The sequence below is a fragment of the Streptomyces sp. CA-251387 genome (assembly GCF_050936625.1).
Lineage (GTDB): Bacteria > Actinomycetota > Actinomycetes > Streptomycetales > Streptomycetaceae > Streptomyces.
The window spans coordinates 3,069,519-3,300,204 of the sequence record NZ_JBNJMJ010000001.1 but is presented as its reverse complement, the minus strand read 5'-3'; the positions used below and the strand labels follow the sequence as shown (position 1 = coordinate 3,300,204).

Below are 230,686 nucleotides of genomic sequence, written 5' to 3'. Positions count from 1 at the left end.
CGCCGCCGCCATCGCGTCCTGGTCGCCGGTGTCGAGCAGGCCCTTGAGCACCACCCAGCGGTCGGAGACCGCGCGGTCCACGGCCAGGTAGATCCAGCCGAGGCCGCCGTGCGCGAGACAGCCCACGACCTCGTACTGGCCGTGCACGATGTCGCCGGCCTTCAGCTTCGGCACGAAGGAGTACGGGTGCCCGCACTTGGTGCAGAAGCCCTCCGTACGGCCCGGCCGGTCACCGCGGGCCCGGCCGACGGGCGCCCCGCAGTCCGAGCGCGAGCAGAACCGCTTGCGCTCCGGCACCTCCGGGTTCTCCAGCACCATCGCGCGCGGATCGGGGCGCGGCACGTCCGGGACCTGGACCAGTCCGGCGCCCAGGCGGCCGCGGCCGCTGGAGCCGGCGGTGGAGCCGGAGCTGCGTACCGACACCGAGCGGCCCGTGGAACGGCCCGACAGGGAGCGGGAGAGCCGTCCCGACACCGACCGCCGGGACTTCGACGACTGCGACGACGTACGGGAACTGCCGCGGCTGGTGGAGCGGGAGCTGCCGCTGCCCGCCGAACCGCGCGAGCCCTTGCCGCCGCCCGTCACCCCGGTGGGCGGTGAACCGACGGTGCCGGTCGCCGAGACGACCGGGGCGAGGCCGCAGGTGTCGCAGTACAGCTCACCGCCGCCCACGTCCTCGTACGTCCCGCCGCAGTCCGGCCGCTGGCAGCTCTGCTGTGCCTGACTCATGACGACGACTCCCCCCTGTTCCCCCTGCCCCTCATGATCCCTGCCCCCGGCGGTCCTCGGTCCCCCGCTGACCCGGCACGCGCGGGCCGCCGAGCAGTTCGGCGGCCGCCTGCTGGTAGCGCAGGACGGCCTGTTCGGCGACGCGCAGGTCGCAGGGCGCGCTCCACAGCATGCGGCGGGCCGCGTCGTAGCGCTCGATGAGCAGCGGGTCCTCCGCGAGGCCGTGCCGGGCGACCTTCGCCTTGTACGCGTCGAGGCGGCCGCGCAGCTCGGCGCGGACCGCCAGGGGCGCGGTGACCGCGGTCAACGACTCGCGGGCGCGCAGCAGTTCGTCCTCCGCCTTCTGCTCCAGGGACTCCAGGAGCGGGGACAGACGGTGCCACTGCGCCTGTCTGCGGTACTCGGCGGCCGTCGCCAGCTGCTCCTGCAGCGCGGTCGGCGGGCCGCTGACGACCGGCACCTCCGTGGCGGCGATCTTCGCCAGCACCTCGCCGCGCGCGGTGCGGGCCTCGGCGAGCGTGCGGTCCGCGCGCGAGAGCACGTCGCGCAGCTTGACCAGGCGCTGCTCGGCATCCTGACGGACCGTCAGTACCGCGTCGATCTCACGGCGTACGTCCTCCAGGGCGCGCGCCTCGCGGTCGTAGACCGTGGTGTCGGGCTTGCCCCCGCCGGGCGCCGAACTCCCCGGCGTCGGGATCCAGTAGGCGAGCGGGTCGGACACCACCTCCGCGCGCAGCTTGGTCAGCGTGCGCGTAATGCGCTCCAGGTCGTCGCCCGCCGGGTGCTCGCCGGGGCGTACGCCGACGGAGTGCGCGAGCCGGCGGGTGCGCTGGAGTTCCGCGGCGAGTAAATCGATACGGGCGGGCAGCGCCGACCAGACCGCGTCGGCGGCGACGACCATGTCCAGGCTTGTCGCGTACAGCTCGTTCATCCGGTCCACCAGCGTGGCCAGGGTGAACTGTTCGCTGAGCTTGCCCGGACCTCCGTGCAGGGTCGGGGCGTTGGCCGTGGCCGTGGCGCTTCCGGCCACCGTCACGGATTCGCCGCGCAGCAGCTCCGTCAGCTCCACCAGGTCGTCGCGGCTGGACCAGCGGCGGCGGGCACGGATCTCGCGGGCGGCCCGCAACGCGTCCGTGTACGCGTCGAAGTACGCCCACAGCAGCGTGATCGACGCCTCCGTGGTCGTCCAGCGTTCCTTGGTGATGCCCGTGAGCTCGGCGCCCTCGAGAAGTCTGCGGCCCGCGTGGTCCTGCAGGGCGAGGAGCGAGGTCTCGATCGCCTCGTGCTCCGCGCCGAGCCGCGCCAGCGCACGGTCCACCTCGTCCCGGTCCATCACCGGCCCGGCGGGGTCCGTGACGCCCATCGATCACCTCTCGCTGCTGTCGTGTTCCGTCGGTTCTGTTTCGTCGGTTCCGTCAAACGTCCGTCAGTTGATGGTCGGTCACTTGTACTGCGCCTCGGGAGGAGTCGCCGACGCCGACTTCTTGTCGCCCTGGTCCATGGTCGGGTGGAGCCACTTCTCGTACGACGCCTCCCAGCCGCCGTCCTTGATGTAGTTCTCCAGAGTCCGGTTGACCTGGCGTACCAGATCGTCGGAGCCCAGCTTCATCGCCACGCCGTAGTACTCGTCGGTGAACAGGCCGCCCTTCAGCTGCACCGTGGGGTCCTGCGCGGCCTGACTCGCGGCGAGCGCGCCGTCGGTGACGACCGCGTCGACCTCGCCGAGCTGCAACTTCACCAGGCAGTCGAGCTGGTTGGGGACGGTGGTCCTGATGTCGGCGGAGGCGGGCAGGTCGCGGTTCTTCTTGCCCGCTTCGAGATTGTCGTACGCCGTGGAACCAGTCGCCGAACAGATCCGCTTGCCGGCCAGGGTGTCGTTGTAGCCCGTGATCGTCGAGGTCTTGGGCGCCAGGACCTGCTGGCCGGTCACGAAGTAGGGCGCGGAGAAGGCGACTTGCCCGATGCGGTCGCAGTTGATCGTCATGGTGCGGACCACCATGTCGACCTCGCCCTTCTGGATCGCCTCGATACGGCGGCTGGTCGGGATGGCCTTGAACTGCACCGCGTCGCGGTCGCCGAGGATGTCCTGGGCGATCCGGTGGACCAGGTCGATGTCGAACCCCTCCAGCTCACCGGCCGGGTTGTTCGGGTCGAGGTAGCCCCAGCGGTAGCTGTTGGTGTCGACGCCGACGATCAGGCGCCGGTCCTTGCGGGCCTTGATGGCGTCGAGGATCGGGGTCTCGCCGTTGCCGCCGGACGGCGACAGGCTCTGGTCCTGCGGGTCCTCGCAGTCCTCGGCCTTCACCTGGCTGCCGTGGGCGACGCGCTCGGCTCCGCCGGCCGTACCGTCGTTGTCGCCGTGCGACTGCGACAGGGGCAGCAGGAGAACGAAGGCCACCGCCAGGGCGCAGACGAGCGCCATGGCGCCCACACCGCCCCAGCCCCGCAGGCCTGCCCGCAGCCGCCGCCACGGGCCGGGTGCGCCCCGGAGGCGAAGCGAGTCGGCGCGTGCGCTCGTCGTCGTGCCGTGTGCGTCTGGCGTCGTGCCGTGTGCGTCTGGCGTTGTGCCGTGTGCGTCTGGCGTTGTGGCATGTGTGCCTGGCGTAGTGCCACGTACGTTCGGCGTCGTGCCCTGTGCGTTCGGCGTTGTGTCGCGTGCGTTCATCGTCCTGCCTCCTCTCACCGGTATTCCGACAGCCTGCGGCCGATGCCGAGGACCGCGCCGGTCGCGCCCAGGACCGCGAGGACCGCGGCGCCGGTCGGGAGGCCGGTCAGCGAGTCACGGCCGTAGCTCGCGGCCTGCTTGAACTCGGTCTGCTCGTGCTTGAGGGCCGTCGCCAGGGCCTTGTCGACATTGTCGAAGCACACGCTCGTCGGGTCCTTGGCGGCGCCGATGACGCGGTCGCGGGCGGCCTGGTAGTTGCCCTTCTCATTGTCGACGCGGGCGAGGCCGTGGCGGTCCTTCCAGACCTTCATGAAGCCGTTCGCGTCCTGGACCGGTTTCTTCCCCGCCCTGTCGTCGGCGAGGGCGTCGGCCCGGGCGAGCGCCTTGCGGAGCTGGTCGATCTGCTGGTCGTAGCCCCACTCGTACGCGTCCACGACCTTGCCGTCGTCGAGCGTCTTGGAGTCCGCGCCGCGGCGCACCAAGGTGAGGTTCTCGTCGCTGCGGGCCGTGAGGGAGGCGATGCGGGCCTCGTGCAGCACGTTCAGGGAGCGGACGCCGTGGTCGTAGGAGTCGTTCAGGCCCGCGCGTGCCACGGTGTGGCTCACGGCCAGCCAGAGCAGGACCACGGTGGAGGCGGCGGTGGCGGTGACGAGGCCGTGGTTGAGGACCCTGTTGGTGCGCCGGTAGTTGCGGTGCTGGGCCCAGGCGAGGGCGGCCAGGGCGAGGATGCCGAGGCCTGCCGCCGCCCAGGGGAAGGACTTCGCGTCCGCGTAGTCGTCGCGGAGGCGCTGGTTTTCCGTCTGGTAGAGCTGCTCGGCGGCCGGCAGCATCTTCTGCTGCATCATCTCGTTCGCGGTGCGCAGGTAGGCGCCGCCCACGGGGTAGCCCTGGCGGTTGTTGGCCCTCGCCGTTTCGACCAGGCCCTTGTACTCCGGCAGGAGTCTGCTGAGTTCGGCGATCGTGTTCGCCGAGGGGGAGCCCGGTTCGGAGTTGGCCGCGGCCGTGACGAGTTTGGCGGCGGCCGTGCGGATGTCCCTTTCGTAGCCCTCGCGCATGGCGGGCTTTTCCTGCAGACCCGCGAGGTAGCCGCTGGCTGCCGCGGTGTTGGCGTCCGCCAGAGAGCGGTAGATGTCGGCCGCGTCGGAGCTGAGGGGCTGGCTGCGGTTGAGGACGTCGTCGGCTGCCGTGAACCGGTCGGTCATCTGCCAGGCGGCTACGGTGCCGAAGGCGATGACGAGGGCGGCGAGGAGGGCGCCGATGATGCGGAGGCGGCCGGGTTCGGTGGTGGCGGCTGCGCGGAGCTGGTCGAAGCCCTCGGCGAAGGCGGTGCGGCGTGCCTCCGGCGGTTGAGCAGGGGGGACGGGATGGTTGGTGGCGCTGTGCTGTTCGGGCGGGCCCGGCTGTGGGGGTACGGACGGCATCGTGGGCATGCCGGCGCCCGGTGGTGCTGGGCTGCTCTTCGGCGTCTGTGTCACTGTTGACCTCCCCCATGGCCATCCGTCGACGCAAGTATCGCTGCCGGGACTGACATCCGCACCGGCCTTCACTGGATCTTGATCGGATCGCAGCGCGGACCCCGAACCTCCGGCACACCTCAACACGCCCCGCACGTCCCCCTGCCCATGAATACGCCGGGGGAATCGGTTCGGTTCCAGGACGGGGGATGGGGTTGTTGGGGGGGGGGGCGGTGGTGGGGGCGCGCGTGGATGCGGCGTGCCTCCGGCGGTTGGGCGGTGCCTGCGGCGGCCTGTGCCGCTGAGTGGGGGTTCGCGTAGCGCCTGCGGTCGGTGGGTGGGTCGGGGCCGTGCCGGGGGGGTCCGTCCTCGGACCGGCGGCTGGGCTTAGGCCAGGAGGGGCTGCGTGTTGTCGCCGGCCACTGCGGGCGGACACCCCCCGACACGTCCCCTTGCCGCCGTACGCGACTGCGGGCCCGTGGGGGTACGCGTCGCCACAGCCCACTTAGCTGCGGGCAGTCGTGCCGCTGGGGCGGCTCCCGACCCACAGAGGCGGCACCCCGTTAGCGCCGTGCTGCGCCCCCCGGCCTCAGCCCCACGCCGGGCAACCGTGCAACCCGGCCTACCGCTCGAAGTGTTGTCGGAGCCGCGTGTGTGCCTCCGTAGGCGCCTCCACCGCGTCCAGGCCCAGCAGTGCCGCCCCCAGTACCGGGCTCGCCGTGACCACGGTGGGTACGGCCTTGGGGGCGCGGGAGGTGAGGAGGGATTGGATTCCGTCGGTCAGTTGGGGGTGGCGTGCCGCGAGTACGCCCCCGCCCAGGAGCACCGGGGTCTCCTCCTCCAGCAGGTCTAGGCGGGTCAGTGCCACCGTCGCCATGGTCACCACCTCGTCGGCCAGGCGGTCCACGACCGCGCGGGCCACGGGGTCGCCGTCGGCCGCCGTGGCGAACAGCACCGGTGTCAGCTCGTGGCGGCGGGCGGGTGGGATGCGCTCCAGGTGCAGGGCCTCGACGAGGGCGTACATGGTGGGGAGGCCGAAGTGGGCGGGGAGCGTGCGGGCGAGGGACGTGGGCGCGCCGCGGCCGTCCTCCGCGCGGGCCGCGTGCCACAGGGCCTCCTCGGACAGGCCCCAACCGCCGCCCCAGTCGCCGGAGATACGGCCCAGCGCGGGGAAGCGGGCCGTACGGCCGTCGGGGCGCATGCCCACGCAGTTGATGCCGGCGCCGCAGACGACCGCGACCCCGCGCGGTTCGGTGACCCCGGCCCGCAGGATGGCGAAGGTGTCGTTGCGGACGGATACGTCCGGGCCCCACGCGCGTGTGTGCAGGGCGGTCGCCAGCTGTTCCTCCTCGACGGGGAAGTCGGCGTTCGCCAGGCAGGCCGAGACATGGTCGACCGAGGTGACCCCGGCGGTGGTGAAGGCCCGTTCCACGGTCTCGGCCAGCTTGTCCACCGCCGCCTCGACTCCCACGACGGGCGGCCGGAACTCGCCGCCGCGCGCCGTGGCGAGGACGCTTCCGTCGGCCGCCACGACCGCGACGTCGGTCTTGCTGTTGCCCGCGTCGACAGCGAGGACACGTGCGGTCAGGCCCACGCGAGATGCTCCTGGTTGTGTGCGATCAGCTGGTCGGTGAGGGCGTCGGCGTACGCGTACTGGCCGACGAGGGGGTGCGCGAGCAGCGCCCTGAACACGCGGTCGCGGCCGCCGCGCAGGGCGGCGTTCAGGGCCAGGTCCTCGTAGGCCGTGACGGCAGTCATCAGGCCCGCGTACAGGGGGTCCACGGTGGGGACCGGCAGCGGGGCCGGACCCCTTGGTGTCACTGCCGCCTGTACCTCGATCACCGCGTCGTCAGGGAGGAAGGGCAGCGTTCCGTTGTTGTGCGTGTTCACTACCTGGTGCGGGCTGCCGGTGCCGCCCAGCAGTCCGGCTGCCAGATCCACCGCTGCTTCCGAGTAGTACGCGCCGCCTCTCTTGGAGAGCAGGTCCGGCTTCTCGTCGAGGGCCGGGTCGGCGTAGAGGGTCAGCAACTTTCTTTCCATTTCCGCTACTTCCGCTGCGCGGGACGGTTTGGTGCGGAGTTCTTTCACCACCTCGTCGTGGGCGTAGTAGTAGCGCAGGTAGTAGGACGGCACCACGCCGCCCAGGCGGTCCAGCAGGGGGCGGGGGAGGTGCAGGTCCGCGGCGATCGTGTCGCCGTGGTCGGAGAGGAGCTTCGGAAGGACGTTCTCGCCCTCGGGGCCGCCCAGGCGTACTCCGGTCTCCCAGGTGAGGTGGTTGAGGCCCACGTGGTCGAGGTGGATGGCGGAGGGGGTCACGCCGAGCATCGCCGCGAACTTGCGCTGGAAGCCGATCGCCACGTTGCACAGGCCGACCGCCTTGTGGCCCTCCTGGAGCAGGGCGCGGGTCACGATGCCGACCGGGTTGGTGAAGTCGATGATCCAGGCTGTGGGGTTGGTGCGGCGGACGCGGTCCGCGATGTCCAGGACCACGGGGACCGTGCGCAGTGCCTTTGCCAGGCCGCCGGCGCCTGTTGTCTCCTGGCCCACGCAGCCGCATTCCAGGGGCCAGGTCTCGTCCTGCTCGCGGGCCGCCTGACCGCCCACGCGGAGCTGGAGGAGGACCGCGTCGGCGCCGTCCACTGCCGCGTCCAGGTCTGTGGTGGTGGTGATGGTGCCGGTGTGGCCCTGGCGGGCGAAGATACGGCGGGCCAGGGCGCCGATCAGTTCCAGGCGGTCCGTCGCCGGGTCCATCAGGACCAGTTCCTCCAGGGGGAGGGTGTCCCGGAGGCGGGCGAAGCCGTCGATGAGTTCGGGGGTGTAGGTCGAGCCTCCGCCGACCACAGTGAGTTTCATGGGTGGTTCAGCCCTTTACTCCGGTGAGTGTGACGCCCTCGACGAACGCCTTCTGCGCGAAGAAGAACACGAGGATCACGGGGGCCATGACCAGTACGGTCGCGGCCATGGTCAGGTTCCAGTCGGTGTGGTGTGCCCCCTTGAACGACTCCAGGCCGTAGGAGAGCGTCCAGGCGCCCGGGTTCTCGGACGCGTAGATCTGGGGGCCGAAGTAGTCGTTCCACGCGTAGAAGAACTGGAAGAGCGCCACTGCGGCTATTCCCGGTTTGGCCATGGGGAGGACCACCCGGACGAGCGTGCGGAGTTCGCCGCAGCCGTCCACCCTTGCCGCGTCCAGGTATTCGTTCGGGATCGTCATGAGGAACTGGCGCAGGAGGAAGATCGAGAACGCGTCACCGAACGCCATCGGGATGATCAGGGGCCAGAGGGTCCCCGAGAGGTCCAGCTGCTTCGCCCAGAACAGGTACATCGGGATGATGACCACCTGGGGCGGCAGCATCATCATCGAGATCACCAGCATCAGGGACAGGTTCCGGCCGCGGAAGCGGAACTTGGCGAGCGCGTACGCCACGGGGATGGAGGACACGACGGTGAGGACCGTGCCCAGGCCGGCGTAGATCAGCGTGTTCTTCCACCAGGTCAGGAAGCCGGGGGTGTCGAAGACCTTGGTGTAGTTGCCCCACTCCCAGGTGTCGGGGACCAGGTCGCGGGTGAGCGCCTGCTGGTCGCTCATCAGCGAGGTCAGGACGACGAACAGGAAGGGCAGAGTGAAGAAGAGCGCGGCCGCCACGCCGAGGGAATGGATCGCTATCCATTCCAGGAGCGCCTTGCGGCGGGCCGGGCGTTCGGTGACGGTCGGTGCGTCCAACCGCACCGCCTTGTCCAGCACTTGGGTCATGGGTCAGTCACCTGCCTGGATCAGTCCGCCCCGGCGCCGCATCAGCAGCGCGGTGAACGCCATGGCCAGGGCGAACAGCACCAGCGCGACCACGCAGGCGGAGCCGTAGTCGAAGCGCTGGAAGCCGAGGTTGTAGACGAGCTGGGGGAGGGTCAGCGTGGACTTGTCCGGGTATCCGGGCTCGAACTGCTGGCCGGAGCCGCCGATGATGCCGGAGGCGACCTTTCCGGCCACCAGCGGCTGTGTGTAGTACTGCATCGTCTGGATCACGCCCGTGACGACGGCGAACATCACGATCGGCGAGATGTTCGGCAGCGTGACGTAACGGAACCGCTGCCAGGCCGATGTGCCGTCCAGCTCCGCGGCCTCGTACTGCTCCTTCGGTACGTCGAGCAGTGCGGCCATGAAGATGACCATGAGGTCGCCCACGCCCCACAGCGCCAGCGCGGTGAGGGCCGGCTTGGACCAGGTGGGGTCCGTGAACCAGCCCGGTGTCGGCAGGCCCAGGCCGTCGAGGACCGAGTTGACCGGGCCGGTGCCGGGGTTGAGGAGGAAGACGAAGGCCAGGGTCGCGGCGACCGGCGGGGCGAGGTACGGCAGGTAGAAGAGGGTGCGGAAGACGCCCGCGCCGGTCTTGATCTTCGTGATGAGCAGGCCGATGCCGAGGCCGAAGACCACTCGGCAGGTCACCATCACCAGGACCAGCCAGAGCGTGTTGCGCAGGGCCGGCCAGAACAGTGGGTAGTCGTTGAAGACGTAGGACCAGTTGTCCAGGCCGCGGAAGACCGGTGTGCCGAAGCCGTCGTACTTCATCAGGGAGAAGTAGACGGTGGACACCAGTGGGTAGGCGAAGAAGACGCCGAATCCGATGAGCCACGGTGACAGGAAGGCCACCGTCCGAAGCGCCGACCTGCGGCGCTTCGCGCGGAGAGTGTGCGTGGACATCGGAGCCCTACTTCGCCTGCTCGATGTCGGTGTCGATCTGCCGGGCGGTCTTCTCCAGGCCGGCCTTGAGGTCCTTCACCTTGCCGGACTCGTACTGGTAGCCGAAGTCCTGGAGCGTCGTCTGGTACGTGGAGCCGTTGACGGAGGCCGGCGGGGTGTTCGAGTGCGGGTTCTGGGCGATGTCCAGGAACGTCTTGAAGCCGGGGTCGACCTTCAGGCCGGGCGACTTCAGGGCCGCGAAGGTGGACGGCACGTTGTGGATGGCGTTGGCGAAGGAGACGACGGCCTCGGTGTCGGTCGTCAGGTACTTCACCAGTTCCCAGGCAGCGTTCTGCTTCTCGCTCTGCGGGGCGATGCCGATGATCGTGCCGGAGAGGAAGCCCTTGCCGTACTCGTCCACCTCGTCGTCGGCGACGGGCATCGGGGCGGTGCCGATCTCGAAGTCGACACCCGCGTCCTTCGCCATGCCCAGGCGCCACTCGCCGTCGAGCTGCATGGCCACCTGGCCGGTGTGGAAGGGGTGCTTGGCTCCCCATTCGTCGCCGAAGGTGTTGCGGTACTTCTCCAGCTTCGCGAAGCCGCCGAGGTCGTCGATGAGCTTCTTCTGGTACGTGAACATCTCGGCGAAGGCCGGGTCCTTGGCGATGTTGGACTTGCCGTCGGCGTCGAAGTAGGCGTGGTCCCACTGGGACATGTAGTGATCGACGACCGTCTCGTAGCCGTGGTACGTCGGCATGAAGCCGAGCTGCTGGTAACTGTCACCCTTGCTGACGGTCAGCTTCTCGGCGACCTTCGCGAACTCCGACCAGGTCTTCGGCGGGGACTTGATGCCCGCCTTCTCGAAGGCGTCCTTGTTGTAGTAGAGGCCGTAGGCGTCGCCCAGCAGGGGCAGGGCGCAGCGGGTGCCCTCGAACTGGGTGTAGTCCAGCATCGGCTTCGGGATCAGCTTGTCGAGGTCGAGCTTCGACTTCTCGATGAAGGGCTTCAGGTCGAGGAAGGCCCCGGAGGAACAGAACTTGCCGATGTTGGAGGTGGTGAACGACGACACCACGTCCGGTCCGTTCGAACCGCCCGCGCGCAGCGCCTGGTTGAGCTTGTCGTCGTTGATGTTGCCGACGACCTTCACGGTGATGTTGGGGTGGGCCTTCTCGAAGCGGTCGACGTTCTCCTGGATCGCCTTGACCTCGGCGGGCGCGCTCCAGCCGTGCCAGAAGGTGATCGTCGTCCTGGCGTTGGGGTCGTCGTCGGCACCGGACTCCGACTGGCCGGTGCAGGCCGTGGCGAGGAGGGCCAGGGAGGCGGAGGCGGCCAGCGCGGCCGCCGCCTTGCGGGACGCTGAGGTTATGACTTTCCAGGACTTTCCGGGCATGGCGAGGTCTCCCAAGGGCTGGGCAGGGGTGGGTGAGGGAAGGCGGGGGGTGGGTCAGGGGGTGTGGTGGGCGTGCGCCGACGGGGCGGGCGGTCAGCGTGAGGTGTCGAAGACCTCGTCGCGTGTGGTCGCGAGCGCGCTCTCCAGCGCGCCCCGCAGCACGGGGTGTTCACGGACGTCACCGACGACGAGCCGGGGCCTGGACGCGGCCAGTTCCTCCAGCTCGTCCTGGACGAGGGCGCGCAGCACCTCGCCGCCGGAGGTGAGGGAGGCGCCGCTGAGGACGACCAGTTCGGGGTCGAGGACGGAGACCAGGGAGGCGAGACCGGTGGCCAGCCGGGTCGCGTAGGTCGCCAGGAGCAGCCGGTGCAGGACGGTGTCCTCCGTGGCGGCCCGCTGGACGAGGGTGGCGGCGGCTTCGGCGTATGGCCCGGACGGGATGTTCGTCATGCCCAGATCGCGCGCGAGCCGGGGGATCGCCTGCGAACCGGCCAGCTCCTGGTAGCCGCCACTGTTGGCTTTGGTTACCTGCCGGACCAGGGGCGCCCCGGGAACCGGCAGGAAACCCACCTCGCCCGCGCCGCCGGTCCAGCCGCGGTGCAGGCGGCCGCCGAGGACCAGGGCGGCACCCAGGCCGCCCTCGTTCCACAGCAGCACGAAGTCCTCGTGGCCGCGGGCCGCGCCGAGGCGCTGCTCGGCCACCGCCACGAGGTTGACGTCGTTCTCGTACTCGACCGGCATCGGCAGGGCGGCCGCGAGTTCGTCGAGCAGCGCGGGGGTGTGCCAGCCGGGGAGGTGGGAGGCGTAGCGCAGCCGACCCGTGTTGGGGTCGAAGGCACCGGGGGTGCCGATGACGAGCCGGTGGACGTCGTCGCGGGCGAGGCCGGCCGCCTTCACCGCGCCGTCGAGGGCGTCGGTGACCTGCCGGACCACGGGGTGGGCGGGGCGTCTGCCGGGGGTGGGCAGTTCGTACGACCCCACCGTGCGGCCGGTGATGTCGGCGACGGCGGCGCGGATGCGTTCGGGGGTGACATCGAGGCCCGCGGCGTACGCGGCGGCCGGATTGACCTCGTACAGCTGGGCGTTGGGGCCGGGTCGGCCCTCCGTCGTGCCGCTCGCCAGTACGAGGCCGGCGGCCTCCAGGCGGGCCAGCAGCTGGGAGGCGGTCGGCTTGGACAGGCCGGTGAGCTTGCCGATCCGCGTGCGGGACAGCGGGCCGTGCTCCAGGAGGAGGTCCAGGGCGGCACGGTCGTTCATGGCGCGCAGGACGCGCGGGGTGCCCGGCGTACCGGCGGTTCCTGCCATGGGGATCGACACCTGCCTTTCGGCTGACCAGCTTCTCAGCGGTCTACGAGAGAAGTCCATCCGAATCACTGTTAGGAAGGTTTCCTATCGGATGGCCAGAAAGTACGCCCGTCTGAAAGGTCGCGTCAAGGGTGGTCTACACCAGCAATGCAGTCGTTACCTCTGGGTGCTCAGGCCTGCGGCTCGTGGCCGGGCCCCACTCCCGTATCTCCACCGCGGGCAGCCCTCAGCTGACCGGGCCCGAGCTGGAGAAGCTCGTCCAGCCGGCCTGTGAGAAGGCCATCGCCGACGGGCGGTGCGAGCGGCACTGGCCTCGGTGGCGGGAGTGGGTCGACCGAGGGACGTGTCCGCTGCCCGCACGCCTATTTGGTCACGCTGGGCGGCGTCAGCGGAGTGGCGTTCTGGGCCTGCGGGGAGGACGTGTTGGCGTAGGCCGACGGGGGCGCCATGGCCGCCGTCGGGTCGGCGGCGGGGGTGTCGTCCGCCGGGACGGCCGGGCCGCCGACGATCGGGATGTCGGCCGCGTCGAAGGCGCGCTTGATGCGCCAGCGCAGTTCGCGTTCCACCGTCAGGGACTTGCCGGGCATGGTCTTCGCGGAGACGCGGACGACCATCGAGTCCAGCAGCACGCTGTCCAGGCCGAGGACCTCGATCGGGCCCCAGAGGAGCTCGTTCCAGGGCTCCTCCTTGCTCATCTTCTCGGCGACCTCGCCGATCGTGCGCTTCACCTTGTCCAGGTCCTCGGAGGAACGGACCGTGACATCCACGCCGGCCGTCGACCAGCCCTGCGAGAGGTTGCCGATGCGCTTGACCTCGCCGTTGCGGACGTACCAGATCTCGCCGTTGTCGCCGCGCAGCTTGGTCACGCGCAGGCCGACCTCGATGACCTCGCCGGACGCGACGCCCGCGTCGATCGAGTCGCCGACGCCGTACTGGTCCTCAAGGATCATGAAGACGCCGGAGAGGAAGTCCGTCACGAGGTTGCGGGCGCCGAAACCGATGGCCACGCCCGCGACACCGGCGGAGGCCAGCAGCGGGGCGAGGTTGATGTCGAAGGCGGACAGGATCATCAGGGCGGCCGTGCCCATGATCAGGAAGCTCGCCACCGAGCGCAGCACTGAGCCGATCGCCTGCGAACGCTGGCGACGCCGCTCGACATTGACCAGCAGGCCGCCGAGGGCCGTGCCGTCCACCGCCTCCGCGGTGCGGCTCATCCGGTCCACGAGCTTGGTGATCGCCCGCCGCACGGCCACTCTCAGCACCGCCGCGATCACCAGGATCAGCAGAACCTGAAGGCCTATCGCGAGCCAGGTCGACCAGTTCTCCTCGAACCAGCTCGCGGCCTGGGTCGCGCTCTCCTGGGCGTCCTGGATCGAGGGGACCGCCGGAGTCGTCGTCTCCGAGGGGGACGGCGACGGGGTCGGACCGGCGGCCAGTAGGACGGCGGGCAAGGACACGGCAGGTACCTCCAGTGCAGCGGCCCGCCCCACCGGCAGATGGTCAAGGTCACGAAAAGGTCACCGGCAGGGCAGGTTCACCACACTATCGGGGCATCGTGTGTGGATCGTCGCCACGTTCGAGGGAGGAACCGTGCCCACCTGGGGATGAACTGGTGGGATGAACCGTTCGTCGTCCGGGGGATGAATCAGATGTGGTCGAAAACACTCCCAGCCCGTTACCGGGACATGGTGGCGCTTTCACCAGGCAAGAGGGGAGACTGACTACAGATCGTCCCGGCGCGAGCCACGCGCCGCCGACGCCCAAGGAGGCATCCGTGCCGCATGTCCTGGTCCTCAACGCGTCGTACGAGCCACTCGGCGTCGTACCGCTCCGCCGCGCGCTCGTCCTCGTCCTCGAGAACAAGGCCGTATGCCTCGAGGAGTCCGGCGCCTTCATGCACAGCGCAACCGTCACAGTCCCCGCACCCAGCGTGGTCCGGCTCAAGCGATTCGTCCGGGTTCCCTATCGGGGGCCCGTTCCTCTTACCCGGAGGGCGCTCTTCGCGCGCGACGGGGGCCGGTGCATGTACTGCGGTGGCGTCGCAACCAGCGTCGACCATGTCATTCCGCGCAGCCGCGGGGGCAAGCACGTCTGGGACAACGTGGTGGCGTCCTGTCGCCGCTGCAACCACGTGAAGGCCGACCGACATCTGTTCGAAATCGGCTGGCGGCTGCGCCACAAACCCGCTCCACCCACCGGCCTCGCCTGGCGCATCATCGGCACCGGGCATAGGGACCCGCGCTGGCTGCCCTACTTGCAGCCGTTCGGCGCGGATGATGCCTTGGCCCGGATCGACGGCATTTCCGCCTGACGATCCGGGCTTTCGCATACCTGGCGTACGCCTGCGGAGCGTGCGCCGTGACCGGCCCCGGAGGTCCCCCGTGCCCCCGGGGCCGGTCGGCTGCTCTCACACGTACCGCAGCTCCGCCGGCCGAACCGACCGCCGCAGCAACGGCAGTGACGTGGCCGCGGCCAGCAGACAGGCCGCGTACACCACCACCGGGACCAGCACCGGCACCAGCGGCACGGGCCCGACGGCGTCGTCGATCATCCCGGCCCAGCCCACGTAGATCGCCGTGCCGCCCGCGCCCGCGAGCAGGACCGCCGGTGCGAGCGGCAGCGCGGTCTCCAGCAGCAGCGCCCGGCCGAGCACCCTCTGCGGCACCCCGGCCGCGGCCTGCGCGGCCAGCCCCCGGCGCCGGGTGGCCAGCGACTCGGCGGTGCCCACCGCCAGGGCCGACAGGGTCAGCACCAGGGCGACGAGGACCGCGGCGCCGGAGAGGTCGAGGCCGGTGGTGTAGTACGACCGGTTCTCGGCGAGGTAGTCGGTGTGGTCCACGATGTGCAGCAGCACCTCGCGGATGCCGACGAACGCCGTACCCACGACCGTCACCAGCAGCACCGCCGCATGCGTGCGGGCCGCCGCCCAGGGGTCGTCACGCATGCGTTCCGCCGCGATCAGCAGCGCCGGGCGCTGGGCACGGGCCGCGAGCGCGCTACCCAGCCGCCGGGACGACCAGCCCGCCAGCCACACGGCCGAGACGCCGATCAGCAGACTCGTGGCGAACACCAACAGCGGGGCGAGGGCGAATCCGGGGGGATTGCCGACGTACGTGGTCAGAGCCAGCCCCACAGCCATCACCGTCATCAGTACGCCCATCGCCAGGAACGCCCGCCCCGGCCCCCGCGTCGGACGCACCCGCCGTACCCAGCCCAGGGGCGAGGCCACCACCCGGCGCAGTGACACCGCGCTCACGGCCGCGCCCAGCACCGGGACGGCCACCGCGACCAGGGCGATGCCGAGCCATGCCAGGGGATCGGGGTGCTGCCACAGGCGCAGCAGGAGGAGGACGGAGAAGACGGTGGCCACGGCCGAGCCGGCCAGGCAGGCCAGACCCGCCTCCAGCGCCGCGATCCGCCGCACCTGGGCCGGCGTGGCCCCCGCGAGCCGCAGCGCGGCAAGGCGCCGGTCGCGGTGTACGGCCCCCACGCGGGCGCACTGCCCGAGGAACCCGAGCACCGGAACCAGCAGCAACAACAGCGCGATGATCACGCCCTGCCGGTCGCTGGGCTGGTCGAGCAGTCCGGCGCCGACGGACACCGAGTACTGCCCCTCCATCGGGACGATGGTGGCGACCGCCAGGCCGATGCCGGTCGCGAGCGCCGCCCCGATCGCCGTGAGCGTCACCCGCCACCACTCGCGCCGGTCGGATCCGCGGGTGAGCAGCCAGGCCAGCCGGAAGTCGGCCCTCATGCGGTCACCTCCGGGCAGGTCGTGGCCGTGCCGGTGCGTCTCACGGTGGTGCCGGTGGGACGGAAGCGGCATGTCATGGCGGCGGTGGTGGGCCGGTCCTCCCGCGCGCCACCGGAGAGGCGGTCGGTGATGGTGGCCGCATCGGGCCGGGCGGCGATCCTCGTGCCGCCGTGGAACTCGTCCCTCATGCCGCCACCTCCAGCGGTGTCACGGTCCCGTCGGCCAGCCGCACCTCGCGGTCCGCATACGCCGCCACCTGCGCGTCGTGCGTGATCAGCAGCATCGCCGTGCCCGACTCCCGGGCCGTGTGCACCAGAGCCGTCATCACCTGCTCGCTCGCCAGCGAGTCCAGCGCCCCGGTCGGTTCGTCGGCGAAGACGACCTTCGGGCCGGTGATCAAAGCCCGGGCCAGCGCCACCCGCTGGGCCTGGCCGCCGCTCATCTCGCCGGGCCGCAGTCCCTCCTGCCCGCGCACCCCGAACCGCTCCAGCCACTCACCGGCCGCCGACTGCGCCTCCTGGCGGCGGGCGCCCGCGAGCAGCAGCGGCAGCGCCACGTTGTCGAGAGCCGTCAGCTCGGGGATCAGCTGCCCGAACTGGAAGACCACGCCGAACTCCGTGCGCCGCAGCTCGCTCAGCCGCTTCTCGGGCAGCTGGTCGAGCCGCTCCCCGCCGTAGGTCACCGAGCCGGTGTCCGGGCGGACGATGCCGGCCAGACAGTGCAGCAGCGTGGACTTTCCGCTGCCGCTCGTGCCGGTGACGGCGAGGATCTCGCCGGCGTGCAGCTCGACGGAGGCGCCGCGCAGGGCCTGTGTTCTGCCGTGCGCCTTGACGAGGTCACGGGCCGCCAGCAGCGGCACCGTGGTTCCCCCCTTGTTGCTCATGGTGAGTCGACCTCCGCGGTCAGGGTGGTGAGCCGGGCCGCCGTGGTCGTCATCCAACGGAGGTCGGCGTCGAGGTGGTTGAGGGCGTAGTCCGCCGAGAGCACCGTCGCGAGATCGGCGCCCTGCGCGGTCTTGACCGCCGTGAGCTCCCGCATCCGCTCCATGTGAGCGGCGCGCTGGGCCCGCAGATAGGCCTCCGGGTCGCCGCCGGACAGGATCGAGACGACGACCTTGGCGAAGATCTCGTTCGTCACGAAGGGCGCCGGCGGCGCGATCTCGCCGGCCCACTGGGCCAGTTCCCGCGCCCCGTCCTCCGTGGACCGGTACGTCGTCCGCTCCGGACCGCCGTCCGAGTCGGTGCCCTCGATCTCGGCCAGGCCGTCGCGGACCAGGCGCTGCAAGGTCGTGTAGACCTGCCCGTAGGCCAGCGGACGGGCCTGCGGGAAACGTTCGTCGTGGCGTCGCTTGAGGTCGTAGCCATGGCTCGGCCCTGCGGCGAGCAGCCCCAAGAGGATGTGGCGGGTGCTCATGGCGATCATTATGTACTGAGTACATGTACTGAGTGAATAGTGGCGGGGATGAAAGTCTTACGGCGCAGCAGGATGTGCGGAACAGAATGTGACGAGAGGCACGTTGTTCCGTTCTGTACGTCTGCTCTCGCGCCCGCTGGGTAGGGCTGCGATAACCCGCACGCCCGTACTCGCGAAGGAGACCCCCGTGGCCACAGCATCGGTCCTGTTCAAACCTGAGGCGCCCATCGAGCCGGAGACGCACGACTGCGTCTTCAGCGCCGAGGGCGCCTGCGCCGAAGCCCCCCTCACCAGCGAACCGCCCCTGCCCGACGCCGAGCCGCTCACCAGCGAGCCGCCGCTCGCCGACGCCGCGCCGCTGACCAGTGAGGCGACCGCCTGGGAGACGGGTATGGACACCGGTATGGGTACGGACACCGCTATGGGTATGGACATCGGTATGGACATGGACATGGATTCCCCGAGGTCGTAGATGACAGCACAGCGGCCGGCCGGCACCCCAGACCAGGAACTCCCCTCCGACGATCTGTCCCGGCTCGCCGAGCTGCACGGCGTCGCCACCTCCTACCAGCCGTCCGCGGACCGCACGGTCACGGCCTCCGCCACCGCGCTCACGCTCGCCCTGGCCGCCCTCGACGTCGACACCGGCACGCCCGCCGCCGTCCGCGCCGCGCTCACCGCGCGGGAACGGCAGCTGCGCGAGCGGCTGCTGCCGCCGACGGTGGTGTGCTGGAGCGGCGCCGAGCCCGAGGCGCAGGCCACGCTGTCGTCGCTGCCGGCCGGTACCCGGCTGCACATCGAGACCGAACAGGGCGAGACCCGCGCCGCCGTCGGCCAACTCCCGCCCGGAATCCACCGCTTGACGGCGACCGCCCCCGACGGCCGTACCGCGACCAGCCACCTGGTCGTCGCCCCGCCCCGACTGCCCACGCCCCCCGGACGTTCGTACGGCCTCCTCGTCCAGCTCTACTCCCTCCTCTCCCGCCGCTCCTGGGGCATGGGCGACCTCGGTGACCTCGCCGAACTCGCCGCCTGGGCCGGCCGGGCCCTCGGCGCCGGATTCGTCCAGGTCAACCCGTTGCACGCGGCCGTGCCCGGAGCGCCGACCGACCCTTCCCCCTACCGCCCGTCCTCCCGCCGCTTCCCCGACCCCGTGCACCTGCGGGTCGAGGAGGTCCCCGAGTTCGCCTACGTCGAGGACCGTGAGCGCGTGCGGGGGCTGCTGGAGCGGGCCGGGCGGCTGCGGGAAGCGGTGCTGGAGAAGGGGGAGCTGATCGACCGGGACGCGGTGTGGGAGGCGAAGCGCGAGGCGCTGGAGCTGGTGCGCGAGGCGCCGCTCGGGCCGGGGCGGCGGGCCGCCTACGCCGACTTCCTCGCGCGGGAGGGGCAGGCGCTGGAGGACCACGCCACGTGGTGCGCGCTGGCCGAGGTGCACGGCTCGGACTGGCTCCGGTGGCCGGAGGGGCTACGGGATCCACGGTCGCCCGAAACCGCCCGCGCGCGCCGCGAGTTGATGGACCGGGTCGACTTCCACTGCCGTCTCGCCTGGCTCACCGACACCCAGCTGACCGCCGCCCAGCGGGCCGCGCGCGAGGCCGGGATGCCGGTCGGGATCGTGCACGACCTGGCCGTCGGCGTGCACCCCGAGGGCGCGGACGCCTGGGCGCAGCAGGACTACTTCGCGGCCGGGATGTCGGTGGGCGCACCGCCGGACGCCTTCAACGCGCGCGGCCAGGACTGGGGGCTGCCGCCCTGGCGACCGGACCGGCTGGCCGAGTCGGGGTACGAGCCGTACCGCCGCCTGCTGCAGGCCCTCTTCCGCTATGCCGGCGCCCTGCGCATCGACCACGTCATGGGGCTGTTCCGGCTGTGGTGGGTGCCGCAGGGGCAGGCGCCGACGGAGGGGACGTACGTCCGTTACGACGCCGAGGCCATGCTCGCCATCCTGGTGCTGGAGGCATCCCGGGCCGGGGCGGTGGTGATAGGGGAAGATCTCGGCACGGTGGAACCGGGGGTGCGGGAGACGCTGCGCTCGCGGGGCGTGCTCGGCACCTCGGTGCTGTGGTTCGAGCGGGACTGGGACGGCGACGGCCGCCCCCTGCCCCCGGAGTCCTGGCGCGCCGACTGCCTCGCCACCGCCACCACCCACGACCTGCCGCCCACCGCGGCCCGCCTCACCGGCGAACACGTCGAACTCCGCGACCGCCTGGGCCTGTTGACCCGGCCCCTGGAGCAGGAGCGGGCGGAGGCGGCGGCGGACACGGGCGAGTGGCTGGAGCTGCTGTCCCGGCTGGGGCTGCTGCGCGGCACCGGCGGCGGCCACGGCACCTGCGAGGAGGAGGCCGAGATCCAGGCGGTCCACCGCTTCCTGCTGCGCACCCCGGCCCGCATGGTCGGCATCTGGCTTCCGGACGGCGTGGGCGACCGCCGGCCGCAGAACCTTCCCGGCACGTGGAACCAGTATCCGAACTGGCGGCTGCCGATCGCGGACGCGGACGGGAGGGCGGTGACGCTGGAGGAGCTGGCGGCTTCGCCGAGGGTGCGGGCGCTGGTGGAGGCGGTGCGGGGTGGTGGTGTGGGGCGGGGGTAACGGCTTGCCCGGCGTTGTGGCTGGGTGGGGTGGGCGCGCTGCATACGGCACCCCGGGCGCGCGGTCCCTCCCGGCGTTCGGTACTTTGGCCCCGTGGACAAGAAGAACGCCCTGCGCGCCGGCGCCCTGGCCGCCGGTACGACGCTGATGATGCTGCTCATGTCGTCCCCTGCGCTCGCGCTCACGCGCGACGACGGCGACGACCCCGGCCAGGGCCTGAGCGTCATCGAGACGCTGGGCCAGTTCGTCGTGGCCCCCATCGTGCTGTTCGCTGTCATCGCGGGCCTGGTCATGGTCCTGGACAAGTCGCACAAGCAGAAGGACACGACCAGCTCCAACATCCGGACCAAGGCCGACGTGAAGGCCTGACGCGAGACTCTTCGAGTCCGCCGCGCACTCTTCGAGGGCGCCGGCTCCGTCGTACGTACGCGCATCCGCCGTACGTGGACGAGGCCGGCGCCCTCGGTGTGTTCAGCGACCGTCACGAATGGGTGACCCTCACGCCGGATACGGCGCCGTCAGATACCGCTGCACCGTCGGCGCCAGCCATGCCACGACCTCCTCGGGCGCCAGGTCCACGGCGGGCGGAAACCGCAGGACGTAGCGCGTGAGCGCCAGCCCGAGCAACTGCGCCGACACCAGCGCCGCCCGCGCCGGGGCCTGCTCGGGGTCGGGGCACACCCGGCGGGCGACCGGCAGCAGCTGGTCCCCGAAGATGCCCCGCATACGCTCGGCCCCGGCCTGGTTGGTCGCGCCGACCCTGAGCAGGGCCGTGAGCACCTCGTTCTTCTCCCACATGGCCAGGAAGTGCGTCACGAGCGACCGGCCGACGTCGTCCCGGGTCAGCGACGCCGGGTCCGGCAGCCGCAGATCGATGGCGACGGCCGCCGCGAACAGGCCCTCCTTGTTGCCGTAGTAGCGCATCACCATCGACGGATCGATGTTCGCGTCCTTGGCGATGGCGCGGATGGTGGCGCGCTCGTACCCGTCGGTCGCGAAGCGCTCGCGGGCGGCGTCGAGGATCGCGGTGCGCGTGGCTTCGGAGCGGCGCGGTGGGGCGGGGGGCTTGCCGGGCGTCATGCCAACAACCGTAGGCCAACATGTGTGGGCCAACAAGTGTTGACAGGTCCGGCGCTCGAGCCTACGTTTGCCAACAAGCGTTGACCAACAATCGTTGGCCAACAGACGGTGGCAAACAGACGTTGGCACCCCAGGAGGCCCCCATGAACGGCACCGGAACCAACAGCAGCGGCACCCACCCCCCGCGCCCGAGCTCCGCACTCCCCGTGATCGTCGTCGGCTCCGGCCCCACCGGCCTCCTCCTGGCCGGCGACCTCGCCGCCGCCGGTGTCCCCGTCACCCTCGTCGAAAAGCGCCCCCACGAGATCAGCAACCTCTCCCGCGCCTTCGGCGTCCACGCCCGCACCCTGGAGCAACTGGACGCCCGCGGCCTCGCCGACGATCTGCTCGCCACCGGCAGCACCATCACCGAGCTGCGCCTCTTCCGCCGCCTCTCCCTCGATCTGGGCACGCTGCCGTCCCGCTTCCCGTTCCTGCTCATCACTCCGCAGTACGAGGTCGAGCGGCTGCTGGAGCGGCGGGCGCGTGAGCTCGGCGTCGAGTTCCTCTTCGAGAACGAGGTCGTCGGGCTGCGGCAGGACGACACCGGCGTCGACCTGGATGTGCGCGGCCCGGACGGGGCGGTCGTCACGCGCCGCGCGGCCTATGTCGTCGGCGCGGACGGTCACCGCAGCGCCGTACGCCGGGCGCTCGGCCTGCCCTTCCCGGGCGTCTCCGTCATCAAGTCCCTGTTCCTGGCGGACGTCCGGCTCGCCGAGCGGCCCGAGAGCGTGCTCACCGTCAACGGCGCGGGCGACGCCTTCGCGATGATCGCCTCCTTCGGGGACGGCTGGTACCGCGTCATGGGCTGGAACCGCCGCCACGAGGTCCCCGACGACGCCCCGCTCGACCTCGACGAGATCAAGGAGGTCACCCGCCGCGCCCTGGGCACCGACTACGGCATGCACGACGCCCGCTGGCTCTCCCGCTTCCACAGCGACGAGCGCCAGGCGCCCGAGTACCGGGTCGGGCGGGTCTTCCTCGCGGGCGACGCCGCACATGTGCACTCACCGGCCGGCGGACAGGGCATGAACACCGGCCTCCAGGACGCGGCCAACCTCGGCTGGAAGCTCGCCGCGGCCGTGCAGGGCTGGGCGCCCGACGGCCTGCTGGACACCTACCAGGCCGAGCGTCACCCCGTCGGCAAGGCCGTGCTGCGCAGCAGCGGCGGGCTGGTCCGGCTGGCCCGCGCGCAGAGCCCGGCGCTGCGTGCCGTGCGCGCCCTCGTCTCCGCCTTCGTGAATGCGGCCCGGCCCGCCCGGGCGAAGGCCCTGGCCCAGATCTCGGGCATCGGCTACACGTACCCCGCCCCCCGCGGCTCCCACCGCCTGGTCGGCACCCGCGTCCCCGACGTCGCCCTGGAGAGCGGCCGCCTCTACGAGGCCCTGCGCGGCGGACGGTTCGTACTGATCACGCCGGAGGCTCCGACGGCGTACGACGGGCAGGGCGCCCGCAAGGACCGGCTGACCGTGGAACGCTGGGCGAGCGACCGCCGTACGACCGTGCTGGTGCGGCCCGACGGATACGTGGCGTGGGCGGCGGACGACGCGGACACGGCGGCGGTGGAGCGGGCGGTCGCCGCCCACCTGGGGTGAGGGGAGCGAAGCTCCTTGCCTACCGGGGTTCCGGAGTCCCCGCCAGCAACTCCCGCAACAGGCCGGCCAGTTGGCCGGCCTGTTCGTCGCTCAGGGTGGACAGTGCCTCCGTCTGGACGGCGAGCCCGGCGGTGACGGCCTCGTCGATGAGGCTCAAGCCCTTCTCGGTGAGCGTGACTTGAAGGCCGCGGCGGTCGTGCGGGTCGGGGGAGCGGCGCAGCAGGCCGGCCCGTTCCAGTTTGTCGAGGCGCCCGGTCATGCCTCCGGTGGTGAGCATCAGCGTGGCCGAGAGCTGGCGGGGTGAGAGCGTGTAGGGCTCACCGGAGCGGCGCAGGGTCGCGAGGACGTCGAACTCGCCGCGTGAGATGCCGTAGGGCGCGTACGCCTTCTCCATGCGGTCGCCCATCATCCGCGAGAGGCGGTAGATCCGGCCGAAGACCTCCATGGCCCGCGTCTCCAGGTCGGGCCGCACGGCCGCCCACTGGTCGATGATCGCGTCGACGGGGTCCTTGCGCTGCGGGCGTTCGCTCATGGGCCGAGTATCGGCGGCCAACCGCTCGGCCGCAAGAAAGTAGCTTGACGGAAAGTAGCTTAACGCTAAGCTACTTGCTGCCGACCTACTCGAAGGGTGCGTCCCATGGCCGCGAACCGTGCCGCCCTGACCCTCCTCACCGCCCTCGCCCCCATCTCCTGGGGCACCACTTACGCCGTCACCACGGAGTTCCTCCCACCCGACCGCCCGCTCTTCACGGGCCTGCTGCGCGCCCTCCCCGCCGGTCTGCTGCTGCTCGCCGTGGCCCGCGTACTGCCGCGCGGCGCCTGGTGGTGGAAGTCGGTGGTCCTGGGCGCGCTGAACATCGGCGCCTTCTTCCCGCTGCTCTTCCTCTCCGCGTACCGGCTGCCCGGAGGCATGGCGGCCGTCGTCGGCTCGGTCGGCCCGCTGTTCGTCGTGGGCCTCTCGGCGCTGTTGCTCGGGCAACGGCCGACCGTGCGCAATGTGTTCACCGGGGTCGTGGCGGCGTTCGGCGTCAGCCTGGTCGTGCTGAAGGCGGCCGGCGCGCTGGACGTCGTCGGTGTGCTGGCGGCCCTCGCCTCCACGGCGGCCATGTCCGCCGGCACCGTCCTGACCAAGCGCTGGGGACGCCCGGACGGCGTCGGCCCGCTCGCCCTCACCGGCTGGCAACTGACGGCCGGCGGCCTGCTCATCGCCCCGCTCGCCCTCCTCGTCGAGGGTGCGCCGCCCGCGCTCGATGGCCGGGCGACCGTCGGCTACCTCTACCTGGCGCTGGCGAACACGGCGCTCGCGTACTGGCTCTGGTTCCGCGGCATCGGCCACCTCACCGCCACCCAGGTCACCTTCCTCGGTCCGCTGTCGCCCCTGACCGCGGCGGTGGTCGGCTGGGCGGCGCTGGGACAGGCGCTGACGCCGGTGCAACTGACGGGCATGGCGCTCGCGTTCGGGGCGACGGTCGTCGGGCAGATCGGGGCGGGCGGACGGGGCGTATCGTTCAGTTCTTCTGAAGAGAATCGTCGAAAAGATTCGATGGACGTGACAGTTGCGGCGCTGCGACGGTAGATCGAACCCGATCACCGGCCGGCGAAAGGATCTCCGTGACCGTCGTCCTCCCCAGGACAGCCACCCCGACTTCCCGCCCCACCAAGGCGGCCGCGCTCGGCATCGCGCTCGCCGCCCTCGCCACCGTCGTCTGGTCCGGCAGCTTCGTCACCTCCCGTGCGCTGCACGACAGTGTGCCGCCGGTGCAGCAGGCGTTCTGGAGATGGGTGGTGGCGCTGGTCGCGGTGGCCCCGTTCGGGGCACGGCAGGCCTGGCGGCAACGGGAGCTGATCCGTCGTCACCTCGGCTTCGTGACCGTCGCCTCCCTCCTCGGCGTCACCGTCTACAACACCCTCGTCAACCAGGCCGGGCTGACCACGCCCGCCGCCAACATGGGCATGATCATGGCCGCTTCCCCGGTGCTGATGGCCGTGTTCGAGCGGGCCGCCGGGATACGGCTGGGGGCGCGCCGGGTGGCGGGACTGCTGACGGCCTGCGCGGGCGTCGTGCTGCTGATCGGGGGAGGTGCGGGCGGGGCCCGTTTCGTGGCGGGGGACCTGTGGATGGTCGCGGCGGCCTGCTCCTTCGGGGCGTACAGCGGCCTGTTGCGGCGCAAGCCGGCCGAACTGGGCGGTACGGCTTTCCTCTTCACCACGTTCCTGCTGGGGACGGCCCTGCTGCTGCCCGCGCAGGGGGTGAGCGTGGCGGTGCAGGGCGGCTTCACTCCGACGCCCGGCACGGTCCTGCCGATCCTCTACGTGGGAGTCGCCTCCTCCGCCGTCGCCTTCTTCGCGTGGAACAGGGCGATCGCGCTGGTCGGACCGAGCCGTGCCGGAATCGTCTACTACCTCCAGCCAATGTGCGTGTCCCTGCTGTCCTGGGCCGTCCTCGGCGAGGCGACCGGCTGGGCCCAGGTGCTGTGCATGGCGCTGATCCTGGGCGGAGTCGTGCTGGGGGCGGCGTCGCGGCGGTGACGTAGGTTGCCGCCATGGTCGAGTGGGACATCCGGAAGCTGCAGATCCTGCGGACGTTGCGCGAACGGGGGACGGTGACCGCGACGGCCGAGGCGCTGCGGATGACGCCGTCGGCCGTGTCGCAGCAGCTGACGAATCTCGCCAAGCAGGTCGGGGTGCCGTTGCTGGAGGCGCAGGGGCGGCGGGTGCGGCTGACGGACGCGGCACGGCTGGTGCTGCGGCACGCCGAGGCCGTGTTCGAGCAACTGGAGCGGGCCGACGCCGAGTTGGCGGCCTACGTGCACGGCGAGGTCGGGGAGGTCCGGGTGGCGGCCTTCTCTACGGCGGTGCCCGCGCTGGTCGTACCGGCCGTGCGGGCGTTGCGGGACAGGCACCCGGGGGTGGACGTACGGGTGCGGGAGGCCGAGGCCGGGGCGGCGTACGAGCTGCTGGCCGCCGGGGAGGTGGACCTCGCGCTGTCGCTCGCGGCGCAGGCGCCGACGGTGGGGGACGCACGCTTCACGCGGGTGCCGCTGCTGGTGGATCCGCTGGATGTGGCGCTGCCTCGGGGGCATCGGCTGGCGGGGGCCGGGGTCGTGCGGCTGGCCGATCTCGCGGCGGAGGACTGGATCTTCGGGGGGAGTGGGCCGTGGTCGGACATCACGCGGGGGGCGTGCGAGGCGGCCGGGTTCAGTCCTCGGCAGGGGCATTCGGCGGCCGGGTGGACGGCGATCGTGGCGATGGTGGAGGAGGGGATGGGGGTGGCGTTGGTGCCGCGGATGGCTGCGGTGGCGAGGGGCGGGGTGGTGATGCGGGAGTTGGCGGAGGAGCGGCCGGTGCGGCATGTGGTGGCTGCTGTGCGGAGGGGGAGTGAGGCGAAGGTTGCGGTGGGGCGGGTGCTGTCGGCTTTGGGGGCCGTTGCTGCGCGGCTCGCTTGATGGGTGACCCGGCGTGTGGCTGGGCGGGGGTGGGTGCGCAGCCCGGCCCTGACGGGATGCCGCCTGCGCCCACCCGTGCCGCCCCCAGCGGCACGACTGCCCGCAGGCTCCGCCGGGGGGCTGTGCGGGTGCCGGCGGGCTGCGCCGACGCCCGCAGAATGCGCCGGTGCCCGCGGGCTTTGCCGATGCGCGCAGGCCGCGTCCCCCCGGCAGGCCGCGTCCCGCCGCAGGCCGCGTCCCCCCCGCGGGCCGTGCCGACCCGCAGGCCGCGTCCTCCCGCAGGCCGTGTCCCCCCGCAGGCCGCGTCCGTTCGGCTGCTCGCGCGCTGTGCGCGGACGAAAGGGGGCGCCCGGACTGAGACCGGGCGCCCCCTTCACTTACGTCCGACGAACCGCTACTCCTCCGCCGCCGCGTCCGCCGCCTGGGCCTTGAGGGCCCGTTCCACGCCCGCGCGGGATTCGGAGATCAGGCGGCGCAGGGCCGCGTTCGGCTCCGCCGAGGAGAGCCAGGTGTCCGTCTTGGTCAGGGTCTCCTCGGAGACCTGGATCGTCGGGTACAGGCCGATCGCGATCTGCTGGGCGATCTCGTGGGAGCGGGAGTCCCAGATGTCCTTGACCACCTCGAAGTACTTGTCGGTGTAGGGGGCCAGGAGTTCGCGCTGGTCGGTCTGGACGAAGCCGACGATGACCGCTTCCTGCATGGCGTTGGGGAGCTTGTCGGAGTCGATGACCGACGACCAGGCCTCGGCCTTGGCCTCGGGGGTCGGGCGGGCGGCGCGGGCCGTGGCGGCGTGGCGCTCGCCGGCCGCCGTCTTGTCCCGCTCGTACTCGCCGGCGATCTCCGTCTCGTCGAAGCGGCCCACCGCCGCCAGGCGCTGCACGAACGCCCAGCGCAGCTCCGTGTCGACGACCAGGCCCTCGATCGTCTGGGAGCCGTCCAGCAGAGCCTCGAGGAGGTCGAGTTGCTCCGGCGTGCGGGCCGTCGCCGCGAACGCCCGCGCCCACGCCAGCTGGTGGTCGCTGCCCGCCTCCGCCGAGCGCAGGTGGGCCAGCGTGGCGTCCGTCCAGCGGGTCAGCAGGGCCTCGCGGGCGGCCGGGGCGGCGTACAGCTCGATCGCCAGCTTCACCTGGCGCTGCAGCGACTGCACGACGCCGATGTCGGACTCCTTGCCGATGCCCGACAGGACCAGCGAGAGGTAGTCGCGGGTGGCGAGTTCGGCGTCCCGCGTCATGTCCCAGGACGACGCCCAGCACAGGGCCCGGGGGAGGGAGGCCTCGAAGTCGCCGAGGTGCTCGGTGACGAAGGCGAGCGACTGCTCGTCCAGGCGGACCTTCGCGTACGACAGGTCGTCGTCGTTGAGGAGGACCACGTCCGGGCGGCGCTTGCCCGACAGCTGCGGCAGGGCGGTCAGTTCACCGTCCACGTCCAGCTCGATGCGCTCGTCGCGCAGCAGCTTGCCCGAGGACTCGTCCAGGTTGTACAGGCCCACCGCGATGCGGTGCGGGCGCAGCGTCGGCTCGCCCTTCGCTCCGGCCGGCAGCGCCGGGGCCTCCTGGCGGATCGCGAACGACGTGATGACACCGTCGGCGTCCGTCTCGATCTCGGGGCGCAGGATGTTGATGCCCGCCGTCTCCAGCCACTTCTTCGACCAGGTCTTCAGGTCACGGCCGGAGGTCTCCTCCAGGGCGCCGAGCAGGTCGGACAGGCGCGTGTTGCCGTACGCGTGCTGCTTGAAGTACGCCTGGACGCCGCGGAAGAACTCGTCCATGCCGACGTACGACACGAGCTGCTTGAGGACGGAGGCGCCCTTGGCGTAGGTGATGCCGTCGAAGTTGACGAGCACGTCGTCCAGGTCGCGGATCTCCGCCATGATCGGGTGCGTCGACGGCAGCTGGTCCTGGCGGTACGCCCACGTCTTCATCTGGTTGGCGAACGTGGTCCACGCGTGCGGCCAGCGCGACTCGGGGGCGTGCGCCTGGCAGGCGATGGAGGTGTAGGTGGCGAACGACTCGTTCAGCCACAGGTCGTTCCACCACTCCATGGTGACCAGGTCGCCGAACCACATGTGGGCCAGCTCGTGCAGGATGGTCTCCGCGCGCGTCTCGTACGCCGCGTTCGTCACCTTGGACCGGAAGACGTACTGGTCGCGGATGGTCACCGCGCCCGCGTTCTCCATCGCGCCCGCGTTGAACTCCGGCACGAACAGCTGGTCGTACTTCTTGAACGGGTACGGGTAGTCGAACTTCTCCTGGAACCAGTCGAAGCCCTGCCGGGTCACCTCGAAGATCGCGTCCGAGTCGAGGTACTCGGCGAGCGACGGCCGGCAGTAGATGCCGAGCGGGACGGACTGGCCGTCCTTCTCGTAGACGCTGTGCACGGAGTGGTACGGGCCGACGATGAGCGCGGTGATGTACGTCGAGATGCGCGGCGTCGGCTCGAAGGACCAGACGTTGTCCTTGGGTTCCGGCGTGGGCGAGTTGGAGATGACCGTCCAGCCCTCCGGGGCCTTCACGGTGAACTGGAAGGTGGCCTTCAGGTCGGGCTGTTCGAAGGACGCGAACACGCGGCGGGCGTCCGGGACCTCGAACTGGGTGTAGAGGTAGGCCTGCTGGTCGACCGGGTCGACGAAGCGGTGCAGGCCCTCGCCCGTGTTGGTGTACGCGCAGTCGGCGACGACCCGCAGCACGTTGCGGCCCTGAAGCAGGCCGGGCAGTGCGATCCGGGAGTCCTCGAAGACCTCGCTCGCGTCGAGCGGGTCGCCGTTCAGGGTGACCTCGTGGACGGTCGGGGCCACGAGGTCGATGAAGGAGTCGGCGCCGTTCTCCGCGACGTCGAAGCGCACCGTCGTGACGGACCGGTAGGTGCCGCCCTCCTGCGCGCCGGAGAGGTCGAGATCGATCTCGTACGAGTCAACGGTGAGCAGCTTCGCCCGCTGCTGCGCCTCTTCGCGAGTCAGGTTTGTGCCAGGCACGCGGTCATCTCCTCGATATGTGTGGGTTGCGCCATCCTTCCACGGGACCTGGACCGAACGCGATGTCCGTTTCCCGCCGGTGAACAGGCGGGACGATCGGGAGCCTGGCGTACATGACGACATACATCGCACGTCCGATCGAGGCACCGGTCCTGAAGGAGTTGCGCTCTGCTGACGATCAGGGGCGCGAGATGGTTCCCGCGACGGACGAGGAGGGCGGCGCCCCGCTGCGCTGCTGCCTGCGCCACAGCGAGCCGGGCGAGAGGATCGCCCTGGTCTCCTACGCCCCGCTGCGCCGCTGGGCGGCCCGGACGGGCGCGGCTCCGCGGGCGTACGACGAGCAGGGTCCCGTCTTCGTCCACGCGCAGGAATGCCCGGGCCCCGAGGGCGACGCCCTGCCGTTCACCAACTCCCACCGTGTGCTGCGGCGCTACTCCGCCGAGGGGCACATCCTGGGCGGCGAGCTCGTGGAGCGGGACTTCGAGGCGGCCCTCACGAACGCACTCGACGACCCGGCCGTGGCGCTCGTCCACGTCCGGGCCGTCGAGTACGGATGCTTCCTCTACGAGGTCCGCAGGGCCTAGGGGGTGCCTGCTAGCCCTTCAGCTCCGCCGCCACCAGCTCCGCGATCTGCACCGCGTTCAGCGCGGCCCCCTTGCGGAGGTTGTCGTTGGAGATGAACAGGGCGAGGCCGTGCTCGACCGTCTCGTCGGTGCGGATGCGGCCGACGTACGACGGGTCCTGGCCGGCCGCCTGCAGCGGCGTCGGGACGTCGGTGAGGGCCACGCCGGGGGCACCGGCCAGCAGCTCCTTGGCGCGCTCCGCGCTGATCGGGCGGGCGAAGCGGGCGTTGACCTGGAGGGAGTGGCCGGAGAAGACCGGGACGCGCACACAGGTGCCGGAGACCTTCAGCCCGGGGATCTCCAGGATCTTGCGGGACTCGTGGCGGAGCTTCTGCTCCTCGTCGGTCTCGTTCAGGCCGTCGTCGACGATGGAGCCGGCCATCGGCAGGACGTTGTACGCGATCGGGGCGACGTACTTGTTCGGCGCGGGGAACTCCGCCGCCGAGCCGTCGTGGGTCAGCTTGGGCGCGTCGTCGCCGACCTTCTTGATCTGCTCGAACAGCTCGTCGACGCCGGCCAGACCCGAGCCCGACACCGCCTGGTAGGTGGCGACGACCAGCGCCTGAAGGCCCGCCTCGGCGTGCAGTGGCTTCAGCACCGGCATCGCGGCCATCGTCGTGCAGTTCGGGTTGGCGATGATGCCCTTGGGGCGGTCGGCGATCGCGTGCGGATTCACCTCGGAGACGACCAGCGGGACCTCGGGGTCGCGGCGCCAGGCCGAGGAGTTGTCGATCACCACGGCGCCCTGGGAGGCGACCTTCGGCGCCAGCGCCTTCGACGTGGAGCCGCCCGCCGAGAACAGGACGATGTCCAGGCCGGTGTAGTCGGCCGTCGCCGCGTCCTCCACCGTCACGCCGTCCAGGACCGTCCCCGCCGAGCGGGCCGAGGCGAACAGGCGCAGCTCGGTGAGCGGGAAGTCGCGCTCCGCGAGGATCCTGCGCATGACCGTGCCGACCTGACCGGTGGCTCCGACGATTCCGACCCTCACGGCGACTCCTTTTACGTGATCTGCGTGGCTTGAGTGTGTCTGCTGCATGGCCGAGGCGTTTCCATCATGCGGTCAGCCTCGGCCCGCCTGTCCAATTGTTTGCCCGGGATGCCCGAACGATGGGACGCGGCGGCCCCCGGCCCCGGCTCCGGTTCTCCGGCTCACACCTGGTCTGAGCTGGAGAAATTCGCCCTAGGGCCGTCCCGCGCCGCAAGCTCGCCTGCCCGCCCGGCACCCGGCTACGCGGCGGTGTGACGTACGCCTCGGTCCAGCAGCGGAAAGTCCCGGGAAATTCCCCCGAACGTTTCGGCCCGCTCCTGCGTCACAGTCACCACACGGCAAGGGGAGGGGTGGCTGTGCTGCGCAGAAAGGCCCGCCGCGGCCAGGGGGGCGGCGCCGTCCAGGAGGTCCTGGACGATCCGCTGGACGCGGCCCAGGAGCGCCGGGTGCGGGCGGTGCTCGCGCTCGGCGGGGTGCCGCAGGCGGACCTGCTGGACGGGGTACAGCAGGTACGTCTGCGGCTGCTGGAGCGGGCCGCGAGCGGCCGTGAGGCGCCGCGGGACGTGTCGGCGTGGGCGGCGGTCGTCGCCTCCAACCTCGCCATGGACTGGCACCGGGCCAAGAAGCGCCAGGAGCGGCTCGGCGAGCGGCTCGCGGCGCTGCGGCAGACGGAACACCCCTCCGGCGAGGACACCAGCCTGCTCTCCCTCGCCGTCTCCCGGGGCCTGGACGAACTGCCCGACGCCCAGCGTCAGGTCCTCGTCCTGCGCTTCTACGCCGATCTGCCGGTTCGCGGGATCGCCGAGGAGCTCGGCATCCCGGAGGGCACGGTCAAGAGCAGGCTGCACACGGCGGTACGGGCCCTGCGCGCCCGCCTGCACGAGGACGAGGTGGTGTGACGTGACCGCCGAGAACGAAGACCGCAACGGTCGCGACGGTGACGAAGGCCGCAACGGCCGCGACGGCTACCAGGGCCGTGGCGGTCGCCACAGCCACGCCGGCCGCACCGGCACCGACGCGCTGATGGCCGCGATCACCGACGAGCCGCTAACGGACGAGGCGCGCGCGGACGCCGCCTTCATGGCCGAGCACCGGTCCGCCGTCGCCGATGTGGCGCTGCTTCGAGAACAGCTGGAGATCATCGGGCGGACGCTCGGTGAGCCACCGCCACCGGCACCGGTTCCCGAACCGGTTCCCGAACCGGTTCCGGTACGACGGCCCTCCCGCGTCCGGCGGCGTGCGTTCACCCTCGCCTTCGGCACCCTCGCGGTGGCCGCCGTCGCGTCCGTGATCACGGGCCTGGGCTGGCTGCTGTCGCAGACCGGGGGGAGCAGCGACGATTCCGGAGCCAGCACCGCCGCCGACAGCAAGGAAGCCGCCCCCGATGCCGGCAGCGCCTTCGGCAGCCCCCGTTACCTCGCCTGCTCCCGGCTGGTGGCCGAAGGGAAGGCCACCTCCGTCGAACAGCTCCCCGGTACGACGTCGCTGCGGGTCTCCCTGCACATGACCCGCTACTACAAGCCGGACAAGGGCGAGGCGGAGCTGACCTTCGTGGTCGACGAGAACACCGTGCCCGGTCTCCGCGACGGTGACCCGGTGCTCATCGGCATCCCCCAGGGCGCCCGCCGGCCCGACTTCTGGGCCGTCGGCGAGCAGGACATCGCCCCCGAACGGGCCTGGATCACCGCCTCGCTGCCCCAGTCGCGCGACCAGAGCTGCGAGGGATGACAAGGGGGATGACAGGGGGATGACAAAGGGGCGGGCGCCCGTCACCGGACGCCCGCCCTCACCGCCGTACAAGGAACTACGGCGTGACCTTCTCGATCTTCACATTGCCCACGCCCGCGACCGTGCCGCGCGCGTTCACCAGGCGGACCTGGCCGAAGAACTCGCGGCCCTCCGGAGCGGCCGCCTTCGCGGTGACGCTGCCGGTGACCGCGGCCGAGTCACCCGTGCCGAGCTTCACCGGCGCCGACTCGTCGACCGTGACGGTGCCGAGCGAGGCCGAGTAGAAGACGTCCAGGTAGTCGTACGCGGTCGAGCCGCCCGGCACCGCGTAGCCGATGACCTCGATGCTGTACGTCCCGGCGGCCGGGTTCGCGACCTTGACCGACTCCTCGGAGTCACCGTCGGCGGAGCTGCCGACCTCGGTGCCGGCCGCGTCGTAGACGACCAGGTCGAGGTCCGCGGCCGCGTCGGAGACGTTGCCGATGGTGACGTCGAGGGACGTGGCGCCCTCGGGCACCTCGACCGTCGTGGTCTGCGTGGCGCCCTCGGCGATGGTCGGACGCGTGGTCTTCGACGAGCCGAGCGGGCCGCCGGCCAGCTTGCCGTCGAGGGCGGCGTACTTGTTGGTCACCTTCCAGGAGGCGGCGGCCGGGGTGCCGACCTTGGCCTCGGGGACGGTCACGGTCTCCGGGTCGAAGGCCGCGCCCAGGACGGTGACGTCCAGCTTGTAGGGGTTGTCGAGCAGCGGCGACGTACGGCGCGACTCGACCTCGATCTCCCAGACGCCCGGCTGCGGGTCGGCGTACGCGCGCACGTCCGGCTTGCAGCCGTTGCCGTCGAGGTAGTTGTTGTAGCAGAACGGGGTGCCGGTGGTGTCGACCGGGACGCCGTACGGGTGGATGGCGATGAACCGGGTCTGGCTCTTGCCCTTCAGCCCGCCGATCGCGACCTCCAGCGACTTCGCGCCCTCGGGGACGGTCACGAAGTAGTGCTTGGTGCTGTTGCGCTGCACCGAACCGGACGCCGAGTAGGTGTACTTGAGCGGCGCGGAGACCACGACCGTGTTGAGGATCTGCTTGTCGATGCCCTCGGTGCGCGGGTCGTCGACCTCCAGGATCGCGCTCTTGAGGCCCGCGGAGCCCGGCTTGGCGGCGACCTGGACGGTGACCGGCTTGTTCAGGCCGAGGCTGATCTCGTCGGAGCCGACGATCCGGAAGGTGTCACCGGCGTTGTTCTCCAGGTGCAGCTCGTGCCGGATCGCCTTGTCCGGGCCGGACGTACGCGTGATCGTGACGTCGTACGTCTTCTTCTGCCCGGCCTTGAGGCCGCCCTCGCGGTCGTAGATGCCGGTGCCGAAGCCCGGCGTCTTCAGGAACTGGTCGATCGCGGTGTCGACCGGCGCCTTCACCGTGTACTCGTGGGCGGTGGCGCCGTCGCGGATCGAGTCCCAGGCGTCCTCGACGTTGATGAGGCCGGCACCCTCCTCGTACGCCTGAACACCCCTGATGTGGTCGGCCGTCGAGGTCAGCGCGGTGCGCAGCTTCGCCGGGGTGAGGGCGATGCCCTTCTGCTTGGCGGCGCTCAGCAGCAGCGCCGAGGCGCCAGCGGCCTGCGGGGACGCCATCGAGGTGCCCTGGAGCATGCCGTAACCGGCGGGCAGCGTGTAGCCGGCCTCGGCGACCGGGGCGCCCGGCAGCCAGGTCTGGATGGTGTTGATCGCGGCGCCCGGGGCGACCAGGGTCGGCGTGAAGCCGCCGTCCTCACGCGGGCCGCGCGAGGAGAACGGCATCATCGCGTACGGCTTCTCCACGACCGAGCCGTAGTTGGCGGCCCACGTCTCCTTGGAGATGGAGGCGCCGACCGAGATGACCTTGGCGGCCAGGGCCGGGTCGCCGATGGTGTTGGCGCCGGGGCCGGAGTTGCCGGCCGAGATGACGAGCTGGACGCCGTAGGTGTCGATGAGGCGCGTGTACAGCTCGGCGCGGGCGTTGTTGCCGTCGTTGAGCGCCGGGAGACCGCCGATGGACATGTTGACGATGTCGACGCCGCGGTTGACGACGAGGTCGATCATGCCCTCGGTGAGCGCGACGTTGGTGCAGCCGCCGGTCCAGGTGCACGCGCGGGAGGAGACGAGCTTCGCGCCAGGCGCGGCGCCGTTCATCTCGCCGCCGAACAGGCCGTTGGCGGCGGTGATGCCGGCGACGTGGGTGCCGTGCTCGGACTCGATGACGCCGATGTTGACGAAGTCGCGCTTCTGCCCGACCCAGGTCCCGCCCAGCGGGTCCATCGGCACGTCCTTGCGGATCTGCACGACGAACGGCTGCCGCTCGGCGACGTCCGTGGCCGGGTTGTCGGTGCCGAAGTACCCGACCTGGAAGCCGTCCTTGTACGGCTTCATCGGGGTGTCGTCACCGAAGTCGTTGTTGTTGTTGAGGTCGACACGGACCGTGCCGGCCGCCGCGTCGTAGAGGACGCCCCACGAGTCGGTCTTGTCGCCGTCGCGGTTGGCGTCGCCCGCCGCGTCACCGCCGGTGGTGTACGACTCGAGGAAGGTGCTGACCTGGTAGGAACCGGCGGGAGCGGTCCAGGTCTTGCCGCCGTAGGTGAAGGTGGGCCCGGAGACGGAGGTCACCATCGGGCGCCAGGTGCGGTCGCTGTCGACGAGCGGGTCGGTGGCGGTGACCCAGTCGACTATCTTCCGCTCACCGGTGGTGGTCTTCTGCAGTGCCGGGTGGCCGAGGTCGACGCCGGAGTCGAGGATGCCGATGGTGATGCCGCGGCCGTCCGCCTTCGGGTGGTCGTCCACGAAGTCGACGGCGCCCGTCTCGAAGGACGGGTTGTACGGGTTCTCGGCCGGGGTCTTCTTGCCCGGGGCGGCGTACGAGGTCGCCGCGGCCGTCGACTTCTCGGTGTCGACGGCGGGGTCGTCCAGGGGTATCTCCTCGCGCAGGTCGATGCCGTGCACCGAGGAGAGCTTCGCGGCGGCGGCGATGGCCGAGTCCGCCTTGCCCGTCGGGACGGTGGCCCGGACGTAGCCCAGCTTGTCGTACGTGCGGCCCACAGAGCCGACCGCGTCCAGCTGCTCCGCGACCTTCTCGGTCTGGCCGGGCGCGGTCGCGATCATCATCGTGACGTTCTTGTCGCCGTCGGCCTTGGCCTCGGCGAGCAGGTCGGCGTCGTCCGAACCGAGCTTGTCGTGCGCGGACTTGACGCTCGGGTCCGCCGCGGCCGGCGCGGGGTCCCCGGCCATGGCCATGGGTATCGGCCCGGCCGCGGAGAGCGCGGCGACGAGACCGGCGGCCACGGCTATGCGGGCCGAGCGTCTCGCGCCCGGCTTCGGTTCGCGCTGGGGGGTGAGGGTCATCGGCATCCCTTGTTGGTAAAGAAGCAGGGGTCGTCCGGAATGCGATCCCGGACGACCGCACAGCTTTATGCAAGGGAAGGATGTTTGGGAAGAGTTGACCGAATCGAAATGGACGGATGGGGAAAACCCGCGATGCATTTGGGGCGAGAGAGAGCGAACGGGGCAAGTCGCCCGTAAGCCGAATATTCGGCTGCCCATCCGGCCTCGGCCGCTTAACGTCCCTATGTGCGGAAGAACTTGAGGGTGGCGGCCTACGCCATATGCGTGCGTGACGGACAGCTCCTCCTCGCCCGTTCCCCGGCGCCCCGCGGCGGCTTCGAGTGGGTCCTGCCGGGCGGCGGCATGGAGCACGGTGAGGATCCCCACGACACGGTCGTGCGGGAGGTGGAGGAGGAGACCGGCTACCGCTTCGAGCCCACGGAACTGCTGGGCGTGGACTCCTTCCACCGCATCCTCCCGGGCCGTTTCGGCCGGAGAGTCGACCACCACGGCGTACGGCTCGTCTACGCGGGCCGGATCGTGGGCGGCGACCTGCGCTACGAAGCCAATGGCTCCACGGACATGGCCGCCTGGCACCCGCTCCACGACGTGCACGGGCTGACCCGGGTCCCGATGGTCGACAAGGGGCTGGCACTGTGGCGGGGGAATAGCTTGAGTACCCCGCAAGATGAACACTGAGTGACCGCGTTCCGGCCGTTCGAGGAGCGGTCGAGAACGCGGAAGGTGGCCCAAGATCCACGTACGGTGATCGGCGCTGCGCGTTGCCGTCATGTTCATGCGCAGGTCATCCCCGCTGCCAACGATCCACAGTGAGCGGGACGTTCGCCTCGGTGAACGCCCCGCGACCACTGCCGACGCGTTCGCACTCGGGGAGATCGCGCCATGTCGCGCATACGCTCTGTCGCCAGCTCCGCGCTGGGGGTCCACCGCCGCACCCTGCTCGCCGCCACCGGAGCGGTGACCCTCTCCGCGGGTGTCGGCTACGCCCTGCGGCCCACCGACAGCCAGGCCGCCACGACCACGAACCCCGCGAGCGCGCCGGACGCGGCCGCGGGCGCCGCCGAGGCTCCCGTCGGCGCCTCCCGCAACCTCCCGGTCGCGCTCGCGCCGTACACCCGGGGCACCACCCTCGCGAACGTCGCCACTCCGCGCGGCGATTCCGGCTACCGCCGACTCGGTGACGGTCCCGGCTGGCGGCGGGTCGTCCGCGAGAACCTGGCGTCGGCCAAGGCGGGGCGCGAGAAGCGGCGTACGGCGCTCGCCGCGTTCGTCCAGCTCACCGATCTGCACCTGATCGACGCCCAGCATCCGCTGCGCCTTGAGTACCTGCGCTCGACGGACGTGCACGCCTGGCGGCCGCAGGAGGCGCTGACCGTGCCCGGCGCGGTGGCGCTCGTCGAGCGGATCAACGCGCTGCGGGGCGCGCCCGTGACCGGTGCCCCGCTGCACTTCGCCATGACCACCGGCGACAACACGGACAACAACTGCAAGTCCGAGCTGGAGTGGTTCCTGACGGTGATGAGCGGCGGCCGCGTCACCCCCAACACCGGTGACCCGCGGCAGTACGAGGGCGTCCAGAACAGCGGCCTCAAGCTGTACTGGCAGGCCGACGACAGCATCCGCGACGCCGACAAGCAGCTCGGCTTCCCGCACATCGAGGGCTTCCTGGCCGCCGCGATCCGCGAACTGCGCAGCCCGGGCCTGAACATCCCCTGGTACTCGACGGTCGGCAACCACGACGCGATGCCGCTCGGCACCTACGCCTCGCACAGCGACTCCTACCTCACCGACCTCGCCGTCGGCGGCAAGAAGCTGATGAACGTGTCCGCGGCGGACGCCAAGAAGCTCCAGGACTCCCTCAAGCAGGACAAGGACCCCAGGGGCACCGTCTTCAAGGACTTCCTCAAGGCCCACGCCCGCTCGATGCGCTCGGTCACCCCGGACGAGAGCCGGGCCCCGTTCACGCCCCGGGACTATGTGCGGGCCCACCTGAACCCGGCCCACCGGGGCCACGGACCGGTCGGCCACGGCTACTCGACGGCCAACCTGGACGCCGGTACCCAGTACTACAGCTTCCGCATCGCCGACGACGTCATCGGCATCAGCCTCGACACCACCGATCCGGGCGGTCACTACGAAGGGTCCATCGGGGCGGCCCAGTTCAGGTGGCTGGACCGGACGCTGCGGGAGAACAAGGACTCGTACGCGATCGTCTTCAGCCATCACACCAGCGAGACGATGGACAACCTCCGCCGCGACCCGGCCCGCCCGAGCGAGCGGCGCGTGGGCGGCGCCGAGGTGGTCGAACTCCTCGCCCGGCACCGCAACGTCCTCGCCTGGGTGAACGGCCACATCCACAAGAACGTCGTCACGCCGCGCTCCGGCTCCGGCGGCGGCTCCTTCTGGGAGATCTCCACCGCCTCCCACGTCGACTTCCCCCAACTCGCCCGGATCATCGAGGTGGTGGACAACAACGACGGCACGATCTCCCTGTTCACCACGCTGATCGAGTCCTCGGCCCCGCACCGCACGGACTTCACGGACCTCTCCCAGACCGGCCTGGCGGCGCTCTACCGCGAGCTGTCCTTCAACGCCCCCGGCGCACGCACGACCCTGGCGGGCGACAGGAAGGACCGCAACACGGAGCTGGTGCTGAAGAAGGGCTGAAACACGCTCAACTGCCGCCCCGCGCTTCAACCTTCGCCGCACGCGCCCGGTCTCTCCCCCCGACCACGCTCGACGACGTCGAGCGAGCAGAAGGGGGAGAGACATGAGTGGACGTACGACCCGCATGACCCTGGTGGCGGCCACAGCCGTGGCGCTGTCGGTGGCCCTCGCGGCCCCCGCCGTGGCGGCGTCGCCCGCCAGAGCCGACCACGAGGCGACCCGGAAGGCCATCGCGGCCGCGGTCGAGTCCGGAGTGCCCGGCGTGACGGCGACCGCGAGGGACGGTCACGGCGCCTGGTCGGCCACGGCGGGCGTCGGCGACCTCAAGACGGGCAAGCCGCGTTCGGCGGACGACCGCTACCGGGTGGGCAGCATCACCAAGACCTTCGTCGCCACGGTGCTGCTCCAACTGGAGGCGGAGGGACGGCTGTCCCTGGACGACACGGTGGAGGAGTGGCTCCCGGGAGCCGTGCGGGGCAACGGCCATGACGGCAGCCGCATCACCCTGCGCCAACTCCTCAACCACACCAGCGGCATCTTCAACTACACGGCGGACGACGACTTCGGCCGCACCTACTTCCTCAAGGACGGCTTCTTCGAGCACCGCTACGACACGAAGAAACCCGAGGAGCTGGTCGCGATCGCCATGACCCACAAGCCGGACTTCGAGCCGGGGACGTCCTGGAACTACTCCAACACCAACTACGTCCTGGCCGGCATGGTGATCGAGAAGGCCACGGGCCGCCCCTACGGCGACGAGATCCGCGACCGCGTCATCAAGCCCCTGCACCTGACCGCCACGTCCGTCCCCGGCACCCGTGTGACGGTGCCGGGGCCCAGCAGCCGCGCCTACTCCAAGCTGGCCGAGACGGCGACGGGCCCGACGTACGACGTCACGAAGATCAACCCGTCCCTCGCCTACGCGGCCGGTGAGATGATCTCCAGCTCGGCCGACCTCAACCGCTTCTACACGGCCCTCCTGCGCGGCAAGCTCCTCCCGCGCGAGCAGCTCGCCGAGATGACCACGACCGTCCCCCTCGACGAGGCCAACGCCTACGGTCTCGGCCTGCTGAAGAGCAAACTGAGCTGCGGCGTCACCGTCTGGGGCCACGGTGGCGGCATTCACGGCTCCATATCCGAGGCGGTCACGACCAAGGACGGCCGCCACGCCCTCGCCTTCAACCTCAACGGTGACTGGTCGGGGGACACGGCGGCGGTGATCGAGGCCGAGTTCTGCGGAAAGAGCGGAAAGAGCGGAAAGAGCGGAAAGGCCGAGGCGATCGAGCCGACCCGGACACCAGGCATGACGTTCATGCGCCCGTAGTGTCCGTACTGCCTGATGTCGGCCGACCCGCGGCTTCGCGCCTCCTGCGGGGCCGCCCCAGCAGGCGGAGCGGCCCGCTCACGGCGAGGACCGTCAGCCCCACCGCGCTGTAGGCCAGGTAGCCGGCGCCCCGCAGATAGCGGCCGTCGCGCTCCGTCTCCTGGGCGAACTTCTGCTGGTCGTACGTCCGCGTGCCCGTCGACCGGCCGGTGGCGTTGTCGTAGCCCACGGCGCAGGTGAAGCCGGGCCGCATCCGGCCGGGGTGTTCCTCACCCACGTCGTCCAGCTGGAGCCCGGGGCACTCCGGGACGACGGAAACCGCCCGGCCGCTCGCCAGGCTGACCAGCCCCCAGGCCAGGGGCAACAGGAACAGCGCCACCAACACGCCTCGGGATCTCATCCGGCCCAACCTAGGCCCTGCCCCGGCCGGTGACACGAGGAGGGGCCGCCGGGTGTCGGCCCCGCGGCCCCTCCTCTCCCCTCCTGGTGCTGCGCGCCCCGGTCCGTCACTACCGGGGCAGCACCACGACATACGCGGCCGGATCGCGGTCCGCCGCCGCCATCAGTGCCGTACGGACCACGGCCGCCTGCTGCTCCATCGCGTCCCGGAGCTTCTTCGGGGTGATGTAGACGACCGTGATGCCCAGGCGCTCCAGGTGCTCGCGTTTGCGGGCGTACTCGGACCACAGCGCGTCGTCGTCCTGCCGAGGGCCTTGGCGGGGCGCGCGGGTGTCGAGTTCCACCGCCACCGCCTGCTCCGGCCAGTAGGCGTCCAGGCCGCCGAGGTGGGGGCCGCCGGGCAGGCGCAGGTCGACGTTCCAGACGGGGTCGGGCAGGCCGTAGGCGTGGACCATCTCGTACAGGCGGTCCTCCGCGATCGCGCGCCCCTCGGCGAGCAGGGAGTCCACCGCGTCCACCACATGCGGGCGGCTCAGCAGCTTCGCCTGGCTCAACTCCCGCACCACCGACGCCGGTTCGCAGTGACCGCCACGGACCGCTTCCGTCAGCAGTCGGCGTACCGCGCCCGCGTCCGTCAGCTCGGCCACCGCGTCGGCCAGGGCGCGGGGGACCGGGGCCACCGGGAGGCCCGTCACCTGCTCCGGGGCGGGGAGCGCGGAGGTGCGCAGGATGCGGACACAGCCCGTGGAGCGCAGCCGGCGCAGCCGGGGGACCAGGACGTCGATCGTGTCCAGGGCGGTGAGCGGCGGCGTGGCCGAGAAGCCGTGCAGGGTCAGCGCCGCGAGCCCGGTGATCACCGCCTCCGGGTAGGCGGGGGCGTGTCCTTCGCCCGCTTCGGGCTGGGCCGGTACGCCCGGAGACCGTTCCCGCGCCGCGTACATCAGCACCGCGTGCAGGCGCTCCTCGCTGGTCGGGGGGCCGGGGTGGAGCAGGAAGACGCCGGGGAGGATCTGCTGCCAGGGTCCGCCGGGGCGGCACTGGTCGTTGATCTCGGCGGCCGGGATGCCGTGCGACTTCAGCTGCGCGGCCGTCATGACACGCCGGTGCACCTCGGAGAGATGGCGCAGGGGGCGGGGGGAGAGCGGGGGGACCGGGGTGTTGTGGTTCATGACCCGGAGGTTCCCGCGTCCCGTCCGCCGATTAACCGTTGTTACACGCTCGTCGACAAAAGCGGACAACCCGGCACTAAAGGACGGGTGTTCGGATGCCGAGTAGGCACGGAAAACCCCTGGTCCGTTCGGGTTGGACCAGGGGTTACGGCTGCTATTGCCTGAATTCCGTAACGGTCACGCAGCGCCCTGACCTTTGGCCAGAGGTCTCCTGCGGTTGACGCCGTTCAGGACGCCTCGCTCGCCCTGTCGCACGCCTGCCCCCGCAGCCCCCGCGCCAGATCGTCCCGCGCCTCCAGCACCAGACGGCGCAGGGCCGGCGCCGCGCCCGCATGGGCGGCGAGCCACGCGTCCGTCGCGTCCAAGGTGGCCTGCGACTGCTGGAGCGACGGGAACAGACCCCGGACCACATCCATCCCGATCTGGATCGACCGCTCCGACCACACCCGCTCGATGGCCGCGAAGTACTTCTCGGTGTACGGCGCGAGCAGCTCACGCTGCGACGGCTGACCGAAGCCCGCGATGGTCGCCTCCACCAGGGCGTTGGACAGCGCGTCGGACTCGACGACCTGCGCCCACGCCTGCGCCTTCACCGCCGCCGACGGCCGCGCGGCGAGGCAGCGCACCTGGTGGCGCTTGCCGGACGCGGTGTCGTCACGGGCCAGTTCGGCCGCCAGGACCGACTCGTCCACGACGCCGTGCGCGGCCAGCGGCTCCAGGAACGCCCACCGCAGCTCCTGGTCGATGTCCAGCCCCTCGATCTTCTCCGTGCCCTCCAGCAGCCCCCGCAGCAACCCCAGATCCTGGGCACCCGACGCCACCGAAGCGAAGAACCGCGCCCACGCCAGCTGCTGCTCGCTGCCCGGCTCGGCGGCCCGCAGCTCCCGCAGCGCGCCCTCGGCCAGCAGCCGTTCGCCGGCCGGACGCCACTCGGGCGTCACATAGTGGACCAGCGACGAGTTCGCCCACGCGTGCAGCATCTGCAGCACGCCGATGTCGGACTCGCGCCCCGCGAACCGCAGCACCAGATCCACGAAGTCCCGTGCCGGCAGCAGCGCGTCCCGCGTCATGTTCCACAGCGCCGACCAGCACAGGGCGCGGGCCAGCGGGTCCGTCATGTCGCCGAGAGCGGTACGCAGCGTCGCCAGCGACGTCTCGTCGAAGCGGGTCTTGCAGTACGTCAGGTCCTCGTCGTTGACCAGCACCAGCTCCGGCGCCTCCGCGCCCGCCACCTCCGCCACGACCGTGCGCGGACCGTCGACGTCCACCTCGGCCTGCGAGTACCGCTCCAGCGCGCCGTCCGCGCCCCGCCGGTACAGGCCCACCGCCACCCGGTGCGGGCGCAGCTCGGGGTGCGACTCGGCGGCCTCCTGCACGACCGCCAGCTCGTCGATCCGGCCGTCGGCGTCCAGCAGCACCTGCGGGGTCAGGGAGTTGACCCCGGCCGTCTGCAGCCAGGCCCGCGCCCACGCCCCCATGTCCCGGCCGCTGGTCTCCTCCAGCACCGACAGCAGATCACCGAGGCGCGTGTTGCCGTACGCGTGCCGCTTGAAGTAGCGCCGCGCCCCCTCCAGGAACGCGTCCTGGCCGACGTACGCCACCAGCTGCTTCAGGACCGACGCACCCTTGGCGTAGGTGATGCCGTCGAAGTTCAGCTTCGCGTCCTGCAGGTCACGGATGTCCGCCGTGATCGGGTGCGTGGAGGGCAGCTGGTCGGCGCGGTACGCCCACGCCTTGCGGCGGTTGGCGAAGGTGATCCAGGCGTCCTTGAAGCGGGTGGCGCCGACGTTCGCGAAGGTGCCCATGAAGTCCGCGAAGGACTCCTTCAGCCACAGGTCGTCCCACCACACCATGGTGACCAGGTCGCCGAACCACATGTGCGCCATCTCGTGCAGGATGACGTTGGCCCGGCCCTCGTACGACGACCGCGTCACCTTGCCGCGGAAGATGTACTCCTCCCGGAAGGTCACCATCCCCGGGTTCTCCATCGCGCCGAGGTTGTACTCGGGCACGAACGCCTGGTCGTACTTCCCGAAGGGGTACGGACAGTCGAAGTGGTCGTGGAAGAAGTCCAGGCCCTGCTTGGTGACCAGGAAGACGTCGTCGGCGTCGAAGTACGGGGCGAGGCCCTTGCGGCACATCGCCCCGAGGGGGATCTCCAGCGTCGTGCCGTCGGCGAACGTACGGGAGTAGGAATCCGTGACGTAGTGATACGGACCCGCCACGACGCAGGTGATGTACGTCGAGATCGGCTTCGTCTCCGCGAACCGCCAGATCCCGTCGGCGAGTTCACCGGCCCCGTTGCTCCACACCGTCCACCCCTCGGGCGCCCGCACCTCGAAGCGGAACGGGGCCTTGAGGTCCGGCTGCTCGAAGTTCGCGAACACGCGGCGGGAGTCGGCCGGCTCGTACTGGGTGTAGAGGTAGACCTCGCCGTCCTCGGGGTCGACGAAGCGGTGCAGGCCCTCGCCGGTGCGGGAGTAGGCGCACTGGGCGTCGACGACGAGCTCGTTGTCGGCGGCCAGGTCCTCCAGGGTGATCCGCGAGCCGTCGAAGACCTCGCTCGGATCCAGGTCCTTGCCGTTCAGGGAGACCGCCGTCACACTCGGCGCGATCAGGTCCGCGAAGCTGGTGGCGCCGGGCTCGTTGCACCGGAAGCGGATCGTGGTGACCGAACGGAAGGTGCGCGGCGCCCCGTCCCCGGAGTCTCCGTCGCCGAGGGCGGAACGCACGTCGAGGGACACGTCGTACCCGTCGACGGACAGCAGGGCGGCCCGCTCCCGGGCCTCGTCGCGGGACAGATTCTCACCGGGCACGGGTGGCACTCCCTCGGGTGGTGTTCAGTATGCGGACAGCACTGATCCTGCCATGCGCTCCTGACGGTGAGGAGCAGGGAATGGCGGGGGGACGGTGCTTGTTGCGCTTTCAAACGACGTATCCATAGGAGAGCCATGTCCGAGAGCGGGACCACCGCCACGAAGACCCCCGTCGACTTCTGGTTCGATCCGCTGTGCCCCTGGGCCTGGATGACCTCCCGGTGGGTGCTGGAAGTGGAGAAGGTCCGGGACATCGAGGTCCGCTGGCACATCATGAGCCTGGCCGTGCTGAACGAGGACAAGCTGGACGAGCTGCCCGAGGAGTACCGGGACATGCTGGCCACCAAGGCATGGAAGCCGGTACGGGTGGTGACCGCGGCCTGGCAGAAGCACGGCGCCGACATCCTCGGCCCCCTCTACACCGCGCTCGGCACCCGCATCCACAACAACGGCGAGGGCCCGACCACCGAGGCCATCGCCGGCGCCCTCGCGGACGTCGGCCTGCCCGCCGAGCTGATCGACTACGCCGACCAGGACGACTTCGAGTTCGACGCCGAGCTGCGCGCCTCCCACAAGGAGGGCATCGACAAGGTCGGCCAGGAGGTCGGCACCCCGGTCATCGCCGTGCCCGGCTCCGACGGCGAGCAGATCGCCTTCTTCGGCCCGGTCGTCACCCCGGCCCCCAAGGGCGAGGACGCCGCGAAGCTGTGGGACGGCACCCTCGCCGTGGCCTCGGTGCCGGGCTTCTACGAGATCAAGCGCACTCGGACCAAGGGGCCGGACTTCAGCAACCTGTAGGTCTCACTCGGCCTCGGTGACGGCGGCCTCCTCCTCGCGGAACTTCTCGGGGAGGAGGCCGCGGTCGCTCTTCCTGAGATGGGGGTAATACGTCAGGCAGCCCTTGGCGGTGCAGCGCCAGAGGTTGTCCACGTAGTACCGGGGATCCTTCTTCTCCTCGCGGATCGCCGCCCTCTCCTCGGCGTTCAGCTGCCGGAAGACCTCCATGCCGCCGCAGTCCGGGCAGTGCAGTGTGCGTGTCGCCATCAACTCCTCCTCGCCATCACCGCCAGATCCGGGAAGTCGGTCACCACAGCATCGACCCCGAGCCCGTAGTACAGCGCGTACTCGGCGAACGCGTCACCGAAATCGTTGGCTCCGGTACCGCGGCGGAACTCCGCCGGCAGGAACTGGTTCTCCGCCCGGAAGGTGTACGGCCCGATCCGCAGCCCCGCCGCATGCGCGTCCGCGACCAGGGACGTGCCGGCGACCGAGGACTTGTCCGGCCCGATCCAGTCCGCGTACGCGGCGATCCGCGCCAGCCCCGCCGGCGCCATCATGTCCTTGTACGTCGTCGGATCACCGGACGAGACCAGGTCGTACGGCCCACCCGTGGTCCCCAGCGCCTGCCACAGCGGCACCTTCAGCCGCTCCGCCGCGATCCGCTGCAGGCTCGTCGGCTCGAAGGACTGCACGACGCACTCACGCGGGCCGAGGCGGTTACGGCGGATCGCGGACGCCAGCTTCGGCTCCAGCGGCAGGTCGATCGAGCGGAAGTACGTCGGATGCTTGGTCTCCGGGAAGACGGCGATCGTACGGCCGTAGGCCTTGGACAGCCTGCGTGCCAGGTCCACCACCTCCTGGAAGGTGAGCACCTCCTCGCGGCCGTCGAACACGGTGTTGCGGTTGCGGACCAGCGGCAGCCGCTCCACCGCGCGCAGCGTCTTCAGCTCCGCCAGCGTGAAGTCCTCCGTGAACCAGCCGGTGACCTGCCGGCCGTCCACCGTCTTCGTGGTGCGGCGGCCGGCGAACTCCGGGTGGCGGGCCACATCCGTCGTCTGCGAGATCTCGTTCTCGTGCCGGACGACCAGGACGTGGTCCTTCGTGGGCACCAGGTCCGGTTCGATCCAGTCGGCGCCGGTCTGCACGGCGTACGTGTACGAGGCCGCCGTGTGCTCGGGACGCCAGCCGGCCGCGCCGCGATGGCCGATGACGAGCGGGCGACGCGGCCCGCCGGCCCCCTCGGCGGCCGCCGAGGGCACGGCAGCGGCAACGGGCACGGCAGCGGCCGCCGGGGTGGCGGCGGCCGCGAGCAGAAGGGATCTACGACTCGGGCGCATACAACTCCCTTTCCTCATACTGCTGTTCACGCGCGGGTCCGGGCGCGCGCTTCCCTCAGGCGGGCCAGGTGCTCCTCGTACCCCTTCGCGTAGTACGCCGCCCGCCCTTCGTCCGGCTCGACGACCGCCGTCGGCCGCGTCCACGCCTCCGCGTCCAGCGGCACCCCGTACCGCTCGGCCGCCGCCAGCACCGCGCCCCGCGCGCCCACCTCGCCCTCGACGACACGCAGAGGACGCCCCAGGACGTCGGCGAGCAGCCGCATCCAGGCCGGGCTGCGGGTACCGCCGCCGCAGACGGCCAGCGTGCCGGTCAGCCCCGCCGCCTCCAGACAGTGCCGGGCCGCGTAGCCGATGCCCTCGCAGGTCGCGCGGATCAGATCGGCGGGGGTCGACTCCAGGGAGACGCCGGTGAGTTCGGCACGCAGACGGGGTTCGACGAAGGGGGCACGTTCGCCGGAGGGCGCGAAGTACGGCAGGACACGGACGCCGTTCGCCCCGGCGGGCGTCTCGGCCAGCAGGCCGTCGACCTCGTCGTGCTGGATGTTTGTTGTTGACAGCACCCAGTCCAGCGCCGCCGTACCGACCATCGCGGGCATCGCCCGCAGCCAGTGGCCGGGGCGGTCGGTGTTGATGTACAGGCCGGCGGGTTCGCCGGTGAGGTCCAGGTCGGTGGTCGCGACCAGGCTGGCCAGACAGGTGCCGACGATGAGGAGACCGTCGCCGGGTCGCGTGACTCCCGCGCCCAGGGCGCAGGCCGGGAGGTCGTACGGGCCGTTCGCGATACGGGTGCCGGGCGGGAGGCCCCCGCCCTCGCCTTCGCCCTCGCCCGTGGCGCGGGTCCGCGCCGTTGCGATCGGGTCGCTGACCGGGGCGAGGAGGCCTCGGCGGTGGGCCAGGCCGAGCAGTTCCACGACCCGGTTGTCGTACGTCCGGGTACGGGGGTCCAGGAAGGGCATCGACGCGTCCGAGACGTCCGTGGTCGGACCTGCTCCCGTCAGGCGCTGGAACACCATGTCCTTGCAGTAGACGGCTGCGCTCGCCGCGTTCAGCGCCTTCGGCTCGTGGCTGTCCAGCCAGGCGAGGAGCGGGCCCGGACAGCCCGGGAACATGGCGCTGCCCGTGCGCCGGAACACCGTCTCGAACGTACCGTCCGCCAGCCAGCGGTCGACCAGTTCATGGGCCCGGCCGTCCATCCAGGAGGCGGCGGGGCGTACGGGGCGGCCGTCGGCGTCGACCAGCCAGACGCCGTCGCCCTGGCCGGTGAGGCCTGCCAGGTCGACTGGGTCGGGGACGCGGGCGGTCACTTCTCGCAGTACGGCTACTACCGCCCCGTACACCTCGTCCATGTCCTGCTCGACAACGCCGCCGTGCAGGGCGAGGCCCACGGGACGGGAGGCGACGGTCAGTTCGTCGCCCTCGGCGTTGAACGCGGCGGCCTTCACCGTGGACGTGCCTACATCGATGCCGACGTACATTCCCACGCACCTCTTTCGGCTCGGTCGGCTGTGCAGTGCCTTTGGCAGCTGGTGTGCCGAATGTCTGGGCTCGTACCGACGGCCCCTCAGGTCAGGCAGTGCGCTAGCGGCTCGCCCCGGGCCCAACGCCCCACCTCCGCCGCCGCGATCGCCGCCGCCTTCTCCGCCACCGCGCGGGACGCGCCGCCCAGGTGTGGCGTCAGGACGACCCGGTCGGCGAGGGCGTGCAGGCGGGAGCCGGGGGGCAGGGGCTCCTGGACGTAGGTGTCGAGGGCCGCCGCCGACACCTGCCCGCTCTCCAGCGCGTCGCACAGCGCCTCCTCGTCCAGCAGCGGGCCGCGCGCCACGTTCACCACGATCGAGCCGGGTGGCAGCAGGGCCAGTTCACGGGCGCCGATCAGGCCGCGGGTCTCGGCGGTGAGGCGGGCGTGCAGAGTGATCAGCCTTGATTCGCGGAGGAGTTGGTCCAGTGTGGGGACGCGCAGGCCGTGGATCTCGTGGTGGTGGACGTACGGGTCGTAGACCATCACCCGCGCCCCGAAGGCGCACAGCACCCGGGCCACCCGGCTGCCCACCGCCCCGTAGCCGACCAGTCCGACGGGCAGGTCCTCCAGTTCCAGGCCGCTGTGCTCGTAGGTGTAGTAGGTCGCTCCTTCCCAACTCCCCTGCCGGGCCAGCAGGTCGTGGGCCTGGGGGATGCGGCGCAGGGCCGCCAGCATGAGGCCGATGGTGAACTCGGCGGTGGCGGCGGCGTTGCGGCCGGGGGCGTAGCAGACGCGGACGTCGTGCCGCTTGGCCGCGTCCAGGTTGACGTTCACGGGGCCGCCCCGGCAGACGACGACCAGGCGGAGGTCGGGGCAGGCGGCCAGGACGCGTTCCGTCACCGGGCCCATCTGGGTGACCAGCACCTGCGCCCCGGCGAGCGCGTCGATCAGCTCGTCCTCGGCGTCGCTCGCCTCCGTCACCTCGGCCACCGGGCCGAAGGGCTGCAAGGGCCAGCCGAGGGTCAATTCATGTACGTCGGCCGTGAGTTGAGGGCTGATCGCCTCTCTGATGAGCGACGGCAGGATGAAGTGGTCGCCCGCGGCCACCACACGCACAGGGTTCCCGTTGGTCATCGCAGGGAGTCTCCCGTCTCGGCGTCGAAGACATGGGTGAGGTGAGGGTCGGCGGTGACGTGGACGAGGTCGTCGTGGGCGAGGCGCACCTCGGGGTCGGTGAGGACGACGAGGGGGCGTTCGACACCGGGCAGGGCGAGGGTCGCGATGCCCGATTCGAGGAGGGGCTCGTGGGCGACCACGCGGGCGGGGAGGCCGTCCTCGCCGGTCAGGGTCAGGTCCTCGGGGCGGATTCCGACCGTCACCTCCCGGCCGGGAGCCAACGAGACCGGCAGGGGGACGCGTGCTGTGTCCGACAGGCGGGCGTGGCCGTCGTCGGTCGTCGTGCCGGGGAGGAGATTGATCGCCGGTTCGCCGACGAAGTCCGCCACGAAGACGTTGGCCGGGCTGTCGTAGATCTCGTACGGGGTGCCGAGCTGCTGGATCACGCCGTCCTTCATCACGGCGATCCGGTCGGCGAGGGAGAGGGCCTCCTCCTGGTCGTGGGTGACCAGGATGGTGGTGTGGCCGAGGTCGCGCTGGATGCGCTTGAGTTCGCGGCGGGTGGTGTCGCGCTGGGCCGCGTCCAGGTGGGAGAGGGGCTCGTCGAGGAGGAGGACGTCGGGTTCGCGGATCAGGGCCCGGGCCAGCGACACGCGCTGCTTCTGGCCGCTGGACAGGGCTGCGGGGCGGGCGTCGAGGATGGTGGTCAAGTCGACGCGCTCGGCGATCTCCTTCACCTTGCGGTCGACATCCCCCCGGTCGGCTCGCCTTCGTGCCTTCAGGCCGAACGCCAGGTTCTCCGCCACCGTCAGCGGCGGGTAGAGGGCGTAGTTCTCGAACGCGACCCCGATGTTGCGCTGCTGGGCCGGGCGTGCGGTCACCGACCCGCCGTCGACCAGGATGTCCCCGCCGGTCACCGTCTCCAGCCCGGCGATCATCCGCAGCGTCGTCGACTTGCCGCAGCCCGACGGGCCTAGGAGGCCGAGCAGCTCGCCGGAGCGCAGGGCCAGGTCGATGCCGCGTACGGCGTCCACCGCCGGGCGGCCCCGGGCGCGGTAGGTCTTGCGCAGATCACGTAGCTCCAGCTCGGTCATCGCTGCCCTTCGTCGAGCAAACCTCATAACGGACCTTGTGCTCGTCCAGGTCCCGCAGCGCCTCCGCCGACGCCCCGTCGTCCACGAGGAGCAGGTCGAAGCGGGTCAGGGGGACCACCCGGTGCAGGGCGACCCGGGCGAGCTTGGTGTGGTCGATCAGCAGGATGTTGCGGGCGGCCGCGTCGAGCATGGCCCGCTTCACCGACACGATGTGCTGTTCCTGGTGGTAGGCGTAACCCCCGTGCACGGCCGACGTGGACGCGAAGCAGACGTCCACGCGCAGCTGCTCTATCGCCTCCACGCAGGACACGCCGAGGAAGGAGGAGTGGAGGGGGTCGTAGTCGCCGCCGAGGGCCATGAGGTGGATGCCGCGCTGGTCGGCGAGGACGTTGATCGCCTCCAGGAAGTTGGTGACGACCGTGAGAGGGGTGACCTCGCCGAGGCGCAGCCTGCGGGCTATCTCCAGGGTGGAGGTGGAGTCGTCCAGCATGATCGCCATGCCGGGCTCGATGAGCTTCAGGGCGCGGTCGGCGACGGCGGCCTTCTCCGCGCGCATGGTCTTCAGCCGGTACTGGACGTTGGACTCGAAGACGCCGGAGGGCTGGGCCGTCACCCCGCCCCGGAACTTCCTGACGATGCCCTGCCGTTCGAGCTCGTCGAGGTCCCGGTGGATGGTCATCAGGCTCACCCCGAACCGCTCGGCCAGCTCGGCGGCCGTCGCCGAACCGTCGGCGAGGACCTGCTCGGCCATGGCTGCCTGGCGGGCGGCGGGGCCGTGTTGCGGGGTGCTGTTGCTGGCGTTCATCGTGTCTCGATCCGTCGTCCTGGGCGCTCCGGCCGGTCGGCCTCGAACAGCAGCAGGTTCTCAGGCCGGACCCGCAGCCGTACCGGATCGTCGGGCCGAAGACCGGTCGCGTCGCCGCGCGGGGCGACCAGCGACACGTGCTGCTCGCCGAGCCGGACGGTCACCTCGACGGACCGGCCGAGCACCTCGGTGACGTAGACCGTGCCGGTGAGTTCGTGTCCGGGGCCGCTCTCGCCGAGGGTGAGGTCTCGGGGACGGACGCCGATCAGGACGTCGGTTCCGGGTGCCGTGTCGGCGCTGATCGGCAGGTCGACCTTGCCGTCCGCCGAGCGGAAGCCGCCGTCGGGTGTGACGGCCCCCGGCAGCAGGTTGATGCGGGGCCGTCCGAAGGCCCGGGCCACCTCCGTGTCGTAGGGGCGGTACCAGATCTCCTCGCGGGTCCCCGTCTGCACGATCCGCCCGTCCCGGATGACGCCGATCCGGTCGCCGAGGGCGAGGGCCTCGACGGAGTCGTGGGTGACGTAGAGCGTGGTCGTGTGCCGCACCGCCCCGATCGCCTTCAGCTCGGCCCGCATCTGCTGGCGCAGTTTGGCATCGAGGTGGGAGAGCGGCTCGTCGAGGAGGAAGGCGCGGGCGGGGCGGACCAGGACGCGGCCGAGGGCGACGCGCTGCCGCTGGCCGTTGGACAGCCGGCCGACGGGGCGGTCCAGCAGGCCGGAGATGCCGAGGAGTTCGGCGATCTCGCCGATCCGCTCCCGTGCCTGCGCGGCGGGGAGGCGGTGGCGTGGGGAGCGGAGCGGCGAGGCGAGGTTGTCGTAGGCCGACTTGTGCGGGTACAGGGCGTAGCTCTCGAAGCACATCGCCACACCGCGGTCGTAGGGCTCGACGCCGCGCATGTCCCTGCCGTCGAGTTCGACCGTGCCGGCGTCGGGCTGTTCGAGCCCGGCGACGGTCTTGAGGGTGGTCGTCTTGCCCGCGCCGGACGGGCCGAGCAGGCAGAAGAACTCGCCGTCGGCCACGTCCAGTTCGAGACCGTCGAGGGCCGTGGTCCTGCCGTACGTCTTCCGGATCCCGCGTAGTGCGATGGCCGTGCTCATGACTTCACCGCCCCGAACGACAGGCCCCGCACCAGATACCGCTGGATGGTGAGTGCGAGCAGCAGGGGCGGTACGACCGAGACGAGTGCCGCCGCGGCCGTGAGGTTGTACTTGGGGCGGTCGCCGCCGAGGAAGGACAGGGCGCCGACGGTCACGGTCTGGGCCTCGTTGGAGGTGAGGATGAGGGGGAAGACGAAGTTGTTCCAGGCGAAGATGAAGGCCAGCAGCGACACGGCCGCCACACCCGGCTTCACCAGCGGGAGGGCCACCCTCATGAACGCCTGCTTGCGCGTGTAGCCGTCCAGCAGCGCCGCCTGCTCCAGCTCGGGGGTGAGGTCGGCGAAGTACGACCGCATGATCCACACGATGAGGGGGAGGGTGACGAGCTGGAGTACCCACACCATGCCGACGTACGTGTCGAACAGCCCCAGCTTCTGGTACAGCACGAACAGCGGGATGATCACCGTGAGTTCGGGTGCGAAGCGGAACGACAGCAGCGTGAACATCAGGTTCTCGGAGCCCTTGAACCGCCAGCGGGCCGAGGCGTAGGCGGCAGGGAGTCCCACGAGGAGGGAGAGGGCCACCGCGCCCAGCGACACGACCAGGCTGTTGACGAAGAAGCGGACGAAGGGGATGCCCTCGCTGTCGCCGAGGACCGTGCGGTAGCCGTCGAGGGTGGGGGAGAAGGAGAAGTAGGTGGAGAAGAGTTCGTTCGTCGGCTTCAGTGAAAGGATCACCATCCAGGCGATCGGGAACAGCGCGAAGACGAAGTAGAGGATGAGGGCGGCGTCCGCCAGCCAGCCCAGCAGGCGTTTGCGCACGGTCATTTGGCAGCCACCTCCGCCGCCTTCCGCTGGATCTTCCCCAGGTGCTTCACCAGCACCATCGCGGCGAGATACACCACGGCCCACAGCACGATCGTGTAGCTGATCCCGAAGGAGTACCGCTGGAAGCGGATCGCCTCCAGATACGCCCGGATCTGCAGGACGACGGTCGAGTCGCCCGGCCCGCCCTCCGTCAGGGCGTAGATGATGTCGAACACCTTCAGCGAGTCCATGAACCGGAAGATCACCGCGACGAGGACGTACGGCCACAGCATCGGCAGCGTCAGCCGCCGGAAGGTGTACCACCAGCCCGCCCCGTCGACGGCCGCCGCCTCGAAGGGGGAGGTGGGGAGGGACCGCAGACCGGCCAGCGCGAGGATCGCCACGAACGGCGTGTAGACCCACACGTCCACGGCGATCGACGACAGCAGCGCACCCGTGGGGGTGTCCGTCCACTGCACGCCCCCCAGCCCGAAGGGCCGGAGGAGATGGTTGACCACCCCCACCGACGGCTGGAGCATCAGCTTCCAGATGATCGCCGCGATCACCGGCGCGATCATCAGCGGCAGGATCAGGATCTTCTCCAGCACCCGCCCGACGATCGTCGACCGGTGCAGCAGCAGCCCGACGGCCACGCCCAGCACCGTCTCCACGGCGGCGGCCCCGACCGCGTACAGCACGGTCACCCACGCCGAGTTCCAGAAGGCCTCCTGCGTGAAGACGGTCTCGTAGTTCTCGAACCGCACCATGTCCGGCTGCGGTTTGCTCGCCGAGAAGTCGAAGAGGGTGTAGTACAGGCCGAGCCCGAAGGGGTAGAGGATCCCGCAGGTCAGCAGCAGGGCGGGGACGATCAGGACGTACGGGCGAAGGGCGAGCCGCCATCCCATCGGGCTAGCCCACCTTGTCGGCGAGGTCGCCCGCCAGCCCGTCCAGGACCGACTTGGCGCCCTTGCCGCCGTAGATCTCCTGGAGGGCGGAGGCCCAGCTGGTGGTCGCGTCGAAGAACTGCGCCTGCGGGGTGAACTGGATCTTCGTCTGGTCGACGACCGTCTCGAAGGTCTCGATGAAGCCGGGGAGGTTCTTCATCTTGTTCCTGTAGGCGGAGGCGTCGGCGATCGATTTCCGCACCGGGTCGATGTGGTTGTGCGTGATCGCGCTCTTGAGCAGGTGCTCCTTGCCGGTCGCCCACTGCAGGAACAGCCAACTGGCGCTCTTTTTCTTGCTCTTGGCGTTCATGCCGAGCGACCAGATCCACATGTTGGTGGCGAGGGACCCGTCCGGCCCCTTCGGGCCGGGGTGGAAGGCGATCTTCCCGGAGGCGGGGCTGGCGCCCTCGACCGCCTGGAAGTAGGCCGCGGTGTCCGCGTCGAACAGCATCCCGGCCTTCTTCGCGCCGAGGTCGCTGGAGCACTGGTACCAGGTGTACGACGTCCAGGACGGCGGCCCGCCCTGCTTGACCATGCCGGCCCAGTCCTCGGTGAAGGCGATGGCCTCCGGGGTGTTCATGGCGGGTGTGAGCTTCCCGTCGGTGACGGTGAAGTCGCGCAGTCCGTTGCGGGCGTACATGGTCATGAAGCCGGGGTGGATGGTGGCCCAGCTGCGGGAGCCGCGTACGGCGATCCCGTACATGCCGTCGAAGCCGGCACCGGGGGCTTTCTGTTTGATCGTCCGGGCGACGTCGCGCAGCTCGTCGAAGGTCTCCGCGGGCTTCAGCCCGAGCCGCTTGAAGACATCCGTGTTGTAGGCGACGACGTTCGTCTCCCAGCCCCACGGCAGCGCGTACTGCCCGCCCTGCCCGAGCGGTGCGCCCGCCTTGAGGGACCACTGGTCGGCCTGGAGGAGGTTCGGGAAGAAGTCGGCCTGGTCCCATTCGGCGCCGGTGGCCGAGGAGTTGCGCATCCAGGGGCCGAGGTCTTCGAGCCAGCCGGGCGGGCCGTACTGCCAGACCATGTAGGCGCCCAGCATGAAGACGTCGTAGGAGGCACGTCCGCTGGACAGGTCGACGGTGAGCTTGTCGAAGTAGTTGTCCTCGGGGAAGACGTCGTACTCGACCTTGATGCCGGTCTTCTCGGTGAAGGACTTCAGGTCGGCGACCAGCGCGTCCGTGTACGGGTGCTTGTTCAGCAGCGCCTTGACCGTCGTGCCCTTCTCCCGCTTCCAGTCGAAGGAGCCGGTGACGTCGTCCGCCGCCGAGCCGTTGCTCTTGTCGTCGTCACCGCCGAACCCGGCACCGCAGGCCGCGAGCAGCGGGGTCGCGGCGGCCGCGGCGGCGAGGGCGAGGAAGCGGCGGCGGTCGTGCACGTGCGTGTCCATCCGTGACCTCCACGTGGGGTTCGGCCAAGGTGCTCGGTTAACACGGCGAGTCGACTCGTTAACAGAGGGTGGAACGGCGGAAGTTGGCCGTCAATCCCTCGCGCACGTGAAAATCTCAGTGCAGAGTGAGAAGTTCACGGATCGGATCGCGATATGCGGGAGGTTCCGGATGGCGGATGAGCGTCTCGTGGGTGCGGCCTGGCTCGGGATCGACCTGGGCACGCAGAGTGTCCGCGTGCTGTTGGTGACGGGCGACGGCACGGTTCTCGGCAGCGGCTCGGCCCCGCTGGCCGGGCGGCGGGACGGGGTGCGGCACGAGCAGGATCCGGCGGAGTGGTGGGACGCGCTCTGCGTGGCGTCCCGGGCCGCGCTGCACGGGCGTTCGCGGGTGCCGGTCGGCGGGCTCGCGGTGTGCGGGACGTCCGGGACCGTGCTGCTGACGGACGGGGCGGGCCGGCCGATGAGCCCCGCGCTGATGTACGACGACGGCCGGGCGACGGCGGAGGCGGCGCGGGCGCGGATGGCGGGCCTCGCGGTGCAGGACACCTGGGCACTGCCCAAGGCCCTGTGGCTGACCGAGGCCTACGGGCAGGGGCGGATCACCCACCAGCCGGACCTCATCGTGTCCCTCCTCACCGGCGAGCTGCCTCCGGCCGACTCCAGCCACGCCCTCAAGACCGGCTACGACCTGGAGAGCGACGCCTGGCCGTCGATGCTCCCCCGGCTGGGCCTGCCCGACACGGCGGTCCCCGAGGTCGTACCTCCCGGCAGCCGGCTCGGCGAGGTCTCCCCGACCGCCGCCGAGGCCACCGGCATTCCCGCCGGCACCCCCGTCATCGCCGGGATGACCGACGGCTGCGCGGCCCAGATCGCCTCCGCCGCCCTGCGCCCCGGCTCCTGGAACTCGGTGCTCGGCACCACGCTGGTCCTCAAGGGGGCGTCCCCGACCCCGGTCCGGGACCCGACCGGCGTGGTCTACAACCACCGGGCGCCGGACGGGAGCTGGCTGCCGGGCGGTGCGTCCAGCGTGGGCGCGGGCGTGCTGACGGCGGCGTTCGCGGGTGCCGATCCGGCGGCCATGGACGAGCTGGCCGCCGCGTACGAACCGTCCGGCGCGATCGCGTACCCCCTCGTCTCCCCCGGCGAGCGCTTCCCGTTCCTGGCCCCGGACGCCTCCGCGCTCCTGCTGGGCGAACCGGAGTCGGACGCCGACCTGTGGGCCGCGCTCCTCCAGGGCGTCGCCTTCACGGAACGCCTGTGCCTGGACTACCTGCACCACCTCGGCGCCCCCCTCGACGGCCCCCTCACCTTCACGGGCGGCGCCGCCCGCAGCCCGTACTGGAACCAACTGCGCACCGACATCCTGGGCCGCCCGGCGCGGGTACCGCAGCAGACGGAACCGGCCCTGGGGATGGCGGCGTTGGCGGCGTACGGTGCGGGCGCGGCACCCCGCCTGGCGGACGCCGCGGAGGGGATGGTCCGCATCGGCACGACCGTCGACCCCCGCCCCGACCGCACCACCCGCTTCGCCGAGCCGTACGCCCGCCTGATCGACGAACTGGCGACCCGGGGCTGGCTCCCGCCCCCGGTGGCGGCGCACGCGCACGCGCGCCTGGACATGGATACTTCGGCTTCATGAACCACCTCCGCCGCGGGCCCCGGCAGGCTCAGCCCACGAGCTCGGGGCCTTGGGTTCGATGGCGGGTGTGGGTGTCATGGGGCTGATCGCGCAGTTCCCCGCGCCCCCAGGGCGTTGCAGCGCCGTCGGCTGTTCAGCTCGCGCAGCCTGCGGGCAGTCGTGCCGCTGGGGCGGCTCCCGACCCAAAGAGGGCGGCACCCCGGCAGCGCGGGTGAGCTCCCCACCCCACGGCAACCCCCACGCCGGGCACCAGACCAATGACCCAGCACCGCAGACAACCCTCATCCCACCGGACCGGACCACACATGACCACTGGCACGACCCTCCTCCTGGCCCGCCACGGCCAGACCGTCTGGCACGCCGAGAACCGCTACGCCGGCGTCAGCGACGTGCCCCTCACCGACACGGGCCGCGCCCAGGCCGAGGCCCTCGGGCGCTGGGCCGCCGCCCACCCGGTGGACGCGATCTGGACCTCGCCCCTGTCCCGTGCCGTGGCCACCGCCGAACCCGCCTGCCGGGCCCTCGGCCTCACCCCGCGCCGCGAACCCGGCCTGCGCGAATGCGACTTCGGTGTGCTGGAGGGCCGTACGCTCGCGGAGTTCGCGGCCGAGGACCCGGCCGCCGCGGAGGCGTTCCGCACCGACCCGGTGGCCCACCCGTTCCCGCGGGCGGAGGACCCTGCCGCCGCCGCCGAACGCGGCACCGCCGCCCTGCGCCGCATCGCCGCGGCCCACCCCGGCGAGCGCGTACTCGTCGTCGCCCACAACACCCTGTTCCGGCTGGTGCTGTGCACCCTGTTGTCGATCCCGGCCCGGGAGTACCGCAGAGTGTTCCCGAGGTTGCGCAACGTGGCGATCAGCGAACTCCGCATGAACACCGACGGATCCGCCGCACTTCTCTCCCTCAATGTGCCCTGCGCGCCCGAAGTGCCGTAGCACCATGGGGGCATGACGGAGATCGACACCTCGGTACCGCACTCGGCCCGCATCTGGAACTACTGGCTGGGCGGCAAGGACAACTACCCCGTGGACGAGGCGGCCGGCGACGCCTACACCGCCGTCTTCCCGGGCATCGTCACCATCGCCCGCAGCAGCCGTGCCTTCCTGGGCCGCAGCATCCGGTACCTGGTCGCGGAGGCGGGCGTACGCCAGTTCCTCGACGTCGGCACCGGGCTCCCGACCGTCGACAACACGCACGAGGTGGCCCAGCGCCTCGCCCCCGAGTCGAGGATCGTCTACGTCGACAACGACCCGCTGGTCCTGGCCCACGCCCGCGCCCTGCTGACGTCGACCCCGGAGGGTGTCACGGCGTACGAGGACCTCTCCCTCTACGAGCCGGACAAGATCCTGGCGGCGGCTGCGAAAACGCTCGACCTCACCCGGCCCACCGCCCTGATCCTCAGCGGCATCCTCGGCCACGTCGCCGACTACGACCAGGCCCGCGACCTCGTCCGCGGCCTGCTGGCCGGCCTGCCCTCCGGCAGCTACCTCTCCCTCAACGAGGGCTCCCGCGGCACCGACCCGGCCTACGAGCAGGCCCAGGACGCCTACAACGAGACCGGCGCCGTCCCGTACTTCCTGCGCCCGGTCGACCAGATCGCCGCGTTCTTCGAGGGCCTGGACCTGGTGGAGCCCGGCATCGTCTCCGTCCCCCTGTGGCGCCCCGAGCCGGGCGACGAGGCGCCGCAGCCCATCGGCCAGCACGGCGGGGTGGGCCGCAAACCCTGACGCCCGCCCACTCGCCCGGCAACGGGAAGCCCCCGCGAGTCACGTCCTCGCGGGGGCTTCCCTCATTCCGCCTGCCGTCGTGAAGGGTGAGAAGACGATCACGAGGCAGGACGCCTTCAGGCCTTGTTGCAATAGATTCGCAATAACAAGCTAGCAGCAAAAAGCCCCCGTGTGGATCACACGGGGGCTTCGGTTTCGCCGGGCGGGCGGCGTCAGCTCTTGGCGCGGGTCTTCTGCCAGGCGTACCCGACCACAGCCAGGACCAGCGTCATCCCACCCGTCGAGTACAGCTGCACGCGCGTGTCCGGCTCCCGGGCCATCAGGACGAAGATCGCCGCCATGCCCGCCAGCGCGACCCAGGTCAGCACCGGGAACGCCCACATCCGCACGACCAGCTTCTGAGGCGCCTCACGCTCCAGTCGCCTGCGCAGCCGCAGCTGGGAGACCGCGATGAAGATCCAGACGACGAGGATCACCGCGCCGATCATGTTCAGCAGCCAGGGGAAGACGTCGTCCGGCCGCCAGTAGCTGAGCACCACGCACACGAAGCCGAACACCGAGGACGCCAGCACGGCGACGCGCGGAACGCCGCCCGACACCCGGCCGAGGCCCTTGGGGCCCTGTCCGCGCTGGACGAGCGAGTAGGCGATGCGCGAGGAGCCGTAGATGTTGGCGTTCATGGCGGAGAGCAGAGCCACCAGCACGACCACGTTCATCAGCTGCCCCGCGCCGGGGATGCCCAGGTGATCGAGGGTGGCGACGTACGGGCCCTTCTCGACGATCTCCTTGGAGTCCCAGGGGACGAGGGTGACGACGACCGCCATCGAGCCGATGTAGAAGAGGGCGATGCGCCACATGGCCGTGCGGACCGCGCTCGCCACGCCGCTGACCGGGTTCTCCGACTCGGCGGCCGCGATGGTGACGGTCTCCATGCCTCCGTAGGCGAAGACCGAGGCGAGCAGGCCGATGATCAGGCCCTCGCTGCCGTTGGGGAGGAAACCGCCCGCACCGGTGAGGTTCGCGGTGCCCGGCGCGTCCGTGCCCGGCAGGACCCCGGCGATCGCCAGGCCGCCCAGCACGAGGAACAGGCTGATCGCGCCGACCTTCAGCGCCGCGAACCAGAACTCGAACTCGCCGAAGTTCTTCACGGCGGCCAGGTTCGCGCCGCAGAACACGACCATGAACAGGGCCACCCACGCCCACTCCGGCGTGTGCGGCAGCCAGGTCGTGACGATCTTCGCGGCGCCGATGCCCTCGAGGCCGACGGCCGTGCACAGCAGCACCCAGAAGGACCAGCCCGCCGTGAAGCCCGCCCAGGGGCCGATCGCCCGCTCGGCGTGCGCCGAGAACGAGCCGGAGGACGGGTAGGCGGCGGACATCTCGCCCAGCATCCGCATCACCAGCATCACGAGGAGGCCGGAGAGGACGTAGGCGACGACGATCGAGGGACCGGCGGCGGCGATACCGGCGCCGGACCCGACGAACAGGCCTGCGCCGATGACACCGCCGAGGGCGATCATCGACAGATGGCGCTGCTTGAGGCTGTGGGACAGAGTGGCGTCGTCCGCTTGTGGCGGAGTCTCGACCGTGGGGGTGCTGGGCATGGGCGCGGCTCGTCCAATGCGTGAGATGGGCAAAAACGCCCACAGTCTGGGCAGCCTCTCCGCTCAGAAGGAGAGGCCGCCCACTATGCGGACACACCCGGCACGGGCCGTGACTACGCCGCTACGGAGGTGTAGTGCGAGGCGTCGCCCTCGATCGAGTAGCTCTCCTTGCCCTCGATGCCGACCGGCACGTCACCGGCGACGGTCACCCGGTGCAGGCGGCGCGGCAGACCGTCGTAGTTGTCGATGGCGTAGTGCTGGGTGATGCGGTTGTCGAAGAGGACCAGCTGGTTCTCCGACCAGCGGTGCCGCAGGACGTTCTCCGGCCGGGTCACGTACGCCTGGAGCAGGTCGAGGACCTTGCGGGACTCGCCCGGGGACAGGCCCACGATCCGCTGCGCGAAGCCGCCGATGAACAGCCCGCGCTCGCCGGTCAGCGGGTGCACGCGGACCACCGGGTGGACCGTGCGGTACTTGATCGACGTGAACTGGGCACGCTGGGCGGCCTGTTCCTCGTCGACCTCCTCGTCCGGCACGGCGTAGTCGTAGTCGTTGGTGTGCTCCGCCCACAGCGTGTCGGCGAACTGCCTCAGCGGCTCGGGCAGGTTGCGGTAGGCGGCCGCCGAGCTGGCGATCAGGGTCTCGCCGCCGTACGGCGGGACGGTGACGCTGCGCAGGCTGGTGGCCTGCGGCGGGCTGAGGACGAACGTGACGTCGGTGTGCCAGTGGTTGGCGGCGCGGCCCCGCTCGCTGTCGACGGGGAGGACGTTCGGGACGCCGTCGACGGAGGACACCGTCGGGTGGGCGGTGGTGAGGTCGCCGAAGTGACGGACGAAGGCCTGCTGGCCCCCGTCGTCCAGGTGTACGTCGTCGAAGACCAGGGCCTTGTGGACGTTGAGGGCCTCGCGCAGGGCGGTGACGGTCGCTTCGTCCAGGGGCTGGGAGAGGTCGACGCCGGAGACACGGGCGCCGATGTGCGCGGTGACCTTGCGGATGTCGAGGGACATGCGGGGGAGTCCTTTCAGACGAGGGCGGGTGCGGGGGTGACGTACTGGTTGGCGGGTCGGGGGAGGCCGTAGCGCTCCCGGAGGGTCCGGTGGGGGCCGTATTCCGTGCGGAGCAGGCCGCGGGCGCGGAGGATCGGGACGACGTGGTCGACGAAGGCGTCGAGCCCGGAGGGCAGGACCGGGGGCATGATGTTGAAGCCGTCGGCCGCGCCCTGCGTGAACCAGGTCTCGATCGCGTCGGCGACCTGCTCGGGCGTGCCGGCGAAGGTGAGGTGGCCGCGTCCGCCACCGAGCCGGCCGATGAGCTGCCGCACGGTGAGCCGCTCCCGCCGGGCCAGCTCCACCACGAGCGTGTAGCGGCTCTTGGCACCCTCGACGGCGTCCTCGGACGGCAGGTCGGCGGGGAGCTGGGCATCCAACTCCAGGGTGCCGGGCGGCAGTTGCAGCAGGCTCTCCAGCCGGCCGACCCCGTGCGCGTACACGATGTGGTCCTCCAGGACCTGCTCGGCCGCCCGTGCCTCCGCCTCCGTCGCCCCGATGACCGGGACGATGCCGGGCAGCACCTTGATGTGCTCGGGATCGCGACCTGCTTGCGACGTACGGGACTTGAGGTCGGCGTAGAAGGCCCGCGCGTCCTCGATCGTCTGCTGCGCGGTGAACACGGCCTCCGCGTATCGCGCCGCGAACGCCTTGCCGTCCTCGCTGGACCCCGCCTGCACGAGCAGCGGATAACCCTGCGGTGTGCGCGGCACATTGAGGGCGCCCTCGACGCTGAAGTACGTCCCCTGGTGCCGGGGCGGATGGATCTTGGCGTCATCGCCCCACACCCCGGCCGCCTTGTCGGCGACGATCGCGTCGTCCTCCCAGCTGTCCCAGAGCTTCAGGGCGACGTCCAGGAACTCGCCGGCACGGGCGTACCGCTCGGCGTGCGCGGGCTCGGCGTCCAGGCCGAAGTTGCGGGCGGCCTCGGCACCGGCGGTGGTGACGATGTTCCAGCCCGCCCGGCCGCCGCTGATGATGTCGAGGGAGGCGAACTTGCGGGCCAGGTTGTAGGGGGAGTTGTAGGAGGTGGAGGCGGTGGCGATGAGGCCGATGTGCTCGGTGGCCGTCGCCAGCGCGGTGAGCAGGGTGAGCGGCTCCAGGGCGCCGGCCGGGCGCTGGGCCAGGTTGCCCCACAGCTGCGGTCCGTCGGCGAGGAAGAGCGAGTCGAAGGTGCCGCGCTCCGCGATACGGGCCAGGTTGACGTAGTGGGCCAGGTCCACATGCGCGTACGGGTCGCTCTCGGGGAGCCGCCAGGAGGCTTCGTGGTGGCCGGTGTTCATGAGGAAGGCGTTGAGGTGGAGTTGCCGGGGCATGGGGTTCCTTGTTCTGGGCAGAGGAGGGTGGCAGCTGGTGACTGTTGTGGAGGCGGTGACCCTGTGGCGCCGGGCGGTGCATTCAGCCCGTCCGGCGTTTGAGGACGAGGCCCTTCAGGGCCGAAGCGGGGGTCCAGGGGGCGGCAGCCCCCTGGCGGGGTCGAAGGGGCGGAGCCCCTGGGGCGGGACGGGTAGGGGCGGCGGGGGCGAAACCCCACCCGGCGGGTCACCCGACGTCCTCGGTCACCCCCAGCGCGCCGAGCAGCCGCTCCCGGTACTCCCCCAGCAACGGATCCCGGTACGAGCGCGGATGCGGTCGGTCGATGGTCAGGTCGAGCCCGATGCGCCCCTGCTCCAGCACGAGCACCCGGTCGGCCAGCACGATCGCCTCGTCCACGTCATGGGTGACCAGCAGCACTGAGGGCCGGTGCCGTTCCCACAGCTCCCGCAGCAGGGCGTGCATACGGATCCGCGTGAGGGCGTCCAGGGCGCCGAAGGGTTCGTCGGCCAGCAGAAGTTCCGGCTCCCTCACCAGCGACCGGGCCAGCGCGGCCCGCTGCGCCTCACCGCCCGACAGCTCGTTCGGCCAGGCCCGCTCACGCCCCTCCAGCCCCACCTCGGCGAGGGCCGCACGCCCCTTCCGCGCAGCCTCCCTTCCGTCAAGCCCCAGCAGTACGTTGTCCAGCACCCGGCGCCACGGCAGCAGCCGCGAGTCCTGGAACACCACGGACACCCGGTCCGGCGCGGAGAGCTGCCCGCTGCCCACCACCTCGTGGTCGAGGCCCGCGACGGCCCGCAGCAGCGTGCTCTTGCCGGATCCGCTGTGCCCGAGCAGGGCCGTGAACTGCCCGGCCGGGAGGTCGAGGTCGATGCCGTCGAGGACCGTACGGCCGTCGAACGACCTGGTCAGGCCCCGCAGCTGGACGGCGGGCCGGGTCAGTTGCTCAGTGTGCGGCGCCACGACAGCACCCTCCGTTCGATGATGCGGACCGTGCTGTCGGAGACGAGGCCGAAGATGCCGTAGACGACGAGGCCGACGAGGATGACGTCCGTCTGGCCGTAGTTCTGCGCCTGGAACATCATGTAGCCGAGTCCGCTGGTGGCGTTGATCTGCTCCAGGACCACCAGGCCCAGCCAGGACCCGGTCACCCCGAGCCGCAGTCCGACGAAGAAGCCGGGCAGCGCGCCGGGGACGACGATCTGCCGGATGAACTGCAGCCGGTTCAGCCCCTGCACCTCGGCGAGTTCGACGAAGCGGCTGTCGATCCCGGACAGCGCGGCGTGTGTGTTGAGGTAGATCGGGATGTAGACGACGATGGCGATGATCGCGATCTTGAAGGTCTCGCCGATGCCCAGCCAGAGGATGAACAGCGGGATCAGACCGAGGGTCGGGATCGCCCGGTTGAGGTTCACCGTCCCGTCGATCAGTGCCTCCCCGGTCCGGCTGAGCCCGGAGGCGAGCGCGAGGGCGATTCCGGCGGTGAGCCCGAGGACGAATCCGGTCCCGGCGCGTTGCAGCGAGGTCAGGATGTCGTCGGGCAGGGTCCCGCCGGTCCACAGGTGGGCGCCGGTCTCCAGCACGGTCCAGGGTGCGGGGATCGCGCCGGGGTCCAGCGCTCCGGCGGCGGAGGCGGCGGCCCACAGGACGACTAGGAGGGCGGGGCCGGCGAGCCGGGCGGCGGGGACGCGTTTGCCGGGTGCCAGGGAGCGGCGCCGGCGGACGCGGTGGTCCGGCTCCGGGCCCGACTCCTGCTCCGGCTTCGCGAGGGGCGCTGCCGTACTGACGCTCGTCGTGGTCATGGTCGTCACCTCCGGTATTCCGCGGGTACGGACTTCGCCGCGATGCCCTCGAAGCGGTGGTCGAAGAGTTCGCGGACGTCGAACTTCTTCACGAAGCCGCCCTCCGCGAGCAGATCCGCGGTCTCCTGCTCCCACTGGATGGCCTCGTCCCAACGCGGCGGGTACAGCGGCTTGTTGGCGAGCTCGGAGATGGACTTCGCCTGCGCGGGGGTCAGGTTCTGCGTCTTGACGTAGAACTCCTCGTTCCAGATGTCGGGGTTCTCGTACGTCCACACCTGGCCCTTGGCCCAGTACGGGATGTACGCGGCGACGGCGGCGGCCTTCGCGGGGTCGTTCAGCACGGAGACCGGCGCCCACAGCAGGTTGAGCAGGTCGACGACGTCGGTGGTGATCGTGCGGGCGCCCTTGGACTCGTACTGGGCGAGATAGGCGGGCGCCTGGGTGTTGCCGAGCGGGGCGATGTCGACCTGGCCGGACTGCAGGGCCGTGAGGAACTGGTTGCTGGTCAGCGGGACCAGCTCCACCTCGTCGTACTTCAGGCCCGCCTTCTTCAGTGCCCGCAGGAGGACGACGCCCTGCGCCTGGCCCTGCGAGAAGGCGAGCCGCTTGCCCTTGAAGTCCTCGACCGACCGGATGTCGCTGCCGGGCTTGGTGGCGAAGAGGTAGTTGGGCTTGCGGGTGATGTTGATCGCGACGATCTTCGCGTCGAAGCCCTGGTAGTGCGCCTGGATCGGCGGGATGCCCGCGTTGTTGGCGAGGTCCAGGGACCCCGCGCGGAACGCGTTGATGACATCGGGTCCGGCGCCGATGTTCAGCCAGCCGCCGACCTTGAAGGGCAGCTCACCCAGGTTCGCCAGTTTGAACTGGAGTTGCTGGGTGTTCTGGAACGAGGCGATCTTCAGGCTGGTTCCGGCGGGAACCTTCTTGGCGAGCGGGGCGGTGGAGGCCCCCTCGGCCGCGTCGGCGGCGCTGCTCTCGGCGCAGCCGGTGAGGCCGGCGGCAGCGGCGGTGACGCCCAGCAGCGAGGTCAGGAACAGACGGCGATCGATGCCCGGGGCAGGCAGAGACGGCATGGCAGGACTCCGTAAGCCAAAGTGATGGGAATGCATGCGGAATTCCGGGCAGGGAAAAGCCAGGGCGGGGGAAATTCACGCAGGAGGAAATGAGCGCTTCACACGCGGCAACGTGTCAGCAACACGCGTCAGCAACAGAGGGTGCGACAGCTCACGAACAGGCTCATGAGCAGGATGTTCCTGGTCATCGGTGGCCCCTGTCAACATTCCGAGTTTCTGAATTAAATAGCCTCAGGTGAAGCGGCCAGCGGATCCCGGTAGAGCACGTCGAGCGCCACCGAACCACCGGCCACGGCGAGCACGGAATGCGGAAAACTCGTCGGCACGACGGCCGCCGCGCGTGCGTCCCCGACCCCCGCGCGCAACGCGGCGAGGCAGTCCTCCCGGTGCACGACCCCCATCTCGGTCACCACCACCGTCTCCGGATTGAGCACGTCGAGCAGCAGCCGCGCCGCCCGCCCGACGGCACCCGCCCGCTCCACCAGCAGCCGTACGGCCTCCCGGTCGCCCGCGGCCGCGGCCGCGACCACATGCACGGGGTTCACGCCCTCGATGACGCCCGCGTCCCGGGCCCGCCGGCACAACGTCCGCTCGCTCAGCTCCACTTGCAGGCAGCCGACCCGCCCGCAGTCGCACCTCTCCGTACCGCCCGGCACCGGCAGATGGGCGATGGCACCGGCCTGGGAGCGGGGACCGTGGTGCACCTCGTCGTTGGTGGCGAACGCCGCGTCGACCACGTTGCCGACGAACAGGTGCAGCACGCTCCGGCTGCCGCGCGCCCGCCCGAACAGCCGCTCGGCGTTCACCAACGCCCGCGCGTGCCCGTCCACATGGACCGGCAGCCCGGTGCGCGCGCCGAGCACCTCCCGCACCGGTACCTCGCGCCAGCCCAGCAGCGGGTGTTCGACGACCGTCCCGGAGTCCCGGTCCACCCAGCCGCCCGCGGCGAAGCCGACGCCGAGCGGCCGGCTGCCGGGCGCCGCGTCCAGCAGCGCGGCCAGCCCGTCGGCGGCCCGGGCCAGGACGCCGTGCGCATCCGTGGCGCCCGAGTGCTTCAACTCCCGCTCGGCGACGACCCGTCCGCGCAGGTCGAGCAGTGCCACCGTGGTGTGCGGCACCGCCACATGCACCCCGCCCACCACGAACCGTGAGTCGTCCAGGTCGACCGGCACATGCGGCCGCCCGACGCCGCCCGACTGCCGGGGCGCGGCGGCCTCGCGGATGAGCCCGATCGCGGTGAAGCGGGCGCAGTAGTCCGTCACCGAGGCCGGTGACAGCCCGGTCAGCCGGGCGATGGTGCTGCGCGCGACCGGCCCGTGTTCGAGAACGGACCGCAGGACGACGCTGGCGCTGGTCCGGCGCCGGTCGCGGTCGGCGATCCGGGGGATCGGGGACGACAGGGTGGGTGCCGCTGTATGGGGCATGGGGAACTTCCTCGGGAGCCGGTCCGAACTGCGCCGTCTGAAGCGGGCGAGCCGTACCGACCGGCCGGCTCACCCCGGGTGGCGACAGGCGGCCGCGCCCACGCGTCGCAGGTCGACATGGCGACGCGACGAGAAGTTCCGGGACTGGGCGACCATGACTCGAAGGGTAGGGCAGAAAAGGTGAATCCGACCAGGTCACTAGGATTCGTTTGGAGAGACTCAACAGTCTGGCCGGCAGCCGTGAAGTGAGCGAAACGTCCCTGCCTCAGTGACCGGTGTCACGCAGTACCCGGTGTAACCAGCACCTTTTGTGCAGAGCCCACCAAGCCGTCGCTCCACCCTTTGTCGAGCGCCGACGGAGATCGGCGTGAGCTCCCCGGGTTAGCGTCACGGTGTCCCAACCTGCCCACTCACCCGCGGAGTCCCCATGAGCACCGCTGCCGCAACCGCCCGTCCCGGACAGGTCCTCGCCGACCTGCTCCCCGCCTCCCGCGTCCGGGACGCGGCCCTCGTTCTCGGCGGCGCCGTGCTCACCGGCCTCGCGGCCCAGCTCTCCGTGCCCGTGCCGGGCTCCCCGGTACCGGTGACCGGCCAGACCCTGGCCGTCCTGCTCGTCGGCACGGCCCTCGGCGCCGGCCGCGGCTTCCTCTCCCTCGCGCTGTACGCGCTGGCGGGCATCGCGGGCGTGCCGTGGTTCGCGGAGGGCACCTCCGGCGCCGCGGCCCCGTCCTTCGGCTACGTCCTCGGCATGATCCTCGCCGCCACCGTCGTCGGTGCCCTGGCCCGCCGCGGCGCCGACCGCACCGCGCTGCGCACGGCAGGCGCGATGCTGCTGGGCGAGGCGATCATCTACGCCGTCGGCGTCCCCTACCTGGCCCTCGCCCTCGACCTCTCGGCGTCCGACGCGATCGCGCTCGGCCTCACACCGTTCCTGATCGGTGACGCCCTGAAGGCGGCCCTGGCGATGGGCGCGCTGCCCACCACCTGGAAGCTCATCAACCGCTGACGCCGTAGTTCCTGCGGAAGAGGTTCGCCGGGTCGTACTGCGACTTCAGTCCGGCGAGCCCCTTTCGCGTCTCGCCGTCGTACAGCCCCTCGCTCCGATCCCCGGCCCCGAAGGCGAAGTTGACCGCCCGGCCGAGCGTGCCGGGAGCGAGCAGCGCGAAGGCCGGGTCCAGGACCTTCCGGGCCTGCTCCCGGTCCGCCATCGTCAGCAACCGCACCAGGAAGGCGCCTTCGCGGTACGGCACCGAGTTCGGGGCGGGCTCGGCCAGCGCCCCGCCCAGATGGTTGATCTGTACGACGCACATGGCGTCGGCATCCGGTCCCGTACGGGCGAGCACGCCGGCCACCGTGTCGACGTCGAGCTCGCTCAGCACCGCGCTGTCCCCGTAGTAGGCGTGCGGGAAGTCGGGGTCGCTGTGGATGGTGTGGCTCTCGGCGTACGGCATCTCGCGGAGCGAGTCGCTCAGCACCGGGCCGATCCTCCTCAGCGGGGCGACGAGTTGCTCACCGTCGGGCCCTGTGTGGGCGACCCGCACCGAGATGACGTACCGCCCGCGCAGCTGCGGCGGCAGCGCCGGGATGTCCGGATACGGTACGGCGGCGAAGGACGAGGTCAGCCCGTCGGGCACGGTCCGCGTCCACTCCTCGTACGCCCGCAGTACGGCCGCCGGGTCGACCTCCCGCCCGTCGAAGGCGAGCGAGCCGCCGTAGAGCGTGCGGACCGGGACGAGGCCGATCTCCATCTCGGTGACGACGCCGAAGGCGTGGCCGCCGCCGAGGAGGGCCCAGTACAGGTCGGAGTCGGATTCCGGGGTGACATGGCGCAGCCGGCCGTCGGCGGTGACGACGTCCAGCGACCGGACGTGATCGGCGGCGTACCCGAACTGCCGGGCGAGGATGCCGAGTCCACCGCCCAGCGTGTACGACACGGCACCGACGGACGGGGCCGAACCGTTGAGCGGCGCGAGCCCGTACGGCTCGGCGGCCGCCACCACCTGACCCCAGCGCACGCCCGCCTGCACACGGGCGGTGCGGGCCTCGGGGTCGACGCTCACGCCGTCCATGCGCCGGGTCGAGATGACGGCACCGCCCTCGACCGGTCCGGGCAGTCCGTGCCCGGTGGCGTGGACGCCGATCGGCATGCCCCGGTCGGCCGCGTGGCGCACGGCGGCGACCACGTCATCCGCCGAGGACACGGGGAAGACGACGTCGGGACGCTGGACGAACCAGGTCTGGAATCCGGCGAGTTCATCGTCGTCGCTCAGGAGATGCTCGTCGCTCAGGAGCTGTTCGTCCCTCAGGACTCGTTCGCTGTTCATGACCTCCAGGGTGGCCGGAAAACCTGACAAGTGCCGTCAGGTTTTCCGGCGAAGTGCCGGGGTGCGACGCGGCGACCGCACCGCACCCCGGTCGGTGGTGCTCAGCCTTCCTGCGACCGCCGGGGCCGCCGCAGCTGCGACCACCACAGCCCGGCCGCGCCCGCCGCGATCAGCGTCGCGCCGGCCGCGCCCAGCGGCAGGACGTCCCGGCCGACACCGGTCTTGGGCAGCTCGTCGGCGCCCGGTGCGACCGGCTTGTTGTCGGTGCCGAGAAGCAGCGGCGTGGCGGGGGCGTCGGGCGACGGGTTCGTCGTACCGAAGGGCACCGGGCCCTGCTGCCAGTACGTCTTCTTGCCGTCACCGGTCTGGACGGGGAGGCAGATCTTGCCGGTCTTGCTCAGGTCGTACGTCGCGTCGACGGCGTACGACTTCGACTCACCGGCCGGCAGATTGTCGATGGGGCAGGAGAAACCGCTGTTTGAGCCCTCCGGAAGATTGTTTTTCGCAATCGCGGAGCAGCCCTCGACGTTTTTTACTGTGAGGCCGTCGAAACCGACGACCAAAAGCTGGATCTTTCCGCTGTCCTTGGTCCCTTCGTTCTTGACCGTGGCGGTGATGTCGGTCTCTTCCGAACTGTTGTCCACCGAGATTTTTTCGGGCAGCTCGGTGGTGGTTTTCACCCCGGCCGGCGCCTCGTCGATGACCTTTCCCCCCTTGCTGCTGCCGGATCCCTGGTCGTCCGCACTGGCAGTGAAGGAAAGGATCATCACTGCCGAGAAAGATGTCGCGACCAGCGATCCCGCGATGGCCGTCGTGCGACGAGAACTCATGTTCGTCCCCCTTGCCTGCGCCTGAATTCGCAGTACTTGAAGAGCTACCACAAGATTTCTCCGCACTATGCTGGTACGGCCCGAAGTGTGACCATTGTGTTTCAGTCGGGGATGTCTGAGGCGCGGCAGAGGGGGTGCAGCGGATTGCCGGGGAACGCGGACAACACGGGAAATGCGGGGACCGCGGGAAACACGAGGAGCGGCGGTCTTCCCGGTTTACTGGTGACGGGACGCTACCGACTGGTCGAGAGTATCGGCCAGGGAGGAATGGGGCGCGTGTGGCGAGCCGTCGACGAAATACTCGACCGCCTGGTCGCCGTCAAGGAAATGCGCATCGACGGCCTCGACCCGGAGGACACCCGCACGCGCCGCGAACGCACCCTGCGTGAGGCGCGGGCGACGGCCCGGATCGACCATCCCAACGTCGTCCGGGTCTACGACGTGGTCGACGAGGGCGAACGCCTGTGGATCGTCATGGAGTTGGTGGCCGGCCGCTCCCTGGAACGCATCATGGCGGAGGAGGGCCCCCTGGGCCCGTGCGAAACGGCCCGGATCGGCATGGGCCTGGTGGCGGCACTGCGCCAGGTCCACGCCCGCGGTGTACTGCACCGCGACATCAAGCCGGGCAATGTCCTGGTGGAGTCGGGGGTGGCCGGTGGGCGCGCCCGGGTGGTCCTGACGGACTTCGGCATCGCGGCGATCCAGGACGCGAAGGCCCTCACCATGGTCGGCATGCTGGTCGGCTCGCCCGACTACATGGCCCCCGAGCGCATCTCCGGCCGCCCCCAGGGCCCGCCGTCCGACATCTGGTCCCTGGGCGCCACCCTCAGCGCGGCCCTGGCCGGCCGCTCCCCGTTCTCCCGCGACACCACCCTCGCGACCCTGCACGCGGTCCTGTACGAGGAGCCCGAACTCCCGCCGTCGGCAGGCCCGTTGCGGGACGTCCTCGCCGCTCTCCTGGAGAAGGACCCGTCGATCCGGCCCGCCCTGGACGATGTGGAGACGGCCCTGCAGCCGGTGGCGTTCCCGGAGCCCACGCCGACGATGCCGGTGGTCGGGCGAGGGGCCGGGGAGCCCGCGGGACAGGTGGAGGAGCGGGAGCAGGCCATGCCGGGGCCCCGGGAAACGCCCCCGACGCGGGCGCGGGCGCAGGAGCCTGAGCCGCAGTCCGAACCGGGGCCCCCGCCCGCGCCCGAACCGACGGGCGGCTCACTGCGAGAGCCCGCTCCGACCCCGGAACCGACAACGGCACCTGCCTCCATGCCCGAACCCCAGCCGGAGCCGGCCCCCACCCCCACGCCTCCGGGGGAGAGGCCCACCCCCGCCCTCCTGGAGGCGCCCCCCACCCCGCGCGACCCCCGCCAACCGGACCCCGTACAGGACGCGATACCACCCCACACCTCACCCGCCCCCGCCCCTGCTCCCACCGTCACCCCCACCCCTACCCCCTCCCCATCCCTTCCTCCTCCACCGAACTCGCCTCCGAACCCCGCCCAGAGGCCCGCTCAGAAATCCCGGCCGCCCCAACCGGCGGCTCCCACGGCTCCCCCGCCACCGCACCCCGCCGCCCTGGCGTCTCCCTGTCCCGTGCCGAAGCGGTGACCGAGCGGCGGCCGACCCCGGAGCCGGAGCTCATGCCCAGTGGCTCCCGGCCGTACGGCGCCATGCCGCCCGGCGAGCTCCCCGGCCCCGCGGTCCCGGCCGACCCCCGGCGCGGCCGGCGTCGTACGGGACGGATCGCCGCCGCCGTCGGTGTCGTGGCCGCGTGTGCTGTCATGGCGGTCGTCCTGGCGACCCACTTCGGGGCACCGGAAGACAAGCAGGCGGGTTCCTCGCCGTCACCGGCCTCCTCGGCCGTGTCCTCGCCGGGTACCGGCCCGTCCTCGACGGTCGAGGGCACGTCGAGGCCGCAGAGCCTGCCGCCCGGATCGCGCCGGGAAGCGGGCGGGTTCGCGTGGGTGCCGCCCGAGGGCTGGCGGCGGGACGTCAAGACGGGGTCGGAAGTGCACTACACGTCACCGGACGCCGCACAGGAACTCGCCGCCAAGTCGTCATTGGCCCGCGACGACTTGATGGACTCATGGCAGAAGTCGGAGGAGAACGCCCGGCAGGGGCAGCAGTACCGCAAGATCCGCCTGGAGCGGACGACGTTCCGCGGTCACCCCGCGGTCGTCTGGGAGTACACCTTCACGCTCCAGGGCGAGCCCTGGCACGCCCGGCTGCTGGGCTTCACCGTGGACGGCACGTCGTACCAGATCAACACGTGGTACCGGCCGGAGATCGAGGAGAAGGCCCTCGGCACCTACGAGAAGGTGAAGGACACCTTCACTGTGCTGTGAACTGTGCTGTGAACTGTGCTGTGACCGGACGAAAGGAGAGGGGCGGTGGGATGCACACGATGCACACCCCACCGCCCCTCCGCAGTGATCGACCTGCAGTGATCGACGATGTCAGCCGGTCTTGACCTCGTCGCGCGCCGCAGGGGAGGCGGCCGCCTCGACCGCTGCCGCGCGCCCGCCGGCGACCTTCTGCTTCACGAAGGCGATGGCCAGCACGATCGCCGCCACCAGCAGCGACAGCAGCACGGTCGAGCGGCCGTCGTGCTCGGTGTCGGTGAGCATGTAGCCGAGGACGAACACGATCAGCGCGGCCGTCGCCCAGGTCAGGTACGGGTACAGCCACATCTTCACGACGAGCTTCTCCGGGGCCTCGGCCTTGATGATCTTCCGCATGCGCAGCTGGGAGAAGCAGATCACCAGCCAGACGAACAGGGCGACCGCGCCAGAGGAGTTGACGAGGAAGAGGAAGACGGAGTCCGGGAACTTGTAGTTGAAGAACACCGCCACGAAGCCGAACACCACGGACGCGAGGATCGCCGTCCGCGGCACACCACGGCCGGTCGTACGGGCGAAGGCCTTCGGCGCGTCGCCGCGCTGGCCGAGGGAGAAGGCCATGCGGGAGGCGGTGTAGAGGCCGGAGTTCAGGCAGGACAGCACCGAGGTCAGCACGATGAAGTTCATGATCTGACCGGCGTGCGGGATGCCGAGGGAGTCGAGCGCGGCGACGTAGGAGCCGTCGTCGGCGATGGCCTTGCTGTCCCACGGGAGCAGGGAGACCACGACGAGGATCGAGCCGAGGTAGAAGACGGCGACACGCCAGATGATGCTGTTGGTGGCCTTGGTGACCGCGCGCTGCGGGTCCTCGGACTCGCCCGCGGCCAGGGTGGCGATCTCGCTGCCCATGAAGGAGAAGACGACGAGCAGCACACCGGTGAGGATCGCCCCGGGGCCGTTGGGCAGGAAGCCGCCGTGGTCGGTGAGGTTGCTCAGCCCGGCCTGGTCGCTGTCCACGCCCGGCAGCAGCCCGAAGACGGCGAGCCCGCCGATGACGATGAACGCGGCGATGGCGACGACCTTGATGCCGGCGAACCAGAACTCGAACTCGCCGTAGGAGCCGACGGAGACGAGGTTGGTGGCGGTCAGCACCAGCATGACGATCAGGGCCCAGCCCCACTGCGGGACCTGCGGTATCCAGCCCTCCAGGATCGCCGCACCGGCGGTCGCCTCGACCGCCAGCACGACGACCCAGAAGAACCAGTACAGCCAGCCGATGGAGAACCCGGCCCAGCTCCCGAGGGCCCGGTCGGCGTGGGCGGAGAACGAGCCGGAGGTCGGGTTGGCCGCGGACATCTCGCCCAGCATCCGCATCACCAGCACCACGAGCGTGCCGACGAGGGCGTAGGACAGCAGAATGCCGGGACCTGCGGTGGCGATACCGGAGCTGGACCCGACGAAGAGCCCGGCGCCGATCACACCACCGATGGCGATCATGGACAGGTGGCGGTTCTTGAGCCCGGCCTGTAGGCCGTGGCCGCCGGGGGCCGGTCCGGCCGGTCCGGCCGTCTTCTGGGTCGGCTGCGAAGTCATGGAACGGATTTCCTTTGCGCCGTTGGGGAGGGGTTTTCCCGTACCAGCGGTGTACGAGTCGCATGAGCGGTGTACGAGTCGGACCAGTGAATCGGAGGAGAACGGATTCGGGAACCTTTGATTCGGGATTGTTACTTGAGGTTTCCTTGAGCTTCTATAGTCTGCGTCACAATTGACCTGATCGACACCCGGCGCTGCTGCCCCGAAACAGCCGTGTCACACTCGTTCCATGCGCGTGTATCTCGGCTCCGACCATGCGGGCTTCGAACTCAAGAACCACCTCGTCGAGTGGCTCAAGGCGGCGGGCCACGACCCGGTCGACTGCGGCCCCCACATCTACGACGCCCAGGACGACTACCCGCCCTTCTGCCTCCGCGCGGCGGAGAAGACGGTCGCGGACCCCGACTCCCTCGGCATCGTGATCGGCGGCTCGGGCAACGGCGAGCAGATCGCCGCGAACAAGGTGAAGGGCGTCCGCGCGGCGCTGGCCTGGAGCGAGGAGACGGCTGCGCTGGGCCGCCAGCACAACAACGCGAACGTGGTCGCGGTGGGTGCGCGCATGCACACGCAGGAAGAGGCGACGAAGTTCGTCGAGACGTTCCTGAACACCCCGTACTCGGGCGACGACCGCCACACCCGCCGCATCACCATGCTGGCCGACTACGAGACAACGGGCGACCTCCCCCCGATCCCGCCCCACCACCCCCAGCAGTAGCCACCGACGTCCCCCGCCAGGGGGCTCCCATCTTTCAGCCCGTCCGGCGTTTGAGGACGAGGCCCCTTCAGGGCCGAAGCGGGGGTCTGGGGGCGGCAGCCCCAGGGACCGGGGTCGAAGGGGCGGAGCCCCTTCAGGATGGGACGGGTAGGGGCGGCGGGGGCGAGAATCCTCGTGCGCCGCCCCACCCACCCGCACACGATCAAGGAGCCCCCGTGCCCGAGGGCCACACCATCCACCGTCTGGCCCAGGACTACGCCGCCGCATTCCTCGGCACGACCCCCCACGTCACCAGCCCCCAGGGCAAGTTCTCGGACGCCGCGGACCTCCTGAACGGCTCAGAACTCACCCACACCGAGGCCCACGGCAAACACCTCTTCCTCGGCTTCCGGGACGCCGACTGGATCCACATCCACCTGGGCCTCTTCGGCAAGGTCAACTTCGGCGGCACCCCCGCACCCCCACCCACGGACACCGTCCGCCTCCGCCTGGCGAACAGCACGTCGTACGTCGATCTCCGCGGCCCCACCACCTGTGCCCTGATCACCCCCACCGAGAAGCAGGCGATACACGACCGCCTCGGCCCCGACCCCCTCCGCGACGACGCCGACCCGCACCTGGCCTACCGGCGGATCTCCCGCAGCCGTACGACCATCGCCGCCCTGCTCATGGACCAGAAGGTCATCGCCGGCGTCGGCAACGTCTACCGCGCCGAGGTCCTCTTCCGGCACCGCATCGACCCGTACCGCGCGGGCAAGGACATCACCCCCACCCAGTGGGCCGCGATCTGGACCGACCTGGTCGAGCTGATGCACGAGGGCGTCCGCAACAACCGCATCGACACCGTCCGCCCCGAGCACACCCCGGAGGCGATGGGCCGCCCGCCCCGCGTCGACGACCACGGCGGCGAGGTGTACGTCTACCGCAGGGCCAACCTCCCCTGCCACATCTGTGGCGGCGAGATCCGCACCGCCGACCTCGCCGCCCGCAACCTCTTCTGGTGCCCGGCCTGCCAGACACCGTAGGCCGGCCGGCGCCCGAGCACCGTGGGGAAGCCGGCCCGCGTCAGAAGCCGTGCGGCAGCCACGGCGCCACGGCCGACGCGAACCCCACCGACGCCTCGGCCAGCGCCCCCTGCCGCAGCTCCCGCACCCGCCCGGCACCGCCCAGCGCGCCCAGGCTCACGCCGCCGAGATACGCCGCCCCCAACTCCCGTACGGACAGGGCGAGATCGGCCGAGTCCGCCGTACGCTCGCATGACGCGCCCTTGGCGTCCCCGGACAGCCGCCAACGCCCCGAGTTCCAGGGGCAGAAGGCGTCCTCCACCTCGAACACCACATCCACCGGCGCCTGATAGGTCCGCGCCTCCAGCGCGGCCCCGACGTCCACCAGCCGTACGTGCAACGAGTCCCGCACCCGCAGCGCACACCGCCGGATGTCGGACACCTGGTACTGCCACGCCTCGTCCACGGGCCGCCCGTACGCCTGCACGGTCGACGTCAGGTCGATGCCGAACAGGAACCGCCACAGCGCGGCCTGCGCCGCCGGATCGAGGGCCTGCGCGTCCCGCAGCCGCACGGTGCCCTTGGGGCCACTGGCATCCCAGTCCGGCTTGACGTGGAAGCGCGCGTACCCGACCACTTCACCGTCCCGCTCCGCCAGTACGCACTGCAGCGGCGAGGCGCCCTCCCGCTCGCTCTCCGGGTCGAGCAGCCCGAGCCGCTCCCAGCCGGGCAGCCGCGCGAGCATCCCCGGCCGTTCGGACACCTTGCGTGCGTACACGGCTTCGCACAGGTCGAGGACGTCGGCCGGTACGGCGTACCGCAGATGTACGTCATCGGTGCCGTGCGGCACGGACAGCCGTACCTGGGTCGTGTCGATCTCGGTGTTCACGCCGAAGGTGCCGACGCCGTACCCGAACCGGCCGTAGATCTCCGGCTCGGAGGCGGTCAGCACGGCAAGCGGCCGCCCCCACTCCCGCACATCGTCCAGCTGCCGCCGCATCATCGACGTCAGGACGCCGCGCCGGCGGTGCGTGGCGGCCACGCTGACCATGGTGACGCCCGCGGCGGGCACGGACGCACCGCCGGGCACGGTCAGCCGGAAGCTGAACGCCCCGGCCGTTCCCACGCACGTGTCCCCGTCCCAGGCGCCGAGGGAGTGCTCGAGCTCGGTGAGCGAGTCCCACAACTCCCGCTCCTCGGCCGCCTCCGGAACCCCGCCGAAGGCGCGGATCAGGGTGTCGTACCAGATGTCCCACTCGTCCTGCCGAAGCACCCGCAGCTCCGGACGGCCGGGCTGACCGGGTCGGCCGGGCTGATCGGGCTGACCGGGGTGGCTCGCACTCTCTTTCGCCATGAACCATGCGTACCAGGGCATTGCGGGACGAGCGAGGGAATTTCTCGTTGGCGGCGGCGAGGCCGCTTTCCGTGAAGTTCACTGTGAAGTTGAAGCTCGGACGGGGGACAAGTGGGACCTCCCGTGCCAAGCAGCTGGTCCGATGGATAGGGTCCCGAACTAATGGCAGCAGGACGAGGGCGGCGCACGGCGGCCGAGACGTTCACGGCCCGGTTGAAGATGCAGTGGCACCGGGCCCGCGTCGGCGTGCGCAGAAGCGCGGTGGACTACTTCCGCGGCGACGGCTCGGACTGGATCGCGCTGGCCGGCCTGCTCCTGACCGTCCCGCTGATCTGCACCGTGACGATGGCCAACCCGGTGTGGTTCTCCCCGGCCGCGCTGGTCCTGCCGATCGTGGCGGGCGGGCTGCTGCTGCGCCCGGCGAGCCTGCTGGGCCTGTACGCGGCGGCGGCGACCGCGCTGATCGTGGAGTCGGTGCAGCTGGGCCCGTACACGGAGGGCCCGTCCCGTGTGACCCCGGGTGTGGTCCTCGTCGTCGCCGCCTGCGGCTTCTTCGGCCTGTTGATCGCGCAGTTCCGCAGTCGCGTCGGCGTGCCCTGGCGGCGCGGCGGCACGATGCTGTTCGACCTGCGTGAACGCATCCGCGTGCAGAGCAAGCTGCCGAGCCTGCCGCACGGTTGGCATCGCGAGATGGCGCTGCGCCCGGCGGGCGGGCAGTCCTTCTCCGGCGACTTCGTCGTCGCGGCCCGCACGAACGGCGGCCGCACGCTGGAGGTCGTCCTGACGGACGTGTCCGGCAAGGGCATGGACGCGGGCTCACGGGCGCTGCTGCTGTCGGGCGCGTTCGGCGGTCTCCTGGGCAGCCTGCCCCCGCACGCGTTCCTCCCGGCGGCGAACGGCTATCTCCTCCGCCAGGACTGGGACGAGGGCTTCGCGACCTCGATCCACCTGGTCCTGGACCTGGACTCGGGCGACTACGAGCTGTACTCCGCGGGACACCCACCGGGCCTGCAACTGAGCGCGGGCAGCGGCCGCTGGGAGGAGAAGGCGGCGGAGGGCCCCTTGCTGGGGGTCTACGACGGCGCCCAGTTCGATCCCGTGAAGGGCTCGCTCCGCCCCGGCGACGTGCTGATGCTCTTCACGGACGGCCTGGTCGAAACGTCCGACCGCGACATCGTCGAGGGCATAGACCGCCTCACCGGCGAGGCCGACCGCTACGTCGCCGGCGGCTTCCACGGCGCCGCCTGGCACCTCATCGAGGCGGTGGCGAAGGACGTCAACGACGACAGAGCCCTGCTCCTGATCTGCCGAGAGGGCCCCACGGCCACGGCGGCACGCTGAGCCGCGACACTGGACGGGTGACCGAGACACCGCGGAAGAACCTGTCCCTGGCCGACGTGGAGGCCATCGCCCGCGCCGCCCACGCGGGCCAGACCGACAAGGCCGGACGGCCCTACGCCGAGCATCTGAGGGCCGTCGCCGAGGGCGTACGCGCGCGTGGCGGCGACGACGAGCAGATCGCGGCGGCATGGCTGCACGACGCCGTCGAGGACGACGCGCTGACCGAACAGTGGCTGGCGGAAGCCGCGCTGAGCCGTCGTACGAAGGACATCGTGCGTGCGGTCACCAAGCGGCCCGCGGAGCCCCCCGAGGCGTACGCGGCGCGCATCCTCGCCACCGACGGCGCGCTCCTGGTGAAGGAGGCGGACCTGGCGCATAACGCGGACCCGGCGCGCCTCGCGGTCCTCGACGAGACGACCCGGAAACGACTGACCGAGAAGTACGCGCGGATGCGCGGACTTCTCGGTCTCAGGTCGTCCTGATTGTTCTGAGATGTCCTGGGTCAGGCGTTGACCTTCTCGCGCGCGGCGGCGCCCTCGCGCTTCTCGCGCTCCCGGGCCACCTCCGCGGCGTCCCGCTTGAACGCCCAGTCCATCCTGGGCTCCATCGCGAACCGGAACACCCGCTGCACCGGCTTGGTGCACAGCAGCGTGACACCGATCGCCGCGCACACGGTGACGAAGATCTCGCCGAGCGGGCGGTGCAGCCAGGCGTGGTCGAACCAGCCCTGGTAGTCCCCGGCCTTCACGAAGAAGCCGTGCAGCAGATAGCCGTACAGCGTCCCCGCGCCGAGCGCCGTGAACCACATGTGCCGACGCGGCACCCACGCGAAGAAGCACGCCGTCAGCAGCAGTGAGCAGCCGAACATCGCCAGCACCATGACCGGCCCGCTCCACCACGGCGCGTGCAGCTCCTGAGCGGCGTCACGGTGGTAGAACCACGCGGTGTTCATTCGCGGCACCGCCCACCAGCCGAAGGCCAGCGCGACCGCGCCCACCGGCACCGACAGGATCCGCACCGTGCGCGTGCGCACCATGTGGAAGTGCTCGGGCTTCATGATCAGGCCCAGCACGAAGTACGGCAGGAACTGCAGGACCCGCTGCAGATCCAGGTCGTCGCCGATCTCGGGGGTGACCGTCGCCGCCATGGCGAGGCCGAGCGCGAGCGGCAGCGGCCAGCGGACCGTCTTCCAGATGGGCGTGGTCATCCGCCAGATGAACAGCGCGCACAGGAACCACGTCAGGTACCACGGGTCCAGGAGGCTGATGTCCTGGCTCGGGTCCTCGTCGATCCAGCGCTTGAAGAGCGGATACGCCGTCTCGAACACGATGTACGGCACGGCGACGCCGGTGATCAGCCGCTTCAGCCGGCTGGGGCTGGCGTCGAAGCTGCGCGAGAAGAAGCCGGAGATGATGATGAACGCCGGCATGTGGAAGGTGTACACGACGGTGTACACGGCCTCCAGGATGCGGCTGTCGCCCTTGATCGGCTCCCAGGCGTGTCCTATGGCGACGAGAACGATCGCCAGGTACTTGGCGTTGTCGAAGAACGCGTCGCGCTGCTTGGCACCGCTGGACGCGGCTCTGCTGTTCGCCTGAGCCTGCTGGTTCTGGTTCTGCTTCTGCGGCGAGCGCGGACTGGGCACTCCGTCCGCCGACGACTGTGCCGGGGGGAGTGGCGCTCTGTTGTGGCCGTGCGGTCGCAGCGAGTTCGTCACAGACCCTCCCACCGGAAGCCGGGGGAGTCGATCCAGGACCTCGCTGCGCATGCGGGGGACGAGGCAGCGTGGAACATCTGAGGCACCCTAGCGTTGCCTGTGTGATTTCGTAAAACCCCCGAGGTCATTCGTGGTTATTGCGCGCGACGACGCGTGTACAACGAACATGCACCTGTCGGACACCTGTTGGTCGCCCTCCTTGTCCTGATTCATCCTGACTAAAAGGTGCATATGGTCAGGAGATGTCCGCGTGATGACTCCGGTCCAATGATCGGCACGCCAAGAATTCGAAATGCCTGCGAACACGTTGTGTGGCGATGGAAACGATCCCGTCGAATTCCCTGTGCGGGTGGTCGGTCGAAAAGCCGTACGGGCACAACGGGAGAGGTCCGTCCGCGCAACGGACCCGCACGGATCCGGCACAGGTGTGGCGAACGAAACGTCACGTGCCGCATAGCGGGGCCCGGTTGGTGGCACGATGGTTCTGGCGGGGGTGCGCGGGGTCGCGTCCCCGGGCCGGGAGAGCGGACCGACCGAGGGTGTGATCTGTTGTGGCCATTTCGCTGTCAGTGGTACTGCTGTTGGCGATCATCTTGGTGGTGCTGATCCGTGGCGGATCCCTGAAGGCCGGCCCTGCCGTCGTCGCCGTGCTGTTCGGCTTCTTCCTCGCCTCGACCGGCATGGCCGACGACATCCAGCGGTTCCTCAACTCGATAGCCGAGACCATCAACTCCATCCAGTTCTAGGGTCCGTGGGGTGGCCTGAAGGGGTACGGATACCCTCGTTCGTGATCGTCGAACGTTACGGAACGACGGTGCGGAACGGGGGACGTACGGGATGGCGCTGCGCGAGACGGACCCGGCGGAGGTGGGCGGTTACCGCATCGAGGACCGCCTCGGCTCCGGTGGCATGGGCGTGGTCTACCTGGCCCGCTCCGCCTCCGGCCGCCGCCTCGCCCTCAAGGTCGTGCACGCGCAGTACGCCGACGACGACGAATTCCGCATCCGCTTCCGCCGCGAGGTGGCCGCCGCCCGCCAGGTCAGCGGCGCCTTCACGGCCCCCGTCGTGGACGCGGACGCCGACGCGCCGCGCCCCTGGATGGCCACGCTCTACATCCCCGGCGAGGACCTCGGCACCCATGTCCGCCGCCACGGCCCCCTGCCGCTGCCGAAGTTGCGCGAACTCGCCGCCGGCCTCTCCGAGGCGCTGCGCGACATCCACCGCGCCGGCATGGTCCACCGGGACCTGAAACCGGCCAATGTGATGCTCGCCGAGGACGGCCCCCGCGTCATCGACTTCGGCATCTCCCGCGCCGCCGAGTTCGCGGCCTCCGACGTCCTCACCCAGACCGGCCGGGTGATGGGCACCCCGCCCTTCATGTCCCCCGAGCAGTTCTCCTCCCCGCAGGACGTGGGCCCGGCCGCCGACGTCTTCTCCCTCGGCTCGGTCCTCGCGTACGCCGCCACCGGCCACGGCCCGTTCGACAGCCCGAGCCCCTATGAGACGGCCGTGCGGGTCGTCGACGGCGACGCGGAACTCGACGGCGTACCGGACGAGTTGCTCCCTTTCATCCGTCTCTGCCTGGAAAAGCACCCCAAGTCCCGCCCCACCACAGACGAACTCCTCACCCTCCTGCGCGACGGCCACCTGCCCGACCCGTGCCCCGAACCGGAGGGTGACAGCGCCGCCGATGAGCCGTCCGCGCCCCGCCGCCGACACCGCGGACGACTGCTCCTCGCCTCGGCACTGGGCGCCCTGCTGCTGGCCGCCGCGACCACCTTGACGCTCGTGGCGGTCAACGCCGAGCCGACCCCGGTCGAGCACGACCTGCCCACCGGATGGCGGGCATGGCAGACCAAGGACAGAAACAAGGACGGCGGCGACACCGGCCCCTTCTCGTCCTGCGCCGCTCTCGACGGCGGCCTGATCTGCGCGGGCGACAGCATCAAGGCCGTCCGCTTCTCGCTCGCCACCGGCGACATCGACTGGAGCCACGCGGTCGCGGACCGCCCCGACCCGGACGCCGGCAGCGACGAGGGCGAGCTGCTCGGCGCGGCGGAGCACCGGGTCTTCACCTTCGCGAACCGGGCCCGCAACCGCGAGACGTCGGAGTATGCCGTGCAGGCCCTCGACGCCCGCACCGGAGCCCTGCTGTGGAGCAGGAGCCTGAGCGGCATGCCGCCCTCGGCGCTGTCCGGCAGCGCCCAGCTCATCGACGAGGGCCTGCTCGTGCTCTTCGAAGGGGAGGACAACACGTACGTCCTCCTGGACCCGGCCACCGGCAAGCCCCGCTGGAAACGCTCCGCACCCGCCCGCGACACGTGCACGCTGCGCACCGCGGCCGGCATCGGCTACCTCCTGTGCACCGACGCCGACGGCAAGCGCACCGACATCGCCCGGCTCGACCCGGCCACCGGCAAGGCCCGCTGGACGGCCGAACTCCCCGGCGCGCTGACACTGGCCGGCCGCAGCGGCGGCCACCTCGTGCTGCTCGCGAAGTCCGAGTACGACGAGACGCTGCCGGCCCAGCGCCGCGTCACCCTCCTCGACGCCGACGGCACCGCTCACCGTCAGGTTTCCTTGGCCCTCGCCGTGCCCACGGGCTCCCGGGCCGTGCTCAGCCACGACACGCTTTACTTCACGCTCAACAGCGGCGAGGTCCGCGCCGTCGCCCCAGCCACCGGCCGCACCCTCTGGAGCACCCCTTCCTCCGTCGAACGCCCGGGGGCCCCGGCGATCTCCGATTCCCACGTCTTCCTCGCCTCCCCCGGCGGACGCCTCGCCGCCCTGGACCGCCGCACCGGCAAGGAGACCCACAGCGTCCCCGGCCGCGACGCCCGAGTCGACCCCGTCTTCGTCTACACCGGCTCCACCCCCGTCCTGCACGGCGACGCCCTGTACGTCCCGTACGGCATCCGCTCGGTGTACTCCGTGGACGTACGGAACCTGTGAGACCGAACCCGCGCCACGACGCCCGCGACATGCGAAGGGCCCGGTTCCGCAGAACCGGGCCCTCGGCCGTACAGAGCGGGCGACGGGAATCGAACCCGCGTAGCTAGTTTGGAAGACTAGGGCTCTACCATTGAGCTACGCCCGCACAGGGACGCGCCGCAGGTCAGGTGACCGCGGCACTGCAGGCATCGTAGCGGGTCGTGCCCCCTCGACGCACACCCGATTGCCGCACGCGCCGCCCGTCGGCCGGTGCCGGGGAAATGCGGCGGCCCCACTGCCTGCGGGCATGTACCCTACGTGTCGCACCAGCACGGGGTGTGGCGCAGCTTGGTAGCGCGTCCGCTTTGGGAGCGGAAGGCCGTGGGTTCAAATCCCGCCACCCCGACCACGAGGACCGGTCAACACCGGCCACATGCGCGACGACCTCGTGTGATCGCGTCGAGTGATCGCCTTTGGGGCGTGTCGCCGCTGCCGTTACTATGCAAGCTGCACGCCCGTGTGTCTCTCCGTACGAAGTCACGAAGTCCTCCGGGCGGCGAATCCGCCGGACCAGTCTGGCTCCGGCAGAAACCAAGAAGTCAGCCACAAGGAGACCGAACCGTGAAGAGCGCCGTGGAGACCCTGAACCCGACCCGGGTTCGGCTCACTGTCGAGGTGCCCTTCGAGGAGCTCAAGGACAGCCTCGACGCGGCGTACAAGAAGATCAACCAGCAGGTCACGGTGAAGGGCTTCCGCAAGGGCAAGATCCCGGCCCGCGTCATCGACCAGCGGTTCGGCCGCGGTGCGGTCCTGGAGGAGGCGGTCAACGACGCGCTTCCGAAGTTCTACACCGAGGCGGTCAACGAGGCCGAGCTCAACGTCCTGGGCCAGCCCGAGGTCGACATCACCGAGCTGAAGGACGGCGAGACGCTGAACTTCACCGCCGAGGTCGACGTCCGCCCGGCCATCGAGATCCCGGACTTCTCCGGCATCGAGGTCGAGGTCGACGCCGTCGAGGTGACGGACGAGGACGTCGAGAAGTCGGTCGAGCAGCTCCGCGAGCGCTTCGCCTCCACCTCCCCGGTGGAGCGCGCCGCCGAGGACGGCGACGTCGTCACGATCGACCTCGAGGCCAAGGTCGACGGCGAGGTCCTCGAGGACGGCGTCGCCAACGGCGTCTCCTACACGATCGGCTCCGGCGAGCTGCTGGACGGCATCGACGACGCCGTGAAGGGCCTGGAGGCCGGTGGCGAGGCCACCTTCACCTCCGAGCTCAAGGGCGGCTCGGCGGCCGGCAAGGAGGCCGAGGTCACCGTCAAGGTCACCCAGGTCGCCGCGCGCGAACTGCCCGAGCTGGACGACGACTTCGCGCAGCTCGCCTCCGAGTTCGACACCCTCGAGGAGCTCAAGGCCGACAGCCGCAAGCGCCTGGAGAACATGAAGCAGTACGACCAGGCCACGCAGGCCCAGGAGCGCGTCCTGGAGAAGCTGCTGGAGCTCGTCGAGGTGCCCGTCCCCGAGAAGCTGCTCGAGGACGAGATCAACACCCGTAAGCACAACCTCGAGCACCACCAGCTCGGCCAGATGGGCCTCACCCTCGACAAGTACCTGGAGATCCAGGGCAAGAGCGCCGAGGAGTTCGAGACCGAGACCCGCGAGGCCGCGGTCAAGGGCATCAAGACCCAGTTCGTGCTCGACGAGCTCGTCAAGCAGGAGAAGCTGAACGTCAACCAGGAGGAGCTCACCGAGCACCTCATGCGCCGCGCCGCTTCCTCCGGCATGTCCCCCGACCAGTTCGCCCAGGCGGTCGTCGAGGGCGGCCAGGTTCCGCTCCTGGTCGGCGAGGTCGCCCGCGGCAAGGCCCTGGCCGTCGTGGTCGAGAAGGCCGTGGTCAAGGACACCAACGGCGAGATCATCGACCTGGACGACGAGGACGAGGTCGAGCAGGCCACGGAGACCGTTGAGGCCGCCGAGGGCACCGCTGACGCCGCTGACGAGGAGAAGACCGAGGGCTGAGCCCACGGCGCCGCGTAGCTCGTAGGAAGGGCCCTGGGGACACAATCCCCGGGGCCCTTCTTCGTGCGGCTGGGCAGCGCCGCCGAGGGGCGCGGGGAACTGCGCGAACGGCCACGACGGACCCGCAGCCCTCCGCGCATCGAAGCCCCCACGGCGCTACGCCCCCGGCGAACACTCACGGAACCGGGATGGCACTGCCCGGCCTGCGCGTTAGGGTCCATGAGTATGAGGGCAGGGGAGCCCCCGTTGCCCGCAGAAGACGTAAGACGGCCCGGCGCCGTCGCAAGACGAGCAGGTGGATACGTGACGAATCTGATGCCCTCCGCCGCCGGCGAGCCTTCCATCGGCGGTGGCCTCGGCGACCATGTCTACAACCGGCTGCTCAACGAGCGGATCATCTTCCTCGGCCAGCCGGTCGACGACGACATCGCGAACAAGATCACCGCACAGCTGCTGCTCCTTGCCGCCGACCCGGACAAGGACATCTACATGTACATCAACAGCCCGGGCGGTTCGATCACGGCCGGCATGGCGATCTACGACACCATGCAGTACATCAAGAACGACGTCGTGACCATCGCCATGGGCCTCGCGGCCTCGATGGGCCAGTTCCTGCTCAGCGCGGGCACCCCCGGCAAGCGCTTCGCGCTGCCGAACGCCGAGATCCTGATCCACCAGCCCTCCGCGGGTCTGGCCGGCTCGGCCTCCGACATCAAGATCCACGCCGAGCGGCTGCTGCACACCAAGAAGCGCATGGCCGAGCTCACCTCGCAGCACACCGGCCAGTCGGTCGAGCAGATCACCCGTGACTCGGACCGCGACCGCTGGTTCGACGCCTTCGAGGCCAAGGAGTACGGCCTCATCGACGACGTGATCCCCACGGCCGCCGGCATGCCGGGCGGCGGCGGCACCGGGGCGGCCTGAGACCCCCTGCAGCGCCCCCAGCCGACCGCCTCAGCCCCTAGGAGACAGACAGTGAACGACTTCCCCGGCAGCGGCCTGTACGACCGCGCACGCGCCGAGAGCACGGTGCCCGTCGCAGAGTCCCGCTATGTGATCCCCCGCTTCGTCGAGCGCACCTCGCAGGGCATCCGCGAGTACGACCCGTACGCGAAGCTCTTCGAGGAGCGCGTGATCTTCCTCGGCGTGCAGATCGACGACGCCTCCGCCAACGACGTCATGGCGCAGCTGCTGTGCCTGGAGTCGATGGACCCCGACCGCGACATCTCGGTCTACATCAACAGCCCCGGCGGCTCCTTCACCGCGCTCACGGCCATCTACGACACGATGCAGTTCGTGAAGCCGGACATCCAGACGGTCTGCATGGGCCAGGCGGCCTCCGCCGCCGCCGTCCTGCTGGCCGCCGGCACGCCCGGCAAGCGCATGGCGCTGCCGAACGCCCGCGTGCTGATCCACCAGCCGTACAGCGAGACGGGCCGCGGCCAGGTCTCCGACCTGGAGATCGCCGCCAACGAGATCCTGCGGATGCGCTCGCAGCTGGAGGAGATGCTGGCCAAGCACTCCACCACGCCGATCGAGAAGATCCGCGAGGACATCGAGCGCGACAAGATCCTCACGGCCGAGGACGCGCTGACGTACGGGCTGATCGACCAGATCATCTCCACGCGAAAGATGAACAACGCCGAGGTTCGCTGACGCGGACCCGGTATTGTCTGCTGCCCCTTGGCACGGTTTGGGACGGTGCACGTCAAAGTGAACCGCGCCAAGGGGGGCCCGAACGGGGGGCCAGGCAAGGTACCGTCGGACATAAGGCAGCACCAGGAGCCGCTGGATTCGAAACGTCCAGTCGTCTCCCAGGCGAAGGGGAAGCACACCGTGGCACGCATCGGTGACGGCGGCGATCTGCTCAAGTGCTCGTTCTGCGGCAAGAGCCAGAAGCAGGTCAAGAAGCTCATCGCAGGCCCTGGTGTGTACATCTGCGACGAGTGCATCGATCTCTGTAACGAGATCATCGAGGAAGAGCTCGCGGAGACCAGTGAGGTCCGCTGGGAGGAACTGCCCAAGCCGCGCGAGATCTACGAGTTCCTCGAGGGGTACGTGGTCGGCCAGGAAGCAGCCAAGAAGGCGCTCTCCGTAGCCGTCTACAACCACTACAAGCGCGTCCAGGCCGGCGAGAACGGCGGCGGTCAAAGCCGCGAGGACGCCATCGAGTTGGCGAAGTCCAACATCCTCCTGCTGGGCCCCACGGGCTCCGGCAAGACCCTGCTCGCCCAGACCCTGGCCCGCATGCTGAACGTCCCGTTCGCGATCGCCGACGCGACGGCGCTCACGGAGGCCGGCTATGTCGGCGAGGACGTCGAGAACATCCTGCTGAAGCTGATCCAGGCGGCCGACTACGACGTCAAGAAGGCCGAGACCGGGATCATCTACATCGATGAGATCGACAAGGTCGCGCGCAAGAGTGAAAATCCGTCGATCACGCGAGATGTGAGCGGCGAGGGCGTCCAGCAGGCGTTGCTCAAGATCCTCGAAGGAACGACGGCCTCGGTCCCGCCCCAGGGCGGCCGCAAGCACCCGCACCAGGAGTTCATCCAGATCGACACGACGAACGTCCTGTTCATCGTGGGCGGCGCGTTCGCGGGCCTGGAGAAGATCATCGAGTCCCGGGCCGGCGCCAAGGGCATCGGCTTCGGCGCGACGATCCGCTCCAAGCGCGAGCTGGAGGCCAAGGACCAGTTCGAGGACGTCATGCCGGAGGACCTGGTCAAGTTCGGCATGATCCCCGAGTTCATCGGCCGACTGCCTGTGATCACGAGCGTGCACAACCTCGACCGGGAGGCCCTGCTCCAGATCCTCGTCGAGCCGCGTAACGCCCTGGTGAAGCAGTACCAGCGCCTCTTCGAACTCGACGGCGTGGAACTCGACTTCGAACGCGAGGCCCTGGAGGCCATCGCCGACCAGGCCATCCTCCGCCAGACGGGCGCGCGTGGGCTCAGGGCCATCATGGAGGAGGTCCTGATGTCGGTGATGTACGAGGTGCCGTCGCGGAAGGACGTCGCCCGGGTCGTCATCACGGCGGACGTCGTCCACTCGAACGTGAACCCGACGCTGATTCCGCGGGATGCGCGGGGGCGGGGGCCGGGGGAGCAGAAGACGGCGTAGGCGCCATGCAGACGTGCCGTCTTCCAGGCTGACAATCGGCTGCCCAGGAGACAGCCCTGTGAGCCACGTGGCGCCGACGCGGGTGATGGCTGGCATTCCCGCACGAGTGCCAGGACTCGCCTCGGGGGCCCAGGCTCCCGGATTCGGTCAGGCAGTGGCGGGACGTGAGTGGACTTCGCGCCATGCTGCTCTGTCTTCTGGAAACCCTCACCGAGCAGATGATCTCCTTGCTCGCGGCAAGAGTGACCAACTTGCGGCTACCAAACGGGAGATACGAGCATGAAGCTCAGGCGTGTGATGACGGCATTGTGTGTGACGGCGGCTGCGGGAGCCTTGCCCTTGGTGGCAGCCACACCGGCTAGTGCCTATGGACCTTCGTACTGTGAAAACTACATAGCATCGAAGGACTACGTCGTAGGTCCCAGGGTCAAGGGGGCCTGCAAGTACGCAGGATCTCCCGCGACAGTACAGGTGTGTTCCGCAGGACTGATCAACTCAGGTGTGAGGGACAGCCACGCGTATCAGGCCTGTCGAGCCGTCTGAGATTCCGGTTCGAACAGCATCTGCTCACCTGAATGCAGCTGTGTGCGATTCACGTGCAACATGAAGGGCGCCCGCCGAAGCCCCTCGGGCGCCCTTAATGTTGCCGAGCCCGGCCCTCAGGCCTTGACGCGTACTTCCTGGCGCACCTTCGTGGTGATGTCGACCGCCACATCCTTGGTGATGCCTGTCGTGGCGTCACCCGGCGACACCATGGCGATCGTGCTGTAGTCGGCCCACGCGCAGAACCAGTCGGTCTTTTCCTTCTTGGTCATCAGGTCCTGCCCCTTGGCCGCCTGGCACTTCATGACCGCGCCGTCGAGGTCGACCGCCTCGGGGTCACCGACCAACTCGGTCCTGCCAGTGCTGGAGGAACTGGAGGAAGACTCCTGGGACGACTTCTTGAAGTCGGTGAAGAACTTGTCGAGGGCCGCTTCGGGGTCGGCGATCTCGCCGTATGCGCCGAAGTACGTGATGCCCTTGGCCGTCGCGAGCTCCGACAGGTCGGGCGCGGTGCCCGTCGGGTCCTGGGGGTCGTAGCCGCTCAGGTCCGCCGTCGAGTAGATGCCGACGACGCTCTCGCCGTTCTTGACGCCGCTCTTCTCCAGGTCCTCGGCGGTGTTGTTGGCCCCACCGACGCTCTGCCCGGCCTTGGTGGCACGCGTGTACTCGCTGAGCAGCTTCTCCGGCGTAGCCAGCTTGTGCGCCCCGTCGTCCGCCAGGCTGCCCCCGCCGCCACGGCTGCCGCCGAGCGCGAAGTACGCACCGACCGCGATCGCGGCCACAACCGCCACCGCGCCGATGATCAGGCCGGCCTTCTTGCCGCCACCCCCCGGGGCCGGCGGCTGCGGCACCCCGTACGGCGCCTGGCCGTACGGCGGCTGCTGGCCATAGCCGGGCTGCTGGCCGTACGGCTGCTGGGGCGGGACGCCCTGCGGGGGCTGCTGCGGGTAGCCGTAGCCGGGCTGGGGCTGGGGCTGGGCCGGAGGAGCCTGCTGGGGGTAGCCGTAGCCGGGCTGGGGCGCCTGCGGCTGCTGGCCGTACGGGCCCGGCTGGCCGTACGGTCCGGGCTGCTGGGGCTGCCCGCCGTACGGGCCCGGCTGGTTGTAGCTCATTTCTGGGTTCCCCTCCAGATGCTTATGCGTTCACGACATCCTGGCGCAAACACAGGGGGCGCACGGCATCGGGGTGCCCACCGTTACAGAACAAACGCGTTTCGGGACACGCCCGGGACACCCCTAAACTGAGCCCGTGACCGAGAACGCTCAGCAGCAGCCACCAGCGCCCGACACCGAACTGCCGACCCAGTACGCGCCGGCCGACGTAGAGGGGCCGCTGTACGAGCGCTGGGTAGAGCGGGGTTACTTCGAGGCGGACGAGAAGAGCGACAAGCCGCCGTACACCATCGTCATCCCGCCGCCGAACGTCACCGGCAGCCTGCACCTCGGGCACGCCTTCGAGCACACCCTCATCGACGCCCTCACCCGCCGCAAGCGCATGCAGGGCTACGAGACGCTGTGGCAGCCCGGCATGGACCACGCCGGTATCGCCACGCAGAACGTCGTCGAGCGGGAGCTCGGCAAGGACGGCAAGTCCCGGCACGACCTGGGCCGTGAGGCGTTCGTCGAGCGGGTCTGGCAGTGGAAGGCCGAGTCCGGTGGGCAGATCTCCGGCCAGATGCGGCGCCTCGGTGACGGTGTCGCCTGGTCGCGCGAGCGCTTCACCATGGACGAGGGGCTCTCCCAGGCCGTCCAGACCATCTTCAAGCGCCTCTACGACGACGAGCTGATCTACCGCGCCGAGCGCATCATCAACTGGTGCCCCCGGTGTCTGACGGCCATCTCGGACATCGAGGTCGAGTACCAGGACGACGACGGTGAGCTCGTCTCCATCCGGTACGGCGAGGGCGACGACTCCATCGTCGTGGCGACGACCCGTGCCGAGACGATGCTCGGTGACACCGCGGTCGCCGTTCACCCCGAGGACGAGCGCTACCGCCACCTCGTCGGCCGCGAGATCGAGCTGCCGCTCACCGGCCGCCGTATCCCGGTCGTCGCCGACGAGCACGTCGACCCCGAGTTCGGCACGGGGGCCGTCAAGGTCACCCCGGCGCACGACCCGAACGACTTCGAGATCGGCCAGCGCCACGAGCTGCCGTCGCTGACGATCATGGATGAGCACGCGGTCATCACGGCCCACGGCCCCTTCCAGGGCCTGGACCGCCTGGAGGCCCGCTCGGCCATCGTGGGCGCGCTGCGTGCCGAGGGCCGGATCGTCGCCGAGAAGCGGCCGTACGTCCACAGCGTCGGCCACTGCTCGCGGTGCAAGACCACCATCGAGCCGCGTCTGTCCATGCAGTGGTGGGTCAAGGTCGGTCCGCTCGCGAAGGCGGCCGGTGACGCGGTCCGTGACGGGCGGGTCAAGATCCATCCGCAGGAGATGGAGAAGCGGTACTTCGACTGGGTCGACAACCTCCACGACTGGTGTATTTCGCGGCAGTTGTGGTGGGGTCACCGTATTCCGGTCTGGTACGGGCCGAATGGTGAAGTCGTCTGCGTCGGCCCGGACGAGGAGCCGCCGAGCGGCGAGGGCTGGCGTCAGGACACCGACGTCCTCGACACCTGGTTCTCCTCCGGCCTGTGGCCCTTCTCCACTCTCGGCTGGCCCGAACAGACCGAGTCGCTCGCGAAGTTCTACCCGAACTCCGTCCTGGTCACCGGCTACGACATCCTCTTCTTCTGGGTCGCCCGGATGATGATGTTCGGCCTGTACGCGATGGACGGCACCCCGCCGTTCCACACCATCGCCCTGCACGGCATGGTCCGCGACCAGTTCGGCAAGAAGATGTCGAAGTCCTTCGGCAACGCGGTCAACCCGCTGGACTGGATGGACAAGTACGGCAGCGACGCGCTCCGCTTCACTCTCGCCCGCGGCGCCAACCCCGGTGTCGACGTCCCGATCGGCGAGGACTGGGTCCAGGGCTCCCGCAACTTCGCCAACAAGATCTGGAACGCCACGCGCTTCGCGCTGATGAACGGCGCGACGGTGGACGGGCCCCTGCCGGACCCGTCGAAGATGTCCTCGACGGACCGCTGGATTCTGTCGAGGCTGAACTCGGTCGTCGCCGAAGTCGACGCGTTCTACGAGGACTTCCAGTTCGCCAAGCTGTCCGACGCGCTCTTCCACTTCGCGTGGGACGAGGTCTTCGACTGGTACGTCGAGCTGTCGAAGACGACGTTCGCCGCGGGCGGCGAGGCCGCGGAGGTCTCCAAGCGCGTTCTCGGCGAGGTCCTGGACGTCACGCTGAAGCTGCTGCACCCGGTGGTCCCGTTCGTCACGGAGACGCTCTGGACCACGCTCACGGGCGGCGAGTCGGTCGTCATCGCCGAGTGGCCGAAGGACAGTGGCTTCCGTGACGCGGCGGCCGAGCAGGAGATCGCGACGCTCCAGCAGGTCATCACCGAGGTCCGCCGCTTCCGCGCCGACCAGGGCCTGCAGCCGGGCCAGCGCGTCCCGGCCCGCCTGACCCTCGACGCCACCGCACTCGCCCCGCACGAGCCGGCCATCCGCCAGCTGCTGCGCCTGCAGCCGGAGGGCGAGTCCTTCACGGCCACGGCGACGCTGCCGGTGGGGGGCGCGGAGGTCGCGCTGGACCTCTCGGGCGCCATCGACGTCGCGGCCGAGCGCAAGCGCCTCGCGAAGGACCTGGCGGCGGCCGAGAAGGAGAAGGCCCAGGCCACGGCCAAGCTCGGCAACGAGGCATTCCTGGCGAAGGCGCCGGACCAGGTGGTGGAGAAGATCCGCGGCCGTCTGGCGAAGGCCGATGAGGACATCGCGCGGATTGCTGCGCAGCTGGAGCGGCTGCCGCAGGCGTAGGTGTTTGTACGGCGAAGGCCCCCGGTGCTGTGTAAGCGCCGGGGGCCTTGGCGTCTTCAGGGGCGCGGGGAACTGCGCGACCAGCCACAACGCACCCGCACCCGCCTGACAAGACATGCCATCCCACTCCCTGGGCGCCCTGTCAGTCCCCCTCCGTAGACTGGCCCCGTGAGCGACCAGAACGAGCCCGACCCCCTCGACTCCTTCGAAGAGATCATCGCGGCCGAGACCGACCGCGACCCCGACCTCGCGATCATCGAGGCCGGCAGCCGCACCCTGCGCACCCAGGGCGGCCCGCCGAGCGCCGAAGTGCCCGCGCGGCCCGAGGACCCCGAGGTCGACAAGGCCCTGCGCGAGGTCGAGGCGGAACTCGCGACGAGGTGGGGCGAGACCAAGCTGGAGCCCTCGGTCGCCCGCATCGCCGCGCTCATGGACGTGCTGGGCGAGCCGCAGCGCTCGTACCCCTCCATCCACATCACCGGCACCAACGGCAAGACGTCGACCGCCCGCATGATCGAGGCCCTCCTCGGCGCCTTCGAGCTCCGTACCGGCCGCTACACCTCCCCGCACGTCCAGTCGATCACCGAGCGGATCAGCCTCGACGGCGCACCGATCTCCGCCGAGCGCTTCATCGAGACGTACAACGACATCAAGCCGTACGTCGAGATGGTCGACGCCTCGCAGGAGTACCGCCTGTCCTTCTTCGAGGTGCTCACGGGCATGGCGTACGCGGCCTTCGCGGACGCGCCCGTCGACGTCGCCGTCGTGGAAGTGGGCATGGGCGGCTCCTGGGACGCGACCAACGTCATCGACGCCGACGTCGCCGTGGTGACGCCCATAGACCTCGACCACACCGACCGGCTCGGTGAGACTCCCGGTGAGATCGCCGCCGAGAAGGCCGGCATCGTCAAGCAGGACGCCACCGTGATCATGGCCCAGCAACCGGTGGACGCGGCGCAGGTGCTGCTGAAGAAGGCCGTGGAGGTCGACGCCACGGTGGCCCGCGAGGGGCTCGAGTTCGGGGTCGTGTCGCGGCAGGTCGCCGTCGGCGGGCAGCTGGTCGCCCTGCGCGGACTGGGCGGTGAGTACCCGGAGGTGTACCTGCCGCTGCACGGCGCGCACCAGGCGCACAACGCCGCCGTGGCCCTGGCCGCCGTGGAGGCGTTCTTCGGCGTCGGCGCCGCGCGGGCCGAGTCGCTCGACATCGACACCGTCCGCAAGGCCTTCGCCTCCGTCGCCTCGCCGGGGCGGATGGAGGTCGTACGGCGGTCGCCGACCGTCGTGCTGGACGCCGCCCACAACCCGGCCGGCGCGCGGGTCACCGCCGAGGCGATCGGGGAGGCCTTCGACTTCAGCCGGCTGATCGGGGTCGTGGGCGCGAGCGGCGACAAGAACGTCCGCGGGCTTCTCGAGGCCTTCGAGCCGATCTTCGCCGAGGTCGTCGTCACGCAGAACTCCTCCCACCGCGCCATGGACGCCGACGAACTCGCCGCGATCGCCGTCGAGGTGTTCGGCGAGGAGCGCGTGCAGGTCGAGCCGCGGCTGCCGGACGCCCTGGAGGCCGCGATCACGCTGGCCGAGGAGGAGGGCGAGTTCGCGGGCGGCGGAGTGCTGGTCACCGGGTCCGTCATCACGGTCGGCGAAGCCCGGCTGCTGCTGGGGAAGGGCTGAGTCGGAAGATGCGTACGCTCTGTTCCTCGACGCTGATCGGCGAGTTCTTCGTCATCGGCTTCGCCGGTCTGGTCGCCATGAAGGATCCCGATCTGTCCATGGCGCAGGTGTGGACGGTCAGCGGCATCGCGATGTTCCTGTGCCTGCTGCTGTGCGGCCTGGTGACCCGCCCCGGCGGCGTCGCCCTCGGCTGGGCCCTTCAGATCGCCCTCATCGCCTCCGGCTTCATCGTCCCGACCATGTTCTTCCTGGGCGTGGTGTTCGCGGCACTGTGGTGGGCTTCGGTGCACTTCGGCAGGAAGGTCGACGAGGCGAAGGCGAGATTCGCGGCACAAGCGGACTCCTCCACGCCTGACGCTGCGTAACAGGCGCCCGGACACGCCCTGTAACCTCATCCCACCGCACCCCGGCTGTAAGAAGGAGCCCTCCCGTGACCCAGCGCACCCTCGTCCTGCTCAAGCCCGACGCCGTCCGTCGCGGCCTGACCGGCGAGATCATCAGCCGTATCGAGCGCAAGGCCGGCTGGCAGATCACCGCGCTGGAGCTGCGCACCCTGGACCAGGAGACCCTGGAGCAGCACTACGGCGAGCACAAGGGCAAGCCCTTCTACGAGCCGCTGGTGGAGTTCATGGCCTCCGGCCCGGTCGTCGCCCTGATCGTCGAGGGTGAGCGGGTCATCGAGGGGCTGCGTCAGCTCGCCGGCCCGACCGACCCGATCGCCGCCGCGCCTGGCTCCATTCGGGGTGATTACGGCGTGATCGTCCGGGAGAATCTCATCCACGCCTCCGACTCCGAGGAGTCCGCCGAGCGCGAGGTGAAGATCTTCTTCCCGGGGCGCGCCTGAGCCCCTTAACCGGGCCTGATCTGGGGCGGTCGTAGAAACCCGGCCGCCCTGCGGCATATGCGTGGCGATCGAGGGAACGAGTGCCCCCGATGGCCCGTCTCCACAAGCGGGGCGGTTCGCCATCTGCTGACAATGGCGAAGACCCTCCCGCAGTGTTCGCGAAGGCGCGTCTACGATAGAAGCCTTCACGTCACAGCACCCACTTCGCCGACCTGAAAAGCCGTCAAAAGCTCCCAGGAAGGCCAGACGAATCCTGATGGGGAACTCAATGTCGTTCATCGGCCGTGACATGGCTGTCGACCTCGGGACCGCCAACACGCTGGTGTACGTCAGGGGTCGCGGGATCGTACTCAACGAGCCGTCCGTCGTCGCGATCAACACCAACACCGGTGGCATCCTCGCGGTCGGTGCCGAAGCGAAGAAGATGATCGGGCGCACGCCCGGCAACATCGTTGCCGTACGTCCGCTGAAGGACGGCGTGATCGCCGACTTCGAGATCACCGAGCGGATGCTCCGCTACTTCATTCTGAAGATCCACAAGCGGCGGTATCTGGCTCGCCCGCGGGTCGTCGTCTGTGTGCCCTCCGGCATCACTGGCGTCGAGCGCCGCGCCGTCATCGAGGCGTCGTCCCAGGCCGGCGCCCGTCAGGTGCACATCATCGAGGAGCCCATGGCCGCGGCCATCGGTTCCGGCCTGCCGGTCCACGAGGCCACGGGCAACATGGTGGTCGACATCGGCGGCGGCACCACGGAGGTCGCGGTCATCTCCCTCGGCGGCATCGTCACCGCCCAGTCCATCCGCGTCGCGGGCGACGAGCTGGACAACGCGATCATCCAGCACATCAAGAAGGAGTACTCGCTCCTGCTGGGTGAGCGGACGGCCGAGCAGATCAAGATCACGATCGGTTCTGCGTACGATCTCGACGCTGACGAGCACACCGAAATCCGCGGCCGGGACCTCGTCTCCGGGCTGCCGAAGACCGTCGTCATCTCCGCGGCCGAAGTCCGCAAGGCCATCGAGGAGCCGGTCAACGCGATCGTCGACGCCGTGAAGACGACCCTCGACAAGTGCCCGCCGGAGCTGTCCGGCGACATCATGGACCGAGGAATCGTTCTGACCGGCGGCGGAGCGCTGCTGCGCGGCCTCGACGAGCGGCTGCGCCGGGAGACCGGCATGCCGATCCACATCGCCGAGGACCCGCTGGACAGCGTGGCGCTCGGATCCGGCAAGTGTGTCGAGGAGTTCGAGGCGTTGCAGCAGGTGCTGGACGCCCAGCCGCGCAGATGACGTAACTCTTCGATTCCGCCGTACGGGATGATCTCCTCTCGTACGGCGGATCGTTGATATAGAGGCATAAGCTCACCGATGAGCCTCGAAACCTCGAAACCTCGCAGACAACTCCGCATACAAACTTCGTGTACAGAAGCCCTCGGGTTTTCCCGGGGTTTCCCGAATTCCTATGAGGAAGGGCACGGCCGCCGCACGTGAGGGACACACGAGAGAGCCGGCTGCTCCTGGTGCTGCTGATCGCCATCGCGTTCGCGCTGATCACGGTCGACATCCGCGGCGGGGAGGACTCACCGGTCGACGGTGCCCGTCAGGCCGCCGCCACGGTCTTCGGCCCGATCGAGGACGGCGTGTCGGCCGCAGTGAACCCGGTCGGCAACGCGGTCGCCGCGATCCGTGACTCCGGCGAGCGCCACGACCGGCTCGCCCAGCTGGAGCAGGAGAACGCCGCCCTCAAGGCGAAGCTCGGCAGTGACGACCGCAACCGCAGCCGTCTCAAGCAGCTGGACAAGATGCTGAAGATCGCGGGCGAGGGCCAGTACGGCATCAAGGGCGCCGAGGTCATCGCGATAGGAGCGGCCCAGGGCTTCTCCTGGACGATCACCATCGACGCCGGCGCGAACGACGGCATCCAGCGCGACATGACCGTCCTGAACGGGGACGGGCTCGTCGGGCGGGTCACCACCGTCGGCCCGAACACCGCGACCGTGCTCCTCGCCAACGACCCCGACTTCACCGTCGGCACGCGCATGGAGTCCTCCGACGAACTCGGCTTCGCCTCCGGCCAGGGCGACCGTCCGCTGCGCGTCGAACTCCTCAACGGCAAGGCCGAGGTGAAGAAGGGCGACCGCCTCGTCACCTTCGGCTCGCAGGCGGACAAGCCCTTCGTGCCCGGCGTCCCGGTCGGTGTCGTCTCGCGTGTCGACCCGTCCGGCGGCAACCTGACCCGCACCCTGTATGTCACGCCGTACGTCGGCTTCAGCAAGCTCGACATCGTCGGCGTCGTCGTCCAGGCCCCGGAGAAGGACCCGCGCGACGCGGTGCTCCCCGACAAACCCGAGCCGACCCCGACGCCGACCGTGACGGTCACCGTCACGCCGGGCGCCGAGGTCCCGGGCGAGGGCCAGGACCAGCCTCAGGCGGACGGCCAGAACCAGCCCCAGGCCGACGGTCAGTACCAGCCTCCGGTCGACGGCCAGAATCAGTACGAGCAAGAGCAGTAGGAGCTGAAGCCCCATGCGCGTCAACCGAATCCTGCTCTCCTCCTCCCTGGTCGTCGTCGCCCTGGTGCTCCAGGTGAGCGTCCTGGCCCGGCTGCACCTCCCGGGCGCCGTCCCCGACATGCTGCTCCTGACCGTGCTGGGCCTCGCCCTGGTCTACGGCCATGTCGGCGGCGCCCTCGTCGGCTTCGGCGCCGGCCTGCTCGCCGACCTCGCCCCGCCCGCCGACCATGCCGCCGGCCGCTATGCGCTGGTGCTGTGCGTCATCGGGTACCTCGCCGGGCTCGTCAAGCCGGAGAACGGCCGGCTGAAGTCCGCCACCGGACCGATGGTCGTCGTGGTCGTCGCCGCGATCGGCTCGACCTTGCTGTACGCCGGTGTCGGCGCCCTCGTGGGGGACACCGCCGCCCGCCATGTCGGCCTCGGCAGCCTGCTGTTCACGGCCGCGCTCTACGACCTGCTGCTCGCGCCGTTCGTCGTCCCCGGGATCATGGCGCTCGCCCGGCGCGCGGAGAACGACCCGCTCGCCGAGACCAACTCCCAGGCGAAGAAGCCCAACATCTCCTCCGGCTGGCTCTCGGGTGGCACCGGCCTGCGCATCGGCAGTCAGCGCGGCGGGCTGGGCGGTCTGAAGGTGAAGGCGGTGAAGGCGCGAACGGCGCGCGCCGGGCGCATCAAGGGGGTCAAGCGGCTGTGACCGCAGGAGAGTTCACCGGAACGAGTGAGCCGAGGAGGAACCGGGCCTCGCAGGCCAGTCGTTCCTCACTCGTACACACACACTCGCATTCATCACTCGTACTCAGACACTCGTGTTCCGCACACGTACATCCGCACGCGTACGGCACGCATTCGTCCACGCACTGAGAGGGGGAGGCAGCCGCAGTGACCAACATCCCCGAGACGGGCCGGACGCCGCGCGTCCAGATCCGGCTCGTCGTCATCCAAATCCTCGTCCTCTCCCTCCTCGGCACCCTCGGCGGACGCCTGTGGTACCTGCAGATCCGCGAGGGCGACGCCTACGCCAAGGAGGCGTCGGGCAACCATGTCCAGCAGGTCGTGCAGCCGGCGGTGCGCGGCTCGATCCTGGACGCGCGTGGTGTGGCGCTGGCGGACAACGAGACGCGACTCGTCGTGTCCGCTTCGCGGACGGATCTGCTGAAGATGCCGGACGACGGTGAGGCGGTGCTGACGAAGCTGGCGGGTGTGCTGGGCATGGCGCCCAAGGAGGTACGGGAGAAGGTGCGGCTGTGTGATGCGCAGACGCCGCAGCCGTGCTGGAACGGCTCGCCGTACCAGCCGATCCCGATCACCGACGAGGCCACCCCCAAGCAGGCCCTGCAGATCCGTGAGCGGGCCGAGGACTTCCCCGGCATCACCGCCGAGCCGCAGGCGGTGCGCCGCTACCCCAGCCCGGGTGAGGCCAATACCGCCCAGGTGCTGGGCTACCTCTCCCCGGTCACCGACGAGGAGATCAAACAGGCCCAGGACTCCGACTCGCCCTACCTGCGCTCGGACCAGGTGGGCCGCTCGGGTCTGGAGCGCCAGTACGACAAGGAGCTGCGCGGCAAGGCCGGGGTCACCCGCTACGAGGTCGACAACCTGGGCCGGGTGATCGGCCAGGCCCAGTCCGATGCCGCCAAGGCCGGCTCCAACCTCGTCACCAGCATCGACGCCCGCGTGCAGCGGGTGGCGGAGTACGAGCTGAACGACGCGATGAAGAAGGCCCGCCAGGAGTGGGACCGCAACACCAACGAGCGCTACAAGGCCGACTCCGGTGCGGTGGTGGTGATGGAGGCCAAGACCGGCCGCATCGTCGCCATGGCATCGAACCCGACCTACGACCCCAACGCCTGGGTGGGCGGCATCTCCGCCAAGGACTACAAGAAGCTCACCGGCAAGTCCTCCAACTACCCCCTGCTCAACCGCGCGATCCAGGGCCAGTCCGCCCCCGGCTCCATCTTCAAGGTCGTCCCCACGGCCGCCGCGGTCAACGCCGGCTACTCCTTCGACGGCCCCTACGAATGCTCGAGCTCCTACTCGATCGGCGGCCAGGTCTTCAAGAACTTCGAGTCCAAGGGGTACGGCCCGATCAGCCTGGGCCGGGCCCTGGAGGTCTCCTGCGACACCGTCTTCTACCGCCTCTCCCATGAGGAGTGGAAGCGTGACGGTGGCACCAAGCCGAAGAAGAACGCCAACGACTGGTTCTACAAGACGGCGCACCAGTTCGGCCTCGGTGCGGAGACCGGTATCGACCTGCCCAACGAGGTCACCGGCCGCATTCCGGACCGCCAGTGGAAGCAGGCGTACTGGAAGGCCAACAAGGACGCCTGGTGCAAGTACGGCAAGAAGGACGGCAGTTACGCCGAGAAGATCGCCTACGAGAACTGCCTCGAAGGCAATCGGCTGCGTGCCGGTGACTCGGTCAACTACTCCATCGGACAGGGCGACACCCTGGTCACCCCCATCCAGATGGCCACCATCTACGCGGCCATCTCCAACGGCGGCACCCTGTACGACCCCACCGTCGGCAAGGCCGTCATCAGCGCCGACGGCAAGTCCGTCCAGGAGATCGAGCCCAAGTCGCACGGCAGGCTGCCCATAAGCAAGCAGACGCTGGCCGCGATGGACGACGCCCTCGCCGGCGTCGCCACCCGGGGTACCGCCGCCTGGCGGTTCGCGGACGTCGGCTGGCCGCAGGACAAGATCCCGATGCACGCCAAGACCGGTACCGCCGAGGTCTACGGCAAGCAGACGACCTCGTGGTTCGCCACGTACACCAAGGACTACGCGGTCGTCATGACGATCTCCCAGGGTGGTACGGGTTCCGGCGCCTCGGGTCCGGCCGTGCGCAACATCTACGACGCGCTGTACGGCGTCTCCGACGACGGCACGATCAACAAGAAGAACGCACTGCTGCCGAAGCCGCAGAAGAGCCTGCCGAAGGTCCGGACGGACGGCACCATCGCCTCGCCGAAGGTCGCCAAGGACCCGGCGAAGGAGCAGCGGGCCAGCCAGGAGGGCGAGGCCGCTCCGGACGAGCAGCAGCTCGCCGGCACGGTGGCGACACCGACGGCCGAGAACCGCGACACACGGCGCAGGCGGCACAGGAACCGCAGGCGGGGAAGCCGGAGGATGCTCACATGACCGGCGCCAACAGCTTCCAGGTCTCCGGGTACGGGCCCGAACGAGCGGGCTGGACCCGCCTGTTCGCCCGCGACTCGCTCGCCCGCAGGCTCGACTGGCCGATACTGCTGTCGGCGTTGGCCCTGTCGCTGCTCGGCACGCTCCTCGTCTACTCGGCGACCCGCAACCGCACCGAGCTCAACCAGGACGACCCGTACTACTTCCTGATCCGGCATCTGCTCAACACCGGTATCGGCTTCGCCCTGATGATCGGCACGGTCTGGCTCGGCCACCGCGCCCTGCGCACGGCCGTGCCGATCCTGTACGGCGTCTCGGTCTTCCTGATCCTGCTCGTGCTCACCCCGCTCGGCTCCACCATCAACGGCGCCCACTCCTGGATCAAGCTCCCCGGCGGCTTCTCGCTGCAGCCCTCGGAGTTCGTGAAGGTCACGATCATCCTGGGCATGGCGATGCTGCTGGCGACGAGAGTGGACGCCGGGGACAAGCAGTACCCCGACCATCGCACGGTCGTGCAGGCCCTGGCCCTGGCCACCGTGCCGATGCTGATCGTGATGCTCATGCCCGACCTCGGCTCGGTCATGGTGATGGTGGTGATCGTGCTGGGCGTGCTGCTCGCGTCCGGTGCCTCCAACCGCTGGGTCTTCGGGCTGATCGGCACGGGGACGATCGGCGCGATCGCGGTCTGGCAACTCGGCGTCCTGGACGACTACCAGATCGCCCGCTTCGCCGCCTTCGCCAACCCCGAGCTCGACCCGGCGGGCGTCGGCTACAACACCAACCAGGCGCGGATCGCGATCGGTTCGGGCGGGCTGACGGGCGCGGGGCTGTTCCACGGCTCGCAGACGACCGGCCAGTTCGTGCCGGAGCAGCAGACCGACTTCGTCTTCACGGTGGCGGGCGAGGAACTGGGCTTCATCGGCGGCGGGCTGATCATCCTGCTCCTCGGCGTGATCCTGTGGCGGGCCTGCCGGATCGCGCGCGAGACGACCGAGCTGTACGGGACGATCGTCGCGGCGGGGATCGTGGCGTGGTTCGCCTTCCAGTCGTTCGAGAACATCGGGATGACGCTGGGCATCATGCCGGTGACCGGTCTGCCGCTGCCGTTCGTGTCGTACGGCGGGTCGTCGATGTTCGCGGTGTGGGTGGCGGTGGGGTTGCTGCAGTCGATCCGGGTGCAGCGTCCCATGTCTGCGTAGGCCTCGGCGGTGGGCCGTTCAGGCGCCGTGGTGGGCCCAGTTGGTTACCTGGGGTTCAGGGGCGATAAGCCCTGTCGCCCCATCGTGACGCCCACTAGATTCGGTTCATGGCGGACACCAAGCGCGAAATCGAGCGGAAGTATGAATCCGACGACAGCGGCCTGCCCGACCTGACCGGCGTCGCCGGGGTCGCGGCCGTCATCGACAAGGGTGTCGCGCAGCTGGACGCCACCTACTACGACACCGTGGACGAGCGACTCGCCGCGTCGTCGGTCACCCTGCGTCGCAGGACCGGCGGCTCCGACGCGGGCTGGCATCTGAAGTTCCCCGTCGCCCCGGGGGTACGGGACGAGATCCAGGCCCCGCTGTCCGACACCCTGCCCCGCACGCTCGCCGGCCTCGTCCGCTCCCGGGTCCGGGACGCCGAGCTGGTACCCGTGGTCCGGCTGCGCTCCGACCGCGACGTGCGCGACCTCGTCGACGTCGACGGCCGGTTGCTGGCCGAGGTCAGTGTGGACGCCGTACGTGCCGAACGCCTCAGCGGCACCGGCGGCACCGGCGGCACCGGCGGCAGCGGTGGCAGCGCACAGTGGACCGAGATCGAGGTGGAGCTGGCCGACGGAACCGACCCGGCGTTCCTCGACAAGGTCGAGAAGCGGCTGAAGAAGGCGGGCGTACGGCCCTCGTCGTCGGCCTCGAAGCTGCAGCGGGGCCTGGCGGAGACGGCGCCGAAGAGGAAACGGGGCAAGAAGGCGCGGGCGGCCCAGGCGCCGGTCACCGTCACCGCCGGTGATCATGTGCTCGCCTACCTCCGCGCCCAGCGGGACGCCGTCGTCGAGCTCGACCCGGCCGTGCGGCGGGACGTGTACGACTCCGTGCACAGCATGCGCGTCGCCACTCGCCGGATGCGCAGCGCCTTCCGGTCCTACGGCAGGGTCCTGGACCGGACCGTGACCGACCCGATCGGCGAGGAGCTGAAGTGGCTGGCCGGGGAGCTGGGCGTCGACCGGGACCAGGAGGTGCTGACCGAGCGGCTCACGGCCGCCCTCGACGAACTGCCGCGAACCTTGCTGTCCGGGCCCGTCCGCACCCGGCTGCGCACCTGGTCGCACGCCCGCAGCGGAGGATCGCGACGGCGGCTGATCGGCGTACTGGACGGCAAAAGGTATCTGCAGCTGCTGGAGACCCTCGACGTGCTGCTGACCGACCCGCCTCTGCTTCAGGCGGCGGGCGGGAAGCCGGAGAAGGTGATCGGGAAGGCCGTACGGAAGGACTTCTCGGCTGTGTCCGGGCTGGTCGAGCAGGCGCTGGTGCTGGGGCCCGGGCACGACCGGGACCTCGCGCTGCACGAGGCCCGGAAGAAGGCCAAGCGGGCGCGGTACTCGGCGGAGTCGGCGGTTCCGGCCCTGGGCGGCCCGGCCGCCGGGCTGGTGAAGTCGATGAAGAGCCTGCAGAACCTGCTCGGCGACCACCAGGACAGCGTGATGACCCGAGAGGCGCTGCGGGAGCTGGCGCGGCAGGCGCACGGGGCGGGGGAGCCCTCGTTCACGTACGGGCTGCTGTACGGGCGTGAGGAGCGGTGCGCGGCCGAGGACGAGGCCGGCCTTCCGGCGCTGTGGACGAAGATCAAGGACGGGGCGGGCTTCTGGGCGTACGGAGGACCCTCGCGGCCGCGTTAGGCTGGATGGTCACCCCTGTCAGTTCAGTCCAGCTCACGAAGGTTCGCGAGATGCCTGCCGAAGTCGCTGCGTCGGTGTTCCCGCAGCTCGAAGCTCTGCTCCCCCATGTGCAGAAGCCGATCCAGTACGTCGGCGGAGAGCTCAACTCCACGGTCAAGCCGTGGGAGTCCTGTGACGTCCGCTGGGCGCTCATGTATCCCGACGCGTACGAGGTCGGCCTGCCCAACCAGGGCGTCATGATCCTCTACGAGGTCCTGAACGAGCAGGAGGGCGTCCTCGCCGAGCGCACGTACAGCGTGTGGCCGGACCTGGAGGCGCTGATGCGGGAGCACGGCGTCCCGCAGTTCACGGTGGACAGCCACCGCCCGGTGAAGGCGTTCGACGTGCTCGGCCTCTCCTTCTCCACCGAGCTCGGCTACACGAACATGCTCACCGCCCTGGACCTGGCCGGCATCCCGCTGGAGTCCAAGGACCGGACCATCGACGACCCGATCGTCCTGGCCGGCGGCCACGCGGCCTTCAACCCCGAGCCGATCGCCGACTTCATCGACGCGGCGATCATCGGCGACGGCGAGCAGGCCGTGTTGGACATGACGGAGATCATCCGCAAGTGGAAGGCGGAGGGGCAGCCGGGCGGCCGCGAGGAAGTCCTCTTCCGCCTCGCGAAGACGGGCTCGGTGTACATCCCGGCGTTCTACGACGTCGAGTACCTCCCCGACGGCCGTATCGCCCGTGTCGTACCGAACAAGAGCGGCGTCCCCTGGCGCGTGTCGAAGCACACGGTCATGGACCTGGACGAGTGGCCGTACCCGAAGCAGCCCCTCGTCCCCCTGGCGGAGACGGTCCACGAGCGCATGTCCGTCGAGATCTTCCGCGGCTGCACGCGCGGCTGCCGCTTCTGCCAGGCGGGCATGATCACCCGTCCGGTCCGGGAGCGCTCGATCACCGGCATCGGCGAGATGGTCGACAAGGGCCTGAAGGCGACGGGCTTCGAGGAGGTCGGCCTTCTCTCCCTCTCCTCGGCGGACCACTCGGAGATCGGCGACATCGCCAAGGGCCTGGCCGACCGCTACGAGGAAGACAAGATCGGCCTGTCCCTCCCCTCCACCCGCGTCGACGCCTTCAACATCGACCTGGCGAACGAACTGACCCGCAACGGCCGCCGCTCCGGTCTGACCTTCGCCCCCGAGGGCGGCTCTGAGCGCATCCGCAAGGTCATCAACAAGATGGTCTCGGAGGACGACCTCATCCGCACGGTCGCCACCGCCTACGGCAACGGCTGGCGCCAGGTGAAGCTGTACTTCATGTGCGGCCTGCCGACCGAGACCGACGACGACGTCCTGCAGATCGCCGACATGGCGACCAAGGTCATCGCCAAGGGCCGCGAGGTCTCCCGCTCCAATGACATCCGCTGCACGGTCTCGATCGGCGGCTTCGTCCCCAAGCCCCACACCCCCTTCCAGTGGGCCCCGCAGCTGAGCGCGGAGGAGACGGACGCCCGCCTGGAGAAGCTCCGCGACAAGATCCGCGGCGACAAGAAGTACGGCCGCTCCATCGGCTTCCGCTACCACGACGGCAAGCCCGGCATCGTCGAGGGCCTGCTCTCCCGCGGCGACCGCCGCATCGGTGCCGTCATCCGCGCGGTCTACGACGACGGCGGCCGCTTCGACGGCTGGCGCGAGCACTTCTCGTACGACCGCTGGATGAGTTGCGCGGAGAAGGCGCTGGCGCCGTTCGGCGTGGACGTCGACTGGTACACGACGCGCGAGCGCACGTACGAGGAGGTCCTCCCCTGGGACCACCTCGACTCCGGCCTCGACAAGGACTGGCTCTGGGAGGACTGGCAGGACGCCCTCGACGAGACCGAGGTCGAGGACTGCCGGTGGACGCCGTGCTTCGACTGCGGGGTGTGCCCGCAGATGGACACCCACATCCAGATCGGCCCGACCGGCAAGAAGCTGCTGCCTCTGACGGTCAAGAACGCTGCGCCTGCTCCCAGCGGGCACTCGCACTGAGGTGAGTGAGGCACGGGTAGTCGACGGCCAGGGCTCGTCTTCGCGCTACTGACGGGGTGACCCGCCGGAACGGTCGATCGTGAGGCGCCGGCCCATGGGCTCGTTGCCAGCGGCCTGTACGTCCTGTGCCAACCGTTCCTCTTTGCTGACTGTGTCCTGCCGTGTGTCGTTCACGCCCGGCGCGGCTCGGGCATGCTGGTGCCGGCGCAGCAGCGGGCCGGGTGGGGGGCGAAGGGTGCAGCAAAGGCGGCGTGCGGGGCTGGGATCGCTGGCTACCGGGACCTTGGCGATCGTGATCGTGCTGTTGGAGTCGGTGGCGAACTACGCGAGTGAGTTCGCCCCCGCGTGGGCACAGAATCCGTGGTTGATCTGGCCGGTGTTTGCGGTGCTGGCGCCGCTGAGCGTGGGTCTGGGACTGCTCAGCAGGCGCTTGGAGGAGGGCGAGCCGCCGCCTGCCCGGCTGCTGAGTGTGGGCTCGTTGACCTCCGCGGCCTTGGACTCGCTGCGCCCTCCGCATGTTCCCGTGGATCGTGTCCACGGTCGTGAGGCGGAGCTCGCCCGCCTCACCAGGCTGCTGCGCCGTCCGGACGGCAGGTTCGCGGTGGTCTGCGCGGCGGGGGGTATCGGGAAGACGACCGTGGCGGCAGCCCTCTGCGCGCAGGCGGAAAAGGCCGGGCATGCGGTGTTCTGGATCCGCTGGCGCGACCCGATCGCGCTGAGCGAGCACCTCACCCGGGTTGCGCTGGCCTGCGGCCTGCCCATGGGAGTCCTGGAGCAGGCCCGCGCGGGTTACGAGAACCTGCCCGACGTGGTGTGGCGACAACTCGCCGCCACACGCAAGTGGCTGCTGGTCATCGACAACGCCGACGACACCAACGCGATAGGGCCGGAATCCGAGAAGGTTGGCGACTACCGCGGCTGGATCCGCCCTCACGGCGGGGGGCTGCTCCTCGTCACCAGCCGCGACACCGCGCCCGCCACTTGGGGACCGTGTGCCGAGCTCGTGCACCTGGCCCCTCTCACGGCGCGCGCGGCCGGCCAGGTGCTCCTTGACGCCGCACCTGGGTCGGGTACCCCGGAAGAGGCGGAGGCGCTGGCTGTTCGGCTGGGCGGCTTACCGCTGGCGCTGTGTGCGGTGGGCGCCTACCTCACAAGGCCTACCAGCCGCTACCGCACGTTCACCGCCTACCGGCAAGCGCTCGAAGCAGACCTGCCCTCGCTTCTGGGCGCCGAGGATCCCAACGCCACTGATCCCGAGGTCGCTCGCCGTGTGGTGCGGCACACTTGGGAGCTCTCGCTCGATCAACTGTCGGCGGAAGGCCACCCGTTGGCCCGCCCTCTGCTGCGGTTGCTCGCCCTGTGCGCGGACGCGCCCATCCCGCTCTCGCTCATCACGCCCGCGCTGCTGGCGGCGGCCACTGGAGAGGCAGTGACCCAGGGGAGTCTTGACTCCGCGCTCGGTGGGCTGGACGGATGAAAGCGGTCTGCTCCATCAGAGGTGCCGCGAGCGGCTGTTGAGTCCTCAGGGGAGCCGCTCCTCGATCATCTTCGCGTCGGCGCTCGGCCGGCGTGGAGACGAGGAGTGGCCCGATGTCGGATCGGAAGGTTTCCCGGAGACGCTCGAACCGGCGGCGCAGCAGGTGGGCCGCGGTCTGCGGGGGCGTCGCCCTGTCGCTGACCGTGGGCCTGCAGGGCGTGGCGGCCGCATCCGACGGACCCGTGCCTCCGCGACCGCCGGGGCGGCTTCTCGCCGCCCCCGCGGCGTTCCTCGGGGGGCTCGTTCACCCGGAGGCGTCGCCGTCCGGTGCCAACGACTGGAGCTGCCGGCCCACGCGTCGGCATCCGCGCCCGGTCGTGCTGGTGCACGCGACCTGGACGAACGCCGCTTCCAACTGGAGCATGCTGGCCCCGTGGCTGAAGCGGCAGGGCTATTGCGTCTTCGCTCCCAACTACGGCGGGGCCCCGGGCAGTCCGTTCAAGGCCAACGGCCCTGTCCCGGACTCCGCGCGGCAGGTCGCCCGTTACGTCGACCGCGTACTGAAGGCCACCGGTGCCCGCCAGGTCGACCTCGTCGGGCACTCCCAGGGCGGCGGTCCGACGCCCCGCTGGTATCTGCGGTTCGAGGGCGGCACGGATCCCGCGCATCCGAAACGGAACAAGGTGCACAGCCTCATCGGCCTGGCACCCTCCAACCACGGTGTGACCGCCTCCGGTCTCGGCACGCTGACCACCGAACTGGGTCTCAACCCGACCGTGTCCGCCCTTGTCGGCCAGGCGTACGCGGATCAGATGGTCGGCTCCGAGGTGAACCGGAAGCTGGACCGGGGCGGGGACACGCAGCCGGGGGTCGACTACACCGTCATCGCCACCCGGTTCGACGAGGTCGCCACCCCGTACCAGAACCAGTTCCTCACCGCGGGACCGGGCGCAACCGTCCGGAACGTCCTGATCCAGGAGGTCTGCCCGGCGGACCTCTCCGAACACGTGTCACTCTCGTACGACACCAACGCCGCCCAACTCGTGAGCAACGCCCTCGATCCCGCTCACGCACGGCCCGTCCGCTGCGGCGTCTCCCTGCCGGTACTCGGCGGCTGAGACCGCGCGCAGGAACACGCAGGACAACTGCATCCGGCCAGGCCGTTCCGACGTCTACGACGGTATGGATCTCGAAAAGGCGCCGCCGCAGCGCCAGGAACCCGAGGGGTGCCTGGTCGTCGCGATCCGCATTCCGGTGCGGATCGTCGCGCTCGTGCTGGTCGTGCCGGTGCGGATGGCGTGGGACGCGCTCGTGGTCGCCGGGCGGTTGGTGAACGACGCGGTGTTGCGGCCCCTCGGGCGGGCGCTGCTGTGGCTCGGGCGGGCGGTGTTCGTGTGGCCGTTCGTGGGGCTGTGGCGGTACCTCGTCGTGCCGGTCGCGAAGGGGCTCGTCTGGCTGGGGAACGTGCTCGTCGTCGTGCCCGCGGTGTGGGTGTACCGGTATGTGCTGACTCCGGTGGGGCACGCGTGCGCGTGGGTGGTCCGAGGCATCGGGGCCGGACTGGCGTGGCTGTACGCGCGCGTGCTCACACCCACCGGTCATGCGGTGATGTGGGTCCTCAGGGGGCTGGGCGCCGTACTCGCCGCGATCGGGATCGGTGTGTTGGGGGCCGTGGCTTGGCTGGGGCGCTATCTCCTCGTCGTTCCCGCCCTGTGGGTGTACGCGTGGGTCCTCGCGCCGGTCGGCCGGGCGGTCGCCTGGTGCGCGAGGGGGCTTGTGTGGCTGGTGAGCACGGTCGTCACCGGGATCGGGATCGCGCTGTACTGGACCGCCCGGGTGCTGTTCGTGCTGCCCGCGCTGGGCCTGTACCGGTGGGTCCTCGCGCCGGTCGGCCGGGCGGTCGCCTGGTGCGCGTGGGGGCTTGTGTGGCTGGTGAGCACGGTCGTCACCGGGATCGGGATCGCCCTCTACTGGACCGCCCGCGTGCTGTTCGTGCTGCCCGCCCTGGCCCTGTACCGGTGGGTCCTCGCGCCCGTCGGCCGCGTGCTCGCCTTCATCGGCAGGGAGACATGGGACGCGCTCGGGCACGCGTGGCGGATCGCCGGGCGGATCTCGCTCGCCGTCGGCCGGTTCCTCGCGAACCTCTTCCGGTGGACCTTCGTCGAGCCGGTGCGCTGGGTGTACCGGACGGTCCTCACGCCGGTCGGGCACGTCGTCCGCGACGCGGTGCTGCGGCCCGTCGCCGAGGCCGCCCGCAACGTGGGCCGGGCCACCCGGCAGGCCCTCACCGTGGCCCGCGAGTCCGTACGGCAGGCGCGCGCCGACTTCCGGCGGATGCTGTTCGGGGAGCCGAGGCAGCGGGAGGCTGTGGACCGGCGGGAACCTCGCGGCCGTGAGACACGTACTCTTGGTAGCAGTACGACCGCTCTCACGAAGGACTGAACGACACTGGGCAAGCGACAGCCCGAAGGCCCGCCGCCCGCACCCGCGGTGCAGCGCATCCGACTGCGCTACACCAAGCGCGGCCGCCTCCGGTTCACCAGCCACCGTGACTTCCAGCGCGCCTTCGAGCGTGCGCTGCGCCGTGCCGAGGTGCCGATGGCGTACTCGGCGGGGTTCACGCCGCATCCGAAGGTGTCGTACGCCAATGCCGCACCCACCGGCACGGGCAGTGAGGCGGAGTATCTGGAGATCGCGCTCACCGAAGCGCGCGATCCGGAGCAGCTGAGAGTGCTCCTCGACGAGTCGCTGCCCGCCGGGCTCGACGTCATCGAGGCGGTCGAGGCCCGGACCTCCGGGCTCGCCGACCGGCTCACGGCGTCCGTCTGGGAGCTGCGGCTCGACGGCGTGGACCCGGCCGACGCCGAGCGCGCGGTGGCCGCTTTCAACGCCGCCGAGGTCGTCGAGGTCCAGCGCATGACCAAGAACGGCCTGCGCACCTTCGACGCCCGCCCCGCGGTCGTCGACCTGCAAAGCACCAACGGAACAGAAACGCACAGTTCGGCGGCTGATAGGCCGACCGACCAGCCCTGTGCGATACTGCGGCTGGTTGTTCGGCACGTGACGCCTGCCGTACGACCCGACGACGTCCTGTCCGGTCTCCGCGCCGTGGCCGACCTGGCGCCGCCGGTCCCCGCAGCGGTGACCAGGCTGGCGCAGGGGCTGTTCGATGAAGAGACCGGCACGGTGACCGACCCGCTCGCGCCCGACCGCGAGGCAGCGACGGCCCCAACCGAGGCCGAGACCGCTGCCGCCGCGGCGGCGTCGGCGTAAGGAAGGTTCCGCGTAGGGACGGACGTCGAAGCGCCGCCCTCGTACTCGGGAGCCACCTGGGTCGGGCAGCGCACCGACCAGAAGACTTTCGCCAGGCCGTACGCATTCGGCGTACGGAACCGGCGAGACAGGACACAGAGAGCTCCCGTGCGGCGCCCGCGCCCCGGACGGCGGCAGTCGCGCATCGCGCGAGCCGCGGACGTCACCGGCACCTCGCCGGACCAGGCGCGGCGCCCGGGAGCCTGACGGGAGAAACGCCCGCATGCTCGAGCCGACCGAACCCACCCAGGGTTCCGAAGAACTCAACACACCCAGCGACACCCTGCCGCCGCGCCGGCGGCGCCGTGCCGCGTCCCGCCCGGCGGGCCCGCCGTCGGCTGCCGCCGAGGCGCAGCCCACAGAGGTGGTCGAGCCGGCCATACCGGCTGCTGAGCCCGCCGATGTCGCGGCGCTGAGCGATGACGCCGCGAAGGCCGAGGAGAGCGTCGAGGCCGACGTGACTCTTGAGGCTGCCGAGGCTGAAGAGAGCGAAGAGACCCAAGAGGCGGCGGAGGCGGCTGCGGCTGCCGAGGAGGCCGCATCTGCCGGTCGTCCGCGTCGGCGTGTGGTGCGCCGGGCCGCCGCGCCTGCCGGGTCGCTTGCGGCTGCCGAGGCCGCCGAGACCGTGGTGCCGGCCGCTGCCGCGCCCGGCGCGGAGGAGACGACCGCGGCCCCCGCCGAAGCGCCTGCGGCTGTGAGCGCGGAGGTCACCGAGGAGGCTGCGCCCGCGCGCCCGCGTCGGCGTGCGGTGCGCCGGGCCTCGGCGCCTGCCGGTGCTCCCGCGCCGGCGGAGGCTGCCGAGACCGTCGTCTCCGGTGCCGCCGCCGAGGTGACCGCCGCGCCTGCCGAGGCCGCCGTTCCCGCTGAGGAGGCCGCTCCGCGTCGTACGCGTCGGCGTGCCGTGCGCAGGGCGTCCGCGCCCGCCGCCGGTGCTCCGGCCGACGCCGAGGCCGCCGCGTCTGCGGAGGCCGGTGCCGCCGAGGTGCCCGTGAGTGCCGACGTCTCTGCCGAGGCGGAGGAGGCGGAGGAAGCTGCTGCGGCCGTCGAGTCCGCTGACGTTGCCGAGGCCGCCGAGGCCGCTCCGCGTCGTACGCGTCGTCGCGCCACGCGGCGCGTGTCCGCACCCGCGGCCACCGACGAGGCGCCCGCGGCCGCTGCCGAGGCTCCCGCTGAGGCGCCGCTGACCGCGGAGACCCCCGTGACCCCCGGTATCGACACGGAGACCGCTGCCGTCACCGGTGTCGGCGCGCCCGCCGAGGCACCCGCCGACGAGACCCGTACCCCGGTCGCCCCCGCCGCCGAGACCGTCGAGGAAGCGGCCCCCCGCCGTCGCCGCCGGGTGGTGCGACGCGCCGCCACCGGATTCGCCGAGCCCGCTCGGACCAGCGCCGCCGAGGCGCCCGAGGCTCCGCGGCCGGCGCGTCCCGCCATGGCCGTGTTCCAGGCGCCCGTGTTCACCGAGCCGCAGTTCCAGACGCCCGAGCGGGCCGCCGCCGAGGCAGCCGCGGAGGCCGAGACCGAGGACGTCGAGGAGTTCCCGGAGGAGCAGCCCGGCGCGTCGCGGCGTCGTCGCCGGCGCCGGGGCGGTGCCTTCGGTGAGGAGGCCGAGGCCCAGGGCGTAGAGGCCGCCGCCGAGGACGAGACCGAGGAAGCCGAAGAGGCCGCCCAGGACATCGCCGAGGGCGAGGAGGCCGACGAGACGGAGGAGACCGGATCGCGCCGCCGTCGTCGGCGCGGTGGCCGGCGCCGTCGTCGTGGCGAGGCCCCCGACAGCGAGACCGAGAGCGGTGACGCCGAGGAGCTCGCCGCCGCGCAGGCCGCACAGGACGCCGAGGACACCGCCGAGCAGGAGGAAGAGGACGCCGAGGACGCCCGCGAAGAGGGCGGCGTCTCCACCTCCAGCAGCCGGCGTCGCCGTCGCCGTCGCCGTCGCGCCGGTGAGACCAGCGTCGACACCGAGCCCGGCGAGGGCGACCCCGAGCGCACCGTCGTCAAGGTCCGCGAGCCCCGTCCCGCGCGGGAGAAGGGTGCCGAGCCGTCCGACGAGGTGCAGTCCATCAAGGGCTCCACGCGCCTGGAGGCCAAGAAGCAGCGCCGCCGGGAAGGCCGTGAGCAGGGCCGCCGTCGCGTCCCGATCATCACCGAGGCCGAGTTCCTCGCCCGCCGCGAGGCCGTCGAGCGCGTGATGGTCGTCCGTCAGCACGGCGACCGCACGCAGATCGGCGTCCTCGAGGACAACGTGCTCGTCGAGCACTACGTCAACAAGGAGCAGTCGACCTCGTACGTCGGCAACGTCTACCTGGGCAAGGTCCAGAACGTGCTGCCGTCCATGGAGGCCGCCTTCATCGACATCGGCAAGGGGCGCAACGCCGTCCTGTACGCCGGTGAGGTCAACTTCGAGGCGCTGGGCATGGCCAACGGCCCGCGGCGCATCGAGTCCGCCCTCAAGTCCGGTCAGTCGGTCCTCGTGCAGGTCACCAAGGACCCGATCGGGCACAAGGGCGCGCGTCTGACCAGCCAGGTCTCCCTCCCGGGCCGCTACCTCGTGTACGTACCCGAAGGCTCCATGACCGGCATCAGCCGCAAGCTGCCCGACACCGAGCGGGCCCGGCTGAAGACCATCCTCAAGAAGATCGTCCCCGAGGACGCGGGCGTCATCGTGCGCACCGCCGCCGAGGGCGCGAGCGAGGACGAGCTGCGCCGGGACGTCGAGCGGCTGCAGGCGCAGTGGGAGGACATCCAGAAGAAGTCCAAGAACGGCAACGCGCCGACGCTGCTGTACGGCGAGCCGGACATGACCGTCCGCGTCGTCCGCGACATCTTCAACGAGGACTTCTCCAAGGTCATCGTCAGCGGTGACGAGGCCTGGGAGACCGTCCACGGGTACGTCTCCCACGTCGCGCCCGACCTCGCCGAGCGGCTGCAGAAGTGGACCAGTGAGGTCGACGTCTTCGCCACGTACCGGATCGACGAGCAGCTCGCCAAGGCCCTCGACCGCAAGGTCTGGCTGCCCAGCGGCGGTTCGCTGGTGATCGACCGGACCGAGGCGATGGTCGTCATCGACGTCAACACCGGCAAGTTCACCGGCCAGGGCGGCAACCTCGAGGAGACCGTCACCAGGAACAACCTGGAGGCGGCCGAGGAGATCGTCCGCCAGCTGCGGCTGCGCGACCTCGGCGGCATCATCGTCATCGACTTCATCGACATGGTCCTGGAGTCCAACCGGGACCTGGTGCTGCGGCGCCTCCTGGAGTGCCTGGGCCGCGACCGTACGAAGCACCAGGTGGCGGAAGTGACCTCGCTGGGCCTGGTCCAGATGACCCGCAAGCGGGTCGGCCAGGGCCTGCTGGAGTCGTTCTCCGAGACCTGCGTCCACTGCAACGGCCGCGGGGTCATCGTGCACATGGAGCAGCCGACGGCCGTCGGTGGCGGCGGCAAGCGCAAGAAGCGCGCGCGTGCCGGTGCCGGTCCCGAGCAGGTGCACGAGGCCACGGTCGCCGCCGAGGCGGTCGAGACGGCCGAGGAGGAGGCGGAGACCGAGGCCGAGGTCGCAGCCGAGGCCGCCGTGCCCGCCGCGCTCCCCGAGCCCGCCTTCGCGCCGGACGAGGAGCTGTACAGCAGCGTCGCCGAGGCGGAGGCCGCGGTCGCGCGGGGCGGTCGCTCGCGGCGCCGTGGCGGCCGGCGGGTGTCTGCTCCGGCGGGTGCGCCGAAGCCGGACGGGGTGAAGCCCGAGGCTGTCCCCACGGCTCAGGACGTCACCGTCGAGGAGGAGGTCGCGCGTCCGGTGCAGCCGGAGCCGGCCGCCGAGGCGAAGGCCGAGCCGGCCGCCGTGGAGGACGCGGTCGTCGAGGCGCCGGCCGCCGACCGGGCCCCGGCAGCCGAGGAGGCCGCGCCGAAGGGACGTACGCGCCGTCGTGCGACCCGTAAGGTGACCGCGCCCGCCGGGTCGCCGACGGGGGCCGAGGTCGCCGTGGTGACGGTCAGCGAGACCGCCGCGAAGGCGCCCGAGCAGCAGGCCGGGGCAGCACAGGCCCCGGCCGCGGCCGAGCGGGCCGAGGTCGCCGAGGGTGTCAGCGAGCCGGTCGCGGAGAGCGCCGCTCCGGCCCGTCCGCGGCGCCGGGCCGTGCGCAAGGCCACCGCGCCGACCGCGTCCGAGGAGGCGGCCGTCGTGGTCGTCCCGGCCGCGGAGGCACAGGCGGAGCCCACCGCTGCGGCCGAGGCCCCGGCTGCCGAGGAGGGCGCCGAGGAGGCGGCTCCGGCCAAGAAGACGGCCCGTAAGACGGCCAAGAAGGCCACGGCGAAGAAGGCCGCCACCAAGAAGACCGCGGCCAAGAAGACGGTCGCCAAGAAGGCCACGGCCAAGAAGGCGGCGAAGACCGCCAAGACGGCCGCGGCCAAGTCGACGGCGAAGAAGACCACGGTCTCCGCCGCCACCGACGAAAGCTGAGCAGTGCCCTGTGCGGCCGGTCCGACGTGACCGGCCGCACAGCTACGGAGCCCGGCCCGGTTTGACCCCCTCGGCCACGGCCCCGTAACCTTGACCGTCGGCGTGTCCTTGGATATGGGCGCGCCACATCCCCGTAAACCTCTTCCTCCAGAGCGCTGGGTGTTCCGCACCGGCTGTTCCGGAGAGGCTGCCCGTGCCGGGTGGCTGGACTGCGGGGGTGCCGTTCCCGAGCGAGAGAGTGAGATCCGCGTGTACGCCATCGTGCGCAGCGGTGGTCGCCAGCACAAGGTTGCTGTCGGCGACATCGTTGAGGTTGACAAGATTTCCACTGCCAAGGTTGGCGACACGGTCGAGCTCTCGACCCTGCTCGTTGTCGACGGCGACGCTGTGACCAGTGACCCGTGGGTGCTGGCCGGCATCAAGGTCCAGGCCGAGGTCGTGGACCACCACAAGGGCCAGAAGATCGACATTCTGCGCTACAAGAACAAGACCGGCTACCGCCGTCGTCAGGGCCACCGCCAGCAGTACACGGCGATCAAGGTCACTGAGATCCCCGCGGCTGCGAAGTAAGGGACTGAGGAGAGATGGCACACAAGAAGGGCGCATCGTCCACCCGTAACGGTCGTGACTCCAACGCTCAGCGCCTCGGCGTGAAGCGCTTCGGCGGTCAGGTCGTCAACGCGGGCGAGATCCTGGTCCGTCAGCGCGGCACCCACTTCCACCCGGGCGCCGGCGTCGGCCGTGGCGGCGACGACACGCTGTTCGCGCTGCAGGCCGGTGCGGTGGAGTTCGGCACCAGCCGTGGCCGCAAGGTCGTGAACATCGTTCCGGTCGCCTGACACAGCCCCTTCCGGGCAGCCCGGTTCCGGGCTCAGGCGCCGTAGAGCGTTTCGCGAGGCGGACCTCACTTCCCCTGTGGGAAGGCGGGTCCGCCTTTCGCGTGTTACGTCTAAGACATTTCCGTATGTAACTGGAGGCACTGAACCATGACCACCTTCGTGGACCGCGTCGAGCTGCACGTCGCCGCGGGTAACGGAGGCCACGGCTGTGCCTCCGTCCACCGTGAGAAGTTCAAGCCGCTCGGCGGGCCCGACGGCGGCAACGGCGGGCGCGGCGGTGACGTGATCCTCACCGTCGACCAGTCGATCACGACCCTGCTCGACTACCACCACTCCCCGCACCGCAAGGCCACCAACGGCAAGCCCGGCGAGGGCGGCAACCGCTCGGGGAAGGACGGCCAGGACCTGGTCCTTCCCGTGCCGGACGGCACCGTCGTCCTCGACAAGGCGGGCAATGTGCTCGCCGACCTGGTCGGGCACGGGACGTCGTACGTCGCCGCGCAGGGCGGCCGGGGCGGGCTCGGCAACGCCGCGCTGGCGTCGGCGCGGCGCAAGGCGCCGGGGTTCGCGCTGCTCGGAGAGCCGGGGGACCTCCAGGACATCGTCCTGGAGCTCAAGACGGTCGCCGACGTGGCGCTGGTGGGGTACCCGAGCGCCGGCAAGTCCTCGCTGATCTCCGTGCTGAGCGCCGCCAAGCCGAAGATCGCGGACTACCCCTTCACGACCCTCGTGCCGAACCTCGGTGTGGTGACGGCCGGTTCGACCGTGTACACCATCGCCGACGTCCCGGGGCTCATCCCGGGCGCCAGCCAGGGCAAGGGCCTGGGGCTCGAGTTCCTGCGGCACGTCGAGCGGTGCAGCGTGCTCGTGCACGTCCTGGACACCGCGACGCTGGAGTCCGAGCGGGACCCCGTCTCCGACCTGGACGTCATCGAGGCGGAGCTGCGGGAGTACGGCGGGCTGGACAACCGGCCGCGGATCGTGGTCCTGAACAAGATCGACGTGCCGGACGGCAAGGACCTCGCCGAGATGGTGCGGCCGGATCTGGAGGCTCGGGGGTACCGGGTCTTCGAGGTGTCCGCCGTTGCGCACCTCGGGCTGAAGGAGCTGTCGTTCGCGCTGGCCGACCTGGTCGCCAAGGCGCGGGCCGCGAAGCCGAAGGAAGAGGCGACGCGGATCGTGATCCGGCCGAAGGCCGTCGACGACGCGGGCTTCACCGTGACGCGCGAGGAGGTCGGCGGCGAGCCCCTGTTCCGGGTGCGCGGGGAGAAGCCCGAGCGGTGGGTGCGGCAGACCGACTTCAACAACGACGAGGCCGTGGGGTATCTCGCCGATCGGCTCAACCGGCTCGGTGTGGAAGAGGAGTTGATGAAGGCGGGGGCCCGATCGGGCGACGGTGTCGCCATCGGGCCCGAGGAGAACGCCGTCGTCTTCGACTGGGAGCCGACCGTGACGGCCGGGGCGGAGATGCTCGGGCGGCGCGGCGAGGACCATCGGTTCGAGGCGCCGCGGCCTGCCGCGCAGCGGCGGCGGGACAAGCAGGCCGAGCGGGACGAGGCGGCGCGGGAGTTCGACGACTTCGAGCCGTTCTAAAGGGCGTCGGCTGCGCCGGGCGTCCGTCGAAGGGTGCCCGGCGTGCCGCGCGCCAAGTCGGTTAACGGCAGGGAAAGCCGCGGCGTATCTCAACACAACCAAGCGTCTCTCTGGTGAGTCGTACTGGGCGGCGTGGATGAGGATCTTGGTCCTCTCCGCGTTCAACTTCCCATCGGATTCCCGGAGTCGACGTGGTCGAGGCTGTATCGCGCAGGACGCGGCATGCCGTGATGGTGGCGATCGCCCTGGTGGGTGCGAGCGTGGGTGCGGCGCCGGCGGGGGCGGCCCAGGCTGCGGCGGCCGTCGGTGTGCGCCAGGACTTCAACGGTGACGGCTACGGCGACCTCGCCGTGGCCGCTTCCCACGCCACCGTGGGCGGAAAGGCCGACGCCGGATACGTGGCCGTACTGTACGGGTCGGCGCGTGGGCTGACCGGCGCGGCCAAGAAGGTGTACACGCAGGCCTCCGCCGGGATTCCAGGCACCGTCGAGGCCGGTGACCGCTTCGGCTCGCACCTCGTCGTCGCCGACCTGGACGGCGACGGGTACACCGATCTGCAGGTGTCGGCCGACGGGGAGCAGTGGGAGCAGGGCGGCATCGCCCGGCAGGGCAGCCGGACCGTGCTGTGGGGCGGTCCTGGCGGTTTCACCTCGGGGAAGGTGCGGCCCGACGTCGGTGACGGCCGGTACCAGAGCGGCTACGGAACCGTCACCGGCGATTTCAACGGCGATGGCCATCAGGACCTGCTCGACAACGGCCGCGTGGAGTACGGGCCCTTCGGACGCGACGGTATGCCCGTCGCCCAGGCAGGGGTGGAGCTCGTCGACGGCGACATCCAGCTGGTCCGCGTGGCGGCCGATGATGTGGACGGCGACGGCATCACCGACGTCGTCACTGTCGCCCAGTCGTACGACGCGGACGACGAGGGCGACCGCGGCGAGCACCTGAACTTCCTGCGCGGCAGCCGCGACGGCCTGCAGCCGCTCGTCGTCCTCAAGGACGCACAGGGCGAGAGGATCAGGGCCGGTTACTCGCTGGCCCTCGGCGACGTCAACGGCGACCGTCGTGCGGACATCGTCATGGGCGGCGGAAACCTCAGGTTCCTCTACGGCACCGCGAACGGCCCCGCCGGCACCGTCGCTCCCCGGGTCATCACCCAGGACACCCCCTCAGTGCCCGGCACCGACGAGCCCGAGGACTTCCTCGGCTACGACCTCTCGGTCGGCGACGTGAACGGCGACGGCTACGGCGACGTCCTGGCCGGCGACCCGTACGAGGACCTGGGCACGGTGCAGCAGGCCGGTGCCTTCGTCGTCGTACCCGGCGGACCGGACGGGCCCACCGGGGCCGGCAGCAGACTCTTCAGCCAGAACAGCGCCGACGTTCCCGGTACGGCCGAGAAGGGCGACCGCTTCGGCGAGCGGACCGCCCTCGTCGACGGCAACGGCGACGGCCGGGCCGAGCCCGTCGTAGCCGCGGTGGCTGAGGACTCGTACGCCGGTGCCGTATGGGTCTTCCGGTCCGGCTCCACCGGCGTCACGGCCAAGGGCTCCTTCTCCTTCGGCGCGCGCACGCTCGGGACGGTCGCGAGCGGCGCCAGGCTCGGTGAGCGGTTCCCGCGCTGATCCCTCGTCACCCCCCACGCGTTCCCCCGCCCACGCGTTCCCTCCCCTATGTCAGGAAATCGATGGTCTCGCATTCCCTTCCCCGGCGCCGCAGGCGGCTCATCCTCGCCGCCGGCATCGCCCTGGTCACCGGCGCCGTCCTGGTCCCCGCCGTCAACGCCGCCACACCCGAGGCGACGACCATCACCGCGACCGCGACCGCGACCACGCCCAGCACCAAGCGGCTGCGCGACGACTTCAACGGCGACGGCTACCCCGACCTGGCGATCGGCGCCCCCGGCACCGCGCTGGGCAGCACGGCGAAGGCCGGCGCGGTCAGCGTGCTGTACGGCTCTTCCAGTGGGCTGTCGACCTCGCGCAAGCAGGTGCTGACCCGGCCGGGCCGGGACACGAGCGTGCCGCAGACCGGATACGGCAGCGCACTGCAGAGCGCGGATCTCGACCGGGACGGCTACGCCGACCTGGTGTCGACGGTGGACCGGACCCCCACGCAGAACGGCCCGAACTACGACGGGCTCTTCCTCGTCGTCAACTGGGGCGGACCCAAGGGGCTTTCCGCCACCCCTACCCCGCTCAGCGGAATACCGGAGACGAGCTACCCCGGTCTCACCTACGCCCTGGGCGACGTCGACGGCGACCGGAACCCGGATGTGGTGATGATGGCCGACGTGAACGGCGACCCCGACTCGCCCGGAGACGGCACCGTGCTGCGCGGACCCTTCAGCCGCGGCGGTGACGCGGCGAGCTCCGGGCGGTTCACCGTCGACCCCGAGGGCATGTCCTTCTTCGACGGCATCGCCGTCGGGGACGTGACCGGCGACGGCATCGCCGACCTGGCCGTCAGCTCCACGTTCGTCGACGAGCCCGACTCCCGTGCGGTCGATCTGCTCGTCGGCGGCCCGAACGGCTTCACCCTCAAAGGTGCCCTGAAGGACTCCCAGGGCCGGGTCGTCGGCGGCGAGGACATCGAGATCGGCGACCTCAACAAGGACGGCTACGCAGACATCGTCGTCGGCCACGTCGACGACACCTACGACAGCGACGTCGAACTCCCCAGCAAGGGCGGCGCGTTGATCGTCTTCTACGGCGGCCCGAACGGCGTCTCCGACACCCGTAAGCCCGTGTGGATCAACCAGGACACCGCGGGAGTGCCGGGCGTCGGCGAGTACCACGACGGCATGGGCTCGGGCCTGTCGATCGGTGACACCAACGGCGACGGCTACCTCGATGTGGCGACCGGGCTGCCCGGCGAGGACTTCGACGGCCTCACCGACGCCGGCACCGTCCTCGTGCTGCGCGGCAGCGCGGGCGGCCTGACCACGACCGGCATCAAGTCCCTGAGCCAGAACACCGGCGGGGTGCCCGGCAGCGCCGAGAAGCTGGATCGTTTCGGCGCCGACACCGCCCTCGTCGACGCAAACGGCGACAAGAGGGACGGCCTCGTCGTCGGCGACTGGGCGGAGAACGCGGGCAACGGGGCCGCATGGGTCTTCTCGGCCACGTCGAGCGGTGTCACCGCGAGCGGCTCCTTCACGTTCGGCGCCACCACCATGGGCCTGCCCGCGACCGGGTCCAACTTCGGGGCCTCGCTGGCGGACTGACATCCGCCACCGACATCCGCCACGGACGTCACGCGCAGACCTCCCCCCCACGGACATCCCCCACGAAATCCAGAGGAGAGCACCATGAACAGGCGCAAAGCAACGTGGCGTACGGGACTCGCCGCCGTCCTGACGGTGACCGGAGCCGCCGCCCTGCCGGTCGCCCAGGCCTCGGGTGACACGCCGACCGCTGCCACAAAGCTCCAGGACGACTTCAACGGCGACGGCTACTCGGATGTCGCGATCGCGGCCCCCGAGGCGACCGTCGGCGGCAAGACCAAGGCCGGTTACGTCGCCGTGCTGTACGGCTCGGCGAGCGGGCTCACCACCGCCTCGAAGCAGGTGATCAGCCAGAACACCACCGGCATACCGGGTTCCGCGGAGACCGACGACCAGTTCGGCAGCGCGCTCAGCACCGCCGACCTCGACCAGGACGGCTACGACGACCTGATCGTCGGCGTCACCGGTGAGGACAGCGTCGAGGGCGGCGCCGAGACCGGGCAGGTGGAGGTCGTCTGGGGCGGCGCGGGCGGTCTGTCCGGCGGGTCGACGCTGGCGTACGGGAAGAACACCTACGACCGGCTGAGCGCCAAGGGCGAGCTGACCGTCGGTGACGTGAACGGGGACGGCGCCTCGGATCTGGTGGTCGTCGAGAGCCTGGTCAAGCTGCGCGTCATCAAGGGCCCCTTCGGCCGGGACGGTGCGGCGAAGGGCGGGGAGCAGACGATCCTGGACGACTCCGACCCGCGCTTCCTCGACCTGGCCACCGGTGACGTGAACGGTGACGGCATCGACGACGTCGTCGGCACTATGAACGACGGCGACGAGTACGACGCCCGGCGCATCACGTACTGGCGGGGCACGCCGGGCGGGCTTGCGGAGAAGGTCGTGCTCGAGGACAGCAGGGGCTGGCGCGTGCAGGGCGGCGAGTCCCTCGATCTCGGCGACGTGAACGGCGACGGGTACGACGACATCATCGTGGGCCGTCCGGTCGACGGCTACGACAGCGACGCCAACACCCCGATCCCCCTGGGCGGCCGGGTCACCTTCGTCCCCGGCGGCGCGAACGGGCCCGACGGCACCAAGGCGATGTACGTCAACCAGGACAGCTCCGGAGTCCCGGGCGCCGCCGAGCGGATGGACGGCTTCGGCGCCGATGTCTCCGTCGCCGACGTCAACGGCGACGGCTACGCCGACGTCTCGACCGGCGTGCCCGGCGAGGACTTCGACGGGCTGAGCAACACCGGCGGTGTCATCGTGCTGCGCGGCAGCGCGAGCGGCCTGACCGGCAGCGGCGCCCAGGGTTTCAACCAGAACACCACCGGCGTCCCGGGCGCGGCGGAGAGCAACGACGCCTTCGGCCGCACCACCCACCTCGTGGACGCCAACCACGACGGCCGCGCCGAACTCGTCGTCGGCGCACCGGGGGAGAACGCGGGCGCCGGATCGGTGTGGGTGTTCAGGTCGACTTCGTCCGGCATCACCCCGACCGGCTCGTTCACCTTCGGCGGCGGGACCCTGGGCACGGTCGCCGCCAACGCCAAGCTGGGGTCCGGATTCAACTACTGATCAACCGCTGATCAAGCATCAGACCCGTTGTGGCAAAGACGCGTTCTTGCGCTGCGACGGGTCTTCTGTTGTCTCCCTATTTGTCATGCACGCGAGGTATGCCGTTCATCGGGCGTACCGCCCTGAAGCATGAGCATCCGAAGTGTCCAAGAGGCCAGTGAGGTAAGGGAGTTCGTCGATGACCGGAGTGTCCGGACCCGTATCCCCCGACCGCCGCCGTTTTCTGACCGCGGGCGCCGCGGTACTCGGCGCCGCGGCCTCCGCCCAGCTGTGGCTGCCGACCGCCGCCCGGGCCGCCGAAACGCCGCTGCCCGACGGCGTGTTCAGCCTCGGTGTGGCCTCCGGCGACCCGCTGCCGGACGGCATCGTGCTGTGGACGCGGCTCGCACCCGACCCGCTGGGCGGCGGCGGGATGCCGGACAGCGTCGTCTCGGTCGAGTGGGAGCTCGCCGAGGACGAGCGGTACAGAAAGGTCGTGCGCCGCGGCGTCGCCCAGGCCCGGCCCGAGCTCGGCCACAGCGTGCACGTCGACGTCCGCGGCCTGCGCCCGGGCCGTACGTACTGGTACCGCTTCCGCGCCGGCAGCCAGCTCTCCCCGACCGGCCGCACCCGCACCGCGCCCCACCCGCACAGCTCCGGCGGCCATCTGCGCATGGCGCTGGCCTCCTGCCAGAACTGGCAGCACGGCTACTTCACGCCGTACGCCGACATGCTGGCCCAGGACCCCGACTTCGTCCTCTTCGTCGGCGACTACATCTACGAGTCGACGCCGTCGGCGACGGCCCTGCGCCGCCACGAGGGCACGGGGGAGCCGTACACCCTCGTCCAGTACCGCAACCGGTACGCGCAGTACCGCACCGACCCGGACCTCGCCGCGATGCACGCGAACGCGCCCTGGGTGGTCAGCTTCGACGACCACGAGGTCGACAACGACTTCGCCGGCGAGATCCCGCAGGACCCCGACAAGCAGCCGCACGACGCCTTCGTGGCCCGCCTCACCGCGGCCTACCAGGCGTACTACGAGCACATGCCGGTCCGCGCGAGCGCCATCCCGAACGGCCCGCACATCCAGATGTACCGCCGCCTGGAGTTCGGCCGCCTGGCCCGGCTCAGCGTGCTGGACACCCGGCAGTACCGCAGCGACCAGGCCAAGAGCCAGGAAGGCGCCCAGGACCCCTCACTCACGATGCTCGGCGCCGAGCAGAAGCAGTGGCTGGTCGACGGGCTGCGGCACTCGCCGGCCCGCTGGAACATGATCGGCTCGCAGATCATGATGGCCGAGACCGATCTCCAGGTCGGCCCGGGCAAGCTCTGGTTCTACGACGCCTGGGACGGCTACCAGGCCGAACGCAACGCCCTGATGCAGGAGTTGAAGCACGTCCGCAACCCGGTCGTGTTCACCGGCGACCGCCACCTCACGATGATCAGCGACCTCAAGGAGGACTACGCCGATCCGGACTCCGACGTCGTCGGCGCCGAGTTCGTGGGGACGTCCATCTCCAGCAACGGCGACCAGGACCAGGCCGCCTTCCACCGGGAGTGGGACCCGCGCCTGCCGGACAACCCGCACTGGAAGCTGCTCGACGCCCACCGCGGCTACCACCTCTTCGACATCCGCCGCGACGGCATCGACGCGCAGGTGCGCATAGTGGACACGGTCCGCCAGCAGACCGCTACGCCCAGCACGCTGGCACGGCTGCGGGTCGAGGCGGGACGGCCCGGCGTCGAGGTCGTGTAACGCGCGTCACCCCCGATGAGGGGCCCGGGATTCAGGTACGTCCCAGGCCCCTCTCAGCGCTCTCTCAGCAAGTCCTCTTACCGTCCTCTTGCCATGGAGACGGACTGTACGAGAGCTGAACTCCCGGACGGCGACGGTGTGATCACCCCGCTGTCGCCCGGGACCCGCCTGCTGCACATCGGCCCGCACAAGACGGGCACGACCTCGATCCAGGGCGCGCTGTTCGCGGCGAAGGACGAGATGGCCCGGCACGGCGTCGCATGGCCGGCCACCACCCGGCACCCCATGGAGGCGGTTCTGGCCGCCTGCGCCCGCACCGGCATGATGGGCGACGCCCGGCCGACCGCGCGGCACTGGGAGCGGCTGCTGGAGCAGGTGCGCGCCACGGGCCGGCGCACCTCGGTGATCAGCAGCGAGTTCTTCGCCGACGCCCCCGACGACGACACCGTCCGGCGGATCGTCGAGCAGCTCGGCGGCGACCGCGTGCACGTGCTGGTCACCCTGCGCCCGCTGGCCAAGATCATGCCCTCGCAGTGGCAGCAGTACGTGCAGAACGGCCTGCGCATGGGCTACGAGGACTGGCTGGAGCACATGCTCAGGAAGCCGCCGTACGACAGGCCCAACCCGAGCTTCTGGCGCCGGCACCGGCATGACCGGCTGGTCGGGCGCTGGGCCCGGGTGGTCGGCCCCGAGCGGGTCACCGTCGTCGTGGTCGACGACCGGGACCGGGAGGGGCTGATGCGCACCTTCGAGGCGCTGCTCGGACTGCCGGCGCGTCTTCTGCGTCCCGTTCCGGACGCGGCGAATCGCTCGCTCACCCTCGCCGAGACCGAAATGCTGCGGAATCTTAATAAGGAATTCCGCGCCAATGAACTCCCCGAGGAGCTCTATTCGCAACTTGTCCGGAACGGTGCCGTGATGCATATGAAGAACACGTGCATCCCTGGTCCCGGTGACGTGAAGATCGGTACGCCGCGGTGGGCCGTCGAGGCCGCCGCGGAGATCGGTGCGGAGATGGCGGAGCGTATGGGTGGGACGGGGGTGCGCATTCTGGGCGACATGCGGCTTTTGTCAGCTGTGCCGAAACCCGCGACCCCAACTGATGCCGAGCCGCGCATCGCCCCCGAAGCTGCGGCTCGGGCGCTGTACGGAGCGCTCGCGGCGGCGGCTGCCGCGCCGGTGCGGCACACCGCGGCCGCCAAGTCGCGTACGGTTCACCAGACGTCGTCGACGGAGCTGGTGCGGGTACTCGGCCATCGCTGCCTCAAGCGACTACGGCTTCGCTGAACCTGTGCCGTTACTCACAGCAATTACCCGGAACCTGCGGAGGGCCTCCCGACAATGACCAGGCGTGCAAGGTGAATGACAGGTTGCGCGCACATATGCAGGCGGGGACGCTCACCTTGCACTGCGGTAACCCCAAGTGGGACCATTTCCAAGTTCCCAGTCGCCACAAGGTAGGTCACCTGTGTCCCAGCACATAGCCAAGCCCCGTACCACCGCAGTGATCCTGGCCGGCGGTACCGGTCAGCGCGTGGGTCTGTCGATCCCCAAGCAGTTGCTGAAGATCGCCGGCAAGGCAGTCATCGAGCACACCCTGACCACCTTCGAGAAGGCCGACTCGATCGACGACGTCATCGTGCTGATGGCGCCCGGGTATGTGCCGGACATCGAGAAGATCGTCGCCAAGGCCGGGTTCACGAAGGTAAAGAAGATCATCGAGGGCGGCTCGACCCGGAACGAGACCACCGAGCGCGCCATCGCCGCCCTCGGCGAGGGTCTGGCCGAGGGCGAGGACCTCAACGTCCTGTTCCACGACGCCGTACGCCCGCTGCTGTCACAGCGCGTCATCGACGACTGTGTCGTGGCGCTGGAGCGCTACCAGGCCGTCGACGTCGCCATCCCGTCCGCGGACACCATCATCGTGACCCGCACCCACGGCGAGGACGGCGAGTTCATCACCGAGATCCCGGACCGCTCCCGCCTGCGCCGCGGCCAGACCCCGCAGGCCTTCAAGCTGTCCACGATCAAGCGGGCCTACGAGGTCGCCGCCGGCGACCCCAACTTCCAGGCCACGGACGACTGCTCCGTCGTGCTCAAGTACCTGCCGGACGTGCCGATCCACGTCGTCGCGGGTGACGAGTACAACATGAAGGTCACCCAGCCCGTCGACGTCTTCATCGCCGACAAGCTGTTCCAGCTGGCCTCCACCGCCGCTCCCGAGCAGGTGAGCGAGGAGGCCTACCGTCAGCTCCTGACCGGCAAGACGATCGTCGTCTTCGGCGGCTCGTACGGCATCGGCAAGGACATCGCCGAACTCGCCGAGTCCTACGGCTCCACGGTGTACGCGCTCGGCCGCTCCACCACCGGCACGCACGTCGAGAACCCGGAGGAGGTCGACGACGCGCTGTCCAAGGCGTACGCCGAGACCGGGCGCATCGACTACGTCGTCAACACCGCCGGTGTGCTGCGCATCGGCAAGCTCGCCGAGACCGACAACGCCACCATCGAGGAGGCGCTGAAGGTCAACTACCTCGCCCCGGTGCAGATCGCGCGCTCCTCGTACAAGTACCTGGCCGAGACCAAGGGCCAGTTGCTGCTGTACACCTCCAGCAGCTACACCCGCGGCCGCGCCGAGTACAGCCTCTACTCCTCGACCAAGGCCGCCATGGTGAACCTCACCCAGGCCCTGTCCGACGAGTGGGCCGGCGACGGCATCCGCGTCAACTGCATCAACCCGGAGCGCACCGCCACGCCGATGCGCACCAAGGCCTTCGGCCAGGAGCCCGCGGGCAGCCTGCTCTCCTCCGAGGCCGTGGCCCGCACCTCCCTCGACGTGCTGCTGTCCGAGCTGACCGGTCATGTCATCGACGTCCGCCAGCAGGACCCGACGGCGGCCGCCGGCAAGGCGTCCGGTTTCGAGCAGGCGCTGGCCAGTGTTCTGGACCGCCAGGACGGCATGGCATAATCGCGAGTCAATAGCCTTATGGAATTCAGGCCTCTGCGATTCTTCGTTCACGAAGAATTCACAGGGGCCTGAGTCCTTCCCCCTCCAGACCGGCCCCTCCCTCCAGAGCAGGTTCTCCGTGATATCCACCGCTATTCGCGTCGCCCGGGTGGGCAGCGCGGCCGAGCTGGCCGCGGCGGCCTTCATGATGCTGGGCTTCCCGGCACTCATGCTGGCCGCGCTCGTCCCGAGCGTTCCCGCCTTCGCGGCCGCGGCCGCCGTGACGTACCTGGCGGACCACTATCTGCACCGCAAGGGCAGCTATCTGGTCAACCGCCTGAGCAAGGTGCGCGCCGGTCTGTCGATCCGGTTCCTGATCAGACAGCTCCTGCTGATCCTGCTGCTGGCCCGGCTCGGCTTCGCGGACGACCTGATCTACTACGGCGCGATCGCCTGCTTCATCGCCTTCTACGGCCTCCAGGCCCCGCACGGCGCGCTGGTCACCCTGATCCGCAACCGCCGCCGTATGCCGGTCGCCACCCGCAACGTCGACCTCGCCTCGCGCATCCGTATCCCGGACGCCCCGCCGCGGGGGCTGCTGCACCGCTCCGCCGAGAAGATGCTGCACCTCGACCTCGCGGCCGTCGCGGGCATCCTCGTCTCGGCCGCCCTGGAGTCGGCCGTGGCCGGCTTCGTCGGCATCGGCGTCACGGTGGCCCTGGGCTGCCTCTACGTGCTGGCGCTCGTCCCGTACGTCCGCGGCCGCAAGATCCCGCCGAACGCGGAGACCGTCCTGGCCGCCGTCGACGACTGGCTGCGCGAGTACCGGCCCGAGACGGTGCTGTACTTCTCCGGCTCCAAGGACTCCGCCTACCAGGTCAACATGTGGCTGGAGACCATGGAGCAGCTGGACTCCAAGCCGCTGATCATCCTGCGCGAGCGGGTCATCCTGAACAACCTGGCGGCCACCACGGTCCCCGTCATCTGCGTGCCCGGAGGGGTGCACCTGATGAACCTGGACCTGTCCAACGTGCGCGTCGCGCTGTACGCGGCGAACGTCGGCAAGAACATCCACCTGCTGCGCGTCCCCACCATGAAGCACGTCTTCATCGGCCACGGCGACAGCGACAAGCTGGCCAGCGTCAACCCGTACAGCAAGGTCTACGACGAGGTGTGGACCGCCGGCCGCGCGGGCCGCGACCGCTACGCCATAGCCGACGTGGGCGTCCGCGACGAGGACATCGTGGAGGTCGGCCGCCCGCAGCTGGCGCCGATCCAGGGCTGGCACGGCGTCCCCGAGGGCCGGATCCCGACCGTTCTGTACGCCCCGACCTGGGAGGGCTGGGACGGCAACCCCGGCAACACCTCGATCGTGCTGGCCGGCGAGAACATCGTGAAGAAGCTGGTGAAGGCCGACCCGCCGGTCCGCGTCCTGTACAAGCCGCACCCCTTCACCGGCACCGTCAGCAAGGAGGCCGGCGCCGCGCACAAGCGGATCACCGCCCTGGTCGAGCAGGCCGCCGCCGAGCGTGCCACCGACCCGCGCTTCACCGCCGACACCGCCGCGCAGGCCGCCGCCAAGGCCGAGCTGGCCCGTATCGAGGCGCGGCTGGCCGAGCTGTCCGGCAAGAGCAAGGGCGGCAAGGCGGGCGGTGGCGGCGACGAGGCCGAGGCCACCCGCGACGGCCTGCTGGACGTCGCCAAGCACGAGGAGATCGCCCGGCTGCGCGCCGAGTGGAACGACGCGTACTGGCGGTCCGTCCCCGGCCACGAGCACCGCGTCATCACGGGCGCCGAGCCGCGTCTGTACGACTGCTTCAACGTCTCCGACGCGATGGTCTCCGACATCTCCAGCGTGGTCTCCGACTTCATCGCCAGCGGCAAGCCCTACGCCGTCACCGACTCCGCCGAGCTGGGCGTGGAGGAGTTCAAGCGGCAGAACACGGCCGTGCGCGCCGCGACGATCCTGTCCAACAGCGCGGCCGAGCTGGGCGAGCTGCTGGACGCCGTCCGCGACCCGTCCGCCGACCCGCTGGCCGAGGACCGCAAGGAGCTCAAGCGGTACCTGCTCGGCCCGGACGAGCCGACCTCCATCGAGCAGTTCAACACCGCGGTGGCGAACCTGGCGATCAAGGCCGAGACGCGCAATGTCGGCCAGGAGTCACGGGCGGCGGCCATCCCCGAGCAGCGGGTGTCGGTGGCCGAGGGTGATGTGACGGCCTGACCTGCGAACCAAGAGCGCGGCCCCCGGGGAGGGAATCCTCGGGGGCCGCGCCGTTTTGGTATTGGCCATATCGCCTCTAGCAAGCCTCTTACGTTTCCCGAATAGCGTGAGTCCATGTCAGGTTCACGATGTGATCTGACTCACCAAAACGCGCCTGTGAGGCAACCGCTTGCAACGCCCAGTCGTCTACCAGGTAGCGAATGAGGCGATACGGGGGAAATATCCCGTTGACAAGGGGGAAACGTGACCGTCACGCAGCCTGATGTGACTGTGATCATCGGGGCGTACGAAGCGATGCCATACCTGGTCGAGTGCCTGGCATCCGTCGAGGCACAGACCATCGACCCGGAGCGCATCGAGGTCATCGCCGTCGACGACGGTTCTACGGACGGCACGGGGGAGTGCCTGGAGGAGTTCGCCGCCCGCGCGCCGATGCCGGTCACCGTGATCCGGCAGGAGAACTCCGGGGGCCCCAGCGGCCCGCGCAACGTCGGTCTGGGCAAGGCGACCGGGCGTTACGTCTTCTTCCTGGACGCCGACGACCGGCTGGGCCCCGAGGCCCTGGAGCGCATGGTCGCGATGGCCGACAAGAACGGCACGGACGTCGTCCTCGGCCGGGTCGAGGGCGTCAACCGCACCGCGCCGAAGTCGATGTGGGGCAAGACGCTGGACCGGACCGACGTCTTCTCCTCCAACATCAAGTTCACGCTGAGCGCACAGAAACTCTTCCGCCGCGAGCTGCTGACCCGGCACGACATGCGCTTCGACGAGTCCCTGTGGACCGGCGAGGACGCACTGTTCACGATGGAGGCCTATCTGCGGGCCGACGGCGTCTCCGTGGTCGCCGACTACACCTGCTACTACCTGGTGGGCCGCGACGACGGCAAGCACGTGACCAAGAGCGGCGGTTACACCCTGCGCTTCGACTCCGCGCGCGCCCTGATGAACCTGATCGCCGAGCTCGTTCCGGCGGGCGACCGGCGCGACCTGCTCATGGTCCGCCCCTTCCTCATCACCCTGCTGCCCCAGTTCGGCCCCAAGTACGCCAAGGACAGCGAGAAGGTCAGGGAGCACAAGCTCGAGCTGGCCGGCCCCCTCATGGACGCCTACTGGACCCCGGGCGTCGCCCGCCGCCTCAAGGTCAACGAGCGCCTGCGGCTGCACCTGGTCGCCGAGCGGCGCCCCGACCTCCTGCTGCCGGTCGTGGAGTTCCTCAAGGCCAAGAAGCAGGCGGCGGCCCTCCTGGAGAAGAAGGGCCGCCGTGTCTACCTCGCCTACCCGTACTTCCGGGACCCGGCAGCGGGGATACCCGACTCCGTGTACCTCGCCGAACCGCGCGAGGCCCGCGTCTTCCCCGGGTACCGGGAGGGCGGTACGGACTCGTTCCTGCGGCGCGCGGTCCGCAAGGCACGCCGGATGCTGAAGGCCTCGGGCCGGGCTACGCCGGGCGGGCGGGCTGCTGCGGCGTGACGGACCGGCGCTGGTCGGGGACCTCCGCGGCCCGCCCCGCAGCGGCTGCCGGATGCAGCTCCTGCGCCAGCCGCTCCTCCATCCGCTCCCGGTGCTCCAGGGCGGCCGAACACAGCGCCCGTACGGCCTCGTTGAAGCGCACCTGTGACGTCGGCTCGTCCGGCCCCAGCAGGTGGCGCTTCAACTCCGCCCGCGCCTCGACCAGTTCGTCCTTCTCGGGGTGCCGCACCGCGTCCAGCAGCTCCGGCACCCCGGCCGCGTCCGGCGTCAGCACGGTCGCCGCGCGCACGGTCGGGAAGGCCTTGCGGAACACGTCCTCCGCGAGGCCGCTGGTGTTCGCCACGGCGTACGGCTTCCCGCTCGCCAGGAAGTCGCTGATCACGCTCGACACATCGCTGACGAGCAGGTCCGCCTGGTTGAAGCAGGCGTACAGCGCGGGCCGGACGTCCGTGACGACCTGGTGCTCCCACTCCGGCAGCGACGCCCAGTACGCCTCCTCCCAGGCCTCCGTCGCCCGCGCCACCGCCTCCGCCCGCCCCGGCTCCGGCGCCGACTGGAGCAGCATCCGCTCGACCTGATCGGCGGCCGCCCGGACGGTCGTCGTGGTGAGACGGTCCAACTCCTGGGTACACAGAGCCAGTTCCCCGGTGTCGCGCGGCCGCTCGCCCGCCCGCTCCCGGTTCGCCGCCCTGATCAGCTCGCGGATGCGCAGATCGGCCGCGCCCGCCCGCGGATCCACCGACCCCGTCAGCGGATGCGGCTTGTACAGCAGCCGCACGCCAGGGTCCGCGAGCAGCGCCCGTACGAGGTTCTCGCCGGCCTCGATCAGCGAGGTGTTGCCGGGGTTGCCGTCCCAGCCCTCCCAGGTCGGCGCGTACAGGACAGTGGTGTACGCCCCTGTCGGCGGGCCCGCGTACGGCCGTACGGCCTCCAGCTGCGGCCGCCCGATCTCCACCACGTCCTTGTCCTCGACCCCGACCTCGGCCTGCGCATACCGCTCACGCGCCGCCGGACCGGCCACCCACACCTCGTCGTAGGCCTTCGCGTACGGGTTGCAGGACGACAGCTTGTCGCTCTCGCCGTGGTTGACGAAGGTGTGCTTGAGCGTCGGGATGCGCAGGATCTGGGAGGTCTTGCCGGAGTTCGAGGGGTGGATGAGGACCTGGAGCGTGGACTGCTCCAGGTGCATCAGCGTCGAGACCTTCGGCAGGCACAGGATCGGGACGTCGGTCGGCGCGATCTTCTGCACCATGAACCGTTCGCGCAGCACGATCAGCGGACGCCCGTCCAGCTTCGCGAGCGGCTCCAGCCACATGTTCGCCTGGTACGCCGAGGACGCGCCGCCGGAGAAGTACAGGCCGACCGTCGGCCGGTACTCGGCCAGCCACGCGTCGAGCCACTTCAGCGCCTCCTGCTCACCCGCCGGGCGGCGGCTCGGCAGCAGCCGTACGACAAGGTCGTACAGGCCCAGCAGGGCGAGCCCGAGGGACAGCGCGATGCCGAGGGCCGCGCAGCGGGGGTCGTCGGTGGCCGTCGTGGTCAGCAGGCCCGCCGTGGCCGGGAGACCGAAGGCCAGCAGGCGATGGCCGGGGCGGCGCAGCAGGACGGGCGGGGCGGGGGAGAGGCGCAGCGCGGAGGCGTCGATGTTGCGGGTGACCACCGGCAGGGTGCGGGTGCGGCGGACCAGCACCGAGACCGCCTGGATCGCGCAGTGCAGGGCGTAGAAGGCGAGCAGGCCCGCGACGAGCGGCGTGTACAGCGTCTCGCGGTGCTGCTCGCCGAGCCGCAGCAGCGCCACGACCAGCAGCAGGTCCCGCAGCACATGGCGCACGGTGATGTCCGCGTGCGACTTGGCGAACACCGACAGCATGCCCCGGTGCCAGCGGTACAGCACGCCCTCGACGGCCAGGGACACGACCGTCGCGGCGAGCAGCAGCGGGACGTGCGGGCGCAGCGCACCCACGGCCTGGCCGCAGAAGGCTGCGACCAGGAGAGCCGTGACGAGGGCTCTCGCCGGGATGCGGGACAGGGGTGTGGGCAACTGCGGTCACTCCAAGGTCGCGGCGGGACGGTCGTGCGACCGGGTTAACGCGCGGCGGCCTGCAGACGACACGCACGTGTCCTGAGGGCATGGAGTGACCACGTGCGGAGACCTTCGTCCCCGCTGGTGTTGCCCGCTATTGCCGTCCCGACTGCAGCGCCCGGCGGATGGGGCGGCCCACGACACGGCGCGCGCGCCGGTACACGGACGCCGCCGGTGCTGCCGTGCCCGACTTGCCGGCGCGGGCCAGTTCGCGTCTCAGCCGCTCGTTGTCCGCGCCGAGTTCCGTGATACGGCTCTGCAGCCAGCCGAACCGGGTGGTGAGGGAGGCGAGGTCGGCGTCGTTCCAGGGGCGGATGCCCGCCGGGAAGGACAGCGACCGCATGCGCTGCTCGAAGGCCTGGCCTCCGTCGCCGTGCGTGAACGTGTTCTCCAGGCCGTTCTTGTCCAGGAACCCCGTGAACCGCTCGAACCGCTCCTGGTGACCGCCCATCAGGGCGCCGAAGTCGGCCTCCTCGTACAGCGACGCCGGGTCCAGGTCCTCGGGCAGCTTGTCGATCCGGCGGTGCGGGATGCCGAAGTAGCGGCACAGCTCCAGCGTCCGCGAGTCACCGCACAGCACGGTCGCCGGCGTGCCCGCGAGCAGGGCCGCGATGTTGCCGTGGATGCGCGAGCCGAAGGAGAAGTCGAAGGCGCGCAGGTCGTCGATCCAGGTGACCGGGTCGACGTAGACGCGGACCTTGTCCTCCCGGTACATCGGGTGGTCGGGGTGCGTCGGCATCGCCGTGACCAGCGCGTTCGGGTCGGACAGGTCCCGCCAGTGCAACTGCCGCGCGTCGCTGAGGTTCTGGCCGATGAAGCGCAGGTGGGGATAGCGGGCGTGGGCGTCGGCGATGACGCGGTCCAGGCCCTGGGACCTGACCGCGCTGTGCGAGCCGTTGACCGCGATCCGGGAGCCGGTGGTGAGGGCCGGCTCCCGCTTGGTGACGGTGAGGTCCTTGCCGTACAGGAACAGTGACGGGCAGCCGATGACCTCGACGTCCCGGAACCCCAGGTCCCTCAGGTACTTTTCGGTGAACTCGCCCCGCACCCCGATGGAGGCGCTGCGGTCGAGCACCGCGGAGACGAACTCGCGCACCGCGGGCTCGATGGCCTTCAGCCGCCCCGCGTTGTAGCCGACCCCGGCCTGCGCGCCGACCCCCACGACGACCACCGGGATCTTCAGCTTGGTGATCAGCCGCGTCAGCCGCTTCAACTGTGCCTCGAACGACGGCCGGAACGCGTTGGCGAGCGGCACGACGAAGGCGTCGTACTCCTCGTTGATCCGGGCCGCCGCCGAGACATCTGTGCGGATGCCGTTCGAGACGACCTCGGTGTGCGGGGTCTCCAGGATCTTGTGGGTGGCGTCGCTGAAGATCAGGTTGCCGGAGTTGGTGGCGATGACGTCCCGATGGAGTGCCTCCTCGACGGAGACGACCTCGTAGGGGCTCTTTCCCGAGCGGAGGAGGATGCGCTTCACGCGGGCGGCAGGGTGAGCATGGTGTGGCACAGCGTTCAAATTATGTTTGCGTGGTCTTTGTTTTCTATAGGTAACCAACGCAACCTTTTTGCCGTACGCGAAGCGTGAGCAAACTGCTACGCCCTGCCCGTCCGGAGGCTGGAATGCCCGCGCGCCGCCCGCGCCGCTTCGCGTAGATTGCCGGGCAGGGGAACCGGACGCGCGCGAGGGGAAAGAGCACAGGTGGCAGGGGCAAGGCAGGCCGTGGGCGAGGCTCGCAGGATCGTCGTCAAGGTGGGGTCCTCCTCGCTGACCACCGCGTCGGGCGGCCTGGACGCCGACCGGGTGGACGCGCTCGTCGACGTCCTCGCCAAGAGCCGCAGCGGCGGGGAGAAGGAGATCGTCCTCGTCTCCTCGGGTGCCATCGCAGCCGGTCTCGCCCCGCTGGGCCTGCGCCGGCGCCCCAAGGACCTGGCCCGCCAACAGGCCGCCGCCAGCGTCGGCCAGGGGCTGCTCGTCGCCCGCTACACCGCCTCCTTCGCCCGCTACGGCGTCCGCGTCGGCCAGGTGCTGCTCACCAGCGACGACATGAGCCGCCGCGTCCACCACCGCAACGCCTCCCGCACCCTCGACAAGCTCCTGGCGATGGGCGCCTTCCCCATCGTCAACGAGAACGACACCGTCGCCACCGACGAGATCCGCTTCGGCGACAACGACCGCCTCGCCGCGCTGGTGGCGCATCTGGTGCGGGCCGACCTGCTGGTCCTGCTGTCCGACGTCGACGGCGTGTACGACGGCGACCCCAGCAAGCCCGGCACCTCGCGGATAGCGGAGGTCCGAGGGCCGGAGGACCTCGCCCACGTCGAGATCGGCAGCGCGGGCAAGGCCGGCGTCGGCACGGGCGGCATGGTCACCAAGGTCGAGGCGGCCCGGATCGCGGCCGCCGCCGGAATCCCGGTCGTCCTCACCAGCGCGATCCACGCCGCCGAGGCGCTCTCCGGCGGCGACACCGGTACCTATTTCCACGCCACCGGCAAGCGCTCCGCCGACCGGCTGCTGTGGCTGCAGCACGCCTCCACCCCGCAGGGCTCGCTGACGCTGGACGACGGCGCCGTACGGGCGGTCGTCGAACGCCGCAAGTCCCTGCTGCCGGCCGGAATCGCCGCCGTCGAGGGCGAGTTCAGCGCGGGCGACCCGGTCGAGCTGCGCGACAGCCGGGGGCACGCGGTCGCGCGCGGGCTCGTCAACTTCGACGCCAAGGAGATCCCGCAACTGCTCGGGCGGTCCACGCGGGAGCTGGCTCGGGAGCTGGGGGCGGAGTACGAGCGCGAGGTCGTGCACCGGGACGATCTCGTGATTCTGCATCCCTGAGCGCAGGGAGGGGCGGTCCACGCCTCGGGCCGAAAACAGGGGGAACGCCCCGCAAGAGAAGTCACCCCGAGGTGGACGTTCCGCGCTGCATTGCCCCGGGGGACAACCCCCGGACCCCCGGCCGAAAACAGGGGGAACGCCCCGCAATAGAAGTCACCCCGAGGTGGACGTTCCGCAAAACCGCCCCGCGATCCCTTGCGGCCTGCTCAACTTTGTCTCAGGGACACATTCCGCACTGCTCGACTCTTGCGTGAAGGAGGCCGTCGTGAGACGAGTGCGCCCTGGGGCGGCGGCGTCCCGCACGGTCGGTGAGGCGGCGCGCGCCTTGACGAGCGTCGCGGCCGGCGACCGGTACGAGGAGCCCGAGGACCTGCCTCGCCTGTGGCACGTCACCCTCAGCGTCTCCGGCCAGGAGGCCCCGCTGAAGGACGTACGGCGCGGCCTGGAACAGCTCGCCCACGACCACCCCTTTCTGCTGACCAGCAGATACGCCAACGACCACGCCGAGATCCGCTACTGGGAAGAGGCCCGCGACCTGCACGACGCGGCCGCCGTCGCCCTGCGCCTGTGGGGCGAGCACCGGCAGACCGCCAAGCTGCCGCCCTGGGAGATCGTCGGCCTGGAGGTCATCGACCGCGAGACCTACCACCAGCGGATCGCGGAAGGGTACGGGCCGCTGCCGGCGACCCCGGTGGGCGTCCACCCCTTTTGAGCGTCTTGAGTGGCCTGTGCGCTTGTCTCGGGGTTTGGGATGCGCGATGAACCGGACCCCGTAGCGCACTAACCTTTTCTCATGACCACGCTCTCGCCGTACGACTCCATGACCCCGGTCACCCAGGCCGCCTACCGCGCCAAGGCCGCCGCCGCCGACCTCGCCCCGTTGCCGCGGGCCGAGAAGGACGACGCGCTGCTCGCCATCGCGGACGCCCTGGAGGTCCGTACGAGCGAGATCGTCGAGGCCAACGCCCGGGACATCGCCAAGGCCCGCGAGGCCGGCACGAGCGAGGCGATCATCGACCGGCTGACGCTGACGCCGGAGCGGGTGCGGGCCATCGCCTCCGACGTGCGGGACGTCGTCGCGCTGCCCGACCCGGTCGGCGAGGTCGTCCGCGGCTCCACGCTGCCCAACGGCATCGACCTGCGCCAGGTCCGCGTCCCGCTGGGCGTCGTCGGGATCATCTACGAGGCCCGCCCGAACGTCACCGTGGACGCCGCAGCCCTCTGCCTGAAGTCCGGCAACGCCGTGCTGCTGCGTGGCTCGGCCTCGGCGTACGAGTCCAACACCGCTCTCGTCCGGGTGATCCGCGACGCCGTGGGCGGGGCCGGGCTGCCCGCCGACGCCGTGCAGCTGGTGCCCGGGGAGAGCCGCGAGAGCGTGCGCGAGCTGATGCGGGCCCGCGGCCTGGTCGACGTGCTGATTCCGCGCGGTGGCGCCTCGCTGATCCAGACGGTCGTCTCGGAGTCCATCGTTCCGGTGATCGAGACCGGCACCGGCAACTGCCACGTCTACGTCGACGCCAACGCCGACCTCGACATGGCGATCGAGATCCTGATCAACTCCAAGGCCCAGCGCGTCAGCGTCTGCAACGCCGCCGAGACCCTCCTCGTCCACCAGGACATCGCCCCCGAGTTCCTGCCGCGCGCCCTGGACGCGCTCGCGGAGGCCGGGGTCACCGTGCACGCCGACGAGCGGGTCATGGCGTACGGCAAGGACTCCAAGGCGACCGTCGTCGAGGCCACGGCGGAGGACTGGGAGACCGAGTACCTGTCGTACGACATCGCCGCCGCGGTCGTGGACTCGCTGGACAAGGCCGTCGAGCACATCCGCCTGTGGACCTCCGGCCACACCGAGGCCATCGTCACGACCTCGCAGCAGGCCGCCCGCCGCTTCACCCAGCTGGTCGACTCCACGACGGTCGCCGTGAACGCCTCCACGCGCTTCACGGACGGCGGTCAGTTCGGCTTCGGCGCGGAGATCGGCATCTCCACGCAGAAGCTGCACGCCCGTGGCCCGATGGGCCTGCCGGAGCTGACCAGCACGAAGTACATCGTCACCGGGGACGGGCACGTACGCCGCTGACGTTCCTGCTGTGCGGGGGCGCGTCGGAGGGCTGGGCGGCGCAGGGCGCACGGCCAGGGCATATGCGCCCGACACACGCCCCCGGGCCGCTCCCGTGCAGCACGACAGGCGTCTCACAGGGCGGATGAATTTCCATACCGTCTGCCCAAATTGAACCCCCAGGACTACTCTGGAGCCGTGCCGGAGGACGTGGGGGGCACGCCGTTCCCTGACGGCTGGGAGCCCGACGACGACCACGACCGCGGGGTGTCGGACGAAGAGTTCGCCTCCGTGGTCTTCGACGAGGCCTTCGTACGGGCGGCCGTGGTGCACGAGCCGACCGCCGTCGAGCGCCTCCTTGCCGCCGCCCAGGCGAGAGCAGAGGCCTCCGAGGCGGAAGCGCGCCGCGCACACGGCCGGGGCGAGCGGTACGAGGACGGGTACGGCCCCGACGACCACACCGGTTTCGGCCATGACCCGGAGTTCGACGATCTGGACGACACGGACATCCTCGAGGGCCGTTACGGCGCCCCCGGGATGTACGGCAAGCAGGTCCGCTGGCACCGTCCCGTCGCCTGGGTGCTCGCGCTCGTGATGGGCATCGGCATGGTCGCGCTGGCCTTCACCGCGGTCTACCGCGGCGCCTCCTCCGGTAGCCGGGACCAGGTACCGCCACCCGCGTCCACCGGGCTGGAACAAGGCAGCGGAGCGGCTCCCTCCGCCTCCGCCGACTACTCGCCGCCGGCCGTCTCGGCGACCCCGCGCACGCCCTGATCGGGCCTGATCAAGGGCCTGAGCGTTACCGAGAGCTGCCCGACCGACCTGGTGAGAACCTGTCAGAACTTGTCGTGTACCAGGGCGTTTACCTGAGCTCCCCGCGACCTACTCTGAAGATATGGGAGGGCCTGGCGACCCACCCGAGGGGGCACCCGAGAGCGGCCCCGGAGGTGGCGAGGACGAGTACCGATCCGTCGTCTTCGACGAGTCGTTCGTCCGCGCTGCCCGCCTTCAGGAGTTCTCCGCGCAGGAGCGCCTGGCCGACCACGCGCCCGCTGTGCGCCGCCGCCCACCACTGCGCCGGGGGCTGTCCCGGCAGGCGCTGATCCTCGTCCTGTTGATCGCCGTGGCCTTCGGTACGGCGATCTATATGGGTGTACGGCATCCCTATCAGAACCCCGCCGCTTCCGGACCGCCCGCCGAGCCCCTGCGGATGACCGTGATCCCGCTCGCCCCCGAGGGCAAGGTGCCCGGGACGACCGACACCGACCAGCTGTACGCGCAGAGCCCCGCCGCGCAGTTCCGCATCGGAGCGGAGGGCATACCGCTGCCGGCCGCGCGGCGTACCGCGCACTTCTCGGACAGTCAGGTGACGAGTGCGCTGAGCATCGCCAAGGACTACATCGTGCGGTCCGCGCTGTATCCGGAGGTGCTCACCGGTAACCAGGTCCGGCCGGTCCGGGTGCTGCTCGACCCCGATCAACTGGACCAGTTCGACCAGAGCTTCCGGCTGCCGGCCGCGGACGGGCGGCATGCGCCGACCGGGTGGATGGTTCGCTTCGACCCCGCCCAAGCCGAGCTGGCCGACCGCCGGATCCGGGTGCAGGGCACGCTGCAGGCCGCCGAGACCGACTCCTCCACCCTTGAGGTCACCGCGGACCACACGTTCGTGTATGCCCTGAGGGCCGCCCACGCGGAGAAGACCGCCGAGGCGTCGCTGTTCACCGTCCGGCGTGAGCTGCACTTCCGGTTCGACCGTGAGGACCTGCGGCTGCACCAGACACAGCTGGTCGTGTCCTACGTCCAGGCCGGACCGCTGTCCTGCGCCGACGACTCGACGAACCGGCTGCATCCGCTGCTGGCGGGGCAGACGGCCAAGGAGGGCGGACCGGCGGGGACCGACCCCTATGCCACGGGCGGGGCGACGGCGCTGTGCGGGTCGCTGGCTGTGGGGTCGCAGCCGAAGGTGTGAGCGGGGTGGCCCGTGGCGGAGCCGCTGATCAATGCAGCGGCCCCGTCGGCCCTGAAGAATCTCAGTTGCCGGAGTCCTGACCGTCCTGGTCGTCGCGCCTCGGCTCGTCCTTGGGCGGCGTACTCGTGAAACCCCCGAATCCCCGCCGTACCCGCCCGCCCAGGTCGCCCGCGCCGCCGGCGATGTCCGTGACCAGCTTCATCAGGGGGTCCTTGGAGGACTTCACGTGGTTGGCGTAATGCGACGCCGACTCGCGGAAGGAGTCGGTGACCGAGGTGTCCTTGTCCTCCGAGCGGCGCGGATAGTGGCCGTCCATGATCCGCTGGTGGTCGCGGGACTCGGCCCACTTCTTCAGCTCGGCGGCGCGGACCGTGGTGAAGGGGTGGGAGCGGGGCAGGACGTTCAGGATCTTCAGGACCGAGTCGCGCAGGTCGCCGCCCGCCTCGTACTCCTCGGCCTGCTTCAGGAACGCGTCCACGTTCATCTGGTGCAGATGGTGGCCGCCCGCGAGCTTCATCAGGCCGCGCATCGAGGACTGGAGGTCCTGGCCGACGAGCAGGCCGGCCCGGTCGGCGGAGAGCTCCGACTTGCGGAACCACTCCCGCAGCGCCGTCACGATCGCCATGATCGCGAGGTTGCCCAGCGGGATCCAGGCGACCCGGACGGCCAGGCTGGTGAGGAAGAGGAGGATCGTGCGGTAGACCGAGTGGCCGGAGAGGGCGTGGCCCACCTCGTGGCCGACCACCGCCCGCATCTCCTCCTCGTCGAGCAGCTCCACCAGGCCCGTCGTGACCACGATGATCGGCTCGTCCAGGCCGATGCACATCGCGTTCGGCACCGGGTCCTGGTTGACGTACATCGGCGGGACCTTCTCCAGGTCCAGGATGTAACAGGCGTCCCGCAACATGTCGTTGAGGTGCGCGAACTGCTGGTCCGACACCCGGACCGAGTCGGACAGGAACAGCAGCCGCAGGCTGCGCTCGGGCAGCAGGCCGCTCAGCGCCTTGAAGACCGTGTCGAAGCCGCTCAGCTTCCGCAGCGCCACCAGGGCCGAGCGGTCGGCCGGGTGCTCGTACGCACGCGAGGAGATCCCCGGGAAACGCCTGCGCTGCCTGCTCGGCACGTTCTCGTGCCCGTTGTGCTCGTGGCCGTCGGACATGTCTTCCCCCATGTGCGTGTGGATGGCCCTGTGTGGCGTGTATGGCCGCTGCGGCCCCTTTGCGGAGCCTTGTTCCGTCCTTTGCGCCCCCGAAGCAGAGCCCAGCCTAGGCGGAGTTACCGTGGACGGGCACTACAGCGAAGGAGTTCCGCGCCATGGAACACAACCCCTCAGCCGCCTGGCTCACCGAAGCCGCGAGCGCGGCCGAGCAGCAGGGGGCGGGGAATCTGCTCCGGGTCGTACTGATCGTGATGGTCGTGGGCTGTGTGCTGACCGCGTGGTTCCTGTTGCGGGGCTACAGGCGGAAGGACGAATGAACCCCCGGGAAGGTTCCCCGCTGGTTCTCAGGGAAGGTTCCCCGCGGGCCGTCGGCGGCTCCCCAACGGTGGAGTCGGCGTGATCGCCGTCATGGCGCCCGCTTACGATGAGCCGACATCTTTATCCCGCCCACACCCGATAGGTCACGCCGAAGATGAGCCTCCACAGCGCAGCTGCCCAGTTCGTCACCCTCGCCGCCGAGGGCGAGGAGCACGGGGGCAACCACGACAGCATCAGCCCGCTGGCCACCGGGGTGGCGCATTTCTCATCCTGCTGCTCCTGCTGTGGGTGACCACGCGCTTCAACCGCGACCGCTGAGCCCCGACCAGGCCCCTCCCGGTCCACCCGGGCAGCTGTCGGCCGGAGCCTTCATACGGGGCCGGTAGGGTCTGCACGCATGGGAGAGCAGGACATGCCTACCGGCCCCGGAAACGGCCCGTCGCACCACGGCAAGCGCCGCCTCGGCGTCATGGGCGGAACGTTTGACCCGATCCACCACGGCCACCTCGTCGCGGCCAGCGAGGTCGCCGCGCAGTTCCACCTCGACGAGGTCGTGTTCGTGCCGACCGGCCAGCCGTGGCAGAAGAGCCACCGGCACGTCTCCCCGGCCGAGGACCGCTATCTGATGACGGTCATCGCCACCGCCGAGAACCCGCAGTTCTCCGTCAGCCGCATCGACATCGACCGCGGCGGCCCGACGTACACCGTGGACACCCTGCGCGACCTGCGCGCCCTCAACCCCGACACGGACCTCTTCTTCATCACCGGCGCCGACGCCCTGGGCCAGATCCTGACCTGGCGGGACTCCGAAGAGCTGTTCTCCCTCGCGCACTTCATCGGGGTCACCCGGCCCGGCCACCACCTCGACGACCCCGGGCTCCCCGAGGGCGGCGTGTCACTGGTCGAGGTGCCCGCGCTGGCCATCTCGTCCACCGATTGCCGCGCGAGAGTCGCAAAGGGCGACCCCATCTGGTATCTGGTGCCGGACGGAGTCGTGCGCTACATCGACAAACGCGAGCTGTACCGCGGCGAGTGAGGCGAGTGAGCCGAGAGGGGCGACGGTGAACGACCGATACGACGCGGGAGCCGCAGGGCAGGGCGCCGACCAGTACGAACTCGTCGGCTACGACGAGTACGGGCGGCCGGTGTACCGGCAGATCCCGTCGCAGCAGCCGCCCCAGCAGCAGTACGACCCGTACGCCCAGCAGGGCTACGGCTACGACCCGTACGCGACCGGCCGACAGCAGCCGGTCCCGCCGTACGACCCCTACGCCACCGGCGACACCGGCCGGCAGCCGCCCACGCCCTCCTACGACGCGTACGGCACCGGCACGCACCAGCAGCACGCCGGCGCGCACTCGCCGCCGTACGACCCGTACGGCCGTACCGCCACCAGCGGTCACCAGCCCCGGGTCGCCGAGCAGACCGCCTACATCCCGCACCAGGCCGGACCGGTCGAGGAACCCCTGACGCAGGACCAGGGGAACCGGGAGTACCACACCGAGCAGTTCGCGTTCGTCGAGGACCCCGACTCGGACTCCGAGGACGTCATCGACTGGCTGAAGTTCACCGAGAACCGCACCGAGCGCCGCGAGGAGGCCAGGCGACGGGCACGCGCGCGTGTGATCGCCCTCGCGGTCGTCCTGGCGCTCGTCGCGGCCGGCGGCGTCGGCTACCTCTGGTACGCCGGGAAGCTGCCCGGCCTGTCGTCGTCGGACGAGAAGACCGACACCGCGACGACCGCGGGCGCCCAGAAGCGTGACGTGATCGTCGTCCATCTGCACAACACCAAGAAGGGCGGCACCTCCACGGCGCTGCTCGTCGACAACACCACCACCAAGCAGGGCACGACCGTCCTGATCCCCAACTCCCTCGCCCTGACCGGCGACGACGGCAGCACCACCACGCTCGCCAAGTCGGTCGACGACGACGGTTCCTCCGGGACGCGCGACGCGATCGACACCGTCCTCGGCACCGAGATCCAGGGCACCTGGCGCCTGGACACCCCGTATCTGCAGAACCTCGTCGACCTGGTCGGCAACATCGAGGTCGACACCAACACCGACGTGCCCGACCCGGACGCCAAATCCAAGGGCGCCGCGCCCCTCGTCCGCAAGGGCAAGGCCCAGACCCTCAGCGGCAAGATGGCCGTCGCCTACGCCACCTACCAGGCGTCCGGCGAGGCACAGAACGCGCAGCTGGAGCGGTTCGGGCAGGTCATGCAGGCCGTGCTGCGCAAGATGACCTCGGACACGCAGGGCGCGACCGTCACCATCCAGACGCTGGGCATGATCATCGAGCCGCCGCTCACCGACAAGGACCTCGGCGCCTTCCTCGCCCGGCTCGCCGACCTCGCCAAGGGCGGCGACTACAAGACGGCCCTGCTGCCCGTCCAGACCGACGGCACCCTCAGCGCCCAGGCGAGCGCCGGCGTCGTCAAGGACGTCCTCGGCGGCACCGCCAAGAGCCCCGACAAGGACGCCGCCGTGCGCGTGTCCATCCGCAACGCCAGCGGCGTCAAGGACAACACCGAGAAGGCCCGCGTGGTGCTGCTGAACGGCGGCTTCACCTTCCTGGAGGGTGGTACGGCCGCCACCGCGGCCACGTCCGAGGTCGTCTACGCCGACGCCGCCGACAAGGAGAACGCCACCGAGGTCGCCAAGACCCTGGGCCTGCCCGCCGGGGCGGTCGCCAAGGGCGAGGTGTCCGCGAACGCGGATGTCTCGGTGGTGCTGGGCCAGGACTACGAGCCGTCGTCCTCCTGACCGCTGGCCCGCATAACCGCAGGCCACCCCACGTGAGCCGATAATCACGTGGGGTGCTGTCGGCGGTCCGTGAGACCCTGGGTGTCGAACGACCGCCGACCGGCTGCAACATGTGGGGGACAACCCCCACACCCCCGGCCGACGCTGCACAGACCCCAGCCGATACCTGCTGCCTACCGAAAGCTTCGTAGTGACCGCTACCGACCGTTCTCTCGAGCTCGTCAACACCGCCGCCCAGGCGGCCGCCGACAAGCTCGCGCACGACATCATCGCCTACGACGTCAGCGACGTACTGTCGATCACGGACGCCTTCCTGCTGGCCTCCGCACCCAACGACCGCCAGGTCAAGTCGATCGTCGACGAGATCGAGGAGCGGCTCCTGAAGGAGCTCGGCGCCAAGCCGGTGCGCCGTGAGGGTGACCGCGAGGCCCGCTGGGTGCTGCTCGACTACGTCGACATCGTCGTGCACGTCCAGCACAGCGAGGAGCGCGTCTTCTACGCCCTGGAGCGGCTGTGGAAGGACTGCCCCGAGCTGGAACTGCCCGACGACGCCAAGGCCACCCGCGGCAAGGCCGCGGAGCACGCCAAGCTCCAGGCCGCCGAGGAGGCGGCCGAGCTGGGCGGTGAGTGGCGATGAGCGCCGGCGACGTGCTCGCGGGCAAGTCCGGCCGGGGCCGCCGCATCATCCTGTGGCGGCACGGCCAGACCTCGTGGAACGTGGAGCGCCGCTTCCAGGGCACCACGGACGTCGCCCTCACCGAGGCCGGTGTCTCCCAGGCCCGCCGCGCGGCCCGGCTGCTCGTCAGCCTCAAGCCCGATGCGATCATCGCCTCCGACCTCCAGCGCGCCGCGCACACGGCCGCCGAGCTGGCCGCGCTCACCGGCCTGGAGGTGACGCACGACGAGGGCCTGCGCGAGACCTACGCCGGCGTCTGGCAGGGGCTGACGCACGAGGAGATCATCGGCCGGTACGGCGAGGAGTACGCCGCGTGGAAGCGCGGTGAGCCGGTGCGCCGTGGTGGCGGCGAACTGGAGACCGAGGTCGCCGACCGCGCCGCGCCCGTCGTGCTCCGGCACGCCGAGAAGCTCCCCGACGACGGCACGCTCGTCGTGGTCAGCCACGGCGGCACGATCCGCACGACCATCGGCCGCCTGCTGGGCCTGGAGGCCCGCTACTGGGAGAGCCTCGGCGGGCTCTCCAACTGCTGCTGGTCCGTCCTGGGCGAGGGCGCCCGCGGCTGGCGTCTGCTGGAGCACAACGCCGGCACCCTGCCGGAGCCGGTGCTCGGCGACGACGACTGACGCCGGGGTCCCGGTCGGGGCGACGCGGGACCCGGATTTCACTTTCTGGCAGGTCGCAGGCTAAAGTTCTTCTTGTTCGCCCCGCTGAGCGGGGACGGAACGCAAGGGGCTATAGCTCAGTTGGTAGAGCGCCTGCATGGCATGCAGGAGGTCAGGAGTTCAATTCTCCTTAGCTCCACAGCGAGACAACAAGATCCCGCCGATCGCTTCGATCGGCGGGATCTTCTGGTATCCGCGGCGGGTGCTCGGATCAACAGCCGGGTCGGCACGTGCGGTTCGCGCGCGGCACCGGCCCGTGCCGAACTGTTCCGGTTCGGCTTGAGTGACTTGGGCCCGCCAGGCGTATACCTCTCATGAGGCGCTTTGGGGTGCGTGTTCGGACGGTTCGTACGGCCGTGGAGGCTGCCGTGTCCGGACTGGTACTGAGGCGTCGCTGACCGTATTGGTCCGGCCGTGGCAGAATCAAACGGCCGGAAGGGGGCGCGGCCCGACGGGAGGGAGTAGCGATGCCTGCGAGCATCCTCGGAGAGGTCGGTCACCTCTTCGACGCAGCGTTGACACGGGATACGATCACCCGCCTCAGCTGCCCTTCCTGCGGCTCCGTCCACGTCGCCCAGCTCCTTGGCGACAACGGCGGAATTTCCTACGTGTGCACGGCCTGCGGCCACAGCTGGAGCTGATCGATGGGTGCACACAGGCGAAAGTGCGACTGGTGCGGCAGCGGAACGCCGATTGTCCGTGACATGGAACCGGTGAACCCCGACTACCAGTACTGGTGCGAGGAATGCGCGCGGGCGCTGATCATAAAAGGTGACCCCATCGAGACCTACCGGGAACTCGAGGGCGAACCGATCTACGGCCGCCTCCTCGAAGAACACTGCACACTCAAGCGCTTCTATTCCTTCGTCACGGCTTGATCGCGGCCGGGGTCCCCGAGGGTGACTCCGGCGATCACGAGAAAAAGGCAGCCCGCCGCTCCATAGAGGGCGGAGCCCAGCAACTCGGCGCCGTTTTGATGTAGTTCGTGCCGTCCTGGGCCGTGCGGTACCCACCACAGGGCGTACGAGGAGAAGACCAACAGCCCGCCCAGGGCCGCGGCCCGGTACGCGCGCGTGGCGAGGAGCAGGACGACCGGCACGCACCACACCCAGTGGTGCGACCAGGACACCGGGCTGATGAGCAGTCCCGTCACCGCACACACCGCCACCGCCCAGGCACGCCGCCCGCGCAACTCCGCCGCCACGGCCACGCCCAGCCCTGCCACGGCCACGACGGCCGCCGTGACGACCCAGGCGGCCCCGGGGTCGGGAGTGTGCAGCAGCCGCGCGAGAACGCCGCGCAGGGCCTGGTTCGCGGTGTCCTCGGCGTGCCCGACGCGTCCCACCGCGAACACCATGCGGGTCCAGAAACGCCAGGAGTCGTACGGCAGTACGGCCGCGGCGAGGAGGGTCGCCCCGGCGAACCAGGCGGCCGCCACGCGCGCGTGCCGCAGCCAGGGGCGGCCGGACCCGCGCCGGCGCCGGGCCACGGCACCGGTGGCGAGCAGGAACAGCGCGAACAGGGCCGGCGTCAGCTTCACGGCCGCCGCGAGCCCGATGCCGACGCCGGCCCAGCGGCCTCCCGGGCGTCGTGACAGATCCCACAGCACCAGGACGGCGAGCAGCAGGTTGATCTGCCCGTACCGCAGCGTCGTCCACACCGGCTCGCACCACACGGCCACCGCCGCGACCCACCACACGCTCTCCACGCGCGCGTGCCCGACCAAACGCAGGGACAGCCGTACGAACACCACGAACAGCGCGAGGTTCCCGGCTGTCCCGAGAGCGCGCACCGTCGCCGTGTCGAGGAGCGTCAGCGGAGTGAACAGCAGGGCTGCGAACGGCGGGTAGGTGGTCGGCAGCCGGGCGGCCGTCGTCCGCAGCGCGTACAGGTCGCCTCCCGCGCGTACGGTCGCGCCCTCGGCCCGGTACACCATCAGGTCGATCATCGAGACGTTGGCGGCACGCTGCGCGAGCCAGAACGCGGCGAAGGAGACCAGGCAGGCGCCCAGAGCGACCGGCGCTCGGCAGCGGACTCCGGGGGACGCGATCACGGTCACGAGACCCGACATTAGTGTGCGTATCGACGCGGAGTGGAAACGATTTGGTGCTGCACTGGGTCGACCGGTAATGTTGGCGTCGCCGCCGGGGAAACTGGGCGGACCAGAACACGGGGCTATAGCTCAGTTGGTAGAGCGCCTGCATGGCATGCAGGAGGTCAGGAGTTCAATTCTCCTTAGCTCCACAGAAATCGAAGGCGGACCATCCTTGTGGATGGTCCGCCTTCGGCGTGTGTACGGCTTCTCGCCCGTGATCCGCGTGCTGACACGAACGGCGGGCCGCCCCCCTCGGACGGCCCGCCGTTCGCGTGCTCAGCGGCCCAGCGCGCGTCTGCCGCGGCCCTGGGAGAGGACCGGGAGATTGCGGGACGAGGTCTTGTCCCGGGGTGTCTCCTCCTCGATACGCAGGGCGAGCGCGGGGCAGCGGCGTACCGCGCGCAGTGCCTTCGCCTCGGCGTAGCGCGGGACTTGCGCCTGGGCGACCGTCGGGAAGCCGTCGGCGCCGAGTTCGAAGACCTCCGGGAGGATGTCCGCGCACAGGCCGTGGCCGCGGCACAGCGTCCAGTCGACGTAGATCTTCTGGCGGCTGGGGCCGTTCTCCTCCGCCTCGCCGCCGCCCGGGATGCCCGAAGGCGCCCTGCCCCCCTCGAAGAGCGGCAGAACGCCCTCCACGGGCCGACCGCAGCCGTTGCCGAGGACATGCGCCGCGAGGTCGTCGGTGAACGCCTTGATGGTCGACTCCAGGAACATCGCGGAGCCGTCCGGGTGCGAGCAGGCGCCGCGCCGCTTGACGTTCTTCGCGACTTGCTTGAGCGCCTCCAGAGCGGCGGGGCCACCGCCGTTGAGGATGTCCTCCAAGCCGCGCGCGGCGGCCGGCAGACCGAGGTAGCAGGGCCCGCACTGGCCCGCGCTCTCCTCGGCCAGCCACTGGGCGACGCGGAGGGACTCGCCGAGCGGGCAGGTCTCCTGACTGATCGGCAGGATCGCGCCCGCGCCCAGTGAACCGCCCACCGCGTCCAGGGAGTTGCGCGAGACGATGGCCTCGTTGACCGTCGCCGCGTCGATCCACTTGCCGTGGTAGCCGCCGGTCAGCACGCCCTGGGGGACCGGCGGGGCGCCGGCGAGCTGGAGGACGTAGCGCAGCGGTACGCCCGTGGGGACCTCGATCACCATCGGGCGGGCGACCGCGCCGGAGACCGTGAGCATCACGGTGCCCGGCTCGTCGTACAGGCCGGTGTTGCCGTAGCGCTCCGGGCCGATGCGGGCGGCGATGGCCAGCTGGGCGAAGGTCTCGGCGTTGGACAGCAGGGTGGGTGCGCCGCCGACGCCGTTCTGCGAGGCGCTGACCTTGCGGCCGGGCGGGATCGCCGGGCCGCCGTCGATCGAGCGGATCAGGGAGGCGGCCGCGCCGGTGACCATGCGGACCGGGTTGCGCTGCACCCACGCGCGTAGAGCGGAACGACGGCTGTTGCTGAGGCCGCGCTCGGCGAGCGCCGCCTCCATGGAGCGCTGGGTGGACTCCCGGGTGACCCCCACCACGAGCGTGCGGGCACCCAGGGCTTCGGCGCACAGCAGCGCGCCGTCCAGGATGAGATGCGGGGCACGGTTGATCATCACCGTGTCCTTGCGGCAGGCCGGTTCGTCCTCGCTGCCGTTGACGACGACGACCGGCCGTACACCGCGCTTGATCGCGGCCTCGGCGACCGAGCGCAGCTTCTTGTGGAAGGGGAAGCCCGCGCCGCCGCGGCCCTTCAGGTTGATGTTCTCGGCGAGCTTCGCGAGCTGCTCGCCGCCCATCGGTTCGAGCGGCCCGTGCACCTTCAGATGCATGGGCAGATCGAGCCTTTCGACAAGGTCGAAGCCCGACGTCAGCTGGGGAAGGCCGACAACGCGGACTTCGGGGACGTCGGGCAGGGCCTCGTTCACTTAAAGCCTCCGGAAGGCGTGTTCCAAGGTTCGCCCGAACCCGGTGCGTCGAAGTCGTAGGAGGCACCGGGCAGTGTTTCAGTGGCGGGACCGCTGTTGTTGTACGTGTCGTTCTGGTTGTACGTACCGAAGACGGCGTTCGTCTCAGCGGTGTCGTACACATCACTCGAGCCGTAGCCCGAAGACCCCGAGTCATAGCCCGAGGTGCCCGAATTGCCGTAGACGGGGATGTTGTATCCCGTGTCGTTGAGCGGGTCGTAGGACGACGGGGGTGCCTCGCCGACCGGCGGCGGGGAGGGGATCGGCCAGCTGCCGGAGGTGCTGCCGCCGCCGTCGACGCGGGGGATCGCTTCGGTCGGCTGCATGTCCAGGGGCAGGTCCATGCGGGAGGTCTGGTCGGCCGGGTAGGGCTGCTGTTGCCCGCGGGAGCGAGGTGAGACGGCGCGGTAGGCGGCGGCGAAGCCGCCCGTGGACTCCGCGGACGGGGGAGCGGTGGGCATGCCGGGCAGGGGGCCGGTCCGTCCGTCACGGGCGCGTGCGCCCGCGCGCGACGAGCGTGCCGGGCGCTCGTTCTCGTAGCCCGGCAGGGTCGCCCCGGACGCCGCCCTGGCGCGGCTCTCCTCCAGGTCCTCGCGGCCCGCCGTCTCGTCGTTGCCGATGAGTGCGGCGATCCGGTCGGCGACCTTGCGCTTGTAGGGGCGCGGGGCGGCGCGCAGTGCGAGGGCCGCGGCGACGGCGACCACGCACAGCTCGTAGCAGACCATGAAGAACGTCTTCGCCGGGCGGCCGGCGAACAGGCCGTGGATCAGGGCCGCGCACCAGGCCGGGTAGGCCAGCATGTGCATCGCGCGCCAGCGGGCGGCGACCGGCGCCGGGGAGGCGAACCGGTTGCGCAGCGCTCCGGTGATGCCCACGAAGATCATGAGCAGCGCGGCCAGGGAGCCCAGGCCGATGAGGAAGGCGCTGCCCGGGATCTCGTCGCCGCCGAAGAGCACGAGGCTGAACGGGATCAGTGCGGCGATCGGGCCGGCGTGGTCCAGCGCCAGCTTGACGCCGATGTGCACCAGGAGGAACGCGATCGAGGCGACGGCGGTCACCCGGTGGATGCCCTGCGCGATGATCCGCTGGCGGGTGTTGAGGATCATCCGGTCCTGGGCGACGAGGCCCCAGATCACCGAGCAGGTGAGGCAGACGAGCGACAGGACGCCGGCACCGAAGTTGAGGAACTCCTGGAGCCAGGTGCCGCCGAGCAGCACGACCAGGGGTATCAGCAGCAGAACAGCAGCGGTCGCCACCCCGTAGGCCGACCGGCCCTGTGCGGGGAGCGAACTGTTACTACGACGAGGGTTCATGGGGGCAACTCCGAGCGGTTCGGGAAGGCGGTCCCGCTGCCGCACTCTAAGTGGCTCCATACCGAGGGGTACGGCGTTTGAGTTATTGCGTTGTTATCTACGGGCCGTGAGGGGCTTCTGATGTCCCTTAGCGTGTGTTACGCCAGGTAACAATTGAACCTTGTTCAGCTTTTCGAGGTCTTCACAACTCTCAGGTACGGAACCGGAGCCGCCGTTGTTCATACCTGCGCCCCGCCGTAAGCCCGTCGCGACCCGCTCCGGCGCTGCGGTACCCTGACGCCATGCGTGCCGTACGCCTTCTGCTTAGCGAGCCGCGCTGATCAGTCCCGACCACCGGGCGAAACGGATGGTCGGCATCGGCGCGGCGTCCCCTCCTGTGTGAGGGGATTTTTCGTTTCTTGAGAATCGCAGCCGCTGGCAGAGACGATCGATGGAGCTTTGAGGATCATGAGCGAGACGAATACCGCTGCCGCCGCCGAGGTGGCCGCGCCGCACCGCTACACGGCCGCCCTGGCGGCCGAGATCGAGGCACGCTGGCAGGACTTCTGGGACGCCGAGGGTACGTACGCCGCTCCTAACCCGAAGGGCGACCTGGCGGGCGACTCCGCGGCCGTCGCCCGGCCCAAGAAGTTCATCATGGACATGTTCCCGTACCCCTCCGGTGCGGGCCTGCACGTCGGCCACCCCCTGGGCTACATCGCCACCGACGTCTTCGCGCGCTTCCAGCGCATGACCGGCCACAACGTCCTGCACACCCTGGGCTTCGACGCCTTCGGTCTGCCCGCCGAGCAGTACGCCGTGCAGACCGGCACGCACCCGCGCGTGTCCACCGAGGCCAACATCGAGAACATGAAGGCCCAGCTGCGCCGGCTGGGCCTGGGTCACGACAAGCGCCGGTCGTTCGCCACGATCGACCCGGACTACTACAAGTGGACCCAGTGGATCTTCCTGCAGATCTTCAACTCCTGGTACGACCACGAGGCGAAGAAGGCCCGCCCGATCTCCGAGCTGATCGCCGAGTTCGAGTCCGGTGAGCGTGCCGTACCGGGGACCACGCGCGCGTGGAGCGAGCTGAGCGCCGCCGAGCGCGCCGACGTCCTGGGCGAGTACCGCCTGGCCTACGCCTCGGATGCGCCGGTCAACTGGTGCCCCGGCCTGGGCACCGTGCTGGCCAACGAGGAGGTCACGGCCGACGGCCGCTCCGAGCGCGGCAACTTCCCGGTCTTCAAGGCCAAGCTGCGCCAGTGGAACATGCGCATCACCGCGTACGCCGACCGGCTGCTGGACGACCTGGAGGAGCTGGACTGGCCCGAGGCCATCAAGCTGCAGCAGCGCAACTGGATCGGCCGTTCCGAGGGCGCCCGCGTCGACTTCCCGATCGACGGCGAGCGCATCACCGTCTTCACCACCCGCCCGGACACCCTGTTCGGCGCGACCTACATGGTGCTGGCGCCCGAGCACCCGCTGGTCGAGAAGTTCACCCCGGACACCTGGCCCGAGGGCACCCACGACGTCTGGACCGGCGGTCACGCGACCCCGGCCGAGGCCGTCGCCGCCTACCGCGCGCAGGCCGCCTCCAAGTCGGACGTCGAGCGCCAGGCCGAGGCCAAGGACAAGACCGGCGTCTTCATCGGCTCGTACGCCACCAACCCGGTCAACGGCGAGCAGATCCCGGTCTTCATCGCCGACTACGTCCTGATGGGCTACGGCACCGGCGCGATCATGGCCGTGCCGGCCGGTGACCAGCGCGACTTCGAGTTCGCGCGCGCCTTCGAGCTGCCGATCACCTGCATCGTCGAGCCGACCGACGGCCGGGGCACCGACGCCTCGGCGTGGGACGACGCCTTCTCGTCGTACGACGCGAAGATCATCAACTCGGCGAACGACGAGATCTCCCTGGACGGCCTGGGCGTCGCCGAGGCCAAGGCGCGCATCACCGAGTGGCTGGAGCGCAAGGGCATCGGCGAGGGCACCGTCAACTTCCGGCTGCGCGACTGGCTGTTCAGCCGCCAGCGCTACTGGGGCGAGCCCTTCCCGATCGTCTACGACGAGGACGGCATCGCGCACGCCCTGCCCGAGTCGATGCTGCCGCTGGAGCTGCCCGAGGTCGAGGACTACTCCCCGCGCACCTTCGACCCGGACGACGCGAACACCCAGCCCGAGACGCCGCTGTCGCGCAACGAGGAGTGGGTCAACGTCACGCTGGACCTGGGCGACGGCCCGAAGCGGTACCGGCGCGAGACCAACACCATGCCCAACTGGGCCGGTTCCTGCTGGTACGAGCTGCGCTACCTGGACCCGCACAACAGCGAGCAACTGGTCGACCCCGAGATCGAGCAGTACTGGATGGGGCCGCGCGAGGGCCAGCCGCACGGCGGCGTGGACCTGTACGTCGGCGGCGCCGAGCACGCCGTGCTGCACCTGCTGTACGCGCGCTTCTGGTCCAAGGTCCTGTTCGACCTGGGGTACGTCTCCTCCGCGGAGCCGTTCCACAAGCTGTTCAACCAGGGCATGATCCAGGCCTACGTCTACCGCGACAGCCGTGGCATCGCGGTGCCGGCCGCCGAGGTGGAGGAGCGCGACGGCGCCTACTACTACCAGGGCGAGAAGGTCTCCCGGCTGCTGGGCAAGATGGGCAAGTCCCTGAAGAACGCGGTCACTCCGGACGAGATCTGCGCCGAGTACGGCGCCGACACGCTGCGTCTGTACGAGATGGCGATGGGCCCGCTGGACGTCTCCCGGCCCTGGGACACGCGCGCGGTGGTCGGCCAGTTCCGGCTGCTGCAGCGGCTGTGGCGCAACGTCGTCGACGAGACGACCGGTGCCGTGACGGTGGTGGACGTGGAGCCCGACGAGGACACGCTGCGTGCCCTGCACAAGGCGATCGACGGGGTGCGCGGGGACCTGGAGGGCATGCGGTTCAACACCGCCATCGCCAAGGTCACCGAGCTGAACAACCACCTGACCAAGGCGGGCGGGGCGGTGCCGCGCCCGGTCGCCGAGGCGCTGGTGCTGATGGTCGCGCCGCTGGCCCCGCACATCGCCGAGGAGCTGTGGCGCAAGCTGGGGCACCAGGACTCGGTCGTCCACCAGGACTTCCCCGTCGCCGACCCGGCGTACGTCGTCGACGAGACCGTGACCTGCGTCGTGCAGATCAAGGGCAAGGTCAAGGCCCGCCTGGAGGTCTCCCCGTCCATCTCCGAGGACGAGCTGGAGAAGGTGGCGCTGGCCGACGAGAAGGTCGTGGCGGCACTGGACGGCGCCGGGATCCGCAAGGTGATCGTGCGGGCGCCGAAGCTGGTGAACATCGTTCCGGCGTAGGCCTCCGGCGGTCGGCCGGGTCGGTTGTCGTGGCCGCCGGGCCGGGGCGGATGCCGCGTGCGGCCGGGATGGTCGGGACTGCATGAAGACGGGGCCGGCGGGTCGGATGCCGTGAGCATCGGGACGGTTCGGCCGCCGTGAGTGCGGGGCCGCGGGTTCGGATGCCGTGCGCGGCGGGCGGCTCGGGGTGATCCCCTACGGGCAGGTTCGGGGTTCTGCTGGAACTCCGGGCCTGCCCGCTGCGTTTACCGTGGAAAGTGACGCGGCATGGGTCGTGGCCGGCCGGAGGAGGAGTTCGTGGAAGCAGTGATCGCAGTCGTCGCCCTGCTCTTCGTGCTCTTCGTCGCGCTCGGCGCCTATGCCACGGTGAAGGTGGTCGGCGCCGCCAAACGCCGCGTGGACGAGACGATCACGCACGCCCGGCGCACAGTCGAGGACCACACCCTGCGGGCCAAGTCCTTCGCCCAGCCCGGCCCGGCCGGCGAGCTCGCCCAGCTGCGGCTGAAACTGCGCACCTCCATGCGGGCCACCCAGGACGCGCTGCACGCGGGTGCGAGCGAAGACGAGTCCCTGAAGGAGTCCCTCGGCCTCTTCCACCGCCTCAGCGCACACGGGCACGAACTGGACGCCGAACTGCGGCGCCTGGAGTCCGAGCCCGACCGCTCGACGCTCGCCGCACGGCTGCCCGACCTGCGCGAACGCACCGAGCGCATCGTCCAGTCGGCGGACTCACTGCGCTGGGCGGCCCGCGACCGGGCCAGCCGCTTCGCCGACGACGACCTGGACACCCTCAGCGCACAGATCGACGTGGAGGCCGGCGCGCTGCGGCACTGGCAGACGGCGGAGTCCCCGTCGTCGACGACGCCGTCGGACCGTTCGTCATCGACGCCGCCCCCGTGGCCGGAGGCTCCGGCGCCCGAGGCCGCCGCGACGACCGAGCAGACCTGGCCGGACACCCCTAGGACGCAGCGGGCCGAGGAGCCGACCAGGCCCGCCATCACTCCGCCCGCCCCTCGGCCGACCTACCCCTGGCACAAGAAGGCCCGCCCCGAGAGCACGACTTGAGCCCCATGAGCACACGATGATCCGGTCAAGCCACCACCGGCTGAGTGGGGTCGGACTGCCGCCCGGGCGCTACGGCAGGTAACCTCCAGCTCATGTCCCGCCATGTCGCGATCGTCACCGATTCAACGGCCTACCTGCCGCCGCGGACGATGGAGCGCCACGGCATCACCGCGGTGCCCCTGACCGTGGTCCTCGGCGACCGGGCGCTGGAGGAGGGCACCGAGATCTCGACCCGTTCCCTCGCCCAGGCGTTGCAGAAGCGACGCCCCGTCACCACCTCGCGCCCCAGCCCCCAGGTCTTCGCGGAGCACTACCGCAAGGTCGCCGAGTCCGGCGCCACCGGCATCGTCTCCCTGCACCTGTCCGCCGAGCTCTCCGGCACCTACGACGCGGCGGTCCTCGCGGCGCGCGAGGCGCCGGTGCCGGTGCGGGTGGTGGACACCGGGATGATCGCCATGGCGCTCGGATTCTGCGCGCTCTCCGCGGCCGAGGCGGCGGAGACGGGCGGCACGGTGGACGATGCCGTGACCGCCGCGGAGAAGCGAGCGGGGGGCACCGCCGCCTACTTCTACGTCGACACCCTCGACTATCTGCGCCGGGGTGGCCGTATCGGGGCCGCGCAGGCCCTCTTGGGTTCCGCGCTCGCGGTGAAGCCGCTGCTGCAGCTGGAGGGCGGCCGGATCGGCCCGCTGGAGAAGGTACGGACGGCGTCCAAGGCGATCGCCCGCCTGGAGGAGATCGCCGCCGACCGGGCGGGCAGCGCGCAGGTCGACATCGCGGTACACCATCTCGCCGCCCCCGACCGGGCGTCGGCGCTGGCGGATCGACTGCGGGCCCGGGTGCCGGGGCTGGCCGATCTGCATGTGAGTGAGGTGGGGGCGGTGATCGGGGCGCATACGGGGCCTGGGTTGCTGGGGGTTGTGGTTTCGCCGCGGTGACAGGCCCTTTGGGCGGGTGAGTCACCTGTGTGGGTGGCGGAGTTATCCACAACTGGGTAGTAATCCCCGAGATTTGAGCAAGATCATCGCGGGTCGGGCGAGGTGTCCGATCCTCGACGCATGGCACTTCGAGCACATACACGTATCCGCTCTGCGGCAGTAACCAGCGGCCCGGGCCGCGGTCCTCACTCCGACGTCCGCACGCGCCATCGACGCTTGCAAGCCCGGGGCCGGGCACGGCAGCGGCATGCGTCGGCGGAGGAGCTGCGCCGCCGGGCCGAGGTGATTTTCGCCGAACGGCCCGGGAAGTGGGGGGAGTCGGGGGCAGGGCCGCCCAGGGGTGAGGAGGACGACCCGGGGCCGGTTGCAGGGGGCTCGGAAGCTTGGCGCGGGGATGCGGCGTCGGGGCCGGATGTGCCGGATGCCGGTGCCGTGGTCGGTGATGCGGCCGGTCACGGCGCTGAGCCCGTGGCCGGTGACTCGGGCGCTGGGGAGTGGCGGGCGCGGGCCGGGCTGGCGCTGCGGGAGCGGATGCCGGTGTGGCTGCAGACCAGGTGCGGGCTGGAGCGGCGGAGTGTCCTCGCGCTCACCGTGGTGCTCGTCCTCGCCGCGGGGTTCGCCGTGCAGCACTTCTGGAGCGGCCGGGCGCAGTCCGTGCGCGCGCCCGAGGTGGTGCGGGCGGCGGCCCCGTACGGGGGACGGGAGTCGAGCGAGGAGGCCGGGACGGAGGCGTCGGCGGCCGGTGTGCCGGGTGCCGCCGGGACGCCCGCGGCGCAGATCGTGGTGGACGTCAGCGGCAAGGTGCGCGAGCCGGGGATCCATCGCCTCCCGGCGGGCTCCCGGGTCGCAGACGCCTTGCGCGCGGCCGGTGGCGTGCGTCCCGGCACGAACACCGACGGCCTCAACCGGGCCCGGTTCCTGGTGGACGGCGAGCAGGTGATCGTCGGCAGTCCGGCCGTCGTCCCCGGGGCAGCGCCCGGTGCGGGGGCGGGCGGTGCGGTCGCCGGTGCGGCACCCGCCGGGCCGGTCTCCCTCAACACGGCCACCGTGGACCAGCTCGACACCCTCCCGGGCGTCGGCCCGGTGCTGGCCCAGCACATCATCGACTACCGCACGCAGCACGGCGGCTTCCGTTCGGTGGACGAGCTGCGCGAAGTCAACGGCATCGGCGACCGCCGTTTCGCCGATCTGCGGAATCTCGTACAGCCATGAGTACCGACGCCCGCGCACCCGATCCGACAGCGGATCTCGCGCCCGCCCGCACCGCCGTTCACGCCGCGTCCGGAAGCCGGCTCGGTGCCTCCCACCCCCGACAGGAAGGACCGACCGACCTCCGACTTGTCCCGCCCGCGCTGGCCGCCTGGGCAACGGCGGCGCTGATGCTGGACGCCTCACCGGTGTGGACGGCCGGCATGGCGGTCGCGTGTCTGGCCGTGGCAGGCGTACTGCTGGTGGTGGGGCGAGGCGGGGCGCGGGAGGGGCATGCGGGTGTGTCCGGACGGGAGGCCGTGCCGGGGCAGGGTCCCGTGCCTGGGCGGGATGCCGTGCCTGGGCGGGATGCCGTGCGTGGGCAGGGTTCTGCGGCAGGTCGGTTCGCCCGCGCACATAGGCCCGCTCGCCTCACCTGGCCGCGCACCGCCGTCGCCGCCGTGCTGCTCTGTGTCGCGGCGGCCGCCGTCTCCGCCGGGCTTCACGGGGCCGATCTGCGACGCGGGCCGGTGCCGGGGCTGGCGCGGCAGTACGCCACCGTGACCGCCGAGGTCGAGGTCAGCTCCGATCCCCGGCTCAGCCGGCCCCGGGTCAGAGGGGATCACATGGGGCCGACCTCCGTGCTGTTCAACGCGGAGGTGCGGCGTGTCGAGGAGGCGGACGGCACGGCGGTGGTGACGCGGGCGCCGGTGCTGGTGATCGTCGACGGGGGACGGGAGGTCTCGGAGACCGTCGACGAGGAACCGGAGGTCTCGGAGACCGTCAACGGTGCGTCGCGGCCTTCCGGCGACCGGCGTTCGCCCTGGATGGAACTCCTGCCCTCCACAAGGCTGCGGGTGACCGCGCGTCTAGCGCCCGCCTTGGCCGACGGTGACCGGATCGCCGCCGTACTGCGGGTGCGGGGCCCGGCGGTGCCGGAGGTCGTGGGGGAGCCGTCGGCGGCGCAGCGGCTGGCGGGGCGGTTGCGGGCCGGGCTGCGGGAGGCGACCGACGGGCTGCCGGCGGACGCGCGGGCGTTGCTGCCGGGGCTGGTCGTGGGCGACACCTCGCGGATCACCCCGGAGCTGGACGAGGCGTTCAAGGAGACCGACCTCGCGCACACGCTGGCCGTCTCCGGCAGCAACCTCACGATCATCCTCGCCCTGCTCATCGGCCCACCCGGCATGGCCCAGCTGGTCGAGCGCCGGGGCATCGCGCCCCGCCTCGGTATCTCCCTGCGCACGACCGCGCTGCTCGGCGGAGGGCTCACCCTGGCGTTCGTCATCGTGTGCCGGCCGGACCCGAGCGTGCTGCGGGCCGCGGCGTGCGGAGCCGTCGCGCTGCTGGCCCTGGCGACCGGGCGCCGCAGATCGCTGATCCCGGCCCTGGCGACGGCAGTCCTGCTGCTGGTGCTGTACGACCCGTGGCTGGCCCGCAGTTACGGCTTTCTGCTCTCGGTCCTCGCCACGGGCGCCCTGCTGACCCTCGCGCCCCGCTGGAGTGCGGCGCTGCGGCGGCGCCGGGTGCCGCCGCGGTGGGCCGAGGTGCTGGCGGCCGCGGCTGCCGCGCAGGCGCTGTGCGCGCCGGTCGTGGCGGTGCTGTCGGCTCGGGTGAGCCTGGTGGCGGTGCCGTGCAATCTGCTCGCGGAGTTCGCGATCGCGCCGGCCACGGTGCTGGGCTTCGCGGCGCTGGCGACGGCACCGTTCGCGATGCCGGTGGCCAAGGTCCTGGCCTGGTGCGCGAGTTGGCCGACCAGGTGGATCGCGGACGTCGCCCGGACGGGCGCCGCACTGCCCGGGGCAGGGGTGGACTGGCCCGGCAGCTGGACCGGGGCGGCGCTGCTCGCCCTCGCCACGGTGGTCGTCCTGCTCGCCGGCCGGCGGCTGTCGCGGCACCCGTGGTGGGGCGGTGTCTGCGCGGTGCTGCTCGTGCTGGTGGTCGTGCAGCCGCCCCCGCTGACCAGGGTGGTCACGGGGTGGCCGCCGCCCGGGTGGCGGTTCGCGATGTGCGACGTGGGGCAGGGCGACGCGACGGTGCTCGCGGCGGGCGAAGGGACGGGAGTGGTCGTCGACGCCGGCCCCGATCCCACGCTCGTCGACCGGTGCCTGCGCACACTCGGCATCACGAGGATCCCGCTCGTCGTGCTGACCCACTTCCACGCCGACCATGTGGCGGGCCTGCCCGGCGTGCTGCGCGGTCGTGAGGTGGGCGCGATCGAGACGACGGGGCACGAAGAGCCCCCGGACCAGGTGGAGTTCGTCCACAGGGAGGCGGCCGCCCGGCGCATCCCCGTGACGCGGGCCGCCGCCGGCGAGGAGCGGCGGACCGGGGCGCTGAGCTGGCAGGTGCTGTGGCCGCCGCCCCACCCGGCACTGGCCCCGGACGGCCCGAACGACGCCAGTGTCACCCTGCTGGTCCGGTCGGCAGGGCTGCGGCTCCTGCTGCTCGGGGATCTCGAACCTCCGGCGCAGCGGGCCCTGTTGAGATCACCGGCCGGGGCGCTGCTGGGCGGCGTGGACGTGCTGAAGGTCGCCCATCACGGCTCGGCGTACCAAGATCCCGAGCTCATACGCAGGGCGGCGCCGCGGCTGGCATTGATCAGTTGCGGTGCGGACAACCCGTACGGCCACCCGGCTCCCAGCACCGTCGCGGCGCTGCGGGCGCAGGGCGCGGTGGTGCTGCGGACGGACGAGGACGGGGCGCTGGCGGTCGCGGGCACGGGCGCGGAGCTGCGGGTGGCGGGAGACTGAGGTCATGGATTCCGTTGAGGTTGATGCCTATCTCCGTCGCCTGGGGGTCGAGCACCCGGCGTGGCCCACCGTGGACGTGCTGCGCGAGCTGCATCTGCGCCATCTGCAGACCGTGCCCTTCGAGAACCTGTCGATCCACCTCGGCGAGGAGATCGTCCTGGAGGAGAAGCGACTGGTGGACAAGGTGGTGGGCGCCGGGCGGGGCGGGTTCTGCTACGAACTGAACGGGGCGTTCGGGACGTTGCTCACGGCGCTGGGCTTCGACGTGACGCTGCTCGCCGCGCGGGTGCACGGCGCGGAGGGGCGGCTCGGGATCCCCTACGACCACATGGCGCTGAAGGTGCGGACGGTGGACGGCGGCGCGTGGCTGGCGGACGTCGGGTTCGGAGCGCACAGCCACTATCCGCTGGCGTTCGAGGCGCGGGGCGAGCAGGTGGATCCGGCGGGCGTGTTCCGGATGGTCGAGGCCGGGCCGGACGCGGCCGGGGTGCGTGGCGGGCACGACGTCGCCGAGGCGGCGGACCTGGAGGTCGTCATGGACGGCAGACCGGAGTACCGGCTGGAGCGGCGGCCCCGGGTGCTCGGCGACTTCGTGGCCGGGGCGTGGTGGCACAGCACCTCGCCGGGCTCGCACTTCACGCAGTCGCTGGTGTGTTCCCGGGTGACGGAGGAAGGGGGGCGGATCACGCTCAGCGGCCGCACGTTCAAGACGACGGCGGCCGACGGGACGCGTGAGGAGCGGGAGTTGGGCACGGACGAGGAGGTGCTGGGGGTCTACCGGGAGCGCTTCGGGATCGAGCTGGACCGGGTGCCGACGGTGCGGGGCGCCGACCGGCGGGGGTGAGCGGGCGGGGTGGGGTGCGAGCGGTCAAGGGCCGGCGGTCGCCTTCGGTAGACGTGCCGGAAAATGGCTCCGTGAGTGACGTGAGACATGTCCTGGTGCTGCCCGACCGTGATGCGGCGGAGGAGGTGGCCGAGGCGCTCGGGGAGCGGTTCGGGATCGGTGAGGAGCCGCGGCTGGTGCGGGACGCGCTGGCCGGGGAGGACGACGCCGAGGATGCGCAGTGGCTGGTGGTGCTGCGGGACGAGGAGGGTCGGCTGGATCCGGGGGAGCTGGATGAGTTCGTGGGGGAGTGGGACGGATGGCGGGAGGAGCCGTAGCTCGACCAGGACCTGGCGTTGCCGCCCCGGCACCGGAACCCGTTGTCAGTGGCCCGTGCCATGCTTGTCGCGATGGCCAGGAAGACTGCGAATGACGACCTCCTCGCTCCCGTGACCCTCGCCGTGGGGCAAGAGGAGCTGCTGCTCGATCGTGCCGTGCGGGAGGTGGTCGTGGCCGCCAGGGCCGCCGATGCCGACACGGATGTGCGGGAGCTGATGCCGGAGCAGTTGCAGCCGGGCACGCTGGCCGAGTTGACCAGCCCGTCGCTGTTCGCGGAGCGCAAGGTCGTGGTCGTGCGCAATGCGCATGATCTGTCGGCCGACACGATCAAGGACGTGACGGCGTATCTGGGGGCGCCGGCCGAGGAGATCACCCTGGTGCTGCTGCACGCCGGTGGGGCCAAGGGCAAGAAGCTGCTCGACGCCGCGCGCAAGGCGGGCGCCCGGGAGGTGGCGTGCCCGAAGATGACCAAGCCGGCGGATCGGCTGGCGTTCGTGCGGAGCGAGTTCCGGGCGACCGGGCGGTCCGCGACGCCCGAGGCCTGCCAGGCGCTGGTGGACGCCATCGGGAGCGATCTGCGGGAGCTGGCGTCCGCGGTGAGTCAGCTGGTCGCCGATGTCGAGGGGACCATCGACGAGGCCGTCGTCGGGCGGTACTACACCGGCCGCGCCGAGGCGTCGAGCTTCACCGTCGCCGACCGGGCGGTCGAGGGGCGGACCGCGGAGGCGCTGGAGGCACTGCGCTGGTCGCTGTCGACGGGCGTGGCGCCCGTGATGATCACGAGCGCGCTGGCGCAGGGCGTGCGGGCCATCGGGAAGCTGTCCTCGGCCCGCGGCGGGCGTCCCGCCGACCTGGCGCGTGAGCTGGGCATGCCGCCCTGGAAGATCGACCGCGTACGGCAGCAGATGCGGGGCTGGACGCCCGACGGAGTGGCCGCCGCGTTGCAGGCGGTCGCCGAGGCCGACGCCGGAGTGAAGGGCGGCGGGGACGATCCCGGATACGCCCTGGAGAAGGCGGTCGTGACGGTCGCGCGGGCGGCGCGGTCCAGGGGTCGCGGCTGACCGGGGCCAAGGACGCGCCCAAGCCATGATCCACTGGCCGTCGTAGCGGCCGGGGGGACAATCGTAGGTGCAGCCTGAAATCGCCGTATATGACTGAATGACGGAAAGGTGGCGATCGGTATGGCTGAACACCCGCACGCACAGCTCGTCCGCAAGGGCTACGAGGCCTTCTCGCGCGGTGACATGGACACCCTGCGCACCCTGCTGACGGGAGACGTCACGCACCACTTCCCGGGCGATCACTCGCTGTCGGGCGACTACAAGGGCCAGGACGCCTGTATCGAGATGTACCAGCGGCTTTTCGAGGAGACGGGCGGGACGTTCGCCGTCGAGCTGCGTCACCTCTTCGCCGACGGCCGTGGCCATGTGATGTCGGTGCACCATGCGACGGCCGAGCGTCAGGGCAAGCGCCTGGACATGGACGGAGGCATCGTCTTCCGGATCGTCGGCGACAAGGTCAGCGACCTCGACGAGTGCGTCGGCGACATCGACAGGCTCAACGACTTCTGGTCGTGAACCTACGCACCGAAGCGACGGAGAGGTGGCGGTTGCCATGGCTGAACACCCGCACGCACAGCTCGTCCGCAAGGGCTTCGAAGCCTTCACCCGCGGGGACATGGATGCCCTGCGCGGGCTGATGACATCGGACTGCACGCACCATGTGCCGGGCAGTCACCCGCTGTCGGGCGACTTCAAGGGCCAGGACGCGTGTATCGACATGTACCGCCGGCTCTTCGAGGAGACGGGCGGGAACATGCAGGTCCAGCTGCGCGGTATCGCCGTGGACGGGCGCGGGCACGCGGTCGGCATGGCCCGCTTCAGGGCGCAGCGACAGGGCAAGAGCATCGACGACGAGGGAGCGCTCGTCTTCCGGATCGTCGGTGACAGGATCAGTGACATCGACGAGTGCGTCGCGGACATCGAGAAGAACAACGAATTCTGGTCGTGACCGGGTGACGATCACTGACGATCACCCGCGCAGCGCGCACGCCGAAGGCCCCGCCCACCGCCCTGGGGAAGAGCGGAAGGTGGGGCCTTCGGTTGAAGCCGGTGAGTCCGTACCCGCGTGGCGAACGCAGGCCGCGTACAGACTCGGGGTGCCGGACGGGAGCGGATGAGAGAGGGCCCGCTCGATTCCCTCCGGCGATCAAATCAAGGGTCAGCCCTTGAGGGACGCGACCTTCGAAGCAAGCGCCGACTTCTTGTTGGCGGCCTGGTTCTTGTGGATGACGCCCTTCGAGACGGCCTTGTCGAGCGCACGCGACGCGGCGCGCTGAAGCTCGGTGGCCTTCTCGACGTCACCCGCGGCAGCAGCCTCACGGGCCTTGCGGATCGCGGTCTTCAGGGAGGACTTGACGGCCTTGTTGCGCAGCCGGGCCTTCTCGTTGGTCTTGATCCGCTTGATCTGGGACTTGATGTTCGCCACGAATGAGCCTTTTCAGGTTCTGGCACGGGGCCGCACGGGAGCCGCACGGACATGTGCCGGGTGATTTTCTTGGGGTGTGCCTCGCGCTGAGAGGGCATGAGACACAGCCACCCAGGCTACCAGTGGGCCGGAGAATGGCCCAAACCAGCTCCAGGTCGCCGCCCGTGGGACCATGGAACCTACGTATCGATCCGACCCGAGGCATAAGGCGCCTCAAGAGACAGGACCCTGCGTGCCCGCGACCCCTAACAATGTGCCCGAGCCGAGCCGTACCGACCCGGCTCTGATCCGCAATTTCTGCATCATCGCGCACATCGACCACGGCAAGTCCACGCTCGCCGACCGGATGCTCCAGCTGACCGGTGTGGTCGAGCAGCGGCAGATGCGTGCTCAGTACCTCGACCGGATGGACATCGAGCGTGAGCGCGGTATCACGATCAAGTCCCAGGCGGTGCGGCTGCCGTGGGCTCCCACCCACGACAAGAGCAACACGCACATCCTCAACATGATCGACACCCCGGGGCACGTCGACTTCACGTACGAGGTCTCGCGGTCGCTCGCCGCCTGCGAGGGGACCATCCTCCTCGTCGACGCCGCCCAGGGCATCGAGGCCCAGACCCTCGCCAACCTCTACCTGGCGATGGAGAACGACCTCACGATCATCCCCGTACTGAACAAGATCGACCTGCCGGCCGCGCAGCCCGAGAAGTTCGCCGAGGAGCTCGCCAACCTGGTCGGCTGTGAGCCGGACGACGTGCTGAGGGTCTCCGCCAAGACCGGCATCGGCGTCGACGCGCTGCTCGACAAGGTCGTACGGGAGGTCCCCGCGCCGGTCGGCGTCAAGGACGCTCCCGCCCGCGCGATGATCTTCGACTCGGTCTACGACTCCTACCGGGGCGTGGTCACGTACGTCCGTGTCATCGACGGCCAGCTCAACAAGCGTGAGCGCATCAAGATGATGTCGACGGGCGCCACGCACGAGCTGCTGGAGATCGGGACGAACTCGCCGGAGATGCTCCCGGCCGACGGCCTCGGCGTCGGCGAGGTGGGCTATCTGATCACCGGTGTGAAGGACGTCCGCCAGTCCAAGGTCGGTGACACCGTCACCAGCCAGCAGAAGGGGGCCACGGAGGCGCTCGGCGGGTACAAGGACCCGAAGCCGATGGTCTTCTCCGGCTTGTATCCGCTGGACGGCTCCGACTACCCGGAGCTGCGCGAGGCCCTCGACAAGCTCCAGCTCAACGACGCCGCGCTCGTCTACGAGCCGGAGACCTCCGCCGCCCTCGGCTTCGGCTTCCGCGTCGGCTTCCTCGGCCTGCTCCACCTCGACGTGATCCGTGAGCGGCTGGAGCGCGAGTTCGGCCTCGACCTGATCGCCACCGCGCCCAACGTGGTCTACCGGGTCGTGATGGAGGACGGCAGCGAGCACACCGTCACCAACCCGAGCGAGTTCCCCGAGGGCAAGATCAACGAGGTGTACGAGCCCGTCGTACGCGCCACGATCCTCGCGCCGACCGAGTTCATCGGCTCGATCATGGAGCTGTGCCAGACCCGGCGCGGCACCCTCCTCGGCATGGACTACCTGTCCGAGGACCGGGTCGAGATCCGCTACACGCTCCCGCTCGCCGAGATCGTCTTCGACTTCTTCGACCAGCTGAAGTCCAAGACCCGCGGCTACGCCTCGCTGGACTACGAGCCCACCGGTGAGCAGACCTCCAGCCTGGTCAAGGTCGACATCCTGCTCCACGGCGACAAGGTGGACGCCTTCTCGGCGATCACCCACAAGGACCAGGCGTACGCGTACGGCGTCCGGCTCGTCGCCAAGCTCAAGGAGCTGATCCCGCGGCAGGCGTTCGAGGTGCCGGTCCAGGCCGCCATCGGCTCCCGGGTCATCGCCCGCGAGACCATCCGCGCCATCCGCAAGGACGTCCTCGCCAAGTGCTACGGCGGTGACATCTCCCGTAAGCGGAAGCTGCTGGAGAAGCAGAAGGAAGGCAAGAAGCGGATGAAGATGGTGGGTTCCGTGGAGGTTCCGCAGGAGGCCTTCATCGCCGTACTGAGCAGTGATGACAGCGCGGGGTCGGCCAAGGGCAAGAAGTAACCGCCAGTAACAGAGCGTTGCCTGGCAAATCGCCGCAACGGGGGCCCGTCGTGCGAAAGTGCGGCGGGCCCCTACGCGTGCGTAACGTCGCTGTCTGTAGGAAGTGACAGGCCGCGAACCCTTACGCGGTGGCCTGTCGACCTTTACTCTGATCCCTGCTCGATAGTTACTCGCGAGTTAAACAACAGCTCGCATGTGAAAACCGCCGTAATGAGCCGGATGCAATGCCGGCTGTTGAGCCAGCCGCACTGTCGCGGGCCCGGAGGATGTCGTGAGCGACACACAGACACTGATCGAGAACCGTCCGCCGAGCGTGGCGACTCTCTTCCTGGAGCGCGTGGCGGCCACGCCGGACGCCGAGGCATACCGCTATCCGGTGCCACCGGCCGCGGGGGAGGGCCCGGACGACTGGAAGTCGCTGAGCTGGGGGCAGGCCGCCGAGCGGGTCTACGCGATCGCGGCCGGGCTCATCGAGCTGGGCGTCCAGCCCGAGCAGCGGGTGGCCCTCGCCTCCTCGACCCGGATCGAGTGGATCCTCGCCGACCTGGGCATCATGTGCGCCGGCGCGGCCACCACCACCGTCTATCCGCAGACGAACGCCGAGGAGTCGGCGTACATCCTCTCCGACTCCGAGAGCCGGGTGCTCATCGCCGAGGACGCGGCCCAGCTGGCGAAGGCGCGGGAGAAGCGCGCCGAGCTGCCGTACCTCACGCATGTCGTCGTCATCGACCCGGCCGGTGTCGAGACCGCCGACTGGATCCTCACCCTCGACGAGCTGGAGAAGCGCGGCGCGGCCCGGCTGGAGAAGGACGCCGACCTGGTCAAGGAGCGGGTCGGCGCGATCACCAAGGACCAGCTGGCCACCCTGATCTACACGTCCGGCACCACCGGCCGCCCCAAGGGCGTACGGCTGCCGCACGACAACTGGGCGTACATGGCGAAGGCGATCGCCGCGACCGGGCTGGTCAGCGGCGAGGACGTGCAGTACCTCTGGCTGCCGCTCGCGCACGTCTTCGGCAAGGTGCTCACCTCCGGGCAGATCGAGGTCGGGCACGTCACCGCCGTCGACGGCCGCGTCGACAAGATCATCGAAAATCTGCCGGTCGTGCAGCCGACGTACATGGCGGCCGTGCCGCGCATCTTCGAGAAGGTCTACAACGGGGTCGCCGCCAAGGCACGCGCGGCCGGCGGCGCCAAGTACAAGATCTTCCAGTGGGCCGCCGGGGTCGCCCGCGAGTACGCCAAGGTCTCCCAGGACAACTTCCGGCGCACCGGCACCCACTCCGTGCCGTTCGGGCTCGGCGCCAAGCACAAGATCGCCGACACGCTGGTGTACGCCAAGATCCGCGAGGCCTTCGGCGGCAACCTGCGCGCCTGTGTCTCCGGGTCGGCCGCCCTCGCGCCGGAGATCGGCTACTTCTTCGCCGGCGCCGGCATCCACATCCTCGAGGGCTACGGGCTGACCGAGTCCTCGGCCGCGTCCTTCGTGAACCCCGGTGAGGCCTACCGCACCGGCACGGTCGGCAAGCCGCTGCCCGGCACGGAGGTGCGCATCGCGGCCGACGGCGAGATCCTGCTGCGCGGCCCCGGCATCATGGAGGGCTACCACGGGCTGCCGGACAAGACCGCGGAGGTGCTGGAGGCCGACGGCTGGTTCCACACCGGTGACATCGGCGAGCTGTCGCCCGACGGCTATCTGCGCATCACCGACCGCAAGAAGGACCTCATCAAGACGTCGGGCGGCAAGTACATCGCGCCGGCCGAGGTCGAGGGGCAGTTCAAGGCGGTGTGCCCGTACGTGTCCAACATCCTGGTGCACGGCGCCGACCGGAACTTCTGCACGGCGCTGATCGCGTTGGACGAGGTCGCGATTCTGGGGTGGGCCGAGGAGAACGGGCTCGGCGGCAAGTCGTACGCGGAGGTCGTCGCCGCCCCGGCCACCGTCGAGATGGTCGAGGGGTATGTCAAGAAGCTCAACGAAGGGCTTCAGAAGTGGCAGACCATCAAGAAGTTCCGGCTTCTGCCTAGGGATCTCGATGTGGAGCACGGGGAGATCACGCCGAGCCTCAAGTTGAAGCGGCCGGTGGTGGAGCGGGAGTACAAGGAGCTGATCGAGGAGATGTACGCCGGTACGCGGGAGGCGTAACGCCGTAGGGGAGGGGTGGCGGGACCGCCGGCGGCTGGCAGTCCGTTGTGGCTGGTCGCGCCCATGCGGCGGAGCCGCGAGTCGATACAGTCCCGCGCCCCTTCAGGTCAGGACACGGTCCCTCTGCTTATGAGTTGCCGTATCTCACGGACCTCGTTGCGTAGGTCCGTGACGTCCGGGGGGTCCTCCCCGTCCAGCTTCTTCTCCAGGGCGGCCAGCCGCTTCGTCAGCTCGGCATCGCGGGGCGGTTTCCGGGTCAGCAGACGCTCCAGTTGCTGGTTCTTGCGGTACAGGTCCAGGAACACCGTCACCTTCGCCCGCAGCACCCATGGATCGAACGGCTTGGTCAAGTAGTCCGCCGCGCCTGTCGCGTAGCCGCGGAAGGCGTAGCCGGAGTCGTCGTCGGCGCCGGTCAGGAAGATGATCGGGACGTCCTTCGTCTGGTCGAGCCGTTTGATGTTCGCTGCCGTCTCGAAGCCGTCCATGCCGGGCATCCGGACGTCGAGCAGCACGACGGCGAAGCGTTGGCGCAGCAGCGCCTTCATCGCCTCCTCGCCGGAACGGGCGCGCACGAGCGGCTCGTTGAGGGACCCCAGTACGGCCTCGAGCGCTATCAGGTTGTCCTCCATGTCGTCGACCAGGAGGATGCCGGCACGCTCGTCGGTCGTTGCCTCAGCGGTCATGGTGAATTGGCCTCATTCAGTCGTCGGCGGTACCGCCGGTTCCTCGGTGGGGGCGTCCGTCGCCGCGTCCGCGCCCTCGGGGTCCAGGAGGTCGCAGACGACGGTCAGCAGCTGATCCACGTCCACCGGCTTCGGTACGTAGTCGTGGGCGCCCCGCGCGATGGACTTCTCCCGGTCTCCGGGCATGGCCTTCGCGGTCAGCGCGACGATGGGCAGGTCCGCCCAGCGCGGGGTGCGGCGGATGGCGGAGATCGTCTCGTAGCCGTCCATCTCCGGCATCATGATGTCCATCAGGACGAGTTCGACGTCCGGGTTCCGCTCCAGTGTCTCGATGCCCTCGCGGCCGTTCTCCGCGTACAGCACCGGCATGCCGACGCGGCCCAGGACATGGGTGAGCGCGAAGACGTTGCGGATGTCGTCGTCCACGATCAGCACCCGCCGGCCCGGGAGCACCCGGCCCGCCCGGCCCGTCTGCCACGCCTCCAGCTTGGTGGGTGTCGGCCAGCTCTCGTCCGCGTCGTGGGCGGCCGGGAAGGGCTCGGCCGACAGCTGCTCCGGCACCGGCAGCGGACGGTCCTCGGGGACCGGCCCGGTGGCGGCGTGACCGGGGCTGACGACGGGGACGTACAGCGTGAACGTCGAGCCCTTGCCGGGCTCGCTCTCGGCGACGATACGGCCGCCCAGCAGGCCCGCGATCTCCCGGCTGATGGACAGGCCGAGGCCCGTGCCGCCGTACTTGCGGTTGGTGGTGCCGTCGGCCTGCTGGAACGCCTCGAAGATCACCGGGAGTTTCTCCGCCGCGATGCCGATGCCGGTGTCGGACACCGCGAAGGCGATCACCTCGTCGCTCTCCCGGACTCCCCCACTCTCGACTTCGCTCGAGCGGGGGGACCCCCATCGGTGGTCGGGGTCCTTCATCCGGGTCACCCGTAGCTCCACCCGGCCGCTCGCGGTGAACTTGATCGCGTTCGAGAGCAGGTTTCGCAGGATCTGCTGGAGGCGCTGCTCGTCGGAGTACATCTCGCGCGGTACGTCCTCGCCGACCGCCACCTCGAAGGCGAGCCCCCGGTCGAGCGTGAGCGGGCGGAAGGTGGCGTGGACGTAGTCCAGCAGCTTGATGAGCGGCAGCTTCTTCGGGCGTACGTCCATCCGGCCGGCCTCGATCTTCGACAGGTCCAGGATGTCGTTGATCAGCTGGAGGAGGTCCGAGCCGGAGCGGTGGATCGTCGTCGCGAACTGCACCTCCTGGTCGGAGAGATGGCCGTCCGGGTTGTCCGACAGCAGCCGCGCCAGGATGAGCAGCGAGTTCAAGGGCGTCCGCAGCTCGTGGGACATGTTCGCCAGGAACTCCGACTTGTACTGGGAGGACGTCGCGAGCAGGGCGGCCTTCTCCTCCAGTTCGGCGTTCGAGCGCTGCAGCTCCGCCTGCTGCATCTGGAGTTCGTCCGAGCGCTCCTGGAGCTGCATCGCGAGGCGCTGGGACTCGCCGAGCAAGGACTCCGTACGGGAGTTGGCGATGATCGTGTTGATCGCGACGGCGATGGTGTTCACGAACTGGTCGAAGAACGCCAGGTGCACGTCGGAGAAGCGGGAGAAGGACGCCAGCTCGATCACGCCGAGGAGCTTGTCCTCGAAGAGGATCGGGATGATGACGACGCTGGTGGGGGCCGCCTCACCGAGCCCACTGTTGATCTTGATGTAGTCCGGCGGGGCCTCCTCGACGAGGATCCGCTTCTTCTCGCGGGCCGCCTGCCGCACCAGGCCGTGCACCGGGAGGCCGCCGGTCTCGATCGTCGTGCCCTGCGCGGAGCCGTACCCGGCGATGAACGCGAGCCCCTTCGCCGGAACGGTGGTGCGCAGCGCCGCGCTCTCCTCGTCCGGGTCGGCCAGGAAGAACGCCCCGTACTGGGCGTTCACCAGCGGTGTCAGCTCGCGCAGCAGCAGGTCGGCGACCTCCATCAGGTCGCGGTGGCCCTGCATCAGGGCGGCGAGGCGGGCCAGGTTGGACTCCAGCCAGTCCTTCGCGCGGGTCGTCTCGCGCAGGTTGGCCACCATCAGGTTGATGTTGTCCTTCAGCTCGGCGACCTCGCCGCGCGCCTCGACCGTGATCGAGCGGGACATGTCGCCCTGGGCCACGGCGGAGGCGACCTCGGCGATCGCGCGGACCTGGGTGGTGAGGTTCAGGGCGAGCTCGTTGACGTTCGTGGTCAGGCGCTTCCAGGTGCCGTACACGCCCTCGACCCGTGCCTGACCGCCGAGTTGGCCTTCGCTTCCCACCTCGCGGGCCACGCGCGTGACCTCGGAGGAGAAGGAGGAGAGGGTGTCGACCATGGTGTTGATGGCGGTCTTCAGCTCCAGGATCTCGCCGCGGGCGTCGACGTCGATCTTCTTGGAGAGGTCGCCGTTGGCGACGGCGGTGGTGACCTGGGCGATGTTGCGGACCTGGGAGGTGAGGTTGTCCGCCATGTAGTTGACGTTGTCGGTGAGGTCGCGCCACACACCGGAGACGCCCAGCACCTTGGCCCGGCCGCCCAGCCGGCCGTCGGTGCCGACCTCGCGGGCCACCCGGGTGACCTCGTCGGCGAAGGCGCGCAGCTGGTCCACCATCGTGTTGACGGTGTCCTTCAGCTCGAGGATCTCGCCGCGGGCGTCGACGGTGATCTTCTTGGAGAGGTCGCCGTTGGCGACGGCGGTGGTGACCTGGGCGATGTTGCGGACCTGGGAAGTCAGGTTCAGCGCCATGAAGTTGACGTTGTCGGTGAGGTCCTTCCATACGCCGGACACGCCGCGCACCTGGGCCTGGCCGCCGAGGTTGCCTTCCGTGCCGACCTCGCGGGCGACCCTCGTCACCTCGTCGGCGAAGGCCGAGAGCTGGTCCACCATCGTGTTGATGGTCGACTTCAGCTCCAGGATCTCGCCCTTCGCCTCGACCGTGATCTTCTTGCCGAGGTCGCCCTGGGCGACGGCGGTGGAGACGAGGGCGATGTTGCGGACCTGGGAGGTGAGGTTGTCCGCCATGAAGTTGACGTTGTCGGTGAGGTCCTTCCATACGCCGGACACGCCGCGCACCTGGGCCCGGCCGCCCAGGTTGCCTTCCGTGCCGACCTCGCGGGCGACCCTCGTCACCTCGTCGGCGAAGGCCGAGAGCTGGTCGACCATCGTGTTGATGGTCGACTTGAGTTCGAGGATCTCGCCCTGGGCGTCGACGGTGATCTTCTGGCTCAGGTCGCCGTTGGCGACGGCGGTGGTGACCTGGGCGATGTTGCGGACCTGGGAAGTCAGGTTCGACGCCATGAAGTTGACGTTGTCGGTGAGGTCCTTCCATACGCCGGACACGCCGCGCACCTGGGCCCGCCCGCCCAGCTGCCCCTCCGTACCCACCTCACGGGCGACGCGGGTCACCTCGTCGGCGAAGGCCGAGAGCTGGTCGACCATCGTGTTGACGGTCAGTTTGAGTTCGAGGAGCTCGCCGGTCGCCTCGACGGTGACCGTACGGGTGAGATCACCGCGGGCCACCGCCGTCGTCACCAGGGCGATGTCCCGCACCTGGGCCGTCAGCCGGGCCGCCATCGTGTTGACCGCCTCGGTCACGTCCCGCCAACTGCCCGACAGGCCCTGCACCTTGGCCCGGCCGCCGAGCCGGCCCTCGGTGCCGACCTCGCGGGCGACGCGGGTGACCTCGCCGGTGAACAGGGAGAGCTGGTCGACCATCTTGTTCACGGCCCGGCCGAGGCGGCGCAGGTCGCCTCTTAACTGGCGGCTGCCGTCGTGCAGATCGACGCGCTGGGTGAGGTCGCCGCCGGCCACCGCGTCGAGCACGCGCGTCGCGTTCGCCGCCGGGGCCACCAGGGCGTCGAGCAGGTGGTTGACGTCGTTGACGCGGGTCGTCCAGTCGCCCTGGCCCGGGCTCGCCGAGAGGCGCTCGTCGAGCCTGCCGTGCCGCACCAACTCCCGCTTGACCCGCTGCACTTCCCGGTTGAAGTGCGTGCTGCGGTCCATGATCTGGTTGAAGACCGCCGTCAGCTCGGCCACCACTCCCTCGCCGGTCTCCGGGAGCCTGCGGAAGTCGCCGTCGCGGGCAGCGGTCATCGCGGCAAGCAGCGGACGCAGTTCCGATGCTCGAATTTGACCGTCTTTCTGTCCGTCTTCGAGCACACGCGTAGCACGGTTCTCACTCATGGCGGCCCACTTCGGTAACTCGGTGCTTATGGGCGTGGCCAGTCTGTCACTCTGTCGGCGTCGACCGAGGCGTATTCGTCCGAACCGTTCGGGGAGCTGTCCATGGGGGCCATTCCGGTGCAACGGGAGACCGTCACCCGTGCCTCTGATGTGCCTGCGTCGGGGGGCTGGCGCGCGGAGACCCGCACCACCCTGCCCGGCAGCGCGCTCTCCCCGGGCACCGCCCGCACCCTCGTACGCAACGCCCTCACCGAATGGGCCGCCTCCGGGCTCCCCGGCACCGAAGCCCTCAGCGACCGTCTCGTCGACGACGCCGTCGTGGCCGTCAGCGAGCTCGTCACCAACGCCGTCGTGCACGCCGGCACCGATGTCGAGCTCACCTGCCGGCTGGAGGAGGACACCGGCGCCCTCCTCGTCGAGGTGCTGGACCACCACCCCTCGCGCGCCCCGCGCGACGGCGAGGTCGACGCGCCGTACGAGACCCCGGAGTACGGACGCGGGCTGCGGCTGGTGTCCCGGCTCGCCGAGTCCTGGGGCGTGACCTACCGCACCGGCGCCAAGACCGTGTGGGCGCGGCTGCCCGCCGAGGACCCCGTGACGGCCAGGGACGACATCGAGGCGTACGCCGAGGAGCGTGCGCTGGAGCGCGGGTTGCGTGTCGCCGAGATCCTCGCGCCGGAGCCGCCGCCGCTCCCGACGGCTTCCGCGGGGTCGGCTTCGCTCGATCGGGGGGTCCATTCGGCTGCCATGGAGGAAGGTGACCGTCCGGCTTCGCTCGAGCACGGGGATCGCCATGAGCTGGGGCCCCTGGGGTCCCCGGCACACGGGGGAGCCGCGGGGCACCCGGGACATCCGCCGTATCCCCAGCGCCCCGAGCACGAACGGGACTGGCTCAACCGGGGCGCCCTCTCCTTCCTCGCCGAGGCCTCCGACCTGCTCGCCGGGCAGCTCGACGAGAACCTGGTCGCCGCGCTGGCCGGCCAGCTGATCGTGCCGCGGCTGGCGGACTGGTGCGCGGTGTGGCTGGAGGACGAGGTCGCCGGACGCTGGGGGTACCCCCCGTCCGGCGAGCCCGGGGGCTGGGGACAGCGGCCCGTGGACGGCGCCGCGGGCGCCGGGCCCCGGCTTGCCCGCGTCTGGCACGGCTCCGAGAACCTCATCGAGGAACTCCGCCGCGCCCTGGAGAAGGAGCCGCCGCATCCGAGCGACCACCACCGCACCGGCCCCGTCCCGTACCCCTGGCCCGGTGAGGCGCTCGGCGAGCGCGGAATCCGCGGCACCGCGCTCGCGTACCGCCTGATCGCGGGCGGCCGCCCGCTGGGCACGCTGGTCATCGGCCGGGCCGGCCTCGACCGCTTCCCCGACGAGGTCACCGGGCTCGTCGAGGACCTCAGCCGCCGGGTCGCCCTCGCCATCGGCGCGGCCCGCCAGTACGCCCGGCAGGTCACCATCAGCCGGGTCCTGCAACGCGGACTGCTGCCCGGCGCCGTCGCGAAGATCCCCGGGGTGGCCAGCGCCCTGGTGTACGAGCCGTGCGACAAGGGCGGTCCCAGCGGCGACTTCTACGATCTCTTCCCGGCGGGCGACGGCCGCTGGTGCTTCGCCATCGGCGACGTCCAGGGCAAGGGCCCCGAGGCGGCCGTGGTGATCGGCATCGCACGCCCCTGGCTGCGGCTCCTGGCCCGCGAGGGCTACCGCGTGGCCGACGTCCTCGACCGCCTCAACCAGCTCCTCCTGGACGACGCCACGGAGGCCGCCGACGCCGCCGCCCGCGCGCTGGTCGGCCCGGTCCCACCCGGCGACGGCCCGCAGACCCGCTTCCTGTCCCTGCTGTACGGCGAACTGACCCCCGTCGACGGCGGCATCCGCTGCACCCTCGCCTCCGCCGGGCACCCGCTGCCGCTGCTCCTCGGTGAGGGCGGCGAGGTCCACACCGCCGCGCAGCCCCAGACCCTGCTCGGCGTCTTCGAGGACGCGACGTACACGAGCGAGACCTTCGAGCTGCGCTCCGGCGACACCCTGCTGTGCGTGACCGACGGGGTGACCGAGCGGCGTAGCGGCTCCCGCCAGTTCGACGACGGCGACGGCCTCGCGAGCGCACTCGCCGGGTGCACGGGGCTGAACGCCGAGCTGATCGCGGAACGCATCCGCAGGCTGGTGCACGAGTTCGGCGGCCGCCCGCCGGAGGACGATCTGGCGCTGCTGGTGCTGCAGGCGGAGTAGCGGGGCCGGTCCGGGGCGGTACGGGCGCGTGGCGCGGTTTCCCGGGAGCACGCGCGCGTGCCGGTTCCCGGGAAGAAAGAGCCCCTGGAGCGTTCTCCGGGGAGTACGCGCGCGTCCCCGACATACGCGCCCGAACCGGCGCACGCGCGCGTGCTGGACAATAGAACCCATGCCTTCCGCACTCCCCGACGGCGAGCCCGTCCCCGCCGACGGCGCGCTGCCCGCGCACGCGCTCGCCGGGTCCGCCGACCGACCCCTCGGCTTCTACCTGCACGTCCCGTACTGCGCGACCCGCTGCGGCTACTGCGACTTCAACACCTACACGGCGACCGAGCTGCGCGGCACGGGCGGGGTGCTGGCCTCCCGCGACAACTACGCCGAGACCCTCATCGACGAGATCCGTCTCGCCCGCAAGGTCCTCGGCGACGACCCGCGCGAGGTCCGCACGGTCTTCGTGGGCGGCGGTACGCCCACGCTGCTGGCCGCCGGCGATCTCGTACGGATGCTGGGGGCGATCCGCGACGAGTTCGGGCTGGCCCCGGACGCGGAGATCACCACGGAGGCGAACCCGGAGTCGGTGGACCCGGCGTATCTGGCCACCCTCCGCGAAGGCGGCTTCAACCGGATCTCCTTCGGCATGCAGAGCGCGAAGCAGCATGTGCTGAAGGTCCTGGACCGCACGCACACGCCGGGCCGCCCGGAGGCATGCGTGGCGGAGGCCCGTGCCGCGGGGTTCGAGCACGTGAACCTGGACCTGATCTACGGCACGCCGGGGGAGTCGGACGACGACTGGCGGGCCTCGCTGGAGGCGGCGCTGGGTGCGGGGCCGGACCACATCAGCGCGTACGCCCTGATCGTGGAGGAGGGCACCCAGCTGGCCCGCCGTATCCGGCGCGGCGAGGTGCCGATGACGGACGACGACGTGCACGCGGACCGGTATCTGATCGCGGAGTCGGTGCTGTCGGAGGCGGGCTTCGACTGGTACGAGGTGTCCAACTGGGCGACCTCCGAGGCCGCCCGTTGCCTGCACAACGAGTTGTACTGGCGGGGCGCGGACTGGTGGGGCGCGGGGCCCGGGGCGCACTCGCACGTGGGCGGGGTGCGCTGGTGGAACGTGAAGCATCCGGGCGCGTACGCGGCGGCCCTCGCGGCGGGGCGGTCGCCGGGGGCGGGGCGGGAGCTGCTGTCGGAGGAGGACCGGAGGGTCGAGCGGATCCTGCTGGAGCTGCGGCTTCGGGAGGGGGTACCGCTGGAGTTGCTGCGGGGGGAGGGCCTCCAGGCATCCCGCCGTGCCCTCTCGGACGGACTGCTGAAGCAGGGGCCGTACGACGAAGGACGTGCGGTACTGACGCTGCGGGGGCGGTTGCTGGCGGATGCGGTGGTCAGGGACTTGGTGGACTGATCACTCGGGCGAGTGAAGCGCTGCGGGACATGGGCTCGGTCTCTAACCTGGTTCGTGGGCTGCCGCCGTAGACACGGCGACAGGAAGCGGAGGGCCACGGAGATGACCGCTGTGGATGATCGCCGGGTACACGAAACCTTCGAGAACCTCGAGGTTCCGGAGGGCTTCAAGGCTGAGCTCATCCGGGGGGTAATCGTGATGACGGCCGGGCCCGACAAGGTCCACAACCGCATCGTTCAGTCCGTCCAGGACCAGATCCCCCCCGATCGGTGGGAGCGGCTGCAGACCCAGGATGTGGCCTTCCCCGTTGAGGACAGTGAGCCCCAGCCGGATCTCGTGGTGATGGAGATCGGCGCCGATGACAGCCCGGGACGGCTCGTACCCGGACCGGCCGTGACGATGTTGGTAGAGGTCGTCTCCAAGACCAGTGTCCACCGGGATCATGTGGAGAAGCGCTCGATCTACGCTGCTGGACGCGTCCCCGTCTACCTGATCATCGACCCCTTCGCGGCCCAGTGCCTGGTGCTGACAGAGCCGACCGGCACAGGCTTGTCAGCGGACTATCAGTCGAAGCGGACTCGCAAGTTCGGCGACCCGGTGCCGCTGCCGATCGTCGGTATTGAGCTCGACACCAGCAGGTTCGGCACTCTGCCGCCTCTCACTGCTGCGCGGTAACGAAGTCGATCAACTCCTCCACCCGCCCCAACAACTCAGGCTCCAGATCCTTGTAAGACCCCACCCGCCCCAGAATCGCCTGCCACACCGCCCCCGTGTTCTCCGCAGGCCACCCCAGCGCCCGGCACACCCCCCTCTTCCAGTCCTGCCCGCGCGGGACCTTCGGCCAGCCCGCGATCCCCAGGGACGACGGCTTCACCGCCTCCCAGATGTCGATGTACGGGTGGCCCACGACCAGGGCGTGCTCACTCGTCACCGACTCGGCGATCCGCCACTCCTTCGTCCCCGGCACCAAGTGGTCCACCAGGACCCCCAGCCGCGCATCCGGACCCGGCGCGAAATCGGCCACGATCGACGGCAGGTCGTCGACGCCCTCCAGGTACTCCACCACCACGCCCTCGATGCGCAGGTCGTCGCCCCACACCTTCTCGACCAGCTCGGCGTCGTGGCGGCCCTCGACGTAGATACGGCCGGCGCGGGCCACGCGCGCGCGTGCGCCGGGGACGGCGACCGAACCGGATGCCGTACGGGTGGGACGTACCGGAGCCGCGCCCGACGGCCGTACCAGGGTCACCACCTTGCCCTCCAGCAGGAACCCGCGCGGTTCCAGCGGGAACACCCGGTGCTTGCCGAAGCGGTCCTCCAGGGTGACCGTGCCGGCCTCACAGCGGATCACCGCACCGCAGAAGCCCGTACCCGGCTCCTCGACCACCAGGCCGGGCTCTGCCGGGACCTCGGGGACCGGCTTGGGCTTCTTCCAGGGGGGAGTCAGGTCCGGTGAGTACTGGCGCATTCGAGTGACGATAGGAGAAGCCCGGCCGTCAGGGAGCACAGATCAGCGCGACACGCCGAAGCGGGCGGCGAGGGCGTCGCGCTGGCGTCGTACGAACTCCGCGTCGACCACCGCTCCGTGACCGGGCACGTACAGCGCGTCCTCGCCGCCCAGGTCCAGCAGGCGGTCCAGGGCGGCCGGCCAGTGCGACGGTACGGCGTCGGGGCCGGCCTGGGGCTCGCCGGACTCCTCCACCAGGTCACCGCAGAAGACCACCTCCCGATCGCCGGGGAGCTCGCCCGGCACGAGCACGACCAGGTCGTGGGCCGTGTGCGCCGGGCCCACGTTCGCCAGCAGGACCTGACGGCCGCCGCCCAGGTCGAGGGTCCACTCGCCGCTCACCTGATGGCGGGGGCGGACCAGGGCGTCCACGGCCTCCTCGGCCGCCGCCGGGTCCAGGCCGCCCCGCACCGCGTCCCCGCGCAGCTCCTCGCGCGCGTGCCGCCCCTCGAACACCGTGTCCACACCCACCGCACCGAAGATCTCCGCCCCCGCGAACGCCGCCGCCCCGAAGACATGGTCGAAGTGGGGATGCGTCAGAGCGAGATGAGTCACACGGTGACCCGCGAGCCACTGCGCCTGCGTACGCAACCGCGCGCCCTCCGCGACGCTCGACCCGGCGTCGACGACCAGCGCGGTGCCGTCCCCGACGACCAGCCCCGCCGTGCAGTCCCACACCGGAAGCCGGCACCGGCCCACCCCGGCCGCCAGCCGCTCCCACCCCAGCTCTTCCCAAGTCACCGTCATACCGCGACGCTAGCTGGGACAGCACGTCCGAGCACGGTGGTGCCGGACCGGCCTTGCCCGGGGCGTACCCCACCGCCGTACACTGGCCGGGGACGGCTGGCACTCGGACGGACAGAGTGCCAGGCAAGGTGCCAAAGGGAACGAGTTCTGGAGGTGTGCGCGAGATGCTGAGTGAACGCAGGCTTCAGGTGTTGCGCGCCATCGTCCAGGACTACGTCGGGACGGAGGAGCCGGTCGGCTCCAAGGCGCTCACCGAGCGGCACAACCTCGGCGTCTCCCCGGCGACCGTCCGCAACGACATGGCGGCCCTGGAGGACGAGGGCTACATCGCCCAGCCGCACACCAGCGCCGGTCGGATCCCGACCGACAAGGGCTACCGGCTGTTCGTCGACAAGCTCGCCGGCGTCAAGCCGATGAGCCCGCCGGAGCGGCGCGCCATCCAGAACTTCCTCGAGGGCGCCGTAGACCTTGATGATGTGGTGGCGCGGACCGTGCGGCTGCTCGCGCAGCTCACACGGCAGGTCGCCGTCGTGCAGTATCCGTCGCTGACCCGGTCCACCGTCCGGCATGTCGAGCTGCTGTCGCTCGCGCCCGCGCGCGTGATGCTCGTGCTGATCACGGACACCGGGCGAGTCGAGCAGCGGATGATCGACTGCCCGGCGCCCTTCGGGGAGACCTCGCTCGCGGATCTACGCGCGCGGCTCAACAGCCGGGTCGCGGGGCGGCGCTTCACCGATGTGCCGATGCTCGTCGAGGACCTCCCCGAGGCCTTCGACATGGAGGACCGCGGCACCGTCTCGACCGTGCTCTCCACCCTCCTGGAGACGCTCGTCGAGGAGAACGAGGAGCGGCTGATGATCGGCGGCACCGCCAATCTCACCCGCTTCGGACATGACTTCCCCCTCACCATCCGGCCCGTCCTGGAGGCCCTCGAGGAGCAGGTCGTGCTCCTCAAGTTGCTGGGCGAGGCGAAGGATTCGGGCATGACCGTGCGCATCGGTCACGAGAACGCCCATGAGGGACTCAACTCCACGTCCGTGGTGTCGGTCGGCTACGGTTCGGGCGGCGAGGCAGTCGCCAAGCTCGGCGTGGTCGGACCGACCCGCATGGATTACCCGGGAACGATGGGAGCGGTACGCGCAGTGGCACGGTACGTCGGACAGATCCTGGCGGAGTCGTAAGTGGCCACGGACTACTACGCCGTTCTCGGCGTGCGTCGCGACGCGTCGCAGGAAGAGATCAAGAAGGCCTTCCGGCGGCTCGCACGCGAGCTGCACCCGGACGTCAACCCGGATCCGAAGACCCAGGAGCGGTTCAAGGAGATCAACGCCGCTTACGAGGTGCTGTCGGACCCGCAGAAGAAGCAGGTCTACGACCTCGGCGGCGACCCGCTGTCCCAGGCGGGCGGCGCGGGCGCCGGCGGCTTCGGCGCGGGCGGGTTCGGCAACTTCTCGGACATCATGGACGCCTTCTTCGGTACGGCGTCCCAGCGCGGTCCGCGCTCGCGCACCCGGCGCGGCCAGGACGCGATGATCCGGCTGGAGATCGAGCTCGACGAGGCGGCCTTCGGCACGACGAAGGACATCCAGGTCGACACGGCCGTCGTCTGCAACACCTGCAACGGTGAGGGCGCGGCGCCGGGGACCTCCGCGCAGACCTGTGACATGTGTCGCGGTCGCGGTGAGGTGTCGCAGGTGACGCGGTCCTTCCTGGGCCAGGTCATGACCTCGCGGCCGTGTCCGCAGTGCCAGGGCTTCGGGACGGTCGTGCCGACGCCGTGCCCCGAGTGCGCGGGTGACGGGCGCGTGCGGTCGCGTCGGACCCTGACCGTCAAGATCCCGGCCGGTGTCGACAACGGCACGCGGATCCAGCTCGCCGGTGAGGGCGAGGTCGGCCCCGGCGGCGGGCCCGCCGGTGACCTGTACGTCGAGATCCACGAGATCGCGCACCCCACCTTCCAGCGGCGCGGCGACGACCTGCACTGCACGGTGACGATCCCGATGACCGCGGCGGCTCTCGGTACCAAGGTGCCGCTGGAGACGCTGGACGGGCTGGAGGAGGTCGACATCCGGCCGGGCACGCAGTCCGGGCAGTCGATTCCGCTGCACGGGCGGGGCGTGACGCATCTGCGCGGTGGCGGACGCGGTGACCTCGTCGTCCACGTCGAGGTCACGACCCCGACGAAGCTCGACCCCGAGCAGGAGCGGCTGCTGCGGGAGCTGGCCAAGCTGCGGGGTGAGGAGCGGCCGCAGGGGCAGTTCCAGCCGGGTCAGCAGGGGCTGTTCTCGCGCTTGAAGGACGCGTTCAACGGTCGCTGACGGTTCCGCCGCGGCGGCGGGGAACACGTGGCCCGCGGCAAGGGGAAGGGCCGATTCGGACTTGTTCGGGGGACGTGACAACATGCCGTCATGTCCTCCGCACTGACCGATCTCTTTCCCCACCCGATCGTGCAGGCCCCCATGGCAGGCGGCGTCTCCGTGCCGCAGCTCGCCGCTGCCGTGTCCGAGGCCGGTGGGCTGGGGTTTCTCGCCGCCGGGTACAAGACCGCCGACGGGATGTACCAGGAGATCAAGCAGCTGCGGGGGCTGACCGGCCGGCCCTTCGGGGTCAATCTGTTCATGCCGCAGCCGGAGTATGCCGACCCGGCCGCCGTGGACGTGTACGCCCATCAGCTGGCCGGCGAGGCCGCCTGGTACGACACCGAGCTCGGGGACCCGGACAGCGGCCGGGACGACGGGTACGAGGCCAAGCTCGCCGTGCTGCTCGACAACCCGGTGCCGGTCGTCTCCTTCCACTTCGGCGTGCCCAGCGGTGACGTGCTGGCGTCCCTCCGGCGCGCCGGAACCTTCACCCTCGTCACCGCCACCACCCCCGACGAGGCCCTCGCCGTGGAGCGGGCCGGTGCCGACGCCGTGATCGTGCAGGGCGTCGAGGCGGGTGGGCATCAGGGGACTCACCGCGACACCCCGAGACCGACGGCACGGGTGTCGGGCTGCTGTCGCTCGTCGCCCAGGTCCGCGAGACCGTGAGCCTGCCCCTCGTGGCGGCCGGCGGCATCATGCGCGGCAGCCAGATCGCCGCCGCCCTCGCCGCCGGCGCCAGTGCCGCCCAGCTCGGGACCGCCTTCCTCGCCACCCCGGAGTCCGGCGCCAACGCCCTGCACAAGCAGGCGCTGACCAACCCCCTGTTCGTACGGACCGAGCTGACGCGCGCGTTCTCCGGGCGTCCCGCCCGTGGTCTCGTCAACCGCTTCATGCGTGAGCACGGTCCCTACGCCCCCGCCGCCTACCCCGAGGTCCACCACCTCACCTCGCCCCTGCGCAAGAAGGCCGCCGCGTCCGGCGACGCGCAGGGCATGGCGCTGTGGGCCGGGCAGGGGCACCGGATGGCCCGCGAACTGCCCGCCGGGCAGCTGGTGGAGGTGCTGGCCGCCGAACTGGACGCGGCGGCGACAGCGTTGTCCGCCTTTCCCCGAGGGGGTGCGGGGCGATGACGGCACCCGTCTTCCTGGTCGAGCACTTCGACGCCGGTCGCGGCGGGCGGTACGTCCTCGACGGGCCCGAGGGACGGCACGCCGTCTCCGTCAAGCGGCTCAGGCCCGGCGAGACCGTCGTCCTCACGGACGGCAACGGTCGCTGGGCCGAGTGCGAGGTCGTCGACACGGAGGGCAAGGACCGGCTCGTCGTGCACATGAGCACGGTGGCCGAGGAACCCCCGGAGTCTCCCCGGATCACCGTCGTCCAGGCCCTCCCCAAGGGCGACCGCGGCGAACTGGCCGTCGAGACCATGACCGAGACCGGCGTCGACGCGATCGTGCCGTGGGCGGCCGCCCGGTGCATCACGCAGTGGAAGGGCGAGCGGGGCGCGAAAGCCCTCGGCAAGTGGCGGGCCACCGCCCGTGAGGCCGGCAAGCAGTCCCGGCGCGTCCGCTTCCCGGAGGTCGCGGACGCCGCCACGACCAAGCAGGTTGCGGCACTTCTCGCCAAGGCCGATTTCGCCGCCGTACTCCACGAGAGCGGTGACGAGCCGCTGGCCACCGTCGAACTCCCCGCCGAGGGTGAGATCGTACTGGTCGTCGGGCCCGAAGGGGGCGTGTCCCCCGAGGAGTTGGCGTTGTTCGAGGAGGCGGGGGCGAAGGCGTACGTCCTCGGCCGTACCGTGCTGCGTACGTCGACCGCCGGCACCGCCGCGGCCGCCGTACTCCTCGCCCGCACCGGGCGCTGGTCCTGACACGAGGAGGCGGCGCGACCCTCCTGCACGGCCCCGCCGCCATGACCGACCGGCCCTCGCTCCTCGAACGGTTCGGTGGCGTAGGCGACTTTGGGTGACACTCGATTGTGACGTGCGGGAGCAGGGAGTGGCCGTATGCGCTCTACCGCGGCGGCCGGGACAGTGGCAGGCTGCCCTCCATGGGGGCATTCAGGAGGATTTGGTCTCGCTCGGGTCCCGCGGGTCCTACGGGTCCCATGAGCCCTGCGCGTCGCGCGGGTCGGCGCACGCAAGTGGCGCGTGCGGCAGGCGTGGTGGGTCTCGTCGTGGTCGCCGTCGGCGGGGCGGTCGCCTGTGATCCGGGCGGGTTGAGCAGTGCGACCGTGGCGTTCACGACCGACCAGACGGTGACCGAGGAGCTGGAGCGGCAGAAGGCCGACGTCCAGTGGCTCAACTGCACGGGCTCGTACGAGGACGGCAAGGGCGGTTCCGCCGCCCCGACGGCGACCGAGAACACCGTGGTCAAGGTCGACTGCGAGGGTGAGACCAAGGACGGCAAGGACATCACCGTCACCGGCAGGATCACCCGGGCCGTCAGCGGCGCCTGTGTGCGCGGGGACCTCGTCGCCAAGATCGACGGCAAGGAGTGGTTCCACGTGAACGGGCTGGGCAACTGCAATGCCACGCCCTCGCCCGTCAACCCGGGCGGCGGCGGGCAGCAGCCGGGGCCCACCGTCACGGTCACCGTCACCAAGACCGTCTACTGCAAGCAGCACCCGAACTGCTGGCCGGAGGGCAAGTGACCGTATCCGGAGGGGAGTTGGGCAAGTGATCCAAAGGCCTGTCCCTTGACGCCGCCCCTGCTTATGGTGATCGGGTGACTCAGCCCGCGACGCCCGGATCGTCTTCGTATCTCCGGTACCCGCATCTGCACGGCGACCTGATCGCCTTCACCGCCGAGGACGACGTATGGCTCGCCCCGCTCGACGGCGGCCGGGCCTGGCGGGTCAGCGCCGACACCGTGCCGGTCAGCCTGCCGCGCATCTCGCCCGACGGTACGACCGTCGCCTGGACCTCCACCCGCGACGGCGCCCCCGAGGTGCACATCGCGCCGGTCGACGGCGGGCCCTCGAAACGCCTCACGCACTGGGGCAGTCGGCAGACCCGGGTGCGCGGCTGGACCCCCGACGGGCAGGTTCTCGCGATCAGCGCCCAGGGCCAGGCGGGCAGCCGCCGCACCTGGGCCCACACGGTCCCGCTCGACGGCGGACCGGCCACCACGCTGCCGTACGGCCCCGTCGCCGATGTCGTGTACGGGCCGCGGCTCGTGCTCGCGTCCGCGCCCATGGGGCTGGAGGCGGCACGCTGGAAGCGGTACCGGGGCGGTACGGCGGGCAAGTTGTGGATCGACCGGGACGTCCGCGACGGGCAAGGTGCCGGGGACTTCGTACGGCTGCACGAAGAGCTGGACGGGAACCTCGAGTACCCCGTGTGGGTGGGCGAGCGGATCGCTTTTCTCTCCGACCACGAGGGCGTGGGGGCGGTGTACTCGTCCCTCGCCGATGGGTCCGATCTACGGCGGCACACCCCTGTCGACGGCTTCTACGCCCGGCACGCCGCGAGCGACGGCACCCGTGTCGTCTACGCCTGCGCCGGTGAACTGTGGCTCCTCGACGATCTCGACGGGGCCGAGCCGCGCCGGCTCGACGTCCGGCTCGGCGGGCAGCGCACCGACCGGCAGCCGTACCCGCTGAACGCCGCGCGCGCCTTCGGGGACGCGGCGCCCGACCACTCCGCGCGCGGCAGCGCGGTCGCCGTCCGGGGTGCCGTGCACTGGGTCACCCACCGCTCCGGTCCCGCCCGTGCGCTCGCCGCCGAGCCGGGGGTGCGGGCCCGGCTGCCGCGCACCTTCCGGACGGAGGGCGAGGAGTGGGTCGTATGGGTGACGGACGCGGAGGGCGACGACGCGCTGGAGTTCGCGCCGGCGACCGGCCTCGCACCCGGCGCCACTCCGCGCAGGCTCGCCGCCGGGCAGCTGGGCCGCGTCCTGGAGCTCGCCATGGCGCCCGACGGGAGCCGGGCGGCGGTAGCCGCGCACGACGGGCGGCTGCTGCTCGTCGAACGGGAGACCGGCGAGGTGCGCGAGGTGGACCGCAGCGCGGACGGCGACGTGTCGGGGCTCGTCTTCTCACCCGACTCGGCCTGGCTGGCGTGGTCGCACCCCGGTCCGCGCCCCCTGTGCCAGCTCAAGCTCGCCAACACCACCGACCTGTCCGTCTCCGAGGCGACCCCGCTGCGCTTCCAGGACTACGCGCCGGCGTTCACGCAGGACGGCAAGCACCTCGTCTTCCTGTCGACGCGGGCCTTCGACCCGGTCTACGACGAGCACGTCTTCGACCTCGCCTTCGTGGTCGGCTCCCGCCCGCACCTGATCACGCTCGCCGCGACCACCCCGTCCCCCTTCGGCCCGCAGCGGCACGGCCGCCCCTTCGACGCGCCCGACAAGGACGAGACGCCCGACAGCGAGGGCACCCCGACCACGCGCATCGACCTCGAAGGGCTCGCCGACCGGATCGTGCCGTTCCCGGTCGAGGCCGCCCGCTACACCAACCTGCGGGCCGCCAAGGACGGCGTGCTGTGGCTGCGGCACCCCGTGCGCGGCGCGCTCGGCGCCTCCCGCGCCACACCCGACGACCCCGAGCCCAAGACCGAGTTGGAGCGCTACGACCTCGTCCAGCGGCGCGTCGAGCATCTCGCCGACGACGCCGACCACTTCGAGGTCAGCGGCGACGGCAAGCGGGTGCTGCTGTGGACCGACGGCAGGCTCAAGGTCGTCCCGAGCGACCGGCGTGCCTCGGGCGACGAGGACAGCGACACGAACATCACCGTGGACCTGACGCGCGTACGGCAGCGGGTCGACCCGTCGGCGGAGTGGCGGCAGATGTTCGAGGAGACGGGCCGCATCATGCGGGACCACTTCTGGCGGCCGGACATGAACGGCGTGGACTGGGCGGGCGTGCTGGACCGCTACCGTCCCCTCCTCTACCGGGTGGCGACCCACGACGACCTGATGGACCTGCTGTGGGAGGTGCAGGGCGAGCTGGGCACCTCCCACGCGTACGTCGCACCGCGCGGCGGGTACGGCGGCGGGGCCCGGCAGGGCCTGCTCGGCGCGGACATCTCCCGCCACTCGGACGGAAGTTGGCGTATCGACCGCATCCTCCCCTCGGAGACCTCCGACCCCGAGGCACGGGCGCCGCTGGCCGCACCCGGCGTCGCGGTGCGGGCCGGGGACGCGATCGTGGCCGTGGCCGGAGTGCCGGTGGATCCGGTGACCGGACCCGGGCCGTTGCTCGTCGGTACGGCGGGCAAGGCGGTGGAGCTGACGATCTCGCCGGCGGGCGGCGGGGACGTACGGCACGCGGTGGTGATCCCGATCGCGGACGAGCAGCCGCTCCGGTACCACGCGTGGGTGGCCGACCGGCGGGCGTACGTCCACGAGAAGTCCGGCGGCCGGCTCGGCTATCTGCACGTGCCGGACATGCAAGCGCCCGGGTGGGCCCAGATCCACCGTGACCTGCGGGTCGAGGTGGCGCGGGAGGGCCTCGTCGTGGACGTCCGCGAGAACGGCGGCGGACACACCTCGCAGCTCGTCGTGGAGAAGCTGGCACGGCGGATCGTGGGCTGGGAACTGCCGCGCGGCATGCGCCCGTACAGCTACCCGATGGACGCGCCGCGCGGCCCCGTGGTGGCGGTGGCCAACGAGTTCTCCGGCTCCGACGGGGACATCGTCAACGCGGCGATCAAGGCACTGGGCCTCGGCCCCGTGGTGGGGACGCGGACCTGGGGCGGCGTGATCGGCATCGACAGCCGCTACCACCTGGTCGACGGCACCCTGATCACCCAGCCGAAGTACGCCATCTGGCTGGACGGCTACGGCTGGGACGTGGAGAACCACGGCGTGGACCCGGACGTGGAGGTGGTGCAGCGGCCGCAGGACTGGGTGGCGGGGCGGGACGCGCAATTGGACGAGGCGATCCGGATCGCGTTGGAGGGCCTGGAGGAGCGGCCTGCTAAAACTCCGCCCGGTTTGCCCACCTGAGGGGCGCGGGGCCGTATCGATATGCGGCTCCGCCGCGTGGGCGCGATCAACCCCCACGCACCCGCACCCGCCGACGATACGATGCCAACCGTAAAGATCGGTCCAACCCCCGGAGGGAACATGGCAGGGGAGCCGCAGGACGACTGTCTGTTCTGCAAGATCGTCGAGGGGCATGTTCCGGCGACCATCGTGCGGGAGACGGACACGACCGTCGCGTTCCGGGACATCAACCCCCAGGCGCCCACCCACGTCCTGGTCATTCCGAAGGCGCACTACCGGGACGCCGCCGCCCTCGCCGCCGCCGAGCCGACCCTCGCCGCGGACGTCCTGCGTGAGGCCCAGGCCGTCGCCGACGAGGACAAGCTGGAGAGCTACCGGATCGTCTTCAACACCGGCGCCGGCGCCGGGCAGACCGTCTGGCACGCCCACGCCCACATCCTCGGCGGCCGTGGCATGCAGTGGCCCCCCGGGTAACCAGCCGTGTCCGTACGTGAATTGGTCGTCCTCGGCACAGCGAGCCAGGTCCCGACCCGGCACCGCAACCACAACGGGTATCTGCTGCGATGGGACGGCGAGGGCATCCTCTTCGACCCCGGCGAGGGCACCCAGCGGCAGATGCTGCGGGCCGGGGTCGCGGCTCACGATCTGAACCGGATCTGCATCACGCACTTCCACGGGGATCACTCGCTGGGCCTCGCCGGTGTCATCCAGCGGATCAATCTCGACAAGGTTCCGCACCCGGTCACCGCCCACTACCCCCGCTCCGGCCGGCGCTTCTTCGACCGGCTGCGCTACGCCACCGCCTACCGCGAGACCGTCGACATCGCAAAGGTGCCGGTCAGCGAGGACGGCGTCATCGCCGACACCGGTGCCTACACGCTCCACACCGCCCGGCTGTCGCACCCCGTCGAGTCGTACGGCTATCGCCTCGTCGAGCCCGACGGGCGCCGCATGCTGCCCGAACGGCTCGCCGCGCACGGCATCAAGGGGCCGGACGTCGGGCGGCTCCAGCGTGAAGGGGAGCTCGGAGGGGTCACCCTCCAGGACGTCAGCGAGGTGCGGCGCGGGCAGCGGTTCGCGTTCGTCATGGACACCCGGCTGTGCGACGGGGTGTACACCCTCGCCGACGGCTGCGACATGCTCGTCATCGAGTCCACCTTCCTGGACGAGGACGTCGAACTCGCCGTCGAGCACGGCCACCTGACGGCCGGGCAGGCCGCTCGCGTCGCCCGCGACTGCGGCGTACGGCATCTCGTGCTCACCCACTTCAGCCAGCGCTACACCGAGCCGGACGAGTTCGAACGGCAGGCGCGCGACGCCGGCTTCGACGGGGAGCTGACGGTGGCGCACGATCTGCTGCGGGTGCCGCTTCCGAAGCGTCGGTGAAACGGCCGTACGATGCTTTGATGCCCCTCCCCAAAGCAGAACTGCACCTCCATATCGAAGGCACCCTGGAGCCGGAGCTGGCGTTCGAGCTCGCCGCGCGCAACCGCGTCGAGCTGCCGTACGCCGACACGGACGAGCTGCGCAAGGCCTACCAGTTCGAGGACCTCCAGTCCTTCCTGAACCTGTACTACGAGCTCATGGCCGTCCTGCGCACCGAGCAGGACTTCGCCGACCTCGCGAACGCCTACCTCGCCCGCGCCGCCGCCCAGGGCGTGCGGCACGCGGAGATCTTCTTCGACCCGCAGGCGCACACCAAGCGCGGGCTGGAGCTGGGCACGGTCGTCGAGGGGCTGTGGCGGGCGCTGGGCAGCAGCGAGGCCAACCACGGGGTTTCCACCCGGCTCATCATGTGCTTCCTGCGCGACGACTCCGCCGAGTCGGCCATGGAGACGCTCCGGGCCGCCGAGCCGTATCTCGACCGGATCACCGGCGTCGGCCTCGACTCGGCCGAGGTCGGGCACCCGCCGGTGAAGTTCCGCGAGGTCTACGAGGCCGCCGCCGCGCTCGGGCTGCGGCGCGTCGCGCACGCGGGCGAGGAGGGGCCGCCCGCCTACATCACCGAGGCCCTCGACGTCCTCGGCGTCGAGCGCGTCGACCACGGGCTGCGGTGCATGGAGGACCCGGCGCTGGTCGAGCGGCTGGTGCGGGAGCGGGTGCCGCTGACCTTGTGCCCGCTGTCGAACGTCCGGCTGCGCACCGTCGACACCCTCGCCGACCACCCCCTGCCGGCCATGCTCGACGCCGGGCTCGTGTGCACCGTCAACTCCGACGACCCCGCCTACTTCGGCGGGTACGCCGGCGACAACTTCGACGCCGTACGCCAGACCCTCGGCCTGACCGAGGAACGGCTGCGCGAGCTCGCCCGCAACTCGTTCCTCGCCTCCTTCCTGGAGGACGACGAGGAGCGGCGAGCGCGGTATCTGGCCGAGGTGGAGGCGTACGACTTCAGTTAGCCGCCGTTCAGTTAGCCGCCGTTCAGGTCGCGGCGGTGAGGCGGTCGGGGGCGGCCGGGGTGGCTTCGGCCGTGTCCAGAGGGATCTCGACGACCTCGACGACCTCGACGGGTTCCAGGACCACCGCGGCCTCCAGGACCACCGCGGTCTCCACGACGTCCGCGGTCTTCCGGGGGCGCCGGGCCAGCGCAACGGCCGTCATCGGTACGACGATCACCAGCAGCCCGGCCGCCAGCACGGCCCCCATGACCGGGAACCCCGCCTGCGCCGACAGCACACTCCCGGCCAGCGGGCCCGCCGCCGTGCCCAGCGACGACGCCGAGCCGACGAGCACCGCCCAGCGGCCGCGCGCGTCGAGGGAGGCGGCGAGGCCGATGACGTACGACAGGACGATCGGGTAGAGCGTGTTCCACGCGATCTCGCCGGTCGCGAACGTCGGCAGGTCGGTGGCGGACGCGCTGAGCGCGATGCAGGCAGCGATCAGGGCCGTACCCGCACCGATGGGCAGTGCGCGGCCGAGGCGCGGGCCGAGCGCGCCCGCCCCGGTGACGCCGAGCAGCCCGGCGCCCAGCGCCACGGCGAACACCGCGCCGACGGTGGCCTCGGTCAGGTGCGCCTGGGTCAGGCCGATCCGGCCGCTGACGCCCCAGAGGGAGTTCTGGGCGAGGGACCAGCACAGCATGCAGGCGGCGAGGGTCAGGCCCTGGCGGCGGTGGGGGAGGCGGAAGCTGTCCCAGCCCCGGTGCGAGGGGGTGGTGGCGGCAGGGAGCCGGGCCGTCAACGGCCATACGGCGAGCGCGGTGAGGGCGATCGCCGCGAGCGGGAGGCCGTGCCCGGGGCCGAGGTGGGGGACCGTCAGATAGACGGCGCCCGCGAGGGCGGAGACGCCGAGGAGGCCGAGCGTGGTGGCCCGGTGCGGATCGCGCTCCGCCGCTATGCGGGTGGCGGCTACCGCCGTGGCCGTACCGGATCCGAAGCCGCCGACGAGCACGCACAGGACGACGGCCGGTACGGCGGGTGCGAGTGCTGCGGCGCCGTAGCCGAGGGCGGCGAGCGCGAGCCCGGTCCGGGCCAGCCTGCGTGCCCCGATCCGGTCCACGCGCGACGCCAGCAGGAAGCCCGCCGACGCCGAACTCAGCAGCAGCGCGCTGCCGACGGCGCCCGCCTGGGTGGGCGAGAGCGGAAGCCCGGAGTCGAGCCTGCCGACGACCGTCGGCAGCAGATATGGGGCGAGATACCCGGCCGTGAAAAGGGCGACGAGGGGCCAGGGGGTGGTGCGGGGGGCGAACACGGGCGTTCCTGGGGCATGCGAAAGGAGCGGCTCAAGAGGGGGAGGGGCGCAGGCCGTCGACGGACAGGAACGCGCGGGGAATTTGTATCAAGCGGAGGGAGCTGTGAAGAAGCGGGGGTGGTGTGATCTGAGGCACGTTCTGTTTGCGGTGGGGAAAGGCGGGTAGAAGGCGCCCTCACTCGCGCCAGTGCACCGCCCCGCCCCCGCCGCCCAAGCCGGGAACCGTCGCCTCGATCTTCGCCCTGATCTCCCGCATCACCGCGACGATCCGCTCCTCGTGCCCCGCCGACAGCCGGGCCACCGGCACCGAGCAGCTGATCGCGTCCTGGGCGGGGGTGTCGTAGCGCAGGGCGAAGCCGAAGCCGACGATGCCGAGGACGCCCTCCTCGCGGTCGACCGCATAGCCGCGCGCCCGCACCCCGGCGAGGTCCGCCGCGAGGGAGTCCCGGGTGGTGTGGGAGTTGGGGGTGAGGGCCTGGTACGGGCCCTCGGGGAGGTCGTCGTCGGGGCGTTCGGCCAGGAGCGCCTTGCCCAGGGCGCCCACGTGGGCCGGGAGACGGCGGCCGACGCGGCTGATCGTCCTGAGGTATTCGTGCGACTCGCGCGTCGCCAGGTAGGCCACGTCCCGGCCGTCCAGCCGCCCCATGTGGATCGTCTCGCCCAGCGCCTCGGACGCCTCGTCGAGATACGGGCGTACGACGCGCACGCGCGGGTCGGAGTCGAGGTAGCTGGTGCCGGTGAGCAGGGCATGGATGCCGATGCCGTAGAGCGAGCCGGTGACGTCCGTGCGGACCCAGCCGCGGGAGATCAGGGTCTGCAGCAGCGCGTACATGGAGCTGCGCGGCACGTCCAGCGCGTCGGCCAGCTCCTGGAGGCGCGCCGGGCGGTCGCCGCGCGCGGCGAGGAGTTCCAGCAACTCGACCGTCCGCGCCGCGGATTTCACCTCGCGGACGCCGCCTGTCTCCGACATGGGGCGATCGTAATCGGATCGAATCGGCTCGACCGTGCCATTGACGGTCCCGGTTCGCGTATCTAATCTCCATTCTCATACATGGATGATGTCTACATAGGGAGATGGCCAGGGTGAGCCCCCACAGCCCTCGTTCGGACACGGCCCGGCGGTTGCGGGACGGCATGGCGCAAGGCGTGCTGTCGTTCCCGCTCACCAGCTTCCGCGAGGACGGCTCGCTGGACCCGGACGGCTTCCGCACCCATGTCGCCGACCGGCTCGCCACCGCCCCCGGCGCCCTCTTCCCCGCCTGCGGTACCGGCGAGTTCTTCTCCCTGGACGAGGACGAGTACCGGCAGGTCGTCTCGATCGCCGTCGAGGAGGCGGGCGGACGCGTGCCCGTCGTCGCCGGGACCGGCTACGGCTGGGCGCAGGCCGTCCGGTTCGCGCGGATCGCCGAGGAGGCCGGTGCCGACGCCCTCCTCGTCCTGCCGCACTATCTCGTCGCCGCCCCGCAGGACGGACTGGTCGCCCAGCTGGAGCAGATCGCGGCGCGTACGAGCCTTCCGCTCATCGCCTACCAGCGCGGCCAAGTCGCCTTCACCGCCGACTCGTTGCGGCGCATCGCGCGCCTCCCGAACGTCATCGGCCTCAAGGACGGCCACAGCGACCTCGACCGCCTCCAGCGCCTCACCCTCGCCGCCCCCGAGGACTTCCTCTTCTTCAACGGCGCCGCCACCGCCGAGATCCAGGCCCGCGCCTACGCCGCCGTCGGCGTCCCCGCCTACTCCTCCGCCGTCCACGCCTTCGCCCCCGAGATCGCGAACGCCTTCTTCGACGCCCTCCAGGCCGGCGACCACGGCACGGTCGACAAGCTGCTGCGCGACTTCTACGTCCCGCTCGTCGAACTCCGCGACCGGGTGCCCGGATACGCCGTGTCCCTGGTGAAGGCCGCGGCCCGCCTCCGCGGCCGCCCGGTCGGCCCCGTACGCGCCCCGCTCACCGACCCGTCGGCCGCCGACCTGGCCGACCTGCGCATGCTGCTCGCCGCCGGACTCGACCTCGTAGGAGCCGCCCTGTGAACCTCACGATCACCGATGTCCGCCTGACCCCGATCCTGGTCGCCGATCCGCCGCTGCTGAACACCCAGGGGGTGCATCAGCCGTACACGCCCCGTCTGATCGTGGAGGTGGTGACGGCCGACGGGATCACCGGTGTCGGCGAGACGTACGGCGACACCAAGTACCTGGAACTCGCCCGGCCGTTCGCGCGGAAGCTGATCGGCCGTCAAGTCGGCGAGTTCAACGGCCTGTTCGTCGTTGCGGACGAGGTGGCCGTCGCTCGGTCCCGGGTGTCCGGGCAGGTCGACGTCGGCGGCCTGCGCGGCGTCCAGACCGCCGACAAGCTGCGGCTCTCCGTCGTCTCCGGCTTCGAGGTCGCCTGCTTCGACGCGCTCGGCAAGGCGCTGGGGCTGCCGGTGCACGCGCTGCTCGGCGGCAAGGTGCGGGACGCGGTCGAGTACAGCGCGTACCTGTTCTACAAGTGGGCCGGACATCCGGAGGGCGTGCGCGCCGAGAAGGACGACTGGGGTGCCGCCGTCGACCCGGCCGGGGTCGTCGAGCAGGCGCGGAGGTTCACGGAGCGGTACGGGTTCACCTCCTTCAAGCTCAAGGGCGGCGTCTTTCCGCCGGACGAGGAGATCGCGGCCGTACGGGCACTCGCGGAGGCGTTTCCCGGGCACCCGCTGCGGCTCGACCCCAACGGGGCCTGGTCCGTGGAGACCTCGCTGAAGGTGGCGCGGGAACTCGGGGACGTCCTCGAGTATCTGGAGGACCCGACGCTCGGTACGGCCGCCATGGCCGAGGTCGCCGCGCGGACCGGGGTGCCGCTGGCGACCAACATGTGCGTGACGACGTTCGCGGAGATCAAGGAGGCGTTCACCAAGGACGCCGTACAGGTCGTTCTCTCCGACCACCACTACTGGGGCGGGCTGCGCAACACCCAGCAACTGGCGGCCATCTGCCGCACCTTCGGCGTCGGGGTGTCCATGCACTCCAACACCCACCTGGGCATCTCCCTCGCCGCGATGACCCACGTGGCGTCGACCGTCCCGGACCTCCATCACGCCTGCGACTCCCACTACCCCTGGCAGTCCGAGGACGTCCTGACCGAGCGCCTCACCTTCGACGGCGGCAAGGTCGCCGTACCGGACGCACCCGGCCTCGGTGTCGAGCTGGACCGCGACCGGCTGGCTGAGCTGCACCGGCGGTGGCTGGATGACGACGGCTCGCTGCGGGACCGCGACGACGCGGCGGCGATGCGGATCGCCGACCCGGGGTGGGTGACGCCCTCGGTGCCGCGCTGGTAGCCACGGGAATCGGTGCCTCGCCGGTGACCGGTGCAGGGGGTCGGGCTGGATCGCGGTGGCGTAGTCGCTGATCCGGTGGCGTTGTCGGTGGCGTGGTGCACACTGGCCAGATCAGTACCACGTCAGGGAGCGCACCGTGACCACGCCCACCGTGCCCGACGGAAAGGGGCCCTCGCCCCAGGGGATGTCGTCCATGACAGGGGGACCGTACCGCCGGGCCCAGGTCGACCCCCTCGCAGGCCTGCGCACGCCCACCGACCCGCCCTGGGACGTGTACCTCACGGGCACGGTCTTCCTCGACATCATCTTCACCGGCCTCGACTCGGCCCCGGTGCGCGGGACCGAGTCCTGGGCGCGCGGGATGGGGTCGAGCCCCGGTGGCGTGGCGAACATGGCCACCGCGCTGGCCCGCCTCGGCCTGAAGACGTCGCTCGCGGCGGCCTTCGGGGACGACCACTACGGCGACTACTGCTGGGACGCGCTGGAGCAGGGCGAGGGCATCGACCTCTCGCCGTCGCGCCGGGTGCCGGGCTGGCACTCGCCGGTGACGGTGTCGATGGCGTACGAGGGCGAGCGCACGATGGTCTCCCACGGCCACGAGCCGCCACCCGAGGCTGCGCTCATTCAAGAGGGGGCGCCGGACTGCCCCCCACGCGCGCGTGCCGCCGTCGCCTCCCTGGTGCCGGGCAAGCGGGCCCCCTGGATCGCGCAGGCCGCGCGCAGGGGCACCCGTATCTTCGCCGACGTCGGCTGGGACGACACGGGGGCGTGGGACCTGGCGGGGCTGGCCGACCTGGAGCACTGCGAGGCGTTCCTGCCGAACGCGGCGGAGGCCATGCGGTACACGGGCACCGAGTGCCCCCGGGAGGCGGCCCACGCCCTCACCGCACACGTCCCGGTCGCGGTGGTCACCCTCGGCGCGGAGGGGGCGTACGCGGTGGACGGCCGGACCGGCGAGACGGCCGTGGTCCCCGCGATCGCGGTGGAGGCCCTCGACCCGACCGGCGCCGGGGACGTCTTCGTCGCCGGCTTCGTCGCGGGCACCCTGGCCGACTGGCCGCTGGCGGACCGCCTGGCCTTCGCGGGCCTGACGGCAGCCCTCTCGGTCCAGGAGTTCGGGGGGGCGCTGTCGGCGCCCGGCTGGTCGGAGATCGGGGCGTGGTGGCGCAAGGTGCAGTCGCTTCAGGCGCAGGACCCGGAGGCCCTGCGCCGGTACGCGTTCCTGGCGGACCTGGTGCCGGAGGAGGAGACGAGACCGTGGCCGCTGCGGCGGGCGGTGCCGACGATCGGGTTCCGGCGGTCGGCTTGAGCTGAGCGTGCGGTCGGCGTGAGCTGACCGTCGGTTTCAGTCGTGACCTGGCCGTCCGTGTCAGCCGTGACCCGACCCGCCGTGTCAGCTGGGGGTGGCCGGCGTCAGCACCACGAAGTCCGCGCTCGCCGGGTCGAGACAGACGGCCAGCCGCCCGACCCCCTCGGCGTCCTCCGGCCCCATCTGCACGCTGCCGCCGTTCTCGGTGACCTTGGCGACTGCGGCGTCGCAGTCGGTGACGTTGAAGACCGGGTGCCAGTACGGCCGCCCGTTCGCCAGCGCGAGGTCCTCCTTCGCGAGCTCCATGAGCCCGCCCTGCATCCGCTCCTCGGGAAGCCCCTCAGGCGTGATGAGGGTGTACGCACCCCCGCCACCCGGCAGTTCCATGTCGCTGTACTGCCAGCCGAAGACACTGCCGTAGAACTCCTTCGCGGCCGCAGCGTCGCTCGTGTACAGCTCGGTCCACGACAGCGACCCCGGCTCGTCCGCCAGCTCGAAGCCCGCGTTCTTCCCCGGCTGCCACACCGCGAACTGGCCGCCCAGCGGGTCGTTGTACTGCGCCATCCGACCCCAGTCGTCGAGATCCCGCGGCGCCACGCGCACGGTGCCGCCGGCGCGCTCCACCGCCTGGGTCGTGGCGTCGGCGTCGGTGACCGTGAAGTAGATCATCCACGCCGAGCGCGCCCCCTCCTCGGTGAGCTTGCCCAGCCCGGCGACGGTCTTGCCGTCCTTCTTGAACATCCCGCCTTCGAAGTCCTCCGCCTCCCCCATGGACTCGTACTCCCAGCCGAGCACCGCGCCGTAGAAGGCCGCGGCGGCCCGGACGTCGGGAGCACCGAGGTCGAGCCAACAGGGGGAGCCGGGGGAGAGGTCGGTGGTGATCATGACGATGCCCTTCCGCAGATCCTGACCGCAGATCCTGTACGACCTCAGCCTGACACCGGCCACTGACACTCGCCCGTCGGATGCTCCCGGGGAGGGCGCGTCAGCCCGCCGTCACCGTCGTACGCACCGCCCCGTCCGGCCCCGCCACCAGCACCGGCGTCTGCGGCCCACCGAGATCCCGCACCGCCGCCCGATCCGCGTCCGACGCCGACTCCGCCTCCGTCACCACCGCCGCCGCCTCCAGCGACGTGGCCCCGGACGCCACCGCCATCGCCACCGCCGTCTGCAGCGCGCTCAGCTTCAGGGAGTCCAGGGCGACGGTCCCGGCGACATACGTACGGCCGGTCTCGTCCCGTACGGCCGCCCCCTCGGGCACGCCGTTGCGGGCCCGCGCGGAACGGGCCAGGGTGACGATCTTGCGGTCCTCGGGGTCAAGCGCACTGTTGTCGGTCATGACCTGAGCATACGAACCGAAGCCCGCCCTACCCGGCCACGGGGTACATCGCCCCCCGGCGCCCCTCCGGCGACGCCAGCCACTCGAGCTTCGCCGCCGTGTTCGCCTCGTCCAGCGGCGTGTGCAGCACGATCGACAGATCCGGCCGCACTGGCATCTGCATCACACTCGACTCCAGACACAGCAGCCCGACCAGCGGATGATCCAGCTCCTTGCGGATCTGCCCGGCGTCCTCGATGTCCCGCCGCTCCCACAACTCGGTGAACTCCGGGCTGGACGCCTTCGCCTCGGCCAGCACGGCCTGGAACCCCTCGTCGTCGGGCGAGGCCGAGCACAGGGCGCGGAACTGCGCCACGACCGTACGGGCGTTCTCGTCCCAGCTCTTCGACCGCGACCGGTACATCGGATCCGTGAAGAAGTCGATCAGGCAGTTCCACCGCTTGCCGGGCCGCATCCCGAGCACCGTCGCGGCGGCGTCGTTGTACAGCACGCCGTTGTAGTACTTGTCCATGATGTGCGCCGGATACGGCATCCACGCGTCGATCAGCCGCTGCAGCCCGTCGCACATGTCCCGCTTCTCGGGCGCCACTTCGGGCGCCGGCGGGTTCATCCCGGCCAGCAGATACAGATGCCGGCGCTCGGCGTTGCTCAGCCGCAGCACCCGGGCGACCGAGTCCAGCACCTGCGGCGACACCGAGATGTCCCGCCCCTGCTCCAGCCACTGGTACCAGGACGCGCCCACCCCGGCGAGCACGGCGACCTCCTCGCGCCGCAACCCCGGCGTACGGCGCCGCGCTCCGCCGTCCGGCAGGCCTGCCTGGGCCGGTGTCACCCGGGCCCGCCTGCTCCTCAGGAACTCACGCAGCTCCTGCCGTCGTCCACTCTTCAGCGTGCCCTCGGACACGTACAAGTCCCCCTCGTCCTCTGGCTGGTGGTGCCACCACCAGGACAACTTCCCGCTCCCCACGGCTATTCCGGCGCCAGCAGTCTCTTGCCCATGGCGATCGACACCGACCTCACCCACCCCTCGTCCCCACCGCTCGACACCCCCCGGCTGTCGACGCGCGACAAGCTCGTCCTGTTCGTCCTGTGCGCCGCCCAGTTCATGGTGGCGCTCGACTTCTCCGTCCTGAACGTCGCCCTCCCCGTCCTCGGCGCGGACCTCGGCATGAGCCCGTCGGCGCTGCAGTGGGCGGTCACGGCGTTCGCGCTGCCGTCCGGCGGCTTCCTGCTCCTCTTCGGCCGCATCGGCGACCTCTACGGCCGCCGCAAGCTGTTCCTCACCGGCCTCGCCCTGTTCGCCGCGGCCTCGGCGCTCGCGACGTTCGCCTGGGACCCGGCGTCGTTCCTCGCGGGACGCGCCCTGCAGGGCCTCGGCGCGGCGGTCATCGTCCCGACGGGCATGTCCCTGCTGACCACCACCTTCACCGAGGGCCCCGCCCGGGACCGCGCCCTCGGCATCTCCGGGACGCTGATGTCCCTCGGCTTCACCATCGGCATGGTCGCGGGCGGCGTCCTGACCGACGCGTTCGGCTGGCGCTCCACGATGGGCCTGCTCACCGTCTTCGCCCTGGTGGTGCTGCCGCTGGCGCCCGCGCTGCTGCCCGAGTCCCGCACCCCGCAGCGCCCGCACCTGGACGTACCCGGCGCGATCACCGTCACCGCCGGTCTGCTGTCCCTGATCTACGCCCTCACGACCGCCGCCGACCACGGCTTCGCCCGCGCCGACGTCATCACGACACTCGTCCTGGGCCTCGCGCTCCTCACCGCCTTCGCGGTCATCGAATCCCGCACCGAGGCACCCCTGGTCTCCCTGCCCATGCTGCGGCGCCGCACGGTGGCGTGGGGCAACCTGGGCGGTCTGGTCACCTTCTCGATGATGTCGACGGTGATCTTCGTGCTCACCCTGTATCTGCAGGAGATCCTGCACCTGTCGGCCTGGGAGACGGGCCTGGTCTTCGGCTTCCAGGGCGTGATGTCGGTGATCGCGGGCTCGCTGACCCCCCGGTTCATCAGCCGGCTCGGTGCCCGCCGCACCCTGGTCGTCTCGCTCACCGGTCAGGGCGCCTTCATCGTCGCCCTGCTCTTCCTGAACGCGCACACCTGGTCCGTCTGGCTCGCCACCGCCGCCGTCTCGCTGGCGAGCATGTTCCACCTGGGCGCGATCATCTCCTACGGCCTGACGGTCACCTCCGGCGTCCCCGACGAGGAACAGGGCCTGGCCACCGGCCTGGTCACCTCGACCCAGCAGATCGGCATCACGATCGGCATCCCCCTGCTGGGCGTCCTCGCGACGACCTCCGGCGACCTGCTGTCCGGGACCCGCACGGTGATGGGGATCGACGCGGCGATCGTCCTGGCCACGGCCGTACTGGTGGCGGTGGGACTGGGCACGGCGTCCCGCGGCGGGCGGAAGACGCGGGCCTGACGGGGGTAGGCCCGAGGGGCGTCCCGCGCGACCGGCGGAACATCACGCCGGTCGGTCGCGCGGGGCGCCCCACCCGTGCGCGGCAGCCGGCTCAGGCGCGGTCGAGGCGAAGCCGGTCGGCTCTCGGCAGACCGGCCACGACCAGGTCGTACGAGTCCTCGATGAGCTCCCGGACGAGGCGGTCCGGGAGCTCGCCGTCCACCGTCACCGTGTTCCAGTGCCGCTTGTTCATGTGGTAGCCGGGGGTGATCAGGCCGGGATGCTCGCCGCGCAGCCGGATCGCATCCTCCGGGTCGCACTTGAGGTTGACCTTCAGGGGCCGGGCGTCGATCCAGCTCAGGGCGAACAGCTTGCCCTGGACCTTGAAGACGGAGATCTCCGGGCTGAACGGGAAGTCCTCGACCGCCGCGTTGAACGACAGACAGAACTCGCGCAGCTCCTCGGGGCTCACTCCGCTCTCGCCTCTTCCTCGTCCGGCGCCACCGCCGGGACCAACGGCTCGACCAGCACCGTCACGATCTTGTTCCGGCGACCCGCCGCCGCCTCCGCCGTCAGCCGCAGCGCACGGCCGTCGGGCAGGTCGACCACGGACGACGCCCCGGCGATCGGCACCCGGCCCAGCGCCTTCGCCAGCAGCCCGCCGACCGTCTCCACGTCCTCGTCGTCGTACTCGTCGAGCCCGTACAGCTCGCCCAGGTCGGTGATGTCCAGGCGGGCGGTGACCCGGTAGCGGTCCTCGCCGAGGTCCTCCACCGGCGGCAGCTCGCGGTCGTACTCGTCGGTGATCTCGCCGACGATCTCCTCGAGGATGTCCTCGATGGTGACGATGCCGGCCGTGCCGCCGTACTCGTCGATGACGACGGCGACGTGATTGCGCTCCTTCTGCATCTCGCGCAGCAGGTCACCGGCGTTCTTGGTGTCCGGCACGAAGAACGCGGGCCGCATCGCCGTCGACACCAGCTCGCTCTCCGCGTCCCGGCTGATGTGCGTCTTGCGGACCAGATCCTTCAGATACACGATCCCGACGACGTCGTCCTCGTTCTCCCCGACGACCGGGATACGGGAGAAACCGGAACGCAGGGCGAGGGTGAGGGCCTGGCGGATCGTCTTGTAGCGCTCGATGACGATCAGGTCCGTGCGCGGGACCATGACCTCGCGGACCAGCGTGTCGCCCAACTCGAAGACCGAGTGCACCATACGGCGCTCGTCGTCCTCGATCAGCTGCTCCTGCTCGGCGAGGTCGACCAGCGCGCGCAGCTCCGCCTCGGAGGCGAAGGGGCCGCGGCGGAAGCCCTTGCCGGGGGTGAGCGCGTTGCCGATGAGGATCAGCAGATACGGGATCGGGCCCATGATCCGCGCGAGCGGCAACAGCACATACGCCGCCGCCGTCGCCGTGTTCAGCGGATGCTGGCGGCCGATGGTGCGCGGGGAGACACCGACGGCGACGTACGACACCAGGACCATGACGCCGATCGCGGCGAGCAGGGCCTGTGTGGTGCCGTCGATCGCTATCAGACACGCGTACGTGACCAGCGCGGCGGCGGCCATCTCACAGGCCACGCGCACCAGCAGCGCCACGTTCAGATAGCGGGTCGGGTCGGCGGCGACGAGCGCGAGCTTCTCACTGCCGCGGCGGCCGCTGCGTACGGCCTCGTCGGCGCGGAAGCTGGAGACGCGCGCCAGGCCCGCCTCCGCGCAGGCGGCGAGCCAGGCCACGACCACCAGGGCGATCGCACCGAAGACGAGGGGGAGGCTCATGACACGGTCGGGGCCGGCGACGGACCCGTCAGGCCCTTCTCCGAACGCCAGCCGTCCACGATGGCGGCCTGCAGACCGAACATCTCGGCCTTCTCGTCCGGCTCCTCGTGGTCGTACCCGAGGAGATGCAGCACGCCATGGACGGTGAGCAGTTGGAGCTCCTCGTCCATGGAGTGCTGCGTGGGCGCCTCGGCCCCCTGCTTGGCGGCGACTTCGGGGCACAGCACGATGTCCCCGAGGAGCCCCTGCGGCGGCTCGTCGTCGTCCTTCGACGGCGGCCGGAGCTCATCCATCGGGAAGGACATGACATCCGTCGGCCCCGGCAGGTCCATCCACTGGATGTGGAGCTGCTCCATGGCGTCGGCGTCCACGACGATCACCGAGAGCTCGGAGAGCGGGTGGATGCGCATCCGCGCCAGCGCGTAGCGGGCGATGTCGAGGATCGCCTGCTCGTCGACCTCGGTTCCGGACTCGTTGTTGACGTCGATCGACATGGTGCTGCTCGGTCTCTACTTCCCCTTGTGCCCGGACTTGCCCCGGCTCTGCCCCTTGTGGGCGCCGTTCTGGGTGCCGTGCTTGCTGTCGTACTTCTCGTACGCGTCGACGATACGGCCGACCAGCTTGTGCCGGACGACATCGTGGGACGACAGCCGGGAGAAATGGACGTCCTCGAGGCCCTCCAGGATGTCCTGCACCTGCCGCAGACCGGACTTGGTGCCGTCCGGGAGGTCGACCTGGGTCACGTCACCGGTGATGACTATCTTCGAGTCGAAGCCGAGGCGGGTGAGGAACATCTTCATCTGTTCGGGGCTGGTGTTCTGGGCCTCGTCCAGGATGATGAAGGCGTCGTTGAGCGTACGGCCACGCATATAGGCGAGCGGTGCGACCTCGATCGTGCCCGCGGCCATCAGCCTCGGGATGGAGTCGGGGTCGAGCATGTCGTGCAGCGCGTCGTACAGCGGGCGCAGGTAGGGGTCGATCTTCTCGTACAGCGTGCCGGGCAGGAAGCCCAGCCGCTCGCCCGCCTCCACCGCCGGCCGGGTCAGGATGATGCGGTTGACCTGCTTGGACTGCAGGGCCTGCACCGCCTTGGCCATCGCGAGGTAGGTCTTGCCCGTACCGGCAGGACCGATTCCGAAGACGATCGTGTGCTTGTCGATCGCGTCGACGTACCGCTTCTGGTTCAGCGTCTTGGGCCGGATCGTGCGGCCGCGCGAGGAGAGGATGTTCTGGGTGAGTACCTCGGCCGGGGTCTCCTGGCCGTCCATCTCACCGTTCTCACTCGCCCGGAGCATGGCGATCGAGCGTTCCACTGCGTCCTCCGTCATCGGCTGTCCGGTGCGGAGCACCAGCATCATCTCGTCGAACAGGCGCTGGATGAGGGCGACTTCAGCGGCGTCGCCGACCGCGCTGATCTCGTTGCCCCGGACGTGGATGTCGGCCGCCGGGAAGGCCTTCTCGATCACGCGCAGCAGGGAGTCGCCGGACCCCAGCACGGTCACCATGGGGTGCTGGGCGGGGACGGTGAACTGTGCTCTCGCCTGCCCCTGCGCGGGTGTGTGAGCTGTGGGTGTCTGAGTCATGGGCCGGCTCTGTAGGCCTTGCTCGTCCTCCTCGAAACGACGCGTCCGCCACAGGGGCGGCCTGGCGATTTCAAGGGTACGCCGGGCGACTGACAACGCCGTAGGACTTTTCACCGGGGAGGTCTTCACCGCGGAGCGAGGGTGGTCACGCCGGGTACCACCCCCGTCACGGCGGGAGGAGGGAAGCGGCTCAGAAGCCCAGCTTCCGCAGCTGCCGAGGGTCCCGTTGCCAGTCCTTCGCCACCTTCACGTGGAGGTCCAGGAAAACCGGCGTCCCCAGCAGCGCCTCGATCTGTTTGCGGGACTTGATGCCGACCTCCTTCAGGCGCTTGCCCTTGGGGCCGATGACGATGCCCTTCTGGCTGGGGCGCTCGATGTAGACGAAGGCGTGGATGTCGAGGAGGGGCTTGTCGGCGGGGCGGTCCTCGCGGGGGAGCATCTCCTCCACGACCACGGCGATGGAGTGGGGGAGCTCGTCGCGCACACCCTCCAGCGCCGCCTCGCGGATCAGCTCCGCGATCATGACCTGCTCCGGTTCGTCGGTGAGGTCACCGTCGGGATAGAGGGCCGGCCCCTCGGGCAGGAGCGGGACGATCAGGTCGGCCAGCAGGTCCACCTGCTGGTCCCCGACCGCCGACACCGGCACGATCTCCGCCCACTCGAAGCCGAGCTCCTTGCCGAGCCGGTCGATCGCGATCAGCTGCTCGGCCAGGGTCTTCGAGTCCACCAGATCGGTCTTGGTGACGATCGCGATCTTCGGCGTCTTCTTGATCGACGCCAGTTCCTTCGCGATGAAGCGGTCACCGGGCCCGAGCTTCTCGTTCGCGGGCAGGCAGAAGCCGATCACGTCGACCTCGGCCCAGGTGGTCCGTACGACGTCGTTGAGGCGCTCGCCCAGGAGCGTGCGCGGTTTGTGCAGGCCGGGGGTGTCCACCAGGATCAGCTGGGCGTCGGGCCGGTGCACGATCCCCCGCACCGTGTGCCGCGTCGTCTGCGGCTGGTTCGCTGTGATCGCCACCTTCTGGCCGACCAGAGCGTTCGTAAGAGTGGACTTGCCCGCGTTGGGGCGGCCCACGAAGCAGGCGAAGCCGGCGCGGTGGGGGGCCTCGGACGGCTCGGATGACTGACTGCGAACGCTCATGGCGCCCATTCTCCCTGATCCACAGAGCCCCGCCGTACATCCGACCGAGCGCCGCCCGCACTGTGAGATTCCGGAAACCCCCACGCAACGAAACCTCACGGAAACACACCTGTACGCGACCGGAAACGCTTCCCGGTGACCCTCTGACGAGCCACCGCACCGTGGGAGACAACCGTGACCCTTGCTGCCGCACAAGCCGCAGAGATCGACACCGGCGACACCGCCTGGCTGCTCGCCGCCACCGCCCTCGTCCTGCTGATGACCCCGGGCCTGGCCCTGTTCTACGGCGGCATGGTCCGCACGAAGAGCGTCCTCAACATGCTGATGATGAGCTTCGTGTCCATCGCCCTGGTCACCGTCGTGTGGCTGGCCTGCGGGTACTCGCTCGCTTTCGGCGACGACATCGGCGGCGGGCTCGTCGGCGGCCTCGAGCACGCCGGGATGGCGGGGCTCGGACCCGACAGCGTCCAGGGCACCGTCCCCACCGTCCTCTTCGCCACCTTCCAGCTCACCTTCGCGATCATCACGGCCGCTCTGATCAGCGGCGCGGTCGCGGACCGGGCGAAGTTCGGGGCCTGGGTCGTGTTCGTGCCCGTGTGGGCGCTGCTCGTATACGTTCCCGTCGCCCACTGGACCTGGGGTCCCGGCGGCTGGATCCTCGACCGCCTCGGCGCCCTCGACTTCGCCGGCGGTCTGCCCGTCGAGATCACCTCCGGTGCCTCCGGACTGGCGTTGTGCCTGGTACTCGGGCCGCGCCTCGGGTTCAAGAAGGACGCCATGCGGCCGCACAACCTGCCGATGGTCATGCTCGGCGCCGGTCTCCTCTGGTTCGGCTGGTTCGGGTTCAACGCCGGTTCGGCTCTCGGCGCCAACGGTCTCGCGGCCGCCGCCTTCCTCAACACCCTCGCCGCCGGCTGCACCGGCCTGCTCGGCTGGCTCCTCGTCGAGCAGAAGCGCGACGGCCACCCGACGACCCTGGGCGCGGCGTCCGGCGCGGTTGCGGGTCTCGTCGCGATCACACCGTCCTGCGGCTCCGTCTCGCTCCTCGGCGCCCTCGTCGTCGGCCTCGCCGCCGGTGTCGTCTGCTCCTACGCCGTGAGCTGGAAGTTCAAGCTGAACTACGACGACTCGCTCGACGTCGTCGGCGTCCACCTCGTCGGCGGCGTCATCGGCACGCTCCTCATCGGCGTCTTCGCCGTCGAGTCGATGACCGGCGGCACCGAGGGCCTCCTCTACGGCGGCGGGCTCGCCCAGCTCGGCAAGCAGCTGGTGGCCGTGGTCGTCGTGGCGGCGTACGCGTTCCTCGTCACGTACGGCATCGGCAAGGTCATCGACAAGGCGATGGGCTTCCGGGCGAGCGAGGAGCAGGAGCACACCGGCCTGGACCTTACGGTGCACGCCGAGACGGCATACGATCACGGCGTCCTGGGCCACGGCGCCCCGGTCACCTCGTCCGTCCCCTCCTCCGTCCCCGCCCCGCAGAAGGTCAAGAAGCAGGCATGAAGCTCATCACCGCGATCGTCAAGCCGTACCGGCTCGACGAGGTCAAGACCGCCCTCCAGGAAATCGGCGTGCACGGTCTGACCGTGACCGAGGCGAGCGGCTACGGCCGGCAGCGCGGCCACACGGAGGTGTACCGGGGGGCCGAGTACCAGGTCGACCTGGTGCCCAAGGTCCGGATCGAGGTGGTCGTCGAGGACGCGGAGTCCGACGCCGTGATCGACGCGATCGTGAAGGCCGCGCAGACCGGCAAGATCGGCGACGGCAAGGTCTGGGCGCTGCCGGTCGACACCGTCGTACGGGTGCGGACGGGCGAGCGCGGGCCGGACGCCCTGTAACGAACGCCCGGCCCGGCTTCCCTACGCCACGAAGGGGTCAGTCGAACACGAACGGGCCCGGCGACTGCGGCCCGGTCGCCGTGCAGGTGATGGTGAAGCCGAAGACGGTCATCTGCAGCGAGCCGCCGAAGGCCTCCAGGCTGTCTCCGGACGCGACGGTGCCACTGAGCGGGCCGACCTGGACGGGGTCGCCGGCGGCCATCGCCGGGTTCTCCGTGCCGGTGAAGGCGACGGTGCCGCCGCTCGCCTTCACCAAGGTGAGCGTCGAGGCGATCGAGTCCTCCGACAGCGCGATCGGCGCGGTGATCGCGGAGGAGTTGACGGTGATGGTGGCGGCGCTGCCGTCCTGGGTCGCCGTGAGGGTGGCCTCGCCGCCCCCGAAGCTGCCGCAGTCGGCGGTGATCGTTGCGGTGTCGGGGGTGACGGCGAGGGCGGCGGGCGCGAAGGCCAGTCCGGTGACCGCGAGGGCCCCGGCCGCCAGTGCCGCGCCTGCTCCGATGCGCATGCGTCTCATGGGGATCCGCTCCCTTTCGAGGTGGGGGAATTCCTGCGTGTGGGGGTGGGGGAACTGCTCGGCAGGTGGGTGCGGACAACCTGCGCGGAGAGCGTCGAGCTGAATCTGACGGTCCGTCGGATCCGTCGTTCCCATTGATGCGCGTGGGGCGAGGGTCGGCAAGGGTGATTTCCGGCCTCAACTACCCACGCGTCAACTACCGGCCCTCTCAAGCCCCTTGACCTGCAACGCCGCCTCGGTCAGCGTCGCCGGCCGCGCCCCCAGCACCCGCGCCCACGCACGGAGTGGCTTGTCGCGCCCACGCGGCGGAGCCGCATATGGATACAGCCCCGTGCCCCTTAGGGACGCCTAGTCGACGCTTCTGATACGGCCGACCAGCACCGCCCCCGCCAGCCCGACCACCGCCGCCACCAGATAGAGCACCCGGTATCCGCCGAGGTAGGTCACGATCGGCGCGGCGAGGGCCGGTGCCGCCACCTGCGGCAAGGCATTCGCCACGTTGATGACGCCGAGATCCTTCCCGCGGTCCCGCGCCTTCGGCAGGACGTCCGTCATCAGGGCGAAGTCGACCGACATGAACACCCCCAGGGCCACGCCCAGCAACGCCGCCACGACGATCGCGCCCGCCCATGTCTGCCAAGCCGCCAGCAGGGCGGTGGCCGCCGCCATCAGCACCCCGGACCACATCACGAACGGCTTGCGACGCCCCACCCGGTCCGACCAGACGCCACCGACGACGACCGTGGCCAGCAGCGCCACGCTGTCCACCGCGGTCAGGATCAGCACGCCCTGCTCGGGGTCGTCGTGGTGGAGGCGGTCCCGCAGGTAGTAGAGGAGGTAGAGGAGCACCAGCGCATTGCTGAGGTTGATCAGGAAGCGGGTCAGCCAGGCCCAGGCGAAGTCCGGGTAGCGGCGGGGGCTCAGCCAGAAGCCGCCGGCGAAGGACCGCCAGGACCAGGCCGGCCGGTCCGCGACCCCCAGCCTGAGATCCCGGTGGCGGAGCACATATGGCAGCACCCCCACCACCGCGAACACCGCGCACGCCGCATACCCCGCCGCGATCCCGCCCGCCGCCGTCGCCAGCCCCGTCCCGGCGACGGCCCCGAGGATCTGTGCCGCCCCCAACCAGCCGCCGACCGCGCCCCGTTGGAGCCGCGGCACCCGGTCCGGCACCGCCGCCGTCACGGCCGCGAAGGCGGCGTTCAGCGTCAGCTGGACCAGGCACCAGCCGACCGCCATGGTCCACAGCCCACCGGCCCCGGCGAGCACCAGCAGCGACAGCGCGCCGCCCGCCGCGCCGGCCACGATCCACGGCGTACGGCGCCCCCAGCGGGCCGTGGTGCGGTCCGACAGCGCGCCGAAGAACGGGTTCGCCGCCAGCGACACGGCCGCGCCCACGCCGGTCACCCAGGCCAGCAGCGTCTCCTTCGACATCCCCGTGCCGGGGGCGAAGTCCTCCGCCTGCTGGGCCAGCAGGATCTGCAGCGGGCCGTACCAGCCGACCCAGATCGCCACGTTGGCCAGCGACAGCGCCGCCGTCCAGCTCCGGCCGACGCGGTCGACCGGCTCGGCGAGGGCGTCCACCGTCATCCCTGCGCCCGGAGCACGTCCCGCAGCCAGCCGTAGGACGTCTTCGGGGTCCTGGCCAGGGTCTCGTAATCCACATGGACGAGTCCGAACCGGCGCGCGTACCCCTCCGCCCACTCGAAGTTGTCCAGCAGCGACCAGACGAAGTACCCGCGCACGTCCACGCCCGCCTCCAGCGCCTTGTGCAGCGCGCGGATGTGGCCGTCCAGGTAGGCGATCCGCTCCTGGTCGTCGATGCCCTCGTAACTGCAGCCGTTCTCGGTGATGACGACGGGCGGCAACCGGTCGCCGTACCGCTCACGGAAGCCGGTGAGCAGCTCCGTCAGGCCTTCGGGGACCACCGGCCAGCCGAAGTCCGTCGTCGGTACGCCCTCGATCTCCCTGACGGAGAAGGGCAGTTCGGCGGGCAGGCTCACCCCGCCGAACTCGATCTCGGTGCCCTGCGGGGCGCCCACGCGGGTCGGCGCGTAGTAGTTGATGCCGTAGAAGTCCAGCGGCTCCGCGATGACCTTCAGGTCCGCGACGATGTCCCCGGGCATCAACTCGCCGAGTCCGGCCGGGTACTCGCCCAGCAGTACGGGATCCGCGAAGAGACGGTTGAGCAGGACGTCGTAGAAGTCCGCCGCCTCCAGATCCGCCTGCTCCTGCGACGCCGGCCAGGTCGGCCCGTGCGAGTTGGCGATCCCGATGTCCGTGGCGCCGGCCGCGCGCAGGGCCCGTACGGCGAGACCGTGGGCCAGCAGCTGGTGGTGGGCGACGGGGAGGGCGTCGAAGAGCAGCTGCCTGCCCGGGGCGTGGGTGCCGAGGGCGTGGCCGAGGAGGGTGTGCTCGGCGGGTTCGTTGAGGGTGATCCACTTCTTGACGCGGTCGCCCAGGCGCTCGGCGACCACGGACACGTACTCGGCGAAACGGGCGGCCGTGTCCCGGTCGAGCCAGTCCAGGGCGGCCGGGAGATCCCAGTGGAAGAGGGTCGGCACCGGGCGGATGCCCGCCGCGCACAGCTCGTCCACCAGGCGGTCGTAGAAGTCGAGGCCCTTCGGTGCGTTCACCCGCGGCCACGAGATCGAGAAGCGGTACGCGTCCACGCCCAGGTCGGCGAGGAGCGCCACGTCCTCGCGGTAGCGGTGGTAGTGGTCGCAGGCCACCGCGGCCGTGGAGCCGTCCTTCACCTTTCCCGGCTCGGCCGTGAAGGCGTCCCACACGGAACGCTCGCGCTCGTCCACCGCGCCCTCGATCTGGTGGGCGGACGTCGAGACGCCCCACAGGAAGCCGGCCGGGAACTGAGGTATCGGTGTCGTCGCACCGCGCTCATCGATCGCCATGCGCCGGATCATCCGTACCGGCGGTAACGGAAGTCAACGTCCCGGCGTGAACTGCCCGTTACGCGCCCCTACGCTCCCTCCTTCAGCACCCTGGAGATCAGCTTGCGCTGCTCGTCCGTGAGCCGGGGATCGGAGCAGTACACCGTCTTGCCGTCCACGGTGATCTGGTAGCTGAAGCCGTCCGGAACCCCGATCGGGGGCGTGCCCCGGCCGTCCGCGACCGCGCGTTCGGCCAGGGCCTGCCACTCCTGGGCGTCGGGCCGCCCCGAGGTGTCCACCTCGGCGTGCCGCTCGATGCCCGCGAATCCGCCCGTGCGCCGTACCTGAATACGCATGGGTCCCTGTCTAGTACGGAGTCAGAGGATCCGCACCCCGACCTGCTCCCATGCCTTCTGTACGGCCTGGAGTTCCTCGCCGCCGTCGCCGAAGCGCTCGCGCGCGGCCTTGACGGTCAGCCCCGCGAAGTCGGTGAACAGGGCCCGGTCCGACAGCTCGCCGCCGGTCAGGACGTCGTACCAGATCTGTCCCGCCTTCTCCCAGGCGTGGCCGCCGAGCGCGGTGGCGGCCAGGTAGAAGGCGTGGTTGGGGATGCCGGAGTTGATGTGGACGCCGCCGTTGTCGCGGCCGGTGCGGACGTAGTCGTCCATGGTCGCGGGCTGCGGGTCCTTGCCGAGGACGTCGTCGTCGTAGGCGGTGCCCGGCTCCTTCATGGAGCGCAGGGCCTTGCCGGAGACGCTCGGGGCGAGGAGGCCGGCGCCGATCAGCCAGTCGGCCTCGGCGGCCGTCTGGCCGAGCGTGTACTGCTTGATCAGCGAGCCGAAGACGTCCGACATCGACTCGTTCAGGGCGCCCGGCTGGCCGTAGTACGTGAGGTTCGCCGTGTACTGGGTGACGCCGTGGGTGAGCTCGTGGCCGATGACGTCGATCGGGATGGTGAAGTCGAGGAAGATCTCGCCGTCACCGTCGCCGAACACCATCTGCTCGCCGTTCCAGAAGGCGTTGTTGTAGTTCTCGTCGTAGTGGACGGTGGCGTCCAGGGGCAGGCCGTCGCCGTCGATGGAGTGGCGGGCGTAGGCCTTGAGGAAGAGGTCGAAGGTGGCGCCGAGACCCGAGTAGGCGCGGTTGACCGTGGCGTCCTGGCCGGGCTCCTCGCCCTCGCCGCGGACCTTGGTGCCGGGCAGGGCGGTGCCGTGTTCGGCGTCGTAGATGCTGCGCAGCGGCTGGTCCGACGGTGCCTTCGCCGTCGGGGCGGCCGCGAGGGCGAACTCGGTCGTCACGCGGCGCCGGCCGCGCAGCTCGCTGTCGCGCATCAGGGTCCGCTGGGCGGGACCGGAGAGTGCGGGGTCGTCGTTCCGTGCCAGCTTGTCGAGGACGTGCGGCGGTACGACGGTGCAGAAGACGGGCTCGAAGCCCCCGTTCGTCGTCATGCCCGGCACCCTTGCACTGAGTCATGGGCGTGTCACTACCCGCAACCATGATTGGTGAAATATGCGGACAGCGGGCGGCACGCTCCGTGACGAAGTGGTATGGCGCACTTTTTGTCCTGTTCGTCCCCGTGGTCCCGCATACTGATACGGCACCCCGCACGGGGAGCGGCTCGGCTAGCATGCTGCGCATCATGCGTTTCGGGCTGCTTCTCCTTAGCTGCCGCGGCGAGGGCCTGTAGTCATAGGCCGACTCCCTCCCCGCGGAGCTTTGGCGTTGCGTCGTCGGCCGTCCTTCAGGACACCGGGACTGACCGGACTCACAGTAGGAGCCCACGCATCATGGCGAACCGCCAGCAGCCCAGCCGCATGCCGATCCACAAGTACGGCCGCTACGAGCAGGTCGACATCCCGGACCGCACCTGGCCGGCGAACCGGATCACCGTTGCCCCCCGCTGGCTCTCCACCGACCTGCGCGACGGCAACCAGGCCCTGATCGACCCCATGTCGCCCGAGCGCAAGCGCCGGATGTTCGACCAGCTGGTCAAGATGGGCTACAAGGAGATCGAGGTCGGCTTCCCGGCCTCGGGCCAGACCGACTTCGATTTCGTACGGTCGATCATCGAGGAGCCGGGGGCCATCCCCGACGACGTCACCATCTCCGTGCTGACCCAGGCCCGCGAGGACCTGATCGAGCGGACGGTCGAGTCGCTGAAGGGCGCCAAGCGCGCCACCGTGCACCTGTACAACGCCACCGCGCCGGTCTTCCGCCGGGTCGTCTTCCGCGGCTCCAAGGACGACATCAAGCAGATCGCCGTCGACGGCACGCGGCTGGTCATGGAGTACGCCGAGAAGCTGCTGGGCCCGGAGACGGAGTTCGGCTACCAGTACAGCCCCGAGATCTTCACCGACACCGAGCTGGACTTCGCGCTGGAGGTCTGCGAGGCGGTCATGGACGTCTGGCAGCCCGGTCCGGGCCGCGAGATCATCCTCAACCTGCCCGCCACGGTGGAGCGTTCGACGCCGTCCACGCACGCGGACCGCTTCGAGTGGATGGGCCGCAACCTCTCCCGCCGCGAGCACGTCTGCCTGTCGATCCACCCGCACAACGACCGCGGTACGGCCGTGGCGGCGGCCGAGCTGGCGCTGATGGCCGGCGCCGACCGCGTCGAGGGCTGTCTGTTCGGACAGGGCGAGCGCACCGGCAACGTCGACCTGGTCACGCTGGGCATGAACCTGTTCTCGCAGGGCGTCGACCCGCAGATCGACTTCTCCGACATCGACGAGATCCGTCGCGTGTGGGAGTACTGCAACCAGATGGAGGTCCACCCGCGCCACCCGTACGTGGGCGACCTGGTCTACACGTCCTTCTCCGGCTCCCACCAGGACGCCATCAAGAAGGGCTTCGACGCCATGGAGGCCGACGCGGCCGCGAAGGGTGTCACCGTCGACGACATCGAGTGGGCCGTGCCGTACCTGCCGATCGACCCGAAGGACGTCGGGCGGTCGTACGAGGCGGTCATTCGCGTCAACTCGCAGTCCGGCAAGGGCGGTATCGCGTACGTCCTGAAGAACGACCACAAGCTGGACCTGCCGCGCCGGATGCAGATCGAGTTCTCGAAGATCATCCAGGCGAAGACGGACGCCGAGGGCGGCGAGGTCACCGGCTCCGACATCTGGGCGGTCTTCCAGGACGAGTACCTGCCGAACCCCGAGAACCCGTGGGGTCGGATCCAGGTCAAGAACGGTCAGTCGACGACGGACACGGACGGTGTGGACACGCTGAAGGTGGAGGCGACCGTCGATGGCGTCGACACCGTGCTGTCCGGTACCGGGAACGGTCCGATCTCGGCCTTCTTCGACGCGCTGGCGAAGATCGACATCGATGCGCGGCTGCTGGACTACCAGGAGCACACGATGAGTGAGGGGGCGTCCGCGCAGGCCGCCTCGTACATCGAGTGTGCGATCGACGGCAAGGTTCTGTGGGGTATCGGGATCGATGCGAACACGACGAGGGCCTCGCTGAAGGCGGTTGTGTCGGCGGTCAACCGGGCGGCTCGTTGAGCGTCCGCTCCGGTGGGTGGGCCATGGACTGCTCGCCGTAGGCCCACCGGAGAGTGGGTGAGTGCGGGTCCGCCGTGGCTGGTCGCGCAGTTCCCCGCGCCCCTTTGGGGCGCGGGGTTCCGTCGTTATTCGGCCATCGGCCTGTGCAGGTCACGGAAAGGTCTCGTCCGGGGTAATGACTCTGCCTCCTTGATGTGGCTAACATCACGCAAGCGCGGCGATGTTGCCGCGGCGTTACGGAGGTGCGACGTGCTGCCAGGACGGGGACGAGACGGCCGTGCCGCCAGGCTTGCGCGCATCCTGGGCACCCGCATCGCGTGGTCGGCCGTCGGTGACGGCGAGTTCTTCTGTCCCGGGTGCGGGGGTGACCGCAACTATCAGCGGCTGAGCGGACATCGTCGCTTCACCCTTCTCGGGGTGCCCGTTCTGCCGCGTGGTGAGACCGGCCCTGTCGTGGAGTGCGCCGCCTGTCGTCGGCACTTCGGTACCGACGTCCTCGACCACCCGACGACCACCCGCTTCTCGGCGATGCTCCGCGACGCCGTCCACACCGTCGCCCTGGCGGTGCTGGCCGCGGGCGGCACCTGCGCCCGTCCGTCGCTGGAGGCCGCGGCGGCCACGGTGCGCGCGGCCGGCTTCGACGACTGCACGGAGGACCAGCTGAACGCCCTGGTCGAGGCGCTGGCGGCGGACACCGGGCGGGTCTTCTCCGAGCCCTGCGGGGCCGGGCTGGCCATAGAGCTCCATGAGGCCCTCGACCCGCTCGCCCCGCACCTCGCCCCGGTCGGCCGCGAGTCCATCCTGCTCCAGGGCGCCCGGATCGCCCTGGCCGACGGCCCCTACACGCCCGCCGAGCGAGACGTCCTGTCGACGGTCGGCGCCGCCCTCACCATCTGCGCCGAGGACGTGACCCGGCTGCTGGCCGCGGCGGCGCGCACACCGTCGTAGTCCTCAGCGGTCCGACACGGCCGGGTGCCCCGGCGCGGACGCCTCGGCCCGCGCGCCGATCTCCTCGTCGTACTGCGCGCCGCTCACGGCGATGAGCAGGACGACGACGGCGACGAGCACCTGCAGGCAGGCGCTGATGACGGCGCGGAGCCGGTACAACAGCGCGGCGGTCAGCAGGATGACGCCGCCGGCGATGCCCACATAGAGCCAGTTCGCGGTGAGGCTGATGTCGGAGTTGTCCGCGGCGGGATCGAACGGCTGCCAGCCGCTGTAGTCGATGCCGGCCAGGAAGGCCACGACGGCCCCGATCGCATCGAGGACGAGCAGCCCGACGGCCAGGGCGAGGTCCCCGGCGAGGGGCAGCCACCGGGGTCCGGAGCGCGGGGGCGGCACGTTCTCCCCGCGGAACTGCGGGAGGCCGGAGGGGCGGGGCACGGGGTCGGTCATGGGTACGAGCTTCCCTCGAAAGCAGGGCCGGGTCCTGAGTACCCGTACTCAGGACCCGGCGTCATGCGGACATCAGCTGTGAATCAGCGGCGAACCTCGGTTACAGGCCCATGCCGGTGAAGGTGCGCTCCAGGGAGTCGGCGTAGAGGCGGGCGCCGCCGATCTTCGGGTGGAACGACTGGGCCGACAGGCCGTAGTTGCTGAGAATCGGGTAGTCCGTGGCCGGCTCGTCCGAGTCGACCAGCGTCTTGACGATGCCGTGGACGGTCTCGGGGTTGCCGCAGACTGCCTTGCCCGCGAAGTTCTGCTTCGGGTTGGAGAACCACGCCTTGGCACCCTTGGCCTTCGCGTCGTCCACGGCACCCTGCATCGCGGTCGCGAGCGTGCCGGCCACGCTGCCCAGCCAGTCCGAGGACGAGGCGGACAGACCGATCTGGCCGACGCCGGGGATCGTGACGCTCATGCACGCGCCCCTGTCCTCGATCAGCGGCGGGTACCCCATCAGCACGATCTTGGCGTTCTGGGCCTTCTCGCGGATCTCCATCAGGACCTTGGTGATGTCCGGCCGGACGATCTCGTTGATGATGCCTACCGCGGCCTTCTCCAGCGGCTGCCCGATGAACTTGCGGTCCCGGCCGCCGACGGACTGGTCGACGTCGCCCTCTTCGAAGGTCTTGTCCTTGCAGTTGCCGCCGTTGAACGCGACCAGGCACTTCTGGATGATGGCGGAGAAGCGCGCGTCGTTGCCGCCGATGGAGACGGTGACCAGGGTGGTGTTCTGGTCCAGATAGCCCTTGTCGATCTGCGGCACCTCACCGCCGTTGGACTGCACCAGGCCGTTGTGCACCATGTTGTAGGTGCGGGCGCCGGAGCAGGCGATCAGGTGGTAGTCCATGGCGGTGCCGTAGCTGTCGGCCAGGGCGCCGACGGACTGCGAGCGGCCGGGGATCTTCGCCTGGCGCGACCACGCCTGGGTGGAGCGGTGGCAGGCGTTGCGGGTCTTCTTGTTCTGCTCGTCGAGGTAGTTGGTCTCCGGGTAGTAGTCCCGGTTGCCCTCGGACGCGCCCTCACCGGAGGAGTACGAGTCGCCCATGGCGACGACGAAGTCCTTCGGCTTGGCCGACAGCGGCTGGAAGGCCACCGAGTCCCAGGCGATGTCCTCGTCCCCGGTGCCGTCCTGGGTGTCGGTGTCGAGGGTCACCGACGGCGTGCCGGTGAAGTTGAAGACACCGAGGTCGACCCACTTGTTCGAGCGGATCCGCTGCGGGTGCACCCGCACGGCCGACTTGGAGTCGGTGCCGCCGACCCGGTAGGCGGCCTGCCGGGTGTGGGCGCCGTGGTCCGGCATGTGCACGAAGACGCGCATCCAGCCGCGCTGGGTGCCGCCGAGCGTCCACTTGCCGGCGACGTGCAGCCGCTTGCCGTCGGCGGTCGCACGCCAGCGGGTGTGGCCCATCCAGAAGTGGTTGTTGTTGCCCGCGCCGATCTGGTGCAGGTCGATCTTGGAGGGGTACTTGCCACCCTCGCCCGCGAAGGTGAACTGGAACGTGCCCCTCGAAGCCACGGTGCAGGTACGTCCCGAGGAGCCCGCCGGGATGCTGCCGCTGGGCAGGTCGTCCACGACCAGCGACCCCGACGGCAGACCGGTGTTGCAGCGCGGCGGGTAGGAGTTCTCGTCCGGCTGCTCGGGATAGGTGTCGTCGAACCGGTGGATCGGGTTGCCGCACCGGGCCTCGGTGGTGCAGTTCTTCCAGGCGACCCGCTGGTTCCACCAGCACTTCAGGTACAGCGGGTTGTCGTCGTGGGGGTCACCGGGCAGGACGCACGGGCCCTTGCCGTCGTCGTTGGAGGCGCCTTCGGTGATCTTCGTCGGCACGCAGTCGTTCTGCGAGCCGCAGAAGGTGAAGATGGGCGGCTTGGCCGACGTACGGGCGTCGTTGGAGTTCCACCAGGCGGCGCGGTAGCCGGCCTGCATGTCACCCGGCTTGAACATGGCGGCGATCGGACGGGCGGCCCAGCCGATCACCTTCTCCTCGTACGGCCAGTCCTGCGGATGCGAGGCGTGGCTGTAGTCGTCCTTGCCCTCGGAGTTCTCCAGGAACGGGGTCCTGTTCTCCTTCCACAGCGGGTTGGCCGGGTTGTTCGTCCAGCCCACGCCCCACTTGCCGTTCTGCGGCTGCGACTTGGGGTAGTACCCCGAGTTGTACGCCCACAGCGCGTAGAACCAGTTCTCGATGTACTTCGGATGGCCGTCGTTGATCTCCAGGCCGTCCTTGCGGGTGGTGTTCCACTTCTCGATGAGGATGTTGACACCCGCCGCGATGTTCGCCGCGTAGTCCAGCGCCACGGCCTCCTGCTGGGCCGTGGTCTTGGGCTTCTCGTCCTCCTTCTCCTTGCCGTGCATCCGCATGCCGTCGGTGACCTGCGTGATGCCGTAGCCGCAGTCGGCCTCGGCGAAGTTGATTGCCCAGGGGTCCTGCTGCTGGCCGTTGGAGGCGTACTCGACGCCGTAGAAGTTGCCGATCAGCGAGTTGGCCGTGACGCCGGGCACCGCCAGCCGGGTGGCCTGCCACATGTTCGACTCCTGCGCCGTGATGCCGAGCATCACCTGCGCGGGCACGTGCCAGTCCGCGCCGGAGCCGCCGGCCAGCGGCGTCAGCGGGAACAGCGTCTGCGGCGCGTAGGCCGCCATGCCGGTGTTCTTCCAGTTCGCCGGCCGCGTCGCACTCTTGTTGAGCTTGCCGACGACGGCCTGGTCGACGGCCCACTCGACCTGGCGCGGGGTGGGCTGGAAGGCCTGCTTCTTGGGGTCGTTGCGCGGGACCGAGCAGTAACGGTCGGCTTCGACCGTGTCGTTGGCCGCCGCCCGTGACGAGCCGCCGGCCCTGGCGCCCTGCGCGAGCAGGACCGGGCTCGTCTGCGTTCCCTTGCTGATCTCGCGCTGCCCGCCGACCGGGTCGGAGCCGGGGGGAGCGTCCAGGACGACGGTCTTCCGGGTATCCAGCGCCTTCACCGTCGTACGGACGGTGCGGGCGTCCAGGGCCTCCTCCGGGCGGATCCGGGAGTCCTTGCCGTCCGCCCAGCGCGTCGTGACGACGGCCTCGCCCCGGCTGGAGACCCGGGCGTCCTTGTCGATGCCACCGGGGTTACGCAGCACGCTACTTGCGGCGCGTGAGGTGGAGGCGGCCTTGCCGGTCACGTACACCGTGCCCGAGGGCGTGGCGGTGAGGTCGAACTCGGCGAGCTTGCCCCGCGCGAGCCCGGCGGGCTTGCTGCGGCCGTCGGCTCTCTTGATCTGTGCGGCGCTGACGCGGGAGACCGTGGCGGTGTTCTCCGCCGCCGCGGCGCCGCGCGTCTTCGCCGCCTTGGGGTCCGCGTCGATGAAGGTGACACCGCCGTCGGCGTCGGCCTTGAGCTGGAAGGGCCAGGCCTTCGTGGTGGCGAGGTCGCGGGTCTTGCCGGCCTTCACGGTCACGATGTGGTTGCCGGCGGCGGCGACGATGCCCTGGTCGGTGGGTACGGCCGAGGTCACCTGACCGGTGACGGTCTGCTTGGTGCCGACCTTGCCGGTCCGGGCGTCGACCGTGACCAGCCGGGTCTGGTTCTTCGCCGACCGGTCGTCGGTCAGCGCCGTGAAGACCGCCTCCTCGCCCTGGCCGCACCCCGGCGAGAAGTAGCCCAGCGTGGCCTGGAACGGCAGCTTGGTGACGCGTCCGTCGGTCAGGTCGACGACGGCGGTGAACGCGCCGCGCGTCATCAGCTCGGGCTTGTTGGTGAAGGTGCGGGGCGCGTAGGCGACGGCCGCGTACTTCCCGGACTCGGTCAGACAGGCGTTGCCGATCCAGGCGTCGGTGTCGAAGCCGGGCTCGGACAAGGTCGCCGCGGTCTTCCAGGCGTACCCCCGCTTCTCGTCGGCGACGAGGACATGGAAGCCGGTCGCGTCACCGGAGGTGGTGAAGGCCTGGTCGGACGACGTCCGGTAGTCCTCGCCGAGGACGTCCGCGCGTCGGTCGGCCGGAACGGCCGTCGGCTGGTCACCGGGCTTGGTGCCCGGGTCGCGGGCGGCCCGTGCCGACCAGCCCTTGGCTTCCCCCTGCGGGTCGGCCGCAGCGTATGCCTGCGTCGTGGCGACACCGGCGGACAGCGCCATGGTGAGGGCTGCCGTCACCGGTATCCGCGCACGCCGCAGCAGCGCGTTGCGTATCAACGTGGAATCTCTTCCTGCGAAGTTCAGCGTTCCCATTGCAAAGGGAACGCACGGCGCAGTCAGCGAAGGAGAGAGCGGCGGTCGCGCGGGCCGAGTGGTCGCGTGGTCACCGGCCGCACTGGTCAGGTTGCGGCCGTGCCGGGCACATGGGTGTGACGGGCAACTAGGTGAGACGCAAGGCGTCGCGAGACATAGCGCAGCATTCCCCCGTGAAAAGCGCGCGTTGGGAACCGATGTTCGGTTCAGTGGTCACGTGGAACGTACCAGGTGGGCACGATGCGTGTCACCCACACTTTTCACAGCGTGCTCACACGTGACACATAACACGCCTGCTCCGGCTGTCCGAAGATCTGACGGAGGGTATGGTTTCGCTGACCACTCAACCGCCGCGCTGTGCAACTGCACACATTCTGGCGGAGTTTCACAGCCTTACAGGGGGAACCACCATGTCCCGTGCGCTCGTTCGCAGCCTCGCCGCCGGCGCCGCGCTGCTCACCACCGCGTTCGTGACTCCCGCGGCCACCGCCGCCACGCCCACCGTCGACGAACTGCGCGTGGCGGGGACCAGCGTGCAGCTCACGCCGACCGCCTCCGAGCAGACCAAGGCCATCGCCGCGCAGAACAAGGCGTCCGTCAGGGCGACCGCCACCATGTGCGGCTCCGGCTACAAGCTCCACGTCGCCGAGCGCCTGCCCGACTCCCGCCGCTACGGCACCCTGTTCACCTACACCAAGACCAACAGCCAGGGCTTCTCCGGCGCTTGCGCCGTCTTCGACAACAACATGCCGGGCGGCATGAAGATGAAGCTCAAGCTGTGCCCGAACCGGGTCAACCCCACCTGCAAGGTCGACGAGGGCCTCTTCACCCAGTACGCCGGCCCGGTCAAGATCGAGGGCAGCCATTCCTACGTGTTCTGCTCCAAGGTGACCGCCATCATGTGGGACGGCATCGCGGGCCCGGCCATCATCGACGCCGTACGCACCGCCACTCCCTGCGACTGACGGGCGCCGGCACACGACGACCGGTTGCTGCCGGGTGAGGGGAAGACCCCGGCAGCAACCGGTACCTGCGCGCGCAGCCGCCGCGCCCGCGGTACTCCCCGGGGAGTAATCCCCCCGTTCAGCCGCCCCCGGCAGTACCCCCGAACTCGCCCTCACGCCCGACGATCCGCCCCCTTCCCGCCGGGAGTCTGGAACCGAGCAGACACCCGGACCGGAGGGAGGCCCGTCAGATGGGGGCCGTAAGGACAGCTGTGCGGCGACGGCGTGCCGTGCCCTGGCTCGTGCTGGGACTGTGGATCGCCGTGCTCGCGATCGCCTCGCCGTTCGCGTCGAAGCTGGCGGACGTCCAGCGCGACCGGGCGGTGGACTACCTGCCGGCGAGTGCCGACTCCACCCAGGTCGCCAAGATCCAGGACCGGCTGCCCGGCGGCGAGACCACCCAGATGGTCGTCGTCTACCACCGGGACGGCGGGCTGACCGCCGCCGACAAGGCGACCGCCGCCGAGCAGATCGACCGGATCGCGAGCGAGCACGAGCTCGCCGCCGAACCCGAGGGCATCCCGTCGCAGGACGGGACGACCCTGATGTACCCGGTGGCCAGCAACGAACCGGGCACGGACGAGAAGGCCCGTGACGAACTCGTCCACGACGTCCGGGACGTGGCGAAGGGCGACGACGGACTGAGCGTCGAGGTCGGCGGCGAGGGAGCGCTCGCCACGGATTCCGCCGAGGTCTTCAACTCGCTCGACGGCCCGCTGCTCTACACCACCGCGGCAGTCGTCGCGCTGCTGCTGATCCTCATCTACCGCAGCCCCTTCCTGTGGCTGGTGCCGCTCGCGGTCGCGGGCATGGCCGACTACCTGTCCATGGGCGTGGCCTACGGGCTCCACCAGGGGTTCGGCACCTCGATCTCCGGCCAGAGCTCCGGGATCATGACGATCCTCGTGTTCGGCGCCGGCACCGACTACGCGCTGCTGCTCATCTCCCGCTACCGCGAGGAACTGCGCCGCATCGAGCGGCCGTACGACGCCATGGTCACCGCGCTCAGGGGCTGCGGGCCCGCCGTGCTCGCCTCCTCCGGCACGGTCGCCGCCGGGCTGCTGTGCCTGCTCGCCGCCGACCTCAACTCCAGCCGGGGCATGGGCCCCCTGGGCACCGTCGGGGTGCTGTGCGCGCTCGCCGCCATGCTGACGCTGCTGCCCGCGATCCTCGTCCTGCTGGGCCGGCGCGTCTTCTGGCCGCTCGTGCCCCGCTACGGCAGCACGCCCAAGGCCCGCCGGTCCCTGTTCACCGCCATGGGCAGCTCCGCCGGACGCCGGCCGGCCACCGTGCTGGTGGGCGGCGCCGTCCTGCTCGGCGCGCTCGCCCTCGGCGCCCTGAACCTGCCCGGCAGCCTCAAGCAGCAGGACACCTTCACCAGCAAGCCCGACGCCATCGCCGCCATGGAGACGCTCGCCAGGGCCTACCCCGAGCGCAGCACCCAGCCCATCACCGTCATCACGCCGGAAGACCGCGCCGACGAGACGCTCGCGTCGATCCGCGGGACCCGGGGCGTCGACAGCGCGCAGGAAGGACGTACCGGAGACGGCTGGACGGAGATCTCGGTCCTCGCCACCGCACCGCCCCAGTCCGCCGGGGAGACCGCCACCATCGAGGCCCTGCGCGACAGGCTCGACGGCTCCTACGTCGGCGGGCCGAGCGCCGAGCAGATCGACCTGAAGGACACCAACGCCCGGGACACGACGATCGTCGTACCGATCGTGCTGCTGTCCGTGCTGCTCATCCTGATCGCCCTGCTGCGCTCCCTCGTCGCGCCGCTGATTCTGGTGGGGGCCGTGGTCGCGGTGTGGGGCGCGGCGCTCGGCATCGGCGGGCTCGTCTTCGGGCCGCTGTTCGGCTTCGAGGGCACGGATCCCGGACTGGGGCTTCTCTCCTTCGTGTTCCTGGTGGCCCTCGGCGTCGACTACGGCATCTTCCTGATGCACAGGATGCGCGAGGAGTCCCTGAAGGGCGCCGAACCGGCATCGGCCGCGCTCACCGCGCTGCGCACGACGGGCGGCGTCATCGCCTCCGCCGGGCTCGTCCTCGCGGCCACCTTCGCGGTGCTCACCAGCATGCCGATGGTGCCGCTCGTCGAGCTGGGCTTCGTCATCGCGGTGGGCGTCCTGCTCGACACCTTCCTGGTGCGCACCTACCTGGTGACCAGCGCGAGCGTCGCGCTGCGCCGCAAGGTGTGGTGGCCGGGAGCCCTGTCCCGCGAGCCGGAGCGGCCCGTGCCGCCGAGGGAACCGGAGCGGGTGACCGCCGCCGCCCACTGACCGACCCGGCGCCCCTCTCTCCCGGAGGGGCGCCCTCCTGGCGGAAGATGATCCCGTGCAGCCAGCCAACCCAGCGGTGCGTCCCCGGATCGGCGAGCGGATCATGGCCGCGATCAACCGTGACCCGACGACCGCCCCCCACGGCACCCGCAACGACGCGCTGCTCTCGGTGGTGGCGGCCGGTGTGGCCGTGTGCATGGCGCTGTTCACCGACGAAGGCCGCAGGCCCGACGCCCTCGGCTGGACGCTCCTGATCGCCGCCCATGTGCCGCTGGTGTGGCGGCGGCGCCGGCCGCTGCTGATGTTCGCCGCGATGGTGGCGCTCGTCGTGCCCTACCACGCCCTCGACAACAACCACGGCGCGCCCCTCCCCGCCTCGCTCATCGCGCTCTACACGGTCACCGTCACCCAACGCCCCCTCCGCACGGTCCTGGTCGCGGCCACGGGCCTCGGCATCTCCCTGACCGTGATGCTCACGTTCGGCGAGCACAAGCAGGCCGTCGACCTGCTGCGCATCTACGGCTGGGTCCTCGCCGTCATCTTCATCGGCATCGACGTCCGCTACTACCGCCAGTACGTCGCCTCCATCGTCGAACGCGCCGAACGCGCCGAACGCACCCGCGAGGAGGAGGCCCGCCGCCGGGTCGCGGAGGAACGCCTGCGCATCGCCCGCGACCTGCACGACCTGCTCGCCCACAGCATCACCCTCATCGGCGTGCAGACGTCGGTGGCCGCGCACGTGCTGGCGGCCGACCCGGAGCGGCTGGACCGCGAGACGATCGCGAAGTCCCTCGACGACATCGCCGAGACCTGCCGCACGGCACGCGGTGAACTCCGTACGACGCTGGAGGTGCTGCGCGAGCAGGGTGCCGCCGACGAGGCACGCGGCCCGCTGCCCGGGCTCGACGGAGTGCCGGACCTGGTGGAGGCGGCGCGGCTGGCCGGGGCGCGGGTGGAGCCGGCGGTACGGGTGCGCCAGGTGCCGCCCGCCGTGGGCGCGGCCGCGTACCGGATCGTGCAGGAGGCGCTGACGAACGTCGTACGGCACGCGGGGCCCGAACCGGCCGTACGCGTCGAGCTGTACGAGGAGCAGGGCGCCCTGCGGGTGTCGGTCACCGATGACGGCACGAGGGGCGGGCCCGGCGGCGCAACCGCCGGCTACGGCCTCGTCGGCATGCGCGAGCGGGCCCGCAGCGTGGGTGGCACACTCGACGCCGGACCGCGTACGGGGGGCGGGTTCGAGGTGAGTGCCGTCCTCCCGATCGCAACCGGCCGGGAGGGAAACCGATGATCCGCGTACTGCTCGCCGACGACCAGACCCTCGTACGCGAGGCGTTCGCCATGCTGGTCGAGTCGGCCCCCGACATGGAGGTCGTCGGCCAGGCGGCCACCGGCCGGGAGGCCGCGGAACTGGCCCGCAGCGCACGCGCCGACCTCGTCGTGATGGACATCCGCATGCCCGACCTCGACGGCATCGAGGCGACCCGCCTCATCGCGGCCGACGACGACCTGGCCGGGGTGCGGGTGCTGGTCCTCACCACCTACGACACCGACGAGAACATCGTGGACGCCCTGCGCGCGGGCGCCTCCGGCTTCCTGGTGAAGGACACCCGCCCGGCCGAACTCCTCGACGCCATCCGCACGGTGGCGGCGGGGGAGGCACTCCTCTCCCCGGGCCCGACGGCACGGCTGATCGAGCGTTTCCTGCGCAGCCCCTCCGTACCCACTGCCAGGGGACCCGAATGCCTGTCCGACCGTGAACGCGAAGTGCTGACGCTGGTCGCACGCGGCCTCAACAACACGGAGATCGCCGAGGCCTTGGGACTGAGCCCGCTGACGGCGAAGACCCACGTCAGCCGCATCATGGGGAAGGTGGGGGCGCGGGACCGGGCGCAGTTGGTCATCGTGGCGTATGAATCGGGCATGGTGACACCGGGGAGCCTGTGACGGACAGGTCAATGTCTGACCCTCCGTCAAAGGAGCTCGATGACCCTCCTGAGCCGCACACTCACTCGTACGTTCCTAGTCACCGCAGCACTCCTGACCACGCCTGTGACGGCGGCCGGCAACGCCTCCGCGGACACCGGCTGCACGTCCTCCGTCCCGTACGTCTCGGGCGAGGGCGGCTACGACACCTACCGCATCCCCGCGACGATCACGACCCCGCGCGGCACGGTCCTCGCCTTCGCCGAGGGCCGGCACAACAGTGCGGGGGACACCGGCGACATCGATGTCGTCCTCAGGCGATCGTTCGATGGTGGCTGCACCTGGGGGCCGCTGACGGTGGTCGCCGCCGGGGACGGGAACACGCGGGGCAATCCGGCGCCGGTGGTGGATCCGCGCACCGGCACGATCGTGCTGGTCACCTCCTACAACAGCGGTGCTGTGACGGAGGCGGAGATCATGCGGGGCGAGGCGACGCCGGAGGAGAGCCGCCGGGTCTTCGTCCAGCGGAGCCTGGACGACGGCCGACACTTCTCCTCCCCCCGGGACATCACACGGCAGGTGAAGCCGGCGAACTGGCGCTGGTACGCGACGGGGCCGGGCCACGCGATCGCCCTGCGGCGGGGCCCGCACGCCGGACGCCTGGTCATCCCCTCGAACCATTCATCGGCACCGCCGCCCGGCTCCGCCGACACCGGCCAGGAGGCCAAGTACTACGGCGCGCACGCCATCTACAGCGACGACGCCGGGCTCACCTGGCGGATCGGCTTCGTGGACGACACCTACGACGGTTTCCGCAACGCCAACGAGTCCACGGCCGCCGAACTCCCCGACGGGCGACTGTACTTCAACTCCCGCGACCAGCTCGGCACGAGCATCGGCAACCGGCTCGACAGTCACTCCAGCGATGGTGGCGTGACCCTGGACCGCCCGTACACCGTCCAGCCGACGCTGAACGAGGCGCCGGTGGTGGAGGCGAGCGTCCTGCAACTCCCTTCGCGTGGCGGCCCGTTGCTCTTCTCCGCCCCCTCCGTCCCCACCGCTCGCCAGTCCATGGCCGTGTGGCGGAGCACGGACGGTGGAGCAACCTTCACGAAGGCGCTGACGCTGTCCCAGCAGCGGGCGGCGTACTCCGACCTGGTGCCGCTGGGCCGGGACACGGTGGGGATCCTGTATGAGACGGGGGTGACGGGGACGTACGAGACGATCGAGTTCCGCCGGTTGCGGGTGGCGGATCTGGCGTAGCCGAAGCCCAGAGTTCTTCGCCCCCGCCGCCCCTACCCGTCCCGTCCTCCAGGGGCGCTGCCCCTTCGACCCCGGTTCCTGGGGGCTGCCGCCCCCAGACCCCCGCTTCGGCCCTGAAGGGGCGGAGCCACTTCAAGGATGGGACGGGTAGGGGCGGCGGGGGCGAAAAAGGCCCTTACAGCAACCCCGCCCCGGCCAGGAACTTCCCCACCCGCTCCACCTCCCCCGCCGACAGCGGCACCTGAGGCTCCGCCGTCACCGGACACTCGATGACCCCCCGCAGATGCAGCGCCGCCTTGAACGCGCCCAGCGCCGACGAGCCACCCCCCATCCGCCCGGGATCCCCGACGGTCACCATGCCGAACAGGGCGCACAGGCGTTCTTGTTCGGCCCGGGCCGACTCCCAGTCACCCGCGCGGCACAGGCGGTCGAGCCGGACGTACCCGTGCGGATCGACGTTGGCGAGGCCCGGCACCGCCCCGTCCGCGCCGACCGCGAGCGCCGCGTCGACGAAGCGCTCCGAGCCGGTCAGCACGCTGAAGCCCTGGACGTCGGCCCGGGTCCGGGCGCCGACCACGACCTCACGGAAACCGGCGAGGTCACCGCTGGAGTCCTTCAGGCCCGCCAGGGCACCCTCGGCGGCGAGGCCGAGGATCACGTCGGCGGGGAGTTTGGTGTGGACGGAGCCAGGGAGGTCGTAGGCGATCACCGGGACCGGGCACGCCGCCGCGAGCAGGCGGTAGTGGCGGGCGATCTCGGCCGGGTGGGTCCGGGCGTAGAAGGGGGCCGTCGCCACCACCGCGTCCGCACCCGCCGCCGTGACCTCCCGCACATGGTCCAGTACCCTCGGCGTCGTCATGTCGATCACGCCCGCCAGGACAGGTAGCCGCCCTCCCACGTGCCCCGACACGGCCTCCACCACCAGCCTGCGCTGCCGGTCCGTCAGATACGCCGCCTCCGACGTCGAGCCGAGCACGAACAGCCCGTGCACCCCACCCTCGATCAGATGGTCGACCAGCCTGAGCAGTGACGGGACGTCCACCTCGCGGTCCGGTGTCAGGGGCGTGCAGACGGGCGGGACGACACCGGTGAGCGGGGTGGGGAACGGCATCAAGGCTCCTTGGAAACGTGGCTCTGTCGTACGAGGTCGCGGGTGGCCTCGCCCTCCTCCACTGGATGGTGACACCTGTAACGATGCTCCGGGCGAGACGCGGCCGAGAAATCCGGCATGGTGTCCGCGCACACCTCGTCCGCCTTCCAGCACCTCGTCCGGAACGGGCAGCCGCTCGGCGGGCGGGTCGCCGACGGGACCGGGCCGACCAGCGGGATCGGCTCGATGGGGTCCAGCAGGCCGGGCGTAGCGGAGAACAGGGCGCGGGTGTACGGGTGCCGGGAGGCGTCCGTGACCTCGGCCGCCGGGGACTCCTCGACGATCCGGCCCAGGTACATCGTGATCACGCGGTCACTCATCCGCCGTACCGTCTGGATGTCGTGGGAGACGAAGACCAGCGCCAGACCCAGTCTCTCCTTCAGGTCCAGCAACAGGTTCAAGATCTGGGCGCGCACCGACACGTCCAGCGCGCTCGTCGGCTCGTCCGCCACCACCAGGTCGGGGTCCAGCGCCAACGCCCGGGCGATGGCGACACGTTGGCGCTGACCGCCGGACAGCTGGCCGGGCAGGGCGTCGGTGAGGGCGCGGGGCAGGCCCACCAGGGACATCAGCTCCCGGACCCGCTCCTCGCGGCTCGTCTTCGCCCCCCGGTCGTGCACGTCCAGCGGGTCCCGCAGGATCTGCCGGACCGTCAGTCGCCGGTTCAGCGCCGTCGACGGATCCTGGAAGATCATCCCGGTGCCGGCGCCGACCGTCGTCCTGCGCTCGGCCGGGGACATCGCCCACAGGTCACGCCCCCGGAACGCCACGGTCCCCGACGTCGGCCGCTCCACCCCCACCAGCACCTTCGCCAGCGTCGACTTGCCGCACCCCGACTCACCGACCACGCCGACCGTCTCGCCGGGCGCGATGACGAGATCGGCGCCGGTCAGGGCGTACACCTTGTCCCGTGTGAACAGCCCGCCGCTGCGCGCCTTGTGCACGACGTGCGCGTCGGACAGCTCCACCAGTGCGTTCACGGGATGACCTCGCTCTCCGCCGTCACCAGCTCGACCGCCGGGTGATGGCACGCCGCCGTGTGCGTCCGCGTCCCCAGCAGATCCGGCGCGGTCGTCCGGCAGATCTCGCTCGCCATCGGACACCGGTCCGCGAAGCGGCAGCCCGCCGGGAAGTCGGCGGGGGAGGGGACGACGCCCTTGATCTGCGTCATCCGCTCCTCAGCCGACTCCAGCGAGAGCACGCTGCCCAGCAACCCCCGCGTGTAGTGGTGCGCCGGTGCCTCCACCAGGTCCGCGGTCACGCCCGTCTCCACGATCTGCCCGCCGTACATCACGACCACCCGGTCGGTGACGTCCGCGATCAGCGCCAGGTCGTGCGAGACCAGGATCAGCGCGAAGCCGAGCTCCTCCCGCAGCCCCAGCAGCAGCTCTATGATCTGCGCCTGCACGGTGACGTCCAGCGCGGTCGTCGGCTCGTCGGCGACGATCAGATTCGGGTCGCGGGACAGGGCCATGGCGATGAGGACGCGCTGGCGCTGGCCGCCGGAGAGTTCGTGCGGGTAGCTGCGCAGGGTGCGTTCGGGGTCGAGGCCGACCATCGTCAGCAGTTCGTGCGGGGTACGGCGGCCTCCGCGGCGTACGACCTGCCCCAGCTGCGCGCGGATCGTCATCGCCGGGTTCAGGGACGACAGGGCGTCCTGGTAGATCATCGCCATCTCGTGGCCCAGGAGCCGTCGTCGTACGCGCATCGGCTCGCCCACCAACTGCCGCTGGTTGAACCGCACATGGCCGCGCACCCGGGCGCCCTTCGGCTCCAGCCCCATCACCGCGAGGGCGGTGAGCGACTTCCCGCAGCCCGACTCGCCGACCAGGCCCAGCACCTCACCGGGCTGCACCTCGAAGCTGATGCCGTCGACGATGTCCACGCCGGCATGACGGCCCTCGAAGCCGATGGCCAGGTTCTCCACCGCCAGTACCGGCTGCCGTCCCTGCGGCAACGGCCGTGCCCGTCCCCGCAGTCGCGCCGCCGCCTCCGTCAGTCCCGGCAGTTGCAGCACCTCGCCGCTGCCCGGTTCCGGCGCCTCCAGCCGGTCGTCGTCCCGTACGTCGACCTCGCGCGCCGAGGGCGCCGCCCACGCGTCCGAGACGCCCTCGGAGAGGATGTTCAGGGAGAGGACGGTCACCAGCATCAGCAGGCCGGGGAAGACGGTCGCCCACCAACCCCCGGTCAGCACCATGTTCTTGCCGTCGGCGATGACACTGCCCCAGGAGGGGTCCGGTGGTCGCACGCCCGCGCCGATGAAGGACAGCGACGCCTCGAAGACGATCGCCTCCGCCACCTGGACCGTGCAGAACACCAGGACCGGGGCGGCGCAGTTGATCGCCACGTGCCGGATGACGATGTGGGGCGTGCGGGCGCCGATCACGCGTTCCGCCGTCACATAGTCCTCGCCGTACTGGTCGAGGACGTTCGCCCGGACGACCCTCGCCACCGGAGGCGTGAAGAGGAAGGCGATCGCGCAGATCAGGACGGTGATCCCGCCGCCGAAGACCGCGACCAGTACGGCGGCCAGCGCGATACCGGGGAACGCCATGACCACGTCCAGGCAGCGCATCAGCGTCTCGTCGACCGCCTTGCGGGAGGTCGCCGCGATCGCGCCGATCAGGGCGCCGACGACGAGCGCGAGCCCGGTCGCGCCGAGCCCGATGGCCAGCGACCAGCGGGCCCCGTACATCAGCCGGCTGAGGATGTCCCGGCCGAGGCTGTCCTGGCCCATCCAGTGCTCGGTGGACGGATGCCCGGTGCCGTCGACGGGCGGCTGCTGGTCGAGCGGGTCGTGCGGGGCGAGGACCGGGGCGAGCACCGCCATCAGGACCACCACGGCCAGGAAGCAGACCGCCACCTTCGACAGCAGCGGCAGCCGGCGCCAGCCGCGCAGCCGGATACCGGGCCGGGACAGCGCCTCGGCGAGGCGCTTGCGGTTGAACGTCACGTCGCCTCCCGCAGGCGCGGGTTGACCAGCAGATACAGGATGTCGATGACGAGGTTGACGACGACGAAACCGGTGGCTGTCGTCAGGACGACGCCCTGGACCACCGCCGGGTCACCGTTCTTCACGGCGTCGATCATCAGCTTCCCCATCCCGGGAAGGGAGAAGATCGTCTCGATGACGACCGCGCCGCCGAGGAGGTAGCCGACGCGCAGGCCGAGGACGGTCAGCGGGTTGATGAGCGCGTTGCGGAGCACGTTCCGCCCGACGACCACCCGTGGCGGCAGTCCGCTGCCGATCGCCGTGCGGACGTAGTCCTTGTCCAGCTCCTCCACCACCGCCGTCCGCACGATCCGCGTGAGCTGCGCCGCCACCGGCAGCGACAGCGCGAAGGCGGGGAGGGTCATGGTCTTCAGCCAGCCGGTGAAGGAGTCCGCCGGGTTGATGTAGCCGCCGGTCGGGAACCAGCCGAGGTCGACCGCGAGGTACTGGATCATCAGCAGCGCCAGCCAGAAGCCGGGCGCGGCCACCCCGGTCAGGGACACGACCCGGATGATCTGGTCGGGGAGCCGGTCGCGGTAGATGGCGGCCGTCACCCCGCCGAGCAGCGACAGTACGACCGCGATGCCGAGGCCCAGGAAGGTGAGCTGGAGAGTGAGTGGCAGCGCGGTCATGACCTGGTCGACGACCGGCGCCCTGGTGAGGGCGCTGATGCCCATGTCGCCGTGGAGCAGGTCGCCGACGAAGGCGACGTAGCGGACCGGGAGGGGATCCAGCAGGCCGTTCTCCTCGCGGAAGTCGTGCAGCTGCTGGGGCGTCGGGTTGGCGCCCTGGAAGAACGCGGACGCCGGGTCGACGTCCGAGAACCGCATGACCAGGAACACGAACAGCACGATGCCGAGCATCAGCGGCACGAGCAGCGCGACCCGACGGGCCAGGATCCTGACGACGGTGATCACGGCCGGACTCCCGTCGTGGCTAGGCCCACTTGGCCTGGAGCAGGTTGATACCGGGATACGGCTGTGCCCTTATGCCGGTGAGCTGCTTCGGGTTCCAGGCCGTCATCAGCTCGTTGTGGACGACCGGGTAGAGCACGGCCTGCTCGGCGACGACGTCGATGTAGTCCTGGATCATCGTCTTCTTCTTGTCGGGGTCCGGCTCCTGGGTCGCCCGGTCCATGTCCTTGAAGAGCGCCTTCGCCACGGAGTTGCCGGCCCACCGCGTGTACTGCATCCACAGGTTCTCGGGGCCGTAGTTGTAATGCATGATCAGGTCGGCGTCGAGGCCGAACTGGTTGGGGTTCGAGGCGGCGGCGACGACCTGGTAGTCCTGCTTCTGGTCCATCTTGGTGAAGACGGCCGTCGTCTCCTGCGGGGAGAGGGTGGTCTTGACGCCGATCGCGTCCCAGGACGCCTTGATCGTCGGCAGACAGTCCACGATCCAGCTCACGTTGACGGCGAGGATCTCGATCTTCAGCCCGCTGACCCCGGCCTCCTTCAGCAGCGCCTTCGCCTTGTCGGGGTCGTAGTCGTAGACGGTCTTGGCGCGCCGGTAGCTGGGGTTGGACTCGTTGAGGAAGGAGCTCGACGGCTTCCCGTGCCCCTTCAACGCCACCTCCACCATCTTCTCGGTGTCGATGGCGTAGCGCAGCGCCTGGCGGACGCGGACGTCGTCGAAGGGCTTGTGCTGGGTGTTGAACATCAGGAAGAGGTTGTTCATCCCGGCGCCGCCCGCGACCGTCAGCCCGCCGCTCTCCAGCTGCTGGATGTTGGCGTACGGGATGTTGTCCGCGATCTGCGCACCGGCGCTCGCGCCCGAGATCCTGGCGACGCGCGGCGCCGCGTCCACGATCGTCAGCCAGTTCATCTTCTTGAAGGCGGGCTTGCGCGGGCCGTTGTAGTCGGCGAACGCCTCGAAGGTGGTGTTGGACTTCGGGTGGTGCGCGGTCTGCCGGTACGGCCCCGAGCCGATCGCCTTGCCCTTGATGGCGTCCTCCCAGGCGCCCGGCCGGGAGAAGACGTGCTTCGGCATGATCTTGGCGAGGGTGAGACGTGAAATGCCGTCCGGGAAGGGGAACTTGAGCACCAGCTCGACGTTCTGCGCGTCGATCTTGCGGACTTCCTTCAGCCAGCTCGCGAAGAAGCCCTTGGCGAGGGTCTGGGTCTTCGGGTCGAGGATCCGGTCGAAGACGAAGACGACGTCGTCGGCCGTGACGGGCTTCCCGTCGTGGAACTTGGCGCCCGCGCGCAGGGTGAACTTCCAGGACGTGCTGTTCGGGTCCGCCGGGACCTGGGTGGCGAGCGCGGCATACGGCTCGCGCGAGATCGGGTCGGTGTCCAGCAGCCCCTCGTAGATGTGGTTGTTGGCGGCCATGCAGAAGGCGGACGCCGTCTGGGTCGGATCCCAGCTGCCGTCGTTGCCGTAGCCGATGACCGCGGTGAGCGTCCGGTCCTGGCCGCCGCCCGATCCGGTCTCGTTCGTGGACTCGGGCCCCGACGAACAGGCCGACAGCGACGCGGAGACGGCGGCGGCCGCGCCCAGCGCGCCGGAGTACTTCAGGAACGACCGGCGGTGCAGCGCCGGCACGTCGTGGGTCACGTCGCGCACGGTTCCTCCAACGGTGGGTGGTGAGGAGATACGACGTCCTACGTCCTGACGGTCAGCGCGACCATAGGTGGGGTGGTGGGGGCGGTCAAGAGATCTCACACGAATGGCGCATCTGCCACAGGTCGGACCAATGGCGCTGTGAAATGGCGTGAGTTGACCCATCGTCAGGGCCGTATCCGGCAGACATGGGACGTGGGACGTCTGGATGCGCGTACCATGCGCCGCATGCCGGGGCAGCCCAGGAACAGCCGTA

Annotated in this window: 186 protein-coding genes, 4 tRNA genes and 1 pseudogene (2 of these 191 only partly in view); 111 read left to right on the top strand and 80 right to left on the bottom strand. The window is 70.6% G+C overall.

Annotated features, from left to right (window positions below; genetic code table 11):
• From ACQEV2_RS14705 to ACQEV2_RS14655, 11 genes are all read right to left on the bottom strand, one after another.
• A protein-coding gene (locus tag ACQEV2_RS14705) for a tetratricopeptide repeat protein (RefSeq protein WP_433040238.1) crosses the window boundary here: on the bottom strand, positions 1-729 show its 5' portion. It extends 1,782 nt beyond the left edge of the window; only the first 729 of its 2,511 coding nucleotides appear in the window; the start codon lies at positions 727-729; its stop codon lies beyond the left edge, outside the window.
• A gap of 31 nt (positions 730-760) precedes the next feature.
• Positions 761-2,092 (bottom strand): hypothetical protein, encoded by a 1,332-nt coding sequence (locus ACQEV2_RS14700; RefSeq protein WP_433040235.1) that lies wholly within the window; start codon positions 2,090-2,092, stop codon positions 761-763.
• 78 nt (positions 2,093-2,170) lie between these two features.
• The gene (locus tag ACQEV2_RS14695; RefSeq protein WP_433040232.1) at positions 2,171-3,151 is read right to left on the bottom strand and encodes a glutamate ABC transporter substrate-binding protein; all 981 of its coding nucleotides are present in this window, start codon (positions 3,149-3,151) and stop codon (positions 2,171-2,173) included.
• Between the two features lie 257 nt (positions 3,152-3,408).
• The gene (locus ACQEV2_RS14690; RefSeq protein ID WP_433040229.1) at positions 3,409-4,869 is read right to left on the bottom strand and encodes a hypothetical protein; all 1,461 of its coding nucleotides are present in this window, start codon (positions 4,867-4,869) and stop codon (positions 3,409-3,411) included.
• A gap of 601 nt (positions 4,870-5,470) precedes the next feature.
• Positions 5,471-6,442 (bottom strand): N-acetylglucosamine kinase, encoded by a 972-nt coding sequence (locus tag ACQEV2_RS14685; protein ID WP_433040226.1) that lies wholly within the window; start codon positions 6,440-6,442, stop codon positions 5,471-5,473.
• Entirely contained in the window at positions 6,433-7,701 is a 1,269-nt protein-coding gene (locus tag ACQEV2_RS14680; protein ID WP_433040223.1) for a 6-phospho-beta-glucosidase, read from the bottom strand. The genes ACQEV2_RS14685 and ACQEV2_RS14680 overlap by 10 nt, the downstream gene beginning before the upstream one ends.
• A 7-nt stretch (positions 7,702-7,708) precedes the next feature.
• Entirely contained in the window at positions 7,709-8,599 is an 891-nt protein-coding gene (locus ACQEV2_RS14675) for a carbohydrate ABC transporter permease (protein ID WP_433040220.1), read from the bottom strand.
• Positions 8,600-8,602: 3 nt separating this feature from the next.
• Positions 8,603-9,544 (bottom strand): carbohydrate ABC transporter permease, encoded by a 942-nt coding sequence (locus ACQEV2_RS14670; RefSeq protein WP_433040217.1) that lies wholly within the window; start codon positions 9,542-9,544, stop codon positions 8,603-8,605.
• A 7-nt stretch (positions 9,545-9,551) separates the two neighbouring features.
• The gene (locus ACQEV2_RS14665; RefSeq protein ID WP_433054448.1) at positions 9,552-10,889 is read right to left on the bottom strand and encodes an ABC transporter substrate-binding protein; all 1,338 of its coding nucleotides are present in this window, start codon (positions 10,887-10,889) and stop codon (positions 9,552-9,554) included.
• 117 nt (positions 10,890-11,006) lie between these two features.
• Entirely contained in the window at positions 11,007-12,218 is a 1,212-nt protein-coding gene (locus ACQEV2_RS14660) for an ROK family transcriptional regulator (RefSeq protein ID WP_433040214.1), read from the bottom strand.
• A 362-nt stretch (positions 12,219-12,580) separates the two neighbouring features.
• Positions 12,581-13,675 (bottom strand): mechanosensitive ion channel family protein, encoded by a 1,095-nt coding sequence (locus tag ACQEV2_RS14655; protein WP_433040211.1) that lies wholly within the window; start codon positions 13,673-13,675, stop codon positions 12,581-12,583.
• Between the two features lie 317 nt (positions 13,676-13,992).
• Between ACQEV2_RS14655 and ACQEV2_RS14650 the strand changes: the two genes are divergently transcribed.
• Positions 13,993-14,529, top strand: coding sequence for an HNH endonuclease (locus ACQEV2_RS14650; RefSeq protein ID WP_109498769.1), 537 nt, complete (start codon positions 13,993-13,995; stop codon positions 14,527-14,529).
• A 96-nt stretch (positions 14,530-14,625) separates the two neighbouring features.
• Here the strand turns inward: ACQEV2_RS14650 and ACQEV2_RS14645 are convergent, their stop codons facing one another.
• Genes ACQEV2_RS14645 through ACQEV2_RS14630 form a run of 4 tightly spaced genes read right to left on the bottom strand, consistent with a single transcriptional unit; the run spans position 14,626 to position 17,385 of the window.
• Positions 14,626-15,972 carry an FtsX-like permease family protein gene (locus ACQEV2_RS14645; protein WP_433040206.1) on the bottom strand — a complete coding sequence of 449 codons (1,347 nt, stop codon included), beginning with the start codon at positions 15,970-15,972 and terminating at the stop codon, positions 14,626-14,628.
• A complete protein-coding gene (locus ACQEV2_RS14640) occupies positions 15,969-16,160 on the bottom strand; it encodes a hypothetical protein (RefSeq protein WP_433040203.1) in 192 nt (63 codons plus the stop codon). Before ACQEV2_RS14640 ends, ACQEV2_RS14645 begins: the two co-directional genes overlap by 4 nt.
• Positions 16,157-16,855 carry an ABC transporter ATP-binding protein gene (locus ACQEV2_RS14635; protein ID WP_433040200.1) on the bottom strand — a complete coding sequence of 233 codons (699 nt, stop codon included), beginning with the start codon at positions 16,853-16,855 and terminating at the stop codon, positions 16,157-16,159. Before ACQEV2_RS14635 ends, ACQEV2_RS14640 begins: the two co-directional genes overlap by 4 nt.
• Positions 16,852-17,385, bottom strand: coding sequence for a PadR family transcriptional regulator (locus ACQEV2_RS14630; protein WP_433040197.1), 534 nt, complete (start codon positions 17,383-17,385; stop codon positions 16,852-16,854). The genes ACQEV2_RS14635 and ACQEV2_RS14630 overlap by 4 nt, the downstream gene beginning before the upstream one ends.
• Before the next feature lie 187 nt (positions 17,386-17,572).
• On the opposite strand from ACQEV2_RS14630, the gene ACQEV2_RS14625 reads away from it, so the two are divergent.
• The 3 genes from ACQEV2_RS14625 to ACQEV2_RS14615 all read left to right on the top strand — a co-directional run bounded on the left by ACQEV2_RS14625 (position 17,573) and on the right by ACQEV2_RS14615 (position 20,344).
• Positions 17,573-17,857, top strand: coding sequence for a hypothetical protein (locus tag ACQEV2_RS14625; protein WP_433040194.1), 285 nt, complete (start codon positions 17,573-17,575; stop codon positions 17,855-17,857).
• Positions 17,858-19,975, top strand: a complete 2,118-nt coding sequence (gene malQ, locus ACQEV2_RS14620; protein WP_433040191.1) for a 4-alpha-glucanotransferase — start codon at positions 17,858-17,860, stop codon at positions 19,973-19,975.
• A gap of 93 nt (positions 19,976-20,068) precedes the next feature.
• The gene (locus ACQEV2_RS14615) at positions 20,069-20,344 is read left to right on the top strand and encodes a hypothetical protein (protein WP_433040188.1); all 276 of its coding nucleotides are present in this window, start codon (positions 20,069-20,071) and stop codon (positions 20,342-20,344) included.
• A 129-nt stretch (positions 20,345-20,473) separates the two neighbouring features.
• Here the strand turns inward: ACQEV2_RS14615 and ACQEV2_RS14610 are convergent, their stop codons facing one another.
• Positions 20,474-21,055, bottom strand: a complete 582-nt coding sequence (locus ACQEV2_RS14610) for a TetR family transcriptional regulator (RefSeq protein ID WP_433040185.1) — start codon at positions 21,053-21,055, stop codon at positions 20,474-20,476.
• A 143-nt stretch (positions 21,056-21,198) separates the two neighbouring features.
• Here ACQEV2_RS14610 and ACQEV2_RS14605 point away from each other — a divergent pair, with 143 nt between their 5' ends.
• The gene (locus ACQEV2_RS14605; protein WP_433040182.1) at positions 21,199-22,689 is read left to right on the top strand and encodes an FAD-dependent monooxygenase; all 1,491 of its coding nucleotides are present in this window, start codon (positions 21,199-21,201) and stop codon (positions 22,687-22,689) included.
• Positions 22,690-22,708: 19 nt separating this feature from the next.
• Here ACQEV2_RS14605 and ACQEV2_RS14600 read toward each other — a convergent pair whose 3' ends face one another.
• The gene (locus tag ACQEV2_RS14600) at positions 22,709-23,221 is read right to left on the bottom strand and encodes a MarR family winged helix-turn-helix transcriptional regulator (RefSeq protein WP_433040179.1); all 513 of its coding nucleotides are present in this window, start codon (positions 23,219-23,221) and stop codon (positions 22,709-22,711) included.
• Positions 23,222-23,326: 105 nt separating this feature from the next.
• Between ACQEV2_RS14600 and ACQEV2_RS14595 the strand changes: the two genes are divergently transcribed.
• Genes ACQEV2_RS14595 through ACQEV2_RS14585 form a run of 3 tightly spaced genes read left to right on the top strand, consistent with a single transcriptional unit; the run spans position 23,327 to position 26,135 of the window.
• The gene (locus ACQEV2_RS14595) at positions 23,327-24,265 is read left to right on the top strand and encodes an EamA family transporter (RefSeq protein WP_433040176.1); all 939 of its coding nucleotides are present in this window, start codon (positions 23,327-23,329) and stop codon (positions 24,263-24,265) included.
• Positions 24,266-24,300: 35 nt separating this feature from the next.
• Positions 24,301-25,218, top strand: a complete 918-nt coding sequence (locus ACQEV2_RS14590) for a DMT family transporter (protein WP_433040173.1) — start codon at positions 24,301-24,303, stop codon at positions 25,216-25,218.
• Positions 25,219-25,232: 14 nt separating this feature from the next.
• Positions 25,233-26,135 (top strand): LysR family transcriptional regulator, encoded by a 903-nt coding sequence (locus tag ACQEV2_RS14585; protein ID WP_433040170.1) that lies wholly within the window; start codon positions 25,233-25,235, stop codon positions 26,133-26,135.
• Positions 26,136-26,529: 394 nt separating this feature from the next.
• On the opposite strand, the gene pepN (ACQEV2_RS14580) is transcribed toward ACQEV2_RS14585, so the two are convergent.
• Positions 26,530-29,106: an aminopeptidase N gene (pepN, locus tag ACQEV2_RS14580; protein ID WP_433040167.1), complete on the bottom strand. Its 2,577-nt coding sequence runs from the start codon at positions 29,104-29,106 to the stop codon at positions 26,530-26,532.
• 113 nt (positions 29,107-29,219) lie between these two features.
• On the opposite strand from pepN (ACQEV2_RS14580), the gene ACQEV2_RS14575 reads away from it, so the two are divergent.
• The gene (locus ACQEV2_RS14575) at positions 29,220-29,690 is read left to right on the top strand and encodes a DUF1203 domain-containing protein (protein WP_433040164.1); all 471 of its coding nucleotides are present in this window, start codon (positions 29,220-29,222) and stop codon (positions 29,688-29,690) included.
• Between the two features lie 10 nt (positions 29,691-29,700).
• Here the strand turns inward: ACQEV2_RS14575 and ACQEV2_RS14570 are convergent, their stop codons facing one another.
• On the bottom strand, positions 29,701-30,717 hold the full coding sequence (locus ACQEV2_RS14570) for an aspartate-semialdehyde dehydrogenase (protein ID WP_433040160.1): 1,017 nt from the start codon (positions 30,715-30,717) through the stop codon (positions 29,701-29,703).
• Positions 30,718-31,067: 350 nt separating this feature from the next.
• Here ACQEV2_RS14570 and ACQEV2_RS14565 point away from each other — a divergent pair, with 350 nt between their 5' ends.
• Complete coding sequence (locus tag ACQEV2_RS14565) at positions 31,068-31,616, top strand: RNA polymerase sigma factor (protein ID WP_433040157.1); 549 nt, start codon at positions 31,068-31,070, stop codon at positions 31,614-31,616.
• A 1-nt stretch (position 31,617) separates the two neighbouring features.
• Positions 31,618-32,445 carry a hypothetical protein gene (locus ACQEV2_RS14560; protein WP_433040154.1) on the top strand — a complete coding sequence of 276 codons (828 nt, stop codon included), beginning with the start codon at positions 31,618-31,620 and terminating at the stop codon, positions 32,443-32,445.
• Positions 32,446-32,521: 76 nt separating this feature from the next.
• On the opposite strand, the gene ACQEV2_RS14555 is transcribed toward ACQEV2_RS14560, so the two are convergent.
• A complete protein-coding gene (locus ACQEV2_RS14555; RefSeq protein ID WP_433040151.1) occupies positions 32,522-35,809 on the bottom strand; it encodes a S8 family serine peptidase in 3,288 nt (1,095 codons plus the stop codon).
• 225 nt (positions 35,810-36,034) lie between these two features.
• Here ACQEV2_RS14555 and ACQEV2_RS14550 point away from each other — a divergent pair, with 225 nt between their 5' ends.
• From ACQEV2_RS14550 to ACQEV2_RS14540, 3 genes are all read left to right on the top strand, one after another.
• Positions 36,035-36,487 carry an NUDIX hydrolase gene (locus ACQEV2_RS14550; RefSeq protein ID WP_433040148.1) on the top strand — a complete coding sequence of 151 codons (453 nt, stop codon included), beginning with the start codon at positions 36,035-36,037 and terminating at the stop codon, positions 36,485-36,487.
• A 204-nt stretch (positions 36,488-36,691) separates the two neighbouring features.
• Positions 36,692-38,476, top strand: coding sequence for a TIGR03767 family metallophosphoesterase (locus ACQEV2_RS14545; protein ID WP_433040145.1), 1,785 nt, complete (start codon positions 36,692-36,694; stop codon positions 38,474-38,476).
• Positions 38,477-38,579: 103 nt separating this feature from the next.
• Positions 38,580-39,800, top strand: a complete 1,221-nt coding sequence (locus ACQEV2_RS14540) for a serine hydrolase domain-containing protein (RefSeq protein WP_433040142.1) — start codon at positions 38,580-38,582, stop codon at positions 39,798-39,800.
• Here ACQEV2_RS14540 and ACQEV2_RS14535 read toward each other — a convergent pair.
• The 3 genes from ACQEV2_RS14535 to pepN (ACQEV2_RS14525) form a co-directional block, all read right to left on the bottom strand.
• Entirely contained in the window at positions 39,787-40,200 is a 414-nt protein-coding gene (locus ACQEV2_RS14535; protein WP_433040139.1) for a hypothetical protein, read from the bottom strand. The genes ACQEV2_RS14540 and ACQEV2_RS14535 overlap by 14 nt on opposite strands.
• A 109-nt stretch (positions 40,201-40,309) precedes the next feature.
• Positions 40,310-41,368: a hypothetical protein gene (locus ACQEV2_RS14530; protein WP_433040136.1), complete on the bottom strand. Its 1,059-nt coding sequence runs from the start codon at positions 41,366-41,368 to the stop codon at positions 40,310-40,312.
• A gap of 227 nt (positions 41,369-41,595) precedes the next feature.
• A complete protein-coding gene (gene pepN, locus ACQEV2_RS14525; RefSeq protein ID WP_433040133.1) occupies positions 41,596-44,184 on the bottom strand; it encodes an aminopeptidase N in 2,589 nt (862 codons plus the stop codon).
• 135 nt (positions 44,185-44,319) lie between these two features.
• On the opposite strand from pepN (ACQEV2_RS14525), the gene ACQEV2_RS14520 reads away from it, so the two are divergent.
• On the top strand, positions 44,320-44,982 hold the full coding sequence (locus ACQEV2_RS14520; protein ID WP_433040130.1) for a mycothiol-dependent nitroreductase Rv2466c family protein: 663 nt from the start codon (positions 44,320-44,322) through the stop codon (positions 44,980-44,982).
• Between the two features lie 3 nt (positions 44,983-44,985).
• Here the strand turns inward: ACQEV2_RS14520 and ACQEV2_RS14515 are convergent, their stop codons facing one another.
• The 10 genes from ACQEV2_RS14515 to ACQEV2_RS14470 form a co-directional block, all read right to left on the bottom strand.
• Entirely contained in the window at positions 44,986-45,228 is a 243-nt protein-coding gene (locus ACQEV2_RS14515; RefSeq protein WP_433040127.1) for a hypothetical protein, read from the bottom strand.
• Positions 45,228-46,301 carry a glycerophosphodiester phosphodiesterase family protein gene (locus ACQEV2_RS14510; protein ID WP_433040124.1) on the bottom strand — a complete coding sequence of 358 codons (1,074 nt, stop codon included), beginning with the start codon at positions 46,299-46,301 and terminating at the stop codon, positions 45,228-45,230. Before ACQEV2_RS14510 ends, ACQEV2_RS14515 begins: the two co-directional genes overlap by 1 nt.
• 26 nt (positions 46,302-46,327) lie before the next feature.
• On the bottom strand, positions 46,328-47,776 hold the full coding sequence (locus ACQEV2_RS14505) for an FGGY family carbohydrate kinase (protein WP_433040121.1): 1,449 nt from the start codon (positions 47,774-47,776) through the stop codon (positions 46,328-46,330).
• A gap of 86 nt (positions 47,777-47,862) precedes the next feature.
• A complete protein-coding gene (locus ACQEV2_RS14500; protein WP_433040118.1) occupies positions 47,863-48,894 on the bottom strand; it encodes a 2-hydroxyacid dehydrogenase in 1,032 nt (343 codons plus the stop codon).
• Positions 48,891-49,970 (bottom strand): ABC transporter ATP-binding protein, encoded by a 1,080-nt coding sequence (locus tag ACQEV2_RS14495; protein ID WP_433040115.1) that lies wholly within the window; start codon positions 49,968-49,970, stop codon positions 48,891-48,893. The genes ACQEV2_RS14500 and ACQEV2_RS14495 overlap by 4 nt, the downstream gene beginning before the upstream one ends.
• Positions 49,948-50,775 carry a DeoR/GlpR family DNA-binding transcription regulator gene (locus tag ACQEV2_RS14490; RefSeq protein WP_433040112.1) on the bottom strand — a complete coding sequence of 276 codons (828 nt, stop codon included), beginning with the start codon at positions 50,773-50,775 and terminating at the stop codon, positions 49,948-49,950. Before ACQEV2_RS14490 ends, ACQEV2_RS14495 begins: the two co-directional genes overlap by 23 nt.
• Positions 50,772-51,872 carry an ABC transporter ATP-binding protein gene (locus ACQEV2_RS14485; protein WP_433040109.1) on the bottom strand — a complete coding sequence of 367 codons (1,101 nt, stop codon included), beginning with the start codon at positions 51,870-51,872 and terminating at the stop codon, positions 50,772-50,774. The genes ACQEV2_RS14490 and ACQEV2_RS14485 overlap by 4 nt, the downstream gene beginning before the upstream one ends.
• Positions 51,869-52,699 carry a carbohydrate ABC transporter permease gene (locus ACQEV2_RS14480; RefSeq protein ID WP_433040106.1) on the bottom strand — a complete coding sequence of 277 codons (831 nt, stop codon included), beginning with the start codon at positions 52,697-52,699 and terminating at the stop codon, positions 51,869-51,871. The genes ACQEV2_RS14485 and ACQEV2_RS14480 overlap by 4 nt, the downstream gene beginning before the upstream one ends.
• A complete protein-coding gene (locus ACQEV2_RS14475; RefSeq protein ID WP_433040103.1) occupies positions 52,696-53,583 on the bottom strand; it encodes a carbohydrate ABC transporter permease in 888 nt (295 codons plus the stop codon). Before ACQEV2_RS14475 ends, ACQEV2_RS14480 begins: the two co-directional genes overlap by 4 nt.
• A gap of 4 nt (positions 53,584-53,587) precedes the next feature.
• The gene (locus ACQEV2_RS14470; RefSeq protein WP_433040100.1) at positions 53,588-55,009 is read right to left on the bottom strand and encodes an ABC transporter substrate-binding protein; all 1,422 of its coding nucleotides are present in this window, start codon (positions 55,007-55,009) and stop codon (positions 53,588-53,590) included.
• A gap of 169 nt (positions 55,010-55,178) precedes the next feature.
• Here ACQEV2_RS14470 and ACQEV2_RS14465 point away from each other — a divergent pair, with 169 nt between their 5' ends.
• From ACQEV2_RS14465 to ACQEV2_RS14455, 3 genes are all read left to right on the top strand, one after another.
• The gene (locus tag ACQEV2_RS14465) at positions 55,179-56,648 is read left to right on the top strand and encodes an FGGY-family carbohydrate kinase (RefSeq protein WP_433040097.1); all 1,470 of its coding nucleotides are present in this window, start codon (positions 55,179-55,181) and stop codon (positions 56,646-56,648) included.
• Positions 56,649-56,953: 305 nt separating this feature from the next.
• Complete coding sequence (locus ACQEV2_RS14460) at positions 56,954-57,583, top strand: histidine phosphatase family protein (RefSeq protein ID WP_433040094.1); 630 nt, start codon at positions 56,954-56,956, stop codon at positions 57,581-57,583.
• A gap of 12 nt (positions 57,584-57,595) precedes the next feature.
• Positions 57,596-58,375, top strand: coding sequence for an SAM-dependent methyltransferase (locus tag ACQEV2_RS14455; RefSeq protein WP_433040091.1), 780 nt, complete (start codon positions 57,596-57,598; stop codon positions 58,373-58,375).
• 212 nt (positions 58,376-58,587) lie between these two features.
• On the opposite strand, the gene ACQEV2_RS14450 is transcribed toward ACQEV2_RS14455, so the two are convergent.
• The 7 genes from ACQEV2_RS14450 to ACQEV2_RS14420 form a co-directional block, all read right to left on the bottom strand.
• A complete protein-coding gene (locus tag ACQEV2_RS14450; protein WP_433040088.1) occupies positions 58,588-59,979 on the bottom strand; it encodes an amino acid permease in 1,392 nt (463 codons plus the stop codon).
• Between the two features lie 113 nt (positions 59,980-60,092).
• Positions 60,093-60,986 (bottom strand): TauD/TfdA dioxygenase family protein, encoded by an 894-nt coding sequence (locus ACQEV2_RS14445; RefSeq protein WP_433040085.1) that lies wholly within the window; start codon positions 60,984-60,986, stop codon positions 60,093-60,095.
• Between the two features lie 14 nt (positions 60,987-61,000).
• Positions 61,001-62,341: an LLM class flavin-dependent oxidoreductase gene (locus ACQEV2_RS14440; RefSeq protein ID WP_433040082.1), complete on the bottom strand. Its 1,341-nt coding sequence runs from the start codon at positions 62,339-62,341 to the stop codon at positions 61,001-61,003.
• A gap of 226 nt (positions 62,342-62,567) precedes the next feature.
• Positions 62,568-63,302, bottom strand: coding sequence for an ABC transporter ATP-binding protein (locus tag ACQEV2_RS14435; RefSeq protein WP_433040079.1), 735 nt, complete (start codon positions 63,300-63,302; stop codon positions 62,568-62,570).
• The gene (locus tag ACQEV2_RS14430; protein ID WP_433040076.1) at positions 63,278-64,141 is read right to left on the bottom strand and encodes an ABC transporter permease; all 864 of its coding nucleotides are present in this window, start codon (positions 64,139-64,141) and stop codon (positions 63,278-63,280) included. Before ACQEV2_RS14430 ends, ACQEV2_RS14435 begins: the two co-directional genes overlap by 25 nt.
• Before the next feature lie 5 nt (positions 64,142-64,146).
• On the bottom strand, positions 64,147-65,214 hold the full coding sequence (locus tag ACQEV2_RS14425) for an ABC transporter substrate-binding protein (RefSeq protein ID WP_433040073.1): 1,068 nt from the start codon (positions 65,212-65,214) through the stop codon (positions 64,147-64,149).
• A gap of 221 nt (positions 65,215-65,435) precedes the next feature.
• A complete protein-coding gene (locus ACQEV2_RS14420; protein ID WP_433040070.1) occupies positions 65,436-66,638 on the bottom strand; it encodes an ROK family protein in 1,203 nt (400 codons plus the stop codon).
• Between the two features lie 427 nt (positions 66,639-67,065).
• Here ACQEV2_RS14420 and ACQEV2_RS14415 point away from each other — a divergent pair, with 427 nt between their 5' ends.
• On the top strand, positions 67,066-67,644 hold the full coding sequence (locus ACQEV2_RS14415; protein ID WP_433040067.1) for a biotin transporter BioY: 579 nt from the start codon (positions 67,066-67,068) through the stop codon (positions 67,642-67,644).
• Here ACQEV2_RS14415 and ACQEV2_RS14410 read toward each other — a convergent pair.
• Together ACQEV2_RS14410 and ACQEV2_RS14405 are read right to left on the bottom strand one after the other, a co-directional pair.
• Positions 67,634-68,962 (bottom strand): FAD-binding oxidoreductase, encoded by a 1,329-nt coding sequence (locus ACQEV2_RS14410; protein ID WP_433040064.1) that lies wholly within the window; start codon positions 68,960-68,962, stop codon positions 67,634-67,636. The two genes, ACQEV2_RS14415 and ACQEV2_RS14410, sit on opposite strands and share 11 nt — an antisense overlap.
• Before the next feature lie 101 nt (positions 68,963-69,063).
• On the bottom strand, positions 69,064-69,792 hold the full coding sequence (locus ACQEV2_RS14405) for a hypothetical protein (protein ID WP_433040061.1): 729 nt from the start codon (positions 69,790-69,792) through the stop codon (positions 69,064-69,066).
• A gap of 267 nt (positions 69,793-70,059) precedes the next feature.
• On the opposite strand from ACQEV2_RS14405, the gene ACQEV2_RS14400 reads away from it, so the two are divergent.
• Both ACQEV2_RS14400 and ACQEV2_RS14395 read left to right on the top strand, forming a co-directional pair.
• Positions 70,060-71,394 carry a serine/threonine-protein kinase gene (locus ACQEV2_RS14400; protein WP_433040058.1) on the top strand — a complete coding sequence of 445 codons (1,335 nt, stop codon included), beginning with the start codon at positions 70,060-70,062 and terminating at the stop codon, positions 71,392-71,394.
• Positions 71,395-71,426: 32 nt separating this feature from the next.
• Positions 71,427-72,131 carry a hypothetical protein gene (locus tag ACQEV2_RS14395; protein WP_433040055.1) on the top strand — a complete coding sequence of 235 codons (705 nt, stop codon included), beginning with the start codon at positions 71,427-71,429 and terminating at the stop codon, positions 72,129-72,131.
• Between the two features lie 111 nt (positions 72,132-72,242).
• Here the strand turns inward: ACQEV2_RS14395 and ACQEV2_RS14390 are convergent, their stop codons facing one another.
• Positions 72,243-73,718, bottom strand: coding sequence for an amino acid permease (locus ACQEV2_RS14390; protein WP_433040052.1), 1,476 nt, complete (start codon positions 73,716-73,718; stop codon positions 72,243-72,245).
• Positions 73,719-73,947: 229 nt separating this feature from the next.
• Here ACQEV2_RS14390 and ACQEV2_RS14385 point away from each other — a divergent pair, with 229 nt between their 5' ends.
• Complete coding sequence (locus ACQEV2_RS14385) at positions 73,948-74,433, top strand: ribose-5-phosphate isomerase (RefSeq protein WP_433040049.1); 486 nt, start codon at positions 73,948-73,950, stop codon at positions 74,431-74,433.
• A gap of 215 nt (positions 74,434-74,648) precedes the next feature.
• Positions 74,649-75,458, top strand: a complete 810-nt coding sequence (locus tag ACQEV2_RS14380; RefSeq protein WP_433040046.1) for an Fpg/Nei family DNA glycosylase — start codon at positions 74,649-74,651, stop codon at positions 75,456-75,458.
• A 40-nt stretch (positions 75,459-75,498) separates the two neighbouring features.
• Here the strand turns inward: ACQEV2_RS14380 and ACQEV2_RS14375 are convergent, their stop codons facing one another.
• Positions 75,499-76,791 (bottom strand): GNAT family N-acetyltransferase, encoded by a 1,293-nt coding sequence (locus ACQEV2_RS14375; RefSeq protein ID WP_433040043.1) that lies wholly within the window; start codon positions 76,789-76,791, stop codon positions 75,499-75,501.
• Positions 76,792-76,953: 162 nt separating this feature from the next.
• Between ACQEV2_RS14375 and ACQEV2_RS14370 the strand changes: the two genes are divergently transcribed.
• Together ACQEV2_RS14370 and ACQEV2_RS14365 are read left to right on the top strand one after the other, a co-directional pair.
• The gene (locus ACQEV2_RS14370; protein ID WP_433040041.1) at positions 76,954-78,132 is read left to right on the top strand and encodes a PP2C family protein-serine/threonine phosphatase; all 1,179 of its coding nucleotides are present in this window, start codon (positions 76,954-76,956) and stop codon (positions 78,130-78,132) included.
• A gap of 17 nt (positions 78,133-78,149) precedes the next feature.
• Positions 78,150-78,614 (top strand): HD domain-containing protein, encoded by a 465-nt coding sequence (locus ACQEV2_RS14365; protein WP_433040039.1) that lies wholly within the window; start codon positions 78,150-78,152, stop codon positions 78,612-78,614.
• Between the two features lie 20 nt (positions 78,615-78,634).
• On the opposite strand, the gene ACQEV2_RS14360 is transcribed toward ACQEV2_RS14365, so the two are convergent.
• Positions 78,635-79,849 carry an acyltransferase family protein gene (locus tag ACQEV2_RS14360; RefSeq protein WP_433040037.1) on the bottom strand — a complete coding sequence of 405 codons (1,215 nt, stop codon included), beginning with the start codon at positions 79,847-79,849 and terminating at the stop codon, positions 78,635-78,637.
• Positions 79,850-80,400: 551 nt separating this feature from the next.
• Between ACQEV2_RS14360 and ACQEV2_RS14355 the strand changes: the two genes are divergently transcribed.
• The gene (locus tag ACQEV2_RS14355; protein WP_030044846.1) at positions 80,401-80,595 is read left to right on the top strand and encodes a hypothetical protein; all 195 of its coding nucleotides are present in this window, start codon (positions 80,401-80,403) and stop codon (positions 80,593-80,595) included.
• A 91-nt stretch (positions 80,596-80,686) separates the two neighbouring features.
• Positions 80,687-82,801, top strand: a complete 2,115-nt coding sequence (locus tag ACQEV2_RS14350; RefSeq protein ID WP_433040034.1) for a protein kinase domain-containing protein — start codon at positions 80,687-80,689, stop codon at positions 82,799-82,801.
• Positions 82,802-82,875: 74 nt separating this feature from the next.
• On the opposite strand, the gene ACQEV2_RS14345 is transcribed toward ACQEV2_RS14350, so the two are convergent.
• Positions 82,876-82,946, bottom strand: a tRNA-Gly gene (locus ACQEV2_RS14345).
• A gap of 166 nt (positions 82,947-83,112) precedes the next feature.
• Between ACQEV2_RS14345 and ACQEV2_RS14340 the strand changes: the two genes are divergently transcribed.
• From ACQEV2_RS14340 to clpX, 5 genes are all read left to right on the top strand, one after another.
• Positions 83,113-83,189: transfer RNA gene (locus ACQEV2_RS14340), tRNA-Pro, on the top strand.
• Positions 83,190-83,401: 212 nt separating this feature from the next.
• Positions 83,402-84,796, top strand: coding sequence for a trigger factor (tig, locus tag ACQEV2_RS14335; protein ID WP_433040032.1), 1,395 nt, complete (start codon positions 83,402-83,404; stop codon positions 84,794-84,796).
• A 315-nt stretch (positions 84,797-85,111) separates the two neighbouring features.
• Positions 85,112-85,720 (top strand): ATP-dependent Clp protease proteolytic subunit, encoded by a 609-nt coding sequence (locus ACQEV2_RS14330; RefSeq protein WP_380858657.1) that lies wholly within the window; start codon positions 85,112-85,114, stop codon positions 85,718-85,720.
• A 51-nt stretch (positions 85,721-85,771) separates the two neighbouring features.
• The gene (locus tag ACQEV2_RS14325; RefSeq protein ID WP_433040031.1) at positions 85,772-86,452 is read left to right on the top strand and encodes an ATP-dependent Clp protease proteolytic subunit; all 681 of its coding nucleotides are present in this window, start codon (positions 85,772-85,774) and stop codon (positions 86,450-86,452) included.
• Positions 86,453-86,632: 180 nt separating this feature from the next.
• The gene (gene clpX / locus ACQEV2_RS14320) at positions 86,633-87,919 is read left to right on the top strand and encodes an ATP-dependent Clp protease ATP-binding subunit ClpX (protein WP_126392213.1); all 1,287 of its coding nucleotides are present in this window, start codon (positions 86,633-86,635) and stop codon (positions 87,917-87,919) included.
• 659 nt (positions 87,920-88,578) lie between these two features.
• On the opposite strand, the gene ACQEV2_RS14315 is transcribed toward clpX, so the two are convergent.
• The gene (locus ACQEV2_RS14315) at positions 88,579-89,574 is read right to left on the bottom strand and encodes a hypothetical protein (RefSeq protein WP_433040029.1); all 996 of its coding nucleotides are present in this window, start codon (positions 89,572-89,574) and stop codon (positions 88,579-88,581) included.
• A 136-nt stretch (positions 89,575-89,710) separates the two neighbouring features.
• Here ACQEV2_RS14315 and ACQEV2_RS14310 point away from each other — a divergent pair, with 136 nt between their 5' ends.
• The 27 genes from ACQEV2_RS14310 to ACQEV2_RS14180 all read left to right on the top strand — a co-directional run bounded on the left by ACQEV2_RS14310 (position 89,711) and on the right by ACQEV2_RS14180 (position 130,234).
• Positions 89,711-92,335 carry a valine--tRNA ligase gene (locus ACQEV2_RS14310; protein ID WP_433040027.1) on the top strand — a complete coding sequence of 875 codons (2,625 nt, stop codon included), beginning with the start codon at positions 89,711-89,713 and terminating at the stop codon, positions 92,333-92,335.
• A gap of 168 nt (positions 92,336-92,503) precedes the next feature.
• Complete coding sequence (gene folC / locus ACQEV2_RS14305) at positions 92,504-94,006, top strand: bifunctional tetrahydrofolate synthase/dihydrofolate synthase (RefSeq protein WP_433040025.1); 1,503 nt, start codon at positions 92,504-92,506, stop codon at positions 94,004-94,006.
• A gap of 8 nt (positions 94,007-94,014) precedes the next feature.
• Positions 94,015-94,371, top strand: coding sequence for a DUF4233 domain-containing protein (locus tag ACQEV2_RS14300; protein WP_433040023.1), 357 nt, complete (start codon positions 94,015-94,017; stop codon positions 94,369-94,371).
• Positions 94,372-94,436: 65 nt separating this feature from the next.
• Positions 94,437-94,850, top strand: coding sequence for a nucleoside-diphosphate kinase (gene ndk / locus ACQEV2_RS14295; protein WP_004001296.1), 414 nt, complete (start codon positions 94,437-94,439; stop codon positions 94,848-94,850).
• Positions 94,851-95,118: 268 nt separating this feature from the next.
• Positions 95,119-96,138, top strand: coding sequence for a rod shape-determining protein (locus ACQEV2_RS14290; RefSeq protein WP_004931372.1), 1,020 nt, complete (start codon positions 95,119-95,121; stop codon positions 96,136-96,138).
• Between the two features lie 197 nt (positions 96,139-96,335).
• The gene (mreC, locus tag ACQEV2_RS14285) at positions 96,336-97,361 is read left to right on the top strand and encodes a rod shape-determining protein MreC (protein ID WP_433040020.1); all 1,026 of its coding nucleotides are present in this window, start codon (positions 96,336-96,338) and stop codon (positions 97,359-97,361) included.
• A gap of 13 nt (positions 97,362-97,374) precedes the next feature.
• Positions 97,375-98,055: a rod shape-determining protein MreD gene (gene mreD / locus ACQEV2_RS14280; RefSeq protein WP_433040018.1), complete on the top strand. Its 681-nt coding sequence runs from the start codon at positions 97,375-97,377 to the stop codon at positions 98,053-98,055.
• Between the two features lie 185 nt (positions 98,056-98,240).
• Positions 98,241-100,502 carry a penicillin-binding protein 2 gene (gene mrdA, locus ACQEV2_RS14275; RefSeq protein ID WP_433040016.1) on the top strand — a complete coding sequence of 754 codons (2,262 nt, stop codon included), beginning with the start codon at positions 98,241-98,243 and terminating at the stop codon, positions 100,500-100,502.
• A complete protein-coding gene (gene rodA / locus ACQEV2_RS14270) occupies positions 100,499-101,698 on the top strand; it encodes a rod shape-determining protein RodA (RefSeq protein WP_433040014.1) in 1,200 nt (399 codons plus the stop codon). The genes mrdA and rodA overlap by 4 nt, the downstream gene beginning before the upstream one ends.
• Positions 101,699-101,805: 107 nt before the next feature.
• The gene (locus tag ACQEV2_RS14265) at positions 101,806-103,377 is read left to right on the top strand and encodes a CHAD domain-containing protein (RefSeq protein WP_433040012.1); all 1,572 of its coding nucleotides are present in this window, start codon (positions 101,806-101,808) and stop codon (positions 103,375-103,377) included.
• A gap of 50 nt (positions 103,378-103,427) precedes the next feature.
• Complete coding sequence (locus tag ACQEV2_RS14260; protein WP_433040010.1) at positions 103,428-105,392, top strand: TIGR03960 family B12-binding radical SAM protein; 1,965 nt, start codon at positions 103,428-103,430, stop codon at positions 105,390-105,392.
• Positions 105,393-105,684: 292 nt separating this feature from the next.
• Entirely contained in the window at positions 105,685-106,869 is a 1,185-nt protein-coding gene (locus tag ACQEV2_RS14255; RefSeq protein WP_433040008.1) for an AAA family ATPase, read from the top strand.
• Between the two features lie 113 nt (positions 106,870-106,982).
• The gene (locus ACQEV2_RS14250; RefSeq protein WP_433040006.1) at positions 106,983-107,987 is read left to right on the top strand and encodes an esterase/lipase family protein; all 1,005 of its coding nucleotides are present in this window, start codon (positions 106,983-106,985) and stop codon (positions 107,985-107,987) included.
• Between the two features lie 64 nt (positions 107,988-108,051).
• Positions 108,052-109,311, top strand: coding sequence for a hypothetical protein (locus ACQEV2_RS14245; protein WP_433040004.1), 1,260 nt, complete (start codon positions 108,052-108,054; stop codon positions 109,309-109,311).
• 48 nt (positions 109,312-109,359) lie between these two features.
• Complete coding sequence (locus ACQEV2_RS14240; protein WP_433040002.1) at positions 109,360-110,142, top strand: TIGR03936 family radical SAM-associated protein; 783 nt, start codon at positions 109,360-109,362, stop codon at positions 110,140-110,142.
• 262 nt (positions 110,143-110,404) lie between these two features.
• Positions 110,405-114,628: an Rne/Rng family ribonuclease gene (locus ACQEV2_RS14235; protein WP_433040000.1), complete on the top strand. Its 4,224-nt coding sequence runs from the start codon at positions 110,405-110,407 to the stop codon at positions 114,626-114,628.
• 249 nt (positions 114,629-114,877) lie between these two features.
• Complete coding sequence (rplU, locus tag ACQEV2_RS14230) at positions 114,878-115,198, top strand: 50S ribosomal protein L21 (RefSeq protein WP_004931419.1); 321 nt, start codon at positions 114,878-114,880, stop codon at positions 115,196-115,198.
• A 14-nt stretch (positions 115,199-115,212) separates the two neighbouring features.
• Positions 115,213-115,467, top strand: a complete 255-nt coding sequence (rpmA, locus tag ACQEV2_RS14225; RefSeq protein ID WP_030051735.1) for a 50S ribosomal protein L27 — start codon at positions 115,213-115,215, stop codon at positions 115,465-115,467.
• Between the two features lie 147 nt (positions 115,468-115,614).
• Entirely contained in the window at positions 115,615-117,060 is a 1,446-nt protein-coding gene (gene obgE, locus ACQEV2_RS14220) for a GTPase ObgE (RefSeq protein ID WP_433039998.1), read from the top strand.
• Between the two features lie 191 nt (positions 117,061-117,251).
• Positions 117,252-118,685 carry an FG-GAP repeat domain-containing protein gene (locus ACQEV2_RS14215; protein ID WP_433039996.1) on the top strand — a complete coding sequence of 478 codons (1,434 nt, stop codon included), beginning with the start codon at positions 117,252-117,254 and terminating at the stop codon, positions 118,683-118,685.
• Between the two features lie 62 nt (positions 118,686-118,747).
• Positions 118,748-120,286 carry an FG-GAP-like repeat-containing protein gene (locus tag ACQEV2_RS14210; protein ID WP_433039994.1) on the top strand — a complete coding sequence of 513 codons (1,539 nt, stop codon included), beginning with the start codon at positions 118,748-118,750 and terminating at the stop codon, positions 120,284-120,286.
• Positions 120,287-120,370: 84 nt separating this feature from the next.
• Positions 120,371-121,855 (top strand): VCBS repeat-containing protein, encoded by a 1,485-nt coding sequence (locus ACQEV2_RS14205; protein WP_433039992.1) that lies wholly within the window; start codon positions 120,371-120,373, stop codon positions 121,853-121,855.
• 178 nt (positions 121,856-122,033) lie between these two features.
• On the top strand, positions 122,034-123,593 hold the full coding sequence (locus ACQEV2_RS14200; RefSeq protein WP_433039990.1) for an alkaline phosphatase D family protein: 1,560 nt from the start codon (positions 122,034-122,036) through the stop codon (positions 123,591-123,593).
• Between the two features lie 93 nt (positions 123,594-123,686).
• The gene (locus ACQEV2_RS14195) at positions 123,687-124,880 is read left to right on the top strand and encodes a hypothetical protein (RefSeq protein ID WP_433039988.1); all 1,194 of its coding nucleotides are present in this window, start codon (positions 123,687-123,689) and stop codon (positions 124,878-124,880) included.
• Between the two features lie 181 nt (positions 124,881-125,061).
• The gene (locus ACQEV2_RS14190; RefSeq protein WP_433039986.1) at positions 125,062-126,561 is read left to right on the top strand and encodes a D-ribitol-5-phosphate cytidylyltransferase; all 1,500 of its coding nucleotides are present in this window, start codon (positions 125,062-125,064) and stop codon (positions 126,559-126,561) included.
• 148 nt (positions 126,562-126,709) lie between these two features.
• Positions 126,710-128,764, top strand: coding sequence for a hypothetical protein (locus ACQEV2_RS14185; protein WP_433054444.1), 2,055 nt, complete (start codon positions 126,710-126,712; stop codon positions 128,762-128,764).
• 243 nt (positions 128,765-129,007) lie between these two features.
• Positions 129,008-130,234 carry a glycosyltransferase family 2 protein gene (locus tag ACQEV2_RS14180; protein ID WP_433039984.1) on the top strand — a complete coding sequence of 409 codons (1,227 nt, stop codon included), beginning with the start codon at positions 129,008-129,010 and terminating at the stop codon, positions 130,232-130,234.
• On the opposite strand, the gene ACQEV2_RS14175 is transcribed toward ACQEV2_RS14180, so the two are convergent.
• Both ACQEV2_RS14175 and ACQEV2_RS14170 read right to left on the bottom strand, forming a co-directional pair.
• Entirely contained in the window at positions 130,203-132,275 is a 2,073-nt protein-coding gene (locus ACQEV2_RS14175; protein WP_433039982.1) for a hypothetical protein, read from the bottom strand. The two genes, ACQEV2_RS14180 and ACQEV2_RS14175, sit on opposite strands and share 32 nt — an antisense overlap.
• 136 nt (positions 132,276-132,411) lie before the next feature.
• Entirely contained in the window at positions 132,412-133,794 is a 1,383-nt protein-coding gene (locus ACQEV2_RS14170) for a polysaccharide pyruvyl transferase family protein (protein ID WP_433039980.1), read from the bottom strand.
• A 243-nt stretch (positions 133,795-134,037) separates the two neighbouring features.
• Here ACQEV2_RS14170 and proB point away from each other — a divergent pair, with 243 nt between their 5' ends.
• The 5 genes from proB (at position 134,038) to ACQEV2_RS14145 (ending at position 139,172) form a co-directional block, all read left to right on the top strand.
• Positions 134,038-135,144 carry a glutamate 5-kinase gene (gene proB / locus ACQEV2_RS14165; protein WP_433054441.1) on the top strand — a complete coding sequence of 369 codons (1,107 nt, stop codon included), beginning with the start codon at positions 134,038-134,040 and terminating at the stop codon, positions 135,142-135,144.
• Positions 135,145-135,418: 274 nt separating this feature from the next.
• Entirely contained in the window at positions 135,419-135,856 is a 438-nt protein-coding gene (locus ACQEV2_RS14160) for a hypothetical protein (RefSeq protein WP_433054438.1), read from the top strand.
• 81 nt (positions 135,857-135,937) lie between these two features.
• Positions 135,938-137,224: a glutamate-5-semialdehyde dehydrogenase gene (locus tag ACQEV2_RS14155; RefSeq protein WP_433039978.1), complete on the top strand. Its 1,287-nt coding sequence runs from the start codon at positions 135,938-135,940 to the stop codon at positions 137,222-137,224.
• 177 nt (positions 137,225-137,401) lie between these two features.
• Positions 137,402-137,977, top strand: a complete 576-nt coding sequence (locus tag ACQEV2_RS14150) for a hypothetical protein (RefSeq protein ID WP_433039976.1) — start codon at positions 137,402-137,404, stop codon at positions 137,975-137,977.
• Between the two features lie 121 nt (positions 137,978-138,098).
• Entirely contained in the window at positions 138,099-139,172 is a 1,074-nt protein-coding gene (locus tag ACQEV2_RS14145; RefSeq protein WP_433039974.1) for a hypothetical protein, read from the top strand.
• Positions 139,173-139,233: 61 nt separating this feature from the next.
• Here the strand turns inward: ACQEV2_RS14145 and ACQEV2_RS14140 are convergent, their stop codons facing one another.
• Positions 139,234-140,343, bottom strand: coding sequence for a M48 family metallopeptidase (locus ACQEV2_RS14140; protein WP_433039972.1), 1,110 nt, complete (start codon positions 140,341-140,343; stop codon positions 139,234-139,236).
• A gap of 143 nt (positions 140,344-140,486) precedes the next feature.
• On the opposite strand from ACQEV2_RS14140, the gene ACQEV2_RS14135 reads away from it, so the two are divergent.
• The 8 genes from ACQEV2_RS14135 to ACQEV2_RS14100 all read left to right on the top strand — a co-directional run bounded on the left by ACQEV2_RS14135 (position 140,487) and on the right by ACQEV2_RS14100 (position 145,633).
• The gene (locus ACQEV2_RS14135) at positions 140,487-140,648 is read left to right on the top strand and encodes a hypothetical protein (RefSeq protein WP_433039970.1); all 162 of its coding nucleotides are present in this window, start codon (positions 140,487-140,489) and stop codon (positions 140,646-140,648) included.
• Positions 140,649-140,803: 155 nt separating this feature from the next.
• Positions 140,804-140,941: a hypothetical protein gene (locus ACQEV2_RS14130; protein WP_433055240.1), complete on the top strand. Its 138-nt coding sequence runs from the start codon at positions 140,804-140,806 to the stop codon at positions 140,939-140,941.
• Positions 140,942-141,046: 105 nt separating this feature from the next.
• Entirely contained in the window at positions 141,047-141,685 is a 639-nt protein-coding gene (gene nadD, locus ACQEV2_RS14125) for a nicotinate-nucleotide adenylyltransferase (protein ID WP_433039968.1), read from the top strand.
• Between the two features lie 25 nt (positions 141,686-141,710).
• Positions 141,711-143,414, top strand: coding sequence for a LytR C-terminal domain-containing protein (locus tag ACQEV2_RS14120; RefSeq protein ID WP_433039966.1), 1,704 nt, complete (start codon positions 141,711-141,713; stop codon positions 143,412-143,414).
• A 190-nt stretch (positions 143,415-143,604) separates the two neighbouring features.
• A complete protein-coding gene (gene rsfS / locus ACQEV2_RS14115) occupies positions 143,605-144,051 on the top strand; it encodes a ribosome silencing factor (protein ID WP_433039964.1) in 447 nt (148 codons plus the stop codon).
• Positions 144,048-144,716, top strand: a complete 669-nt coding sequence (locus ACQEV2_RS14110; RefSeq protein ID WP_433039962.1) for a histidine phosphatase family protein — start codon at positions 144,048-144,050, stop codon at positions 144,714-144,716. Before rsfS ends, ACQEV2_RS14110 begins: the two co-directional genes overlap by 4 nt.
• A 105-nt stretch (positions 144,717-144,821) precedes the next feature.
• Positions 144,822-144,894 (top strand) — tRNA-Ala (locus tag ACQEV2_RS14105).
• Positions 144,895-145,399: 505 nt separating this feature from the next.
• The gene (locus tag ACQEV2_RS14100) at positions 145,400-145,633 is read left to right on the top strand and encodes a hypothetical protein (RefSeq protein ID WP_003976229.1); all 234 of its coding nucleotides are present in this window, start codon (positions 145,400-145,402) and stop codon (positions 145,631-145,633) included.
• Here the strand turns inward: ACQEV2_RS14100 and ACQEV2_RS14095 are convergent.
• Positions 145,612-146,814: a glycosyltransferase 87 family protein gene (locus ACQEV2_RS14095; RefSeq protein WP_433039960.1), complete on the bottom strand. Its 1,203-nt coding sequence runs from the start codon at positions 146,812-146,814 to the stop codon at positions 145,612-145,614. The genes ACQEV2_RS14100 and ACQEV2_RS14095 overlap by 22 nt on opposite strands.
• A gap of 112 nt (positions 146,815-146,926) precedes the next feature.
• Here ACQEV2_RS14095 and ACQEV2_RS14090 point away from each other — a divergent pair.
• A tRNA-Ala gene (locus ACQEV2_RS14090) sits at positions 146,927-146,999 on the top strand.
• A 127-nt stretch (positions 147,000-147,126) separates the two neighbouring features.
• Here ACQEV2_RS14090 and ACQEV2_RS14085 read toward each other — a convergent pair.
• Both ACQEV2_RS14085 and ACQEV2_RS14080 read right to left on the bottom strand, forming a co-directional pair.
• Positions 147,127-148,740 (bottom strand): NADH-ubiquinone oxidoreductase-F iron-sulfur binding region domain-containing protein, encoded by a 1,614-nt coding sequence (locus tag ACQEV2_RS14085; RefSeq protein ID WP_433039958.1) that lies wholly within the window; start codon positions 148,738-148,740, stop codon positions 147,127-147,129.
• The gene (locus ACQEV2_RS14080) at positions 148,737-150,092 is read right to left on the bottom strand and encodes a cytochrome b/b6 domain-containing protein (RefSeq protein WP_433039956.1); all 1,356 of its coding nucleotides are present in this window, start codon (positions 150,090-150,092) and stop codon (positions 148,737-148,739) included. Before ACQEV2_RS14080 ends, ACQEV2_RS14085 begins: the two co-directional genes overlap by 4 nt.
• A gap of 447 nt (positions 150,093-150,539) precedes the next feature.
• Between ACQEV2_RS14080 and leuS the strand changes: the two genes are divergently transcribed.
• From leuS to ACQEV2_RS14030, 10 genes are all read left to right on the top strand, one after another.
• Complete coding sequence (leuS, locus tag ACQEV2_RS14075; RefSeq protein WP_433039954.1) at positions 150,540-153,413, top strand: leucine--tRNA ligase; 2,874 nt, start codon at positions 150,540-150,542, stop codon at positions 153,411-153,413.
• 297 nt (positions 153,414-153,710) lie between these two features.
• A complete protein-coding gene (locus tag ACQEV2_RS14070) occupies positions 153,711-154,478 on the top strand; it encodes a hypothetical protein (RefSeq protein ID WP_433039952.1) in 768 nt (255 codons plus the stop codon).
• A gap of 92 nt (positions 154,479-154,570) precedes the next feature.
• The gene (locus tag ACQEV2_RS14065; protein ID WP_433039950.1) at positions 154,571-155,416 is read left to right on the top strand and encodes a DegV family protein; all 846 of its coding nucleotides are present in this window, start codon (positions 154,571-154,573) and stop codon (positions 155,414-155,416) included.
• 120 nt (positions 155,417-155,536) lie between these two features.
• Positions 155,537-156,628, top strand: a complete 1,092-nt coding sequence (locus ACQEV2_RS14060; RefSeq protein ID WP_433039948.1) for a helix-hairpin-helix domain-containing protein — start codon at positions 155,537-155,539, stop codon at positions 156,626-156,628.
• Positions 156,625-159,354, top strand: coding sequence for a ComEC/Rec2 family competence protein (locus ACQEV2_RS14055; protein ID WP_433039946.1), 2,730 nt, complete (start codon positions 156,625-156,627; stop codon positions 159,352-159,354). The genes ACQEV2_RS14060 and ACQEV2_RS14055 overlap by 4 nt, the downstream gene beginning before the upstream one ends.
• 4 nt (positions 159,355-159,358) lie before the next feature.
• On the top strand, positions 159,359-160,198 hold the full coding sequence (locus ACQEV2_RS14050) for an arylamine N-acetyltransferase family protein (protein ID WP_433039944.1): 840 nt from the start codon (positions 159,359-159,361) through the stop codon (positions 160,196-160,198).
• Positions 160,199-160,269: 71 nt separating this feature from the next.
• Positions 160,270-160,515 carry a hypothetical protein gene (locus ACQEV2_RS14045; RefSeq protein WP_433039942.1) on the top strand — a complete coding sequence of 82 codons (246 nt, stop codon included), beginning with the start codon at positions 160,270-160,272 and terminating at the stop codon, positions 160,513-160,515.
• A 72-nt stretch (positions 160,516-160,587) separates the two neighbouring features.
• Positions 160,588-161,577 (top strand): DNA polymerase III subunit delta, encoded by a 990-nt coding sequence (holA, locus tag ACQEV2_RS14040; RefSeq protein WP_433039940.1) that lies wholly within the window; start codon positions 160,588-160,590, stop codon positions 161,575-161,577.
• A gap of 120 nt (positions 161,578-161,697) precedes the next feature.
• Entirely contained in the window at positions 161,698-162,093 is a 396-nt protein-coding gene (locus ACQEV2_RS14035; protein WP_433039938.1) for a nuclear transport factor 2 family protein, read from the top strand.
• A 37-nt stretch (positions 162,094-162,130) separates the two neighbouring features.
• Positions 162,131-162,526 (top strand): nuclear transport factor 2 family protein, encoded by a 396-nt coding sequence (locus ACQEV2_RS14030; RefSeq protein ID WP_433039936.1) that lies wholly within the window; start codon positions 162,131-162,133, stop codon positions 162,524-162,526.
• Positions 162,527-162,736: 210 nt separating this feature from the next.
• Here the strand turns inward: ACQEV2_RS14030 and rpsT are convergent, their stop codons facing one another.
• A complete protein-coding gene (rpsT, locus tag ACQEV2_RS14025) occupies positions 162,737-163,003 on the bottom strand; it encodes a 30S ribosomal protein S20 (protein ID WP_367323126.1) in 267 nt (88 codons plus the stop codon).
• Between the two features lie 232 nt (positions 163,004-163,235).
• On the opposite strand from rpsT, the gene lepA reads away from it, so the two are divergent.
• Positions 163,236-165,104 carry a translation elongation factor 4 gene (gene lepA / locus ACQEV2_RS14020; protein WP_433039934.1) on the top strand — a complete coding sequence of 623 codons (1,869 nt, stop codon included), beginning with the start codon at positions 163,236-163,238 and terminating at the stop codon, positions 165,102-165,104.
• A 271-nt stretch (positions 165,105-165,375) separates the two neighbouring features.
• The gene (locus ACQEV2_RS14015) at positions 165,376-167,250 is read left to right on the top strand and encodes an AMP-dependent synthetase/ligase (RefSeq protein WP_433039932.1); all 1,875 of its coding nucleotides are present in this window, start codon (positions 165,376-165,378) and stop codon (positions 167,248-167,250) included.
• A 107-nt stretch (positions 167,251-167,357) separates the two neighbouring features.
• On the opposite strand, the gene ACQEV2_RS14010 is transcribed toward ACQEV2_RS14015, so the two are convergent.
• Both ACQEV2_RS14010 and ACQEV2_RS14005 read right to left on the bottom strand, forming a co-directional pair.
• Positions 167,358-167,933 carry a response regulator gene (locus ACQEV2_RS14010; RefSeq protein ID WP_433039930.1) on the bottom strand — a complete coding sequence of 192 codons (576 nt, stop codon included), beginning with the start codon at positions 167,931-167,933 and terminating at the stop codon, positions 167,358-167,360.
• Between the two features lie 12 nt (positions 167,934-167,945).
• Positions 167,946-172,112: a HAMP domain-containing protein gene (locus ACQEV2_RS14005; protein WP_433039928.1), complete on the bottom strand. Its 4,167-nt coding sequence runs from the start codon at positions 172,110-172,112 to the stop codon at positions 167,946-167,948.
• A 102-nt stretch (positions 172,113-172,214) separates the two neighbouring features.
• On the opposite strand from ACQEV2_RS14005, the gene ACQEV2_RS14000 reads away from it, so the two are divergent.
• The 3 genes from ACQEV2_RS14000 to ACQEV2_RS13990 all read left to right on the top strand — a co-directional run bounded on the left by ACQEV2_RS14000 (position 172,215) and on the right by ACQEV2_RS13990 (position 176,412).
• Entirely contained in the window at positions 172,215-174,335 is a 2,121-nt protein-coding gene (locus tag ACQEV2_RS14000; protein ID WP_433039927.1) for a SpoIIE family protein phosphatase, read from the top strand.
• 169 nt (positions 174,336-174,504) lie between these two features.
• Positions 174,505-175,737: a radical SAM family heme chaperone HemW gene (hemW, locus tag ACQEV2_RS13995; RefSeq protein ID WP_433039925.1), complete on the top strand. Its 1,233-nt coding sequence runs from the start codon at positions 174,505-174,507 to the stop codon at positions 175,735-175,737.
• A gap of 102 nt (positions 175,738-175,839) precedes the next feature.
• Positions 175,840-176,412, top strand: coding sequence for a Uma2 family endonuclease (locus ACQEV2_RS13990; RefSeq protein WP_433039923.1), 573 nt, complete (start codon positions 175,840-175,842; stop codon positions 176,410-176,412).
• Here ACQEV2_RS13990 and ACQEV2_RS13985 read toward each other — a convergent pair.
• Both ACQEV2_RS13985 and ACQEV2_RS13980 read right to left on the bottom strand, forming a co-directional pair.
• Positions 176,396-177,205: a DUF3097 domain-containing protein gene (locus tag ACQEV2_RS13985; protein ID WP_433039921.1), complete on the bottom strand. Its 810-nt coding sequence runs from the start codon at positions 177,203-177,205 to the stop codon at positions 176,396-176,398. The two genes, ACQEV2_RS13990 and ACQEV2_RS13985, sit on opposite strands and share 17 nt — an antisense overlap.
• Before the next feature lie 42 nt (positions 177,206-177,247).
• Positions 177,248-177,991 (bottom strand): MBL fold metallo-hydrolase, encoded by a 744-nt coding sequence (locus ACQEV2_RS13980; protein ID WP_433039919.1) that lies wholly within the window; start codon positions 177,989-177,991, stop codon positions 177,248-177,250.
• 164 nt (positions 177,992-178,155) lie between these two features.
• Here ACQEV2_RS13980 and hrcA point away from each other — a divergent pair, with 164 nt between their 5' ends.
• From hrcA to ACQEV2_RS13935, 9 genes and pseudogenes are all read left to right on the top strand, one after another.
• Positions 178,156-179,172, top strand: coding sequence for a heat-inducible transcriptional repressor HrcA (gene hrcA / locus ACQEV2_RS13975; RefSeq protein ID WP_433039917.1), 1,017 nt, complete (start codon positions 178,156-178,158; stop codon positions 179,170-179,172).
• A complete protein-coding gene (gene dnaJ / locus ACQEV2_RS13970; RefSeq protein WP_433039915.1) occupies positions 179,173-180,309 on the top strand; it encodes a molecular chaperone DnaJ in 1,137 nt (378 codons plus the stop codon).
• A gap of 90 nt (positions 180,310-180,399) precedes the next feature.
• Positions 180,400-181,484, top strand: a pseudogene (locus ACQEV2_RS13965) (nitronate monooxygenase).
• Complete coding sequence (locus ACQEV2_RS13960; protein ID WP_433039913.1) at positions 181,481-182,221, top strand: 16S rRNA (uracil(1498)-N(3))-methyltransferase; 741 nt, start codon at positions 181,481-181,483, stop codon at positions 182,219-182,221. The pseudogene ACQEV2_RS13965 and the gene ACQEV2_RS13960 overlap by 4 nt, the downstream one beginning before the upstream one ends.
• 236 nt (positions 182,222-182,457) lie before the next feature.
• The gene (locus ACQEV2_RS13955) at positions 182,458-183,003 is read left to right on the top strand and encodes a hypothetical protein (protein WP_433039911.1); all 546 of its coding nucleotides are present in this window, start codon (positions 182,458-182,460) and stop codon (positions 183,001-183,003) included.
• A gap of 74 nt (positions 183,004-183,077) precedes the next feature.
• Positions 183,078-186,302 (top strand): S41 family peptidase, encoded by a 3,225-nt coding sequence (locus ACQEV2_RS13950; protein WP_433039909.1) that lies wholly within the window; start codon positions 183,078-183,080, stop codon positions 186,300-186,302.
• Positions 186,303-186,422: 120 nt separating this feature from the next.
• Complete coding sequence (locus ACQEV2_RS13945; protein WP_433039907.1) at positions 186,423-186,776, top strand: histidine triad nucleotide-binding protein; 354 nt, start codon at positions 186,423-186,425, stop codon at positions 186,774-186,776.
• A 6-nt stretch (positions 186,777-186,782) separates the two neighbouring features.
• Positions 186,783-187,688, top strand: coding sequence for a ribonuclease Z (locus tag ACQEV2_RS13940; RefSeq protein ID WP_433039905.1), 906 nt, complete (start codon positions 186,783-186,785; stop codon positions 187,686-187,688).
• Between the two features lie 20 nt (positions 187,689-187,708).
• Positions 187,709-188,701 (top strand): adenosine deaminase, encoded by a 993-nt coding sequence (locus ACQEV2_RS13935; RefSeq protein ID WP_433039903.1) that lies wholly within the window; start codon positions 187,709-187,711, stop codon positions 188,699-188,701.
• A 22-nt stretch (positions 188,702-188,723) separates the two neighbouring features.
• Here the strand turns inward: ACQEV2_RS13935 and ACQEV2_RS13930 are convergent, their stop codons facing one another.
• Both ACQEV2_RS13930 and ACQEV2_RS13925 read right to left on the bottom strand, forming a co-directional pair.
• The gene (locus tag ACQEV2_RS13930; RefSeq protein ID WP_433039901.1) at positions 188,724-189,992 is read right to left on the bottom strand and encodes an MFS transporter; all 1,269 of its coding nucleotides are present in this window, start codon (positions 189,990-189,992) and stop codon (positions 188,724-188,726) included.
• A gap of 175 nt (positions 189,993-190,167) precedes the next feature.
• Positions 190,168-190,962, bottom strand: a complete 795-nt coding sequence (locus ACQEV2_RS13925; protein WP_433039899.1) for an IclR family transcriptional regulator — start codon at positions 190,960-190,962, stop codon at positions 190,168-190,170.
• 164 nt (positions 190,963-191,126) lie between these two features.
• Here ACQEV2_RS13925 and ACQEV2_RS13920 point away from each other — a divergent pair, with 164 nt between their 5' ends.
• From ACQEV2_RS13920 to ACQEV2_RS13910, 3 genes are all read left to right on the top strand, one after another.
• Positions 191,127-192,023: a 5-dehydro-4-deoxyglucarate dehydratase gene (locus ACQEV2_RS13920; protein WP_433054436.1), complete on the top strand. Its 897-nt coding sequence runs from the start codon at positions 191,127-191,129 to the stop codon at positions 192,021-192,023.
• The gene (locus ACQEV2_RS13915; RefSeq protein WP_433039897.1) at positions 192,020-193,309 is read left to right on the top strand and encodes a glucarate dehydratase family protein; all 1,290 of its coding nucleotides are present in this window, start codon (positions 192,020-192,022) and stop codon (positions 193,307-193,309) included. The genes ACQEV2_RS13920 and ACQEV2_RS13915 overlap by 4 nt, the downstream gene beginning before the upstream one ends.
• 184 nt (positions 193,310-193,493) lie before the next feature.
• Entirely contained in the window at positions 193,494-194,618 is a 1,125-nt protein-coding gene (locus ACQEV2_RS13910) for a carbohydrate kinase family protein (protein ID WP_433054433.1), read from the top strand.
• Positions 194,619-194,702: 84 nt separating this feature from the next.
• Here ACQEV2_RS13910 and ACQEV2_RS13905 read toward each other — a convergent pair whose 3' ends face one another.
• The 3 genes from ACQEV2_RS13905 to ACQEV2_RS13895 form a co-directional block, all read right to left on the bottom strand.
• The gene (locus tag ACQEV2_RS13905) at positions 194,703-195,503 is read right to left on the bottom strand and encodes a VOC family protein (RefSeq protein WP_433039895.1); all 801 of its coding nucleotides are present in this window, start codon (positions 195,501-195,503) and stop codon (positions 194,703-194,705) included.
• A gap of 100 nt (positions 195,504-195,603) precedes the next feature.
• The gene (locus tag ACQEV2_RS13900; protein WP_433039893.1) at positions 195,604-195,957 is read right to left on the bottom strand and encodes a cytidine deaminase; all 354 of its coding nucleotides are present in this window, start codon (positions 195,955-195,957) and stop codon (positions 195,604-195,606) included.
• Between the two features lie 28 nt (positions 195,958-195,985).
• Positions 195,986-196,861 (bottom strand): helix-turn-helix transcriptional regulator, encoded by an 876-nt coding sequence (locus tag ACQEV2_RS13895; RefSeq protein WP_433039891.1) that lies wholly within the window; start codon positions 196,859-196,861, stop codon positions 195,986-195,988.
• 93 nt (positions 196,862-196,954) lie between these two features.
• Between ACQEV2_RS13895 and ACQEV2_RS13890 the strand changes: the two genes are divergently transcribed.
• On the top strand, positions 196,955-198,385 hold the full coding sequence (locus ACQEV2_RS13890; RefSeq protein ID WP_433039889.1) for an MFS transporter: 1,431 nt from the start codon (positions 196,955-196,957) through the stop codon (positions 198,383-198,385).
• A 91-nt stretch (positions 198,386-198,476) separates the two neighbouring features.
• On the opposite strand, the gene ACQEV2_RS13885 is transcribed toward ACQEV2_RS13890, so the two are convergent.
• The 5 genes from ACQEV2_RS13885 to era all read right to left on the bottom strand — a co-directional run bounded on the left by ACQEV2_RS13885 (position 198,477) and on the right by era (position 202,867).
• Positions 198,477-198,836, bottom strand: a complete 360-nt coding sequence (locus ACQEV2_RS13885) for an MmcQ/YjbR family DNA-binding protein (protein WP_433039887.1) — start codon at positions 198,834-198,836, stop codon at positions 198,477-198,479.
• Positions 198,833-200,143, bottom strand: a complete 1,311-nt coding sequence (locus tag ACQEV2_RS13880) for a hemolysin family protein (RefSeq protein WP_433039885.1) — start codon at positions 200,141-200,143, stop codon at positions 198,833-198,835. The genes ACQEV2_RS13885 and ACQEV2_RS13880 overlap by 4 nt, the downstream gene beginning before the upstream one ends.
• Entirely contained in the window at positions 200,140-200,637 is a 498-nt protein-coding gene (gene ybeY, locus ACQEV2_RS13875) for an rRNA maturation RNase YbeY (RefSeq protein WP_031476933.1), read from the bottom strand. The genes ACQEV2_RS13880 and ybeY overlap by 4 nt, the downstream gene beginning before the upstream one ends.
• 15 nt (positions 200,638-200,652) lie before the next feature.
• Complete coding sequence (locus ACQEV2_RS13870) at positions 200,653-201,726, bottom strand: PhoH family protein (RefSeq protein WP_433039882.1); 1,074 nt, start codon at positions 201,724-201,726, stop codon at positions 200,653-200,655.
• 190 nt (positions 201,727-201,916) lie between these two features.
• Positions 201,917-202,867 carry a GTPase Era gene (era, locus tag ACQEV2_RS13865; RefSeq protein WP_433039880.1) on the bottom strand — a complete coding sequence of 317 codons (951 nt, stop codon included), beginning with the start codon at positions 202,865-202,867 and terminating at the stop codon, positions 201,917-201,919.
• Between the two features lie 174 nt (positions 202,868-203,041).
• Here era and ACQEV2_RS13860 point away from each other — a divergent pair, with 174 nt between their 5' ends.
• On the top strand, positions 203,042-204,370 hold the full coding sequence (locus tag ACQEV2_RS13860; protein WP_433039878.1) for an ammonium transporter: 1,329 nt from the start codon (positions 203,042-203,044) through the stop codon (positions 204,368-204,370).
• Positions 204,367-204,705 carry a P-II family nitrogen regulator gene (locus ACQEV2_RS13855; RefSeq protein ID WP_433039876.1) on the top strand — a complete coding sequence of 113 codons (339 nt, stop codon included), beginning with the start codon at positions 204,367-204,369 and terminating at the stop codon, positions 204,703-204,705. Before ACQEV2_RS13860 ends, ACQEV2_RS13855 begins: the two co-directional genes overlap by 4 nt.
• A 37-nt stretch (positions 204,706-204,742) precedes the next feature.
• On the opposite strand, the gene ACQEV2_RS13850 is transcribed toward ACQEV2_RS13855, so the two are convergent.
• From ACQEV2_RS13850 to ACQEV2_RS13830, 5 genes are all read right to left on the bottom strand, one after another.
• On the bottom strand, positions 204,743-205,219 hold the full coding sequence (locus ACQEV2_RS13850; protein ID WP_433039874.1) for a hypothetical protein: 477 nt from the start codon (positions 205,217-205,219) through the stop codon (positions 204,743-204,745).
• 348 nt (positions 205,220-205,567) lie between these two features.
• Positions 205,568-206,809: an MFS transporter gene (locus ACQEV2_RS13845; protein ID WP_433039872.1), complete on the bottom strand. Its 1,242-nt coding sequence runs from the start codon at positions 206,807-206,809 to the stop codon at positions 205,568-205,570.
• Positions 206,806-208,140: a GH1 family beta-glucosidase gene (locus tag ACQEV2_RS13840; RefSeq protein ID WP_433039870.1), complete on the bottom strand. Its 1,335-nt coding sequence runs from the start codon at positions 208,138-208,140 to the stop codon at positions 206,806-206,808. Before ACQEV2_RS13840 ends, ACQEV2_RS13845 begins: the two co-directional genes overlap by 4 nt.
• Before the next feature lie 56 nt (positions 208,141-208,196).
• Positions 208,197-208,463 carry a protealysin inhibitor emfourin gene (locus ACQEV2_RS13835; protein ID WP_398830137.1) on the bottom strand — a complete coding sequence of 89 codons (267 nt, stop codon included), beginning with the start codon at positions 208,461-208,463 and terminating at the stop codon, positions 208,197-208,199.
• A 21-nt stretch (positions 208,464-208,484) separates the two neighbouring features.
• A complete protein-coding gene (locus ACQEV2_RS13830) occupies positions 208,485-209,555 on the bottom strand; it encodes a M4 family metallopeptidase (protein ID WP_433039868.1) in 1,071 nt (356 codons plus the stop codon).
• A 339-nt stretch (positions 209,556-209,894) separates the two neighbouring features.
• On the opposite strand from ACQEV2_RS13830, the gene leuA reads away from it, so the two are divergent.
• Both leuA and ACQEV2_RS13820 read left to right on the top strand, forming a co-directional pair.
• Positions 209,895-211,616 (top strand): 2-isopropylmalate synthase, encoded by a 1,722-nt coding sequence (gene leuA, locus ACQEV2_RS13825; protein WP_433039866.1) that lies wholly within the window; start codon positions 209,895-209,897, stop codon positions 211,614-211,616.
• A 249-nt stretch (positions 211,617-211,865) separates the two neighbouring features.
• Entirely contained in the window at positions 211,866-212,564 is a 699-nt protein-coding gene (locus tag ACQEV2_RS13820; protein WP_433039864.1) for a TerB family tellurite resistance protein, read from the top strand.
• 3 nt (positions 212,565-212,567) lie between these two features.
• On the opposite strand, the gene ACQEV2_RS13815 is transcribed toward ACQEV2_RS13820, so the two are convergent.
• Together ACQEV2_RS13815 and ACQEV2_RS13810 are read right to left on the bottom strand one after the other, a co-directional pair.
• Positions 212,568-213,011, bottom strand: a complete 444-nt coding sequence (locus ACQEV2_RS13815) for a DUF6234 family protein (RefSeq protein WP_433039862.1) — start codon at positions 213,009-213,011, stop codon at positions 212,568-212,570.
• Between the two features lie 100 nt (positions 213,012-213,111).
• Positions 213,112-217,218: an SGNH/GDSL hydrolase family protein gene (locus ACQEV2_RS13810; protein WP_433039860.1), complete on the bottom strand. Its 4,107-nt coding sequence runs from the start codon at positions 217,216-217,218 to the stop codon at positions 213,112-213,114.
• A gap of 446 nt (positions 217,219-217,664) precedes the next feature.
• Here ACQEV2_RS13810 and ACQEV2_RS13805 point away from each other — a divergent pair, with 446 nt between their 5' ends.
• From ACQEV2_RS13805 to ACQEV2_RS13785, 5 genes are all read left to right on the top strand, one after another.
• Positions 217,665-218,219, top strand: coding sequence for a hypothetical protein (locus ACQEV2_RS13805; RefSeq protein ID WP_433039858.1), 555 nt, complete (start codon positions 217,665-217,667; stop codon positions 218,217-218,219).
• A 230-nt stretch (positions 218,220-218,449) separates the two neighbouring features.
• Positions 218,450-220,537, top strand: a complete 2,088-nt coding sequence (locus ACQEV2_RS13800; RefSeq protein ID WP_433039856.1) for an MMPL family transporter — start codon at positions 218,450-218,452, stop codon at positions 220,535-220,537.
• A 103-nt stretch (positions 220,538-220,640) separates the two neighbouring features.
• Complete coding sequence (locus ACQEV2_RS13795) at positions 220,641-221,828, top strand: sensor histidine kinase (protein WP_433054430.1); 1,188 nt, start codon at positions 220,641-220,643, stop codon at positions 221,826-221,828.
• Positions 221,825-222,484 carry a response regulator gene (locus tag ACQEV2_RS13790; RefSeq protein WP_433039854.1) on the top strand — a complete coding sequence of 220 codons (660 nt, stop codon included), beginning with the start codon at positions 221,825-221,827 and terminating at the stop codon, positions 222,482-222,484. Before ACQEV2_RS13795 ends, ACQEV2_RS13790 begins: the two co-directional genes overlap by 4 nt.
• 39 nt (positions 222,485-222,523) lie before the next feature.
• Complete coding sequence (locus ACQEV2_RS13785; RefSeq protein ID WP_433039852.1) at positions 222,524-223,726, top strand: sialidase family protein; 1,203 nt, start codon at positions 222,524-222,526, stop codon at positions 223,724-223,726.
• Between the two features lie 175 nt (positions 223,727-223,901).
• Here the strand turns inward: ACQEV2_RS13785 and ACQEV2_RS13780 are convergent, their stop codons facing one another.
• Genes ACQEV2_RS13780 through ACQEV2_RS13760 form a run of 5 tightly spaced genes read right to left on the bottom strand, consistent with a single transcriptional unit; the run spans position 223,902 to position 230,433 of the window.
• Positions 223,902-224,837: a dihydrodipicolinate synthase family protein gene (locus ACQEV2_RS13780; RefSeq protein ID WP_433039850.1), complete on the bottom strand. Its 936-nt coding sequence runs from the start codon at positions 224,835-224,837 to the stop codon at positions 223,902-223,904.
• The gene (locus ACQEV2_RS13775) at positions 224,837-225,856 is read right to left on the bottom strand and encodes an oligopeptide/dipeptide ABC transporter ATP-binding protein (protein ID WP_433039848.1); all 1,020 of its coding nucleotides are present in this window, start codon (positions 225,854-225,856) and stop codon (positions 224,837-224,839) included. The genes ACQEV2_RS13780 and ACQEV2_RS13775 overlap by 1 nt, the downstream gene beginning before the upstream one ends.
• Positions 225,853-227,829: a dipeptide/oligopeptide/nickel ABC transporter permease/ATP-binding protein gene (locus ACQEV2_RS13770; protein ID WP_433039846.1), complete on the bottom strand. Its 1,977-nt coding sequence runs from the start codon at positions 227,827-227,829 to the stop codon at positions 225,853-225,855. The genes ACQEV2_RS13775 and ACQEV2_RS13770 overlap by 4 nt, the downstream gene beginning before the upstream one ends.
• Positions 227,826-228,785 (bottom strand): ABC transporter permease, encoded by a 960-nt coding sequence (locus tag ACQEV2_RS13765; protein ID WP_433039844.1) that lies wholly within the window; start codon positions 228,783-228,785, stop codon positions 227,826-227,828. The genes ACQEV2_RS13770 and ACQEV2_RS13765 overlap by 4 nt, the downstream gene beginning before the upstream one ends.
• 19 nt (positions 228,786-228,804) lie before the next feature.
• Entirely contained in the window at positions 228,805-230,433 is a 1,629-nt protein-coding gene (locus ACQEV2_RS13760; RefSeq protein ID WP_433039842.1) for an ABC transporter substrate-binding protein, read from the bottom strand.
• A 225-nt stretch (positions 230,434-230,658) separates the two neighbouring features.
• Between ACQEV2_RS13760 and ACQEV2_RS13755 the strand changes: the two genes are divergently transcribed.
• A protein-coding gene (locus ACQEV2_RS13755; RefSeq protein ID WP_433039840.1) for a FadR/GntR family transcriptional regulator crosses the window boundary here: on the top strand, positions 230,659-230,686 show its beginning. 725 nt of this gene lie beyond the right edge of the window; only the first 28 of its 753 coding nucleotides appear in the window; the start codon lies at positions 230,659-230,661; the stop codon falls past the right edge of the window.

Coding starts and splice junctions, on each gene's coding strand:
- ACQEV2_RS14700 (WP_433040235.1), bottom strand. CDS start 2,092: ATGGGCGTCACGGACCCCGCCGGGCCGGTGATGGACCGGGACGAGGTG.
- ACQEV2_RS14695 (WP_433040232.1), bottom strand. CDS start 3,151: ATGGCGCTCGTCTGCGCCCTGGCGGTGGCCTTCGTTCTCCTGCTGCCC.
- ACQEV2_RS14680 (WP_433040223.1), bottom strand. CDS start 7,701: ATGAAACTCACTGTGGTCGGCGGAGGCTCGACCTACACCCCCGAACTC.
- ACQEV2_RS14675 (WP_433040220.1), bottom strand. CDS start 8,599: ATGACCCAAGTGCTGGACAAGGCGGTGCGGTTGGACGCACCGACCGTC.
- ACQEV2_RS14670 (WP_433040217.1), bottom strand. CDS start 9,544: ATGTCCACGCACACTCTCCGCGCGAAGCGCCGCAGGTCGGCGCTTCGG.
- ACQEV2_RS14660 (WP_433040214.1), bottom strand. CDS start 12,218: ATGGCAGGAACCGCCGGTACGCCGGGCACCCCGCGCGTCCTGCGCGCC.
- ACQEV2_RS14645 (WP_433040206.1), bottom strand. CDS start 15,972: ATGAGGGCCGACTTCCGGCTGGCCTGGCTGCTCACCCGCGGATCCGAC.
- ACQEV2_RS14640 (WP_433040203.1), bottom strand. CDS start 16,160: ATGAGGGACGAGTTCCACGGCGGCACGAGGATCGCCGCCCGGCCCGAT.
- ACQEV2_RS14635 (WP_433040200.1), bottom strand. CDS start 16,855: ATGAGCAACAAGGGGGGAACCACGGTGCCGCTGCTGGCGGCCCGTGAC.
- ACQEV2_RS14630 (WP_433040197.1), bottom strand. CDS start 17,385: ATGAGCACCCGCCACATCCTCTTGGGGCTGCTCGCCGCAGGGCCGAGC.
- malQ (WP_433040191.1), top strand. CDS start 17,858: ATGACAGCACAGCGGCCGGCCGGCACCCCAGACCAGGAACTCCCCTCC.
- ACQEV2_RS14610 (WP_433040185.1), bottom strand. CDS start 21,055: ATGACGCCCGGCAAGCCCCCCGCCCCACCGCGCCGCTCCGAAGCCACG.
- ACQEV2_RS14605 (WP_433040182.1), top strand. CDS start 21,199: ATGAACGGCACCGGAACCAACAGCAGCGGCACCCACCCCCCGCGCCCG.
- ACQEV2_RS14600 (WP_433040179.1), bottom strand. CDS start 23,221: ATGAGCGAACGCCCGCAGCGCAAGGACCCCGTCGACGCGATCATCGAC.
- ACQEV2_RS14595 (WP_433040176.1), top strand. CDS start 23,327: ATGGCCGCGAACCGTGCCGCCCTGACCCTCCTCACCGCCCTCGCCCCC.
- ACQEV2_RS14585 (WP_433040170.1), top strand. CDS start 25,233: ATGGTCGAGTGGGACATCCGGAAGCTGCAGATCCTGCGGACGTTGCGC.
- ACQEV2_RS14575 (WP_433040164.1), top strand. CDS start 29,220: ATGACGACATACATCGCACGTCCGATCGAGGCACCGGTCCTGAAGGAG.
- ACQEV2_RS14555 (WP_433040151.1), bottom strand. CDS start 35,809: ATGACCCTCACCCCCCAGCGCGAACCGAAGCCGGGCGCGAGACGCTCG.
- ACQEV2_RS14545 (WP_433040145.1), top strand. CDS start 36,692: ATGTCGCGCATACGCTCTGTCGCCAGCTCCGCGCTGGGGGTCCACCGC.
- ACQEV2_RS14540 (WP_433040142.1), top strand. CDS start 38,580: ATGAGTGGACGTACGACCCGCATGACCCTGGTGGCGGCCACAGCCGTG.
- ACQEV2_RS14535 (WP_433040139.1), bottom strand. CDS start 40,200: ATGAGATCCCGAGGCGTGTTGGTGGCGCTGTTCCTGTTGCCCCTGGCC.
- ACQEV2_RS14530 (WP_433040136.1), bottom strand. CDS start 41,368: ATGAACCACAACACCCCGGTCCCCCCGCTCTCCCCCCGCCCCCTGCGC.
- ACQEV2_RS14520 (WP_433040130.1), top strand. CDS start 44,320: ATGTCCGAGAGCGGGACCACCGCCACGAAGACCCCCGTCGACTTCTGG.
- ACQEV2_RS14515 (WP_433040127.1), bottom strand. CDS start 45,228: ATGGCGACACGCACACTGCACTGCCCGGACTGCGGCGGCATGGAGGTC.
- ACQEV2_RS14510 (WP_433040124.1), bottom strand. CDS start 46,301: ATGCGCCCGAGTCGTAGATCCCTTCTGCTCGCGGCCGCCGCCACCCCG.
- ACQEV2_RS14505 (WP_433040121.1), bottom strand. CDS start 47,776: ATGTACGTCGGCATCGATGTAGGCACGTCCACGGTGAAGGCCGCCGCG.
- ACQEV2_RS14500 (WP_433040118.1), bottom strand. CDS start 48,894: ATGACCAACGGGAACCCTGTGCGTGTGGTGGCCGCGGGCGACCACTTC.
- ACQEV2_RS14495 (WP_433040115.1), bottom strand. CDS start 49,970: ATGACCGAGCTGGAGCTACGTGATCTGCGCAAGACCTACCGCGCCCGG.
- ACQEV2_RS14490 (WP_433040112.1), bottom strand. CDS start 50,775: ATGAACGCCAGCAACAGCACCCCGCAACACGGCCCCGCCGCCCGCCAG.
- ACQEV2_RS14485 (WP_433040109.1), bottom strand. CDS start 51,872: ATGAGCACGGCCATCGCACTACGCGGGATCCGGAAGACGTACGGCAGG.
- ACQEV2_RS14480 (WP_433040106.1), bottom strand. CDS start 52,699: ATGACCGTGCGCAAACGCCTGCTGGGCTGGCTGGCGGACGCCGCCCTC.
- ACQEV2_RS14475 (WP_433040103.1), bottom strand. CDS start 53,583: ATGGGATGGCGGCTCGCCCTTCGCCCGTACGTCCTGATCGTCCCCGCC.
- ACQEV2_RS14470 (WP_433040100.1), bottom strand. CDS start 55,009: ATGGACACGCACGTGCACGACCGCCGCCGCTTCCTCGCCCTCGCCGCC.
- ACQEV2_RS14465 (WP_433040097.1), top strand. CDS start 55,179: ATGGCGGATGAGCGTCTCGTGGGTGCGGCCTGGCTCGGGATCGACCTG.
- ACQEV2_RS14460 (WP_433040094.1), top strand. CDS start 56,954: ATGACCACTGGCACGACCCTCCTCCTGGCCCGCCACGGCCAGACCGTC.
- ACQEV2_RS14455 (WP_433040091.1), top strand. CDS start 57,596: ATGACGGAGATCGACACCTCGGTACCGCACTCGGCCCGCATCTGGAAC.
- ACQEV2_RS14450 (WP_433040088.1), bottom strand. CDS start 59,979: ATGCCCAGCACCCCCACGGTCGAGACTCCGCCACAAGCGGACGACGCC.
- ACQEV2_RS14445 (WP_433040085.1), bottom strand. CDS start 60,986: ATGTCCCTCGACATCCGCAAGGTCACCGCGCACATCGGCGCCCGTGTC.
- ACQEV2_RS14440 (WP_433040082.1), bottom strand. CDS start 62,341: ATGCCCCGGCAACTCCACCTCAACGCCTTCCTCATGAACACCGGCCAC.
- ACQEV2_RS14430 (WP_433040076.1), bottom strand. CDS start 64,141: ATGACCACGACGAGCGTCAGTACGGCAGCGCCCCTCGCGAAGCCGGAG.
- ACQEV2_RS14425 (WP_433040073.1), bottom strand. CDS start 65,214: ATGCCGTCTCTGCCTGCCCCGGGCATCGATCGCCGTCTGTTCCTGACC.
- ACQEV2_RS14420 (WP_433040070.1), bottom strand. CDS start 66,638: ATGCCCCATACAGCGGCACCCACCCTGTCGTCCCCGATCCCCCGGATC.
- ACQEV2_RS14415 (WP_433040067.1), top strand. CDS start 67,066: ATGAGCACCGCTGCCGCAACCGCCCGTCCCGGACAGGTCCTCGCCGAC.
- ACQEV2_RS14410 (WP_433040064.1), bottom strand. CDS start 68,962: ATGAACAGCGAACGAGTCCTGAGGGACGAACAGCTCCTGAGCGACGAG.
- ACQEV2_RS14405 (WP_433040061.1), bottom strand. CDS start 69,792: ATGAGTTCTCGTCGCACGACGGCCATCGCGGGATCGCTGGTCGCGACA.
- ACQEV2_RS14400 (WP_433040058.1), top strand. CDS start 70,060: ATGGGGCGCGTGTGGCGAGCCGTCGACGAAATACTCGACCGCCTGGTC.
- ACQEV2_RS14395 (WP_433040055.1), top strand. CDS start 71,427: ATGCCCAGTGGCTCCCGGCCGTACGGCGCCATGCCGCCCGGCGAGCTC.
- ACQEV2_RS14390 (WP_433040052.1), bottom strand. CDS start 73,718: ATGACTTCGCAGCCGACCCAGAAGACGGCCGGACCGGCCGGACCGGCC.
- ACQEV2_RS14385 (WP_433040049.1), top strand. CDS start 73,948: ATGCGCGTGTATCTCGGCTCCGACCATGCGGGCTTCGAACTCAAGAAC.
- ACQEV2_RS14375 (WP_433040043.1), bottom strand. CDS start 76,791: ATGGCGAAAGAGAGTGCGAGCCACCCCGGTCAGCCCGATCAGCCCGGC.
- ACQEV2_RS14370 (WP_433040041.1), top strand. CDS start 76,954: ATGGCAGCAGGACGAGGGCGGCGCACGGCGGCCGAGACGTTCACGGCC.
- ACQEV2_RS14350 (WP_433040034.1), top strand. CDS start 80,687: ATGGCGCTGCGCGAGACGGACCCGGCGGAGGTGGGCGGTTACCGCATC.
- ACQEV2_RS14330 (WP_380858657.1), top strand. CDS start 85,112: ATGCCCTCCGCCGCCGGCGAGCCTTCCATCGGCGGTGGCCTCGGCGAC.
- ACQEV2_RS14315 (WP_433040029.1), bottom strand. CDS start 89,574: ATGAGCTACAACCAGCCGGGCCCGTACGGCGGGCAGCCCCAGCAGCCC.
- ACQEV2_RS14300 (WP_433040023.1), top strand. CDS start 94,015: ATGCGTACGCTCTGTTCCTCGACGCTGATCGGCGAGTTCTTCGTCATC.
- ACQEV2_RS14290 (WP_004931372.1), top strand. CDS start 95,119: ATGTCGTTCATCGGCCGTGACATGGCTGTCGACCTCGGGACCGCCAAC.
- mreD (WP_433040018.1), top strand. CDS start 97,375: ATGCGCGTCAACCGAATCCTGCTCTCCTCCTCCCTGGTCGTCGTCGCC.
- rodA (WP_433040014.1), top strand. CDS start 100,499: ATGACCGGCGCCAACAGCTTCCAGGTCTCCGGGTACGGGCCCGAACGA.
- ACQEV2_RS14265 (WP_433040012.1), top strand. CDS start 101,806: ATGGCGGACACCAAGCGCGAAATCGAGCGGAAGTATGAATCCGACGAC.
- ACQEV2_RS14260 (WP_433040010.1), top strand. CDS start 103,428: ATGCCTGCCGAAGTCGCTGCGTCGGTGTTCCCGCAGCTCGAAGCTCTG.
- ACQEV2_RS14250 (WP_433040006.1), top strand. CDS start 106,983: ATGTCGGATCGGAAGGTTTCCCGGAGACGCTCGAACCGGCGGCGCAGC.
- ACQEV2_RS14245 (WP_433040004.1), top strand. CDS start 108,052: ATGGATCTCGAAAAGGCGCCGCCGCAGCGCCAGGAACCCGAGGGGTGC.
- ACQEV2_RS14235 (WP_433040000.1), top strand. CDS start 110,405: ATGCTCGAGCCGACCGAACCCACCCAGGGTTCCGAAGAACTCAACACA.
- rpmA (WP_030051735.1), top strand. CDS start 115,213: ATGGCACACAAGAAGGGCGCATCGTCCACCCGTAACGGTCGTGACTCC.
- obgE (WP_433039998.1), top strand. CDS start 115,615: ATGACCACCTTCGTGGACCGCGTCGAGCTGCACGTCGCCGCGGGTAAC.
- ACQEV2_RS14210 (WP_433039994.1), top strand. CDS start 118,748: ATGGTCTCGCATTCCCTTCCCCGGCGCCGCAGGCGGCTCATCCTCGCC.
- ACQEV2_RS14205 (WP_433039992.1), top strand. CDS start 120,371: ATGAACAGGCGCAAAGCAACGTGGCGTACGGGACTCGCCGCCGTCCTG.
- ACQEV2_RS14200 (WP_433039990.1), top strand. CDS start 122,034: ATGACCGGAGTGTCCGGACCCGTATCCCCCGACCGCCGCCGTTTTCTG.
- ACQEV2_RS14195 (WP_433039988.1), top strand. CDS start 123,687: ATGGAGACGGACTGTACGAGAGCTGAACTCCCGGACGGCGACGGTGTG.
- ACQEV2_RS14155 (WP_433039978.1), top strand. CDS start 135,938: ATGACCACGCTCTCGCCGTACGACTCCATGACCCCGGTCACCCAGGCC.
- ACQEV2_RS14145 (WP_433039974.1), top strand. CDS start 138,099: ATGGGAGGGCCTGGCGACCCACCCGAGGGGGCACCCGAGAGCGGCCCC.
- ACQEV2_RS14140 (WP_433039972.1), bottom strand. CDS start 140,343: ATGGGGGAAGACATGTCCGACGGCCACGAGCACAACGGGCACGAGAAC.
- ACQEV2_RS14135 (WP_433039970.1), top strand. CDS start 140,487: ATGGAACACAACCCCTCAGCCGCCTGGCTCACCGAAGCCGCGAGCGCG.
- ACQEV2_RS14130 (WP_433055240.1), top strand. CDS start 140,804: ATGAGCCTCCACAGCGCAGCTGCCCAGTTCGTCACCCTCGCCGCCGAG.
- nadD (WP_433039968.1), top strand. CDS start 141,047: ATGGGAGAGCAGGACATGCCTACCGGCCCCGGAAACGGCCCGTCGCAC.
- ACQEV2_RS14110 (WP_433039962.1), top strand. CDS start 144,048: ATGAGCGCCGGCGACGTGCTCGCGGGCAAGTCCGGCCGGGGCCGCCGC.
- ACQEV2_RS14100 (WP_003976229.1), top strand. CDS start 145,400: ATGGGTGCACACAGGCGAAAGTGCGACTGGTGCGGCAGCGGAACGCCG.
- ACQEV2_RS14080 (WP_433039956.1), bottom strand. CDS start 150,092: ATGAACCCTCGTCGTAGTAACAGTTCGCTCCCCGCACAGGGCCGGTCG.
- leuS (WP_433039954.1), top strand. CDS start 150,540: ATGAGCGAGACGAATACCGCTGCCGCCGCCGAGGTGGCCGCGCCGCAC.
- ACQEV2_RS14065 (WP_433039950.1), top strand. CDS start 154,571: ATGTCCCGCCATGTCGCGATCGTCACCGATTCAACGGCCTACCTGCCG.
- ACQEV2_RS14060 (WP_433039948.1), top strand. CDS start 155,537: ATGGCACTTCGAGCACATACACGTATCCGCTCTGCGGCAGTAACCAGC.
- ACQEV2_RS14055 (WP_433039946.1), top strand. CDS start 156,625: ATGAGTACCGACGCCCGCGCACCCGATCCGACAGCGGATCTCGCGCCC.
- ACQEV2_RS14050 (WP_433039944.1), top strand. CDS start 159,359: ATGGATTCCGTTGAGGTTGATGCCTATCTCCGTCGCCTGGGGGTCGAG.
- holA (WP_433039940.1), top strand. CDS start 160,588: ATGGCCAGGAAGACTGCGAATGACGACCTCCTCGCTCCCGTGACCCTC.
- ACQEV2_RS14035 (WP_433039938.1), top strand. CDS start 161,698: ATGGCTGAACACCCGCACGCACAGCTCGTCCGCAAGGGCTACGAGGCC.
- ACQEV2_RS14030 (WP_433039936.1), top strand. CDS start 162,131: ATGGCTGAACACCCGCACGCACAGCTCGTCCGCAAGGGCTTCGAAGCC.
- ACQEV2_RS14010 (WP_433039930.1), bottom strand. CDS start 167,933: ATGACCGCTGAGGCAACGACCGACGAGCGTGCCGGCATCCTCCTGGTC.
- ACQEV2_RS14005 (WP_433039928.1), bottom strand. CDS start 172,112: ATGAGTGAGAACCGTGCTACGCGTGTGCTCGAAGACGGACAGAAAGAC.
- ACQEV2_RS14000 (WP_433039927.1), top strand. CDS start 172,215: ATGGGGGCCATTCCGGTGCAACGGGAGACCGTCACCCGTGCCTCTGAT.
- hemW (WP_433039925.1), top strand. CDS start 174,505: ATGCCTTCCGCACTCCCCGACGGCGAGCCCGTCCCCGCCGACGGCGCG.
- ACQEV2_RS13990 (WP_433039923.1), top strand. CDS start 175,840: ATGACCGCTGTGGATGATCGCCGGGTACACGAAACCTTCGAGAACCTC.
- ACQEV2_RS13985 (WP_433039921.1), bottom strand. CDS start 177,205: ATGCGCCAGTACTCACCGGACCTGACTCCCCCCTGGAAGAAGCCCAAG.
- ACQEV2_RS13980 (WP_433039919.1), bottom strand. CDS start 177,991: ATGACGGTGACTTGGGAAGAGCTGGGGTGGGAGCGGCTGGCGGCCGGG.
- hrcA (WP_433039917.1), top strand. CDS start 178,156: ATGCTGAGTGAACGCAGGCTTCAGGTGTTGCGCGCCATCGTCCAGGAC.
- ACQEV2_RS13960 (WP_433039913.1), top strand. CDS start 181,481: ATGACGGCACCCGTCTTCCTGGTCGAGCACTTCGACGCCGGTCGCGGC.
- ACQEV2_RS13955 (WP_433039911.1), top strand. CDS start 182,458: ATGAGCCCTGCGCGTCGCGCGGGTCGGCGCACGCAAGTGGCGCGTGCG.
- ACQEV2_RS13945 (WP_433039907.1), top strand. CDS start 186,423: ATGGCAGGGGAGCCGCAGGACGACTGTCTGTTCTGCAAGATCGTCGAG.
- ACQEV2_RS13935 (WP_433039903.1), top strand. CDS start 187,709: ATGCCCCTCCCCAAAGCAGAACTGCACCTCCATATCGAAGGCACCCTG.
- ACQEV2_RS13925 (WP_433039899.1), bottom strand. CDS start 190,962: ATGTCGGAGACAGGCGGCGTCCGCGAGGTGAAATCCGCGGCGCGGACG.
- ACQEV2_RS13920 (WP_433054436.1), top strand. CDS start 191,127: ATGGCGCAAGGCGTGCTGTCGTTCCCGCTCACCAGCTTCCGCGAGGAC.
- ACQEV2_RS13910 (WP_433054433.1), top strand. CDS start 193,494: ATGTCGTCCATGACAGGGGGACCGTACCGCCGGGCCCAGGTCGACCCC.
- ACQEV2_RS13905 (WP_433039895.1), bottom strand. CDS start 195,503: ATGATCACCACCGACCTCTCCCCCGGCTCCCCCTGTTGGCTCGACCTC.
- ACQEV2_RS13900 (WP_433039893.1), bottom strand. CDS start 195,957: ATGACCGACAACAGTGCGCTTGACCCCGAGGACCGCAAGATCGTCACC.
- ACQEV2_RS13890 (WP_433039889.1), top strand. CDS start 196,955: ATGGCGATCGACACCGACCTCACCCACCCCTCGTCCCCACCGCTCGAC.
- ACQEV2_RS13880 (WP_433039885.1), bottom strand. CDS start 200,143: ATGAGCCTCCCCCTCGTCTTCGGTGCGATCGCCCTGGTGGTCGTGGCC.
- ybeY (WP_031476933.1), bottom strand. CDS start 200,637: ATGTCGATCGACGTCAACAACGAGTCCGGAACCGAGGTCGACGAGCAG.
- ACQEV2_RS13870 (WP_433039882.1), bottom strand. CDS start 201,726: ATGACTCAGACACCCACAGCTCACACACCCGCGCAGGGGCAGGCGAGA.
- era (WP_433039880.1), bottom strand. CDS start 202,867: ATGAGCGTTCGCAGTCAGTCATCCGAGCCGTCCGAGGCCCCCCACCGC.
- ACQEV2_RS13855 (WP_433039876.1), top strand. CDS start 204,367: ATGAAGCTCATCACCGCGATCGTCAAGCCGTACCGGCTCGACGAGGTC.
- ACQEV2_RS13850 (WP_433039874.1), bottom strand. CDS start 205,219: ATGAGACGCATGCGCATCGGAGCAGGCGCGGCACTGGCGGCCGGGGCC.
- ACQEV2_RS13845 (WP_433039872.1), bottom strand. CDS start 206,809: ATGACGGTGGACGCCCTCGCCGAGCCGGTCGACCGCGTCGGCCGGAGC.
- ACQEV2_RS13840 (WP_433039870.1), bottom strand. CDS start 208,140: ATGATCCGGCGCATGGCGATCGATGAGCGCGGTGCGACGACACCGATA.
- ACQEV2_RS13835 (WP_398830137.1), bottom strand. CDS start 208,463: ATGCGTATTCAGGTACGGCGCACGGGCGGATTCGCGGGCATCGAGCGG.
- ACQEV2_RS13830 (WP_433039868.1), bottom strand. CDS start 209,555: ATGACGACGAACGGGGGCTTCGAGCCCGTCTTCTGCACCGTCGTACCG.
- leuA (WP_433039866.1), top strand. CDS start 209,895: ATGGCGAACCGCCAGCAGCCCAGCCGCATGCCGATCCACAAGTACGGC.
- ACQEV2_RS13815 (WP_433039862.1), bottom strand. CDS start 213,011: ATGACCGACCCCGTGCCCCGCCCCTCCGGCCTCCCGCAGTTCCGCGGG.
- ACQEV2_RS13805 (WP_433039858.1), top strand. CDS start 217,665: ATGTCCCGTGCGCTCGTTCGCAGCCTCGCCGCCGGCGCCGCGCTGCTC.
- ACQEV2_RS13800 (WP_433039856.1), top strand. CDS start 218,450: ATGGGGGCCGTAAGGACAGCTGTGCGGCGACGGCGTGCCGTGCCCTGG.
- ACQEV2_RS13795 (WP_433054430.1), top strand. CDS start 220,641: ATGGCCGCGATCAACCGTGACCCGACGACCGCCCCCCACGGCACCCGC.
- ACQEV2_RS13790 (WP_433039854.1), top strand. CDS start 221,825: ATGATCCGCGTACTGCTCGCCGACGACCAGACCCTCGTACGCGAGGCG.
- ACQEV2_RS13785 (WP_433039852.1), top strand. CDS start 222,524: ATGACCCTCCTGAGCCGCACACTCACTCGTACGTTCCTAGTCACCGCA.
- ACQEV2_RS13780 (WP_433039850.1), bottom strand. CDS start 224,837: ATGCCGTTCCCCACCCCGCTCACCGGTGTCGTCCCGCCCGTCTGCACG.